The sequence below is a fragment of the Thermodesulforhabdaceae bacterium genome, assembly GCA_037482015.1.
Classification (GTDB): Bacteria; Desulfobacterota; Syntrophobacteria; order Syntrophobacterales; family Thermodesulforhabdaceae; genus JAOACS01.
In genome coordinates this window covers 1-230,686 of the sequence record JBBFKT010000001.1, presented here as the reverse complement: position 1 = coordinate 230,686, position 230,686 = coordinate 1, and the positions used below count along the sequence as shown (strand labels likewise).

The window sequence follows — 230,686 nt, the reverse complement described above, 5'->3', positions numbered from 1 at the left end:
CTTTTCTTTCTATTCCCAACCAGCGCATAACCTTTTCGTACAACAAAAGAAAAAGAATTAAGGCGCCAAAATCTTTTAATTTTGTGCCTATATATCGAGTCGATTCCTTTAAGAGCAAATGTTCCTCAGCACTCCGAAAAAGGTTTTACCTTTATGGAGAGTTTCCTCATACTCGAGTTCCGGGTCGGAATCATAGACAACTCCACCTCCTACCGAAAGAAAACCATGATAGGACTCTCCATCGAGCGGAAATCTTTTAATGGCAATCATTGTTCTAATAGCGATATTCACATCCATATTACCGTGGAAACCAAGGTAACCTATGGATCCGGTATAGACATGGCGACAGTTAGGTTCCAGCTCATCAATAATTTCCATGGCTCGAATCTTTGGACACCCGGTTATGGATCCCCCGGGAAAAGTCGCATCAAAGATTTTTCCATAAGAAACATCATCTTTAAGGCTCCCCTTAACTATTGAGATAAGATGGTGGACATTCTGGTAGCTTTCTATACGTTTATGTTCCGCGACATGGACGGATCCGGGACAGCAGATTTTACCAAGATCATTCCTTAAAAGATCAACTATCATTGAAAGTTCAGCATCGTCCTTTGGATGAGTCAAAAGCTCGCGCACAAGTAATGAATCTTCTTCCGGTGTTTTACCTCTAGGGCGAGTTCCCTTAATAGGGCGAGTCTCTATAACCCCATCTTTGAGGAAAAGGAATCGTTCCATGGATGTTGAAAGGATATAATAGCCTCCACCGTTTAGGAAAGCGTAAAAAGGCGCAGGATTTATGTGGAAAAGTTTTATCCAGAGTTCGAAAAGGTCTCCCTCAAGTTCAAAGGCATATCTTTGAGATAGATTTACCTGATACACGTGTCCATCTCTTATGTAGTCAATTATCCTGTTGACCGCTCTAATGTAGCCTTCCCTCGAAAAATTACTGCGCCAATTGGTAACTTTCTTAACACCACCCGAGGCATTAACTGAGGTGGGCTTTATCAATGTCAAAGGTTCAAAGTCTTCGGCAGGGCTTACAACAACGTAAAAGAGTTCCTTAGTCTGACGATGATGAATCAGCAATTCCTGAGGAAAGAAGAAAAACAGATCTGGAAGTAAGAGATCGTCCTGAGCCTGCTGAGGAAGCTTTTCAATTGTATTCTTTGCCTCGTAGGCAATATATCCAACAGCGCCTCCGACAAAGGGGGGAATTTCCAGAGGGTAACAAGGCAAAAAAGCCTCCATTATTCGATCAAGTTCCTCAAGTGGCTTACCATACCAGACCCTATAATTGTTGAAATCCTGGAAACGACAAACAAAGCCTTTAGCCGTAAAAATGGCATAGGGATTCCACATAGCTAAAGAATGCATTGCCGAGTCGTGATCGCTTCCGCTCAGGAGAACAAGCGCAGGAAAAAATCGAGCCACAGATCTTGAGTATTCTATGAATCGCTCATCGGAAACATTCTGCTCAAGCAATTTTATAAATCGGAGGCGCCATTGAGCACTCATACCCTACCCCTCTGCAAGAAAATTAAGAACCAGTTCTTTTCCATACTCAGTCATAAATGATTCCGGGTGAAACTGAACCCCATATAAGGGATAATGTTTATGCTGCAAGCCCATAATAACTCCATCACTACTCCATGCAGTTATAACAAGTTCTTCGGTCACAGGTTTTACACAAAGCGAATGATAGCGAGCTGCCCAGAAAGGTGATGGTAGTCCTTTGAAGATTCCAAATCCACTGTGATAAATGAGATCCTTTTTACCATGAACGGGCACAGGAGCATGAACGGTATAACCATCAAAAACCTCGTTTATAGCCTGCATCCCAAGACATACACCAAGAATGGGAATTTGAGTAAAAAAATTACGGATTACATCCTTACTTATACCCGCTTGAGAAGGAGCCTTAGGTCCAGGGGAGATACAAATCCAGTCTGGACGCTTTTTGATAATTTCATCAATTGTAATTTCATCATGCCGGAAGACTTCAACCGACACTCCAAGCGAAGCAAATAACTGAAAAAGATTAAATGTGAAAGAATCATAGTTGTCTATCATGAGAAGTTTCTTCATAACATCTCACCCCCATAAAAAACCAAAGCCACCCAGACCAACCGTGAGTCTGGGTGGCTCCATTATGAGCCTGACATAACTCACAGAAAAAACACCAGAAACTTACAGCGGAGATAACTCCATAGAGATGTTAAATTAACGATCCCGTCATGTCAATAAACGAAAGAGAGTGTTCTAAAACTTCTCCTATGGGGTGGCGAAATATAGAAAAGGCAGGGACGAAACTCAGCCTGGAAGAGCTTCCCAGACCCAGGTAGCTAAAAACGACCTCAATCATGATTCACCGCATAACTGCAGGGGCGGTGCACGTGTCGCCCCTGCAATTCTATTACGGAGTTTTTCAGAATCCCCTCATAAACAAAAGAGGGTATTAGAAAAGTCTCTGATAAAATTCTGAACATTATCAGGTCACTGTAAATACAGGAACAGCCCACCAGAGTAACCTCAGATGAGGAAAAATTTCCAAATATCATCAAATGTCCATATCTTCATCAGGGGAAATTTTAAAATACCCAAACGAGAGAGGCTTTCGAGAGTTCCGCACCGGAGGTTACCTCTACAGGACACCCCCCATGACGAACCACGATATTTGAACAAGATAAAAGATTGTGTGTGAGTGCCCTTGATAAGATTAAGATCGTCTATAACAAGACCTTATTGTTGATTTGTCTGAAAAAATACACATGTTCTTCATATTTTTGAAAAAATTACCTTCTAGAAGATACCTTGAGATAAACGGCTCAGCTTGGATATCATAACAATAAGGTAAGAAAAATGAGTATAAGTAGAGAAAAATTAACTTTTGATTTGAGAGAAACGAATAGAGAAACTATATTAGAAGTTATTGATAATAATTTGCTTACAGTCCATTTCCAACCAATATTTTCATCAAAGGACGGTACAGTTTTTGGGCATGAAGCTTTAGCAAGAATAAAGGGGCAGGATACTATCAAAGTCAGTATTGAGAGGCTGTTTAAACAAGCCATATTAACCGGAACTATTTCATTCCTGGACTTGAAGTGTAGAGAAGAAGCTATAAAACTGGCGTCTTCTCTAAGCATAAAATCTAATGGATCTTATTTATTTATTAACGTATGTCCTGAAACTCTTGCAGATCCCTCACATAGCCCTGGAATAACAGATAAACTCGCCGAAGAATTTGATATATCGAAAGAAAAAATTGTATTTGAAATAACCGAAGAAGCTACTATAAGAAATTATGGTTTATTCTTAGATGCAATATTATACTACAAAAAAAGAGGTTACAAGATAGCAATAGATGACTTTGGAGTTGGCTATGGAGGGCTTAAAATGCTCTCCATGGTAGAACCCGACTTTTTGAAAATAGATCGTTATTTTGTTTCTAAAGTGGACAAATCAAAAATAAAATACAATTTAATTGAATCTGTTCTTACTGTTTGTCATAAAATTGGCATAAGGGTGGTGGCTGAAGGTATAGAAGATGAAACTGAACTCAGAGTTTTAAAGGACATGGGTATAGACTTTTTCCAGGGCTACTACCTGGGCAGACCAGAACCACTTCCCAGATTTACTCCATTTAAGGCGCTACTTTGGTCTGAAATTCATAACAACTGTCATTATGAAGAAGTTTATTTTGTGGGTGATATTGCCAGTAAAATCGAGCCAATATCCCCTGAGGCTCCTATAACAGAGGCTGTCAACAGGTTTATGACCAACTACATCCTGAGAAGTATACCAGTAGTTGAAGATGAAAGAATTGTGGGTATACTTCACAGAAATAGGTTTCTGGAAAATCAAGTCTTTGGCAGATTAGGTTATGGAATACATCTTAATTCAAGAAAACTAATAAAAAGCCTTATGGAGGAGCCTTCACTCATAGTTGAGGCAAACGTTTCAATAGAGGAAGTTTCTCAAAGACTTCAGAATCGCCATTTTGACTTAATATACGACGACATATGCGTCACCGAAGCTGGCAGATATTACGGTATGGTGCCAGTAAACGTGCTTCTGAAGGCTATCACGGAAAAAAGCATTATACTCGCCAAAAATGCAAATCCTTTAACGGGTCTTCCTGGAAATGAGTTCATTCAACGAGAAATAAACAAGAGACTTGCTCAAAATATAGATTTCGATGTCTGCTACATAGACATAAATAATTTTAAACCCTACAATGATCACTACGGTTTTGAAAAAGGTGACATGGTTATCAAGACCCTGGGATCTATAATTAGCAATGTAGCAAACAACTGTGAACCCACCTCTATCTTCGCAGGACATATAGGGGGCGACGACTTTATAGTAATAACTCCTTGTGATATCTCTATTTCTACATGCGAACGTATAATTTCAGCTTTCAAAGAAAAAATTTGTGAATTTCACAATCCAGAAGAACTTAAGAATGGATACTACACAGCAAAAAATAGAAAGAATGAAGAGGAAATGTTCAAGCTCCTTTCTATTTCTATAGGGATTGTTTCTACGAAAAAGCACAATATAAAGTCCTTTGGTCAACTTGCTTCTATCGCTACAGAAGTCAAAAAATTTGCAAAACTGGAATCGACTCTAACAGGTCAATCTTCAATAGTAATGGATAGAAGACAGACCCGCAACTAGATCAAAATAATCATCCGTTCAATTTTATGAAAATCTTTACTAAAATGGGAGGTGAATATAAATAAATAACAACTCAAAGCCAAACATATCAAAAAGTCATATAAGAAGTAAAAACACTAAGTGCAAAATCATAGAACTTATTTTAACTGAAAATGTTCAGCCAACTTATTATTTAGAGCCACTAAAATGGCCTTAACCAGTTACACAAATAATGCAAAGGAGATAGGTTTATGAAAACCCTATCACTAAAAACTAAATTGATGATTGTCAGTATATTATTAACATCAATCCCTTTGGTAATAATTGGCTGGTATGCTAATTCGGAAATTAAACACATTACAAAACTAGCAAAAGAAGAAAGTGTAGCTATCACCAAATCTGACTTAGACCACATTATCCAGGGTGTTTACAATGCAATCTCTGTTCAACAGGAGGTTCTTCAGAAACAAGTCGAAGCAGGTTTAAATGTCGCCAAGTTAATAATGAAAAATAAAGGAATTTTATCATCTTCTTCAAATGAATACGTTACATGGCAAACTAAAAATCAATTTACCGGTCATATTCAGACGGTTACACTACCCAAAGTGTTACTTGGAGGCAGTCCAATACCTTACAACGTTGATCCAGGGACTCCAACCCCCTTAGTAGATGAAGTCAGAGAAATGATAGGTGGAACCTGTACTATATTTCAACGGATGAACGACCAGGGTGACATGCTGAGAGTAGCAACTAACGTAATGACATCGAAAAGAGAAAGAGCTGTAGGCACTCACATTCCTGCAAAAATGCCTGATGGCACTCCAAACAAGGTGGTTTCTACTATACTTGCTGGAAAAAGGTATGTCGGAGGAGCCTGGGTAGTTAACAGCTGGTATACTACAGCTTACGATCCAATATTCGATGAAAGCGGAAAAGTCATAGGAGCTTTATATTTTGGAATTCCGGAAGAAAATGTAAAAAAACTGCGTAGTTTTATTATGAATATAAAAATAGGAAAAACAGGTTATGTGGCAGTGATTGACTCAAAGGGTAATTATATAATTTCTAAGGACGGCAAGCGAGACGGAGAGAACATATGGAACGTCAAAGACCACAAAGGAAATCTGGTAATTCAAGATATAGTCAAAATTGCTCATTCTTTGAAAGAAGGGGAAACTGGAGAATATAGCTATTTTTGGCAAAATCCAGGGGAATCAGCTCCACGGAAAAAAGTAAGCCTCATTACATACTTTGCTCCCTGGGATTGGATAATTATTGCAGGAGCCTACGAAGATGAATTTCTTATGGTTCCAGCTAAAATTGAGGCAATGTCGAAAAAGGTTACTCGCAATACCACCATATTAATTTTCGTTGTAACGCTTATCTCTCTATTTGTTTCACTATTATTCTACAGGAGAATTAACAAAATGATCGATTCAGTTTCTAGACGGCTTGAAACAGGTGCGAAGGACATTGCTATTGCTTCGGAACAAGTTTATCAAACCGCTCAATCCATGGCAGATAGTGCCAGTGAACAGGCATCAAGTATGGAAGAATTGACTGCATCATTACAAGATATTGCATCTAATTCTAAGAATATAGAGAACTTGAGCAAAGAAGTCGGCAAAGAGGTCTTATCCAGTATCCAGGAAATAGAAAACTCCCTGAAATCTCTGGAAGAAGTAACACAACTAATGATCAGAGTTGGATCCGATGAAGATGAAATGGTAAAAATTGTTAAGGTCATAGATGAAATAGCTTTTCAGACCAATCTTCTTGCCATTAACGCTACCATAGAAGCAGCAAGAGCAGGAGAATCAGGAGCGGGGTTTGCGGTGGTAGCTAATGAAGTAAGAAATTTGGCGATCAAGACCACGGAGGCTGCATCTATTACCCAAAGGAAACTTGAAGCTAATATTGCAAATCTATCAAAGACAGTAGATACTGTTAAAGAATTATATGATAATTTCAAAACAGTTGCCGGTAATGCAAAGAATATAGGTAGTAGCATTAGTAATGTTGTGCGAGCAGTGGAGGAAGTCAGTCGCAATATTTCCTATATGACTACAGCCTTTAATCAGTTAAATGAAATAATTCAGAATACTGCCTCCAGCGCAGAAGTGCTAGCAGACACATCAAAAGACGCTTCAAATCATGTTAAAGAAATAAAAAGCATTGTTTATGAATTAGTACTTTTCGTTAACGGAATCAAATCAATAACAAAAAACGGTAAATCAAAACATATCATCACTGCGGTAGATTCGTCAGACTCTAACAACTCCGGCGATTATTATCATCAACTCCCACAAGAAAAAACACCTTTTGTCATCCCTGTTCCAAAATATTTAACAACGGATTACTCACAAAACTCTAAAGGATATTCCTCTTATGCTAATTACGTAAACTGCTCGGTAAAAATAAAAGCTTATAGATAACAACACCTAAAATTGACCATATTGGGATGGTGGGGGCGGCCAGTTTGACTGACCGAATCTCTCCCACACCACCCGTCATGCGAGTCCACATCGAGCGGTTATAGAAGTTGGGTTCGACAGGGAAAAAAAATTTGCAAACTAACCCAATAACAGGAATTTTATAACCTTCTTTATAAAGTTGAAAAAAATCATCATTTTTGCTAAAAGTTGACTTGGTTTATATAAATTTTGGGGTCATCATTAAAACACAAACAACACTGGTTCAATTAATGATTTTTAGGAGAATATTAAGCCCTATTTACTAGGACATCGTAAACATGGGAGGGACAAATGATTGGTTTTTCTATCTCCAAAAAATCTCTCCAAGCCAAGCTTCTGGTTATCTTCACGGCGTGCCTGCTGGTTTTATTCGCACTTAATCAAGTTGTTATATATTTTTTGACATCGAAAACCTATTTTAAGATTTACAACGAAAGACTACCAAGAATGAAGGAAATGTCAGAGTTCTTTTTTGCAGAGAAATTATCAAAACTCAGTAGATATTCAACTCAAATTGACGAAGATCCAAACATTGGTAGAGCCCTTCTTACAGGTGACCGAGAAGCCCTAAAAATGGTTTTGATCCCCATCTACGAGAAACTTAAAAATCAGGATAAAGATGTCAACACTGTGGAAGTCACCAACGATAAAGGCATTATTGTCCTTCGAGCACACAATCCCGACTTTTATGGGGATGATAAGTCAAAAACACAAATATTCGGAGAAGTCTTAAATACAAAAAAACCTAAGGCAAATATAGATGTATCCACTTCTACTGGATTGCTAAGCCTTGACGCAGTAGCTCCGATCTTTTTTGAGAATCGGTTTGCTGGACTTGTAAAAGTTGGAATCTATCCCAAGTCCGAAAACCTTTTAGAATTAAAGAAACTTTTAGATGCCGACGTTGCAGTTTTAATGAAGAAAGATAAAGATATTGATGATTCGATAAAGAAAAAATATCAGGTAGATGCACGTTATTATCAAAATCAAAAATTGCTGGTATATGGTTCTACCCTTTCCCATGATGATGTAGACAAGTTTATGAGTTTTAATGGAAAAGAGGCGAGAGATTTAAAAAGCGGGAAAAATTCTTTTATTGCAAAAGAATTCAGTCTTAAGGTTCTGGGTAATGAGGTAAAAGATTTTTCATTATTAATTGCTGTTCCTAAGCTGGAACAACAAATGATCAAATCATCCCTTGTAACTTCCAGCCTTATTGCAGGAGTACTAGCTTTCATTCTTATTGCAGCAATAGGTTTTGCCCTAAAAAGGATGATAATTAACCCAATTATCCGAATAACCAAAGACTTGAACCAACATTCCTCAAGTTTGAACGAATACGCCGAAGAGCTTTCTTCTTCCAGTCGCTCGCTTTCAAAAGGAGCCACTGATCAGGCTTCTGCGCTGGAAGAGATGTCGGCATCCTTAGAGGAAATATCTTCTATGGCCAAACAGAACGCTTCTAACGCCATAGATGCAGATAAGTTAATGCAAGAAATAAAATTGATAGTAGATAATTTCAAAAAAGAGATACGCAAACTTACAACGAACATGTCAGACATAAATGAGGCAAGCGATAAGATTGCTGATGTTATAAAGATTATTGACAAAATTGCCTTTCAAACTAACTTGCTGGCTCTCAACGCAGCCGTAGAAGCTGCCAGAGCAGGAGATGCGGGAGTTGGTTTTGCCGTTGTCGCAGACGAAGTAAGAAAGCTTGCCATGAACGCCGCTGAATCGGCAAAGAGCATATCAGAAACAATTGAAGCTATGATCGAGAAAGCTAAAAATGGGAAAATGTTTGTTGAAGAAATTAATGCTAATTTTTCTCACATGTCTGATAAACTGGGTAATGCGGTGGAATTAGTTAATCAAATATCTACTGCTTCTAATGAACAGGCACAGGGCATAGCGCAACTCAGAGAAGCTGTTATCCAAATCGATTTGACAACTCAAGAAGTGGCTGCAAAGTCCGAGGAATTAGCAGCTATAGCCGAACAAACCAGGCATCAGTCAATAGGAATTTCCACAATAGTTAAGGATCTCGACATAATAGCCATTGGGGAGGATTAACTTCGCATGACTGAAAATCTCTCTTTTGATTTTATTAAAATATCTCAGTTGAAAACTCATAGTAAAAAGTCAATTAAGACAGCGTAAATAAAATTTGATTCATGATACTTTGGCAGATCAAACGATGGCAAGAATGTCTGCATCGGAGGTAAGAACTGTGCAAAAAATAAGAATATGCGGTTTATTGTTGCTCTTTCTTGTGACATTAAACGCATTTGCCGAAGCTCCAGAACATAGAAATGTGTGGACTATCAGAGTAAATTCAGAAACGATAAACAAAGCACTTTATATATATGGACTGTGGAAACCTAAAAAAGTTTCTTCTAAGGACTTGCTATTCTTTGGGATTTTTGATGATCAAAAAATCATGGAAAATGCTCTGGGGGAACTCAAGAAATTAGACGATTCGGCAACACCACAACAGCTTGACTCATATCCAAGCGACGCTGTTTTTATTCCGGTAGCTAAAAGTATGACGCTTGCCGACTTGGGATACCGTCTTCCCATTCAGATTCGAGGCATTCAGGGAACGACAAGAATTCACATTCCCTGGACTCAGAATATGTCATTGAAAAACTCAAAGGGGGTTTTCTACATAACCTTTCCGCAAGGTATTTTTCAAAAACCGTCAACGCTTACCGTCTATGTTGAAAACAGACCCATCAAGGTTGTGGCTTTAGATCAGACATTCAAGTCTCCCCTGATCGTTGATTTCCCCGAAATTGACAATGCCAATATAGGAGACTTTCTGGATATAACTCTTACCACTTCTATAACCATCACAGGCGACAAATGCGTTGATGATCAAACGGGTAACGCATGGATCATTCTGGAACCAACCAGCTTCTTCGAGATACTTTATTACCCCGTTATCGGTAGTTTTTACGATGCTTTAAAAAATCCTCTCGAAAGATTAAACCTGTTTCTACCATCAGGACAAATTAAACATGAGGAACTAACGGGACTGTTCAACTTCGCATCTCTCATTGGAGCTATCCACTCTTACAGAACTGATAGTATGTTTACTTCCGGTGGTTACTCACTGAAAAGTCCCAACATCATCCTGAAAGAAGGCGCAGAGGACGCAAAAATAATAGGAAGAGATATTGTGATTTCTCCGCAGGGACTTTCTACTATGGCCAGGAATTTCAGTTCTCCTTCCATGTCTCTTTCTAACTGGAATAAGGTTCAGGTCTTACAAGATGAAAAAGACAAAACCGCGCCAGAAAAAGAAATTAAATTTTCTGATCTGGGAATAATTCCCCCTATTCTTCGTGGCATTGGGGATTTGCAATTTTCCATCCCATTTTCCATAGCTTCTTTTGGCAACTTTCCGTCGAGAGTAATGGTGACGATTATTTACCATCATACACCTATTGCTAAAGAAGACAGAGCCTTCATAAAAGTAAGGCTTAATGGAGTTCTTGTGGCTTCGAAGCTTATTACTTCGGGGGAATCAAAAGAAGAGAGCTTTTCTTTTGAGCTCCCATCGAGGTTTTTACAAACGAGAAATACCTTGGACGTTACTTTTTCCTACTTTACCAACCGAGGAGAATGCAAAGGAAGCTTTCCCGATATGGAGGTATCCGTCTCTCCGGATTCATTTTTCACAGTAATAGGAACATCTTTCGTTCAAGAAAATTTCGACACATTCCCGGGACTTCTTTCTGGAGAAGGCTTGATGATTCTTGGAGAATCAAGCTCTAACTTCGTTAATCTAGCTATGGAACTAACGGAAAAACTTGGAAAACTAAGGCAAAAACCTTTATTCGTTAGAGCCATAACACTGGACAATTTCTCTGAAAATTCAGTAACTCCCTTTACAATAGCTGTTCTTAAGGCATCTCAAACGGCCATTTTCGATCCTCTTGTAAATACTTCCGAGCAATTCCTGATTAAAAATCCCCAAACCGGGCAAACAATCCTTGATGTAAACACAAACGATAACGTGGGTGTGTGGCAGGTCTTTCGAGGGAAAAATAAGACAATCGTGGGGATGCTCTCAATATCTGATTCGATAGCAAATTCAATATCACCGACAGAATTCTTGAAGGGGCTACGCATGGAAGGAAGTGCCAATGTTGCCGTGTGGACACAAGTAAGTTCTATATGTTTCGACGGAAATTGTTCGGGGTCAGAATGGAGAAATTTTGAAGTCGGTGAAAAGATGCAGGTTGTCATGCCAGGCAAAAAAGGCATTTCCTACTACTGGACTAAGTACAGGGTTTATGGCTTCTTAATTTTGGGTGTTTTGCTGTTTCTGTTCCTCTGGTATGTTTACAGAAAACTTACCTAAACTTTAACAAGGAGAATTAAAGTGAAGTGGCGTAAGATTAGCATCGGTTTTTGTATGTTTCTTGTCATATGGGTATTTTCTTGCAACGTATGGGCTGGTGCATGGTTACAACCAAAAGGAAGCTTCTTCTTCTCTACGATACTTTACTACTATAAGACAAATCATTACTTCGACAGTAATGGAAATGAAAGAAAGCGTGGAGGAACCTTTACTAAGGTGGAACTCAATCCGTATCTAGAGTATGGTTTAACATCCACTGATACTCTGGTTTTAAACGTATTCTACGATTGGCTTGATGACGATCAGGGAATCAAGTCCGCCACAAATGACGGACTAACCGACCTTGAAGCGGGGTGGCGGCATCTTCTATGGACTGATGGAACTCAGGTTGTTTCGTCCCAGCTAATGGTTGTGGTTCCTCTGGGTTATGATATTGAAGATAACCCAAGGCTTGGGTATGGAAGATATGCTTTGGAAGGGCTTCTTCAATACGGAACTTCCTTTCGCTTCTTAGATCGATACGGCTTCATTGATCTGGCAGGAGGACCCAGATTTTACATTGGCTATCCATCGGACCAAATTCGAGCGAAGCTCAGTGCAGGTTATGACGTCCTGGATTTTTTGCAACTCATAGGGGGAGCCGAACTTCACTGGGGTCTTGGTAACGGATCAACCAAATACATAGGCGAGAATATTACTCTTACGCCCGACTACAAACTTTTGAAACTTTCTGTATCCGGTCGTTTCAGACTTTCTTCTCATCTTTCCTTTGTAGTTACAGCATATTCTCATGCATGGGGAGAAGATACAGGTGCAGGAGGCGGGCTTTACGGCTCATTCTGGGTCTCATACTAAGCCGTCCTCAACACATGAACCCGTAGGACAGATTCTACTGAAACGGGGTCTCATAACAGAGGACCAACTCACTGAAGCTCTTAATATCCAGAAAGAGCGGGGAGGACGGCTGGGATGGATTTTGCTGACTCTCGGCTGGATAACACGCCTGGAGCTTTTCCAGGCTTTAGCAGAACATTACAGAATGCCTTTCTGGAACTTTACAACACAAGAATTTGACGAAAGAGCCGATAAAAGTCTCATAAAGCAATTAGATTCTTCCGAAGCAATACAATATCACATAATACCTTTCTTCAAGACGCTGCCCGATGAAGTTGTTATCTTAACGGATTATCCGGGTGAAAAATTTGATGAAGCGCTTAACATAATCAAGGATAAATTAGACGTCAGAAAAATAGTTCCGTGGTTAATAACAGATCTGGATTTTACCAGACTGGTTCAACACATATGGAACACCGAGCTGGCGGATCTGGCTATATACGGCCTTTTTTATAGAAATCCTGAAGAATCTGCCATAAAGGTTTTTAGTCGCAACCAAGTAATTGCTATGGGGATTTTCCTGTATCTGGTTCTCATATGGTGTTACTTAGATATTAAATCACTCGTAGCTTCTATATTCGGAATAATACAGACAACCTTTTCTGTTCTTATATTGTTCAAAACCGTCCTCAGCCTGGTGGGGGCAAAACATGAAATATCAGAGCCGGTAAGTAAAGAAGAGGTAGAAAGTCTAAAAGACGAAAATCTACCTGTTTACACAATCCTTGTGCCTGTTTACAAAGAGCCAGAGGTTATAGGACATCTTGTAAAAGCCCTAAAGGCGATGGACTACCCCCCAAACAAACTAGACATCATCCTTCTCCTGGAAGAAGACGACAAAGCTACTCTGGAAGCGGCAAAGAAAGCAAAACCCCCCGGTAACTGGCGATTTCTTATAATTCCTCACGCCATTCCCAAAACAAAACCTAAAGCCTGCAATTATGGGTTGTTTTTCGCTCGAGGGACCTATCTTACCATTTACGATGCAGAAGACATACCGGATCCAGATCAGCTAAAAAAAGCCATTGTTGGATTTTCCAAGAACGACCCATCCTGTATATGTATTCAAGCTGCTCTAAATTACTTTAACGCTACGGAAAACTTCATAACACGTATGTTTACGCTGGAGTACTCCTACTGGTTTGATTATCTTCTTCCGGGGCTCGATCGTTTGAAACTTCCAATACCTTTAGGGGGAACAAGCAATCACTTCAAGGTAGAATATTTAAGACTTCTTGGGGGATGGGATCCTTTTAATGTCACGGAAGATGCAGATCTAGGCATCCGAGCAACTGCTCACGGGATGACCGTCGGAGTAATTAACTCAACGACATACGAAGAAGCCAATTCTCGCTACTGGAACTGGATACGACAAAGATCCAGATGGATCAAAGGTTACATGCAAACATCCCTGGTTTATAACAGACACCCCCTTCGTATGCTCAAAACCCTGGGATTTACAAAATGGATGAGTTTCCAACTCTTTGTGACAGGCACCCCACTTATGTTTCTATCAGTTCCCATTGTATGGAGTGTTTTCATCTACTGGATATGTACTCAGACTAAGATCTTTGATCCATTCTTACCACCTATAATTGTCTACTGGGGACTTTTTAACTTACTGGGTGGAAACTTCCTTGGTGTATATCTTAACATGATCGCAGTCTTCAGGCGAAAACTCCATCATCTCATGCCCTACAGTTTAATAAACCCCTTTTACTGGTTATTCTTTCATTCCTTAGCCGCCTACAAAGCTTTATGGCAACTTTTCTCAAAACCCTTCTACTGGGAAAAAACGCAACATGGAATTACAAAAGTCAAAACCACCCCTTCCACATAAAGCCACCAGGATTTTTCTGGGGATTTGCGTATTTCTGAGTTTATTTCTATTTCTGCTGCTTCTCAACACAACCGCTTTTAGAAATAACTATGCTTACGGCGAGCTTCTCATGCTAGGCGAAAAGGCTATGCTTGTATTTCACGGCTATCCGCCTCGTTTAGAAAACCTCGGCTTCGTGTATCCTCCTTTGATATACGTATTCGTTCTAATATTTCAAAATCCATTTATTTCTTCAGCTTTCGTGGGAGCTCTTTCAGCGAGTTTACTTCTATTTTTCACCTTTAAGGCGCACTCTATAGGGCGCATTCCATTGAGCATTGCCTTGGTTGTGCTCCTGTATGTTCTGGCTTCCCCGGCATCCCTTTTCCTTCTGTCAGAACACCAAAGTTTCTGCCTTTTTATAGGCGTGTTCTTGCAATTAGTTCATCATCTATATCGCTATTGTCGATTTCACTACACCATAGATCTTCTTCTCTTTGGCATGATGACGGCTTTTCTGTTTTTTCTTCGGTTTCAGGCAATGTTTCTTATTCCGGTTCTTATCCTGCCCTTCATAATAACCAAAGAAAAACAGGATATTGGACAAAAGATGTCCGTTGCCATAATTGCTTTCTTCCCATCGCTTTTCTTTCTTGGTGGGTGGAGTTATCTCAACTGGGTGTTCATGAAGGATCCACTTTATTTTTTCAGAGCCTGGCTAAGTTCCATGGGAGCAACATCTGGGTGGAATCCTGCCGGAGATCTTAAAGGCGCTACGATCTATCTTTTTGAACGCACAAAAGTCCTGCTTCCCTTCGTTTTGCCCATCTTTGTTGCGTTTATAAGACAGTGGAAAATTGGATTTCAAAAATGCAGAGTAACCCCTTCCATTCTTGCCGCACCGTTTATTCTCATATGGGCAGATGCGTTGATTGGTGCGACTCATGAGCATTCCATGAGTTATTCCATTTTGTTTTTGGTTGCAGCTTTATCTTTCTGGGTAAATTTTCCGGGCGAGGCAAAACTGCCCTGGATAGATAGGCTTTTTGCGGCAAGCATGATTATGTCTTTAATCTTTAACTGGACTCTGCTAGGAAACCAACACCCCGAGGAACAGGCTTTCAAGCAAGCATTAGTCAAGCCTTTGGAAAATTCAACCGTGGGACATGCTCGAGCTATTGTAAAACATATTCGTCCAGGAACTTCCGTTCTGATAGATGATACAAAAGGCTTTCCAGTGGTCTTCATTGAAGGAGATGCCAGAAGGTTTGTTTTGCCCTATCAGTATGAATACGAGACGGTTCTATCGTCCCCCCATTTATTTGTGGACTATGTGGTTGTGTATGCTGGCAAGGGAAAAACTCCATCGGAAGATCGTATAGCGGGGAGATGGCCTGAGGCGGTTTTTGGCTATCTTCCCAGGTTTAAGTTAGCTGGGCGCTATGGATACTTCATGCTTTATGAAAGAACCGAATATCCATTCAAAAGAGTTAGCTTTTAGACACTGAAATCTTATTAAAAGTAAGGTTGCTACAGTTTAATAAGTCAATCTTATTTACTTTTTTATAAAATGGCAAAGTTAATAACATTGGAAATTCTAAAAGAATCCGTTTGCATTTTCAGTTTGATTTATAAGCTTAGCAGTTAGTTTGGAGGAGGTTTTATCATGGATGAGTCTTTTTACAAGAAACTCTTAGATTTTATGGCAGATGGGGTGTATTTCGTTAACGTCGATCGTCGAATCACTTTCTGGAACAAATCAGCAGAGCGCATTACAGGTTATACGGCTAAGGAAGTTATAGGAAAATCATGCTCAGACAATATCCTCAGGCATGTGGACGAATCTGGAAAGGAGCTTTGTAAAGAAGGATGTCCCCTTATGGAGGCGATCCAAGATGAGCGAATGCATGAGGCAAGAATATATCTTCACCACAAGTTTGGGCACAGACTACCTGTTCACATACGAACCATGTCTATGAAAGACCTCTCAGGAAATATCATAGGAGCAGTGGAAGTCTTCAACACTATCAACGAGAATTTCAATATCTTGGAAGAAATTCAAATGCTTCGTAAAGAGGCGCTCACAGATCCCCTAACGGGCATTGGCAACAGGCGCTTTGCAGAAATCCGATTGAAGGAATGTGAAAGGGATGAAAGGGAATACGGAATGCCATATGGGATTCTTTTCTTGGATATTGATCATTTTAAAGCTGTTAATGATAGGTGGGGTCATGGAGTGGGCGATAAGGTGTTGCGAATGGTCGCTAATGTCTTAACTGGGGTCGTTAGAAAACAGAATGCACCCTGCCGTTGGGGGGGAGAAGAATTTTTGGTTGTCTGCCGTAACGTATCGGTAGAGGAACTACGTGCTACGGCAGAGCTTATTCGAATGCTTGTAGAAAAAAGCTGGTTTGATCATGATGGGGAAAAGATTGCCGTGACCGTTTCTTTAGGTGGAGCATTATCAAAACCTGGCGAGTCTTTCGAGGAGGTAGTAAACAGGGCTGACCAAGAACTATACCGAAGTAAAGCCGAAGGCAGAAATCGTGTAAGTATAGCCCCTTAAAGTTAAAATAAGTTTATCATTCTTTCGTGTGGGTTACTGCAATAGCTTGATAAATCATCTTCTCTCGACACTACGGATTTTGACTTAATTGATTTTTCTCACAGTTTTGAGGGGTCTCAAGAAAAGATTAAGATACTGGTAAATTGTTACATGAAGTTGCTCAGGCTCGGATGTGTACCGAACATGAATAAGTTGACCTTCATTGTTGACAATGGCTGTTCTAACCTGGATCCGACAGCGAGATGACCACGGAGTGCACCTCGGTAACGAGATGTCCCAACCTGCCCATAAATTTATACCATAAGTCTCTAAAAATCCTCAATTTTAAGGTATCACCTTTTTCACATTGACAAAATATAACGATAGAATTTATATAGCCCCGCCCATGGGGGACCATGAGGAAAAGCTTTGTTTTTTACAATCAAAAGAATTACACAAAATCAAAGGAGGGGTTTATCATGAAAAAACTGAGTTTCTTGATGGTCATTGGGTTATTCCTCTCATTGTTGTCTGTTTCCGCTCTCTTTGCCGGGGAAAAAGCCCCACCAGAGGAAGTGGTTCAGAAAGTGAGAGAAGCAGCTCAGTTCCTGGCTAAAGAAGGCAACAAAGCACTGGAAGAGTTCAACAAAAAGGACGGAAAATGGGTTTGGAAGGACAGTTACATCTACGTGGTTGACTGTGCTCAGGCGACAGTCCTAGCCCATCCGATGCAGCCCCAGCTCATTGGGAAAAACGTGATAGCCATAAAGGATGCGAAGGGTAAGCTTTTTTCCAGTGAGATCTGTGAGGCTGCCAAAAATCCCAAGGGAGGGTGGGTTGAATACTGGTGGCCCAAGCCAGGTGAGCAAACTCCTTCAAGAAAGCTGTCATATTCCCTCAACGTGGAAGGAACAAATCACGCAGTTGTAGCGGGCATCTATGATGATCAGTCTTCTGTGGAAGACCTGAACAAATCCCTCAAATGAGAAAAAAGCAAGCTTAACAAGAACATATGATGGAGCAGGTTTGCAAGCGACAGCATGCTACTTGCTCCATCTTTTTTACCATGATCAAAGAGGTTGGAGGTTTTTCAAAAAATGAGAATATCCACAAAACTGACCATACAGCTTCTGTCAGCTGTCCTGTTATATATAGTGGCTTTCGCCTCTTCTCAGTACTTCAGCACTAAGATTTACAGCCAATATGATCTCACCAGCGATGTTTATAAATTTCAAGGGAAGCTGCTAAACGTCATAGTGAGTGAAAAGGACTACTTGAGAACCTACAAAGGGGATGTCGCCGAACTTGTCGTTTCAAAAGTCAAAAATCTGAAGGAGTTCATAAGTGCTTTAAAAGCGAAATCCTCAGATTATTCAGATCGCATAGCCAGGCTGGAGGATATTCTCAAAAAATATGAAGAAGTTTTCACTAGCACACAGGCTGTAGCCGAAAAAATTGTGGGAGAACAGAATAGCCTTCGGTCTCTGCTTTCAGACATGAATAAGAAATCACTGGACATGACAAAGACCATTGAAGGACTCATATCCATGGCATACATCACTCAGGGAGAAGCACCTATTGAATACTCATCAATTGCAGTATCTAACAAAACCATCATAAATGGATTAAACACTATCTTCATGTCTCTAAGCGACGATCTCATAATGTATGGCAAAGAAGAGGAATTTCAAACCACATTTTCTCAAAACTATGAGGATGTAAAAAAAGAGATCAAAAATTTAGAAGGAATAATTAAAAACTTAAAATCCTTAAAAACGGGAAAAAAAGACAGCAGCCTTGAAGTGTTTGAAGCCTATCTTGAATATATGCTGAAGGTTGCCCCTGAATACGAATCTCTGGTCTCAAACATTCACAAAGAGTGGAAGGAGCAGGCCAGACTGAGCAAGGAACTTGAAGAGATCAGAGAAAAACTGCTTGTTCTGGGTGCTGAAACCTCTGAAGAGATCAGCAAAGCTCTTAATACAAGCAAGAAGACAAACACGCTTACAGGGTTGACTATAGTTGCTGTAGCTATAGCCATTATGATTATCAGTAGCTTTTTGATAAGTCGTTCTATTACAGTTCCTGTGAAAAGGCTAGCAAAGGCTGTGGATGACGGATTGGTGGAGATAACCTCGGCAGTAATGCAGGTATCCGAATCAAGCAGAGATCTCGCGGAGGGAACCACAAAACAGGCGTCAGCCATTGAGGAAACTTCATCATCCCTTGAACAAATGTCCGCCATGACAAGGCAAAATGCCGAGAATGCCCGAGAAGCAGAACATCTTATTACCGAAACCAATTCTGTCGTGAAAGAAGCCAACACCGCCATGGAAAGACTTATAAACTCTATGGAAGACATTTCAAAAGCCAGTGAAGAAACATCAAAAATCATTAAGACTATAGATGAAATAGCTTTTCAAACCAATCTTCTAGCTCTGAATGCAGCAGTGGAAGCGGCTCGAGCAGGGGAAGCGGGGGCTGGTTTTGCAGTTGTGGCTGATGAGGTAAGAGCTCTAGCAATGAGGGCAGCTGAAGCGGCTAAACAAACGGCTCATTTGATAGAAACCACTATATCCAGAGTGAAGGAAGGCTCAAATTTTGTCCAAGAAACCCATAAAGCCTTCATTCAGCTCGCAGAAATGGCTACAAAGGTAGAATCCTTAGCGAAGGAAATATCTTCTGCATCATCCGAGCAGGCCGATGGAGTTGTTCAAATCAACAAAGCGATTTCTGAAGTAAATATTATAGTTCAACAAAGTGCAGCACATTCAGAAGAATTGGCCAGTGCGGCAAATTTAGTGCTTCAAGAAATAAGATCCATTCAGGAACTCATTGATGGCTTGGTGGTTATGGTTTACGGAAGCACAGAAAGATCTGTTGCTGTAGAAACTTTACCAGCAATAACAAAGAATAAGGACATACCAAAACTCCAAATTACAAAGGCTGATGAATCTAAAGAAATAAAACCGGACGAAATTATTCCTTTAGAGTGAAGATCCCTTAAACAAATTATTAAGTGTGTAGGGGTGAAAAATTTTTCACCCCTACATGATAATTTTCGTGACTTGCAGAATGAGATAAGTATTTAGCCTTTCATTTTTGCCAACTCTACCATGTCCCAAATACGTGATGCAACGGAATTTTATGAACTATATACTAGGCGCAAGTAGAGCCCATATTTTTAAGGCTTTGAAAGGGATCTTCCACATGGGTGAGCATTTTGTAAGGATTCAGAGTTATTCGAGAAATCTTCTCCAGAATAACGCATTAGAGTTTCGGCGATCCCTTAAAGATCCTGCTCAAAGCCTTTCTGGAACCGATTCCTGATGGCTTGTTCTTTGTGCCGTCCTTCGCCACTCGTGCAATACGAGAAGACTTTCTCGGACATCTCATTTCGGATGGCCCCACCGTCCCCGTAGAGCCTTAATAAACCAAGTGAAGCCTCCTGCTGAACATCCCTTGTTATACGCCTGTCAAACAGACACGGTTAGATGCAATGTTGGGATAATGAAGAAACCATCAAAACAAAATCATGGAGTAGAAATATGATTGCAGGCATTGTTGGTATCTTGGTAGCTTTTCTTGTTTTTCTTTTAGTTATCCTGTTCTGGAAGAGAAAGCCCAACCCAACAATTGCTATTCCACTCAGTAACTTTCTGACATCACAGGGATTTACACCTGTAGATTCTTCTGATCCCGTTATTAAATCAATCAGAGATGCTTACAGCCTTACTACTTATGGTATCTTTATAGAACAGGTTTATAGAAGGGTGGGAGATGACCTCACCGTATGCTGGCTTACTGATTCTCACGGCACCACCAACCATCTTGTCGCAGCAATTCCGAAAATGGATAAAAATGGAACATGGGTTATGCTTCATCTTCCTGGCATAAAGGGCATGAGCGGAAATTTTATCCGAAAGCTTTTCGGGTTTTCCCTTTCATCTTCTAATTTAGAAAAAGTGGAGTCAGGCATATCAGGCAAATCAGCCACAAACTGTGAGCTTTATGTTAAGAGTGGTGACCCGATGCCTTTCTTTAGAGATGAGTTTATTAATCTGCTTCCACAATGTGGGAACATCATCCTCCGATCAACAGAATCCATTACTTTAGTTGAGAGGCTTTCAATCCATGTAACAGAAACATGGGAACAGGAGGCAGGAGAACTATTACGAACAGCAAATTTATTGAAAACATGGTTATGATAAAGTCATATAACAAAAGCTGGTATAGATATTGGGGTGATTGATATGCCTTTGTATTTCTGCCTCCATCGATATATGGTGTTAGGACTAATTCCATACTTTCTTGCAATAGAGTTTATAGAACTGCCAGGCAGATCCGCTTCTGCAATGATCTTGATTATCTGGTCAACTGAAAACTTATTAGGTCTCATACATTTCGCCTCCTTATTTATGCCTTTAAAATGCTACATAATTGGTGTCTCATTTTTGGGGAGCAGTTCAATGACCAAAAAAGAACAGGGGAAAAGGCTGGATGGATTGCCGGTTGGGGAGGGGGATTTTTTTGGGTTCTTATCCTGGCAGGCCTATTTTTTTACCGGCAAAAATTTGGGCAAGGTGTCGTGGGGATAGCCTTGACCGGGGCTGCCGTTGTCGCGGTATTGTACTATCCGCCATGGCGGCATCCGTCAACACCATATTGGAAACTAATGCTTGCACCCTATGGCTTATTTTTCATTGCTGCTGCCTGGGCAGTCTGGTCATTTGGTGGCATCGAGGTTATAGGGTTCAACTGGTGGAATTTGCTTTGGCTTCTACCCGCTCTCAGCCCGTTTTGATTTTTGAGCAATAAGAGATGGGCGGAATCAGACACGCAACCAGACACTGCACCGGACAGGGATTCCACTTCGCTCCACCCCCGCCGGTGAGCTTGAACATTGGGAGAAGAAAACATGAAAAAATTCATCATGCGTTATTCCGTCGCTATTCCCCTATTGTGCGTTTTTGTCTTTACTATTACGGATGGCTTGCAGCAAGGATGGTCGAATTGGTTGTCTATGCTTCTGGACAATGCTTTTTTCTATGGGTTGGGGTGCCAGATGCTCGGCTTTGCAATTGGCCACCTTTTTTTCGGTGATGCAATCGCAGAGCATATTGGCTGGGAAAAAGGCAGTCCTTTTCAGTTTGAGGTGGGAATGGCAGCTCTGGCGATCGCCGTTCTGGGCCTTTTAGCCCCATATTATGGAAATGAATTCCAGCTTGCCACAGTCATTATAGCGACCATTTATCTTTGGGGATGCGCTGGGGGCCACATCCGCCATATGGTCAAACACAAGAACTTTGCTCCCGGGAATGCCGGATATGTTTTCTGGTGGGATATTCTATATCCGCTCTTTCTAATTGTTCTTCTTGTATTGCGTCATCTGGCAAAGTCCCTTCCGATCATGGTATTCATTTTTTGTCTATCTGTAGGCTTGCCCGCAACCTGCCTTGCACAAACAGGGGGGAAAGACATGGAGTTAAAACTTGAGGTGTTACCGAAACGAGTACTGATTGGCGACCCGATCCACATAAGAGTCAGCGGCTTGCAGCCCGGACAGACAGGGTCTATTGTAGTGTCCGGGGCCGACCAGTTCGGGAATATCTGGTCCTCGCAGGCATCTTTCAAAGCTGATGGGGCGGGTACAATAGACACATCGCGGGATGCGCCTGTTGAAGGTTCCTATCAGGGGAAGGATCAGGCTGGACTCTTCTGGTCCATGACATGCCAGCAGGCGAGAGAAATGGTTTCTCCCTTTCCCATAATGCCCAGTATCACCATAACCTTGATAGCAAACGGGCAGGAAAAAGTTAGCCAGGTTATTGAGCGCGTATCCCGTGTGGAACTTGACAGCCAGGAGTTGACCGAGCCTATCGTCGGGGTCTTTTTTAGACCGCGGGAGCTCAGCCGGCCCACACCTGCCCTTATTGTTTTAGGTGGCTCTGAGGGCGGGTATAATCAGGGATGGGCAGCAGTTATCGCTTCCAAAACACGCCTTCCGACCCTGGCACTTGCTTACTTTGGTTTCGAAGGCTTGCCTGCTACCTTGGAGAATATCCCTCTGGAAACTATTGAAAAGGCTTTGCAATGGCTGAACCAGCAGCCTTTCGTAGCGAAGGACTGTTTTGGCATTATCGGTGCGTCCCGAGGAGGGGAACTGGCCATTTTATCCGCCTCCATTTTTCACCAGATTAAAGCTGTTGTAGGATATACGCCAAGCGGTGTTATCTGGCAGGGAATTGGCTCCAAACCGGCACCGGCGTGGACATTTAGAGGGCATCCATTTCCGTATCTGTTGTTTTTGACCGATGATGAGTCACAGAGATTATTTCTTGAGGCCAAAGCAAAAGGCACGACTTATTTTACCGAACCTTCATTTCTCTATAGTCTTAAAATGCAGGAGTCTCGTATCCAGAGCGCAACGATTCCCGTGGAGAATTCCAAAGCGGCGTTTTTGTTGATAGGCAACCCTAACGATGGAGTCTGGCCATCTCAGATATTATCCAAGATAACAATTGATCGCCTCAAGGCTCACAATCATCCCCGCTCCTTTGAGATTTTGTCCTACGATCAAGGTGGGCACATGCTGGTCCCGTATCCATATTATCCAACTACCATGCGTAAGTTCTATCTGCCCACAATCCAGGTCTGGGAAGGGCTGGGCGGTACAGCTGAATCAGCTGCAAAAGCTGCATCAGATTCCTGGCCAAAGGTCATAGAATTCATCCTCCGGGAATTGCGGTGTGACTGAGGAGATGTTCCTGTTGTAGGCTTTACATCCTTATAAGGTAGATTTGTTTACAGGGTTATTTCTCATTCCAAGCTATAGGAGTAGGGGTCAGATCTTGCGATATAACAAAAACGGGCTCTATACTTTTAAAAACTCTTTTTCAGTAGTATAAAATATAATAAAAGTTTAGAGGTCAGGTCCTGCAATCTAAAGATCATGTAACATACGATGCTCTAAATCATGGCAAGACCATTACGGATTGAAATTCCAGGTGCCTTTTACCACATAACATCGAGGCAGGTAATAGCTTTGAACCCTGTAAGAGCCGGTCTTGTGAGCAGGCCGGAAGAATGGAACTGGGGTAGTTTCAGGGCACTGGCAGGGCTTGATCCTGGCATTCCTTGTTTAACTGATGACTCGATCCTGCTTCAGTTTGGTAAAGAAAGTAAAATAGCGGAAAAGCGATTCATGGAGTTTGTCCGGGCAGGATTAAAGGTGGAGGCTCCATAGAAAGATATAAAGGGACAAATATACCCTGGCGGCAAAAAATTTATTGAGCAGATAAAAAGTCTGATTAAGAGCAAAAAGGATGAGAGCAAAAGATAGAAAGTGATATTTCAAGATCTGACCCCAGAGCCACAGAGTCACTTGCTGCTAACAAGTCAATGCAGCTTGACCACAAGGCCTGCGGTCTTGTGGTAGCTGATTTCATCGTTAGGCAGAGAGAAGATGGGGCAGGATTATCCGTCCATCGCTTGGTTATTGCTCGCACTCACGTGCGTAATTGGGTATTTAGTTTTGAACCCTCGCACCAGGAGAACATTGCGCTGGGGGCGAACAAGCACAAGTTACCCCATGTCGGTGGTTGGTGCTGTAGTCGTCATTGGGACATTTGGACTGCTTACCGCCACAGCGTTCGGGGTTTTGCCGTTTATCGTTTTTCTCGTATCGCTTCCCCTGCTGCTTGCTGGGGCGCTGTATGACGCATGGCGTGACAGCCGGGCGAGACGGGGTAACACGAAAGGATGACATAAGATGTATGGTCTGATGGCGTATATACAATAGTGCCAAACTAATCTCACACTGGTTCAGTCACATCCCCTACGATAAAAATAGAACACTTCATCAAACAAGCTGGCTTTTCAATCGTTCTTTAAACAAAGAAAAGCGCCTCTGAATAGAAGAGTTCCTAACCGCTATAGCTGTAGCTTTATGAGTTCCCACCAGAACAACCAGTTTTTTCCCTCTAGTAATCGCTGTATAAAGAAGGTTCCTTTGAAGCATAACGTAGTGCTGTGTCACCACAGGAATGATAACAGCCGGATATTCACTTCCCTGTGATTTGTGAACACTTATGGCGTAAGCTAAGGTTAATTCATCAAGTTCAGAAAAATCGTATTTAATTTTTCTTCCGTAGAAATCCACGGTGACTTCCTGATTCTCAAGATCAACAAGCTTTATGATGCCCATGTCACCATTATAAACATCTTTGTCATAGTTATTTTTTGTCTGCATGACCTTATCGTTTACCCGGAATCTTTGCCCTCCCCTTTCTATTTGAAACCCGCGGGGATTGAGCGCATCCTGTAAAAGGCGGTTCAAATTTGACGATCCAAGAACTCCCTTATTCATCGGGGTAATAACTTGAATGTCATGGATGGGCTCAAAACCGAAACCTTTTGGGATGCGATCGCAGTAAAGTCTTACAATCAGACTGGCTATTTCTTCTGGGTTTTCACGATAGATGAAGTAGAAATCGCTTTTCTGCTGTTTTTGATCTTTTACAGAAGGAGTTATTGGCATTTTCCCTTCAATAACTCGGTGTGCATTCACAACTATCTGACTATGCTTCGCCTGACGATGTATAGTTGAAAGTCTCACAACAGTAAAAAGCCCGGATTCAATAAGATCTCGAAGCACGTTGCCTGGCCCAACAGATGGCAATTGATCGACATCTCCAACGAAAACAACAGACATGTTGTTGGGCACAGCTTTAAGAAGATGGTGAAGGAGAGGAAGGTCTATCATTGAAGTTTCATCCAGGATCAGCATATCCCCTTTCAATGGAGAAGATGCATTCTTGAGGAAACCACCTTCTTTAGCCTTGCTTATTTTCCCGTTAGGTTGTTTTTTTTCTGGCAGATCTTCTCTAGAAGCTTTTCCTCTAGGGCTAAACTCTAACAAACGATGAATAGTAGCGGCTCGATTACGAGTAACCTCTTCAAGCCTTTTTGCTGCTCGACCCGTGGGCGAAGCAAGAAGCACACGAAGCCCTAACAAGTTGCAGGCTATGGTGATCGCCTTGACCAGAGTCGTTTTACCGGTGCCGGGTCCTCCCGTGATGATTGTAATCTTGCTGGTAAGTGCTGTAATGAGAGCCTTTCGCTGATCTTCATCCAGCTTAAAAGAAAGCTTTTCTTCTACTCTATCGAAAAAGTCCTGAGGCAACAAAAGGCGAAGCACGTGTTTTCTGAGTTCTAAGAGCCTTTTTGTTGCCATCACCTCGCAAGTATAAAGCCCGGGAAGATATAAAAGAGCCCTCTCGGTCCCGGATTCTTTACTCCAGTCTCGCACGAGACTTTCTCGATGGATCATTTCATTAACAACTGGAATCAGAACCTCCCGCGGGATTTTTAACTGATCCTCTATTATTGAAATAAGCTCGTCCTCCGGAAAACAGGTGTGTCCTCCCTCTGATGCAAGCTTTTGAAGCATATAAAATATGGCTCCCTGAGCTCTCAAGGGAGAATCTTCAGGAATACCAAGCTTTCTCGCTATAGCATCAGCTGTCAGAAAGCCTATCCCGCTTACTTCCATTGCCACTCTATAGGGATTTTCTTTTAGAATTGAAATTGACAGGTCGCCGTAATGTTTAAAGATTCGTGGAGCATAGCCTGTGGGAATATCGTGATCCTGTAAAAACTGCATAAGCTCCCGAATGTCTTTTTGTTCTCTCCATGCTTTCTTGATCTGCTCCAACCGGAAGCTGCCAATACCTTCAACCTCGAGAAGTCTTTCGGGAGTGTTTTCCATCACATCAAAGGTTTGAACGCCGAAACGTTCCACAATCCTTTCTGCAATAACGGGACCTATGCCTTTAATAAGCCCAGAAGCAAGATACTTTCTTATACCCTCATGGCTGGCGGGAAGGAGCGTTCGGTAAGATTCGGCGTATAGCTGCATCCCATGTTGAGGATGGTTACGCCACCTGCCCTTAACTTCTATCGTTTCGCCGGGGTTTATATCCATGAATTTTCCGACAACAACGATGGGTTCTTTACCCCTGGCAGGTAAAATCTTTAACACTGCATAGCCATCATCAGGGCTTCTAAAAGTAATTCTCTCAACTTCTCCTCGAACAGTCTCTAGCATTATTACACCGTTATCTATTAGAAAACCTTACGAATCTTCACTGAATTAGTTTCTCATTTTCTAATTTCAGTCCAACTATTTGTTAAAACTATTTGGAGATATAGAAAAGAATCTTATTAAGATTTCCCCATAAAAATAGATGCCCTCCAAAAATCAGAGGTAAATGATTCTGGAGGGCCCCAGGTAATCTGCAAGCATTAAGATTATTTGTTTATTAACTTTTGAAACCTTGCAATTATTCCCTTTTGCTTGCTTTGAGCTACTATATAAAATTCAGCCACACTCTCTGATTTTGCCGCATCTGGAATTTTACCCTGGTTTTCAATCTCAGCCAGCCTATCATCCCCTTCAAATCTTGCCACCCATTTATCTCCCTCGCGAATTAAAATTCCCTGTCGCGTTTGTCCCTTCTGAACCGGTTTTGAGCTTGTTTGAGCCGAAATCAATTCACGAGAAGAAATCTTTAGACTTGCTGTAATTCCTCTGGCCGAATCTTCAGAAATCTGTTTCTGGATACTATCACCACTTTCACCAGGCGGTAATTCAACTTTCACCGGTGGTTCGACAATCTCCCAATTTTCACCGGATTTACCATAAGAAACTTCCAGCTTCATCCATCCCACAGGAAAACATTGAACATCATTTCTTTGCCATACTCTTCTGCTTTTGGGAGCAGGATCATCCCTTCGGTCTTTACCACAAATGTTTCTAATTTTCTGACGCAGACTCTCATTCCAGAGTAAATCCACCGTTGTTGAAAGCATGCCAGAGCCATAGCCAATTCTTAACCAAGATCCATTCAGGGCATTTTGATACCAGTTCCTTAAAGAACTTGCGGCACTATCGGCAATGTCGCTGCTTTTTTTGACTTTAAAGAACTCAATTTCATGCTTCATAACATCTGTTTGCATTTGAGACACGCACTTGAGCACATCTTTTATACATGTTACTGGCAAAGTTCTATTTTTTTCAGAAAATTTCTGGTAAAGTGCGTAATCCCAGACAATTTCGGTTTCAAAGATCCCGCCCACTACTGCCTCAACCCAGATGACAATCTCGCCATTTCGTGAAGAACCAGTGCTCCAGTAAAAATTCCCTTCTTTCCTCTTACAGAGAACCCTGATGGGAATAACTTTAACTTCTGGCTTTCCTATTGGATAAGCATCCCGAACAATAAGGCATCTAAGAATGTCTTTATTTTGATCATTTACCGGCGAGCCAGCAAGGGTAAAAGATTGTAAAAAACTCTTCTGCATTTCACTGGAAAAGGTCTTTCCTCTTTCCCGGTTGCGAGCTTCTTTGATTTGCTCATCAATCTTTTTTTCCCATGATCCAATGTTATTTTTGACAACGTTATATAAAACTGCAGTTCTCATAACACCTTTTATGGACGTTCCAGGAATGTAAATCCTATTTAATCCGTCCCTGATAAAGGGACGAAATTCTCCCATCTTTGCACTGCCTCCGGGAACAGAGTAGGAAGACAAAGACATGAGGTTCGGCAGATTACTTCCACCTGTATTTTTCTGAATAAACTGCAAGATCCCATCTCGCCTCAAATTCCCCGAAAACGCCTCATTAATAAACTTATCCATAAGATTTTTTTCTATTAGAAATCTTCCCAGTTTCTCTTCATTAACGACGTAAACCTGGTTCTGATAAAAAAAGAATTCCATGGGATACAGGATGCCTAAGCGAGAACCTATAAAAACAGGAGTAATAACAGTTAGTCTAATTCTGGCAACTTCGAAACACTCGCTCGGTTTCATAGTTTTCCTCGTCTTTATAAACGTGGCAAAGGAAACCAAAAGCCCAGCCCGCTTCTGAAGACTTTATGATCAAGTCCCATTGAAGGGCCTATCTGCGGAGTGACATCAACCAGGCAACCCTGGAAAGGCTTCCGAGAAACGGTTCCTTCAGCAAAAAGAAACAGTCGTTTCCGTTTAAGGGTAGTTCCATACCGACCAGAAGAAACGAATCCCCGATTTTCTTCTATAGTCCAGGCAAGCAACTGTTCCGAAAGTGTTGTTATTTCGTCTTTTCGAGGAAAATAGCGTGAAAGTAGAAGGTATCTATCAGAAAAAAGGGTGGTAAATTCAGGTAACAGATTTTCTAATGGCTCGAATCCCTGAAATTCGAAAGAACCGATACCGTATGTTCTTTCGCCTCCCAAGCCCATTTCACCAAGCAAAATGAAGGCATTTTCCAGAAACTTTAAGTGCTTATCATCTTCCACAGTTACCAGTCCGAAAAGTCCTGCACTTTCCACAAACCTCACAATACTGCAATACCATATGGAACTGTTGCAGGTATCGCGATCTAAAGCCACGCGGGGTCTTAATTCTATTACATACCAGCCTGACCTATCATCGGCATTATAAGGTTTTGCTAATGCCATCCCTCTATTCTTAATGTTGCTGAGATCTTTTGCAGAAAGAGGTTCTTTCCCCAGCCACATAATGAGGTCTTTGCTCTCGATATACCGTAGCTTTTTTATATCTTTACCGCTAGATCTAAGATATTCCCGGGCATCTTCAGACAGCGGGGGGTTGTCCAAAGGTTTCGGAAAAGCATAAGCTTGCCTGGCACGACCATTTTCGAAAACAGGTCCATAGGGGAAAAGGCTACTCAGTGTAAGAACTGGTGGATTGCTGGAAAGAGCATTTATAATTTCATCTGCTTTACCAATAACGGCACAGGCATTAACGAGAGCTGAAGTGAGAGAATCGGAACTGAGAACAATTGAACTTTCCTCAAGACCTATACCATGTTGCCCAAAATGGACTCCCCAGGGAAATTTAAGACGGTAAAAGAAAGCCTTCATTGCTTACTCCCCGAAAAATTGGGCTATATGGTCCAGTTCCTGTTCGTTAAGACTGTTGAATGATTTAACTCCGTTTCCAGCCTGACGATAAAACTCAAGGCGGCGAGCCTCAATCTTCCTGATGTTGAACTTAATATGACCATAACCTCTTGATCCATGCCCGCCTAGCGTATCGTCCTCAAGAAGTCGCATAGCGAATTGAAGATTCTTTAGATCTTGCTTCATCTGCTCAAGATCCTCAACATCGTAAATCATTTGAAATTCAAACTCAGATCCTGCAGGAACGCGTTCAAGGTTTCTTGGATTTGCTGCAGAAGTAACACGGTCTATGCTATTTTCAAATTTCCATTCAGTAAAAAGAAGACCTGTATCTATATCTTCAAGCAATTTGCGGGAATCTTTGGTAAGCTTGGCATCCCTAACTTTAAGGCGTGAAGATAATTTTTAGTGCCAGAAGATCCGAAAATACGACATACGGGACAATGGAGAGCGCCGGGGTACTCAAATGTTTTTCCATAGTTCTTGTTTTTCTGACTTCCACTTTCCCATCCATCACATTCATGACGACTTATTCCAGAGCCACCGTCCCGGTTTGGTAATAAATCAGGAGATGCTTTTTCAAGCAGGCTTCGGAGTTTTCCTTTGAGAGAAGACCCGGGAATATACGGCTCCTTTGTTATTGGATCTCTGACAACAGGACCATCTACAGTTCCTATTTCAAGGTTTTCTTTTGACGCACCTATATGAAGACCTGTTATGCATCTAATAGTGCCCTCTATGGCCACTTTTCCCAGAATCTTTCTAGAAGATTTGACCTGTTCCATTAGTCCTTACCTCCGTAGAACTTGTGGTAAGCAAATATAGACTCAACAAACCTAAGAAATATGAAGAAGTTTTCTTTACTATTCGCTGCAGATTTCACAGCGGCATCCAGGAGTTTTGCTAATGGTTTTACCTGATTATGCCTTCCCGCAGCGTAAGCAAGCTTTGGCCTCAGGAGCACAATTTCAGCTTTTATCTTCTCCCACTCCTTATCTTCACCCCTCCTTATGGAACTCTCTATTTTCCTCGCTCCATCAAGAAAACGCCTGATTTGATTAACGCTAACATTCTCTTTTATTCTTCTGCCTACCTCTTCCGCAATTTCTACCAGTCTCTCGATTTTAAGTTTTGATAAGTCTTTAACTTCATTGATGAATCCCGAAAAATCCTCATTATGAGGGCTATTCATGGCTCATCACTCCTCCTTCTAATCATCATAATACAGAGCATCAGTCCTACCTCAACATGCTCCCCGTTTCCTATCTTTGTTGAAAAAACGTAATCCTGTAAGTTCTTTAAGTGTCCTTTCAAATCTTCTGATACTCTGGTGCGACCGAATAAATAGGCAAGTTTTGGGTGTATCCATTTATTTAGATTGCGCCATCTTCTCATGAGATCCAGAAGACGGTAAAGAAATCCCATTGAAAGTCCACCCTCAACAAGACTCATACTACGGCCGGATGAACCAGGCTTCATAAAGGGACTAAGATATGAAATAATCTGCTGAAGAGCTTCAACGTCGCCACCCTTGGGAGACTTCCAGGGGAAAACGTGGTTTTCTGTTATGGCAATAGATTTGCGAGTATCTTCCTGTCCATTTTTTCTGCCGGATTTTGCCTCTCCTTCAGCTCGCCCAGCCAGTTCCGCAAGCCGATAAACAGGATCATGGGAATAACCAAAAACAAAGCCGCCGGAAAGCGTTATAAAGGGATTCGCAGTGAAATCCCTGAAAGCTTTCTGGACATCAAGGGCAGCTTCCAGCACATCAAGCCAGTGCCCTATAAGGAAAAGGTCATCTCCACCGGAGTAAACTATTGAAACGAGTCTATGCGGGCAGGAAGAAGCCGATCGAGGAAAAAGAACCGTTTTGGGAGGATAGTTGTCTCGACCCGAAAGTATTCCATTGAGGTGGTATTTGAAAAACAGACTGAGTCTATAAGAAAGTGTCGCCATAAGACTAAAATTCCTTTCATTTTCAGGAACAGATCTGGAGAAAATCCTTCCAAGATAATCCACGTCCATACGGAGGACGCCCAGGCGTTCCATCCCGTAACTTTTGTCAACCATAGTTTCCAGGTCAGTAATATTTTCATCAGGGGGAATGTAAATTCCTGCTAACAAGGGACGGCTTTTATTATGGCGAAAAGCATTTAGATCCCATTCGTTCAGGTGATAAACTACTGAAGCGCTTGATCCAACATCGTCGCTGTAATCTCCCGATATTTTGTAGAAACTGTTACCTATTTGCAAATCATAAACGGAGACTTCACTATCCCAGCGGTAAATCACTGGTTTGCCTCTAGAACGTGATGCCTTATGTAACTTTTCTCCGAGCAAGAACTGTTCTTTGCATCCTTTACAAACCTTAACTTCTTCAATCACTCCCTCCTTCAAACTCATTAGAGGCACATCTTCACGTCCGCAAACATCGCACTTTGCAGTATAGCAATCCGGGTGAGGCTCTTCAGGCGCAGAGAAAAAGTGATCCAGATATTTCTCCCAGGGTCTCTTTTTTACTGCTTCAAGTTTTTCAGAAAGTCGGCGCCAAATCGGGGAAACGTTTTTTAACTCAGCTTTGCTAAAAGGTTCGTAACAAATGAACAATTCCAGAGATGCAGCGAAATTTTTGCGCAAGAAATCGTTAATATCCCCTGCAACATCTTCAATTCCAGAACGAGCTTTTTTTGTATTCGGGCAAATCAGATAAAAATGACCTCCTCCTGTGAAAACAACATTACACCTGAACAGCTCAAGTTTTTCGAGAAGTTGGTCAACGGTATGTTCAAGAAGAAGTTCCAAAAAGAAGGATCGACCTTTGAGTGATTTCAGCGCTCCTTTAGACGTTATTGTATATATGAAACGCTGAACACCGGAGATGTCACCGCCAACAAGAAGAAAAGGCTTCTCTATATCTTTGACTTGATTTTCGTCGCTTATAATTTCGCTATCGAGAGGCTTATTATTAAAATCTTCGCCATACTTTTCAGAATAATAATCAAGTAGGCAAAGCATAATGGCAGCGGTAGTCCGAGCATTATCAAATAAAGATATATCGACAATCTTTTCTTGATCAGCCCTTCCTATGACGCCAATTGTGCCACTCGAAGGTATGCAACTAGTGTATTTATCAAGCAGATGCAAAACCGCATCGACGTTCATAATAAGATCTCTATTTTTTAAGTGTTCCAGCTCATCCTCAAAAGAGCTCCACAGTTTACGATAATCTTCGGTTTTATTTCCTATTTTATCCTTCGCCGGCACATGCCAGCCAAACTTCAAAACTCCGTCTTGAATAACTGGAAGGGGCAAATATGTCGCATCGGGAAAGGTGGACGGGTCGAGTTCTTGAGGATTACGAACCCGGCTGAACGGATTTAAGAGCCGCAATTCAGCATCCAGGGCATCATTATTCACATCTTCATGCGAAACTGAACCAACACATCTTATGGCTTCAAGAAAAATCGCATGAACATTTAAGTGCCTTAAATTCTTATCTGATTCAGGCTGAAAAAAGGTTCTCAATAGAGCTTCATCGTAGTATTTCCTTAGCCATTGCCATGCCAAATTTTCATGCTTTTCCTTTTCTTCAGGAAAAGCTCTTACACGAAACTGCCAGAGGTTATGTAATAAAGCCATGAGGCAGTATTTAGTTCTTTCACTGAGAATTTGTTCTTTTCCCATCAGACATACTCCCATTCGTAGCGGCCTAAGCCAAAGCCTGTGTTTTTCCCTACATGGAAAATTGTGCCAGCTGACAGGTAAGGTTCAAACAGGGAAGGATCGCCTTCATAAATGACACTACCTATAATGCCGCCAAAAGGCATCTTTTTACCTTGCCTGTGAGAATAACGCCTCCAGTCATACCAGGAGGTATTGTTTTCAACAATTTTCACTTCTCGAGCGATAGGGATGAACTCTTTAGATAAATCGGGAAACTCCATATCTGAATGCACTTTGACTACAAGGCTTATACGCTGCAAAAGATTTCCCACCAATATGTGAAATTCCGGAACATTAACCAGTTCACCTCTGAATTGAAGTCTAAGCGGAGTCATAAAAGTCAATCTAAATCTACCGTTTCCTAGCTTTTGCTTACCTTTACCCAGATCCTGTAGATTCAGAACTTTTTCTGGAAATTTAAAGGTTCCATCGCTGTATATCAATTCAGTGGTTTTGCCATTTTCATCAATAGACCATATTTCGTTAACCTGGAATTTTCCTCGACCTCTGCCGATACCTAACTGCCCCATTTTCTCAACAGCAGCAACAACATAGGGTAACCAGGTTATGGCCTGCCCGAAAACCGTTATACCAAAGGACCAGGTATCGCCAGGCTTAAGTAGGACCTTTGTTTCTTCAACTGGAACATCTAACACAAAGGGATGAGGCGCATGACGAAATCGTAACCCAAGTGAAGAATCAGTCAGCATGGGCGTTTCAAATACGTAAACGTAAATACAAGAAGACTTTATAAGACAATCATCACAGGTTTGCTGTTTTGAAATACAACAGATCTTTTTAAGGGCACCTCCCAGAGTACCTCTCAAAGTGCTACCCGGATAGGGGGGAATTTCCAAGGGTGTGTCGGCCTTTATTTCGATCGCAAGGCGCAGAATTGGAAAATTTTCAGCTTTTGAATCCATAAACCACTCCTAATATGTTTGCTAAACCAATCTACAACCAAAGCCTAATTTCACATTAAAACAAAACAGGATGAACCGGAGTTAACGATCATTATAACTCCACCATAATGGTTATACGGTTCCGAAATTGAAATTTTCAAAATCTTAAAAAAATAATTTTAAAAAATCGGCTCTGCTAAAGCCTTGGGTTCAACATCAGATACTTCAAAGTTTCTCAAGGGCTCATTAATTATTATCCTGGCACACAGTCTTCCCAATTCCCGTTTTCTTTTGACATGCCGCCAATATATGCCTAAAATAAATACGGGTTAGGCACATAGTCATAACAAAAACCAATATGACGAGGTAATTTATCGAGTATGTCTCTTTACATCAAAACGGAAGATTACAAGAAATACGGCATCACAAAAGCTTCCGATCTTAAAACCATTCAGTCGGTAGTTCAACGCGAGTTTAACATCTATCCGCTTTATGTGTCTTTCGTAAATGGAAAGGAATTTATTAGAGTTGATTTTTTGAAACCACGCCGCCGTAAAAAATATTCTCGATGGAATAACAGAAAATAAGATCCTAAACGGTTAAAGATTAAATCTTTTAGATCTTTCTGTCCAAGCTAGGGCAATAGGGGTTTTTTGCTATTTCTCAATAGACCACTTATAAATGTCATGGAAAAAGCTATCAACCCTTTATCGGCCAAAATGTTTTACGAAGAGCTTTATAGCGGCAGGATAAAGCCATCGGTGTCTATAGGGGGCATATCCCGACTAGTTAGACTTGGGTATCGAGAGGATATTCTTTGCAAGCTGTGGGACTTCCCATGGGATCTGGCTTATCCCTGCGGATGTCCCTTAAAATACCTTTCAATCTCTCCGGAAGCTAAAATCCTGGATCTCGGAAGTGGGGTTGGACTAAACGGATTCTATCTTGGGGCACTTCATTTAGACAAAAGCTTTGTAGTTATAAACATCGACATCGCTTTTTCTTCACTCGTTCAGTCCAAGCAATGGATCGAAACAACTGAATCGCTTCATGATGCAGAAGCAAAATTTTTCTGGATCTGCGCAAATGCATCTTCCATTCCCTTCAGGTTGAAAACTTTCGATGTTGTGATGATGAACGGAGTATTCAACATTTGCACGGAGAAAGAAAAACTGCTTGGAGAAGTAGCTCGAGTATTAAAACCAGGCGGAATTCTTCTTATCTCCGACCTGTTTGCTTATAAGGAACTTCCCCATGAAATATCTTCAGAGCAGTCCAGCTGGGTATGGTGCATCGGTGGCGCTATCACAGAGGAAGAACTTAACAGCATCGCGAGAGAAGCAGGTTTCGTCTCCCTAACTTTCCACGAGCAGGATCCTATCGACAATCTTTTTTATCGTGCTACCTGTTCCTTGCAGCTGGATGTCTGAACATTTTTCTCGCCAGTTTCTTCATTTAAATGTTCATCAACCATCCGAATAGCCTTTGCTGGGCATTCTTCTGCGCAGATTCCGCATCCTTTGCAATAATCGTAGTCTATTGTGACGGGAATGGTTCGAGTCACAACTCCCTCGGGACAATAGAGCCAGCAAAGAAAACAAGATGGACGCTGATTTTTGCTTGGTGTGCACAGCGAGTGATCAATAATGGGACGATAGTTTCTCCACGTTCCTGTTTTCCCAGCTTCTCCTTTGCAGAGTCGTCCGTGAGCAAAGATAAAAGGATCAAACTTTTTCAGATCTTCTGACATTTCTTTCTCCTCCCGATTTTATGAATTCACGTCAGGTTCACATCGAAGCCCGCATGGTTTATAAAGCTTTGTGCGATCAAAGGAAAGCCTGGCTCCGTGGATGTTTTTCTCAAGAGCATCACCGTTAAAGAAATGAGAAAATGCTTTCTCTATACTGCTCATAGAGATAAGTTCTGTCGCCCTTGAAACTCCTCCAAGGATTGTCGTGTTGAATAAAACCGTTCCTGCTACCACAAGTTCTGCTTCAATAGCACAATGAAAAGCATCGGTTGTCGCAACATTGAACCGCTCAATAAAATCAAAATCTTCTGGGTTCTTTGGAGAATTGATAATTATAATTCCATCGGATCTGAGACCGGAAGTAACGTCAACAATATCAATAAGGGTCTCATCAAGCACGATCACAATATCAGGTTCGGTTACAAGAGAAAAAGTTCTTATGTGTTTAGGCCCAAATCGATTTGTAGCAATAACTGGTGCTCCTCGACGTTCTGCGCCAAAAAACGGAGCCGCCGTTACTCCTCGGTATCCCTCATAATAGGCTGCTTGAGCAAGGATCATTGCTCCGGTTACTGCTCCGTGTCCCCCTCGACCGTGCCATCGGATTTCTATTTGTGTTCTTACCATTTTAACAATTACCCCCTCCTATTCAGAAAAGCTGTGCGGGCTGAGGTCCCTTTATATGATAATGTTCTATGTCCGGTCTAAGGAAAAAGGTGCTTTCCTTAACCTTTTTTTCAAGCGGATGAGTGGTGAAAATGATTTTTCGTTCTGAATCAAAGGCAGAAAGACTTTTAACGGCATTAAGGGTCACTAATTCATCCACACAGATAGCTAATAGTATTTTCTTAGGATCAGCCTTATCAACAACGATTATGTCCACAGGGCGATCGGAAACTCTTGGTGGAAAATAGTCGGCAATAACATCCAATCCTTTCGATGCCATGTAAGAATAAAGCTTGCACTGAAGAGTTCTCTTTATAGTCTGGTCTTTTCTGTAAAAAGATGGGATAGATTCCCAAGTTGAAACAAACATCCTGATGATTTCTTCTATGTCTTTGAATATTTCATCCATATCGTTTTTCCCTTTTTAACCCCACGCCAAGTTTTATCGGGACCATTTCATCAATTCGTCTAAAGAACTTTTCCAGCATGCCACAAAATCACCGATTGATAACCCAATGGTGTCAGCAACTGTAGGACACTTGGCTTCAAAAAGGAAAAAGATCCGCTCATCCTGGAATTTACCAAGTGTTTCAAAGTGACCCATGCCCTTTGCCAAAATAACATCGGCCCTATCATAGATGTTTCTGAAATCTGCCGACACCCGATTATAATCCAACCCCACCGAATCAATTCCAGTACTGATAACTCGTATTCCCATTTCATCAAGTCTATCTTTAAGCCCCTCACGAACTAGATCTTCTACGCTGAGATCGTTCTGCACGGGAGCGGCTTTTACGGCGTAGAAGATATTCAGTCCGCGAGATACAAGGCTTCCAAGAACCGGCATATCAAAATAAACCTCCCCGGCATTGTCCGCAAGCACAATGATGCAGGAAACGTCCCCCTTTATAATTCTTTCCACAAGCGAAGAAATATTGTTACAAGCAATTCTCGGAACTCTTTGCAAGGACAATTCAAGCTCATCCGGGTCTCTAAAGAAGTCTATGCTGTTTCCCATAAGAGCGTAAACTATCAAATCGTCAAGCCGATCGCTCTTTGGAGGATATTTTTTAACTAGTTCCCTAGCTGTTGCCATTTCCTTAACTTTGCGCAACCTGAAAGGATCGTCATTTTTGCAAATTTGCTTAATTATTGGATGAAAGTGGTTGGCAATTTGAGCGGGAGTTATTGAAGGAATTGCTCGGAATTCCTGAATAACCTGATAGGCGGCTATTGAAGCTTGTTTACGGATAGATTCGTCCTGAGTGGCTTCTTTTACGGTAAGCTCTACAAGCCTTTCAAGGCATCCGACGCAAAATGCAGGAATAGAAGTCTTCCAAAGCTTTTTAGTATCATGCAAATTCATATTGCATTCTTCTCAATCCTTATGGAAATTTTCCATCGATCTACTTCAAAAAATCGGCTTAAGGGATAACAAATTCTAAAGCGAAGAACAACATGGAAAGCAAATTTCCTTATCATCTTTGTCAACCGGACGGTAAAAAATCCTGCGCCGCCTGTTGCGGCATCTACAACTTTCGCCGAAACAACAGAGAAGATGTGACAAAAAGACTTCGGGAAAACACGGCTTCTATCATCACCCTGAGCCATTCCAATCCTAATGGGAATGCTTTGGAAAGTTATTCCGAAAGGTCTCGAAATATCTACAACGGATCTGATAAGCTGTTCACTACTATCTTCAATTGCGAATTTGCTGGGTTTATAGATAAATATCAACAAAAAGTTGGGTGTCTTCTTCATCCATCCCAACATTTTGGAAAGGACCTAAGAGACTACAGCTTTTACGGAGCAGAACTCTGCGAAAATCATTACTGCCTTTCCTACTTCTACCTTACAGCCGTCGAACAGCGGTTAGTTATAGAAACTGTTGAAGATTGGTATCTCTACGGTTTAACCATAACAGACATAGATTTAGTAAAAGGTGTTTTTACGGTTCTTTCAGACCTGGTCGGGGAAGCCATTGATCCTCTCGTAGTAGCCCAACACGAAAACCTAAAGCGAATAATTCAGTCCTTCTGGAACCTAAAGCTATCATGGCCCTTCCGACTTCAAAATACAGACAGCTTCGGAAAATATATTTTCAAAGGCGAAGAATATTTCGAAATAGAAATCCCCTACTCCAGCTTCAATCGAAACAAATCTCCCTATCACAGAATATTTTTAAGCCTGGGTTCAAACTTTCAGAATGCCGAAGACTTGGAAAAGGCAGAGGAAATTGTATCCAAACTCTGTTTCCTCTTTGCCAAGGCTTATGATAAGGCCAGGTGAAGTGCAAAGAGTGGATAAATTACAAAATGAAGGAGGAAGCAACCCATGAACCTTGATTTGCATCGTCTGGAAGTCTTGTGCAAAGTTATTGAAACCGGAAGCTTTACAAAGGCGGGAGAGATGATGTTCCTGTCTCAACCCACAGTTAGTGAGCACATACGTTATCTTGAAGAAACCGTGGGAGAGAAGCTCATCAACCGCACAGGTCGGGAAGTTACTCCAACTCAAGCAGGTATGATTTTATACGAATACGCTAGAAAGATGCTTGATTTACGCCGTAGAGCTATCCAGGCTCTCGAACACTTCCGAGGAGCACTTTCAGGAAACCTTCTAATTGGGGCAAGCACCATACCGGGAACTTACATTTTGCCAGGAATCGTTGGCAGGTTTCACAATGCCTTTCCGTCAATTTCTACAACAATTTCCATCTCAGGATCAAAAAACATTGTAAACATGCTTCTTGAAGGGCGCATCGAAGTGGGCTTCACAGGGGCAATCTGGCAGGATGTTCGTCTAGAATGGCAAGAAATATGGAAAGACACCCTGGTTCTTGCAGTTCATCCGTCCAGTTCTTTCGTAAAAAAAGGCTCCATCAAGTTAGAAGAACTCAAGGAGATTGACCTTATACTTCGCGAAGAGGGTTCCGGCACAAGAAAAGTAACAGAAGAAGCGCTGGATAAAGTCGATATAGACATTGAAAAGCTCCGAATAGTTGCTGAACTTGGAAGCACAGAAGCAGTTCGACAAGGCATCAAGGCCGGTATTGGGGCGTCTATCATTTCATATCGGGCGGTTGCAGAAGACGTGGAGCGAGGTTCTATTGCTATAGTGGATGTTGAAGGACTACACATTGAGCGTCCTTTCTACATCGTAACCCATAAAAAGCGTCACCTTTCTCCAATAGCAAAAACCTTCAAAGAATTCGTTTTCTCAAGCAATTCATCCACGTGAGACAAAGAATTTTGTTGCTATCGTGCATGGCAAAGTCATAAAAGATATTCTTCTGAAAAGTTGAAACAGGGGAAAGGGGATAGAATCTTTCATGAAGCAGATTTTGAACAGTTGCTATCGCTTTCTGACATCTCTTCGGTGTGCCGTAATAATCCTGCTTTTGCTTGCAGTAGCATCCATTCTTGGAACTCTTCTTCCTCAGGGTATGACAGAAGAAGGAATCTTGGCTCTCTACGGAGAAACATCCTTAAAAGCCCGAGTAATTATTCTGCTCGGGCTTACTGATCTTTATCATTCCTTATGGTTCCAGGCCCTTATCGGAATTCTCGCTGTTAACATATCTCTTTGCACCGCCGAGCGCTTTCCAAAAACTCTTAAACTTTGGAGCCACGAAGATAAAGACCTTCATCCCGAAAGGCTAAGAAAATTTAGTAACTTCTCAGAATTTACCAGCCAGAAAAATCTCGACGAAGTCACATCTCAACTGAAAAATTTTTTCAATATCAACCGCTGGAAAACGCTAAAGGAGATCAATCGAGAGCAAAGATGGGCTGGGGTCTTTACTAAAGGCCAAGTTTTTTTGTTTTCCGTTTATGGCGTCCATGCTTCCGTCCTTTTAATTTTAATTGGAGCTTTTGCAGGATCCGTTCTCGGCTTTAAGGGCACAATGGCTATCCTTGAAGGTGATTCAACCAGCGTTGTAAATCTCTTGCGTAAAGACAAAATAATGATACTTCCCTTTGAAATACGGTGCGACAGATTTTACATACAGTTCTACCCGGATGGAACGCCAAGCGAATATGTTTCCGAAGTGACCATTCTTGAAGATGGGAAAGAAGTCAGGAAAGCGGCTATTAAAGTCAATGATCCTCTTACCTACCGAGATGTCAGTTTTTACCAGGCTACGTATGGAACTATCATCAAGCGAGCTATTGTTAACTTCACTGATGAAAGAACTAACGAGGAGATAAAACTTGAACTAACCACAGAAAGCGAAGAAGTCATTCCTGGCAAAAATGCAGTTGTTCAGCTTATGGATTATCGAGAAGAATTTGGAGGATTTGGACCTGCTATAGCAATAGGAATGCTTGAAGAAGGAAAAGAGCCTCAAGCAAGCTGGATTCTAGTAAAACATCCAAACTTTCATGGTAACCGAATCGGAGATTACAGAGTGGCCGTCCTGGACGTTGAACCAACATATTATACAGGCTTACAGGTAAAGCGAGACCCAGGTGTGTGGCTTGTGCTGATAGGTTTCTTAGGGTTGGTGGTTTTCATTCTGGCAACATTTTATGGAAGGGCCACAAAGGTCTGGTGCGTCGTGGAGGAGACAGGGAACAGCACGAAAATTCATGTTGCTATGAAAAGCAACAAAAGCGGTTTGACTGATGAAAATTTTTCAAATTTTTGTATCGGCATTGAAAAAATCCTATAATAAGCGAGATAGAGTTCTTCAGAGCCGAACGGGGAGATGAAACACGTTATGAATAGTTCCTTCATCTTGAGCCTTACAACTTATGGGTGGCTTATTTGTAGCATCCTTTACATGGGACTGCTGGTCTTCAGACGCATTTTTTTTGGAAAGCTTGCCGTAATTGGATCTATCATAGTGCTGATTGCCCAGTTAGCAGGCATGATGCTCAGATGGAAGGAATCCTACGATTTAGGTATTGGTCATATCCCTCTTTCAAACCTTTATGAATCTCTTGTTTTTGGCTCATGGTCGATTATGTTCGTGTATCTCCTGTTTTTACGCAAATGGCGGATAATCGAAATCGGAATTATTCCTTCTTTACTGGCTTTTCTCGCAATGGCCTATGCATCTTTTTCACCTAACGTGGAAAGCCGCATACAACCGCTTATACCGGCTCTCAAAAGCAACTGGCTTACTGCTCATGTAATTACCTGCTTTCTCGGCTACGCTGCCTTTGCGGTCTCCTTCGGTGCAAGTATGGCATATATTGTCAAAACAAAATACGAAGATCGTGGGCTTTTCAAATTTATTCCGGATGCAAAAAACCTAGATAAGTTCAACCACCAGGTCATCATTTTTGGTTTTCTATGGCTAACAATAGGAATTCTTACAGGAGCCGTCTGGGCTAATAGCGCATGGGGAAGCTACTGGAGCTGGGACCCTAAGGAAACATGGTCTCTTATAACCTGGCTCGTTTATGCCGCTATCCTTCACGCTCGCTCTCTTCAAAACTGGTCCAGCCGCAGGATAGCCATCCTTTCAGTTGTTGGGTTCGGTTGTGTGCTCTTCACATACTTCGGGGTTAACTTTTGGCTAAGCGGTCTCCACTCTTACGGATCGAGGTAACCCCATGTTTGATATAGGCTTTCAAGAGATCATAGTAATACTTTTGGTAGCTCTTATAGTTGTGGGACCGAAGAATCTGCCCCAGGTCGGGCGAGCTCTTGGTAGAGCCTTTGCCGAATTTCGAAGAGCTATGGCTGAGGTCAAAGACGCTGTTGAGTCTAACGAAGTGGTGAAGGAATTTAAGGAAGAATACGAAAAAGCTCGAAGTGGCATTAGAAAGATCCCGGAAGAATACACTGAAGCCCATCAGGCTAAACAGGATGATTCAAAAGAAAAACCCGGGGACAATCAAGGTTCTGAAGAAAAACGAAAGACTCTCCCGGTTCAAGAAGGCGCTTTGCCTTCAGCGCAGAATGGCAAAAAATTAGAAGAAACTGAGAAAAATGTCAGTAAAGAAACCTGAAGATAAGACCCCCTTTTTAGAACATCTGGAAGAACTTAGAATTCGCCTTATCCGATGCTTCCTGGCAATAGGTGTAGGTTTTATTATTTGCTATTCCTTCAAAGAACAAATTCTTAAAATACTCGTCCTTCCTCTATTAAAAGCTCTTCCATCCGAACATTCCCAGCATCTCATCTATACCGCCCCACAGGAAGCTTTTCTAGTTTACATGAAGGTATCTTTTATCGCCGGTATATTTCTGGCTATGCCGGTCATAGTCTTTGAATTCTGGCGATTTGTAGCTCCTGGGCTATACGAACATGAGAAAAAATACCTCTTCCCGATTGTTATGGTTTCGATATTTTTCTTCGCAAGCGGTGTAGCCTTTGCTTATTTCGTGGCTCTACCTTTTGGCTTTATGTTTTTTACTTCTTTTGCTTCAGAATACGTCATGCCCTTCATTTCAACTCGAGAATTCCTCTCTTTTACAATGAAGCTTCTCTTCTCCTTTGGACTCATATTCGAACTTCCTGTAATCGTCTTCTTCATGGCAAGATTGGGAATAATCCAGAGCGAAATACTTAAACGATACCGTCGCTATGCCGTTCTAATCATCTTCATTGTCGCTGCCATTATTACGCCGCCGGATGCCTTTTCCCAGATCATAACGGCGATTCCTCTTCTGGTCTTATACGAACTGAGTGTGTGGGTTGCACATGCTTTTGGCAAAAAACCGCCACAAGAAAAAGCATCGAGTGAGGAAACACCAGTCAAAAAAGATAACTGATGGAGAAACGCCATGAAAGAACCGATCATTCTTGTTGTAGCCACAAGAAATCAAGGAAAGACAAGGGAAATTAGATCGCTTCTGAAAGACTTTCCTGTCGAACTGAAAGATCTAAACGATTTTGGACCCATCCCTGAACCAGTTGAAGATGGATCAACCTTTGAAGAAAACGCATACAAAAAGGCGTCGTTTACTGCAAAGGTTCTGGGACTTCCGGCTTTAGCAGATGACTCCGGTTTAGAAGTGGAAGCTCTTGGTGGAGCACCCGGTGTGTGGTCCGCCCGCTATGCAGGTCCCAATGCAACCGACGAGGAAAACAACCGCAAGTTACTGATGGAAATGGCCGGCGTAAAAAATCGTAGGGCAAGATTCTGCTGTGTAATTTCAATCGCTGTGCCCACGGGTTTTGCTCTAACCTACGAAGGATACTGCGAAGGTGAAATACTTGAAGAACCTCGAGGAACCCAGGGATTCGGCTATGATCCTCTTTTTTTCTATCCACCCCTTGGAAAAACTTTTGCTGAAATGACAATAGAAGAAAAGAGTTCAGTAAGCCATCGAGGGAGAGCACTGAGAGAACTTCAAAAAGAATTTGACAAAGTGCTTATCTGGATCCGCCAGCGGCTGGAAGAAGAACGCCGTATGCTCGGATACGGGCACGAAGAAAAACACAATTGTTAAGATGTGGTAGAGGGCGTTTGGCGGTTGTCATTGGAGGGACGGCGTCCTCGCCGTCCGTTTTTCTGTTTTTAACAATTCGCTTTGTTTTTCGTTCATATCGAAAAATTACCTTCATATGACCACGGAGAACCATAAAACTTACAATGCATCGGTCACTATGGAATAAACTGGGGAATTACTTTTAGCGTTGCTGAATAGCACATAGCCGAATCAGTGATGCACCTACAGAGAGAATACGATCTCCGGACTCTGTGGAAAATAGAAAGACTCTGCCTTTCGGATGAGAAGAAAATATACCCAGAGAGGACCACTGTATTTCGGAGACGACCTCACCCCGAGCGTTTACAACACAACCGTTTTGAGGCCCTACAATAAAGGGATTGGCAAATTTCACCTGACCTGCAATCTCACCGTGTCTGTCCAGAACCTTCCAGGTTCTAACCCCGAAGAATCCTGCCATCTTTATTGTCCAGAGAAGGCTCCCGCCGGCAAAGATTTCGTAGCTTTGTCTGAAAAGCCCAGCATCCCTTTTCATTATCACTTCCATGGTATCATCGGCACTGTTCCACTCCAGCCAGAGCTCCATAGCCGAGCGGAACTTTGTAAAGTGCACCAGCCAGCTCGTTGTGGGAATCTCTCTGATTTCCCATAAAAGAGAGCCTTGAGGTGAATAAACCAGCACTTGCAGACGACTGAGGCAGCCACTCAGACATTCGATTTTTAGCTCTTCCATTAATCTAACTCCTCTACCTGCTACTCTCTTGATTTTCTTCTAGCCTTATATTTTTTGTTATTGAGATTCATCTTGTAAAAAGAATTCTGCACTAGATCTCAAGAGGCAAAAAGCAAATTCATGGCTATTTATCATAAATCTCAGGTGATTTTTCAAATATAGCCTCTTTTTATCTGTATCTGAAGGTGTCCCAAAATCCCCTCACGAATATCTATAGATACCAGTCTAGATTCTGACTTTTTAAGATCAAGGTGTCTCATCACAAAATTAACTCTTAAACATATTTGTTAATTATCAACATGATACGCAATAAACATGATGCAACCGTCTGAAACTGAAGCGGTTCGCTACAACACCTAGCAAGTTCTCTAACTGGTTTAACTTGATATGAAAAACATTATGGTATACTTTCAATGAACTCAAGCAAGTTTTAGTAAAAGAGTAAAAACTTTAGCTAGAACGTCATCGAGAAGGATCTGATGAACAGAGCCTATTTCTTAGAAGCTGTCAGGGAAAAGCTGGAGATTTGGGAAAAAAGCGGCATTCCACCCAGGTGGAGTTTACTTGAAGAACTGAAGAAACTGCAGAGTCTCAGGATTTCTCTGGGGTTAAGTTCTATCTGTGAAAATCCACCCAGACTTATAACCGCTACTCTGGATGATGGTTGGGGACTGGGAATTGAAGTAATACATATGGCTTGCAATGCTTTGGGCATTCCCTATAATTTTCTCGGGTTAATGAAGACCCCAGAAGAAATTGTAGATGCCTGTGCATCAGATCCACCGGACATCGTTGGCGTCACGGTAATTCAGGAAGATTCAGCGGAAGAACTCCTGCGTCTTAGACGGCTTCTACAGCCAAATATCTTAATTCTTGCAGGAGGTCCCGGCTTGAAAGATCCAGCAGAAATCTCTCATGAAAACAATTTGATAATCGTAAAAAATGTGTCTCATTTCATCAGGATGATTATTGACGTAACCATATAGAGCAAAGCAAAAAACAATAAGGCAATGAAAATCTTGGTCTCTTCTGTAGGAGACCTAAAATGAAAATCAGCTATTACCTTGAAGATAAGCCCATTGGATGGGTTGAAAAAGCCAGGCGTTTTATTTTTGAAAGAAAACTCCCCATGTGGGATTTTCCAAGAAACATTCAGATTCAGACTATCGCAGCCTGTAACGCTCACTGTATCTTTTGCCCTCACGGTAAGACCAATAATCCTCTCACCAGAGGTTCTATGGATTGGGATCTTTATAGAACCATCATTGACGAAATAACAAAATACAGAGTCTTCAGAATAAGCCCATACCTTATGAATGAACCTCTTCTCGACAAAGAAATTGGGGAAAGGATCAGATATATCTCATCCCGAAAGCGCTTCCCCACCTATACAAAAATTAACACCAATGCAAGCCTTCTCACGGAAGAAATGTCTCGAGACTTGCTGGATTCAGGACTAGACGTGCTTACCTGTAGTGTGCACGGCATCGTTAAAGAAAAATACGAACAAACCATGGTAGGTCTAAAACTTGAGGAAGTTCTTGAAAAAATTGACCGGTTCTTAGAATTAAAGAAAAAGTTCCGGAAGAAAAAGCCAGAACTTAGGATAACCATGATAAGAACAAAGCTCATAGAACCAGATATAGAGAAAATCAAAGAATACTGGAAAAAGAGAAATGTTCGAGTAGCCATTCGTCCTATGAGCAACCGCGCTCATGAGAGTATCTCTTCACTTTCTATCAATGCTCGCCCGCTTATGCCCTTTACCTGGTATCACAGGCTCTTTGAGCAAATTTACATAAACGTTAAGGGACAGCTTCTTATTTGCTGTAACGATTGGGAACAGACAACTGTTCTGGGAGATTTAACCAAACAATCCATCTACGAAGCCTGGCGCGGGGAACCTTATATGGAAGTAAGAAGAAGGTTCTTAAGAGGGCAAGTCAAAGGCATGCTCTGCGAAAACTGTTTAATGCAACCAGAATGACGGTTACCCATCTGAGACGCTCGGCATATTTTTCTTCCGTATTGTCTGTAACAAAAAAGGCACCATAAAGATGGTGCCTTTTTTGTTATTAAATATCACATTAACGCCCTTTTTTAATACTCATTCGGCAGGTGTGAAAGCTGTTCAAAGGTAAAAACGGGTCCGTCTTTGCAAACATATTCGGTGCCAATGTTGCATCGTCCACACATTCCGATCCCGCATTTCATCCTCATTTCAAGGCTTGTAATGATGCGATCCGGAGCAAATCCTAGTTCTCTCAAGACGGGAAGCGTAAACTTGATCATAATTGGCGGACCGCACACGATAGCATAGGCATTCTCAGAACTGGGGGCTTTTTCTTTGGTAATAGCAGGCACAAATCCGACATTATATTTCCAGTTAGGATCGTTAGTGGCATCAACCGTTATGTGCATTACAATATCGTCTCGACGTTCCCAGTCAAAAAGTTCTTCCTTGTAAAGAAGAAGTCCGGGATTTCTGGCACCGTAGATAACAGTAATATTGCCAAACTTGGGGCGGTTTGCAGGATCAAGCATATAAACAATGGATGACCGTAAAGTAGTAAAAGCAAAGCCTCCACCGATAATCACAACATTACTGCCCTCAAGTTTATCCCAGGGATACCAATTCCCCAAAGGACCTCTAACTCCGATGATGTCCCCTGGTTTCATGTTGTGAAGATAGGTTGTTACCTTCCCTGCCTTGTTTACTGTAAATTTTAAGTATCCTTTCTCAGTAGGAGAACTGGCAATCCCGATAGGGATTTCTCCCTGTCCCGGCACAGAAATTTCGGCAAACTGCCCGGGGAGATATTGAAAAGCCGCCTCATCCTCCGGATTAAGAAACTTAAAATGAAATGTTCTAAGGTTACGGTCATCGGTTTCAACGATGATCTCATCAATCTTTACCGGATAGGGTTTATATGGATTTTTCACCATCTTTCCTCCATGCTACCGACTGTATGACAGAGCTGGCTCACAGAGCACACTGACAATGTGACACCATGAGCCGCATGACTTCGCGAATGTCTATGTTTACAGGGCAAAATTGCACACATCGCCCGCAACCAACGCAAGCTACACCGTCACGATATTTATCTACGTAATATTTAAGCTTATGCATGAAACGTTGCCTGACTCGCTGAAGCTTCTGAGACCTGGGATTGTGCCCCGACGCATGCAGTGTAAAAAGTGGGAACATACAGGAATCCCACAACCGAACTCGGCAACCTCGCTCTTTAAACACCTCATCCTGAATGTCAAAACACCAGCAAGTTGGACAGAGAAATGTGCAGGTGCCGCAGTTTATACAGGAAAACTGCACATCTTCCCAAAAGGGCGCATTAAAAATGTCAAGAAGTGGTCTCGTAGCGACAGCTTTTTCATCCCACAGACGAGGCATTACCGATCTTGAATCTGCCATTTTATCTTGAAGGGCTCTTTCCTCCGATCCTGATAAAGCTCTGGCTCCCAAAGGCTCGTTACGCAACAATTCTTTACCCCGCTCGGATACAAACGATACGGCAAAGCCTCCATCAACATTAACAACCAATATGTCCAATCCCCTGGTATCAAAGGGATCCGACCCAACGGAAGAGCAAAAACAGGTTGAACAGGGCTCTGTGCAACCGTAACCTATTAAAATAGTCTCTTCCCTACGTTTGACCCACCAGGGATCCTGATACTGAGGTGTAATGAAATTTTTATCCATTAGCTTCATGGCATAGGCATCACAGGGACGTATGCCGACGATAATTCGAGGACCAAAATCCTTTGGAGCTTCTTTAAGAATTGCTTTTTCGGGATCGTCAGGATCCATGGAAAAAACGAACATCTTTTCGGCGGGAGGCATAAAGAGAGCCTTGGGAGAAAGCCGAGTATTCCTGTAATTCCAGTCTATCTCTTTCGGATCCTGAAGCAACTTGAACTCGTGATAACTTCCCGTCCATACGGGTCCGTATAGACGATGGGTTTTACTAAACTTACGAAGCCATTCGGTCAAACCTTCCTGAGTCAACCTTATTAGCCTGCTCATTGACACATCCTTTTCGCTGCTCTTTGTTTACTTAATGAACTCCTGAGGATCATCAGGACGATAAGCATCAAGGGGCGGTCGTTCTCCAAGTTTCACCCCTGCTTCATAACCGTAAAGTTCTTTTACATCCTTTTCCAGCTTCTTGGTAAACATTCTAACCTTGATACCCATGGGGCATGCTCGTTCGCAAGATCCGCAGTCAGTGCATCTTCCAGCCATGTGAAAAGCTCTAAGCAGATGGAACGTCAGGGTATCCGTTGGATCTATAGTTTTTCCTAGCCACTGCGGCTTAGATTCATCAACAAAACACTGCGGACAATAACAGAAGGGACAGGCATTCCGGCAGGCGTAACATCGTATGCATGATTCCACAAGCTTCTGGAAATGTTCCCATCTTTTATCAGACGGCAAAGCTTCGATGGCTCGAATATCTTCATACCGATCCACTTCCTGTTCAGGCACCATTTCCCCAATCAACTCATCATACAGAACAGGATTTCGATGAGTGCAAATAGCACAATTATCCTGAAGGTATTGGTTACGATCGAGTTCCAGAGAGAATCCCTTCCCTGCTACCGTTATAATACCGTCTTTTTCATGAACATCCGTAACATCTCGCCCACGATCTCCCACGGCATCCCATACTTTTCTTCTATCGAGCATTCCTTTGCAAGGGACACCGATGATGTAAAGCTGATCCCGGGAGATCTGGTTTTCCATCATCAGCACCACAATACTTCGGCTATCACATCCCTTTGCAACAACCCCTACCTTACCCTGAAATTTTGGGAGGTAATTGGCAAGGTTAACTCCACACCAGCTATCCCAGTAGAGTTGGGACACTTGCTCTGGATGCTTTATAAAAACCGGATTATTAACCATAGGGATGGTGCCTTTACGAAAGCCTATAACCCCATCCACAACCTTATCCTGAAGAAGTCTTGCTGCTATTTCTTGGATTTTCTCAGTGTATTCGTACATTCACTCTACCTCGACTTCTCTTTTTACCAGATACCGTGCCGGACCCACACTTTTCACAGCCTCTACAACTTCTTCCGCCACCTTTGCAAATTTCGTCGCTTCAGCGGACGAAATCCACGAAAAGTGGAGCCTTTCAGGTTCTATCCCAACATACTCAAGAAATTTCTTAAAAAGCACGAACTTGCGTCGAGCATAGTAATTTCCTTCGATGTAATGACAATCACCGGGATGACATCCGGAAACCCAGACTCCATCCGCTCCTCTCCGAAGGGATGCAAGGATGAACTTGGGGTTTATTCGCCCAGAACAGGGCACTCTAACAATGCGGATATAGGGCGGCTGCTTAAGGCGGCTTACGCCCGCAAGGTCCGCCGCTCCATAGGAACACCAGTTACACAGCAAAGCTATAATTTTAGGTTCCCAATCGGTCATGTTTGCACTCCATTGCTTTAAGCTGCTTCAATCATTGCGAAAATCTGAGCATCATCAAATCCCATAAGCCGTATTGCTCCCGAGCGGCACGAAGCTGTACACAAACCACAGCCCTTACAGAGAGCCGGATTGATTTCCGCCTTGCCTTTCTCGTTAAATCTAGGAGCCGAGTAAGGACAGATATTAACGCAGGTGCCACAGGAGCTACAGAGCATCTGATCAACCTGAGCCACCGTGCCGCTGAAAGTCATGGTTTTCTTCGCAAGGATGGTAACGGCTCTAGCCGCAGCCGCTTTCGCCTGAGCAATGCTTTCATCAATCGGCTTAGGATAATGAGCCAACCCGCAGAGGAAGACCCCATCCGTTGCAAAATCTACGGGTCTCAATTTGGCGTGAGCCTCCATAAAGAAGCCATCTTCGTTGACAGGCACCTTGAAAAACTGCGCTATAGCATCATTGTCACGAGGAATAATAGCTGATGCCAGAACAACGAGGTCAGAATCTATTACAATGGGACGCTTAAGTATATGATCTATAACTTCCACCTTAAGCTTTCCATCTTCAGACCACACTTTAGGCTTATTTTCCAGATCGAACCTGATGAAAATAATACCCTGGCGGCGAGCTTCAAGATAGAGCTTTTCTCGTTCACCGTAGCTTCTCATGTCGCGATAGAGAATGTAAATATCAGCATCGGGATTAAGTCGCTTGAGTTCCAGAGCGCTTTCAAGGGAGTGAGTGCAGCAGAGCCTGCTACAGTACGGTCTTGACGGTTCTCTAGAACCAACACACTGGATAAAAACTGCAGAACCGATTCCATTAAGCCGAGCATCATGAGACAGAAAGAGTTGATCAAGTTCAAGATGGGTCATGATGCGAGAATCAGCACCATAACCATATTCCTGCGGCTTAAATTCTTCCGCACCCGTTGCAATAATAGCTACTCCATGCTTGATTTCGCTTTCTCCCGCAGGACCTTTAACAACCGTGGTAAAGTTTCCTACAAATCCATCAACCTTGAAAATCTCAGATGAAATGTAGAGTGATATATTGGGATGAGTTTGCACAGTTTCGACAAGTTCAGAAACATAACTCTGTATCTCTTCACCCGTCCAGGTCTTGTAAAGCCCCAGAGCCTGACCTCCAAGGCGATCCGATTTCTCAACAAGATGCACTCGATAACCCTGATCGGCGAGAGCGAGAGCGGCACTCATGCCCGAAACACCTCCGCCCACCACCAGAGCTTCCTGATTTATTGGAAGTTCTGGTTCTGTAAGAGGCTGCATGAGAGCGACTTTATAAACAGCCATCCGCACAAGATCCTTAGCCTTTTCCGTAGCTTCTTTCTTATCAAGATGCACCCAGGAATCGTGGTTTCTGATGTTAGCCATTTCAAAAAGATATTTATTCAAGCCAGCATCTTCTAAAGTTTCCTGGAAGAGAGGTTCATGAGTTCTCGGTGTGCAAGCTGCCACAACCACTCGATTGAGGCGATATTCCTTTATAGCCTGCTTCATGAGTTCTTGAGTGTCTTGCGAACAGGTGTAGAGATTGTTAGCCACATATTCCACAAAGGGTAGCGTCTTGGTATATTCTTTTACCGCTTGAATATCAACCATTCCAGCAATGTTGATACCGCAGTGGCAAATAAATACGCCAATTCTTGGGGGCTCATTCAAGACGTTGATCTGAGGTGGCTTGACCTTCTCACGCGCTAGCGTGCCTCGAGCCTCGTGAAGCAAACTTCCAGCTTCAGCAGCCGCAGCACTTGCCTCCATTACCGACTGAGGAATATCCTTCGGACTCTGGAAAGCTCCACAAACATAAATTCCCTTTCGATTGGTCTCTACGGGCTTAAAGGAGCTCCCTCTACAGAAGCCATATTCATCTAGATTTACCCCAAGGCGTTGAGCTAAATCCTTGAGGCTATCCGAAATTTCTAGTCCAACGGACAAGATGACCAGATCGAAAGTTTCCTGAGTAATCTCACCGTCCTCGTTCACATAGGTAATACTAAGATCATCAGAGCCAGGTATGGGATCGATACTGTGAACTCTTGAGCGAACAAAGCGAACTCCCTGATCTTTTTCCGCCTTGATGTAGAATCGCTCAAAATCTTTGCCGTGAGTTCTCATGTCCATGAAGAAGATAGTGGTTTCAAGATCCTTTCCTGCATGCTCCTTCGCGATAACAGCTTGTTTTATGGCATACATGCAGCATACGGCAGAACAGTAAGGATGATCGCAATGATTGATATCTCGGGAACCCACACATTGTAGCCAGGCTATTTTTTTCGGTTCCTTATGATCTGACGGTCTTACAAGATGCCCCATTGTGGGACCTGAAGCCGAAAGAATCCGCTCAAATTGAAGAGACGTAAGCACATTGGGATGTTTTGCAAAAGCATAGGTTTCATATACTGTTGGGTCAAAGGCTTTGAATCCTGGCGCAAGAATAACAGCTCCCACATCAATGGTTTTTTCTACAGGTTGATCATCGTGCTTTACGGCATTAGCCTGACAGGCTTCAACGCACTGATAACATTCGGAACAGATGCCACAGCTAAGGCATCGGTTAGCTTCACGACGAACCTGATCCTCTGCAAAACCAAGTTGAACTTCCTTAAAACTACCCCGACGTTCTTCGACACTAAGTCGAGGCATCCGCTCTCGAGGAGCCTTTTCGTAGCCTTCAAGAGGCACATCTTCTACGGCTTTTTTCTCTTTTTCTCGACCTTCTCTTAGATCCAAACCCTTCAAAAATCGGTCTATAGACCTGGCGGCACGTTTACCGGCTGCGATAGCTTCCACGACGGTGCGAGGACCTGTAACAGCATCGCCTCCTGCGAATATATCGGGTTCGGAGGACTGAAGCGTTAGAGAATCAACTTCCATTGTCCCCCATCGCGAGATCTTACAATCACCTGCCGATTCAATACATATCCAATCTGTCTCCTGACCAATTGCCGCAACGACGGAATCGACTTCGATTGTAAACTCAGAGCCGGGAACGGGTTGAGGTCGCCGTCTTCCACTTTCATCGGGCTCCCCAAGTTCCATTTTAATGCATTCAAGAGCTTTCACTCGCCCATTTTCGCCTATGATTCTAACTGGCGCCGTGAGAGTGATAATCTCTATACCTTCCTCGTGACATTCTTCAATTTCTTCCTCGTTAGCAGGCATTTCTTCGATACTTCTTCTGTAAACTATGAAGGGCTTTTCGGCACCAAGTCGCCATGCAGTTCGAACAACATCCATTGCCACATTGCCGCCACCAATCACAGCTACTCGATTACCCAGATTGACCTGCTTACCAAGGTTGATGTCACAAAGGAGTTCAACTCCAGCATAGACACCTTCAAGATCTTCACCCTCTATACCAAGCTTCTTTGACTTATGAGAACCAACCGCTATAAAGAAAGCCTTATAACCCTGCTTTCTCAGGTCACTGATGGTTATGTCCTTTCCGATTTCAACTCCTGTGCGAAATTCTACTCCCATCTGGCGGATAACATCAATTTCAGCTTCCAGGATATCTTTGGGAAGTCTGTAAGGTGGGATACCAACGGCGAGCATACCTCCCAGCACAGGGAGTTTTTCAAATACCGTAACCTGATATCCTTCCTGAGCAAGATAATAGGCGCAAGTGAGTCCTGCAGGTCCCGAACCTATGATAGCAACCTTCTCTTCACGTTTTTCTTTGATCTCAGGTATGTAGCGCGTTTCAGCCTTCAGATCCAGATCAGCAATAAAACGCTTAATGAAATCAATTGCTATTGGCTCATCGAGCTTTCCTCTCGTACAAGCTGATTCACAGGGATGATGACAGACTCGCCCACAAATAGCGGGAAGAGGATTTTCTTCTTTTATGAGCTTAAGGGCTTCGAAATATTTTCCTTCGGCAGCAAGAGCCACATAGCCCTGGACGGAAATATCAGCCGGGCAGGCGACCTTACAGGGCGCCATTCCGCGTTTTTCTATAGCAAAAGCTGCCGGGATAGCTTGAGGATAACGGCGATAGGCTGCCTTCCTCTGGCTCAAGCCCTCGTCATATTCATTTGGACACCGTATAGGACATACCGTTTCACACTGCCCACAGCCTGTGCATTTTGAAAGATCTATAAACCTCGGTTTTTGAGAAACAGTTACTTTGAACCTTCCTGGCTCTCCCTCAATACTCTTTACTTCAGAAAGAGTAAGAAGCTCTATGTTTAGATGCCGGCCGACCTCGACCAGCTTGGGGGAGATAATTCACATTGCACAATCGTTCGTTGGGAATGTCTTATCTAACTGAGACATTACGCCGCCAATACACGGCTCTTTTTCAACCATATATACGTAATAGCCGGACTCAGCTAAATCGAGCGCTGCCTGCATGCCAGCTATACCGCCCCCAACAACCATAACCGAACCATGGATTGCTTCAGACATGACCCCCTCCGCTGTAGCAAGTTCCTTCGTTCACAATGTAGATCCTAAAAAAATCCTTTCGAGATATAATCCCCCTTTAGTTTTCCGTCAAGTCAAAACAGCATAGATCTTCAAAATGGCTAAACTTTTTTTGGGCTTGTTATACATGGGTTTAATAGCGGGAAGAAATGCATCTTTCAGTTAATTGCAAATCAAAATTATTTTTCTCCGCTTTTCACAAAATTCGGCTTGCTTTATGGAGGGTTAGAGTTTAGTTTAAACCCGCTCGTCGAACATAATCAGCAGTAAGGAGTATCATCGATGTTACTTATCGAAGATCTTCAGGTAGAGTTAGCGGGAAGAATAATCCTCCGGCACATAGACATGGAGATCAAGCCGGGGGAGACACATGTGCTTTTCGGCCCCAACGGATCGGGAAAAACCTCTCTTCTTATGACTATTATGGGGTATCCACAATACAAAGTGCTTGGCGGCAGGATTATATTCAAAGGGGTTGACATCACTAACCTGCCTATAAACGAAAGAGCAAAGCTAGGAATTGGGATGTCCTTCCAGAGACCTCCAACCATAAGGGGACTCAAGACCAAACAGATGGTCAAAATCTGTGCCGGAGAAAAGGAAAATGTGGACGTGGAAGCTCTGGCTCGAGCAGTAAACTTCCACAATTTTCTGGATCGAGATGTAAATGATGGCTTTTCTGGTGGAGAGATCAAGCGGTGTGAACTTCTCCAATTAATGGCTCAGGATCCCGATTTTATGTTGTTTGATGAACCTGAATCGGGCGTTGATCTAGAAAATATGGAACTTATTGGAAAAACTATAGCAAGACTCCTAGGGCAGTCCATCATCCCCAGATCGGAGAAAAGCCTCATTCAGCAGAAACGTGAACGGACAAAAATGGGGCTCATTATTACTCACACGGGCCATATTCTGGATTACGTCCATGCCACAAAAGGACAAGTGCTTTTTGATGGAGTTATGAGTTGTGTAGAAAATCCAAGAGAAATACTTAGATGCATAAGAGAAGTAGGATACGAGGAATGTGTGCGATGCATAATAGGGAACAATTCAGAGAAAAAGCACTAAAAGCAGTAGATAAGAAAGCAGCTTTTGGAGAAGACGTAGATCTAAACTCCTTCGAAAAATGGGTTGAACCGCCAGAAGTTCTAAGCTCCGAAGCAGTGTGTTCTCTTCCGGAAATAGAACGGGAACTGCTGGCGATGGCTGGTATTGATGTGACCGAGAAGGAGCGAGGTGGAACTTTTCTTCAGAAAAACACAGGAGTAGCTCACTGCAGTGTTAAGCAGGAAGGCGTTGAGGTTATTCCTCTTCGGTATGCTCTGGAACATTACGACTGGATATGGGACTATTATTGGAAAGTCGTCCAGGTAGATGCCGATAAATACACGTCCGCAGCGGAACTTGATCTCCACGATGGATATGTGATTCGAGCTCTTCCAGGCACAAAAACCATTTACCCCATTCAGGCTTGTATGTTCATGGACAAAGAAAATCTCCAACAAAACGTCCACAATATAATCATAGCTGAAGAAGGTTCAGAACTACATGTCATTACCGGCTGTGTGACATCCCACAGAATGAAGCGAGGAATTCACATTGGTATTTCTGAATTTTTTGTCAAGAAGAACGCTAAGCTTTCCTTCACTATGATTCATAACTGGGCGGAAGAAATGCACGTTCGTCCCAGGTCTGGTGCTATTGTAGAGGAAGGCGGGCTTTTCCTTAATAACTACGTGTGCATGAGACCTGTTCAATCCATACAGATGTATCCAACCACACATCTTGCAGGACCCAACGCTATTGCTAGGTTTTACAGCATTATTGTTGGTTCTCCAGGATCTATCTATGATATTGGCGGAAGAATTTTCTTAAACAATCCCGGAAACCGCGCAGAAATTGTATCTAGAGCAATTACAAACGGCGGGACTATCATAGCTAGAGGTCATCTCATCGGCAAATCACCTGAAATTAAAGCTCATCTTGAATGTCGAGGTCTTATCCTGAACGGTGGTATTATGCATGCTATTCCTGAACTGGAAGGTCATGTTGATGGTGTAGAAATGTCCCACGAAGCCGCGGTGGGTAAAATCGCTCAGGATGAAATATTCTACCTCATGGCTAGAGGTCTTAACGAAGAAGAAGCAACATCGACCATCGTTAGAGGCTTCCTCAATGTGGACATCCCCGGGCTTCCTCCTCAACTGAAAGCCGAAATAGACCGAGCTATAGAAGAAAGCAACAAGGACGTTATGTAGATTTCAAGGGAAATCCGACGAGCTATAAGGGCGCACCATCGTGCGCCCTTATATATTCTTCATCGATCGACATACAAGCTTATATAAGGGCTCTATCTTTGATCCATTTCCAGAAATCTGTGTTAATAAACCATTCTTTATCGCCTGTTACAATTAAAGGACCGTTTTTAAGAGAAGGCTTATTGTAAATGAGATCGTTGCCATCAAGATCGATCACGGCTCCACCTGCAGCTTCAACTACACTTTGCCCTGCCGCTGTGTCCCATTCCCAGGTTGGACCAAACCGAAGATAAAGGTCAATAGAACCATCGGCAACATAGCAAAATTTCAAGGCACTTCCGCAAACAACAGGTTCGCATGCTTCTTTGAAGGTTTCAAGAAAGGCTTTGGTGCGATCGTCCAAATGAAAACGACTTATTCCAACCTTTATTTTTCTTCCTTTTTCAGAAACTGGAGATGGATAAATAGGGATCTTTTCACCCTTTTCGTCGATTCTCCAGCTTCCTTTATCTCTGTAGCCCAAATATGTAAGTCTATAAACTGGCACATGGACGATACCGAACTGGCAAATACCCTTTTGAATCAGGGCTATATTAACCGTGAATTCATCTTGACGGTGAATAAATTCTTTCGTTCCGTCCAAAGGATCAACAAGCCAAAAAGTTTCCCAACTCTGGCGATCGCTATAGGGTTGAGATGCCGATTCTTCCGACACAACGGGAATATCAGGATATAAAGACCGCAGTGTTTCAATAATCATCTGATGCGAAGCAAGATCAGCGCTTGTAAGGGGTGATTTGTCTTCCTTTGAAAAGGTTTCAAAGCCCTTTTCGTAATGATAACATATAACATCCCCCACCCGACGGCATAAATCGAGCATTAATTCTTCTTTTATTTCCTTACCGCAGATTAACATCCTAGAGCTCCTTCGTAGAAGATGCATTGACCGCAAAGCAAATTTCATCTACAAACACATTGCTTTTCACAGGCTGAGAGAAATAGCATGTTATGGCAATATTCCGAAGAGTAAAGTGTAGTTAAGGGTAAAAATAAGCCAAAAATGAGGGAGATTTTCAATGAAACAATATATTATCGATCAACTTAGGGAATCTGACTACGACGAAATAAAACAATACCTGGATGATAATACTAAAATGTCAGCGATGGAAGGAATTTACTGGGTTGATTTACCCCAGGAACTTTACTCAAACATCCAGAAAGAACACATCCAGTGCCAACCTTTTTACTTTGCTGTAAATCTCAGCAGAAGATTTGTAGGATTCGAATTTCTCATAAGAAGTCACTCGGTTCTAAGGTGCTCTTGTATAGGCTACGCCACAAAAATCCAGCGGGACTTTATAATAGACTTTGCCGACTCAATACTTGACCGCTTGAGAATCAAGCTATAGAGTCCAACTCTAGATTAAGATTTGTTAGGAGAGTTTGAGACAGCTACCGATTTTCCGTTCATGTGCTCTCTTATAAGATCCTCTGGGGGAAAAAGCCCGTTTATTTTCAAAGCTTCCTGCCACGAAGCTTTTGCCTCATCTATTTTGCCTTTTGCTTCAAAAATGAGACCTTTTTTCCAGTAAATCTCGCGTTTCCATTCTTCAGGGGCAACTTTAACGAGTTCATCCAGGTATTTAAGGGCGTCGTCCAAATGCCCCTGTTCCATGTGAGCAATAGCAAGGTAACGCAAAAAGAAGGGCCTCATAGGATGAGTGGGTAACAAATTTTGAAGAGCTGCTTCAGCTTCCCGAGCTGCCTTGTCCCATCTGTTTTTCTCTATTTCTAAACGAACCAAATCCACTCTAACGAGAACTGAGAGAGGATGTCGATCGTAGTTTGACAAAAAAGCCGATACCATTTTTTCCCAGTTCTCTATGTCTTTGTCGGCTGTGGGAATATCTTTAACAATTAGATAATAGGCATAAGCCGCCTGCTCGTTTTGACTCTGAGTATATTTTCCATATCCCCAAAAGACAACGCCCACTATACAGATCAGTGCGACTATACAAATTGACCATCTATAGTTTTCTTTGATTTTGCGAATAATTTTTTCGATTAAGGTTTCCACCTCTTCAGGTTCTATAATTGGTTTTTTCTTAATCCTCGGCGCCATAATAGCTCCTTGAAGGTTTCACGATGTCATTTACACACCACATAGTCAGAGTCAAAAGCCACAACTTTCTAGCAGAGAACCCCCTGGTGAGTCAAATTGAATTGGAACGCTTGCAAAAAATTGAAGGTAGTGTTTCATTAATTGTGTCTGATTGACGATAGGGAAAGTTGTTCTTATGGAATTTCCCAGGTCACGATTCCAGCTTTGTGTGGTTCATGCTGTAGAGCGAGCTTTGAGAAAGGAGACCCTACCCCGGCCCTCCCCGTCAACGGGGAGGGAGAAGAAGTCCCCACGTTGATGGAAATAATGTGTAAGTCCCCCCGTTGACGGGGGGATTTAGGGGGGTTAACAGAGCGTCAAACCGGGAAGAAGAACCAGCGTTATTTTCAGAGCCAGAGGCCGTTTACAAAGAGATACAGCCAGAAAAGCTCATCATGGTTGCGAGTAACCATTTCCAAATCTAGAAAAGCTCTTCCCCTGCAGACACACTTGACTAAACACTATGAAATTGAACTTAGAAAGGTAGACAGAATGTTCGGGTAAAGGCTAGCGCTTGGACTTTTCAAATCTTTCGGTGGCATCACGAGCGGCACTATCGGAAAATTCCCCTAAAAAGAACTCGTCAGGAATCGGAGCCTTAATAGATAAAGATTTTCCCGTGTAGGGATGTCTTAATTCCATTTGCCATCCATGTAACATCAGTCTTGGCGCAGGAGGTCCATCATAAAGCCGATCTCCACACAACCGAAGTCCGCTTGCTAATAGATGAAGCCTGATTTGATGTGTTCGTCCTGTTATGGGTTCGGCGATGATTAAAAACTTAGAATCTTTTCTGTAGATAACAGCAAAGTTGGTCTTTGCCGGCTTGCCTTTTTCAGATTCATCCACCCAGCAATACTTACCATCTTTTTTAGAAAGAGGTTTGGTGCAAGTCCAGGCATTGTCAGGTGGTGTTCCTTCTGCCCAGAGGAGATAAATCTTTCTAACGTCATGAGAAGAAAAGATTTTTGAAAGCCTTCGGTTAACGCTTTTGTTAACAGAGAAAAGAAGCACTCCGCTTACTTCAGCATCCAGCCTGTTATGTATTGCCACGTAAGGATCGGGGTGTTCTCTTGAAAGAAAACGCTTAAGACCTCCAAACACATGATTGTAATCATCGTAAGGAACTTGGTGGGATGGAATAAAAGGTTCCTTGTTATAGGCCAAAATCCAGGCATCTCTATACAGAATACGATCAGGATTTATTTCGTAAAATTTTTTCGGTCCATAGGATGGTAGATAAAGCTCAACTTTGTCGTCAACAGCAAGTTTATAACCTGGATCTTGTGTTCTGATACCGTTTACATATACGCAGCCAAATTCTATAAGAGACTTCGAAAGCTCAATGTTTACAGAATAAACCTTTGACAGGAAGTCACCAAGAAAGGTGCTCGCTTCTTTTGGATTTACATACCATTTTAAGCGAGATTCTTTTAACGAGGACATATCTTATACCGGGTAAGTTCCAGAAAATCATCAAGATTCCCCATCGGGTGTGTTTTCTTCTGGTTCATCTTCTGAGCTATCTTCAGAAGCCTCTTCAACCAGAGCATCTATGTCGTCCGAATCCAATTCACCGCCCATTTCCTGTCCGATTGTTTTCATAAACCTTGCCACATCCCTGGGATTATTTTCGTCAAAATGCCCCCATCGTGAAGGATCGGCGAGGCGTTCAAGTCGTGTTTCTTCAGAAAGGCGCACTCTAACTCGCGAAACAAGTCTTGTTAGTTGAGTCCCCCCACAATTAGAACACACAAGGGGAGGAAGTTCTTCAGAAATTCGGAAAGTTATAAATTCGGTCTTTTTGCCACATGTAAGACAGCGATATTCATAGATCGGCATAGAATTTCTCCTCCATTTTACATGGAGGAACGGATCAACTTTCTAAAGGTGCCCGATGGTAAACGCCCTCAAAGGAGGGGTTTTCATCAGTAATGATATGCTTATCCTCTTCGTATGCTTCCTGAAGGTATGAAGGAAGTATAAAGAGCTTTCTGAACATCTCAGCCGTAAGATATCTCAAAGACATACCTGACTTGATAAAACGCTCGGCTGTATGTTCTGGAGTCCAATCTTCCTGAAGAGTTACAAAAATGTGGGAATCGGGTCGATGAAAACTGTGAAGACTATAGATATAGGGCTTCACTACAGGAAAAACTTCCTTTAACGTGTTCACAATACGAACGTGTAGAGTATGCTCCTGAGGACTGACCCCTTCTCCCTGGATGGTAACGCATCCCTGCGGCGTAAGCCTATTTCTTACGAGAGTGTAGAATTCTCGGGTAAACAAGAAAACTGCCGGACTGTCTTCCAGTGGATCACTGAGATCAATAATAACAACATCGAAGCTTTCGGTGCATTGCTCAACATAGGCTCTACCATCGCTTACAACAATTTCAACTCGAGGATCTTCAAAACTTCCTTGATGCCAGGTAGGAAGATACTTTTTGCAGACTTCTATCAGTTCCCCGTCTATATCTACAAGCACAGCTCGCTTTACGGTGGAGTGACGAAGGACTTCTCGAAGAGTCGCCCCCTCTCCTCCTCCAATAATAAGAACGCGCTCCGGCGCCGGATGTCCAAACATTGCCGGATGAACCAGTAGTTCATGATAAATAAACTCGTCCCTTTCAGAAGATTGTGCAACTCCATCCAGGAAAAGCATTCTTCCGTGGAGTCTCGTGTCAACTATATCTATCCTCTGATACTTTGAAACACCACACCATACCACCTGATCACACAGGTAGGAAATTGAATCGCCGTTCAGAGAAATCTCTCTAAACCACAAATAAGCACTTCCAAGATTATCGTGGCGTTTCATGGTTTATGCTTAAGCTCTCCTTCCGGCACATCCAGCGTTCCACGCTTCAATTCCATTATAGACATATTTTTGGCTTTAAAGGCCTTTTTCAGGAATTGAAGCGCAAGATCGGAATCAATTTGATCTCCACAGGTAAAAATGTCTAGAGCGCAATAACCGTATTCTGGCCAGGTATGGATAGAAAAATGAGACTCCGCAATAACCACTACTCCACTAACACCGTGGGGATTAAATTGGTGAAATACAGGTTTTATAATGGTTGCCTTGGAAACATTAACGGCTTCGACCAGGATGGCTTCCACCTGATCAACGTGTTCAATTAAATTCTTGTCGCAATCGTAAAGCTCTACTATCAGGTGTTTTCCCAGTGCTTTCATCTTTTTCTCTTCTTCCTCACGTCATACTTTTACCTTCAGTTAATGTTAATAAAACAAAAACCTCCACTTCATGTGGTGGGTACCTTATTCCCCTAAACCGCCATAAAAATGGAGGTGCAACCTCAAGACCGCCGACACTATACAAAAAAATTTCCGAAATGCAATAGAAAAATTCACATTTTTCAGTCGAAGAATGTAACTTTTTCCGGTTTCACTCACTTTTTCATGTTTTTTTTCCGTAAATGAGGTAATATCTTAACCTGAGACAACCACAAGGGTAAACCAGGTAAGAGGCAACAGGAACATGATCCCTATAAGAGACACTAACCCTTCCAGGGGAACTCCAATTGTCAATTACATTATTATTGCTATATGTGTCATTGTTTTCATCAACGAGTTAGCTCTGGGGCCAGCTTTAAGAAGATTTTTCATGCTTTACGGTATCGTGCCTGCACGTTATCTTCGCCCAGACATTGCCGTCCATTTCAACCTCACATCCCAACTTATTCCATTTTTTTCCTCAATGTTTATTCACGGCGGATGGCTTCATCTGATCGGTAACATGTGGACTCTCTACATATTCGGCGATAATGTTGAACACGCTCTTGGACATATTCGCTATTTAGTATTTTACATCCTGAGTGGCATCATTGCAGCGATTATCCATATTATAACAAACCCATTTTCAACCATTCCAACCGTAGGAGCCAGTGGAGCCATTGCAGGAGTAATGGGAGCTTATATGTTCCTGTATCCGAGAGCAAAAGTTCTGGCTCTTGTGCCGATATTTTTCTTTGTCACCTTTGTGGAACTTCCAGCCGTCATATTCATAGGACTCTGGTTTATCATTCAATTCTACAGCGGAGCTCTTTCTATTGTTAGTGGAGCTGGAGCCTACGGAGGCATAGCCTGGTGGGCTCATATTGGCGGATTCATCGGCGGAGTATTTTTGTTAAGAATTCTAAGGCCATCAAAGGGATAAGGGTGTTCGAAATTTTTTTACATGTAGGAGTGTCCTGGCAATAGGCTCACGGGTAAATGTAGGGGTGACGCATGCGTCGCCCCTACAACTCGGTGCACCCGGCGTGTGCGTGTTTCTGGAGGTGAAAGTCCTCTCGTGAGTTGATCACAGCGAGCAAAGCGCAGCTGCCATATTACTAATGGCCACAGGGAACCATAAAAAAATAAAATTTCGAATGCATTGGTCGCCGAGGACGGCGACCCTCCCAATATTTTACCGCCGTTTTGGGTCAAATTGACCACCCCTATCCCAATTCCGGTGAATCACTATATATTGGGCCGTTTTTAGCCTAAGCCCGGAAAGTTCTTTCAAGCTGAGTCTCATCCCCGCGTTTTCTATTGCTTGTATCACTTTGCCCCCTGTAAAGGAAGTCTTTGAACAGCTTCTCAAAGGGATAGGCAAAAAGCCTATCCACATCATATATGCTGAGTAGCCAACTCCCCGATAATGGATTCTATATCCTGTCCAAGCTCTTTCTCCAGTTCCTTACGAGCCTGTTCAAGACGAAACTTTACCATTGGATTTCTAATCTCGTTTAATGATCTGAGAGCTCCGCCGCGGCGACCAAGCCTGAAAAGAAGTTTATCCTCTGGAGAAAGAGCTAAATACTCATCAATTACAGCAAGCATCTTCGGTTTATCGTTGGGAAACTTACCTTCTACTTCCTCAAGAAGATTCCGAATATGATCGGAAGTAAGGGTGCTTTGAACATCTCCCATAGCTTCAATCATAGTTCTGATTTCATGCACCACTTCATCATCGGTTAAAGGCACAAATCGCCCAGATCGAACATCATCCCATAAAGGTCCAAACGGCGGAACTTGAAGAGTTCTTAAGCGAATGAAATCAGGATTGATTTCGGTCAACACTCGAGCAGTTTCTAAAGCGTGTTCTTCAGAGTAACCTTTCCCACCAAGTCCAGGCATAATATACTCCGAAAGAGTTATGCCTGCTGCTTTAACTTTTTGCCCTGCTTCAATGTGCTGGAGGGCTGTGGCTCCCTTTTTGACGTATTTAAGCACTCTATCACTTCCGCTTTCCATTCCAATATGGATTCTGTCCAGCCCAGCTTCCTTGAGTTCTATAAGCTCTTCCAGAGATTTTCTTGCTATAGTGCTACTTCTTCCATAGGACGTAACTCGACGCACTTCAGGAATTCTAGATCGCAAATAACGGATAGCTTTAGCTAGTTCGTCAGTTGACATAATCAGGCTATTCGCATCCTGTATAAAAACATTACCCGTGTTAAAAAGAAGCCATTGAGCAACATGGTAATAGGAATGGTTGGCTTTTCGATGCCTTGCAATTTCCTGAAGCACATAGGGAGTTACCTTCCCGCCTTCGCCAACCGACCAAGAAAGGCTCTTTACATCGTCAACAATTCTCACCACAACGTCAATATCCCGTTTGATTTCATCAAGGGAACGCCTACTAAAAGTCGTACCCTTGTAAACCGGACAAAAAGTGCATTTATTCCAGGGGCAGTTTCTGGTAAATCTAAGTAGCAAACTGGCTGCTTCGCTTGGCGGACGAATGGGACCCTGTTCAAAAAACCATTCTGAGTTGCGCATTTTTCATCCTCCCCGGAGAAATATCTTGTATGAAGATTTTCATTCATACATTATAAGGACTTGACAGAAAAGAACAACATCACGACCCGATTCTCAAAGAAACTGGAGGTTTACAAAGATGAGCAAAGACGAAAAAATCACAGCAGTTTATCTTATGGTTCGAAAATCTGAGCTTACACCGGAAGATGGAGATTCCTATGAGCGTCCTCTTCAGAAGCAACAAGAAACTATCGTAGAAACCATGAAAAATCGTTGGGGCATAGAGATAGATGAAAATGTTCATTTTTACAGAAGCAGAAGAGATCTTTTTATGGATGTGGAACGTCACAAAATCAAACGACTCATTGTTTATAGCCTTGACAGGTTGGGAAGCTCCAGAGATGAAATTGATGGAATACTTTTTGAGCTTGGAGCCGAAGGAATTGAGCTTTTAACCGTAGAATAAAAAATACGATTATGGAGAGCGAGGAATGGATTGGATTGTTACCCGACTTTCTTCGTCTGTTGAACTTTGGATAGCCTGGGCTGTATCGGTAGCTCTTGCTTCTGGAGTTCAAGGTATTGCTCAATATTTTTCGCTCATGATTCTGGTTCCTCCAGCAAAATTCAAAAAGGAGCCTGTGCCCCATCCATTTCAATTCCTGGATCCTTTCGCTCTCCCTATCTTTCTTATAACGGGCTGGGGATGGTCCAAGCCTTACAGCCCATCAGAAGACCAATTAGCAGACAACCGATTTTATAAATTGCTATATCACCTTGCTGCCCCTATCGGGAATCTTGCTCTGGCTGGCATAATTTCCACCTTATACACAAGTATTCTTCCATCTTCGGTCTTCCGATTAGCTATCACCATAAATTGCTACGTTGCGGTAGCGAATATGATGCTCCCGTTACCCCCTTTCAGCTTAGGAAGAGGACTGTTTATTCTTTTCGATCTATCAATCCCTAAAATCGTAGAATGGGTCATAAAAGCCGGTATAAGCTTAGGAGCCCTATGGGCTTTCGCCACAAATTCGAGCGTCTTTCCTTATAAATCTTTGCAAGCTTTGGGTGATAGCATACTTTATCTTCTTATTCGGTAAAATTTGTAGCTGTTTGAAAATTATCCTTTAATTGGGGGTTCTTTTAACGACCTACGTTTTGAGGACATTGGGACAAGATTGTTAAAATATAGCATCATTTATGGGCAACTGTGACGGTTATCATCGCGATATTTTTTCGAACGCCATCGCTAAAAGTCTGGATTTCCTATTCACTGATTCTTGCTTCTTATTATTTGCTGTGCTACTCAAAAAAAGAAAAATTCAAGAGCGGGTGAGGTTTCCTGTCCATGTATCAAGAAAGTGAAAAATTGAGAGTAGTTCTGTATCAACCCGAAATTCCTCAAAACACCGGAAACATTGCCAGGACATGCGCAGCAACTCGACTGCCTTTACATCTTATAGAACCATTGGGTTTCAAGCTTTCGGACCGATATCTCAAAAGGGCAGGACTTGATTATTGGCCTCACGTAAAGCTCTTTGTGCATCCGTCATTTGACGCATTTATAGAGGCGGTTAACCCATCACGATGTATTCTGTATTCTACTCGAGGAACAATAAGTTACGACGAAATTCTTTACCAGCCGGGAGATTGTTTAATTTTTGGGTCTGAAACCAGAGGGCTTCCAGAAGATCTTTTGTTCTCGGGAAAATACTCTGTCGCCTTTATTCCTATTGATAGAAGTCGAGTGCGAAGTCTAAACCTTTCAACCGCTGTTGGAATAGTTGCCTTCGAAGCTCTCAGGCAAATAAAAACCGTAACGGCTAAAGCCTTTTCAGCATAAAAACAGAAGTTTTTAATCTAACCAGATCAGGGCAAAAATCCATGAAGGATGGAAGCGAATTAAGGAAGGCAATGGAAGAAATATGTCCGGAATTGAAAGAACTAGGTTTTTATACGGTGATTCTCAAAAAACGAGATGGCTACTGAGTGGTTATATTTGAGAGCAAGGATTGCTCTAAAAAACACCCACCCTTAAGTTCATTCCAAATATCATCTGAAGACGTCCATCAGTGGTGTGAACCACTTAAACGGGCAGTTCAGGAAGCTAAACAATCTCTTCTAATAGGCAAGGCAGGAAAATCATTTTCCCGTCGTAGTGTAGGTTGTCGCATGCGATAGATAACAAGGAGAACAATATTGGCTGAGATCGAATGGAAAGGTATCATTTGGAGTTCTGCATACGGAAATTACTCCTACAAAGAGCTTCTTACAATACTCAAAGGTTTTGGATCCATGGAAATTATAGCCTTTGAGAAACCATGGATCTATCGCGGTATTGCGAGTATAGCCTTAAATCCTCAAGGCGGGAGAGATCTGACGCTGTATTACCTGGAAGCAATTGGTCCCAAAAGGCGAGGAACTGGACGCCAAGCACTAAAAGAGCTTAGAGAAATATTTAAAGGCAGTATTGTGGTGCAGGATCCGGGAGAAATTCTGTGTTCAGAATATTCCATTGTGGAAAGCCTGTTTTTCTGGATTAAGATGTTTCAAGAAGGATTAATTGACGAACTGGATAGCGATGAAGTATTGCTTAAACAAGGGATGACGGAAGAGGAACTTAAGAAAATAGAAGATATAGTCAGAATAAGGCTTCAAAAGATAAAAAATGAGAGAAAGAATATCCAGAGCCAGGGACAAAGTTCTTAGTGAAAAAGATCTTGGTTTTTTTTGTAAACTTTCCCGTTCCCGAAATCTAAGCATTGTCTTTACCAACGGTTGTTTCGATATTCTGCACATTGGACATCTTAGATACCTTGAAGCTGCAAAGGGAATGGGAGACATTCTTGTAGTGGCGGTAAATTCAGATGAATCGGTAAGACAAATAAAAGGACCTTCACGTCCTATTCTGCCGGAGTTTGCCCGAGCAGAAATGGTTGCAGGACTTCACTGCGTAGATGCTGTTACAATCTTTGATACACCTGATCCCTTACCACTTATAAAGCGCATCAAACCAGACATTTTGGTAAAAGGAGGCGATTGGGATCTAAATGCTATTGTAGGAAAAGACTTCGTGGAAAGTTATGGTGGAAGGGTGGTAACAGTGCCGATAACAAAGGGCTTCTCTACAACGGAAATAATCAACAAGATAAGATCTATGGACCAGTTAAATAATAATTCTTAAAACGCAAACATTTTTTGCTTGACCCTATTTGAAAAGGGGTTAGGATTAAAATTGTGATATTTATAACAAGATGATTCCTGTTTTCCCACCCATACAAGGAGGTATTTATTATGAAACGGCACGCAAAATATCGTTTGATGGTGGTTCGGAGAGAAATGATGTATGTTCATGACGAATTTGACCATTCGCTTACCCTGGTCGAAATGGAAGGAGAACCCATAGAATATCAACCAGGTATTGCTGGGAAGTTTGTATCAAGAAGATCCGTAACTTTTCATGATAGAATACGCGGAAACGGAAAAATGATGGGATACGCCATCACTACCTTTGAACACGGGGCAATCTACAGCAAATTTGAAGGTGAAAGAGACGCAAAAGAAGGGGTTACAAAAGGAACCTGGAAAATTTACAAAGGTCTTGGAAAGCTTTCTACTATAACAGGAAGCGGCACATTTATTGTCACAGCAGGAGAAAGAGATAGAGAATACATCATCACCATAGACGGTGACTACGAACTATAAAAATTAAAGTATCCCCCAGGATTTTATTACGATTCTGGGGGATACTTACTTCAAATCACCAAAGACCGTAGGTTCAGGTCCTAAGCTCGCTTTAACCTTTACTTCTCTACATTTGGCGCCGTTATAACTCACACTAGAAGATCCCTCACAAGTCTTTATATAAGCTTCGCACTGGAAAGGGGTTGCCGAAAATTTACGATTAGATTCAACAAATAAAACCACCGATCCGCTAATTCTAATATCAATACAAGCGTTCCCTGGTTTATAATTCGAAACAGTTATCTTACTTAGAGAAACATCATCAACTTTTATATTAACATCACCTTGATGACCTTTCCCAAAAAACTTTACAGCTTCTTCCTTTATACTGCCCTTAAAAAAATCTCGTACATTTTGCGATATATATCGTAACCAGAAAATACGCCTGAGCCTGGGATTTGATGAATCGATATCTGTATAGTTCAGATTGGAAACAACATTTCCCACTTCTTCAATCTTTCCCTCTGCTACAAGATGTTCCATTGTTTCAAGCATTCTCTCTAAATTGGAACTCCTGGCTTTTACTGTTATTTCTCGTTGGCTGTTCAAAAAATCTTCGAGTTTTTTCTGATACTGTTCCTCCGCTCTAAAAGAGCTACTTCTAATAAGTTTGACACATTCTTCATATATTCTAAAAGCTTCTTCATACCTTCCTGAATTCATCATTTTTTTCGCTTCTTCCTCTAAGGAAGCGAGCTTCATTGAAAAACTCTCTCTCGCAATTCGATCCTTTGCAGCCTTTTCTTGCACCAAGTTCAAAGTTTGCTGCAAAAGCGCTTTGCTTTCTTTTAGACCACCGAGATTATAAGTATTGCTAGCCGATTCCAAAACATTTAGGGCTTTTCGCAAAAGAATTTCTGCAATTTCATATCGCCGCGATGGAATACAGGAAATATTAGAAGTGCCGTATTTCCCTCCAGGCATTATATTTTTTAGTATATCATCAACTCTTTCAGCCATAATACAGGTGCGGGACGCATCAATTCTTGTCACCATATCTTGGATAATCTCAACACAACCATTTAGAGCCTCAGTATAAATTTTCCCCAAAAGCTTGGCTATTTCCTGATCAAAAACAGCAACAGTTTCTGGTGATATATAATTGTAATGGTGTAATTGTTCTTTAGCTTTGCCTATAAGTTCTATAGCACTCTGCCAGTCTTTTATTTCAAACTTAACCTTAGAAGCGTTTATGAAAGCCTCAACCGATTTTCGATGAATTTCCTGAAGCAGAAATTCATCGGTTATATGTAACTCATCCACTTTACTTAGAATGTTTACGTAGACATTTGCCGCTTGATCGAAAAGCCCATTTTTGAAATCAATGTCGGCTTTTTGTTTAGAACTCAAAATTAAGGCTCTCTCATATCCTTTGAGCAACTGATCTCGATTATATTCATTGCCAATAAGCCAGGAAGCTTCATCATATTTTTTTATAGCATCTCCATAATATGATACTGCTCTGACATAATCACCTTCTGCACCAGCTACGGAAGCACGAGAAATAAGACTATGAAGTTCTAGTTTAGCATCTTTAGCTTTACTGTAAGTCTTCAGAAATTCTTCTTTACTAACCCAAGATCCCTGAAAAGGCACCAAACCACGAAGAACTTTTTTCATGTTTTCATCATTTTCCATATTTTTCTTAATCTGCTGTTTCAGGGATGGAATGTTGGCCTTCTCCGCAAACATCATAGATCGTTCAAAGAGTCTTTTGGCTACAACATAAGAGCCCTTTTTTAACGCTTCGTCACCCTGTTTTTTCAAATCTTCGGCAATAATTTTGTAAGCGTATTGTGCTGTCCGGGACAGCTTTACATGAGCAGCAAAGATCAAAAACCCAAAGACAATCAAAATAACCAGCAAAAGTAAAATGACTTTTCTTTTAGCAAAAGGCAAAATGCCTGAAAGTCTTTGGAGTGTCATTTCCTGCTAGGCTCTCTTAGAAAAGATTCATATTGATTGAAATACTTTTCCTTGTTTTTCTTGAAGTCGTTCAATCCATCAACTATTATTAATAAAAGATCTTTATTTAGATTTTCCGGAGCCTTAACAACTCTATCTATTGCTATAGCAAAGGAAGTTCCAGATTCTATCTGGTGTCTAAATTCTTTCAAAAGGCTTACTGCTTTGAAATCATCCGTCGTTTTATTTAATACAGTTGCTATGTTTTCCATATTAAGGGTAAGCACATGGATTGTCCCTGAAAAAATCAAAACTTTGGATTCAAGTTGTTTAAGATCGGTGACATAACGATTAAAAAGATCTGCTAATTGCTTAACGCTTACAGAGTCACTCTTTGTTCCATCAGATCCCAATAACCTGTTAACTATGCTAAGCCCATGTTCAGCTATAGCAGTAAAGTGAGCATCATGTTCCACAAAAGCTTCATAAACGCCCTTTTCTCCACCTCCCTTCAGGTAAAATAGAAAATCCCCCAGATAGGTAGGTTTTCTTTCGAGATTCAAAAGGTAGTAAAATTTTAGATAGCGAGCCGCTTCCTGATCCTTAGAAGTGTAATAAGCCTTAGTGCAATAGCTGATAAATCTAGATCCAGCATCTTCTTTTCGCTCTATCCCTTCTAGCCACCACTCCGCCTCGGGTCGTTCCAGATACCACTTAGCATAGGCATTACAAAGTTTCGGGAGAAGAAAAGTTCTACCGTGTAGATAAAGGATTTCCAACTCCTCTGCTGTGAGTTCATCATAATCTATCGGTTCGTCCTTCCCGGCACAGCCTGAAAAGTTTATTGCAACAAGAACGAAAAGAAAGATTCCAACTATGATTCTGATCATAACTGTCTTTTAATCTCCAGTTGCTTGCTGCTTAGATTAAACATTAGTGGCTGGAGATTTTCGAGAGGAAACCACATAACTTCAAACCCAAGATTTACAACATTTTTTATAATTCTGTGGTAAAAATCAAAAGCGGAAGGGCGAACTAAAAAAACGCATGAATAACTAGAAGGATCCAGCTCCTTCAGAATAGAATAGATTAAAGCCTTTTGGTTCAAAATATCCAGTTCCTTACTATATTTTCCCAGGATCTCTCTAGGTACCACACACAAGATAGAATTTCCTTCTTGAAACCTTACAATTCTATAAAATTTTTCGTTACACTTTCCTTCTGTTCCAACTGGTATTGCAAGGTTATGATCTAGTTCGAAATAATAAAACTTTTCGCTTACTCTGGTATTATTCGACAAAAGCGTTGATCGTGCGTCCCAGGATGAATCAATCATAATGTTAAAAGTAATCCCCCCTATCAAAAAGAGGCTAACTCCTAATACTACTATGACGGTCCATGCAATCCAGCGGTTCATTTACAGTTCACCTTAATGCTCCAAGGTTCGGGAACAGGCACACCTTGCTCAATCAAATCTTCACTAAATCCAGTTCCCCAAAAAGCCTGAAACAATTTTACTCCACTTGGACGAATAATGGAAACAAGGTAAAACCTACGCCTATCAAGATTCGTTTCTATAAATTGTCTGAAAAGTTCAGGTTGACTTTTTATATTAGGCAATAGTTGGCGAAAGCTGTAAAAAGAGTCGCAAAATTCACGAAGTGCATTTTTTAATTCTTCTGATGAAGAACATAAATTACCACACTGCAAAGAGATATCATTTCTCTCAAAAATAACAACAGCCGGATATCGCCCATCCTTCATGGATACGTCAATGTTTAAAGCCACGGGAACGTTAACGGTGTAAATCATGATTATTAAAAAACCAGCTATAAGTATCAACACTAGAGCACCCAAGAATGAGATTATAAAACTCAAATCCCTAATTTCTCGATCTATCACCTGTTCCAGAACCTCCGGTTTTCCCTTCAGAAGGCTGTGTTTCCAGAGCTTTATCCCATTCTATGAGCATATTTTTAACTTTATCGCTTAAATACCCTATCACTTTCTTTTCCGACCATCTCTGGGCAAGATTTATAGCTACCGCTGTGATAATTCCAAAAAGAAGTCCCAAAATGGCCGAGTCAAAAGCTTTAGCCAGGTATCTTAGAAACTGAGAAATCTCGCTCTTCATAGCAATAATATCTGTCGTTCCAGCCCAAAGACCAGCTAAGGTATCCACACCCTGAGCAATACCCACAAGGGTTCCAAGTAGCCCAAAAACAACACAGAAGTTAGGAAAAACCTTCAGGAAACCAAAATCTTTCCTTATCCTATCACAAACAAAGTTTCTATATACTTCAATGTTGCTAAGTGTCCCTGGTGCATCACCAATTATTCTCATCACTTTCTCAAAATCGCTTCCCAGGTTGCGCTGGGTCATAAGAGTCTTAGCAGAAAGAGACAATCCTAGAAAACCGGCAAAAGACACAATAACACTTGCAAAACTTCCACAAAACATCTGCTCAAGTCTTGGAAAAGGATTCACATAAAGCATTAAGCCATACCATACAGCGGTAATACCAACTCCTGCCAAAATCGCCTTCATCTTGATCATCCTCTTAGTTGTAAAAGACGATTTGAATTTCCAAAACTTCACTTTATTTCGATCATAAAAAGATAAAGAAACATCTGTCAATTTTTTTTACCAATCTTTGCAGAGTTTTGACAAATCTGCTAAATTATTTACATTTTTGTGGGCTGTTTTTTCCGTTCAAGCTTGTTATTCGCAGATAACGTGATTAAAATTACATTGAATGGAAAATACATTTTGATATTTTTTTGTGGTAGGGAGGCCAAATCATGAAGATCAAGTATTGTAAAAAATACGAAAAATATGTAAGCCAGTATCATTGCGAACTGTTCAACGATGGTAATAAATGTCCCTATTATACGCCCAAAACTTGGAACAGCATCAAAGAACTGTTGCTTGATCCAGAACGTCCTAAATGGGAGATTGGCGAGATTATCAAGCCCTTGCAATGCAAGCTACTGGATCGAGAATATTACACTGTAAGCGGACGTAGAAGACGTGCTCGGGTCTCTACTCGCCATAGCGATACGGCATAAAAGATTGGGCAAGGAGCATAAATCGTCGATCATAAGATTTTTCAATGATTTGCCCGCCTTTTAGTTTGCCTATTTAAGCAAACTTCCAGAAAAGCCGAGTGGACTCCTGTAAGAGAACCTTATCTTAAAAGATATTGCTTTTTTGGAAGCCATGGGGTAACCAAAAGGCGGTCTGTTTTTTGACCAGGCAAGTTTTAAAACGGGCTTTGGAGGACTATTCTCATGGCGATGTATGGAGTGAAAATATTTGCGGGGAATAGCAACATTCAATTGGCAGAAAATATTTGTCGTAATTTAGGATTATCTCTCGGGAAAGCTCTTGTATCAACCTTTAGTGACGGTGAAATAAGGGTTGAAATTCAGGAAAACGTGAGAGGTGCCGATGTCTTTGTAATTCAGTCTGGTTGCCACCCTGTAAACGATCACCTTATGGAACTTCTGGTAATGATTGATGCTCTAAAGCGCGCATCTGCTCGCCGTATCACGGCTGTCATGCCCTATTATAGCTATGCAAGACAGGATAGAAAGAATAAGCCGCGAGTTCCAATAACGGCTCGACTTGTGGCAGATTTGTTGTCCCGAGCTGGTGCCAATAGAATACTCACAATGGATCTTCATGCTGGTCAAATCCAGGGCTTCTTCGATATACCCGTTGATAATCTTTATGCTTCTCCAGTGTTGCTTCCTTACATCAAGGAAAGATTTGGAAATAATATTGTAATTGTATCCCCTGATGCTGGCGGGGTGCCAAGAGCAAGAGCTTACGCAAGCCGCTTGAACGCCGGGCTGGCTCTTATAGACAAGCGCCGTATTGATGCCAATCAGGCTGAAGCCATGAACATAATCGGTGACGTAGAAGGGAAAACGGCTATCATCCTTGACGACATGGTCGATACGGCGGGAACTCTTAAAGAAGCGGCTAAAGCACTCAAAAACAAAGGCGCCAAATCCATCCACGCTTGCGTAACTCACCCAGTCCTCTCCGGTAACGCTATCAATAATATACAGGAGTCCTGTATAGAGACCCTTGTTGTCACGGACACTATTCCTTTGAGACCTCAAGCAGCCCTTTGTCCCAAGATACAGGTCGTATCTACAGCTCGCCTCTTTTCAGAAGCCATCAAGGGAATCCACAATGAGGATTCCATTAGTTCTCTTTTCGAAATTCAGCACTGATGTGTTCACTTTCATGCTAATTATGGGTGAAGCGAGCGATTAAAGTTACAAACCGGGATAAAGCTTGAAGAATCTTAACGTCTATATATACGACCTTGACGATAAGCCACCTTTGGTTCTGGCTATACTTTACGGAGTCCAATGGGCGCTGTTTCTTTTTCCCGCCATCCCTATGGTCACGGCTCTTTGCGCCGAAGCATTCAAAATGGACGCCGTGGCCAGAGTAGCTTTCGTTCAGTTGACCTTCCTCGTCGCTGGAAGTTTTACTCTGATCCAGAGCCTATGGGGACATCGGTATCCTTTACTTGAAGGACCTGCAACCGCTCACCTTCTCACGGTATTGTCACTTGCTCCACAAGGCATAGGTAATATACAGGCCGGAATGATCCTTGGCAGTATAGTCATGTTCTCACTTGGCCTGTTAGGAAACATTTCGTTCTTTTCACGTATATTTACCCGTAACATTGTGGTTGTAATCTTGATGCTCATCGCATTTTCTATAACTCCACACCTTACTGCATCTCTTGTCGGCTACGGGTCACCACAAAACAAAGCTCCACAATGGTTATTTTTTGCCTTTTCTTCCGCTGTGGTTATTTTCACAGCCTTTTGTTCTTATCACCTGAAAGGAATCTGGAAAACCCTATCTCTTCTCATCGGTGTAATCGCTGGAACCCTTTTCTACCCTCTTATTGGAAGTCTAGACTTCACAATCTGGAAACAAGCATCCTGGATAAGCATCCCTACTCTGTGGACTCCTATCGCTCCTAAATTTTCTTTAATATCTTCGGTGTCTTTTGCCATCGCATACCTAGCCGTGCTTGTTAACGCCCTTGGAAGTCTCGCCGGGATCGCTTCCATCACGGACAACAAACGACTCAATTCATCACTCAAACGATCCCTTACAATAAACGGCTTATCTGGTATAGTATGTGGGCTTCTGGGTATCGTTGGTCTGGTAAGCTACAGCATGAGTCCAGGAGTAGTTACTGCTCAACGAGTAGCCAGCCGTTATACTTTAGCGGTCTGCGGTGTCGTAACTATAATGATAAGCCTCGTGCCTAAAATAGCTGCAACCTTCGCCTTTGTGCCATCGGCCGTTGTTTCAGCCGTGCTTTGCGTTGCGATGGGGAGTCAAGTCGGGGCTGCTCTTCAGATGGTTACTTCCTCCACTTTAACCCAAAGGGATGGAACCGTTATAGGATTGTCTGTTCTGCTGGGTCTCATCGTCTCAATCCTTCCACCAGGCCTCACAGCATCCGCTCATCCTGTAGCTCAGTTGTTTTTGAAAAATGGACTCATTTCGGGTATTTTTCTGTCTCTCATTTTAGAACATGGGCTTCTAAGAGATAAGAGCAAAGTGGAGAAATAAACATGAGCAAAACAAAAATCGTCTATTGTCCAAAGTGCGGTGAGGCAGTTCACATATATAAAAACCCCTTTCCAACAGTGGATATAATAATCGAGATGGGAAATGACCGCATCGTTTTAATAGAACGCAAAAATCCCCCTCCTGGATGGGCTTTACCAGGTGGATTTGTAGATTATGGTGAAACATTAGAAGAAGCAGCTATTCGGGAAGCCTACGAAGAAACAGGGCTCAGGGTAAAAAATCTAACTCAATTCAGAGCCTACTCCGATCCAGACCGCGATCCCCGTCATCACACAATAACTGTCGTTTTTGTGGCGGAAGTCGATCCACAACAAGGATCAATTCTTCCCAAAGCTGCAGACGACGCAAAAAACTGTGCAATCTTCAATGTTTATCAACTTCCCGAAAATCTCGCCTTCGATCATGCTAAAATTCTTCAGGACTATAGAGCATGGAAAGCGAAAAAATTCTGCTAACAAACGATGAACCGGCTGTTTCTTTACCAGTAAAGGTATATCGCAAAGGAGAATTTCCTCGCACAATAGAGCAATGGGTTGTTGAGGAAACGCCTGTTACACTCTTTTTCAACGGAGAACAGATGATAACTCTCCTTTGCACAGGACGGCACCTTGATGAACTCGCTGTGGGCTTCTTTATAGCCGAGGGATGGATTAGAGATCGAAAGGCTCTGAAAAACGTGACCGTCGATAGGGAGAAAGGCATAGTGGATATAACCTACGATGGAGCCGTTGCATCCAGAGAAAAATTTTGGCTGAAAAGAGCCATAACATCAGGTTGCGCTAAGGGTAGCGTTTTATGTGAAGTGCTTGACTCCCTATTAGAACATCCTCTTATCGACAACCTAAGGATTGAACCTACTAAAATATGGGATCTTATGGAGAAACTTAACAGGCTTAGCGACGCTTACAAAAAAACCCACGGAGTTCACAATTGCGCCGTGGCAGATAGCACCGGTGAGATCTTAACCCTTGATGACGGTTACCCCTTTTATCGCTACGACATCGGACGCCATAACGCTCTGGATATGTTAATCGGTAGAGCTTTCATTAACGAAATTTCCCTTAGCGATAAAATAATTGTAACCACAGGGCGCCTCACATCAGAAGTTGTAATAAAGGCAGCGCAGGCTGGTGTGCCGATGCTTGTAAGCCGTCATGCAGCAACGAGACTTGCTGTCGAATTAGCCAGCACTCTAAATCTTACACTTGTGGGCTACACAAGAGCAACTCAAATGACGGTTTACCACGATAGCGGAAGAATTGAAGAACCTTCTGCTTAAATTCATTGCCTTTAGGAATGCACAAGACGTGTGTGTCCCTATCACCCCAAAGAAAGGATGTTTTGATATATGTTCTCGGTAAGAAAAGCAAAAATCAGAGACATTAAAGAAATTCACAGCTTGCTTCTTCCCTTTGCCAGCGAAGGGCGGTTGCTACCAAGATCGCTTAGCGAACTTTATGCTCGCATGAGGGATTTTTTCGTGGCAGAAAAAGACGGAATAATTATAGGCTGTGGAGCTTTGAAAATAATATGGGACGATCTTTCAGAAATAGCTTCTCTGGCTGTAAAAACCGAATATCAAAAAAAAGGCGTAGGAAGATGTCTTGTTGAAGCCTGCCTTGAAGAAGCAAAATCTTTAGGTCTTCCCCGCACATTTGTGCTCACATATGAAACGGCTTTCTTTGAACGCCTTGGTTTTAGAATAGTTGACAAAAGCATTTTTCCGCAAAAGATATGGGTGGATTGCTTAAAGTGTCCAAAATTTCCAAATTGTGACGAAGTTGCAATGGTAAAAGAGATAAAGTAATTTGCTACTGGTTAACAATACAGGCACGGGGTAACGTGCCTAAGACTTTGAAAGAGTCAGGAAATATAAGAAAGGATATCAGGCAATGTTGCCAAAAATATTTAGGAAGATCTTTAAACCATACAACGAGCGGTATTTAGAAGGACTGTCGCCAATCATAGAACAAATTAACAGCCTGGAACCTAAACTCAGGAGACTCAGCGATGCTGAACTACAAGCAAAGACTCCTGAGTTTAAGGAAAGGCTTAGCAGAGGAGCATCTCTTGACGATCTCCTGCCAGAAGCCTTCGCAGTAGCAAGGGAAACGGCGAGACGAGTCCTGGGAATGCGGCCATTCGACGTCCAGCTTGTTGGTGGCATCGTTCTTCACCAAGGGAAAATTGCCGAAATGAAAACCGGCGAAGGTAAGACTCTCGTTGCTACCATGCCTGTCTATTTGAACGCCTTACTTGGGCGAGGCGTTCACGTGGTCACCGTAAATGACTATCTAGCCCGTCGAGATAGCGAATGGATGGGCAAGATATATCGCTTTCTGGGGCTTAACGTTGGATGTATCGTGCACGGGCTGGACGATAGAGAGCGTAAAGAAGCTTATCTGGCCGATGTCACATACGGAACAAACAACGAATTTGGTTTCGACTATCTACGCGACAACATGAAATTTCGCCTTGAGGACATGGTCCAACGCGAACTCTACTACGCCATCGTTGACGAAGTAGATAGTATTCTCATAGATGAAGCCAGAACACCCCTTATAATCTCCGGACCTTCTGAAAAATCAACTGACCTTTATTACCAAATCAATCGCATAATTCCTCGTCTCACAAAGGATCGTCATTTCACCATTGACGAAAAGGGCCATGCTGTAGCTCTTACCGAAGAAGGTGTAGCCAAAGTTGAAGAACTCCTTGGTGTTGAAAACCTCTATGATCCAAAGCACATAGATCTTCTACATCATGTCTATCAAGCTTTGAAAGCTCACTATCTTTTTAAGCGCGACGTCCATTACGTGGTTAAATCTGGCAAGGTCATTATTGTTGATGAATTCACCGGCCGTCTGATGCCAGGACGACGCTACAGCGATGGACTTCATCAGGCTCTTGAAGCCAAAGAAGGGGTCAAAATTGAAAGTGAAAACCAGACCCTAGCAACTGTTACATTCCAGAACTACTTCAGAATGTATGAAAAACTCGCCGGCATGACTGGCACAGCCGAAACGGAAGCCGAAGAGTTCGCACAGATATACAAACTTGATGTTATCGTCATACCGACTCACAAAAAAATGATTCGTATTGATTACCCTGACTGTATCTACCGAACAGAAAGAGAAAAGTTCAGAGCGGTTGTGCGAGAAATTAAAGAGCTACACGAAAAGGGAAGACCAGTTCTTGTTGGAACAATAAGCATAGAAAAATCTGAACGTCTAAGCGAAATGCTAAAAAAGGAAGGTATTCCACATCAAGTTCTTAATGCCAAGCATCATGAAAAAGAAGCCGAAATTATAGCCAGAGCTGGACAGCGAGGTGCCGTGACAATCTCCACAAACATGGCTGGACGCGGAACCGACATTGTCCTTGGACCCGGCATTGCAGAACTTGGCGGACTCCATGTAATCGGAACTGAACGGCACGAAGCCCGCCGTATAGACAATCAGCTCAGAGGACGGTCAGGGCGACAGGGCGATCCCGGATCTTCTCGTTTCTACCTATCACTTGAAGACGACCTCATGCGAATCTTTGCGTCGGATAAGGTAGCGTGGATAATGGACAAAGTTGGAATGGGAGAAGATGAACCAATTGAACATCGCATAGTATCCAGAGCGATAGAAAATGCTCAGCGTCGAGTTGAGGCTCATAACTTCAGCATCCGTAAGCAACTCCTTGAATTTGACGATGTTATGAACATCCAGCGCGAAGTGATCTATAAGCAACGGCGAGAAGCCCTCCGAGGCGAAAACCTACGACCGGTCATTGAGGACATGATTCGAGACCTTATCAGTGAGATCGTGTCAACCTACTGTGACGAAAAATTGCACCCTGAAGAATGGGATTGGGAAAACATTTCCCGAGAATTTGCAAGTCTCACGGGTATAAAACCTCAATTTAATGGAAGTGGAACCGTAGGAGAAGAATTCAGGACACCCGAGTCTGTTGAGGACTTCCTGGTTGAAACAGCAATCAAGCGCTACGATGAACGGGAACGGGAAATAGGTCAGACTTTGATGCGCCAATTGGAAAGTTATGTGCTACTTCAAAATGTAGATAACCATTGGAAAGACCATCTTCTCAGCATGGATCATCTTAAGGAAGGCATAGGGCTTAGAGGATACGGTCAGGAAGATCCCCTTGTTGCCTATAAGCGTGAAGCTCATCAACTTTTTGATGAAATGATCTATCGCATAAAGCGAGATACCGTTAGAATGATGTTCCATATTCAGATTCGGCAGGAAGAAGAAGTCGAAGAACTTAAGCGAGAACAGGAATCTCAACCCATGTATTACGGAGGGGGAGAGAAATCCTCCCCGGCTCAGAAAACAGTAAAAAACAAACAGAAGGTGGGACGAAATGACCCTTGTCCATGCGGAAGCGGAAAGAAATACAAAAAGTGTTGTGGTCGTTAGAGGAAAAAACTTCGTCATTCCCGGAATTCTGGTAAGTATCGCATCGACAGGGATGCGATACAAAGGAAGACCGGATTTAGCCCTTATCGTGTCGGAAAATTCAGAGGGCGTTCCAGCTGCGGGAGTTTTTACCAAAAACCTTTTTACTGCTGCACCGGTTGTGGTCTCCAAAGATCATCTCGGTAAGAGAAGCTCTAGCATAAGAGCAGTTCTCATAAACGCCGGTATAGCAAATGCCTGCACAGGAGAAGAAGGAATAAAGAGAGCAAGACTCAGTGCAGAACTTCTGGCAAAAACTCTGGGCACTTCTTCTGAATCGATACTTATTGCTTCTACCGGTGTTATAGGTCCCCAAATAGACGTTGACCTCATGGCTATGTCCATGAAGGATCTCATAAAGGGTCTTTCCCCTGAACGCTGGCATGAAGCGGCTCAAGCCATTATGACGACCGACACGGTTCCTAAGCTAGCATATACAGAAAGGGAAATCCGGGGAACAAAGATAAAAATCGGCGGTATAGCCAAAGGCTCCGGAATGATTGCTCCAAACATGGCTACCATGCTGGGGGTTTTGTGCACAGACGCTTTTATTGAACCGTCGCTTCTAAGCAAACTCCTGCAACAGGCAGTATCCAGATCATTCAATGCCATAACGGTAGACGGAGACACTAGCACAAACGATACTGTGTTTATCCTGGCAACCGGGAAATCAGGAATAACCATTAGCGAAGATGATCCCACTTCGTGCCAGATGTTTCTGGAAGCACTAGAAGCCGTTTCCATTGATCTTTCTCAGCAGATCGTCCTGGACGGAGAAGGAGCCACAAAGTTTATAGAAATTCAAGTTGTAGGTGCCACAACCAAAGATGATGCAAAAAAAGTCGCCAGAACGGTTGCAGAATCTCCCCTTGTTAAAACGGCACTTTACGGAGAAGATGCGAACTGGGGACGAATTATTGCTGCCGTTGGAAGATCGGGCGTTGACATAAATCCGCAGGCTGTATCTCTCTTTTTCAACGAGGTCTGCGTCTTTCTTAATGGTGTGCCTGTGAACGATGAAAAAACGGAAGAGTTGGCAAGTTCCGAATTCAAAAAGAAACATATTAACATAAGAATTTCTCTCGGATCAGGGAATGCCACATTTCGAATGTGGACCTGCGATCTTTCTCACGACTACATCACCATCAACGCAAAGTATAGAACCTAGGGGGAAAGAAAATGACATCAATGGAACTCACTAAAGACGGATCTGTTTTTGTCTTGACTCTCACAAATGGAGATGGAGCTAATACCTTCACAAAAGACGTTCTTGAAGAATATCTTGCAATCTTCGATCAGATTGAAGCTACAAAAGAAAACGCATCATTGGTGATCACCAGCAATTCATCCAAGTTCTGGTGCACAGGCATCAACCTGGATTGGCTAAGCCAACAGCCTCGAGAATATTTCATGGAATTTGCAAGGCTTATGGACAAAGTCTATTTCAGAGCGGCACTTCTGAACCTTCCAACTATCGGGTGTCTTACGGGTCATACTTTCGCTGGAGGCGCCATTTTGTCTGCGACCTTAGATTTTCGCTTTATGCGAGAAGACCGGGGCTGGTTTTGCTTGCCTGAAGTGGATATAAAAATCCCCTTTACGCTTCTCATGCAGGAAGTAGTTGAAACACTTCCAAATCCCCGTGCAGTAAAGGACTTAATTCTGACTGGAGCAAGAATTGGAGGCAAAGAAGCGGCAGAACTCGGGATTGTAGATGGTGCTTTTTCCGAAGCAGAACTTTTCCCCAAAACGATGGATTTCGCCAGGAAAATGGCTGAAAAAGATAGAGAAACCTACACCAAAATCAAGCGCAACTGGCGGAGGCGAATTGCCTCTCTAAGGCAAGTCGTTATGGGCGATTGATAATGTGTTTAAGCAGGGGCACGGCATTATGTGCCCCTGCGTGATTAACCGTCCTTTTTTCCTTTTATACAGGTATGTTTCCGTGTTTCTTGGGTGGTAGAGCCGTTCTCTTGGTTTTTAGCATATTAAGTGCATCAATAAGCCATGGTCGAGTCTCACTCGGCACGATCACCGCATCAATATAGCCTCTGGATGCAGCAATGTAGGGGTTATACAAAAGATTACGGTATTCTTCGATCTTTTCTTTCCTTTTTGCTTCCGGATCTGAAGCTTCCTGGATTTCTTTTCTGAATATAATGTTTGCCGCACCCTCTGCTCCCATAACGGCAATTTCTGCCGTGGGCCAGGCAAGAACCACATCACATCCAAGGTCTCGCGAACACATAGCAAGGTAGGAACCACCGTAGTCTTTTCGAGTAATGAGCGTAATTTTGGGAACGGTTGCTTCAGAATAGCACCACAATAACTTAGCTCCATGACGGATTATACCGCCCCACTCCTGTTGCTTCCCGGGAAGATAGCCGGGCACATCGGCGATAGTAAGCAGAGGAATATTAAAGGCATCGCAGAATCGGATGAAGCGTGTAGCTTTGTCTGATGAGTCAATATCGAGGCAACCAGCAAGAACCTTAGGCTGGTTAGCTATAATTCCAATGGTATTCCCACCAAGGCGAGCAAACCCCACAACGATGTTAGGGGCGTAAAGTTCGTGAACTTCAAAGAATTTTCCATCATCGACGATTTCTCGAATCACATCCTTCATGTCGTAAGCCCCCATGGGGTTATCGGGAATGATGGAGTCAAGCAGAGGGCTTGTGCGATCAGGGCTATCCTGAGTTGGCACATAGGGTGGATCTTCCATATTGTTATCGGGAATATAACTCAAAAGCTCTTTGATCTTGTCAATGGCATCATGGTCGTTTTCGCAGGCAAAATGAGCGACTCCGCTTTTGGTAGCGTGAGTCAGCGCTCCTCCGAGTTCTTCTTGGGTGATCACTTCCCCCAGCACCGCCTTTACAACATCGGGACCCGTGATAAACATATAACTTGTATTCTTAACCATAAACACAAAATCGGTCATTGCAGGGGAGTAAACTGCTCCTCCAGCACAAGGTCCCATTATGGCAGAAATTTGTGGAATGACTCCTGATGAGATTGCATTGCGGTAAAATACTTGACCATACCCGGAGAGAGCATCAACGCCTTCCTGAATTCTGGCTCCGCCAGAGTCGTTGAATCCGACAAGGGGTTTTCCAGCTTTAAGGGCAAGATCCATAACCTTACAGATCTTCTTGGCGTGCATTTCTCCCAGAGTGCCGGCTCTGGCTGTAAAATCCTGAGAAAAGGCGAAAACTTCTCTACCGTTTACTTTTCCATAGCCGGTAATTACTCCATCGGCTGGAATGTCCATCTTATCAAGCCCAAAGAGAGTGCCACGATGTTTGACGAAGATGTCGAGTTCTCTGAATGTTCCTGGATCAAAGAAATACTCTAGCCGCTCCCTTGCCGTAAGCTTTCCTCGCTCATGTTGCTGAGCTACAGCCTTAGAACCTCCCATTTCCTTGATTTTTGCTTCTCGTTCGCGAAGTTCCTTGATCTTTTCGGCAACCGTTGCCATACCTCACTCTCCTCTCTCTCTATGTCTCTTTCCAAAACTTCGGTTTTTTAACGTCACAAAACTTTATTTAGCCATTCTATAGTTTCGGCTGAGCTTGTCAAGCAAAGCTAGGGGCTATTCAAAAATTATCCCTTATCTGAGACTTTTTAACCACCTATGTTTTGATGACATTTTCATAAGATCGTTGGAATAGTGCATCATGGGTGGGAGCATGGCATGCCATGCCCCTACAATATGGCAACCGCGAGAGTTATCAGCGCGATTTTTACGAACATCCCTAGCAAAGCTAGAGAGTGTTTGAAAAAGATCACGGAAACTATTATCTCGCGTTTACTATAAGATTTAGCTTTTCATGGCTCCAACAAGAAGGTTTCTTGATTGTAAAGTTCGGCAAAAATAGCACCAGCTCCGGAAAAAACACTCACATGCTCAAAGACATGCTGAGCCACACGCTTTCTAATATCTTCGCTCTGAGCATTGAATAGTCTTATCATATTTTCTTTGGGTTCTTTTTCTAACATAGCCCAAAAAGCTTGAGGATCCTGAGACTGTTTTTCGACAACTGACTTTTTCTGCAAAGCAAGCCACTCTTCCGAAGCCTTTTCAAAGGCATGGCGGATTTCCTTGCACAGCCTATCAACTTCATTTTGGAAAATGGCCATATCGTTAAAAAATCCAGCTATCAGGAATTCTTTTCCTTCAGGAATTTCAACCTTTATCCCCACCCCTTCGTTCTCCACAACCCAAGATATTTTAGTTTTCATTGTCTTTGACCTCTCCGTTGGTTATTTTAGATATATGTATGTAAGGTAAAATGACAGTTTAATATTGTAAATCTTGATCGGGAGAGAAGCAATGATGGAAGAAAAGGAAAGACGAAGATTTACAAGGGTGGGTTTTCGCACGACTGCAGAAATTGTTAAGGGCTCAATTTCAATAAGTGGAGAAGTAAAAGACTTAAGTCTGAAAGGAGCCTTCGTTGTCTCAAAGGAAAAACTTCCTGTGAATCAAAAAGTAGAAATTAGCATTTACCTTAGTGGCGCAGAAAATCCTCTTAAGGTTACCGTGATGGGTAAGGTCGTAAGAACCACCCCAGAAGGTATAGGTGTGGACTTTGAAGGTATGGATCTAGATTCATTTAACACGCTAAAAGAAATCGTAAGTTACAACCTTGGTAGTGAAGATACTGTTAGGAAAGAAGTTTTTGAATACCTCCAGGACCGACTCACCCCTAGAACATCATAAAAAAGTGGTGGGCGAGGCGAGATTCGAACTCGCGACTTCCACCGTGTGAGGATGGCACTCTCACCGCTGAGTTACCCGCCCACCTTTAAGATGTTTGCCACTATAACTCAATACACGTGATAATGCAATACCGAAGTTAAGAACAATCCTATTTCATAGCCTGGTTTATAACTTCCAGGGGATGAACAATATCGTAATCGGTTAATTCCTCAAACTGGATCCTGCAACTCAGGCATTCTGTGATAATCCCTCGAGGTTCCATCCTGTCGATTTTTTCGACAAGTTTCTTTCCAATTGCTACCGATTTTTCATGGTAACTCTGGCTAAAACCTCTAATACCTCCTAACCCACAACAACCAAAACTATCTGTAAAAGAGCTAATGCCCTCGATTCCAAGCCGGTTGAAAAGTTCCATGTAATACAGCATCTCTCCCTTCTGTTCCCTTTGATGGCAAGGTGGGAAATAGACATATCCCTTGTGCTGATTCTCCACTCTGATAGAAAAGTTCTCTTTAGAGTTAATATGCTTCAAAATATACTCACCAGCATCAAAAGTATGGGAAGCTACAACAAACCGTTCTACAGGATCTAAATCAGAAAAATATTCACCGCTGACCAGCACATTTTCGTAAAGCCTCTTGTGTAGAGAAAGCATCTTTGTTAAATTCTGTCCAAAAATTCTTTCTTCTATCGGCACCAAAATTTCGCCATTTTTAGCATTAAGTTTTTTCTGCACTGCATCAGAATAGATAACACCTGCGGGAATAACTCTACGAAGCATAAAACTACAGGTTGGACAGGAGCATACAATATCGTAACCATCCGAAACTAACTCAAACCATAGCTTGATTTGTCCACCAAGCCATGAAAGAACTCGCTCCATGTCACCCTCTAAAAGTGCCGGCATACCGCAGCAGTGCTGTTCAAACACATAAACAGGGATCCCCAAGCGTTCCATAATGTTCACAAAAGACTTCGGAACCTGGGGAAAAAGAAACCTGCCAGTACAACCAACAAAATAGGCAACTTTTGGGGAATTCGTTGTTTTAACAGGTTCTGTAAGTCCTTTCTTTTTAGCCCATATATCGAAAGATTCATCAGGGAAAAAAGGAATCTGTCGTGATTCATGAATTCCGAGCAATTTTTTGACCGCTGAACCGACAACTCGATTAGACATAAACTGATGAGCAGGAATTTTACGCAGGATGCCCCATGTTAGCTCAACATTTTCAAGTAATTTGGTTGACCAGGGCAGTCCGTCCCTTTTTATAAAAGCAATCTTTGCTTTGATGATCTTTGATCTTACAGGTTCACAGGGGCAAAGAGCACAAAAATGACAATTTTCAACTAAGGATCTAAGATCCGAAAAGGTCGCTTTTATTCCTCCCTCCTTTTCTTTGTCCCAAATTTCATAAAGCTTTGGAAAGAAAAAACAAACACCATCCATAAGATCCCGGCATACGTCACAATCGCCACACTCTTCAATAATTTCCCTAACAATAGTTTCGGGTTCCATGTTTTCCTCCCAAATTAGCAAACAAGATTTAGTAGGCGAGTCTTCCAAGGGATTTCATGATCAAAGTAAATCCCATGCCCAGCATGCCCATGAGTCCAATCCCACAGGAAAATCCGGCAAGTAGCACAGGAGCGTATTGTCTCCATTTTAATTGATAGCGTTTTACAAAATAATAACGCCCTAAAAGAGCTCCGATCACTTCCAGGAAAATCCCGTGAGGGGTCGTTTGCCCCAAGCCCCTTGTAATGCCATAGATTAGAAGTATAGGCAGGTTAAGAGCCGCCAGCGTTCCATAGGTGATCATTCCCAACCCGAAGCCTACAACCACATACCAGAATTTAAATGCCTGCATAAAAGGGGAACCTTCTCCAAGAGTTGAACTTTGCAGAAGGAGACTGTTTAGAGCCTGCAGATGCCACAATTCTTGAGCATAGGGATAATGAACTGACGGAATGGGCGCAAGTCTCCACAGATACTGCGAAAAAATAAGGCTTGCGATCATAACCACCGGAAAAACGAAAATTTCCGCCTTGATGATACTTCTAAAGCTTGTTCCCGTCAGTTCAATTTCCCGAAATTTGACCGTGGCTTTACCATAGTTGTGAATGGGTATAGGGGCATACCAGATGTCCAGTCCCTGATAACCGAAAAACCTGGAAGCCGCAATGAAGCTAGCTTCCCGCACCATGGGCAGACTTACAAACTGTCCCGCAACACCTTCCATCCGAGCCGAAATGTAAGACACTATGGGAGTGTAAATAAAACCGTAAGCCACCAGAAAAATAATTGGAAAGCCAGGCACAAGATAGTTACAAAGCAGTATGTAAGCCAGAGTAGATCCCACGTATATGGCGATAGCAATCCCTATACGAAAATCACCTCTACCTGGGGGTGGTTCAAATAGCTTCCTTATTTTATCCCGCCACGAAACTTTTTCTCCTCTTCTTAATATAACCGCAACATGGATTATCCCCGCAACAGCGATGGCAAGTCCAAGCCCTATTCCAAAGCTCATGTAAAAGTCAAAGTTGTTGGCAAATACTGTCTCTACAGTCTTCATGCCCTTGTGCCAGTGGTAAAGGATACCATACTTGTAAAGCAAAGGATTGGCTATAAGGGTAATAACAAAACCTATAAGTCCCCCAATAACAGCCCAAAAGGGAAGCACCATGCCTATGAAGATAAGCCCCAAATCAAGTTGTATTCCTGTGGCAACAGCAGGGAATAGATCTTCCGTTACATCGGTAAGCTCAATCCACGGGATGGGAATCAAACGAACAGGCTCGGAAAAAATCACCCCCGTTACAGCAGGAACCAGCAAATAGAAAAAGCCAAAAACAAGTCCTATCATTCCCCCAATTGAAAATACCCGCCATCGCCAGCTCGTTTCTTCTCGATTTGCCGATTCTGCAAGAGCCATAGTTCCCAGAGCTCCCACAGGAGCAAGCGGAAAAGGCAGTTTTTCAACATCAGAAGTAAGTCTGTAGAGGGCATAACCTAATCCGAAATGATCCACCGCCTGAATAAGTTCAAAACCTACCAGCAATAGAATCGGCACAAGCCAATCCCTGTGAAAAAAACTCCGCTCGAGATAAGATGAAGAATTCAGTGACGGCGCAACCCAGGAAGGAATAAGGTGGCTCAATCCCAGAATTTGTGCAGCCTCAGATTGTATAAGATATTGATTCCACAAAAGCCCAGAAAAAGGCGACGAGAGAGCCGCTCCAGCCATGTAATAGAGCACGAAAATTTCCTGTTGCTTAAGCCTTGTGTAAGCTCTTTTGGCAACTTCAGCAAAAAGAATAACCGTAACCCATCGAGCCGCAGGACCTACTCCAGTTCCAATCACCAGATTTAAATACATAGAAGCTGGCATCATAATAAAGCCAATGAAAAGCGCTCCGACAACCGATTTCCAACCGAAACCGTCTTCAAAATTATCTGGCGGAGCAAGAATCTGCCTGTATTCTTGCAGTTCCTTATCTTCTCTCATTATTTATCACCTACGTTGGAAAAACATGGTAAGCCACCGGTGCCCACCACCCCACAATAATCCACAGTATAGCCATGACCACATCACCAACCACAAGTCCGACGAAAAACCACCGAAAAGCCACGTAAGCTTTTACGCCACCGTATCGGAAAACAAGCCAGTTAAGAAGCCAGCCCAAAAAGAAAGAAAACCACAAAACATGAGTAGCGGAATTGTAAGTCATAAGATAGCCCATAGGATGGAAAGGCCACCAGGGAAACCGATGATAACCGCCAATTAACACGGTCATTATCAGAGCTCCCAAAACTACATAGAAAGCTATCCACGGTTTTGGAGCTTCAGGATGCTGAATTAAATTAAGAGCCTTTTCGTGAGCCCCAAACACAGTTTCTAAAGCCCATGAATCCGGAAGGGACAGAGCTCCATATTTATAGTAAATCACCAGCATGGACAGGGCGGATACTGTAAAACTCAGGATTATGGAAACAATTATCCCCAGAAGAAATTTTCTACGACTTTCTACCACACCGGTCAGTTTATAAAATTCATCTTTCTGAAGTGTTTTAATATCTTCTACGGTTGCTACAATACCGGAATGGCGATGCTGTTGCTGTTTCCTTATCAGAGCAGAAGCATGAATAAGGGTCGGGAGTAAAGACTCTCGCACATCAAGAAATGCCATCTTTTGAACAACAACCCCAAGATATATCGACATCGAAGAAAAAAGTTTTGATGGAAAAAATGCTAAGAAACCATCACTTGGGGCAACAGGCAAAGTAAAATAAGGAAGCCCTCCCTGACATATCATCTTTGCAACAACAATCTGGAGCATTAAGCAGACTAAGAGGAACGGCAAAACAACTTTAGTTTCCATACCAAAGGCAACAAGCCAGAAAGCAGTCAAAATATAGCCAGTAATCGCCATACCAAGCCCTAAACGTGGATGAACAAGCCCCACATATTCAGATTTTTTTCCTAAATAAGTTCGGTCAAAGAGAAGATTCCAAATATGGCGTCTTGAAAGCCAGATAATAAAAATTCCGCAGATTCCATAAGCTCCAACCATCTGCATTTCTTCCGCTCGAGCGACCCCCGGACCAAAGGTTGTCCCTAGAGTTATATTCGGAATCGACATTCCGAAAAGGCTCAAAAGCCCTGGAACAAGAAGCCCCATCAAAAAGAAAAACCAGATACTGAGAGAGATCTGCCGTGGCGCCATATAAGCAAAGCCCACAAAAGCCGGATAAATATAAATCTTGAGCTTAGAAAATCCTCTAAGAAGTCCTTCCTGGGGAATGTAGGGCTGAGCAAGCAGAAGAGCGGGAATTTGCGGAATAGATGGAAAGTATGTAGCAAGTCCATTCATTGTGTGTATTAATACAGGCACACAAAGCCCCACAATAAAAAAGGTATTCTTCAAGGATCTTAACAATGACGAGTTATAGCTTTCCTCGGAAAAGATTTTAGGAATCTGGATCAAAGGGAGAGCCATTCTTTCATTCTCAATCCACTGATGAGCAAAGACTCCGCTTATTCCCAGCAAAGTAATGACGACAAGAGCCAGGAAAATTACCCACAGAGCCAGAAACGGACACCATTCGCCCCATGGAATGATTTTCAACAGGCTCATTATTTTAATTTCTCCGCCGCCACCAACACCTTGAAGCACAGATCGAGCCAGATGTTCACCGTCAGGAAGCAAGTTTTTCCAAACGATATTTTGCATAGCTTCCGGATGCCAGAGCAGGTTCAGGAAGAATGTCCTCGCAAAACCGGTATAAGCAATGGTTGTGGCTAAAACACTAACAAGCCAAATATAAAGAAGTTCTAAAGCGCTTAATCGAGCCCTGGGAATGAATCGTCCCAGCAAACCGTTCCAAAAGATCGCCAACATTAAAAGAATTCCAAATGGTGCGGTAGGAAAATGAGACCCACCGAGAGGCGAATTATAACGAACAATATTACTCCATGGAGTAATCCATGCTAGCATCAGGACAACAACAGTTCCACCTAAGATTGTAAGCCAACGAATCTTACTTAATTCCACAAACATTCTATTCATTTCGAACTGGGTTTTTAATATGTGATTAACCAGTTAGGGACAAGGAGAACCTTGTCCCTACCATCTCATCCATATATAAAAATTTCTAAATAGTTGCCGGATAAAATTAATACCAACAATGAATCGAAGCGTCACATCAGGAAAAGTTGATGTTCTGTAATTCTTACCATCCCCAGGTCAAATAATTGTGTATGGACTCCGCAGCTCTTCTTCCGGCTCCCATAGCAAGTATAACCGTGGCAGATCCCGTCACTATATCTCCACCAGCCCAGACTCCCCTTTTGCTGGTTTTTCCTGTAGCTGGATCCACTAAAATGTATCCCCATTTATTAAGCTTTAAGTCGGATGTTGATCTGGTAAGAATTGGATTAGCTCCCGTTCCTACTGCCACTATAGCTAGATCACATTCTGTAACAAACTCACTACCTTTAACGGGAACGGGTTTTCGTCGTCCTGATTCATCGGGCTCTCCAAGTTCCATGCGGATACACTCTATACCAACCAGTCTTCCCTTTTCGTTTCCGACGAACCTAACGGGGTTGGTGAGCAAATTGAATTCTATGCCCTCTTCTTCAGCATGATGAATCTCTTCCAGACGAGCAGGCATTTCTTCTCTGGATCTGCGATAAATAATTCTAACTCTGTCAGCACCTAACCTTAAGGCAGTTCTTGCGGCATCCATAGCCACATTTCCGCCACCAATAACAACCACATCTTTTCCCTTTGGCACAGGAGTGTCATACTCTGGAAAAAGATAACCCCTCATCAGGTTAGTTCGGGTAAGATATTCGTTAGCAGAAAGAACTCCCACCAGGTTTTCTCCGGGAATATTTAGAAATTTTGGTAGTCCCGCTCCCACGCCCACGAAAATTGCGTCATATCCCTGTTCAAATAATTCATCTAAAGTGACAGTCCTTCCTACAACAACATTACATTCTATTTTCACGCCCAGTTGTTCAAGTCGTTCAACTTCCTGAGCTACTATCTCTTTGGGAAGCCTGAATTCAGGAATGCCGTATATAAGAACCCCACCGGGTTTATGAAAAGCTTCAAAGATGGTTACCTCGTGACCTTTAAGTATCAGGTCACCGGCTACTGTAAGACCGGCGGGACCGGAACCAACGACTGCTACTTTTTTACCCGTGGAGGGAGCTTTGGGAGGCGGATGAGCCAGATTGTGGATTCTTTCATAGTCTGCCACAAAACGTTCGAGGTGCCCTATAGCGACGGCATCACCCTTTTTCCCTAGAATGCAGCTTCCTTCACATTGAATTTCCTGAGGACATACACGACCGCATACGGCCGGTAGAGCGTTCTTTTCCCAAATTTTTTCGATAGCCGCTGTAAAATCCCCTTCGGTAATATGATGAATAAATGCTGGAATATCAATATTTACAGGACATCCGCTTACACAACCCGGTTTTTTGCATTGGAGACATCGACTTGCCTCAGCCATAGCAAGTTCTATAGTGTAACCCAAAGGCACTTCATCGAAGTTCCTTCTTCGCACCAAAGGATCCTGTTCGGGCATTTTCTGCCGTGGTAACAACTTCGTGATTGAGGATTTTTCGGTCATCTTAGCTGAAACCTCCATTTGCTAGGTAGAACAAGCGTTATAAGATTAATTCAATTTTTTAAGACTTGGCCTTCGCAAGTCCTATTTTACAGGGCTCTTCGTGATATTTGAGTTGTTCATCTTCTTTATAGGCACTTAAACGGAGCATGAGTTCGTCATAATCAACTTCATGTCCGTCGAATTCAGGGCCATCAACACAGGCAAATTTTATCTGCCCTCCTATAGAAACTCTACACCCTCCGCACATACCCGTTCCGTCTATCATGATGGGATTCAAGCTTACTATGGTTTTTATTTTAAATTCCCTGGTAATTTCCGAGGCAGCCTTCATCATCGGAACAGGACCTATAGCCACCACAAGTTTTACATCGGAATTTTCCTTGAGAACCTTTTTCAAAACATCTGTAACAAAACCATGGTAACCGTAGGAACCATCATCAGTGCAAATGAACATCTCATCGGAAATAACGCGCATCTTACCTTCAAGAATGAGCAGATCTTTATTTTTTGCGCCAATTATACTTATCACATAATTACCTGCCTGCTTTAGAGCTCTTGCAATGGGATGGAGAACAGCTATACCTGTTCCTCCCCCTACACAAACTACTTTGCCCACTTTTTCAATGTGAGTGGGCTGTCCAAGGGGTCCAATTACTGCCTGGTAGCCATCTCCTACCTGAAGAGTCTTAAAAAGAGCTGTGCTTTTACCGACCACCATGTAAATTACCGTAATAGTCCCCGCTTCCACATTAACATCTGCTACCGTAAGAGGAATCCTCTCCCCCGTTTCAGAGGCCTTTAAGATAACAAATTGACCAGGCTTTACCTTACGAGCAATTAAAGGAGCTTCAATCTCGTTAAGAATAATACTCCCTCCTGCTAGCTCTTCCCTTCTAACAATCTTAAACATACTTATTACCCTCCTGCTATTGAGAAAGATTAAGTTTAAGTTAAGTGCAATTATATGAAGTATAACAACAAAATCAAATGGAGGTTTCTTTATTTCTGACAATTTTCCAGGGAGACTCTACGGTAGGAAAAATATCATTCTATTTCGGCATCTTATCTTCTGTCCCAATGAAACTCATCGTGAAAAAATTGTTAAGCTACACAGTTTTTTAAGGAAAAAGCAAAAAAAAACCATCCTTTGTGATATTCTAGGTGAGGTTCCAATTTGAACCTCACCCGAAACGGAATTCACTTACCAGTTAAAAACCTTGTCCAGTTCCTCATCAGGAACATCGAAAACTACATTGTGGGGTGAAAGGGGTTCTTTCTTGAAAAACTCTGGCAATCTGTCATCTCCGGGGCAAAAACCAGCACGGATATTAAAGTCCCTTTCCATTGACAAAATTCTTTTTCCCAACTCTACAAAATCTTCAAGTGTCATATTGATGCCGTAAAAAGCATTTATCATCTCCAGAAAGGCCTGGAATGTATCGGGCTGGTCCATAATAGCAAAAGCAATAAATAGGCACATACCGGTCGAATCAATAGCAGCCGTTGCAATCTGGAGATTTCGAGAAAGTTCTACCTGTCCTTCCGGGCTCAAGGGATCCACATATCCACCAACCTTAAGAATATTTGTCGCAACGGCATAACCTGCCGTGTGATCTGCTCCCATTGGGCTTGTAGCGTAAGTAACGCCTACACCTTTCACTGCTCTCGGATCATAAGCCGGAAGAGCCTGTCCCTTCACTACAGGGATTCTCTCAACCCCAAAGACCTTTCCGGTAACGGCACATCCACTTCCTAAAATCCTACCCAGGTAAGAACCCTTAGCTACTTCCTTTAGTAGTTCTATAGCACCCTGAGCGTCACCAAATTTGATAAGCCCCGCTTCCATCGCCACGCCAATGGTAGCACCCATTTCTATGGTGTCCAATCCTATATCATCGTCAAGAAAGTCAATTTGGGCTATTGCATCAGGATCATCAATGCCACAGTTGCCACCATGAGCCCACACTGTTTCATATTCCGGTTGCTTCGAAATAAAATGACCATCTTTATCCACAAAGATACCCGAACATCTTATAACACATCCTCTGTGGCATCCGTGGGTAGGATTACCACCTCTTGACTTTTCAAGTTCCGCAAAGGTTTCCCCGCTTATCCTGGAAGCACCAGCAAAGCGGCCATCTTTGAAATTGTAGGTAGGATAAGCACCTGCTTCATTTATTATGTTCGTAAGAATATTAGTTCCATACGCTGGAAGTCCCTGTCCTGTGACAGGATGGCGCCTGAGTCCTTCCACAAAGCGCTTGTTTGCATCCTTGAACTTATCAGGATCTTTAGGAGGTCTCATTTTAGCGCCACTATCATCAAGAACGATCAACTTAACCCTCTTTGAACCCATTACAGCCCCAACGCCTCCTCGCCCGGCATGCCTGGTCGGTCTAAGTTCTGGATCGGTGCAAGCTACAGATGCTGCAGCAAGCTTGTATTCCCCCGCCTGTCCTATAGATATACAAGCTATTTTATCGCCAAATTCCTGAACTGCCCGCTTTACTGTTTCGTAATTTCCTAAGCCTTTCAGGTCATTAGCCGGAAGAACTTTTACTCCATCTTTGTTTATCACTATTTTGTAAAGATCATCGCCTTTAGGCTTTCCTTCTAGAACGATAGCGGCGTAACCCAGTCGAGCAAGAACCTGCGAAGGTTGGCCGCCTGCATTTGCTTCTTTTATTGTGCCTGTAAGAGGACTCTTACACCCCACAGAGATTCTTCCTGTCATTGCTCCTGCTGTTCCACTAAGAAGACCGGGAGCTATCACTAACTTGTTTTCTCCACTAAGAGGATGGCAGCGAGGGGGAACTTCTTTAGAAACTATAGCCGATGTCAGCCCCCTTCCTCCCAGTCCCGCATAATCACCCAAAGGCTCCTCTATTACTTTTGGACCGCCATCAGCGCCCATGTCTATTCTTAAAATCTTATCCATGAATCTTTCCTCCATACTGCTTGTTTTTTAATAAGGAACCGCCGGGCGAGATTTAACGCCCGGCGACTTTAATAACAGATGGATAAAAAGCAGAAAGCTATAGAGCGTTCTTGTAGATCATAATGACATCTTCCAAAGTGGGACATCTGGGATTAGTTAAACCACAGGCATCTTTCTGAGCGTTTTGAGCCATTATTGGAATATCTTCTTCTTTGACACCGAGTTCTCTCAAACCAGAAGGAATTCCTACGTCTCTCGATAGTTTCACTATGGCTTCTATAGCCTTTTCAGCAGCATCTCTCACCGAAAGCCCTTCCACGTTTTCTCCCATGGCAATGGCTATATCAACGAAACGATCCAGTTTAGCAAGAAGGTTGAATCTTTCCACATGGGGTAGGAGGATAGCATTGCAGACTCCGTGTGGGAGATCATAGAATCCTCCAAGTTGGTGGGCCATGGCGTGGACATGCCCTAAACTCGCATTGTTAAAAGCCATACCAGCGAGATACTCTGCATAAGCCATCATGTCTCTGGCTTCAATGTCCGATCCATTTGCAACCGCTGGTCTAAGGTATTTTGAAATCAACTCAATAGCTTTAAGAGCGCAAGCATCTGTTACAGGGGTAGCAATTGTGGAAACGTAAGCTTCAACGGCGTGAGTCAAAGCATCCATACCTGTGGCGGCTGTAAGACTTGGAGGCATGCCCATCATCAGGAGAGGATCGTTTATAGCTACATTCGGAGTAACACGCCAATCAACTATTGCCATTTTCACTTTGGTGTCTGTATTGGTAATGATGCAAAAACGGGTCATCTCGCTTGCAGTTCCTGCAGTGGTATTGATCGCAATAAAAGGTGGCATCGGCTTGGATGACTTGTCTATGCCTTCGTAATCTCTAATATTGCCCCCATTAGTAGCTACAATACCAATGCCTTTGGCACAATCATGAGAGCTGCCACCACCAAGAGATATGATTAAATCACAACCGTTGTCCTTGAAAACTTTCAAACCATCATGGACATTTTTATCGGTGGGATTGGGAACTGTCTCATCAAAGACTACCACGTCAAGACCTGTGTCTTCCTTTATCAATTTTACTATCTGCTCAGTAATGCCCGCTTTGGTAATGCCCTTGTCCGTGCAGAGAAAAGGCTTCTTGCCTCCAAGAACCTTGATCTGCCGCCCAATTTCCTTGTGGGCTCCAATGCCCATGAGAGTTACTGTAGGAATGTAAAACCCATACACCTGCTCCCTAAATGCCATTGCTATTCCTCCTAAAAGTTTTGAAACGTTAAACTTACGAAAACTGTCCTACGTATTTAGGGTTAAAGTCAAGAATCATTCCAATGCGGTAAGACATTGAAATTGCTGATCTTATCCAGAAGGGGTATTTTATTGTTGGAATTAAGTGGGGCTTTTCTATACAGGAAGAGTGTTTTTTGGGAACATTCCAACGACTAAACTATGTTGGGAAATGGGTAAAAAAGATACAGACCTTGTAGTCTTTCTGTATAGAAGTTACTCACCTGGGAATGAGCATTTTTCTAAGAATTGGTGGATCCCTGTTTATATGCCTTTAATTTTCTGTAAAGGGTCTTTCTGGTTATTCCCAGCTCTTTAGCGGCTTTGCTTTTATTTCCATTATACTTTTGGACGACGGTAAGGATAAAACCTATCTCCAAATCCTTCAACTTTAGCCCTTCAACAAACGTGCTTAATAAAGCGCTCCTTTCTTGAATCTCTTTAGGGAGAACCTTCGGCGTGATAAGATTTCCTTCAGCCAGTATTGAGGCTCTTTCTATCACATTTCTAAGCTCCCGAACGTTGCCGGGCCAATCGTAGGACATAAGGCACTGCATAGCTTCTTCTGAAATCTTATATTTTATACCTGCGTTGTCAGAGAGCTTACCCAAAAAATGTTCAGTTAAAAGGGGAATATCGCTGGCTCTTTCTCGTAAAGGGGGCACATGGATTCTAAAAACATTTATTCTGTGGTAAAGAGCCTCTGAAAAACTACCTTCTTCTACTTTCTTCTCAAGATTTCTATGAGTAGCAAAGATAAGCCTTACATCAGCCTGTCTCTCGCGAGTGTCACCTAAACGCCTATACCGTTGAGTCTCCAGAAAGCGAAGAAGGCTTCCCTGTACATCAAAGGGTAATTCCCCTACTTCATCCAAAAACAGGGTGCCGCCATCGGCGACGCTAATGAGACCTTCTCGAGCATCATAGGCTCCCGTAAAAGCGCCTTTCACATGTCCAAATAATTCGCTTTTTAACAGTTCCTTCTGGAGTCCCCCACAGTTTTTTACAATCATGGGTTTGTCTGAACGGTCACTCAAAGCATGTATCATGTGAGCCACAACATCTTTACCGCTACCAGATTCGCCGGTTATAAGAACAGGCGTTTTTCTAGGTGCCACTTTTTCTATCATTTTAGTTATTTCTCTTATCTTTGGTGAAGTTCCCACAAGTCTTGGAACTATCTGAGCGCCAATAGAGTGGGTAAAAATCTTGTGATCTTTCTTCAGACAGACCCTTTCGTAGGCTCTTTCTATAAGAAGTTCCAGATATTCCAGTGAAAAAGGTTTGGTAACGTAATCGTAGGCTCCCATCTTCATGGCTTTTACGGCACTATCAATGGTGCCATGTCCAGTAAGTATGATTACTTCTGTGTTCGGACTATCCTCTTTAATTTTAAGTAACAGGTCTAGCCCATCACCATCGGGTAATCTCATATCCAGAATAACCACATCGAAATTACGTTGACTCATGAGTTTTACAGCCTCATCCGCACTACCCGAAGTGGTTATAATTTTGTTTTCGCCACTAAGTTCTTTCTCCGCAAGTTTTCTTATTGATGGTTCATCATCTACTAATAAAACTCTGATCTTATCCATGATCCTAACCACTGTTACTGCTTTTAAAGACTACCGTAAACACGGACCCTATTCCCTTTTGACTTTTCACTCTAATATGAGCTCCATGATTTTGAAGGATATTATAACAAACGGTAAGCCCCATTCCTGTCCCTTTGCCAACTGGCTTTGTAGTAAAAAAAGGATCAAATATCTTGTCTATGTATTCTTCTGGTATTCCACAGCCGTTGTCAGAAATTTCCATTTCAATAGTATCTTGGTCAGAAGATGTCTTTATTTTTATAATGCCTCCTTCATCAGATGTTGCATCAATAGCATTTAAGACCAGATTCAAAATGACCTGCTTGAGTTGTTGAGGATTTCCTCTAATTGGCCTGATTTCTTCTGAAAGCTCAAAAACAATACGCTGTTTATAACTTATGCGATGCTTTAGTAGGGAGACGGATTCCTTTATAAGTGTGTTTAAATTTACTTCCGCAAAATCAGCAGGAGATTCTCTACTATAAGTCAAAAGACTCTTTATTATTTCCTGACATCTACCGCATTCTTCGATAATAATGTCCATCACACTTTCAATATCTTTGCTAAGAGGTTCAGGCATCAAGTTTTTGTAACTCGCCAGCCGCCTCTTCAATCCTTGCGAGAAACCGTATATTGCCGCAAGGGGATTGTTTATCTCGTGAGCAACTCCTGATGCAAGAAGCCCTATGGTTGCCATTTTTTCCGCTTCGTAGCATTTTCGACTGTATTCTCTTTCGGTGGTTACATCCCTTTTTATTAGTAATATATGGCAGGGAAAGCCACTTGACGAACGTAACGGAGAAGCCGTTATTTCAAAGTAACGCCGTTTTCCATTCAGTATAACGACGTCTTCCTGCCGAAAAACCTGATTTGTCTCCCTTGCTTTATTAGCAGGACAATTGGGACAGGGGCTTTCCGAATTTCTAAAGACCTGGTAACAATATTTACCTACAGGAGACTCATTACCAAAAATTTTGTAATAAACATGATTCACAGAAACTATTTTGCCGTTTAGATCCAGCACTGCCATCAGATCAGTTATAGCTTCTAATATGGCTTCAATCTGTCGCTGTCTTCTTTCCAGCTCTTCTGCAAATGTTCTAAGTTGATGGATTCTTTCCTGAGCCTCCCTGAAAAAGCCGAGTTTAGAGTATTCAATGCCTACTAAGTCTTCAATTTTTGGCAGCTTTTTTACCATGCTTCCTCACATATTCTTAGTAAGTCTTTCCACGACACCGGTTTAGGATTAGTAATTACGCAAGCATCATGCCTTGCCATTTTGCATATATTTTCCAAATTATCAGCGGAAGGTAATAGATCTCTTAACCTAACAGGAAGTCCCACAGACTCAAAAAATTCCTTCATCTTTTCTATGCCAGACAAAGCCGTGTTTTTTGCGTTTTTCATTCTTTTGCCCAAAAATACAGAGCCAATCTTTTCCATCTTGGCAAGACAGGAGTTCATGTTGAACAACACAACCGCCGGAAGAAGAGCCGAATGAACTATACCGTGCTTCACGTCAAACATGCCTCCAAGAGCATGAGCAATGGCGTGAGCGGCTCCAAGGCTGGCATTGCTAAAAGCCATAGCAGCGGCGGTGCTGGCAATACTTAATTTTTCCAGTATATCCAGATCAAGAGGATAACTCTGCTGTTCACTTACTTTTGGCAAATACTTCCATATTAACTCTATTGCTTTAAGAGACTGCACTTCTGTGAAAGGAGAAGCTATCGTTGATACATAAGATTCTATGGCGTGAGATAAAGCATCCACAGCTGATGAAAGGACAAGCTCTTTGGGCTTTGTTTGTAAAAAAAGAGGATCAATAATAGAGATGTTAGGGATAAGAGTTCGACTTATGATAGACATCTTAACATGTCTTTTCGTATCTGTAATGATGGCAAACTGAGAAATGTCTGATCCGCTTCCAGCCGTTGTAGGAAGAAAGACCATAGGAGGAAGAGGTCTGTGTATTTTATTGGCTCCTTCATAGTCGTGAATAGAACCACCGTTACTTGCAACAAGGGCAATACCTTTTGCGGCATCAAGAGCGCTACCACCACCGAGAGCTATTACCACATCTGCTCGATTTTCAAGATAGAATTCAGCCCCCTTTTGAATCTGGTAGTCCCTTGGGTTTGATACAACATCCCCAAAATAAACCCACTCAAGTTGACACTTGTCTAAAATGGACAAAAGCTTATCAACCCAACCAACTTTCTCCAGACCACTATCGCTAACCACAAAGGCTCTCTCGGCTCCGAGCCTTTTGGCGCAAAGAGCAGTATATTCCATACTGCCCCTGCCAAATATAATTTCAGGAATAGCAAATTTCGTTATTGCTTTCATGGAATTCATCTCTAAAAACAAAATTCTGGAGCAATTCCTTCTTCTTTATAACTTAAAGGAATGCTTTTATGGTCCCATGCGACCACCAATAATCGGACTATTCTTTTACTTGAACTTAAAGCGGTGAGCAAGATGTGCAAAAAGGGTGGATTTTGTCAAAAAAGGAACGTTTCCCTCGGAAGTAATCAACATTGTTACGGCTTAGTCTGTCATTTAGGAGAGGACGTTATCTCATAAACCCGTCTTAAAATCTGCACTACAGGCTCTATAAGGTCTGAAGGAATATAGTCGTCGGGTGTTCCCCCTTCAAATAGATCGTGGGTCAAGGAAACATCCATCATGATAGCCCAGGCTTGTCATTATTTTGTGTAAGTTACTTCAATTACTTGATAAGTTATTTTCATTCTACACTACGGGTTTTAGCTCATTCGATTTTTCGCACAGTTTTTAGTGGTTTCAGCGAAAGACCAAGAGCCTGATAGATGGTCACATGCATTGGCTCTGGTTCAGAGGTGTGTCGAATGTTAATGACCTGCCCTTTGTCATTGACCATTGTGGTCGTAATTATGAATTGGCCGCTCAGACTTTCTCGAAGTGTCTTCCAATTATGGCGAATACCTTTTTCGTGTAATGTCTTTTGAATGACCCATAACAGATGATAAGCTAGAACTGTCAAAAATACATGACCTTCAATTTCTTGATAGACCTGGTAATAAACCGATTCGAAGGCAAACTCATCTTTAAGGCTTTGAAAGGAATCTTCTACATTAGTAAGCATGTTGTAAAGATCCCAGAGTTCTTTGTCCGAAAGATCCATTCGGGAAGAACGCAACCTATAGAAGCCTGCAAATTTAACATCAAAAGATAGCTCGTTTTTGATGCTCCAGGAGATATCCTGAGCAATACCATTTTTCTCCGTAACATTGATTTCGTAGAAGTAAGCTATAGGACCGTATTTTTCCTTAAGGCGTCCAATACGTTCGAGAATTTTTTCGTACCTTTTAATACCCCCTTTCTTTTTTAGACCTTCAGCTATCCTTTGAAGAGCCTGTTCAAAGTCCTTCTGTAACTTATTTTTTATGGCTTCTTCCTCGTCCTGTCCTCTACCGCTTGTGCAGTATAAAAAGACTTCCCCTGAACTCTCATCTCGAATAGTTCTCACAATCCCCGAAGGACATTCATGAACTAATTGCTCATCCCCCTGTGGAATATCTTTTATTCTGCGCCTATCAATACAAACATAGTCAAGGCCCATCTCCCGCACCATATTTAGATGAACTTCCGTAGCTACACCGGCATCAAAGACCACCATGACCCTTTTGCCCATGATGGACATCTTCTGGTTAAAGTGATGAAGCATTTCGCCCAGGACGGTCTTTAGTGTGGCAGGCTCAGAAATATTTCCCGCAAAAACCTTGCTCCATTTAGCAAAACCGTCTTCATCTATAATAAGAGCCAGTGTTACCAGAGGACTATCTGTGCGCTTTTCTTTCGATGCTCCATGTTTTGCCTTCGAAGATACAGGGGTTCCTTCAAAATATGTATTGGTAAGGTCGAACAAAATGAGATTTTCTCCAAGTCCAAAAAGTGTGCGCTCTTTTTGAGTTAAAGCTTCTTCAATGAACTCTTTATGGTCAATGAGACTATCACAGGCGCGGTAAAGACTGGTAAGGGAAACATCCCTAGCATCTATCCCAATTATTTCTTCTAAAGCAATTTGGGACATAGAAAACCATTCATAAATTTCTATTTCACTTCCTGGATGGATGAGCTTACCAAGGATTAACAATTTAACCAGGGCAATATCTCTTTCTCCCAGTCCCGCATCCTGAAGAATTTTGGCCATTCCCAGAGTATCGAAAGCCCACGCCCCAACCACTTCTGCCCCCACAGTGCGAACATTCTGAACGGCTATCATGTCAAGATTCACATTCTCCCAGGAACCTTCGGGCTCGGAAGATTCCACATTTCCTGAATGAAGTCGCTGTTTTCGAAGCATTGAAGCAAAATGACGAGCCAGACTCTCAATTTTTTGGGAAACTCCAAATAGACGCCTCTCCCCTTTGAGAATCTCATCAATACGTTTTGCCAGGATTTTTAATTGCTGTTTGTCTAGATCGAGCCGTCCTAAATCGAGTAAGATCCTTTGCTTGGGCCCATTGGGAGTCCTGTAGGACTCAACCAATTGGTAACAGACGCATTTAGTCCCTGTAGCCTGATCTGTTTTTCTAGCTTTTCTGATAAACATAGAAAATTTACAATACTCCAACGCAGTGGTTTTGTTAGAAACAAAAAATCAGCTTTTCTCATTACATTAACATCTTCACCTTGGCAATTAACCAATTGAGGGTGTTCTAAAACTTCCCTTATGGGGTGGCGAAACATAGAAAAGGCAGGAATGAAACTCAGCTTGGGATATCTTCCCAGACTCAGGTAGCTAAAAACGACCTCGATATATGATTCACCACATAACTTTAGGGGCGACGCATGCGTCGCCCCTACAATTCTATTACGGAGTTTTTTAGAACACCCTCATTAACCAATTTCAATAAGTCAATCTGCCTGAAGGGGTCGCTATTTCCGCCCTTAAAAGTTACAAATTTGAGTTACGAGGGTGGTTGAGAACGATAACAGTAAACTGATTTTTCATCTTCAGTTAAAGCATGCCAGCTCAGGATCGCTTTCCGCAAAGATTTCACAAAATTACTATTAGCTCTATACCAGCTAGTAGCTTCACCGGCGATTCGCTCCATCCTAATATGAACTTGCACATAACTGGATTCTAACTCATCCAACATTTTCGCTTCTTCTGGAGATAGATTTCCTCCGTAGTTTCCTAAACTCGCTGGACAGCAATAAATACGCACCCGCTGTTGAATCCCAAAATCGAAAGGAGCAAGCCACACCGAAGTTTGAATCATTAAACATCGCCCAACGGGCATAAACTTGTCATCAACACCATAAAAAAGCTCCTTCTCATCCGCCCAGGTAAGATCGACCGAGTCAGACATAAAAACGCCTGCATCCGCTTCCTGATGTTCCTCCATAAAATTTCCTAAAAATCTTATGATTCCGTCCTGATCCTTTGCAGGAAATAGAAAAGGAAGATCTATTGAAAGCACATCACCCTGTGGTTCAGGAAGAGTCCAGCTTTTTTCCACATCAGGCATTGCCATCCTTGTTGCCATCCTTACCGGATAAAGAGACGCCAGAAAAATGGCTACAAAGATCAGCCCTATACTCGCAATGCTTGCAAGAGACGAGTAATTGAAAGACAGATCGGCAAATAGAGGCAATCCTCTTCCGTATTTTGCCACAAGTTGAGCAACGATATATCCCGTGATGGAAGAAAGCACGGCTAGAGAAAGAGCCTCGACAATAAAAAGCATACCAACATGACGGGGAGCCAACCCAACGCTGGTATAAACAGCAATTTCTCGTCTTCTTTCCTGCACATGTCCAATAAGAGTATTAAAACATATAGCGATAACCGTAATTATGGGAACAAAAACATCGGTAAGTCCTTGATAGCGCAAAACAGCCGCAGAAGTAATTTCCAGTGCTTCCTTACCTTCCACGCCAGCAAAAATGGAAAAAGCTCCAGAAAAAGGAAGACTTTCGGCAACTTTGACGGGATCTCCACCCGGCATTTCAACACTTATAGCTTTTAACTCTCCCCCCAGCTTTATACAGGTTTCGTATGGTATTATAACAGTCCTTGAAGGAGATGTAGCCTGAAAGCGTGAAATAACGGGAAGAAGTTCCAATCCGGTTTCAAGCGCTTCCACTTCAACTTCTCTCAATTCCTCCGCACCCTGTTCAAGAAAGCGTGGAAGCACAGGGAGTCCATTCAGATCATGCCACTTTTCAAGTCTCTCCTCGTTAAATATACCCACCACAACAAAGGTAATACCTCTAATGGTCACATCAGAAACCGACACATCCCTGAGAGAAATCCCAAGAGATTTCGCCAGAGATGAAGGAATAAGTATTTCATTAGTGGCTGCTGGAGCCAGCCATCTTCCTTCAACAACCACATCAGCAAGGGATGATGGCACATGATGGCTTAATCCGAGAAGCCCTTCAATCTCCGCATTTTTACCGAAAGGATTAGCTCTAATAACCATACCCGCTGTGTTTTTAGGATCCACCCAGGCTCGAGGCATAAAAATTGCCCCTTCGGAGAAAATCGTTCGAATCGTTCTCCAGGCTTCATCATTAAAAGAAAACCAGAAAGGATGATGAATTGTGATCCCCGTATAGTTAGCCTTCCGCCCAGTCTCAATATGAGTCGGTTTTTCAAAGCTTTTTACGCTGGTAAAGGACATAACAGTAAAGGTAAGTAAAACGATAGTAAGACAAGTAAGAACCGTGCGAAGAGGTCTTCTGTGAAGGTTCGATGTGCCAATACCGAAAGCAATCGCTATAGCTTGTCCCCATTGAATATGCCCGATCGAGGCACTTGAAACCGGCCCAGTTTTACCATACCCAGCTAAAGCCCTCCTTACAATGGCAATTTCTTGCTCAAATCTTGTAAAAATGATCCAGATAACAACAACTGAAAGGCTCATGATAAGGAAGGCAACCACAACCATAACGGGGCTATAAGTCAGAGCAAAGGCGGGATTAAGCCATCCAATAATAGCTACTGTTATAAACAATATTCCTAAAAATCCCGCAATCTGATGATAAACCGAAACGAAGCAAAACAGGAACCGCTCCAGGCAGTAGGCAAACGGCACGGCAAGCACAATGAAAAACATCACCCCCGCCAGGATGTCTCGCTGAGTTCTGTCAATCGCATTGTAAGCCGCACTTAATTGAGCCCATCCTCTTACAAGGAATTCCCAAAATCGATCATACCTTCGAACATCCAGCTCACTCTTAGTACTTTCCGTGAGTTCACCACCCTGGTGGTAAAGTTCTTCAAGGGGCTGGTCGATGACTCCATGATCTCTAAGGTAAGAAAGACGAGTTCCCACCAATTCCTTCATATCCAAAGCAGATTGGAGTGGATCAATAATGCTCTGCCCAGCAACAAACCCTCTACCTTCAGGTTTTTTAGAATCCGCATTTATAAAAAGCACATCTCTTCCAACAATGGAATCGGCAAGAAGCAACTTAAATCTTCGATTTTGTTCAAGAAATACCGACAAAGCGAAGGTATCTCGTCCATCCATGCGACTATACCAGAAACTGGAAGGCATAGTTTCAGTTACAGCATCTATAAGAGTTACTTTTGTGATGTGAGAAAGTTTTTGGGGCTTAAAAACGTCGACAATATCAGTCTGAACGCAGGGGAACATAACAAGAGTGGTAAAGCCTCTTTTGGCGGGAATTTGAAGACGGTAACTATCCTTTTTCAATATACGCTTATTGGCTGCCCAGGTGATGGTTCCACTATCTCCAGATAAACCATAGGGTTCAATGATCAACTTATAGTGGGAAACCTTCTTATTAGCCACACCGGGGATAGAAAAGCTCCCGTCATGGTAGGACATTGCTCTAAAGACCGTATCACCCTGTATAATACTTACTAATGTTCCTGAAGCCGGTCTATCAGGAAAGAGTTCTCCTCTCCTAACGAACATTGTTGAACCATCAAGAATCGCCAACCCTTTTACGCCCGGCTTGACCAATCCTTTCAAAACATCTTCATTTATTATGCGGGGCATTAAATGCTCGAGAAAGTCGCTAATAAGAAAAAAATTCACGGCATTCCATCTTTCAAGGCTATCTGACGGTGTGCCCCAAAATGGCGACACTCCATATCGAGAAGTAATTGCTGCCGCAGGAAAACCTGCAATGGATAGAACATCTGATGACAGGGGCTGCTGGGCAACGTTTAGGATCTTGAAAGAAAAAGATGAACCTCCAGGCTCTTTTCTGGCGGAAGTCATCAAATTTGGAATTCGCTTTTCGGAAGAAATACTAGAACTTACAGTGCTGACGAAATTCACCAGAGACGAAATACGATTTCTTTTCGCAACTTCGTCTTTCAAAGGAAAAAGAGCACCTTGCTGCTTGAATTCCAGAAAAGGATCAAAACTGGAAAGATTCAGACTCAAAGAAAGCACAACATCATAAGAATCGATCAATTTCCTGAATTTTTCCCCCGACTTGCGGGTTAATAACCTGAGAGAAAGCTCAGATCTTGCGTTGCGAAGGTCAGTCCTGATGTCCTTTATAAGCCTTCTAACAAGGCGAGACTCACTTTCCTGGAGCCCTTTGAGAGATGGTCTAGCAGAAAGAGTCCTAAGCGCAAGAAGCTTTTTTTCCATGCCCTCCTTAGAACATTTTTCATCCCCGGGCGACTTGCAAAATCCTCTACTACTCTCCTCATCTACTTCATCAAGATTCTTTCTAATATTGACCAGATCGTCTATAAGATCTTTAGACTTGGATATCACCAGAGGGTGTATTAGACGATCGATTTCATCGTTTAATTCCCGGGAAGCTAGAAAAAGGTTTATAGCTTCAAGCTGAGCTTTTACCGTATCCAGGGACTTACTAAGCTGACCAAGCTCCTTTTTTCTTTCCTTTTTCGATGCCGACATCTCCCAGGCAACAACTCTTGCCCCTGCCAAAGCTTCATTCTTCCCGGCCGTAGCAATGAACATAACCGACCGCTTCGGGGGATTATGAGCCAGAGACCTAGCCAGATTAAGAAAAACCATGATTGAAGTGGCTTCGTCCATGGCCGGAGATTCTCCCAAAACTAGCCCTGAAGCATCATAGGGGGCTTCGATAACGACAAGCTCTTTTGACAATTTTTTATCCGTTCCAGGAACAACTCCATAGACATTTCGAAGTATTGCACGCTCCCATTGGGCAGATGATGAAAGGCGAGCATGAAGTTTTTGTCCGCTACCAAGAAGCGTTCTGAGCCATGCAGCATCATCAGGAGAAACCCAGAATCTTGGAAAAGATATAGGGGTTTTTGTAAGTTTTTCTAAATAAACCTTAGAATAGTCACCTTCGCTCCCAAGATAAATCAGAGCCTTAGCTCCCAGAGCGGCAGCGTGGAGCCAAAAATCCGGCGATGAGTCCATCTCGCAAAGGACTATAGCTCCCTTGATATCTTTTCCATTAATTTCCCACCATTCCCCCTTTCCAGCGTAAACCAGATCGCCCCCAGTACCATCAGAAGAGGTTACAGAAAACACAACAAGATTCGGCTGAAGAAGTCGCAGTGGAATACGATAAGAAAAAACTTCCATAAAGGCTTCTTTAATGCGAGGCACAGGATGATCAAAATCTAAGAAATCGACATCTTTAAGACCCGCTTCCTTAAACTCTTTGGCTATATAATCCGCTACTTCTAGAGATTCAGGAGAACCAGCAGAGCGATCCTTCAAAGAAGAAAAAAACCGAATATCTTCGCTGGTTTTAACGCTGACAGCGTAAAGAGTGGAACTCTCCAGCAGAAGGACAAAGAGAAAAAGTAAAATTCTCAAAATCACTTTTTTGCCTTCCTTGCAAAATTTTCCAAAGGTTTCTGAAAATCCCTTAACATATGGACAACCATGCAAGGTTATTTTTAGAAGATGCTTATGCTCTTTACCATGAATTCTCCCGGAAATTTTTCAAAAGGGTTTCCAGCCGTGCGTCCTTAAAGGATTTTTGCAGATATTTTCAGTAAAGATAGCAAAACATGTGTAATCCCTAATTCCTTTTGTCTTCAATATGTTCTATTCGCCCGTCTCGAATCATAACAACTTTGTCCGACACAGCTACCATTTTAAGATCGTGGGTTGCCGAGATAACTGTAACTTTTCGTTCAACAGAGAGTTGCTTAAGAAGGTCAATAATTTCTTCGCCTGTTTTAAGATCGAGGTTTCCTGTTGGTTCGTCGGCAAGAATAATAGAGGGATCATTCGCCAGAGCTCTTGCTATGGCAACTCTCTGTTGTTGCCCACCTGAGAGTTCAGGAGGCCTGTGCCAGGCTCGTTCCTTAAGCCCCACAAGCTCAAGCAGCTTCATACCTCGTTCCATGTATTCATCACGAGACATACCGGCAAAAATCATGGGAAGAGTTACATTGTCTATAGCTGTCATAACCTGAATCAGGTTGAAGGTCTGGAATATGTAGCCTACCTTTCGACATCGAAGCCAAGCCAGTTCGTAAGCATCTAGCTGTGACACGTCCACATCATCAATAAAAACCTGTCCTTCAGTAGGCTTGTCCAGAGCCCCTATGATATTAAAGAGAGTGGTTTTGCCGGAACCAGAAGGGCCCATGATAGAAATGTATTCACCTTCCTTAATTTCAAGGTTAATGCCCCGAAGAGCTTCCACTTCATGCTTTCCCAACCGAAAGACTTTTCTGACCCCAATGAGTCTCACTACAGTTCTAGATTCGCCTGGCATTTTATTATTCCTCGTATCTTAATGCCACAGAAGGGGTCATACGTGCGGCAATAATTGCAGGATAAATCGCCCCCAACATAGAAAGCCCTATAGAAACTAAGACACTAAGCCCAATTGGAGCACTAACAATATTCAAGGAGATACCAGAGAGACCAATGCCTCCTGCTTTTAATAAAAAGCTAATGACCGCTGTGATCATCCCTAGCAGCCCCCCTATAATGCCACCAAAAAGCCCATAAATACAGGTCTCCACAACCAGTAGATTCACTATAAATCGATCCAGAGCTCCTAGACATTTTAAAGTGCCGATCTCTCTAAACCTCTCCGTCACCGCCATAAGTTGAGCATTTGTGATCCCCGCAAGGCAAATAAGAAGCGACATGGCAATAAGCCATAAATCTCTAGACGGGGTCTTAGTTCCAGACGGACAAAGTTTACGAATAGACTTATATTTCAAAGAAGCATCTTCACCGGTTTTTACTACAACTTTACAAATCATGATGGTTTCAACAGTGTAAGCAAAAAAAGATATTGCCAGCACAAGAGAAATTGCAAGAAGGAGAGATCTCTGCCATCGAATTTTAAGGGATAATACAGCCATTTTAATGGTTTGAGAAATGGGAAAGTGAATAGATTTTTCAGGAGACTTCTTCATAACAGGGCGCTCCATCAGAATTTGCAAAACCATTGCAAAAATAAGTCATATAAAAAGCTGTTTCAACGGTTTTTAAGACGTCCTGAAAAAATAAAGGCGTGGCATTTTTCACCACGCCTTCAAAGTAGGAGCACATTACAAAGTGCCCCTATTTTTAACACTAACCGGTCTTAACCGTAATCTTCCTTGGTTTTGCCTTTTCTATTTTGGGCAGAACGAGAGTTAACACTCCATCCTTCATAGAAGCTTCGATCTTAGACTGGTCAATGATTCTCCCAAGGGCAAATTGTCTATAATAGTCGCCCACTTCGTATTCCATAAGAACAGGTCGCTCATTTTCCCCGTAGAGATCCACTGTTGCCCTTATAGCGAGAGTATCATCTCGCAAGTCTATATCCACATTTTCTGGAGACACCCCCGGTATGTCAGCAACCACAACAAGGGCATCGCTTGTCTCATAGATATCAACATCCGGTATGTAGACCGGCACATTTCGAGTGCTTTCCGCCGCTCTCTGTACTTCCTGTTTTTCTCTGGCTTTAATTTCGCTCATGTTGTTCACCTCCTTATCCAGGATGTTTTATTTACTCACTCTTTACCTGGATCTGACGAGGTTTGGCTTCCTCCACCTTGGGAAGCTTAATGGTTAGTATGCCATTCTTGAAGACAGCTTCAGCAGCATCCGCATTAAAACCACCTTTCAGTGTGATCACTCGCCTGAATTTCCCAAATTCCCTTTCTTTCCTGTGATACGATACCTCTTTCCCAATGTCTTCGGGCTTTCTTTCTCCGCCTATCGTCACACTATCAGCTTCAATGGAGATTTCAATATCTTCTGGCTTTACCCCTGGAAGTTCTGCCCTGATGTAATAAGCATCTTTGTCTTCTGTAATATTAACCAGCGGGAAAACCTTACCAGTTACAGGCCAGCTTCTTCGGCCCATAATACTTTCAAATAATCTGTCCATTTCTCTTCGAAGCTGACGAAGTTCTTCGAAAGGACGGAAAACGTCCGGAGTGTCCAGCCAGCGCACTCTTGCCATAATACAACACCTCCTTTGTGCTTGATTTTACTGGATATTTTCAAATCCACAAATAAAATAAACATGCCTTTACTACAGTCAACTGTTCTAGAGGGTATTCTAAAACTTCCCTTACAGGATGGCGAAACATAGAAAAGGCAGGGACGAATCTCAGCCTGGAAGACCTTCCCAGACTCAGGTAGCTAAAAACGACCTCAATATATGAGATGCACCACATAACTGTAGGGGCACGGCATGCCGTGCCCCTACAATTTATTACGGAGTTTTTTAGAAGACCCTCGCTGCTCGATCAGTCAAAATAAACAGGTTCTAGGAAGTCTTTCGGGAAACTATTTCACAAATCTTGTTTCTTATTTCCTGGTCAGGGAAATTATCATCATAAAAATCGGCTGAGATTTTGGCTGGGAACGCCAGAATATCTTCTTCTTTCCATTGACGTTTTAAAACAATGGCATTTTCTCCCCAGGGAGCCCATACGGCGGGATTTGTGGGACCAAAAATAACCAGAGCAGGCACACCACAGGCTGTAGCAAGATGACTGATGCCCGAATCGTTTCCAATATAAAGCCGTCCCATAGATAGTGCAGCAGAAAGAATTAAAAGAGATACATTTTGGAGTCTCAACACACCGTGCCGTTCTTCAGCCCACTTTACAAAGGGTTCTACCGCATTATCAGCAGGGCCGGTAATAACAACGATGGATTCAGCAGGAAAAGTTGTTTTCAACCATTCAACAAGTCCCATCCATCGAGCAAGGGGCCAGATTTTTCGGATTCCACCACTTCCGGGATGAATGCAAATGGGATTCTGGATATTTCCCAGCATATCCCGAGCCTGCGCAAGTGCTTTTTCGGGCGGATTAATTTTGAAAGGCCTTATCGAGAGCGGGCAAGAAAGCTTCTTATTTAGATTTTCTGCCACAAACAGGGGCACCGGAATGTTGGTTTCGTCTCCTTCTGGAAAAGAAGGAACCCACAGGCAAATACCACCAGTTTCGCCAATTCTTTTATTTAGCCGATCCGCAACAATTCTTATGCTCTGCTTTCCAAAAAAGATCACCAGATCCGCACCATAACAGGGCTTGGGGATTGAAGCTTTCATCCACAAGGCATCATCGAAAAAAGCCAAAATAGAAGGATCGTCGTGAGGGAAAAAACCCCCAAAAAAAGGTTCAGATTCAATCAGTTCTGCATGTTGGCGGCGTGTCCAGAAAAAAAGACGCCCGGACTCTGCTAATCCGGACAGAGATTCAAAAACCGAGCAGGCAAGTATAAAATCACCCAGAGCTCCCTGATGAAAGACGGTGATTTTTTCAAATTTGCGTAATGTGTTCGTCTTCACCAGCAGGTTTTACTTGATAATCTTTTGTGACGTTTCAGGCGAGTCTAATTTACCCAGTTCTCTACGTTTCCTTAATCTTTCTAGCAATTCTTCGCACTTCCCTGAGAAGTTCTGTCTCGTCTATAGTTACGATCTTTCTATCCTTTACCACTAACATACCATTAACCCATACGTGCTTTACATCGGAAGCTTTTGCAAAATAAACGATGTAAGCGGGAAGAAATCCTTCGGCTGGTTCAAAGCGGAAAAAAAGATGGGGCAAAGTGTGTGGATCGCCCAGCGAAATAGCAACACAGTCAGCTTTTTTTCCTTTCTCAAGACTTCCCACTTCCTCTGCCAGCCCTATAACTTTTGCGCCACCCAAAGTTCCCAATCTAAGCACTTCCTCCGGGGAACATACCTCAGGATCTTTTTTAATGCCCTTATGAAGCTTGGAAACCAGTCTCATCTCGCCAAAAATATCCAGATTGTTGTTGCTTGCGGGACCGTCGGTTCCAAGCCCCACTTCAAGTCCATTTGCAATCCACAAAGGAAGATCAGCAATACCAGAACCAAGCTTAAGATTGCTTTCAGCACAATGCACAAGCCCTGTTCTACAGTCTCGAAGTATCTTCACGTCTTCTTCGTCAAGCCATACTCCATGAATGCAGAGACTTTTTTTGTCCAGCACACCGAGATCATGCAGAAACCTAACAGGAGTTTTACCAGTGCGATCTAAAATCACTTCCCGTTCCCATTCTGTTTCGGCAAGGTGAATCTGAAAAATTACGTTACCGGCTCTACACAATTCTTTTGTTCTAAGTATCGTATCATCAGAACAGGTATAGGGCGAATGGCAAAAAAGAGATGGTTTTACAAGATCAAATCCTGCCAAAGTATCCAAAAACCCTTCGGCGCGCTTAAACATCTCTCGAGAATCCGGCACATCAGGCGTTGGAAAGTCTAATATGCCCTGCCCTACCACACCTCGAATACCAATATCCCTTGCGGCTCTGGCGACTTCTTCTTCAAAAAAATAGCCGTCACAAAAACAGGTCGTTCCCGAAAGAAGCATCTCGCAAAAAGAAAGAAGGCTCCCCAGATAAACCGTTTCCTTTGTGATCCACTTCGCTTCAGCTGGAAATATCACTTCAGAAAGCCATACATTCAAAGGTAAATCATCAGCCAGACCCCGGAAAAGGCTCATAGGGGCATGGACATGAGCATTTGTGAGCCCTGGCATGAGGATGTGTCCCTCCAGGGAAAAAACTTCACGAGCCAGATAGCACTTTTTAATTTCATCCGATGGACCCAGATCAAAAATACTCCCGTTGAGGATAGCCAGAGCTCCTTTTTTTATCACAGAATTAGCTTCATCACAGGTCACTAAATAATCTGCATCCGCAAGAATTAAATCGACCAACTCAGGCACCTTTCACTCTCCCAGCAATTTCTTTAGTGCGAATTCTGATTTCATCCATGTCTATTGTTGTAAGCTCTCGATTTCTCATAAGCCATCTTCCGTGAACCATAACGTCTCTTACGTCACTTCCTCGAGCTGAATAAACAATGTGGCTTACGGGATCGTAGCAGGGTGTGAGGTGAGGTTTGTTAAAGTCGATTACGATAATATCAGCAATCATTCCAGGTTCAAAGCGCCCTATTTTATCACTCAGCCCTAGAGCCTTTGCTCCATAAACTGTTGCCATACGAAGGACTTCCTTAGCCGAGAGCACTGTCGGATCTTTCAGAACACCCTTATGAATTTTGGCGCAGGTATCCATTTCCGAAAACATATCAAGATCGTTGTTACTGGCGCATCCATCCGTTCCAAGAGATACAACTACTCCACGACCAAGGAGATCAGCAATCGGAGCAATACCGGAAGCAAGCTTAAGGTTGCTTTCGGGATTATGGACAATCTTCACATCTTTTTCTGCTATAAGCGATCGATCTTCTTCAGATAGCCACACACAGTGATCGGCAACTACACGTGGAGAAAGAATTCCCAGGCTGGCAAGGTGAGCTACGGGAGTCCTTCCGTAACGTCTCATACTTTCCTGAACTTCATCTTCAGTTTCAGAAAGATGGATCACAAATGGAACATTGTAATGCTCTGCAATAGCAAAGCTCCTAAGAAGAAGTTCTGGCGAACAGGTATATACAGCATGAGGATCTACCGAAACCCTGATGCGCTCATGCCCCATCCAGTCCTCAATGAATCTTTTCGTAAAAGCAAATCCATTTTCCAATTCGCCGTAGTGAGGCGATGGGAAGTCGTAAAGCACTTCTCCTACCACCGCTCGCAACCCTGCTTTATCCACAGCCTCCGCCACCTTATGCTCAAAAAGATACATGTCACAGAAGGTTGTGGTTCCGGAAGCGATCATTTCTGCACAGGCAAGAAGAGTTCCCCAAAAGACCCACTCTTCCGTAAGTTTTTTTTCTGCCGGGAATATGTGTTCTTCGAGCCACTCTCTCAAAGGGATGTCATCGGCAAGGCCTCGAAAAATGGTCATTGCGGCGTGAGTGTGAGCGTTAACAAGCCCTGGAAGCACAACACAACCGCTCGCATCAACAAAATGAGAACCGGCATATTTTGAACTAATCAACTCCTTTTTATTTTTATCCCACAACCCGACTTCGACGATTTTTTCTTCTTCGATGACAACCATTCCGGGATCAAACACTTCATCCCGGTCGTTCATGGTGATAACCGTTCCTTTTGCGATAACTGTTCTCGACATAGGGTTATTCCTTGTTAAAAGGAAGTTCTTAAACCAGCTATCTCTAAAGTCGTTTCAAAACAAGTGAAATAAGTTTTAGCAAAGTCGGAGCCGTGCTACTTGCCTGAGCAATCACTTTTTCCAGCGGGACAGGTTCATAGCAATCTGGGCGATTAACATTGGTAATAACAGATATAGCAAGAACTTCCATGCCAAGGTGAACAGCAGCAATAACCTCTATAACAGTGGACATTCCCACAGCGTCAGCTCCCAGGAGGCGAAACATGCGAGTTTCTGCGGCCGTTTCCATACTGGGACCCGTAACTCCGATATAGACTCCTTCTCTAAGCGGTATTTTATGCTCCCGTGCTACCGCCTTCGCAATCGCTCGAAGTCTCTTGCTGTAAGGCTCCGTCATGTCGGGAAAGCGAGGTCCCCAGGTTTCCAGATTAGGTCCTATAAGTGGATTCCTGCCTGTAAAATTTATGTGATCCACAATAAGCATTAGATCTCCGGGTTCAAAAAGAGGGTTAAGTCCTCCGGCAGCGTTGGATATGATAAGCACATTCACTCCAAGGCTCTTTAAAGTTCGGATGGGGAATGCGATATCCTTTGCATCATAGCCTTCGTAAAGATGAAACCGTCCCTGGAGAGCTATTACCGGTGTTCCCTCGAAGCGCCCTACTATCATTCGTCCCTGATGCCCCTCAACGGTCGAAACGGGAAAGTGCGGAATACGTTCATAAGGAATTATGGCTTCGCGTTCCATTACTTCCGCAATTTCCCCAAGACCTGTTCCGAGTATAATAGCAACTTCGGGAACAGATGAAATCTTCTTAAGAATAAAAGCCTTCGCTTCTTCGACCTTTTTGTATGCCTCAAACACTGTTTGCTCCCCGTTGCTTACCGTGATATTTTTCTATGGCTTCCCTATACAGTCATCCCGAAGCGATGAAATAATCTGGATTCGCTTCAGAGTGACTCTTTGATAGACGAAGATAAAAGGTTTTGTCAATGAACGAAGGAGGGTGTTCAAAAATTCTTGTTATTGGATGAAATTACAGGCTCCCCCTATCCGGAAGACCTTTCCGGGGGTAGGGAGAGAGGAAACAACTTAAGGTATGACTAACCACAGGGATACAGAGAACACAGAGAAAAAATTAATAACCACCCAGCTTTTCTAAATCTATGTAGGGAGTAAATATGGTAGAAACGGAGGTTGGGAAAAACCTCAAAGCAATTTTGAATCGTATTGAACTTGCCTGCAAGCGTGTTTCGCGTGAAACATCCTCGGTAACTCTAATCGGGGTAGGAAAAACGATGCCCCCAGATAGAATTCGTGAAGCCGCTATAAGCGGACTAAAACATCTTGGCGAGAACTACGTCCAGGAAGCTAAAACTAAAAAAGCTGTGCTAAAGGATATTGGGCTTACCTGGCACTTTATCGGTCATTTGCAAACAAACAAAGCTAAAGCTGCCGTGGAACTTTTCGACTGGATTCAAACGGTGGACAGAATCGAACTTGCTCAGAAGCTGGACAAAGCTTCGCTAAACCTAAGAACTGAACCTCTTCCGGTGCTAATTGAAGTCAACATAGGAAAAGAACCAACAAAAAGCGGGATAATACCGGAGGAACTCAGAAGCTTTTACGAAACCATATCAGTCTTCGAGGGAATTCTGGTAAAAGGGCTTATGGTAATTCCACCCTTTTTTGAAAATCCTGAAATGGTGCGACCTTTCTTTCGCAAAACAAGAGAACTTCTTGAGCAACTACGTCTTTTCTCTCGAACTCCCGAACAACTCACGGAACTTTCTATGGGCATGAGTCACGACTTTGAAGTGGCAATTGAAGAAGGAGCCACCATGGTCAGAATAGGAACAGCGCTATTTGGCGAAAGAAAACCATCGCAGTAAGTCAGTTGCAATATGTCAGGAATTCTGGCGAAGCACTTCAGCCAGAGCCACAGCCGTTGCAACTGCGGCATTTAGAGATTCCATTTCACCTCTAGCTGGAATCTTTACAATGCGATGACAGTGTTCTCTTACGAGTCGTCTCATGCCTCGATGTTCATTTCCCACGACAAGAGCAACAGGATGGAGGAGTTCAGAATCATATATTGAAAGCTCGGCGTGAGCATCCAGCCCAACAATAGTAAATCCTCTGTCTGAAAGAGCTTTCATGGCACGAACAAGATTGGGGACTCTTACAACAGAAACCATAGAGATGGCCCCTGCTGAAACCCGGCTTACCGCATCTGTAACCGAAACAGATCTATGCTCTGGGATGATGATTCCACCAGAGCCAAAAAAAGCGGCACTTCTAAGGATAGACCCGAAGTTTTGAGGATCTTCAATTTCATCTAGCAGCACAAGAGGGGAAATATTTTCAGGCGGCTGATCCAGCAAATCATCAAAATCCGCATAAGGAAAAGCTTTAATTTTCAAAGCAATTCCTTGGTGTTGTCGATAACCAACAATTTGATTTAGATCCGCGCGGCTCAGTTCTTTTACAGCAAGTCCGCAAACTCTGGCTTGATCAACAATCTCCATTACCGCGCTGTCCTTGCGGCAAAAGACAACCTCAATAGCCAGATGGGGCTTTTTGCTAAGCACTTCTTTAACAACATGCACTCCAGAAATCCACATTTAAACAACCTCATTTTGCAGACAAAGAATAAATCCGGGTTTTCACCGTAATTACTCACCTGAAGGACACATGCTAGGGAGAAGATCCTTTGACGTTACTGGAGTAATCTTTAAGGTCAGAAAAAATACGTTTTAGGAAACCAAACTGTCTGCTGGTGCGGCATCTGAAAGATGTAATAATAGCCATAAGCTGGCTTGCCGCCTTCGACACTTCGTCGTTTACTATTAGATAATCATACCAGAAAGATTCTTCGATTTCCTTTACCGCATTCTGAAGGCGCCTTTCAATCACATCCGAAGAGTCGGTGCCCCTAAGGCGAAGTCTTCTTTCCAGTTCGCGCCACGATGGCGGTAAAATAAAGACAGTGACCGACTGGGGATATTGGCATTTGATTTCACGTGCTCCCTGAACATCTATATCCAGGATCACATCCTGACCATTAGCGATCCAGTTTTCAATCATGTTTCTGTCGGTTCCATAATAGTTTCCGTGGACGTAAGCCCATTCGACAAAGCGACTGTCTTCAATACCCTTAAGGAATTCTTCTCTGGAAACGAAAAAATAATCCTTACCGTGTTCCTCTCCATAACGAGGCGGGCGAGTGGTGTATGAGATCGAAAATTTAAGATCGGGAAGTCTAAGGCGGACTTCCTTTAAAATGGTGGTTTTACCGGCACCAGATGGAGCCGAAACGATGAAAAGAGATCCTCTCTGCTCCATCACTCCTCGTCCATATCCGTATCATGCGACTTTCTACCACCTGATCCGGCAGAAATAAGGCTAATTTCTTTAACGTCGTGTTCTGCCATAAGTCTCTGTGCAATGGTTTCTGGCTGAACTCCACAAAGAATGACATGGTTACTATCAGTGATGATTATGGCTCTCGTTTTTCTTCCCATGGTGGCATCAATGAGTCGATTGTTTTGCTTAGCGTCTTCTTTTAGCCTTTTCATCGGCGCCGACGCCGGAGAGACAATAGCAATTATCCGATTTGCCACAACGGAGTTACCAAACCCTATATTAAGCAATTTAATATCCATAAACCCCCCAAACTGACCAAAAAATCTGTTTAACAAGCCCAAACAGCCCCTTCATTCAATATTTTGAACCTGTTCTCTCAATTTTGCAATTTCTGTTTTTAATGTCACAACAAATTCTGAAATAGCAAGATCAGCCGATTTAGATCCTATGGTATTGGCTTCACGATGCATCTCCTGGACGATAAAATCCAGTTGTTTACCGTCTGCTGGAGTTGAATTGGAAAATGCGATAGTGCGAAAATGGTTAACATGAGCCCGAAGCCGCGCAAGTTCTTCGGAAATATCCGTTCTATCGGCAAGGATCGCAATCTCCTGAAGAATGAGATGTTCATCAACTTTAACGGATAAATCAGCAAGAAGTTGAGATACTCGCTCTCTCATGCGATCTCTCATAGCCAGCAAGACTTCGCTTTTTCTGGATTCTATACTGTTCAGAATAGATTCAATTATGCTAAGATGTTTTTGGCAAACAGCTTCAAGTAGTTCACCTTCGCGTCGTTTCATTGCCCCAAGCTTTTCCAAGGCTTCTTCACAAGCTTTCAGAACGATTGAACATAGAAGCTTTTCCTCCTTTTCCAAATCTTCAAGGGATTCCATCGTGGGGGCACTAAAAATGTAAGGTATTGATAACACATCGCTAATAGTTGGATGCTGAAGATCAGGGATTATCTTGGACAGAAAGACAAGTTCGTTCCAATACATGCGAAAAGCGTTAGGATCGATAGAAGGTATATTTCTAGGTTTTTCAACGGCTTCAACGTTAACAAAGAGGTCTATTCTTCCTCTTCGGCACTTTGATCGAACTAGAGACCTAATTTCTTCTTCGCAGATGTTCACCTTTCGCGGAAGCTTCACATTCAAATCAAGATACTTGCTGTTAAGGGACTTAACTTCGCAAGTCACAATATAGCCTTCTTCAGACACATTATGGCGACTAATACCGGTCATGCTTACAATCATGGTCTAAATTCCTTTCTTCAGGAAGGGATTGTTCCTTTTCTCGACGCAATAAGCTTACGCCTCAGGATACTCAAAAGATGAAGCAGAAAGGGATTTTTGTAGTCGGGGTAAGTCCATTCAAGAGGCTGGTATGCTCCCCGCCGATATATAAGGGTAAGGTCGGCATAAATGCCGTTTCTAAGGTAAATTCTGTGAGTGTAGTTTTTCCCTGTGGCAAGAATAAGACGTTCTTCAGAAAGTAGCCCGGGATCGATATTAACTACTCGATGACCATCTCGAGCCAGAGAAAGCTCCAGATCATTCGTGAATAGTTTGATTTCAACAATCTCCTGTGGATCCACAAGATGTTGAAAACTCAGAAACATTCTAAATATAGGCTGCCCCATTTCCCGCTCGTAATAGTTACTTTCTGTGAAGATCCTGGGGCACGTCGCTAGATCCAAACTTCCAAAGCGATCACAAAGTTTTTTAACGGCTTCATGGGCTTTTTGCAGATCAGAGAAAAGAAGTCCTACGAAAAGCTTTGAAGGGAGAGGCGGCTTAGGGACGCTCATAGCGGAACTCGAGTTGATCGTCGTTAAGAAGCGCTCTTAGCTGTTGGGGAGTTATGACGGCTGTTCCCACTTCGCCAACCACAAACCCTGCGGCTACATTAGCAAGATAAGCGGCTTCATGGATTGACAGTCCAGCAACCATACCGAGAGCCAGCAGAGCAACAACGGTGTCCCCGGCGCCTGTAACGTCAAACACCTTCCTTGCGCATGCCGGAATATGAATAGGCTTGCAGTCATCATCAAACAAAGTCATTCCCTCGGAACCCCTAGTTACTAGCAAAAACTTACACTCCAGCTCTTTTATGATAGCAGAAGCGACGGTGGCAAGATCCGCTTCTGAATTAGTAGCGCTGTAACCAGCCATTTGAACAGCTTCGCTCTGGTTTGGCGTGAGGACAGTAACACCACGGTAAAGATGTTTGTTCGAGACCTTGGGATCCACAACCAAAGGTATATTCATCTGTTTAGATATAATCTTAACTTTATCCATGAGAACATCCGTAATAACGCCCTTGGCATAATCTGAGACGATAATCAAATCAGGCTTTTCAACCGATTCGAGAAAATTAACTACCTGAGCCAGTATTCTGTCTTTCAAGGGCGTTCTTACTTCTCGATCAAACCGGACAACCTGCTGACTATGAGCGATAACTCTCGTTTTTACCGTCGTAATAGATTCGGGACACACAAAAACACCCGACGCATCAATATCTTTTTCTTTAAGTAGGTTTAGTAACTCTTTTCCCGATGAATCGTTACCAATTCTTCCACAGAGAAAAGCTCTTCCCCCAAGAGCCGATATATTATGAGCCACATTAGCGGCTCCGCCCAGATGGTAAGTTTCCCGTTTTATGTCAACCACAGGAACCGGAGCTTCTGGAGAAATTCTATTAACTGTTCCCCAGAGGAACACATCCAGCATAACGTCACCGATAACTAAAACTTTGGCCGACGAAAACCTGTCCAGACTATCAAGAAGTTTTCTGCGAATCTTCAACATTTTCTGAATCTTTCTCAAAACTACTCAGAAATGGGCTTTGCTTCGTCTATCAGCATAATGGGGATACCATCTCTTATTTCATAGAGAAGCTTACAGGATTTGCAAATAAGCCCCTGTCGGTTTTCATCTAATTCGACGGAAGATTTACACTTAGGACAAGCTAAAATTTCTAAAAGTTCTTTTGAAATGCTCATGCCATTTCTCCCTTTTTCTTATCTTAGCTTCCAGGCAAGATCGTGCAGAGTTCCCACAAGAAACACCTGGAGAAAGTAGATCACAAGAATAAGAATAAGCGGTGTAAGATCTACTGGACCTACTGATAAGGGAACTCTACGTCTGATAGCGTTTAATAAAGGGTCAGTAATACTGTAAAGAGTTCTCACAATGGGGTTGTAAGGATCTGGATTTACCCACGAAAGGAGCGCCCGGATTATGATGATCCAAAAATAAACATTCAGCACAATCTGAATAACCACCGCAAGTCCTTCAATCAACCTGCTAGCAACAAACATCTCTTTTCTCCTTCCCGTTTTTTAAACTACCGAAGGCCTTTTTCGTTCAGGAAAGGACCATATTTTTTGTCTGATCCTTTTATGTGACTTTTCAACCACGTAGCCAGAAAATCTACCACTTCGCCGGCAACCCCAATTTCGTTCGATTCAAATCGTTTCTTGAATTCATCAGCTTTCTTCTTGAAATCTCTATGCTCTTTTCTATGACTTTCAGTTTCGGGATAAAAATACTGCACAAAATATTTTTCTTCGGTAGCAAAATGCACCGCCGCATAACTCATCATTCCATCAAGAATTTCGGAAAGAACATCTTTTCCTTTTCTCTGCCGCATAGCATCGTATAGTTCGTTAATCATCTCAACAAGTCGCTTATGCTGAGCATCTATTTCAGCAATCCCCACGCTAAAGCTGTCATCCCAGCGAACAATAGGCATTGTGCTAAAATTTCCTCCTTCTTTAAGAAATCATTCAACGGAAATACCCCCTGGGAACCACCACAATTCCACGTTGAGTTACATGAAATCTCTCTCTGTCTTCAAGTGGATTTATGCCAATTTGTGTTCCCGGTGGTATTTTGTTGTCTTTATCTATGATAGCTTTTTTTATTCGGCAGTATCGCCCTATTTCCACGTTGTCGAGAATGACCGACTCATCAACCTCTGCATAGCTGTGCACAAAAACGTTGTATGACAGAACCGAAGAACGAACGATACCTCCGCTTATGATGCATCCAGGAGAAACTATCGAGTCAAAGGCCGCTCCAAGCCTCTGGGGAAACTGATTGCGCTCACTGAAGACAAACTTTACCGGTGGGTAGGGTTTATAGAAAGTTCTGATAGGCCAAAGTTGTCCGTAAAGATTGAAAAAGGGTTCGATGCCGGTAAGATCCATGTTGGCATTCCAGTAAGCATCCAGGGTGCCCACATCGCGCCAGTAAGCCGAATCTCTAGTTCTATCCACAAGCACCAAACGCCTTGTGCCATCGGCAGGATCTACCTGATAGACATAATCTTTGATACTATTCAAGCGACGATAGGGATAGGCATAAACTCTAAACCGATGAATAGCCTGCGGAATAATATGTTTTCCGAAGTCTTCAGCGTCTGATTCTGTCAAAAGCTTTTCTAAAATCGAAAATCGGAAAATATATATTCCCATTGATGCCAGAGCGTGCTCCGGATCATCAGGGATGGGCTTTGGATCTGCCGGCTTTTCTTCAAAGTCTATAATTCGAAAGTCATCGTCAACTTGAGCAATACCAAATTCGCGGCCCGAATCTCTCGGCACTTCAAAAAGCCCAATAGTAATATCTGCTTCTTTTTCTTCGTGATAAGCTCGAAATGCCGCATAATCCATCTTATAGACATGATCACCGGAAAGGATCAAAACATGTTCCGATCTTTCTCTACTGATAAGCGATATATTCTGGCGAACAGAATCTGCCGTGCCCATATACCATCGTTCGCCAAAACGTTGTTGGGGAGCTACTATTCTCATGTAATGACCAAAAGGCCTGGAAAAAAGATGGCTCCAACCATCTTCAAGGTGCTCCACAAGTGATTGGGATTTGTATTGAGGAAAGACAAGAATTCTGTAAATGCCTGAATTTACACAATTACTGAGCGGAATATCTATCAAACGATAGATTCCACCGAAAGGAACAGCGGGTTTGCAGCGGTCTTCTGTAAGAGGCCTCAGCCGCTCACCTCGTCCTCCTGCCATGATAACAGCGATAACGTCCTTCATAAATGTAACCCTTCTCACATCAGATACCTTTCGATTTCCTGGGGCAGTTCATGCCCTTGATAAGTAATTTTACCCTCTGGATTTATGATAACAAAGAACGGCACACCTCGCACACCGTAGGTCAGGCTCACCTTTCCTTCTTTATCAAAAAGGACGGGCACATTCAGAGGGTGAAGTCGCTCAAATTTACGTATAGATTCAGGCGTATCCCCAGCTCCAATATTTATGGCGATCACTTCAAGCCTATCATTTGACACCCTTTCTTTAATAGCCTTTACTGCCGGTCGAACTTCAAGACATGAGGGGCACCAGGTAGCCCAAAAATATATTAGAACGGTCTTTGAATTTCGAAAATCTGACAATGAGACTGTTCTACCATCTAAAATCGATGGCAAGGAAAAATCGGGGGCAGGGTCGCCTTCGTGAAGAAGCTTTTTGCCAAGGTCAATTTCCTGAAACCTTGGTGTAGTAAACCACATCAGGCTAAAAATACCAACAATCAAGCCAACTATAAAAGCCAATATTTTACCTCTAGTCATTCTCTACCCAAATCCTTTCCTTACCAGAGTGTTCCAGCTTTTACGAAAAAGTATTGGGCGAGAGCAAGCATAACAATTCCACATATTTTTTGCACCTTAACAAGCCAGGGTCCCGACTTTGGCAAAGACGCCATAAACCCCGTAAATGTTCCGAATACAAGTATGGGTAACCCAATACCCAGAGAAAAACTAAAAATGATTAACATCCCTTGTAATGGATTTTCACTCACCGTCGCAGCAGACAGGACGGCTCCGAAAATTGGGGTAGTGCATGGTCCCATCACAAGGGCAGATGCCGCCCCCATAAAGAAAGCTCCCGACAATCCTTCTCTGGACGAAACAGACACTAAAGATCGGTTGAAAAAGTTCGGAAGCTTAATCCATTCAAGCATTACAAAGGCGGCAACGAGGCACACATTTCCTACAAATATGTAAAGCCATTTGCTTCCTGCCCAAAACCCGAAAACTTTCCCAGAAAGGATCGCCACAACACCGAGCATCCCGTAGGTACTAGCAAGTCCCATAACGTAAATAAAGGCAAGTATAAAGACTCTCCTGCCTCTCTTGGCCGACTGATATCCCAAATAGGAAACAACAATCGGAAGGACCGGATATATGCATGGAGTAAAGCTGGCGATAATTCCCCCGCCAAAGGCTACAGCTAAAGCGGCAACCGACCAGTTCATAAACCAGTTCTGAAGCTGGATTAACCCCCAGTCCATAAGATATCATCCTTATTTTGTCATCAGTCGTTCCAACCAACGATAACTCTTAATTTCCGCCTGCAGAATAGTTTCGCACCAGCAACAGATATTTCTGAAAAGAGCCATTAGCTTTGTTGAAGAAAGTCGTAACCTCCATATTCGATCAAGTGGTAGAGTTCTAACGGATCGAAGAAACATTAACACTTCCACATCCCACTCCCATTTAAAACTCCCTGTAAGATAATGATCAGCGCAGACACAACGAAGAGGTTCCAACTGCCATACCCAGCGTTTTTTCTTGTCCAGGCTTACTCCACAAAGATCACAACGATCGAACAAAGGGGCATAACCTGTAAGGGTCATTAGACGAAGAATCCATAAGACTATAACAAGCAAGGGATCCATCTTTCGTACCGAGATATTGTTTAGAGCCCGCATCGTAAGATTAAAACTTTCTTCGTGAGGATCATTTTCTGGAAGGAAAGCCATAAGAAGTTCTTCTATAAGCTTGCCCAACCCCATAATTATGGGGTCTTCTCTGAAAACATAAAATCCTTCCTGAAGCTGAGCCTCTTTAAGAAAAACACCTGAGCGTCCTTGCTCATAGGAAAGACTAACTACGCTGAGCGGTTCTAGACAGTTAAGGAACCGTTTCATGCTTCTGCGAGCGTTTTTTGCAACAGCACGCCGAAGGACTCCAAGCTGATCCAGAAAAAAGACCAGAAGATCTGCTTCTCCCAGTTGCTTAACAGTAATTATTATGGCTGTCGGTTTTTCCGAAATTAGTTTGGTGGCATCAGCGAGCATGTTTTTCAGAAGACTTCGGTATTTTGGGAAGATTAACTATTATAGTTCGTCCTTTCTTTCCAAGTTTTTCGTAAGTCTTATCATCCCAGATAATTCTGGCTGCGGCAGCATTACCTATTTTTACTTTCGCTCGTTCCTTAACTTCAAATTCAATTCTTTCGCTGTCAGCCAAAAGCCTGCTGACGGGAGTATCGTTATTATCTATCCACACCTTAACCCAGGTTTCATCTGTGGCTTCTATAACCAGCCTATGGACGTTCAAAGACACTCCAGCTTCAACAGCCTTCTGCTTAGGGTCTATTCCAGCAATATTTACAAGTGGGGCGGAAGTTGTAAGAGAAGTTCCTTGCTGTTTTCCCGATGCAGAAGAAGCTAACTGGGTTTTTTCCGGCTCTTGAATGCTGGTTCCAGAATCCTTTGATTCCGAAGAGTTCCTCACAGGGGAATGATCTTTTAAAACTTTTACAACTTCTTGGGGCACATCGACCGGATTTTCAACTTTTTCGGACATTTGGATCTGTTTTACTTCATTGGTCCTGTTTGAGAGAAAAAGTCCCCCCACAAGCATAAGGAGCGAAATGGCAACGACCGAAAGGTAAAACATAACCTTTCCACGGTTAGGGAAAATAGGTGCCCGTTGAACAAGGAGACTTTTGTATCGCTCTGCTTTTTGTTTTTCTATAGGTAGAAAAAACCTTTTCCCAAACCTAACAATCGGTTCATAAGGCTCCCCTATTACCTTGCAATAAGCCTTTAGAAAATTAATCAGGAAAAAAGATGAATAAAGCTTCTCCCACTGCCCTTCTTCGATAGCTCTAAGAAGCTGGGGAGAAATTTTCGTTGTTTCTGAAATATATAAAAGCGATATGCCCTTTTCTTCCCGGCATCTTTTAAGATACGCCCCAATATCCTTTGGCGAACTCAAATTTTGTTCCTCTGTCATCTTCCCCACCTTTAGAGAGAAACTCTTATGTAAGCCTTTTCCCTCAAGTTCTTCATCCAATCTTTGAATTTTGTTTCTATTTCTCTTTGCATAAGCATTCTACGGATCTTTTCTCGCTCCTTAGGATCCGAAGGATTAAGCGCTACACTTTCAACCGTCTTTTCTTCAACCTTTACGATAAAATCGCCAGCATCGGAAGAAAGGACAGGAGAAATCTGCCCCGGTGGAAGATTTATAACCACTTCTTGGAGTTTCCCGGCAAGATCTCTAACATTTACCCAGCCTACCCTTCCACCTTCAGATGCATTAGGACCTTTAGAATATTTTTTAGCTAGCTCGTAAAAATCCGCTCCCGATTTTATTCTCTTCAACAGTTCTTCTCCCGATATTCCAGAGTTTTTTGGAATAAAGATAACCGACAGTTTAGCTCTTGGAACGGATTCTTCAGGATGCTTTTTTACATACTGATCTATGTCAGCGTCGGTTATTATCGTTTTAGACTGAAAGACCTTTTCAATCAGGGTAGCCCTCTCAAGTTCCTTTCGAATAGTCTTCTTAAACTCCTCCAGTGTAAACCCTTCCTTCTGAATCATGGCAAAAAACTGGTCATCCGTAAGTCCCTGATCTTTCTTAATTTTTTCTATAGCTCTTTCTACACTCTGATCATCTACATTGATTTTCAACCTTTTCATCTCCTGCTGTATCAGCTTTTCTTCGACCATCTGATCCAGTATCTGGCGTTCCAGTTCAGATTCAGGAACAGGAAGAGCAGAACGAATTTTATCCTTGATCTCTTTCACCTTTTTCCGAACGTCACTGTAAAGAATGATATCATCATTTACAACCGCAACGATGCGGTCAACATTTTCAGCAAAACTTCTCCCAACCGATGCCACTGAAAAAAACACAACAAAAAATACAGCAAAGAAGAAAAACTTTGTTCTCATTTTTTTCGCCTTTCTAGGACTTTATCTTCTTCCTCGCTTTCTTCCATTTCATCACTTGCCACTATGCCTGCAAGATATTTTTTCAATATTACCAATCTATCAAAAATATCGGGAGTCCTAACCGGCACTATTACAGCACTTGGATCATTAGAAGTCAAAGCCACAATGCCTTGCAAAGCAAAAAATTCTTTCAAACGATCACAATTTTCCGAACGAACGAAGGTCAATTTCCAACCTTCGGAAATGTTTTCGGCTCTTAAGATTTTGAGTTTCCTCATAAAAAGGCGAATTTTTGCTGAAAGCACAAGAAACCTGGTCTCTGGTGGTAGGGATCCGTAACGATCTCTCCATTCTCTCACAATCTCATTAATCTCTTCAGAAGAAGCAGCTGAAGCCAGCTTTTTATAGGCAAGAAGTCGTTGGCGAGAATCGGGCATGTAAGTCTCTGGAATAAAAGCCGATACGGGGATTTTTATCTCTGGGTCGTAGTCTTCCTCTACAGCTTCGTTTTTGAGTTTTTTGATCATCTCCTGGACAAGTTCAAGGTAGAGTTCATACCCAACGGCTTCGATGTGTCCTGATTGGGCTGAACCGAGAATAGCTCCACCGCCTCGAATTTGCAAATCGTTCAGAGCTATTTTAAATCCGCTACCCAAACTGCTGAAATCCACGAGAGTCATCAAACGTTTCTTCGCTTCCTGTGAAAGGAGTTCTTCTCTTGGCACCACAAGATAAGCATAAGCCTGTTCTCCAGACCGCCCCACTCGACCCCTTAACTGATACATCTGAGCAAGCCCAAGGCGATGAGCGTCATTAATAATAATGGTATTAGCACTTGGAATGTCTAACCCTGATTCTATGATAGTCGTGCAGACTAGAACATCAATCTCTTTACGAACGAAGCTTAACATCACTTTTTCCAGCTCCCGTTCAGGCATTTGACCGTGAGCCACTGCCACTCTCGCCTCAGGAACCAGTTCTCTAATCCTGTTAGCAACAGACTCTATGGTCTGAACCACGTTGTGAACAAAAAACACCTGCCCCTTTCTTTCCAACTCCTTCAGTATCGCTCCGCGGATTATCCCCCCGTCAAATTCAACAACGTAAGTTTCTATAGCCTTCCTATCAGCCGGTGGAGTTTCAATGACCGACATCTCCCTGACACCGGAAAGAGCCATATGAAGAGTGCGAGGTATGGGGGTTGCGGTGAGAGTCAAAACATCCACAGAAACTCTTAGCTGCTTGAGCTTCTCTTTGTGTTTTACTCCAAAACGATGTTCTTCATCGATAATAACCAGACCGAGATTTGCAAACTGCACATCATCTTGAAGTAGTCGGTGAGTGCCAATAACAATGTCTATTTTTCCCGTTCGAATATCTTCGATAATCTTTTTCTGTTGAGCATGGCTTCTAAATCGACTCAACATTTCTACTTTAGCACCAAATCTAGTAAAACGCTCCAAAAAAGTGCGGTAATGCTGTTCAGCAAGCACCGTTGTTGGAACTAGAATCGCCACCTGTTTATGATCCAGAAAAGCCTTGAAGGCAGCTCTAAGAGCGACTTCCGTTTTTCCAAATCCCACATCCCCACAGATAAGCCGATCCATAGGGCGTGGTAACATCATGTCGTTTATGACATCTTCTATGGCTTTGAGTTGATCAGGGGTTTCTTCAAAAGGGAAAGTCGCTTCAAATTCTCGATAAATTTCATCGGGTGGTGAAAAGGGATATCCCTCCTTTACTTGTCTCAGGGCATAAATGCGCAGCAACTCTTCCGCAACTCTTTCAGCCGATTCTTTAGCCTTTCTTTTGAGAGTTTCCCATCGAGTGCCCCCGAGTCTATCTATGCGGGGAGGGCCTTCCTCAGAACCGATATACTTTTGGACTCTTCGGAGTCTGTCCACAGGCACATACAGCTTGTCCCCTCCCTCATACTCTATGACGAGAAAGTCGCTCTCGATATCACCCACCTTCAAATGAGCTAACCCTCGGTAGATACCAATTCCATGCTGAACATGAACCACAAAATCCCCTTCAGAAAGATCCTGGAAAGAACTTAGAGCCAGTCCTTTCAAAGATGGTCTGCTTCGGCGGACAGGAACTCCCCCAAAAAGCTCCTTTTCTGCTACTACAGCAATATGTTCTTCGGGCAGGAGAAAACCATCTTCCAGAGATCCGGCAAATATCAGTATCTGTCGAAGGCTTCCACTATCCCACAGATCCAAATCTTTGTATGAAAAGAAACCCGTAATTACTCTGGCTGGAATGCCATAACGTTCCAAAACTTTTTTGAGTCGTTCACACTGATGAATATGGGCACAAACGATAACAATTCGGTGGCTTTCATCCTGCCAACTGGAAAGTTTTCTAGCAAAACACTCCATGAAAGAAGGAGAACCATCCTGCCGGGTCTCCTCGGAAGCTATTTCATCACGGAGATTCTTCAGACTTCTTGTAGCTAGAACAACTGTAGGAACTTTTTCGCTAGCTTGTAGATGTGAGAAATGTTTCGACTCTAAGGTAACTCGGAAATCATCACACCAGATCGCCCGCTCCTTTCTCGATTTTTCGATAACGACATCAGGATGTTCAATTCGCCGTTCTGGAGGCTGAAACCATTGGCTGGATTTTGATGCATCCGTCTTGGATGCTAATTCGGCGTGGTATCGATCGGTCATTTCGCTAAAGGCTCTGTCAGTGTCAAACCAAATCCACAGGGATTCCGGGGGAAGATAATCGTGCAGAAGTTCCGTCTTGTTATAAACTACCCCTATAAATCTCTCCCAGTCTGTAATCTCCCCTCTGGATATATTTCTTATCCATCGCGTCACATCCGATGAATCCACCAAACCTTCCTGCACGTCTTTAATAAGTTGTTGTTCCAGCCGACTTTTTGCTTCCTTATCAAGAACCACTTCTCCCGAAGGGACAAAAAATACTTCGCTCAATTCACCAAAGGATCTCTGGCTGGACGGATTAAAAAGCCGAATAGATTCAACTTCTCGTCCCCAGAGTTCAATTCGAACCGGCGAAGGATAAAGGGGGACAAAGCAATCGATAATGTCTCGACGAACACTGAAGTCTCCCGGGACTTCAACGAGTTTCACATCCAGATATCCCCAGCTTAGAAGTTTTTCGGCAAAGTCTTCCGGGATAAGTTCACCAACCCGGATGTGTAAGGTTGATCTTTCGAGAACATCTTTAGGAGGCAATCGATCAAGGAGAGAAACCGCCGATGTTACTAAAACACCGGGTTCTAAAGTCCAAACCAACCTAGCAAGAGTCTGTATTCTTTCGCTCTTAGAAAAAACGGTATCTTCTAAAGATCTTTTAACAAGACTTCTGGACGGAAGCAGAAGGAGTTTTTTCTCAAAAGGGTCGGTCCTGCTTTTGTCAACATCAAGCCCCATAAAAAAGGCAAGTTCTTGGTAAACAGTTCGAGCTTCCCGATCGGTGGGTGCAACGGCTATTAGCATAGTTTTCGGGAACTTGTGAGCAAGGTAACCAACAATGTAGGAAAAGACCGGTCTTATGACATGGTGTATAGATATATAACGATGTCCTTCAGAAATAAGCGAAGTAACATAATTGAGTCCACCAGAAGAGGACGGTTTACGAATAAGATCAAAATTACCCTTAGAACATGTCAGCATGATCAGACATTTACCTCCCGCATTCTGTCTCAAAGATCAATCCTGTGAAGACCGCAATACTATCCTGAAATCACATAATAAGAAGTGGTTCCCGAACTCCCCCACCCCAACCACTTGACACCATTTGTAAGTTACAGGATAAGAATAGCCTTGCAATCACTCTTTTTTTCAATGCTAGCTTTACATCATTTGCATAATTTTGAAAAGGTGAAGAAATGGGCAAAATTAGTGAAAATATTCAGCAAAAACTTAGACAACTTCCCAGCATCCACGTGCTAATAGAAAACCCTAAAATTGTGGCTTTAAATTTGATTTTCCCAAGAAAGATAATTACTGAAGCAGCTAGAACAGTGATTGATGAAGAACGAAGGAAAATTATGGAAATGGGGGTAGATCCCTCCACAGATGAAGATCTTGTTAATAAAATCCTGAAGACTGCACACATTCTTTCCAGCTCAACCCTAAAACCCGTCGTTAATGCTACTGGCGTGATTGTCCACACCAATTTAGGACGGTCTATTCTTCCGGAAGAGGCAATCGAAGCGATGGAGCGAGTCGCTCGATCCTATAGCACGCTTGAATATGATCTTGAGCAGGGTAAAAGGGGTTCAAGATACGTTCATGCGGAACGTCTTCTTCGGGACATTACCGGTGCTGAAGGTGCTTTGGTGGTTAACAATAATGCGGGGGCTGTGCTTCTTGTTCTAAATACTCTCGCCAGAGGCAAAGAGGTGATCATATCCCGAGGGGAACTCGTGGAAATTGGCGGCTCTTTCAGAATTCCAGAAGTTATGGCAATGAGCGGAGCTATTCTTAGAGAAATCGGTTGCACTAATAGAACTCACCTGCGTGATTACGAACAAGCCATCAGTGATTCTACTGTAGCCTTGATGAAAGTGCACAAGAGTAACTACAGGATCATCGGCTTTACTCACGAAGTGGATGCGGAAGAACTTGCAAAGTTTGCTCACAGCCGAGGACTTCTTGCGCTGGAAGATATGGGAAGCGGCTGTTTTGTAGATCTTTCCAGATTTGGGCTTAAAGGGGAACCCACCGTTAAGGGAGAACTCCAGAAAGGAATGGACATTGTAACCTTCAGCGGGGATAAGCTACTTGGAGGACCTCAGGCAGGAATAATCGTGGGGCGAAAGGATCTTATTGAACGGCTCAAGAAAAACCCTTTAACCAGAGCACTTCGAGTGGACAAGCTGACCCTTGCAGCACTAGAAGCAACCCTGCGACTTTACTATGACGAACAAAAGGCTTTTGAACGCGTGCCTACTTTGAAGATGATTGCTACGCCGCAAGAAGAGATAGAACGTCGAGCTATAGAACTGGCAGAAAAATTAAGGGCGTTCGTATCTGGTAATTCTTGGGAAGTTTTAGCAATCCCAAGCACAGCCCGAACGGGAGGAGGTTCCCTTCCTGAAGTGGATCTCCCATCCTGGGCTGTAAGTATTCGTTCCAGCGAAAAAGCTCCCCAGTTACTGGAAGAATTCTTTCGCAGATTCGACCCACCTATAATAGCCCGCATAGATGAAGATCGGCTGATCATAGACATAAGAACTCTGCAAAAGGGTGATGACGAATTTATCCTGGCGGCATGGAAAGAATGGATTCAGCAAACAGAAAAAAATTAGCGCAAGTGCTACAGAGATCCTATAGCTCTTGCGCTAACGTTTCCCATTAAAAAATTAGTGGGAAGCTTTCTGGGAAGGAACTGGTTTTTCAGGTTTTACCCCGCTTTGCTCACAGATTTTCTTGAAACTTTCACGATTTTCATACATTTCCAGCCAGGTCTGAAGAGCCTCGATGGGAATTTCAAATCCTTTAACTCCAGCCTGATGCGCCGCAAGATACTCACCTAAAAGGACCTGATACTGTTCAAAAAGCGTTTTTTCGATCTCTGCAAGAGCTCCAATATGGCGGTGGATTCTATGGAGAGCCACAGGGCGCAAAGCTTCCAAAGCTTCATCACGAGTCTTAAAACGTTGATTTAGCAAAGCTTGAAGTTCTGGATCTTTTTCCTTGCCAAAATATACTGGCTCAAATGATTTATCTTTCAGAGCATCAAACCAGCCGATGCGTCCTACGTAAAGTCCCAAGCGTCCATCTTTTAAGCAAAAATAATACTTTGTCGGTATGGCAAGGAACACGGCTACGGCTATCACAACAACGACAGCCCCTATAATCCCAACTTTTTTAAGGAGTTCACGATTAATACCAGATACCCGATAGCTTACCAAATGATGCGACATTTGTAACCCTCCCTTTAGGTTTCTGGATCGCTTCACGAAAACAATATGATTAGCAACGAAACTATCTAGACAAAGTTTATAGAAAAAGTCAAAAACTTAAAACGTTCAGTTTCTAAAATCACACATCAAAAGCGGGAGCAAAATAAATGGATGAAAAAGAGTTGATTGAAGAAGTAAAAAATCGATGGCTTAAAGCCCAGGAAATAGCTTGTTTTCTGAGAAATACTTCCACTTCTTATCAGGAAGAATTCCGAAATCTAATCAGAGAATATGAGTCTGCCATAGATGACACTGCCAAAGCGATGAAAGAATTCGGCGTATGGGATGAATGTGCTCTTTGCGGTAAATCTCCCAAAGGAAGTTGTTGTGCTCCAGAGGTAGCACTGTGGTATGACGTTGAAACTCTTACAGTTAATGTTTTAATGGGATGTGAACTACCATCATCGCCCTTTTACCTAGGTCATTGTCTATTTCTTGGTGAAAGGGGTTGTCTTCTTAAAGCCCGTCATTATTTTTGCGTCCATTTCCTTTGTCCCAACATTGAGCGAAAACTCGGCGCTGATGCCAAAAGCCTTATTTTGAAGGTTGTGGGACAAGAATTACTTATTGGGTTGGCGGTTATTTCCTGGCTTTATAATCATGTTTCAGCGAAAATTCTGGGGGCGCAGTCTGGAAATGTCGTAGTGTGTCGTGATATGTCCTGATTATGACTTAAATCTCATCAAATTTTCAGGTTGTCAATACATTGGGATGAAGAAATCTCAACATTAGACTGACAACTTCAGACTTGGCATTATATTTGCTGCTAAAATTAGTAAACGAGAAAGAACAACCCTTTCCTCCTCGTGTAGCTAACCGGCCTAGCCCCACCGGTTAGCTTTTTTATTTGATGATAGCCTGAACACCCTGAGCGATAAACTGAACAGCCATAGCAGCAAGAAGAAGCCCCATCAGTCTTGAAATTGCTCTTATGCCGCTATATCCAAGAAATCTGCTTATGGTAATACTAAATCTAAGGCCTAGGTAGATCACCAAAGAAGCCAAAAAGATGGCTCCTATGAGCAGAAAAAGTTGCGCTAAGTCTTTTGCCATCTGACGCCATAAAAGCACATCGGTTATAGCTCCAGGACCTGCAATAAATGGGATCCCCATGGGAACAAGAGCAATGTTTTCCTTTTCCATGGTCTCCTGTTCTTCTTCAGAAGTGGTTTTCATACCACTTGGCAGGAGCTGGAGCATTTGAAGAGCGTAAAGAAAAAAGATCACTCCCCCCGTTATCTGGAAAGCCGGAATAGAGATGCCAAAAAAAGACAAAACCTTTTCACCGCCTAGACAGAAAATGATGAGAATAACTGCTGCGAAGATGGCAGACCACATCGCCGTTTGAGTTCTAGCCGTCGAATCATAGTCAGCGGTAAAACTCAAAAACAAAGGAAGGTTTCCCAAAGGATCCATAATAACGAGAAGAGATATAAAAGACTTAAGAAAATACTCCCAATTGTCCACTTGTTAAGCCTCCCTCGAACATTGTTTTTTTATAACAAATCTTGTCGGTAAAAAACAAATTTATAACCGGCTTGTGATTGTTGGGGCTTGAATATTCAATTTCGCAATTTTATTATATTGATTGCGTTTTTAACTGGGGGTTTCTCGTTGTTTATATGTGCATTAACTTTCACAACTTACAAGGAGGAATGAATTATGAGTGGAGAGGAGAAACGAGAAATTATTGGAGAGGATTGGTTAGCTTTCTTGCTTGCAATTGTTATCTTTAGTATTTCTCTACTGTCCTACACCGGATTAGATATCTTTGGATGGGCAGTGTCCACAAAGGAGTGGACAAATATTTCCAAAGCTATCACCCCTGTTTCCAGTTCCTTCTTGCCCGTAAAGGGTCAAATCACCAAAATCGACGGCAACAAAGTGACCATCAAAAAAGCCGACGGTAAAGAAGAAACCATAACGGTTAAAGATGCCTCCGCCCTGAAGGTTGGAGACACTTACGAAAAGCCCGGTATTTCAGGATTTGTCTCCCTTGTTTTGACTTTTCTTTTTATGCTCGCAATTCTAACCATTGCTGCTGCATTTCTCAGAGCCAACATTGGGAAGTTTATCATTGGTTTTACCTTCGTTTTCTGGATAAGTTACGGATGCTGGTTACTGGGTCACAACGCTTATCTAGCCGCAACCAATGCTCAAAAGGCTGGTGTCCCCTGGTCGTTAAAGCTCACGGGAGAAGCTGGCTTCATCATAGCCCTCATCGCTGGACTTATCATTGGCAATTTCCTTCCCGGTTTTGCTAATTTCATTAAAGAAGCAGTAAGACCCGAACTCTACATCAAGACCGGAATCGGGCTCATGGGAGCTCTTCTCGGTTTAAAGTCCGCTCAGGCTTTCGGGCTTGCATCTGCTGTTCTATTCCGAGGATTCTGCGCAATAATTGAAGCTTATCTTATCTACTGGGCTTTGGTTTACTTTATCTCTAGAAAATACTTTAAGTTCAACAGAGAATGGGCGGCACCTTTAGCTTCCGGTATATCTATATGCGGTGTATCTGCTGCCATTGCGACAGGAGGTGCCATAAAGGCAAGACCTGTAGTTCCCATCATGGTATCGTCTCTCGTGGTGATTTTCGCCGTGGTGGAACTCCTTATTCTCCCATTCCTTGCCCAGATTTTCCTTTATAAAGAACCCATGGTAGCTGGAGCCTGGATGGGACTTGCAGTCAAAACTGATGGAGCAGCTTTTGCCGCTGGTGCAGTCACCGATGCTTTGATTCGAGCTAAAGCTGAAATCGCTCAAGGCATAAAATACGAAGAAGGCTGGATCATGATGGCTGCCACCACAACAAAGCTCTTCATCGATATTTTCATCAGCATCTGGGCGTTTATTCTTGCCATCATCTGGTGTGCTCGCATTGAATGCAAACCCGGCGAACAGGTTCAAGCCATCGAAATCTGGAGACGATTTCCCAAGTTCGTTCTCGCCTATGCTATAACTTTTATCATCATGCTGATTATTGCCGCTCAGGTTGTCCCCAAAGTCACGCCCGTAGAAAACAAAATAAAAGCCCTGAATAAAGAAATTACCGCTATGGAGAAAAAGCTTCCCACCATAACCGATCCAGCTCAGCAGGAAGAATTGACCGCTAAGATAAAAGAAAAGAAAGATCAGATAAAAGCTATGGAAGCTCAAATAAAAGGTCCGAAGGAAATAGTAAAAGAATCTACAATGGCTACTAACGGAACAAATGCATTCCGAGTTCTTTTCTTCCTTATTACATTCTTCACCATAGGTGTTGTTTCTAACTTCAAGAAATTGTGGGAAGAAGGTATTGGACGTCTTGCTGTAGTTTACCTCGTATGCCTCTTCGGGTTTATTATCTGGATAGGCCTCTTGATTTCCTGGATCTTCTTCCATGGTGTAAAACCACCGGTAATAACCGGTTGATTAAGGGAGGGATTTAAAAATGGCTGATCCTAAGTTTGCTGAAGAAATCAAAACAATGGAGTATGAGCCACTTATACCGGCAGAGAAAAAGCTCATTGCATGGAGTTTAATTCTTGGTGTGGTGCTGATTGGTGTTCTTGTGTGGGTAAGCTACACTTTCTTCCCTGCTCAACATTGATATTAAGGTTGCTATAAATTTCAAGCGGCGGGTAGGAAGTAAGATCTTCCATCCCGCCGTTTGATTTATTAACAGTGAACAATCTTAAAGCCTCTGTCGCGCCACACTGACTGGACAGCCTTTTCAAGGCTATCTAAAGGACCAAGAACCTTGGTTAAAGACGATCCTCTCCATTCTTCCAGAATCTCAGACGCTTCTCTAAAATGGGATATTCCCGTTTCCAGAATCTCTTCCCTTAGCTTCCGTCTCATATCGTTGGTTTCTCCGGTAATAAATCGAATAGTGTGATTGTAAGCAAGATCATCAGGAAACATTGGAGGATCAAGTCTCCCATAGGTTCCAATAACACTCTTAGTGATATCTTCATCATTGAAAGGGGTCGTTTTTAGAAACTCCACCGTATCATCAAAAACCTTTTCCGTTTCGACAAGATGAGGATCCCGATAAGACGTCATAACAAGAATCTTTGAAGCTCTATCAAAGAAACAATGGGCTCCGTAAGCCCCTCCCTGCACTCTAACTCTATCCCATAACCATGTCGTCCTTACATGATGAAGCACTACGAGAAACCATCCGGGTGGGAGATTTCCAGAAAAACTTACCTTCCCTCCTTTGCCTACATAATGCACCTGAGCCGGCACAGCAAAGCCTTCATGGGGAGAAATTTCGGGTAAAACCCACATGTTAGACCGACCGCTTACTTCCCCTGTGGGAACAGATTCTAGAAACCCCTCAAATTGTTGCAATACTTCAGAAAGTCCATTTTCGTCACATACAAGATTTGCAATTATATATGGCTTACGGAAAATAGAATCGCGAATCCTGTAAAGAGCCTCCCTGAGAGAATCCCACCTGGATTCGTCAAAGTTCTCACTTAATTCTTTCAAAAAAATATATTGACTGATACCAGAAAGAAGTTCTTTAACCCGCTCTGGCTCTCCAAAGTGAGATCTAATGCGACGTAAAACCATCCTGTGTCCCTCAGGCACAAGCCTTTGTTCACGAGAAGCTTTGTGCTTCAGAAGAATCTGGAAAAATCGGTCTTTCGAATCGAATACTGAATCCACAACAATTTCTTTAATAATATCAACCATATCCGGAAATCTCTTTATGAGAGCTTTGCCTCTAAGAAAGAGGTAAAAAACACCGGAAGAATCATCGTCAAATCGTCTTCTTATCAGAATCTTTGGGCGAATACCCCCGGTAAGCCTTGATATGCGCTCTGACATTTCCACATAGTCACGCTTTTTTGTGCCCATCTCCATAAGAGCCGAACAAAAGAGAGGAAGATATGGCAATAAGTCGCTACTCAGGTGATCGAACCTGAATCCTACATCCAGATAGACTATACCATGGGTAGAAAGAGGATAAGTTATAAGAGTTCCACCGCCGTATAATTCTTTAAATTCACAGGGAACAACCGGTGGATCTACTGAGAGATCTTTTCTTTCAAGGCGAGGTATAGTCCTAAGAGCTTCGGGACTATCGGCTTTTTCTTGATGCTCTTTGAGAGAAATGGTTTCTTCCACAATTTTCAGCCGTTCCTCCGGCGAAAGAAGTCCAACTCGCTCTTCTATTAAAGCTCTTTCCTCCATGGCGAAACGCTCTAAAAGTTTCTCGTCAGGAAAGAGCGTTACCAGAGATTTGTGAGGATTCTGGAGGATATACTCGTCAATAAGACCTTCAAAGTAGGAAGAAGGATGTTTTTCGATGTCTGATTTTACGCGTTCAAGAGGTGTTTCAAAGGCGATAAGAGAAAGAGGATCGCCGTCATACAGCCAGGTTGTGAGCGCCATGAGCATAAGCATGAGCCCTCGAGGATAACCACCTGTGTGGCATTCTCGATAGCGAAATTCGATGGTATTTACGGCAGCTTCTATGGTGGAACGCGGAATGCCATCCCGGACAAGCTTTCTCAAAGTATCATCAATAAGAGATACCATCTCATCCACGTGTTCTCGTCTTTTTATGCCTCTAAGCCCTACGGAAAAATATAGGTTCCTCAGTTCGGTTTCCAATCCCACACCGGTGATATCTTCTCCAAGTCCGGAGTCAATCAGAGCCTTTCTAAGAGGTGAACCAGGCATGCCAAGCAAAATGTAATAGAGCATCTGAAAAGCCAAGTTTTTTTCAACATCCTTTGTTTCCGTTAAAAGCACATTAAGAGTCGCAAAAAACCTTCCGTCTCCGCTTCCAGGAAGTACTGCATAGGGTTTTTCAACCAGTTTGATCCCATTTATAGGCTTAACCGGTGGAATAGCAGAATTTACAGACAGATGCGAAAAATCCTTAAGATATTCAGCAATATGGGACAGTTCATCATCTATTGATCCATTACCATAAAAAAATACCTTCGCATTAGATGGATGATAAAAAGTTCGGTGAAAGTCTAGAAATTGTTCGTAAGTAAGTTGTGGAATCAAACGAGGATCCCCTCCTGAATCAAAGGCATAGGGATGATCCGGAAAGAGAGATTGCTGAACCGTTTCCATCAGGATTCTCTCAGGTGATGAATAAGCTCCTTTCATTTCGTTATAGACCACGCCTCGAATTTCCACGGGAGCGTCCGGTGACTCCTGATGATAATGCCACCCTTCCTGGCGGAAGACTTCCGGAGTAATGAGAGGATAAAACACAGCATCGAGATAGACATCCACCAGATTATGAAAATCCTTCGGGTGAGGGCTTGCTACAGGATAGCAGGTTTTATCCGGGTAGGTAAAGGCATTCAAAAAGGTCTGAAGAGAACCTTTAAGAAGCTCAACAAAGGGTTCTTTCACAGGATACTTTCTGGATCCGCACAAAACCGAATGTTCCAGAATGTGAGGGAGTCCCGTACCATCTCTTGGAGGAGTCCTGAAAGTGATACCGAAAACTTTATTTTCGTCACTATTCTTCAAAAGTAAAACTTCTGCACCTGTCTGTTGGTGCACGTAAAGAAAAGCCTGAGAGTTTAGTTCCTTAATTTCTTGCTTTCTTAGCAATTCAAATGCTTCTACCGTCATGGCTTTCCAGATCCTCTCTCAAAAGAGTAATATGAACAATTTCTCCTCTGGTGTTATACCTAACAAAAATTCCCGATGCTCCTACTCCTGACGACGTATAACCCCACATCGATTTATACTTCCACCGTCCATAAACGAATCGCCATCCTGTTCTGCTGTGGGTAAAAATTGCTCCTAAACGAGGAAGTTGAATTTGTCCAGCGTGAGTATGCCCGCAGAGATATAAACTTGCTCCGTACTGGGCAGCATCCCTGTAAACTTCTGGAGAATGAGCAATGAAGATAGAAAAGGCTTGTCGTGGAATTCCGCAAAAAGCCGCTTCTACGTCGTGGCATTTAAAATAGTGAGGGTCATCCACACCGACAAAATAAATTGTCTCGCCTTTTCTGGATATCGCCACGTGTTCGTTAACAAGCACCCTGACCCCTTGCTGTTCAAACCAGGTTACCATTTCAATACAGTCATGATTTCCCAGGACGGCTATAACGCCATCTCGGGTTTTTTCTTTAAGCAGAGGGATAACCCGGCTCAGGTGTTCCAGAGGGGAATGATAGGATCCAACATCTTCCATACGATAATCCCCGCCAAGAATGCATATATCAAAAGCAGGAAGTTTACCAAGAACCTCTTTGATTTTTTCAGGAAGTCTCTCATGGCCGTTTATGTGAAGATCCGTAAGAAACAGTATAGAGTAACCGTGGAAGGCCTGGGGAAGGTTGGGGAATGAAAACGTCAAAGATCTTACCTTGATGTCAAGCGCGTTCTGGATTCCGCGTTTATAATAACCAAGCATTTTCAAAACGGCTTTAAGGCAAAGGTGGTAATAGATAGCATCTTCAAAGTTCAGAAATATTCTCAAGGGATCATGGCGTATCTGGCAGGCTTTCCATTCTCTGAGTCTAAGCCGCGGATTAAGGTTTCTGGGGTAATTCTCTACAGGTCTGACCAGAAGAATTCTTTTATAGAAAATTGATCCCCAATAGGCACCCACCGAAAATACCAGAAGCACAATAGCCACCAATAACAAACCAATTTGGTGTTGTCTCTCAAAAGCTACAAGCGGCAATAAACCTTCCAGGAACTGATCCAGGCCGGGCACGATGGTTCCACTTGGTTTGTTGAGTCTTCGTTTTACAAAGCTTGTAATAAGATCGCCGAGCATACCCAGGGAAGCCCAAATGAACCCTTCAAGTGGAGACCATCCAAAAGCCGGAGCACAAAATGTTCCGCCAATAATTGACCCTACAATGCCCCGAATCGTCTTATGTGCTCCAAAAATAGGCTTTCCATCCCAAAAGCGCCGGTTAAGATCCAGAGGCAAATTCCACCTGTTAGCCAAAATTACAGATAGAAATGGGGGCACAAAATGAATCCACCACAGGAAAATCGTTATCTTTGCGATAATTATGATATCGTCCACACTTCTACCTCGTTTTCCGTGATTATGCCCATCTACAACAACGGTCAATATACGTAAAAGTAGCCACTCATACAGGGAAGATATCAGCAAGCCGGAAGATGGGCAAGCATCTCAAGATTTCGCAGAGCAGAATAAAACTGACGTTAAAAAATAGTCACCAATTTTGAAAATTGGTCATAAATAACCGTATATAATAGGTGAACATCGTTGCCAGAGCAGGAATAAGTGTTACCTGAGTGGCAAACAGTGCCAACGCTATTGAGTAAAGGGGACAAAAAGTAATGAGCAACAACAAACATCAAACAGTAAAGATTGATTTAAACCGTCCCACTGGTAATTTCTGGGTGGATACGGGAATGGTAGTTCTTACACGCAAGCTTGGGGAAGGCGAATATACTGTAAACGATGTGCTGAAGTGGCTTCTTGATAGATTGATACAAAAAACTGGAAATAAAGGCTCATATTACGATGAAAAAAGCAATCAACTTCGGGAATATGAGAAAGAAAACTGGGTCTACCCTATCAATTTGTTTATCAAAGTATCTGGTGCTCCGGGTAAGAAAGTAAAAATAGAGGGTAAGGACTATCCAACACAGCCACCCAAATTTAAGCTTGATCTAAAACTCTCTAAAAAGCCTGGAATTTGCGATCTTTGCGGTTACGAAGCTCCTCTGACTGATGCCAAAATGTGGATGTTCCCCTTTATTGTAGACCCTGCTAAGTTCGGAACCTTTTACTCAGGAGCCAAACGGGGTTTGCGGTTATGCGCTCAGTGTGCTCTGTCAGGATTAGCAGGCTATTTTGGCTGGCTGTGGAAAGCTCAGGGACGGGATGCCTTTCACTTTTTTATTTTCTATTCCGAGCCAGAGGAAATGGAGCGTCTTCATCGTGAAGTACTGGAACCGCTACGTATACAAGGAGATAAAAGTGGTAATTTCAGCTCCGCTTTTTCCGGCGCCTATCTTCACGAAACCACTCTGGGCATGTTGTTAGAATTATTTGCCCATGTTAGACAGTCCGATCGGCTTTCTGAAAGTGGTCGTATTTATCTGGCATCACTTTTAGGTGCCACTCCATCACATGGATCACCTCCTCCTATTACCCTTTACGCAGTAACAGGTGAACCAGGACAATCTTTCAGCATGAAAGCCCTGAAGGAATTTTCCAAACTCCAGTTGCTTTACCGACTCTACGAAAACTGGACGGAAGTTTTACTCGATAAACAAATAGATTTTAATCCTCATCAGCGCATTATTCAAATCTTGCGACAGTTCGAAGCACAACAGGGGAATAAACGTGAAACACTCTGGCGTGACAAGATTGCCTGGGCAATTTTGGAATTTAGCGACCCCTTACCTTTTATAGAACTTTTTCTTTTTGACGTAAGAGCCAAGGATAAAAACCCTAGACCGTTGGTCTATGGTACCCTGGAAATATTTGGAAACTATGTGCAGGAGGTATTGAATATGGACGAGCAATTTCAACGTATACTGGCAGGCTTTGGACACAGCCTTGGCGAAGCCGCTCATGAGCATAAAGAAATGGGACTTCTTTATGCTCTGCGTAATGCGAAAAACCCTGAGGAATTCTATCGTGTGCTCAACGATGTCCAGTTTCGACTAGAAATTACAATTCCGGAAGCTTTGCTCAGGATTGAAAAAGGTGAACGTATTTCTGGAGTTCCATGGGTGCGAGTCAAAACACTGCTATCCATTTATGCCATGAACACATTTTTGCGCAAAAACGCACCTCAGAAAACAGATTCGGACACAGAAAAGGAGGAGTAAACCATGAACATCAGCAAAGCCATAACCATCGGCTATTTGGCCAAGATCTCTGCAGCAAACGTTAATGCTTCCCATACGGAAGGAAATGTAGTTGTAGCAAAAAAAGTGACACTTCCAGACGGTAGCACAATTCCATATATTTCTGGTCAAGCCATACGCCGTATGCTACGCGACCGTCTTGAAGACCTGGGATATAAGCTTTCAGACCTTTTTGCCAGTGTTAAAGGGCAGGAAGTAACACCTCCCGTACGCCCATGGGAATTTGTGGACGAAGACCTTTTCGGATACTTAGATCCTTCTGGAGGTAAACGTCGAACATCTCCTGTCAGGGTTTCGGCAGCTGTTGGGTTGTTCCCATTTCAGGGAGATCGTGACCTTGGAACGCGATCATTCGAGCGATTCGGACAAAATATGACCGCCGGTGGCAACATGTTTGAAACCGAACTTTATGCCAATCTTTTCAAAGGAACTATCCTCATAGAGCTCGACCGGGTTGGTATATTCAGGGAAAATGAAATTGGTGAAAATAACGGAAAATCACTGGACAATAGTGAACGTAAAAGGCGTGTCAGGGATCTAATAGAAGCACTAAATTTACTTTGGGGTGGAGGACGCACAGCGCGAATGCTGTCTGATCTCTCGCCAAAATTTATAGCTTACGCTCGTCTAAAAGTTAAACACCCGGTATTTCTGGAAGCATTCGTGGCGCATTACGAAAACAATAAATATAGGCTTGAGTTAGAACCGCTGAAAAACGCTCTTAACAAGTTTGATAACTACTTTGAGTACAAAGTTTTTGGCTTGGATTCAGGCATTTACAGCAATGAAGATGAAATCAGAGAAGTTCTGGGACAATATGGTGAAGTGGTCACAGTTCACGAAGCTATTGCTAAAGCAAAGGGAGATATAGACGGACTATGGAAAGAGTCCTCCGCATAAAAGTCCGAGCACCGGTGGCATCGTTCCGACGACCACTGGAACACAATTTTCAGAGAAGCCTTCCAATGCCTCCCCCTACAACTCTGGTAGGCATAGCTGGTGCAGCAATGGGCTTATCGGATAGGGAACTATGGTCGGGAAACAGCATTCTTCGGCAAGTTAAAGTTGCTGTCTGGATGGATGCTGAACCTGGACTTACACGCGATATGTGGACTGTGCTCAAAATCAAAGACAATAAAAAAATAGAACGCTCACCGTATATGCGGGAACTTCTATTCTTTGTGCGTTACACTCTGATCTACGGTGGAGACGAAGTTCTTCTTAAGAAAATGGAGCATGCTTTTTACGACCCCGTTTATCCTCTTTCACTGGGTAGAGAAGATGAGTTGCTCTTTATAGAAGAAATCAGTCTGGATGCGGCTACGGAAGGTAGACCGTCATTTCGAGGGACAGTGATCCCGGGAGACTTCAGACGGATGCGAGTTCGTCCACTGCTACAACCGGGCATTCGTTTTGAGCCACCGGTAGTGGAAACCCTGCCCCTGAGTTTCGCTGTGGATGATAAAAGAATACGCCATCCCCAGCGCCAGGTTACTCTGAGTTTTCTCCCTCTAGGTGTGGAACTGGAAATAGAAGAACCACGGATACACGCCTTACAGTGCCAGGGAAGGAATTTCACATGGATAAACTCCTAGCTAAACCGGATGTCTTTCTATTAGATCATTTACAGGACGTAATGCAACTGGGCGATGAAGTCGCACATCGTCTAAAACTTGATAGTCACTTGCGGACAAAAGCCATCCTAGCATGTGCTCTGCACGATATCGGCAAAGCAACTGTGGATTTTCAAGAATACATCCGTGGAAAGCGTCGAAAGGCTTATCCTCACCCTTTAGCATCCATGCCTTTCGTGCTGGTAGCAGAAAGTCTTTTATCAAAACATTATCGACAAGATAAACATGATTTGATCGCCACAGCTGCAGTGTTAACCCATCATTCGCCTCTGTGCCCTGAGCTGTATGTTGGTTACAGTGATTCTGTGCCGAAATTCCATCCTGGTTTGTCTGACACTTTGAAATCGGTCTGGGAATTACTTCAGCGCACTGGAATTGAAGAATTACCGGAGAAAGAAGAATTCATAAGGACTGCAAATTCTCTTTTAACCGAAGCTCCAGCGGCTATACTGGACGACAGAAGATTAATTCCTGGTAAAACAATCCGGGGCATTTTGCAGAGCCTGCCCACGATAGAATTTGCTCTGGTTAAGGCTGTTCTCCATCTCGCAGATTGGCTGGCTTCAGCCAAGGAATACAATCCTTCTATCCTCTTTCTGGAAGATGGCAGGACAAAGATTGAATCAGACATCCGTAAGCGTGAAGAATACGGCAAGTTTTCACTTCGCGAATTTCAATACCGTGCCACCAAAAGTTCTGCTGATGTAATCTGGCTTCGCGCTCCAACTGGCACGGGAAAAACCGAGGCATTACTTTTATGGGCGGGCAACACGGAACGCCTGCTTTATCTTCTTCCTACTCAAGCCACTGTCAATGCGATGTGGATGCGGCTACGTCGGGTTTACGGCGACGACTCCGTAGCATTGGCACACGGTAAGGCAAGTTACATGCTACGCAGAGAATCGGATGAAAATACCCTGGATAAACGCCTTCTGGGCTCAGTGTTCGCCAAACCTGTTACCGTAGCAACACTGGATCAATACCTTCTGGCACACCTCAATGGACGACACTGGGAAGAACGAAGGAGTCTCTCTAGAAACGCAACGCTAATCCTGGATGAAATCCATGCTTATGAACCCTACACACTTGGGCTTTTGTTAGAAGCTCTAGAGCGGGAGATGCCCTCTCGTCTTGCCCTAGCAAGCGCAACTCTCCCGCCCGTGCTGTTGAATTTATTTCCCAAAGGGGAACTTATTGAGGCTGAAAACAAGTTATGGCAGCGCACTCGCCACCGCCTGCTACTTGAAAATAACTTGTTAAAAGACGGTCTGCCGAAAGCAATAGAATACGCTAGCGAGGGCAAGACAGTACTCATGGTCGCCAACACCATTAGTGATGCCCAATCCCTTTACCAATTGCTTAAGAATGAATTTGATTGGAAGCGCTGTTACTTGTTACATGCTCGTTTCATCTTTCGTGACCGACAAGTCAAAGAGGAGCAAGTAGGAAAACCTCTACCTGGCACAATTTTTGTTGCTACACAGATAGTAGAAGTTAGTTTGGACATATCTTACGATGTGCTGATAACCGAAATTGCACCCATTGATGCTTTGGTACAGCGTATGGGGCGAGTAAACCGTCGCGGTGAAAAACCACCGGCTCCCGTCATTGTGTATTGCCAATGGTCCAATGGAGCTCAAAGAATTTATGGCAAGGAAATGCTCGAATGGAGCCTGAAACTTTTGAATAGTTTATCGAAAACACCAACTGATTATGAACTAGCCGAAGCTACCAGCAAGCTCTACGAATATGCCATGTCCTCGGAAGACTGGAAAAAAGAATTTGAGGAAGGACGTCAAACGCTGAAAGAAATACAACGTATCTTGGGCTGCTATACTATTAATCTTTCAGATGAAGAAATGCGACAGCGCTTTACTGCCCGTAGAGGTCATGTGTCAGTGGATGTACTGCCTCAGGAATTTGTGCGTGAAGCTTACAAACTCAAGGAATGTGGTGAAAGCTGGCGACTACCAGAATTGCTGGTTCCTGTGCCAGTTTACTGGCTAAAGCGAAGTGAATTTTTTACGCCTATTGAGGATCTGGATTGCATTAAAACAACACTGGAATATAGCTCTGAATTGGGATTAATCGTGCCAAAAAAGGAACAAGGATCCCCAGAATATGTGCTAATTGATTGATTCTAAAGACACCTTTTAGTAGCGAATGTCAGGTCTGTTATCGGATTTCATCATTTGATATGGATGAAGAATTCATCAAGTTGAGAACAAACGGAATTAAAATCAATTACTGGGCAATCTGCCACCGAAAAGTATGGCTGTATGCCAAAGGGCTGCACATGGAACATCTGTCGGATAGAGTAGCACTGGGACGACTTCTTCACGAACGTGCTTATTCTGACTTGTCCAGGCGAGAAGTGCTTATCGACAATCTCATTAAAATAGACCTGCTGGAAAAAGAAGGAAAAGTGCTGGAGGTTAAGTATTCACGGAAACTAGAGGATGCTGCCAGGTTACAAATAGCTTATTATCTTCTTTATTTGAAAAAGCTAGGGGTTGGAACTTTAATCGGTGAATTGAGATTCCCGAAGGAGCGACGCAGAGAGGAAGTCCATCTCACGCCTGAACTGGAAGCCGCGGTTATGGAGGCTCTAAAGGGTGTGCATGAAATTGAGCAAATGCCGTCACCCCCTCAAGCCGAATTCACCTCTATTTGTCGTGCATGCTCTTATTGTGAACTATGCTGGGGGTAAAAAATGGCTGAATCAGCCCGCAGTTACTACATCTTCCGAAATGGCCGCTTAAGACGGCGACAAAACACCCTTTATCTTGAACAAGAAGGCGAAAATGGTGATATCATTCGCCATCCTATCCCTATCGAGGATGTCCAGGATATCTATCTTTTCGGGGAGATTGATCTGAACACGAAATTGCTTAACTTTCTTGCCCAAAACGGGGTAATCGTCCATTGTTTTAACTACTACGGATTCTATTCTGGTAGTTTTTACCCTCGAGAAACCAATGTAAGCGGTCATTTGATAGTAAAACAGGTTGAGCATTACCTGGATCCGACAAAACGGCTTTCTCTTGCTCGTGAATTTGTCAGCAGTGCTCTCTACCACATAAGGCGTAATCTTAATTACTACAGCCACCGCGGCAAAGATGTGAGAAATTCACTAAATATCGTGGAGCAGTGCATGGATAGAATTGCTTCATGCGAGACTATTCCTGAACTGATGCGCGAAGAGGGGCAAGCCAGGGAAGCCTATTATGTTGCCTTTAACGAAATTTTGGATTTGAAAGAACCCTTCGAAAAGCGAGTCAGACGCCCACCAGACAATATGATTAACGCTCTAATTTCTTTCATCAATACTCTTATTTACACGGCAACCCTATCAGAAATTTATGTAACCCAGCTAAACCCCACAATCAGTTACCTGCACGAGCCTTCTAAGCGTCGTTTTTCCTTAGCACTGGACATATCTGAAATTTTTAAGCCGCTAGTTGGAGACCGCGTGCTTTTTCGTCTGCTCAATCGAGGCGTTATTGGTGAAGAGGACTTTATGGGTTTAGGCGAATCCCCGGCAGTTTACCTTAAAGAAAATGCTCGGAAGACAGTGGTTCGCGAACTTGAAGAAACACTACAAACAACGGTCTATCATCGTGGGCTTAAACGCAATGTCTCTTATCGCTATTTGATTCGTTTTGAGGCTTATAAAATAATAAGACATCTAATAGGCATGGAACCTTACAGATCCTTGAGAGCATGGTGGTAAAGGTGTTGAAGACGTATGTATGTGGTTATAGTCTATGATGTGGAACAGATACGCGTTAATAAAGTGTGCAAATGTCTGAGACGCTTTTTACACTGGGTGCAAAATAGTGCTTTTGAGGGAGACCTGAGTGAATCGCAGCTGGAACGTTTGAAGATGGAATTAAAAAAACTAATCGATCCCGAACATGATAGTGTTTACATATATCGCTTACCGCACAAGAAGTATTTGCGAAAAGAGACCATAGGCCGGGAGAAAGTTATTATAGACCAGATCCTGGGGTGAAAATTTAGAATGCGGTTACACATTGTTTTTAACACCGAACAACCCATAAAGTTACCCTGGAATTATCAGCATTTACTGCACGGTTTTCTCTATGGAGCCATCGCCAGATCTCGCCCGCAATTAGGTAGCTTTTTACATGAACAGGGTTTTGTAGCTGAAAATCATCGATATAAAATGGTTGTATTTTCAAAGTTTTATCCTAGACGTGCCAGCACTTGCGAGACTGGATTGATTCTGGAACCACCCATTCACTGGTGGGTTTCATCCCCTCTTACTGCCCCTGTGGAAGCTCTAGCCACAACTTTGTTAACTGAAGGAGAAGTATTTTTACAAGACAGTCGCCTGATGGTGAAAAGAATAGAAGTAGAGCCAGTTCCTGAACTAAACGGGCACGTATTGTGCGAAACCATTTCACCTGTTGTGGTTTCTACGGGAGTTTTATCTGGGGAAAAGCTAAAAAAGCAATTTTTATCACCCGATGAAAAACGCTTCTGGGAAATAGTGGAAGCGAATCTACGCCGAAAAGCCCGGGCTTTGGGATTACAGGTTGAGGAGAAAGAGGCGGTTTGTTTCAAAAAGGTGGGAAGATGGCGATCCAGGTTGGTGATAGTGCAGGGAACAAAAGTGAAATGCTACGAAGGGCAATTTACCATGGAAGGAGAAAAGAGCCTCCTTCTTCTAGCTTACGAAGCTGGGCTTGGAGAAAGGAACATGCAAGGTTTTGGGATGTTCCGCATTAAAAACGAACCCTTAGACAAATAAAAATCAATCCAGAGTTCCATCTTATACACTACGCAATCGTTGCCGTCGATCTCTGGGCAAATTCTGGCTACTTGACATTTGCCGCAATTTTGAGTTGCCCGTTCCTTGAAAATACTGTATTTTAACCTTGGCTCAAATCGAACCATTGTGGGATTGAAACTGTCTTGTCGTTCAGATGGGATGACGGTCTTGTTCTGGCTCAAATCGAACCATTGTGGGATTGAAACATGGCTCGGACGAGTACCCAACTGGGACTCGTCTGGCTCAAATCGAACCATTGTGGGATTGAAACATCGACAATCTGCTTAGCTTCTCGATAACTTTTATCGCTCAAATCGAACCATTGTGGGATTGAAACCTCGCTAGCAAGCGCTTTACTAACGTAGTTAGCAGCTGCTCAAATCGAACCATTGTGGGATTGAAACTGAGAGAAAAGATTGATGCTTTGAAAGATCGTTTTGGGCTCAAATCGAACCATTGTGGGATTGAAACTCTGAAATATTCAGACGCCTGCCGGAGCACATTAAAAGCTCAAATCGAACCATTGTGGGATTGAAACGGCGTGGGGAAGACCGCTCTAGCTCACGCTGTAGCGGCTCAAATCGAACCATTGTGGGATTGAAACTTAGTAATTTGTTAGGCTAATATAATTGCTCTCCATCGCTCAAATCGAACCATTGTGGGATTGAAACGGTGTATTGCTTAGGGCGGCGCTCTCTTCCAGGGAGGCTCAAATCGAACCATTGTGGGATTGAAACAAACGCCACACAGCGACGTGCTCGTCGTCAGAGAAAGCTCAAATCGAACCATTGTGGGATTGAAACTTTCTTCAGTTCTTCACTAAGGAAGAATTCAATGGGCTCAAATCGAACCATTGTGGGATTGAAACAAAAAAATCTGCCCCCCTTCGGGGGGTGTTAACAGCTGCTCAAATCGAACCATTGTGGGATTGAAACCAATTTGCGGATCGTTGAGGAACATATCCAACCTTGGCTCAAATCGAACCATTGTGGGATTGAAACTCACAAGTGCCCAAATCCCCTCAAGAATGGGTCTAAGCTCAAATCGAACCATTGTGGGATTGAAACGACAAGAAGAGGAAGAAAGACGCCTTGCGAGAGAAAAGCTCAAATCGAACCATTGTGGGATTGAAACTACGCTTAAGGGGATCGACCCATCGAGCGAGCTGGGCTCAAATCGAACCATTGTGGGATTGAAACCAGGTGTATGATACACAGGAATCTTTTTAAGCTCATGCTCAAATCGAACCATTGTGGGATTGAAACCTGTAGATTCGGATGGGGCGGGTAGTTCTGGGAGTGGCTCAAATCGAACCATTGTGGGATTGAAACCGGGGGGATTTTCAGAAAAAGTTGTAACTTTTCGTGCTCAAATCGAACCATTGTGGGATTGAAACAAGGTAGAGCGGAAGGGTTGTTGGCGCAGATTATTAGCTCAAATCGAACCATTGTGGGATTGAAACAAAGATAATCAAAAGCTTCTCGCCACGGGATCTTTTGCTCAAATCGAACCATTGTGGGATTGAAACTATCTTGGAAGACGTGTTCGAGAAGTGGGAGCCTTTGCTCAAATCGAACCATTGTGGGATTGAAACAGTGCAAGAAGCTCAGATTAGTTACATGAAACATGAGCTCAAATCGAACCATTGTGGGATTGAAACTGAGCGGGAACATAGCGAAATTAAATCAGCTATTAGGCTCAAATCGAACCATTGTGGGATTGAAACGCTTATAACGATAACTATGAATAACCATAAAAGCCCGCTCAAATCGAACCATTGTGGGATTGAAACAACAAATTACTAAAGGAGGGAAAGCTATGAAATTAGAGCTCAAATCGAACCATTGTGGGATTGAAACTTGAGAATCTCCGAAACATTCCCGGCGTGGTCCTCGCTCAAATCGAACCATTGTGGGATTGAAACGGGAAAATGGTGAGGTGAAGCTAATTTTCCGACTATGCTCAAATCGAACCATTGTGGGATTGAAACTTATGAAATAATACCAATCCGGCCTTGTACTTAGTCGCTCAAATCGAACCATTGTGGGATTGAAACGCGAGGATTGCTTCCTTACTGTTGCCAAAGAAAATCGCTCAAATCGAACCATTGTGGGATTGAAACTCTACACGTATTAACTCGCCCCCGTATCTCGCTGACGCTCAAATCGAACCATTGTGGGATTGAAACGGGGATTTTTAGAAAAAGTTGAAACTTATTGTCTAGCTCAAATCGAACCATTGTGGGATTGAAACTATTCACTTCAATAGGATTTTCTTTGGCAACAGTAGCTCAAATCGAACCATTGTGGGATTGAAACAGTGTGGGGAGAAAAGATTATCGGGAACGGTAAACAGCTCAAATCGAACCATTGTGGGATTGAAACGGAGGTTAACTTGCGAGGATTGCGACGTCATTTTCCCGCTCAAATCGAACCATTGTGGGATTGAAACTAAAGATTCTAATCTCGTCAGTGCGCGCGTTCTGGGCTCAAATCGAACCATTGTGGGATTGAAACTAACATAGCCGATACCAGCACCGTCATTATTGATTAGCTCAAATCGAACCATTGTGGGATTGAAACGGAATAACCGCAAATCTGGGAGCCTTCGGGCTCCCCGCTCAAATCGAACCATTGTGGGATTGAAACTTATAAATCCCATCTGGAACTAAAATAATTCTGCTAGCTCAAATCGAACCATTGTGGGATTGAAACGACGAGAAGAGGAAGCAAGGCGCCCCGCTTTCGCAAAGCTCAAATCGAACCATTGTGGGATTGAAACAGGAAGGACTCACTCACAAGATAGATCGAGTTGTCTGCTCAAATCGAACCATTGTGGGATTGAAACTGGACGATCCTGACGTTCTCAGCTGGTAGCTCTAGAGCTCAAATCGAACCATTGTGGGATTGAAACGCAGCTTGTCCAGCTTGCGTATTCCAGAAGGTAAGCGCTCAAATCGAACCATTGTGGGATTGAAACTGGAATATCTACGTTCTCGTCATAGTCGTCTATGGGGCTCAAATCGAACCATTGTGGGATTGAAACAGGGCTGCAGCTATGAAAACTATGAAACTATGATTGAGCTCAAATCGAACCATTGTGGGATTGAAACGAGCGTGTATTCGTCATAATCGATACCGAGTAAAAGGCTCAAATCGAACCATTGTGGGATTGAAACCATGATTTCATTAGAGACGACAAAGGCAACATTATTGGCTCAAATCGAACCATTGTGGGATTGAAACCTTCTCATCTGTAACCAAGCTGGATTTTCCACGGTAGCTCAAATCGAACCATTGTGGGATTGAAACGAGCAGGTGATATTATAAGCACCAAGACCGCCATACCAGCTCAAATCGAACCATTGTGGGATTGAAACTCTCAGAACTAGAGCTATAGATCCTGATCTCGTTTGGCTCAAATCGAACCATTGTGGGATTGAAACCAGGAAGGAGTTCCACTATATGAGAGGTCCCGTTCGGCTCAAATCGAACCATTGTGGGATTGAAACTCGCCTAGCCATATCCTAGCCTCTCGCTCGAACACTGCTCAAATCGAACCATTGTGGGATTGAAACTATATATGTATGATGACACAATTATGACTGGTAATGGCTCAAATCGAACCATTGTGGGATTGAAACCTCCTAAACTGACTCTGAAAACTATGAAACTATGATGCTCAAATCGAACCATTGTGGGATTGAAACTCGGAATGGATATCTAAGGAAGGAAGAAATAAAAATGGCTCAAATCGAACCATTGTGGGATTGAAACTTTAGAATGGTGAGGACGTTTTCGGCGTGGTCTTCAGCTCAAATCGAACCATTGTGGGATTGAAACCGAATGGGAAATTGACTTCGTGAAGAAAAGTATTACGCTCAAATCGAACCATTGTGGGATTGAAACTTTGCTAGCAGGTAATCGAAGGCTTTTTCCCACGGAGCTCAAATCGAACCATTGTGGGATTGAAACTAGAACTTGAGAATGATTACCAACTGCAAGAAGCGCAGCTCAAATCGAACCATTGTGGGATTGAAACCTGGGTGAGCGAGGAAGATTTGTTCGTAAAGCTCGAGCTCAAATCGAACCATTGTGGGATTGAAACGGGAAAGTTCGACTACACGGAAACACTCATGCTTGGGCTCAAATCGAACCATTGTGGGATTGAAACCTTCTAGTCAAGACGCCTTTAAGGGTAGAGGTATATGGCTCAAATCGAACCATTGTGGGATTGAAACCTTGTTTGTAAAATGGAATGCCTACAAGGATTATCAGCTCAAATCGAACCATTGTGGGATTGAAACGCGGTAGTAGGGGCGATAGTGAGAAGGATTCGGAGGCTCAAATCGAACCATTGTGGGATTGAAACAGGAGAGACGGCGTTAAATTCCGTCCAGTTTTCCCTGCTCAAATCGAACCATTGTGGGATTGAAACGTCTTTGTGTGGAATCGGCAATAACTCTATCGCTAGCTCAAATCGAACCATTGTGGGATTGAAACGATTTTGTTCTTGAGTTGGGGAGTGGGAGTATTTTGGCTCAAATCGAACCATTGTGGGATTGAAACTTTTGATTCCCTCTGGTAAGTCTAAAATACTCTTAGCTCAAATCGAACCATTGTGGGATTGAAACAGAGGAGGGCTAAACATGAGAGACAAGATTGATGCTTGCTCAAATCGAACCATTGTGGGATTGAAACTAACCCACCTCTCCCCTACCACCTCTGAAATTCTACTGCTCAAATCGAACCATTGTGGGATTGAAACCAGGAGTCACACACCCATCACACCCTATCTCCACTCCGCTCAAATCGAACCATTGTGGGATTGAAACCACTACCTCTACCGTCCTCCCCGACTCCTTATGCACAGCTCAAATCGAACCATTGTGGGATTGAAACGAGCTTGTGACGGTTGATACGGAAGGTAAGGCGAACGCTCAAATCGAACCATTGTGGGATTGAAACCAACATTGCTTTTCTACGCTCAGACTCTCTCTTCAGGCTCAAATCGAACCATTGTGGGATTGAAACTACTTCTTTAACAACTCATTAAATACTACCAACACGCTCAAATCGAACCATTGTGGGATTGAAACTGATGTTATCTTCGCAATATAATATAAAACAACAAAGCTCAAATCGAACCATTGTGGGATTGAAACTGATTCAAAAAACTCTTTCATTTTTCTGTCCTTCGGCTCAAATCGAACCATTGTGGGATTGAAACGGCTAAGGATTCCTATTATACTGGGCAGGGACTCAGGGCTCAAATCGAACCATTGTGGGATTGAAACGACAATCAGTATTAAGATAGTCTGATAGAGGTTGGAGCTCAAATCGAACCATTGTGGGATTGAAACTGGAAAGACCTTAGAATAACTGGAGGATATGCTAGCGCTCAAATCGAACCATTGTGGGATTGAAACTAGGTATCAATGAGAATGATAGTGACACCTTCTTTGAGCTCAAATCGAACCATTGTGGGATTGAAACACGGGTGGGAAGGACACGCCCGCTCGAGCTGTTGCGGCTCAAATCGAACCATTGTGGGATTGAAACCTTGTATTGTCCAGATCTAAGAGCGAGCTGGATCAGCTCAAATCGAACCATTGTGGGATTGAAACGTGCTCTAACGTGTTGTTTTGCTCCTGGGTCGAAAAGCTCAAATCGAACCATTGTGGGATTGAAACGTCTTCGTCTTCGTTATACCAACGGCATCGGCAATAGCTCAAATCGAACCATTGTGGGATTGAAACAGAGGACAAAGCAATGGTTCCCATAGAACTTGAGAAGCTCAAATCGAACCATTGTGGGATTGAAACTCAGAAATTCTTCTTGGGAATCTCCCAAGAAGATACGCTCAAATCGAACCATTGTGGGATTGAAACGAAGACATTCCCACTTGGCTAACCGCAATCAATCTGGCTCAAATCGAACCATTGTGGGATTGAAACATTGCAAACATGATGGCTCACTTGAAGCTGGATTCGGCTCAAATCGAACCATTGTGGGATTGAAACTAGAACATCCCCGGGATCGCAATCCCTGAGCCCAGGCTCAAATCGAACCATTGTGGGATTGAAACTGATATCACGGCGGCCATATCTCTTACACCACCGTGCTCAAATCGAACCATTGTGGGATTGAAACTCCATCAGTGGCGCTGAGGAGGCGGCGTCAGGACTCGCTCAAATCGAACCATTGTGGGATTGAAACCGCCGAAGGAGCTCGTCAACCGAGGTCGGAGGGTATTCGCTCAAATCGAACCATTGTGGGATTGAAACAGTGTTATACACATAGTGGACGGTAAGAGACTGTATGGCTCAAATCGAACCATTGTGGGATTGAAACAGAAGATACAATTGAAGTGGATGTGTAAACCGCAAGTGCTCAAATCGAACCATTGTGGGATTGAAACGCTGATTTTCTTTATCTGCTTCAAGGCGTTAATCAGCTCAAATCGAACCATTGTGGGATTGAAACGCTTGTATTGACTAATGAGCACAGAAAGATCATCGTGCTCAAATCGAACCATTGTGGGATTGAAACAACATTTAAGCTGAAAGACAGAAAGCCCGAAACCGGCTCAAATCGAACCATTGTGGGATTGAAACTTTGTTATTTCAGAAAATATTGTTTTTACTACTCAGCTCAAATCGAACCATTGTGGGATTGAAACATCTCTATTCTGACCCAGCAGACCAAGATCTTTACAGCTCAAATCGAACCATTGTGGGATTGAAACGAAGTAATAAACCAAACGAACTTAGGGAAACTCTTGGGCTCAAATCGAACCATTGTGGGATTGAAACAGAGTCAAAATAAGGGCTACGGACTAAAGGAGTAGGGCTCAAATCGAACCATTGTGGGATTGAAACTCGAATGTATGCTCTTCTGGTGGATCTTTTTCACTTGCTCAAATCGAACCATTGTGGGATTGAAACTTTTTTGCCTTTCGTGATAGAAAAGTTGGCTCTCGGGCTCAAATTGAACCATTGTGGGATTGAAACTGTAATCTAAGGCATATTTCTCCCCAACGGCTGGATAGCTCAAATTGAACCACTGTGAGATCGAAACAAATACTGAGAGTGATTTAAAAAGATTTGAGGGAAACACTAGTTTTATAAGATCCATCCACCACAACTTTTTGTCATATACCAGCCCATCCAAGTTTTTTATCAACTTAGAACAAAAATGGAGTTTTTAGCCTATAAAATTGCTTCTTGAACAATTAGGTCTTATGCATCAGATTGAAAACGAAAGCGAAAAAAACTTTGGCTCATGTACAAACCTGGTGCAATAGAGTATACTATACTGGACTTTTTTCTTGGAGTTTATGTATGGAGTTCCCGATAGTTGACCTTTTAGATGATGAACTCAGTGAACAGTGGCTGATGAAATACTTCCATCCCAATGGGTTGAAGTGCCCAGGCTGTGGACGTGGAATAGAAGCCGCTCGCATCTTCCGGCGCACTCGTCGGAGTAACTTGACCGTTTATCGATGTCGTCACTGTCACCGAATTTACAACGTGTATAGCGGGACGCTCTTTCAGGGAAAACAACTCAGCCCGTCTCAGGTTATTCTCCTTTTAAGAGGAGTGTGCAAGGGGGAATCTTCAGCGGTTCTGGCCGGGGAATTGGGGCTAAGCCGAACCACCGTCCATACCCTTCGGCAAAGGATTCAACGAAACGCCCAGAAGATCCAGCCAGAGATCCCTTTGGGAGATCAGCAGACGGAAACCGATGAACTGTTTCAGAATGCGGGGGAAAAAAGGTGAGAAACACGCCGATCCGGCTGATCCACCTCGGCGGCGGGGAAACAAGCGGCGGGGGCACGGGACATACGATAAGGATCGTCCGCCGATTGTGGGGACAGTTGGCCGGGAGAGTGGGCAGGTACGGCTGCGGGTCGTTCATCGGACCACGCGGGAGATACTGGAAGACCATGTCTACCGATTTACCTGCGCTCAGGCGGTGGTATTCACCGATGAATGGCAGGGGTATGATCACATCGTTCGGGTTCACAAAACGGTATACCATGGCAAGCGAGAGTGGGCACGGGATGATGACGGTGATGGGAAGCGAGAGGTACATGTGAATACCTGTGAGGGGTTATGGACAACGGTACGCAATTTTCTGCGTCCTTTCCGTGGCGTGCACAAAAAGTACCTGGCCGGTTATGTGGCGATGTGTGAGTTCCGGATCAACTTGAAACGAATCTCCCCTGCTTTTATCTCTCAGTTGGTTAGGTTGCACTACTTTTGAACATGAGCCAAAGAGTTATTGCTACAGTTGAGACGGGAAGTGCCTATGCCAGTGAAGTAAAACTTCTTATGAGGGCTCTGGATCAAATTGATTGGTTAAACCTGGAAAATCAATGTCTTATAGCGGATAAATGTTATGACAGTATTAGTTTGATGGAAATATTTGAGAAAGCTAGGCTAAAACATGTCATAAGGGTAAAGGAAACCCCAAGACAGAAAGTAGGGCATCCTCTCAGGAAAGCCTCTAAGGCTCTTTGGAAAGAATATGAAGATCAAAGATACCTTATCGAAAGCCTATTCGGGACAATAAAACAAAAAATAGATCCTAATTTCAGGGTAAAAGTAGATGATATAACTCAAAACAAAGCCCTGGCTGTCTTCGTGCTTTATAACATGTACCTCCTGGTTACACTCTTCCTTATTTTGTTACTGTTTCAAAGGGTTAATTTTGTGATGAAACACTCAAAAGGTCAAAATCGAGGCTGATATCCTATCCGTGAGGGGATTTTTAGAACACCCTAAAATATTTCTTGACTAAGGATATAAAGAATGTTCCAGTTTACAATAAACGTCACACTCTAGGATCTTTTATGAAAGTAAGTGTAGCATTATTAGTAGCTTATATCGTTGTGTTATGGGGATGTTTTTCTTCCCCTGAGGGAAAGGAGGTGAAAAATGTAGGGGGAGCCTGTAATTATAAAAGCTACCCCGGTGTGGCAAAAGTTGTTTCCGTAAAAAAGGTGGGACCAGGTCGTATTGAAAGCGAAGACGAATTTGAGGTTAAATTTGTATTTCATTCTAATTTAGAGATCAAGGAACCCTTTGCCCTAAATATGATTAAGGGTGATCTACCTCTCCTTTTAGAAGACGGATCTTTACCCAAAAAATGGTTTCTTGAAAAGTATCGTATCAGAGAAGGAAGTGCTATTAATTGTGAATTAATGGTAATAGAATTAGGTTCCTGTACCCCTGTTTTTTTTGTATTCCCCTGGTCAAAAAACAATCTTTAAAAAAGGAGAAGCCAATGAAGAAAATGAAGGGTTCCTTGGGTCTTTTGTTATTTTTGCTTGTTACTCTGCTGGCCATTCAAGTTTTCGCCTCTGAAGAAGCCACTTCAAGTATCAATTTTGATGTCCTTGATCAGTCAATCATGAGACCCGACGAGGCAACGAGGCGATCTTGGTATGATGACTATCTTCGAGCCCCTAAGGCTCCAATAGATGATACTATCAATGCCTTGCTCGAAGCCAAAGAATATGGTGAGACCGCCCAAATACCAAAGCCTTTACTTCTTGACTACATAGTCTATACCCCTTCGGAAAGAAACCAGGGATCTTGCGGCAATTGCTGGGTATGGACAGGAACCGGTATTATGGAAATTGCCCACAGCTTGAACAACCTCGTAAGAGACCGTCTATCAATCCAGTGGTTTAATTCTTGCTTCAGCTCTTCTTATGCCTGTTGTGGAGGTAATTTAAATACTTTTGCTAACTACTATAGCACATCTTCCAATCCACGTCCCTGGTCTAATACCAATGGACAGTTTGCCGATGGCTCCAGAACTTGTAACAATGGTTCAAGTAATGTTGCATGCTCTTCTATTGGTGCAAATCCCTTTTATGGAATACCCGGTGGAGGTGTTACAGCTCAAACAATTACTACAACAGGTGTATCCCAGACCACGGCTATCAACAATATAAAAAATGTGCTCATGCAATATAAGGGTGTATGGTTTGCTTTCTGGCTTGCAAATAATACTGATTGGAACGCTTTTTATACCTATTGGAGCCAGAATGAATCCACCCTCTGGAATCCCGATCCCTATTGTGGCCACACCTGGGTAGATAATGAAGGGGGAGGACATGCTGTTCTGATTGTAGGATACAATGACGATGATGCAGATCCCAACAACCATTACTGGATTGTATTGAACAGCTGGGGAACTTCTGGTGGAAACAGACCTAACGGTTTGTTCCGCATGAAGATGTACATGAATTATGGGTGCACAATTCAAGAAGGGGGAAGCTCGTGGTATTCTAGACAATTTATGACTTTAAATACTACTTATAACAATTACAATCGTCTGTACATGGCCGTCAAAGGTTCAACATCAAACAATATCTTTGTAAGGAGCAAAACCTCCAGTGGCTGGGGTTCATGGCAGACCATTGATGGAGCAACCACCCATGCTCCCGCTTTGGTTCCCTTTAATAGCCGACTCTACATGGCTGTGAGGGGTACTAATGGCAACACTTTCGTTCGTTCAAAAGATTACCTGGTACCAGGGACCTGGTCTTCCTGGACAAACATTGGAGGGGTCACTCCATCAGCACCGGCTATGGTTGTTTATCGCAACAAACTCTATGTGTTCGTAAAAGGCAACTCCAGTTACGCACCAATCTATTATAGAAGTATGACCACCTCAGGCACCTGGTCTTCCTGGGCTACAGTCCCCGGTTCCAATACTTTAGATTCCCCTGCTGCCATTGTTTATGACGACAGGCTCTGGGTGTTTGATCTGGGAAGTGATCATAAGATTTATTTTAAGCAAATGGATAGCTCGGGCGCCTGGGGAGGGTGGTATTATTTTACCCAGATGCAAACTACGCACATTCCCTCCGCAACAGTCTTTCAAAATCAGTTATGGGTATTTGCAAAAGGGGACACGACAACTCCACTTTCCAGCAACATTTCTTATATAACCTTTAATGGAACTTCCTGGTCTAGCTGGACAAAAATAAGTGGTGCCACATCTTCCACCCCTATGGTAACAGCAGGTCCAACAGCTAACATTCTTTCTCTTAGTGTGAAAGGATCCGGATCTTCCACTGCTATTTACTACAGATATTATGACAGCATTGAACAAAATTGGTCTAACTGGACAACCCTGTCAGGAGCTACTTCGGCATCGCCTGCTATTAGCACCTATTATTTTGGTGGACCTTAGAGCGATTAAAAACATTGCTATTCTCTTGAAGGATAAGGAATGGCAGTTGTTAGTGAGTTTGCAATTACGATATTCCTGGTTGTATTAGTTGGAGCTTGCGCATTCCAGCCAGGTGGAGTCGAAGCGGAAAACCAAGAAGCTTACATGACTATACAGGAAGTGCACTCTCTATGTGAAAAGTTAGGAAAATGCGGAAACATTCTTTGCTGTGAAGGAAAAACAGTTAAGTTAAAAGGCTACCTCGATCCTGTTAACATCTGGTACAGAGAAAAACACCCCTGGCTGGACTACGAAAAATTTATTATTACGGGGAAACCAGATCCCTATCATGATCCATCTGACTCTATAGAAATCTATGTTTCCGGAAATAACACGATTCCTTTTTTTCGAAAACTTCAGAAAATATCCTCTCGGAAGCTGATTTATGTGGAAGGCACCATCGAGGGAGTCAATGCCTATACAAACAAAGGGCCTTTGAGACTGCTTCGCATTAGGGCACATCCGGAGCACATAATGCTTCCGGATCAATAAAAGGCACAAGAATAGCAGGAATAGTGTCTGATTTAAGCAACGTAAAGGAGGATAGAAAAAAATGCAAGAAAAAGGGTTTTTGAAAAATTTGCTTAGATCTCTGGTGCTGTCTATTTTTCTATTAATTCCTTCCTATGTTTGGAGCGAGATTGTAAGCTTTTCAGATGCTCAAATTGTTGCTGAAAAATGGTTACATCAAATCGTTACGACTTACGGCGATTGGGGAGGTAGCAAAACTCCTTCCATCAAGGACAGCGCCGAAATTAGGGGAAAAGACGGAGAACTTCTTGGCTATAAATTTTCAATTCATCCAGCTGGTCACATAGTGGTTCCTCGAATTACCCAGCTTGCAGCGGTAAAGTCTTACTCCACCACTGAAGACTTTGATGTGAATGATCCAAGGAAAGAGAGCTATTCGGCCTTAATCAAGGATACCCTGGGTGCCACTATAGATGCCTTAAAGGACCGTTATGGTTCCCTAGAGGCAATACCGGAACAGGATCTCGGTGTTTTATCAAGGCATCCTTCATGGAAAAAGTTGCTGGAGGATTACTCCTCAAGTGATTCAATGGAAATGGCTCCTGACTGGGGACCTCTTCTTTCATCCACATGGCATCAAGGAACTCCTTTTAACGATAACTGTCCTATTGGGGACACATCATGTACAAATCCTAGCTGTTCTCCCCCCAGGACGGTAGTTGGTTGTGTAGCTACAGCGGCTTCTCAAATTGCCTATTACTGGAAGTATCCATATAGCGGCACCGGAAGCAAATCCTACACCTGGGATGGTGATGACTCCTGCGGACATACGCCAGGCCCTCAGACTTTAAGTGCTACCTATAGTGATTCTTACGATTGGGATAACATGCTGGATTCCTATAGCGGATCCTATAATTCTACCCAGGCGGCGGCAGTAGCGGAACTCTGCTATGAAATGGGTGTAGCTTTTTCAATGGACTATGGTGTTTGTGCATCTGGTGCTTATACGGGTGATGCTCAAACGGTATTTCCGACCTATTTCAAATACGCCAATGTTATTCAAAAGAAAGACAGAAGTAGCTATGCCTCTTCCACTGCCTGGTTTAACGAGGTTATAAAACCACAATTTGACAGTTACCTGCCACGCCCCATTCAGTATAGAATACAGAACCACTCAATTGTATGCGATGGGGCAAGGGACGGAACCACCCAGTATATGCACGTGAATTACGGATGGGGTGGATCATACGATGCCTGGTATGCTGTTGACAACCTCTACTGTCCCTGGTCAGGGTGCTCCCCCAATGTTGAATATGCGATGGTAAATATTCAACCGTTAAACAGGTTATACACATATGTCGTTGGAGGCGATAAAAAAATATACTTTAAATACATGACTTATTCCGGCACTCTTGAATCATCGTGGGAAACAATCCCAAATGGGGCGACCGATGCAACTCCTGGCGTAGCAGTCTTTCGAAACAGGCAATATGTTGTGGTTAAAGGAAATGGAAGCGAATCGTTATGGATGGCTTCAAGAGACGGAAAAGGATGGGAAAGCACGAGCTGGACATCTATTTCTGGAGGAACATCTGCGGCACCATCTCTTGCAAGCTTCAATAACCGTCTTTATCTAGCCGTAAAAGGTGGAGGATCAAGTACTGGCATATATTACAGAAATAGGTCAGCTTCTGGCACTTGGTCTTCCTGGTCAACTTTGTCGGGGGCTACTAATCACTCGCCGGCCCTGGTGAGTTTTAACAATAAACTTTACATATTCGTAAGGGGTACCGGTGGTGGCATTTATTACAGGAGTATGGATGCATCAGGAACCTGGGGAAGCTGGAAAACAATTCCAGGATCAACCAGTCATGAACCGGCAGTAGCGGTTTATAACAACAAGTTATATGTAGCTGTGAAAGGATCGGGCAGTAGCACTGCTATTTACTATGGCTATTTAAATACAAGCGAAGCCTGGAGCGGCTGGAGTACTTTAAGTGGCGCAACTGATAAAGCTCCAAGACTTACAGTGATGCCCCAGACCAATAAAATGTACATAACTGTAAAAGGAACAAGTGGTGATGTTTATCTCAGGTCTTACAACGGTACATCCTGGTCTTCCTGGCAAAATCTTGTTGGATCAACTCAGCTCAGTCCTATCAGCGGAGTCCATTATTACTATAATCCTTCGGAAACACCATAATCATGGCCACTGAAAAAGCTCTCTGTTAATGAAAGCAATGAAAGCGGCAGGAAAACATCTTAAACTTTCCTGCCGCTTATAAAATGAAGAGAATCAGGAGTTGTACCTTTTAGTGTTGAATTTTTGGGATATAAAAAGAGAATTCTTCAATTTTCTGACTCTACGTTTGAACCCAAAACCAGAATAACAAAGTGTAGAACTTGCTTATAAACAAACCTTGCACTGATAGAAAACGACTCTTTATGATAAATTTAATAACGGGAATTTCACGACAAAAAACAAGCTCTATAGCTACATCCAGGGATATTTCTGGCATTTGCGGGTCAGGTCTATTTGGGCAAAGAAAATTTTCGGGTGTTTTCGGCTAATTTATTTCCTGGGCAGGGTCAACAGACATAAAGCCTATATATCCGCCGTTCCACTAAGCAACAAAAAGAACTACTTTACATCACCAGCGTCAGGACTGATTTCCAACCTAACCATTCCTATGCCGAGTTCCCTCCTATCAGTGTTTATTCCAAGCGACTTCGGCGTAGCCGCATCCGGCACTTTAATTAGCAAAATGTTCTCTTGCTGAATCAAATTTGAGACATCCAGGGTTAGCTGTTTATTCCCTGAGTCCGTGTATTTTTCCTCTTTCAAAAGATTTCCGTTTAGATAAAACTGAATTCTCTGGAAATGGTTTGGTGTGGTAAGCGTATGGAAATGTAGTTTTAGATAAAGCGGCCTGGGCACTTCCTTTAGCCTGAAGGAAAGCAATGCTTCTTTAGCACAACTCCATGTGCCCCAGTTTTCCGGATTACAAAAGCCGCTATTTATGAATCTACCAGCATTGCCACCTGCTCTAAAATCAATTGTATACGGTATCTGTGAGATTGCATTATCCGGTTTTGGCGCTCTAAATATCATAAGAAGCTGACCATTGGTTTCTTTAGTGTCTGGAGTGTAAGTTTTGGGATAGGGGAAAAATATTTGCAAGGATTGAGATTTGTATTTATCAATTATGGGTTTTAACATGTCTACATCGCCAACTATACCCACTCCGAAGCACTCTCCTTTTCGATCAGGACAACCCCATTTTCCAATCCAGCCGCCATTCTGAGTCCAGTTAACGGCTTTCCCTGTTTGATAGCCAAAAGACTTATCAAGATAACTGTGTTCTTCAAGGTATTGAGGAATAAGGCTGGATAAACTCCCCCCGTCCAGGAGAAATTTTTGGGAGGAAGTAAAAAGGTTTTCAAAAATATCGACATAATAATTCGCAATTTTTTCATGATACTTTGGTAAAGTTTTACTAAGCAATTGTTCTTTGTCTACTTTGTATAAAATAACACCACCAGTATGAATGGGCTCAATATCTAAGGATTTTAGTAAGGCGTCCAAGATCTTGTTGTGGTAACTATCTGGTAACAGAATAGCCCTTACGTCGCATTTTATAAGGTAGTGAATGAAAGAGTAAATTAAAGGATCATTTATATGGGTAGGTTTTCCGTAAATAAGCTTATATAGCGTTATAGCAACATTTTTATCTTCTTTAAGACTCGATGGGATAGGACCTGCAAACCCTTGAGAGACATTAAAATAAAAATCTGTTCTTTGCTGCCAGAGTGGTCCTTGAAAACCGCCCATAACATATGTAGGAAATATAATTACATTTTCTCCCGATTTTATGTAGTCTTTGTATTGACCTGAGATTAAGAATGCAGGATATGTTATCTTATGACCTCTATACACATTCAAATTTGGAATTAGAAAAATAATGGCTAATATAGCTACGAAATATTTTAACTTTATGCTGATATTCGTTTTTTCCAACCATATCGCGGCCATGATAGCCGTAATCATTGAAGTATAAAGAGTAAAGCGAGTTGGTAAGGCTTGATGGATTAACGGTAATTTAGTAAATAAATACCATGGCATTGGTATTATTGGGTAATTTAATATCCTTAGGTATGGACCAAAACTAAAAATTAAAATCACACAAAACATAATCGAAAGAAATATATAAAACTTATTTTTGGTCGAAAATGACTTTGCAAAAAAACTAACAACGATAAATATTAAGGGCAAACCAAGGTATGCTCCTTCTTCACTAAAATTGCCAGTAAATTTTACACTTATAAATTTAAATAAATCGCCAAATAACATAGTTATAGGTGTGGGGATCAGATAGTTCAAGGGATCTGCTGAAAAAGCATGTGGACTGTTTAGTTGTTCTTTTACATATTCATAAAAGACAAAATATAGATAAGGGCTTAATAAAATAATACTAATTAAAATAATCAAGACAGATTCTAAAAAAATCTTAAAAATTAGTTTCCTACAATTCTCATCATTAATAAAAATTAAAAACGAAACAAACAAAGCGAAAAATCCAAACAATACAAAGGTAGCATATATCTCATTGGATATACCAAATTGAAATGCAAGCAATAAGGCTGAGAGAATAACATACCTTTTAGACCCAATTGATCTCTTCAACCTCAAGACTGTCAGGTAAAGGAAAAACGGTATTGCAAATATAACATAAAGGTTTAGATGCCCTAAAAGTTGACCCCATACATAAGAAGAAAAGAAAAATATCAAACCACCTATAAAAGAATTTATTTTCTTTAAATCAAGTTGTTTGTTGATTAAATAAATGCCATATGGAGCAAGGGCAAGAGATATTATAGTTATAAAGTGATATGAAAAAATAGGGCCAAATAAATTAGTAATAGGCCACAACATTATAGTTATACTAGGACAAGATGTAGTCCATGCCAGATTTTGACCAAATGGAGCCCAAAAAGCCTTTGTTAGGAAGGGATTTAGTCCATGAGATAGAGCATAGGGCCACCATTTAAAACTCCAAAGATAAAACGCAGGATCCATAGCTATATGAAGACTATTTATAAAATCAAACTTCAATGGTGCTCCCCAAAAAACCATAGTTAAAATAAAATATATTAATAAAGCGTAATAATTCTTCTCCTTCGAACTAAACATCTTTCCTCCTAAACGCAAAATACTCTGCCAGAAAGAACCCACTTAATGTATATACAGTTCCACTTATGACTTGAGAGATATACATGTTAATGTAAAGTGTTCTCACACATAAAATTAAAGTTAAAAGATTTAATCCATATGATATTAAAAGTGAAAACAAAAACTTGGGAAATTCCTTTTTTGGGTGAGCCTTGCTTTTAAATGTATAAACCTTGTTCAAAATGTAAGATACCGTTATGCCTACAGCATATCCTATAATATTACTTGTTTCAGGAGATACACCAATATACATCAACAAGAATATTATACTATAACCAATAAGTGTAATTAAAAAACCAACAATAAGATACTTATAAAAATTCTCGAATCTTTTTAATTGATTAAACAAAGCTTGATATGACATTTTTATTGTTCGCTCTTTTTAAAAACAACATAATACTGCCCACCTAGTGGAATCCAATGTATAAACTTCTCAATAAAACTCACTTTTTTTAATCTGGGAGGGAAAAATAATGTATATCCAGCTTTTAAGAAATAAAATCCCAGGATCTCAAAAAGATTTATCAATTCACCTTTCGATAACAGAATAGCATCATCATCAAATTCGCATGTATTTACCATATGCCTTGTAATAGGATTATATGGATTATGTTCAAAGACCATCACAATCCCGTGTCTTTGCGTAATATGTTTAATAACGCTCGTGACATAATTTCTCATAGCAGGAGGGATATGATGATATACACCTGCTACAAATACAAGATCAAAATAATTATTATAATATTTTAACAATTCATCTTCGCTCCACAAAAATATCGCTTTATCATTTCGAGATTTTGCTATTTCTAAACTATTTCTTGATATGTCAAATCCAAATATATTTGATTCTGGAAACATCATATTAAAATATTGCAAGTTTCTACCGGTGCCACAACCATATTCCAGTATATTTAACCTCAAATTCTTTCCAAAATATTTCTCCGATATTTGATGAACCAACTTAATTTTATATTCGCTATAATAAGAAATATCACCAAACGTTGAATGCTGCTTTTGCAGCAGGTCATCGTAATTGATGGCGAAATCATCAAATTTAGTCTTTTGCATTCCATGTTACCTCTTCTATAAAATACAATGGTCTATTTTTTACCTCATAGTACATCTTTCCTATATATTCTCCAACAACCCCCAAAGCAAGAAGTTGCACTCCACCTATAAAGTATATAGGCAAAACTGTTGATGCCCACCCAGGTAGTGCTTCATCAGTAAATAACTTTACCACCAAAACCCAAATTTCCATAAATATGCTAACAATAAATATAAAAAAGCCAATGATAGAAATAACCCTAAGAGGCAATATGCTAAACGACGTAATACCATCCCATGCAAGACTAAACATTTTCCTAAGTGTGTACTTCGATTTCCCTCCAAGTCTTTCATTTATTTTATAATAAACAGAAGTTGACTTTAAACCAACTAGAGGAACCAGTCCTCTAATAAAAACATTTCTTTCTTTAAATTCTAGCAAATATCGTGTGGCTTTACTAGATAGCAACCTGAAATCTGCGTGATTAAAAACCAAATTTACTCCAAACAAATTCATTATGCGATAATAAAATTCTGCAGTAAATCTCTTAAAAAAACTATCCGCCCTGCGTTCCCATTTTACACCATAGACCACATCATAGCCTTCAATATATTTTTCTACCATCTGTTTGATAGCATCGACATCATCCTGCAAATCAGCATCAATCGTAACCAAGCAATCACATCTATCTTTTGCATATTGCATTCCAGCAATTAAGGCTATTTGATGCCCTCTATTTCTTGATAACTTTATTCCTTTCACCACAGGAAACTTTTTTGAATGATTTACTATAATGTTCCAGGTTTGATCTCTACTACCATCATCCACAAAAAGCATATAGCTTTCTTCAGAAATTTTACGGCTCGAAACAAGATCACTTAAAACACTTCTTAAAGTAGCTATAGTTTTATCTAGAACTTCTTCTTCATTGTAACAGGGCACCACTATAGCCAGTTTGGGATTTTCCCTGTTAATCTCGCAATATTTACTACTCATAGCTAACAACCTCAACCATCACCTTTTCTGTATCAAAGCCCCTTTCTTCAAACCAGCAGACCATTTCCTGCACCATGGTAAGCTCCAAAACATATTCCCCTGCTTCTTTGGGGACTTCCGCCATCACTGTAGCTCCAACAATATCACCAGGGCGGATCTCCTTACAAGGCAAAGGTGTTCTATATCCGTCAAAGATAACCATTTCGGTATTTTTTCTTAATACATGGTAACTTAAATAAACCGGCCTGTTGCCTTCCGTAATCCATGTCTGATTACTTTTATTCATCACTTCTACAACAAAAGCAAGCTGTTCCCCACACCTTGCTTGTATCCTGCTATCACCACTTATCAACCTGATAAAGCCTTTAGCATCAGCTATCGGTGGGGTATCCAAACCAAGTCTTTGAACAGCTTCAAAAGATGTATTTTCGCTTTCGATCTTACCTTGAAGGCTCAGCATACCTGTATACACCGAAGGCATAAGCCTCACTAATCCCTCAAAAGGCACATCTAAAAAACCGGCGACCCCAAAACAGGCCACCTTTTCACGCCATAGATAGCAATTTTCCAGGTGAGTAAGACCGGAATGGGCACTGATGTTCACAAAATATTGCCCTATTCCCAGATTCACGGTAAATACAAAGTCCACATGATACTTACCGCCAGCGCTGACTCGAAGCTTTCTTCCCATAAGTCTGGTATTTGTGCCAAAAATATGGAGCCCTGAGTCATGATGGATGCTGTAACCGATAGTTAAGTCATCTATATCTTTTAATGCCCGAAAGGCTATACGCAAACTTGCTCTTTCCCCGGGTAGAAAAGAAAGGTCATTTCTGAATTGACCCGTAACAGTAACACTTATAAGCTCAAGTGATCCATCTTCCACGACTTGGGTCACCGCGGTCTTATCCTTTTTTGCATCATCAGGCGAGGACTTCTTATCTACTTCACCTGACAACTCAAATCTCTTAGTCTTTGTCTCAAACAAAAAATTTGCATACTCCCAGAGTTCCATATCCACAGAGGTAAGTTCATCAATGCGCCGTTGAATGTCTCCAGGTAGCTCATCAAATCTCTTACGACTGGATGTGACATTATACCGCTTCAAAAAAGCCTCTCTAGGAAGATTAAAGATCCTCTTGAGCTCATCAACAAACTCAGCAAAACGCTCTGTGGTGCCCACAAGGTGATACTGCTCAAGCCCTTGTTTGGCTAAATGCAATAATTCCGATGAAGAAAGCTTAGCAGGGGTAGGATGAAAAAATGATGCGAAATGAACAGCCTGATAATTGTAAATTCGGGACGCGAACTCACCATCATAAAGCGCATCCTCCAGAGACATCATCTTAATCCTTCGCTCAAAGTCAGAACAACCAGTTGGTGGCACATCATTTAAGATATAAAAATACTCTGATAAAGTCCTTTCTCTTGGGTTGCGCAGGATCGTAGCCCAAACCCAGCCATCCGGTAAAGAATCACCTGGAACAAAACCAAAATGGCCGGCGATTACACTCAGATCCCCATACATAGCAAGGACCGAGTTTAATTTTTGTCCTCTTATGGTAGATGTTACTTCACTTTCCCCAAATGCTTCAACAAAGAATTGTTGCAGGCTTGTCCCTGCCGCCTTGGGTATATGGTCAAAAAACAATTTTCGCTTATTATTGGACATGGTCACCCACTCTTCCTTCATTTCAAACGATTATCAACTTTTTTAAGGCAATACCAAGCACTCTTTTATCCCCATTATCAGGCATTCTTGCATCGGGTAGTTCAAACAAAAGTTCGTTTTCTATTCCAGAACATAATATATCAGGTGAAAATCTTGCTTCAAACCAAAGATCTATTCCATTGAACTCTGAATCCAGTATAACTTCTTTATTAAGACCCAACTTAATCCTCTGAAGCCCCAGTGTATTAAAATTACAGCGAACAATTCCCTCAAAAGAATATGAACCGGGAATAAAGTATATCGAGCATTGTTTTCCCAAGGACCATCTGAAATCAGGCTCAGGTGTGCTCCAGGACGAAAAACGCAGTTTGTTAGATTTGAAATTCAATTCCTGCCCTGGTCCGATGAATGGATCAGGCTGAACCAGCTTATACGGCGCGGTTTTTCCAAGCAATATATTCATTAGATTACTGGCACTCTCCTTCCAGGTAAGCCAGGGCATATTGTCTGATTTCGGATGTTTATCTTCTTTATATAGATCAAGCCAAAATTTTACGGCATCAGCAATCACCTCAGGGTCTTTACTGTTTTCAAAATAATAGGCATGCTCACCTGCCACCTCTCTAAACACCGGTATATCTCTTGCAATTATAGGCAATTTGTGCTGTGCCGCCTCAATTAGCGGCAAACCAAACCCTTCGCCATAGGAAGCAGCAATCAGGCAGGTGCTGGCAGAATAGACCTTCTCCAGGTATTCATCGCTTATGCCTTCCAGCCAGAAAAGTCGTTTGCCTCGCTCAGAATGGGTGCGAAGCTTGTTGACGGTCTCCGGTATGTCGCGCCGCATATGATCAGGCAAAGGCTTCCATCCCTCATTACCCACAATCACCAGGTTAACATCAACATTCTCATCCCAGAGTTGGTCAAATGCCGCTAAAGTCTGCAGGTAGCCCTTACGGGGTTCAACAGTTCCCACCATCAAAAAGCTCGGGCGACTGCGAATTTTTTCAAGAACTTGCTCAGCATCCAGCGGCATACCGGTGGTGGGTACAGAGCCCTGAAAGTCTGCGCCATGGTATGAACAATAGATAAATAGAGGCCGGTATCGCTTTGGTCCATAAGAGGTCACCCAGCTAGCCATTTCATCGGCTACAGCTCTAGATATACAAACCACAATGTCAAACTCACTAATCGTCTCCAGCCAGCGTCTATGAGCAATGCCAGATCCTTCTGGAAAAACCCAAGGCATAGTTACCGGAAGCAAATCATGAACAATAAAACTAATTAGTACACCCCTATTATGCCATTCTCGCAAAAACTTTTGTTGCGCTGGAACAACATGGGCATGAAAATCCAACCCTATGAACACATCTCCCTCCCAGACATCCACCGGAGTATCCTCAGCCCAGCCTTCTGGAATTCCCAAGAACCGACTTGTCCAGCGGCGAGCACATCGATAGCCTTGCGATTCTATCGTGGCATACACCGGCTCTACCTGAAACCCTTCAGGTGGGTTATTTAGCCACTCATGTAAAATGGCGCGCGTCACACGTTCAATACCTGTTTTAAGATCAGTCTGAACCAGTGCGGATACGTCTACCAGCAATTGCCGCCGCGGCACAGGTGGAAAGTTGCTTGCCAGGCTTGTAGCAACACATACCAAATCATTCTCAGAAATATGCTGTTTTGCCAAGTGGTTGACCAGCCCTGTCAACCCAACCTGAGCTCGCTGATAAAATCCTTCTATGGCTTCATAATACTGTTCTGAACATCGGCGAGGCGAATGACGTGTGCGAATAACCTCCTGTGCCTTCATTCCCAAAGCATGGCGTTTATCGGCATCCCGGGCTAGTGTGGTAAGTGCCTCAATCAGATCATCGTCTGAAAACTCATCAGGAAGCATCCAAACCGCCTCTCGGTCTAGTTCAGCCAGGCTTCCATGGGCATTTACGACTGTTGCCAACCTATAATTCATGCAGTCTAGAACCGTACCGGAGGTCTCGCCCCGGGACAGGGCACGCAACTGCACGCCGATGTCAGCAGCAGCAAGATAAAGACGATAGATCTCATGCTCTGCCCAGCCGGTAATACGGATTCGATCAGAAGCACTGCTTGCGGCAATTTTGCGGAGAAGTTGTTGTCCATAGTCACCACCGTGGTTTTCCCCTACAAATACAAGGTGAACTTTGGGATCTTTAGCAAGTTCTGAAGACAACCAGGCATCAAGCAAACGATGGTTAAGCTTGGTGGGTCCCAACATCCCAAAAGAACAGATGAGCAGATCATCAGAACCAAATCCCAATGCTCGACGTGCTATGTCACGGTCTATATTCTCCACCGGGGTGCGTAGGAGGGGAATCACCACCCAATCTTTTACACCTTCATCGCCATACCACCTTCTTGCAAGAGTTCGAGAAAATTCACTGTGAACGATAATACCCAAAGCAGCTTGCAAAACTGGTAAGTTAGCAGGATAGCGCCACACAACTTCGGCTTTGTCATTTACTTTGTAGCGTTCACACACCGCTTTATAGCCATGACTGGCATACAAGGCTTTTGCCCAGGCATGAGGTGACCAGCCGTGAACATCTCTATGTGCCTGAATACCGGAAAGAAAAAAGTCATGCAACACTACTACACCGGGGATCTCTTCCAGCAAATCAAACATGTGGCTATGAAAAACGGAATTTCCAAAATGGTAAAGCACTCGATCATACGAATGGGCAACTTTCCGAAATTCTTCCACGGAAAGTATAGAGCAGTTGGCACGAATATAGTCATCTTGAACCTCACGTTGAGCAACGACCACGTCAATTTCATAAAAGCGAGAAATTTCGGGTATAAGTTCTGCGCTGTAATCTGCAATGCCAGATCGTTCAGGCGGTAGAGGTGAAACATATGCTAGCCGAGGCCGTGGTTTAGAAACATTGATAATTCTGGTTTTCCGGAGCAAAAGTGATTCCCACGCTTCCCATGCTCGTTTCGCGCAGGTATCCCAACTAAATTTTTTCGCCTGCTCCAGAGCATGGCGTTCGAGTTCTTTGCGAAAGTCTTCGTCGGCCAGCACTTGCTCGATTTTACTAGCAATTGATTTCACATCGAAAGGATCGAAAAGAGCATCCTCACGACCAACCACTTCGGGAAGGCTCGAAGTATTACTTGCAATTACTGCTTTGCCACACTCCATGGCTTTAAGTACTAATAGGTCAAAACCCTCATGCCATGAGGGGAACACAAATGCTTTGCACAGATTTAGAAGCAGAAGAAGTTGCTCATCAGGTAACCAACTTAGAATGACTATGTCACTCTGCCGCAAACCAAGCTTTTGGGCATATTTTTCAAAACGCGCCTTATGCTCCGGGGTCACTCCAACTAATGTCAATTGGTGCTGGTTACGGACATACTCCGGAAGTCGCGCCCAAGCCTCGATAAGACGAAGGTGATTTTTTCGCTCATCAAAGGCGCTCAAATACATCAAAAATGGTTTTGGAAGACCAAGTCTGTCCCGAAGTGACTTTTCATCAGATGGCTTAATCTCGATTAGACGAAAATTCCCCCCGCTCGCTTCACCCACATGCACTACACGTGCAGGATCGAAATCTAAATACTTAATAGCTTCACGACAGGAAGATTCAGAGACACCCAAAAGCAGATCAGCTTTCTTTAGATGGCTAATCTTGCGAAGATAATACTCTCGATAAGCAGGATTTGGATTGAGATAATGATCTGGATTTAGCAAAGGAATCAAGTCATGGAGCGTCACACTTACAGGTGTAATGGGGTCAAATGTCTTTATACTTGTTACCGCATCATCCACATACCCTTCAAAGAGACTGGAGATGTGAATCACATCGGGTTGAAAACTTGCTATAAAGGCCTCTCGAATTTTTTCTACCATTTCACGGCGGGTGTGATTTCCAGGTTCCCGCTCTCGCACGGGGCCAGGTGCCTGCCATACACGGATATTTTCCTGAGGTAACAGGCCATCAAAGGCGGCACGAACAGGCTCAATGGTGTCCGAAAACAAACCATTAAGGGCAAGGATTACTTCATGTTCACCCCGATGGCGAACAACTGCCTTAGCAAAAGACAAGGTATAGCGCCCGATACCTCTAAAACGACTCTCTGATTGCGCTCCTTGCATGTCAATAACGATTCGCATATAAAAATCCCTGCCTTAATGTCTTATCTTTTATGTATTGACTTAAGTAAAGCCAACCAAAGTTTATCAAAAAACTAACTAACTTTACTCTGATAATACTCAACAGCCCTTTTCAGCCTTTTATAAATCTGCAAAGCTCTGGGACTAAGCTTATGCACAGGATCCGATTCAGTATTTGATGGTAAGCAAGATACAGAATTCATGGTTGTCTGAATGGTTTCATCTGCAAAAATTCCTCTACTAACAGCAAAATTGTAAAGCCCCCAATAAATCCGCGGAAAGCGGATCTGTTGCCTATGGAGAAATTCTCTTAGCCCTGGGCGACGCAAAACAAACTTAATCGCTCTGGCAAGAATCCATTTGGGCGGATAAGTAACAATCTGCCATATTTTGAAAACACTGTAGAAGAAGGCTTTTTTTATTGCTCTTAAAACATCAAGTCCAAGTCTAAGAGGGTAAGTGATTCGCCAGGACCAGCTATCATAAATGGCATTAACAGTGTGTTCTAAAGCGGCATATTTTGATTCCAGTTCATGTCTTCTTGATTTCTCAAAGCCAAGCTCTTCTTCCACCTTCCGTACCCTCGCCCGCTCCTCTTCAACTTCTTTCCTTGCTTCATCAAGAAACCTCTGTAACTCAGAAGATGCTCTTCGTTCACGCTCCAATTCTTCTTCCAGATTCTTCTTAACCTCACTCAAAACCCCGACTTGGTAAAACAGTTCTTCGATTCTTCTCTCTGATTCTTTCCACCTCTCTTCCAGCTCCCGTACCCTCGCCCGCTCATCTTCAACTTCTTTCCTTGCTTCATCAAAAAACCTTTTCAACTCAGATGATGTTTCTCGCTCACGCTCCAATTTCTCTTCCACATTCTTCTTAGCTTCACTCAAAATACCTAACTTATAAGAAAGTTCTTCGTTCCTTTTAACCGTTTCTTGCCATTTTTCCTTCAAATCATGCAGAATTTCATAGATTTTAGTATCCACCTGCTCCAATCTATTATCGAAGCGATCAACCAACGTATCCAATGACAATCCGTATTCCCTGTTAAAGGCATCATCAAAAAGCCGAAGTATCTCTGGATCTGCCGACTTCTGAGCAACAACAGAATAATCGGGGCTTACGCTAGACAAAACATTTGCAAGGTCTGGCGCTAAATTCTGAGCCACATCTTTTGCTTCCTGAAGACGCAAAACCTTTACTCGAGCAAATCCGTAGTATTCACACACAAAAGAAAGCAGCTTTGAAGGTATGGGTCGCTGATGGGTTGGGTCTAGATAGAAATTGCGAGTAGCAACCACGATATTTTCAGGGTTGGGAGTTTCTAAAATCAAAAGCCCCCCCGGTTTTAAAACCCGCAGCGACTCTTCCACAATAACCTGAACTCTTTCAAAAGGAATATGCTCTACAAGATGAAATGCTGTTACAGCCACCTGGCTTTCAGATTCAAGAGTTTTAAGATATTCAACAGCATCATAATGGATGGCAGGAAGATTTCTTTCATAACAAGCCTCAAGCATTCCAGGATCTATATCAACTCCAACAGGACTAAAACCGTTTTCCTTCATTAACTCCAGCCACTCACCGCGGCCGCATCCCAAATCGCAGGTTGCCAGTTCATCGTATATGTCTTTAAGAGGCACTATAAAGGGCAAATACTGCCTCAGACGATCTTTGATAAGCTCTCTCGATCCTCGATGACGATCCTCAAAGGCTTTGTAAAAATTGCTATTAATAGTCATAGTTTCCTAACGGCTCCAGATTGATCATATACTGCGTTAACTGGCTCATGCCATTCAGGAATTGCCTCCAGTTTACAACTCCCTATAAATCGAGGCCCACTGTCAGGCACCACCTGGAATACCAATGCTCTATCCCACCAATCATAGTTACCCGCCACATGAGAGGCACTCTTATGAAGAGCTACTGTAAGGCTGTAGCTTCCAGCACCAAGGTCAAGATGAGGGAAATAAAAATCAACCTGCAGCGTTTTGCCGGGTTCTACATTTTTCAAACTCAAGTCATAATGCCAGGTGTTTGTCCCGAAAATATCGTTTCCCAGGCGATCACGTATCAGAATTCCCACAGTAAGTTCATCAACAAACTCATGTGACATACACTGAACACGGATTACCACCGGTTCTCCACTCATTACCGCTCGCACCGGCGAACCATTCTGGAGCATTTCAACGGAAGAAATAGAGACTTTATTATTACCTGAACGGGTTGATTTCTTGCCCGTTTCCATTTCTACTTGCATTATCTTACGATGCTCTTCATGTTTGGCAATAAGAGCATTGTAGTAATCAAGTGTAGCATCCGGAAGGTCATCTTTAATTACTACGCCGCTATCAAGAAGTATCGCACGGTTGCAGAGAGTTTTTACAGCTCCAGGGCTGTGCGATACAAAAAGAAGAGTTGTTCCAGCATCTCTAAACTGCCGAATGCGATCAAAGCTTTTGTGCTGAAAGTAGGCATCCCCGACGCTAAGCGCTTCATCCACAATCAAAATATCCGGTCTTACTGCCGTTGCTACAGAAAAAGCAAGCCGCACTTGCATGCCGCTGGAATAAACACGCACAGGCTGGTCAAAGTAATCGCCAATTTCGGCGAAGTCTTCTATTTCTTCTATCTTGGCATCCAGCTCTTTTTTGGTAAGACCTCGAAGTTGACCGGACATATAAACATTTTCTCGACCCGTAAAATCAGGATGAAAACCCGTGCCGAGCTCTAAAAGAGCCGAAACTCGCCCTCCAACTTCAACAAAACCCGTGGTTGGCTTTACCACTCCCGCGATAATCTTGAGAAGGGTGGACTTTCCCGCCCCGTTTACGCCGATAATACCAACGGCTTCGCCGGGTTCTACGTCAAAACTAACATTTCGAAGCACCCATCTGAGTTCGTGGTGCACTCCCAGCCTGAGCCATTCCAACAGTCTGCCATACTTTGATCTGTAGCGCTTGTAAGCTTTTCCTAAATTTCTAACCCTGATATATCCCATCACAGTTCATCCACAATTTCGCCCTGAAGCCTCCAGAAAGAAAACATTCCGAGAAAAACCATAACCACAGAAAGAACACAAGGATAAATAAGCGTCTCCCATTGAGGATAAGCGCCTTCAACGAAAATCCTGTGCATGGCATCAATTACAGGCCATACGGGATTTATCGCAAGAAGATGCTTTGCTACATTGGGAAGGCTTTTGTCAAAGTAAACTATCGGTGTTAACCAGAACCAGAACTGAAGAACAATCCTCATGGTCTGTTCCACATCACGGTAGAAAACGTTTATAACCCCCAGAAAGATTCCAAACCCGATAGTAAAAGCTATCAAAACCGCAAGAGGCGGGAAAATTCCTATCACTACTACACCGGGGAATTCTCCGGTGGCGAGTAGAAAAACGAGGAATATAGTCATGATAATGGCGAAATCGAGAAGGCTCGTAAAGATAACAACCAGAGGAAGACACAATTTAGGAAAATGGATCTTCTTAAGAAGATGGGCATTGTGGACAAAGATACCAATTGAGCGGCTGAGAAGTTCAGAAAAAAGACTCCATGTAAGAAGTCCCGAACATAAATAGACGCTGTAAGCAAATTTAGAAGATTTGCCAGGAAGAGACGGCTTCATGAGTTCAGCAAAGACAAGCGTATAAATCAAAATCATGGCAAGAGGGTGAAGCACAAGCCATACGATGCCGAAGCGAGCGTTCACAAACCGGGAGTAAAATTCTCGCTTAACACTGGAGAACACAAAGCCCCTAAATGCCCACACATCCTTTAACATACCGATGGATATCATTCTCACTCCGCCCCGTTCTCTGATTTTTCAGTAAATTGCCATTAAAGATTGTTCTTTCCCCCACAAAATTGTCAAGGGGATTGGCAGCCAGATCCGAAAAAGTAGTATAACTTGCCCACAACATCCAGGAATCCTTCATTTCCAAGCCGTCTTTTTCATGCGTTCCAGAATTGGGGTCAAGACGTGCAGAGGAGGAATAGACGTGGTCTTAAGCTTCAAATCCGCTTCGTAAAGCCCTCTGTGGAGTTCTCGAAGCTGGGTTTCCGTAAAAGACCTGCCCTGCTCCATAAGCCGTGAAACTACAAACTCGGGAAGCCCCACAAGAAGCTTGATTTCCTCAAGACTTTTACCACAACTTTCAGCAGACTTAACCTGCCACAAAAGCCGCACATGACGTGCAAGAAGTCCAAGAAAAGCTATGGGCTGCTCGCCCCTTTCCAGAAGTTCCGAAAGCATAAGAAGAGCATCTCCTCGCCTTCCCGAAGCCAGAAGATCCATCACTTCAAAAGAAGATGACAATCTCGCGCCGGAGAGAAAAAGTGCCAGATCATCTTCGGTTATAACCTTACGATTACCCACAGCGACAGCAAGCTTTTCAAGTTCGGAATCAATGGCGTAAAAGTCGGCACCTGTAACTTCGGCGATCAAGCGGGCGCCTTCAGGAGAAATCTGCTTCCCAAAGCGTTTCGCTCTAGCCTGAATCCAGCGTGGAAGTTGATGTGACTTCGGGGCAGAAAACTTCACGTAAAGAGAATTGGCTTTGCGGGCAGCGTCGATAAGTTCTTTTGTGGTCTTCGAATCCGCATCCAGAGTAACCACAAGGTAAGTTCTAGATGCCGGGCGATCGAAGAATCGCATCAAAACCTTAAGGACTTCCTTACCGATGCCCCGAAGATCGTCCAGCCAAATAAGTTTTCCAGAATATCCTAAAGGTGAGGTGTATAAAAAACTCGCAAGCTCTTCTTCGCCAATGTTTGCTAAAGAGATCTTTTTACGAAAAACTCTTCCCACCCCATAAACCCGCTCAAGAGCATCCCCGAGATCCTTCCAGCCCTGTTCAATAAAAAACCGCTCTCCTTCGAATACATAAATCGGAAAGAACTCGCCATTCTCAAGGCTTCTCAAAAAGACCTGTTCACCTGATCCGTTCATCCTTTTCTACCGTGGGAAGAAAGAGGTTATTGTGTAAGGCACGGCATACCGCTACCCTACAATAACCTCTTTCTGACTATTGCCGCAAAGCCACCATGAAACGATCGTAAATTCGCTCGGCGATTTGTTGAGCAATGTATTCAAGAGCTGCCCGTCTTCCCTGATAAGAGTCAAAAGCCGTGGTTCCATAGGGATAGGATCTCGAAAAGGTGAGCTGGTTATCCTGCCACAGTATTTTTCCAGTGCGGCGATCTTCGCAACGAACATCAACCGTTACAAAAAAGCGAGATTCTATCGCCTGGTTGAAGCGATTATGAGCAACATCCGTAGCGGCAAGCCTGATGATCTTTCCCCTAAAAATAACATCGGCATTTTTTACATCCGTAAGCTTCACTCCACCGCGCTTAAGAAATTCCTGTCTCAAAGCTTCGGTAAATATGAATTCAGCTTCCGGCTCTGTGGTTCTGTTATCAAACACCGGCACAGCTACGGCATAAACACCACGAGAGGCAAGTTTTTCGGTTCCCACAATTTGGTAACCGCACCCTCCCGCAGTGATAGCCACTAAAAGTATAACGATAAATTTTCTGAGCATTTCCATCTGTTATGCCTGAAAATCCAGGTTACTTTTTGACCACTATGTTTACTAACTTCTTTGGCACTACGACGATGTTCTTTATTTCGCCACCAGTTACAAACTGCTGAACCTTTTCCCGAGCAAGTGCCAGTTCTTTTATTTCTTCGTCGGTGGCGTCAGCCGATACCACAATCTTGTCTCTCAGCTTGCCATTTACCTGCACAACGATAAGCACTTCTTCCGCCACCAGAGCTTTTTCGTCCCACGAGGGCCAAGAAGTATCGAAAAGAAGAGATGAGTAACCCAGTTCGCGCCATAGTTCTTCAGCAATATGTGGCGAAATGGGAGAAAGCATTATGACAACAGATTCTACGGCGTAGCGCATCACGGGCCAGAAGTTGGGATCCGAGTTTTCAGAAGAACCCATAACATCCTTTGTCTGATAGATGGTATTCACAAGCTCCATGATCGCCGCAATGGCTGTGTTGAAATGATAGCGATCACGAATATCTTCCGTAACCTTTTTGATAGTTTGATGAGTCTTACGGTATAGATTGCGGAGAGCGCCATCCAGCTGATCGATTGATCCATCGAATTTGCTAGCGGCTTTCAGTTCATTGATATTTTCCGCCACAAGCCGCCAAACTCGAGTAAGAAACCTGTAAGCACCTTCCACTCCCTGATCGCTCCATTCAAGATCTTTTTCTGGCGGAGCGGCGAAAAGACAGAAAAGTCTCACGGTATCGGCGCCGTAAGCGTTTACCATATCATCGGGATCGACGACGTTCCCCTTGGATTTACTCATCTTAGCGCCGTCTTTTATGACCATCCCTTGAGTCAGAAGCCGCTTAAAGGGTTCATCTAGGTTAACGTAGCCAAGATCTCTTAACACCTTAGTGAAAAAGCGAGAATAGAGCAGATGGAGCACTGCATGTTCAATTCCACCGATGTATTGATCAACCGGAAGCCAATAAGAGACCATAGCATCATCGAAAGGTTTGGTATGTTCCTGAGCACAAGCAAATCGAATAAAATACCAGCTTGATTCAACGAAGGTGTCCATTGTGTCGGTTTCTCGCCTGGCAGATCCGCCGCATTTGGGGCATTTTGTCTGGTAGAAGCTCGGGGTCACAGGAAGAGGCGATCCACCGTTTGGAAGAAGTTCGAGATCAAGAGGCAACACAACAGGAAGATCCTTTTCCGGGACAGGGACGATACCGCAACTGTCGCAGTAAACTACGGGTATGGGAGCTCCCCAATAGCGCTGTCTTGATATGCCCCAGTCTCGAAGTCTGTATTGCACGCTGAACCGTCCAAGTCCTCGCTTTGCCAGATCTTCGGTGATAGCCTTCCGAGCTTCTTCTGAGGTCAAGCCGTCAAAGGAGCCGGAATTGACAAGAATGCCGTCCTCTTCGTAAGCGGCAGTTAGTTCTGAAGGATCGGGAATTCTATCTGAATCGGTCGGGCGTATGACGACTCTTAGAGGCAAGCCGTATTTTTTCGCAAACTCAAAATCTCGCTGATCGTGGGCCGGCACCGCCATAACCGCTCCCGTGCCGTATTCCATCACAACGAAGTTAGCTACATAAATGGGCATGCGATGACCGGTCATGGGATTAATGCAGTAGCGCCCTGTGAAGACTCCTTCCTTTTCGAGAAGTTCCTCCGTGCGAGCAGTTCTTTTTGCTTTTTTGGCTTCCTCAACAAAAGCCATCACTTTAGCTTCATGTTCAGTGTTCCGGCAAAGTTCGGGCACGAGAGGATGTTCCGGAGCAAGACTCATGAAGGTGGCTCCAAAAAGCGTGTCGGCTCGAGTCGTAAAAACGGTGATCTTCGTTCCATCCATGCCTTCCACAGGAAAGTCTATCTCGCTTCCGTAGCTTTTACCGATCCAGTTACGCTGCATCACAAGGACTCGTTCGGGCCAGCCATCCAGCTTATAGGTATAATCCAGCAGTTCGTCAGCGTAGTTGGTAATCTTCAGGAACCACTGTTCCATTTCCTTCTGAATAACGGTGGTTCCGCATCTCCAGCAGGCTCCACCTTCCACCTGTTCATTAGCGAGCACGGTATGGCAGCTTTCACACCAGTTAACGTAGGCTTTTCTTCGATAAGCCAGCCCTTTTTCAAACATTTTTATGAAGAAAAGCTGTTCCCAGCGGTAATAGGACGGATCACAGGTAGCGAATTCTCTGGACCAGTCGTAAGAAAAACCCAGTCTTTTTAGCTGTTTTTTCATGTAAGCTATGTTGTCGTAGGTCCATTTAGCGGGGTGAGTTTGAGCCTTTATAGCGGCGTTTTCTGCAGGCATTCCGAAGGCATCCCAACCCATAGGATGAAGGACGTTATAGCCCTGCATGCGGAGAAATCGAGCCACCACGTCGCCAATGGTGTAGTTTCTTACGTGTCCCATGTGAATGCGTCCGGAAGGGTAAGGGAACATTTCAAGAAGATAAAACTTTGGCTTACTGTCATCTGCCTTCACCGCAAAGACGTTCCGCTCATCCCAGATTTTCTGCCATTTTTCTTCAATCCTGTGCGGATGGTATTTAACCTCCATATTTGACTCCCTTCTCCCTTATTCAATATTCAATGCGATAGAAATCGTCATCCAAATTCCCTTGCCAGGGAAGCTGTATTATGGTCAACTTTAGACTCTGTTGACAAGCTTATTTCAGGGCTGTCTGGAAATTATCTTGCATTCACGGGAGTTCAAACATGAAGCGATATGTAATCATTCCCTGTAGATACGATTCGTCAAGACTTCCCGGGAAAGTGCTTCTCGACCTCTTCGGACGTCCGCTTATTCAGTGGGTTTATGAGGGGGTTCTGGAAGCAAAACTTGTGGACGATGTATTTGTCGCAACGGATGACAGGCGCATCGAAGAAGCCTGCAGAAAGTTTGGAGCTAGAGTCATTTTTACTCGAAGCGATCATAAAAGCGGCACAGATCGAGTAGCCGAAGCCTGTTTCAATCTGGGCTGTGATGAAAGCGACATCATCGTAAATGTTCAGGGTGATGAACCGCTTGTTACCGGCCAGATGGTCGATCTACTGGTTGAAGCTCTTCTGAAAAATCATCAAATATCGATGGCGACTCTGGCTTTTAGATCATCTTTTTTTGAGGACTTTCAGAATCCCAATGTTGTCAAAGTTGTTTGCGATAAGAATATGCGAGCTCTTTATTTTTCTCGCGCTTCTATCCCTTTTAATCGAGACGGTTGGAAAGAAGGGTCCTTCTGGAAGCATCAGGGATTTTATGCTTACCGCTATGGCTTTTTAAAGAAATTCACTGCGATCCCACAATCAGAACTGGAGCAATGTGAAAAGCTAGAGCAGTTAAGGGTTCTGGAACATGGTTATTCCATCCTTGTTGTGCCTTCGCCTAAAGACACCATCGGCATTGATACAGCCGAAGATGTTGAACAGTTCAAAAATTATGTCAGGAAGATGGGTTTTCAAGCCACGAATTAATAGCCTTACGTAGCGGCTCAGGAATGGTTGAAACTTTGCGTTGCTCTCCCCCTACGCAGACCAGAGCAAATATTGCTTGAACGCAGGGAATGACTTCACCGCCAGGACTTTCTCGATCTATACGCTGAATAACCACAATGCTTCGGCTTCTCAATTCTTCAATGCCTGTGGCAACATTTACGACGTCATCGTAATTAAGCGGATTGAAGTAGGCGCAGGTAAGCTGAGCGACGGTAAGATGCATACCGTATTCGTCCATAAGGCGTCGGTAGGGAAAACCTATGTGGCGGAAAAAATCGTCACGAGCTATTTCAAAAAAATGGAAATAATTACCGTGATAAACTCCACCTCCTATGTCAATCTCATACAGGGGCACTCGAAGAACTGTGCGATGACTTGGTTCGAAGAATCGAGGCTTCATTTTTTCCATGGATTTTCTGTCTCCCTGAGTCTCTTCCAAAAATCCCAATTCGCCAACATTATTCTGTTCCCGCTTTTTCTTAGGCTTTCTTTTTTCGCAGGAAATTTATACTATAAAGATTGAAAAATTCTGTCCACGAATTTTACTAAGACGGAATGAATCTCTTGAAATAACAGTTCTAAGTTAAGCCCTTGTCGGGCTACATCATAGAGAGAAAGGACTAAAAAACACTAATGAAGACTCTAAGCTGGTCTAAAAGATCGCACAAGCCTAGAGAATCAAAAAAAAAGTTTAATTTTACCATCCACAGACAGGCTCAGAAGTTGCTTGATCTTATAGGCACGCCGGAAAAACGCCCCTTTACGCCGGATCCTTTTCAAGTAGAAGCGATAACACTCGTAGATAAATACGATGTATTGGTTACGGCTCCAACGGGTGCCGGTAAAACTTATATCGCTATAGAAGCTATAAAAAAGGTTTTTTCGAAGGGTGGTTATTCCTGGTATGCATCACCGCTCAAGGCTTTATCAAATTCCAAATATGCCGAATTTTCGGAAATTTTTGGCGCTGAAAATGTGGGAATCCTAACGGGTGATCGTAAAGAAAATCCTGAAGCTCCTATTATTGTGGGAACAACCGAAATTCTCCGTAATCAACTCTACGACGTAATGCATCAGGGAGAATACCTCAATGTTGATCTTGTAGTTATGGACGAAGCTCACTATCTGGGAGATGAAGATCGAGGCGTGGTTTGGGAGGAAGTGCTTATATATCTTCCCAGCCGAGTTCGCATTTTGCTTCTATCGGCGACGATACAGAACGCTCAGGAAATTTGCGACTGGTTGGGCTGGCTCCGGAAAACTCCCTGCAAATGGGTTTCAGCAAATGAGCGCCCTGTGCCTCTTTATCCTCTCTTTTTGTTCCCCGAAGGGGAACTCGTGCCTCTTGCAACCAATAAGGGATTTTTCGAAAAGATCGATACAATAAAGCCGAAGAATTTTGAAAGGACTCACTTTCCAGACATTCCTCACATTATGGAAGCTCTTCGCAAGGCAAACCTTCTGCCGGCGATATTTTTCCTCAAATCCAGAGCGGACTGCGAGAAAGCCATTTCACTTTGTCCTCCGGTTTATGAAACGAGTCTCAGCACGAGTCGGGAAGAGTTTGAGGAAGTTCTGGAGGAATTACTAGATAAATATCCCTACCTAAGGGATCACAAGCATCTGGAAATTCTCAGAGCTTCTCGAGTAGGGGCTCACCACGGTGGACAGCTTCCCCAGTGGAAAATACTTCTTGAGAAGCTCATGCAGGGCGGATACCTGGAAGCTATCTTTTCCACATCTACAGTAGCCGCCGGCGTGAACTTTCCTGCTCGAACGGTGGTGATAACTCAAAGCGATCGATTCAATGGTCATGAGTTTGTGGCGCTTACGGCTACGGAACTTCATCAGATGACTGGTCGAGCCGGGCGACGAGGGATGGATGAAGCCGGTTTTGTGCTTGTTGTTCCAGGACCTTATCAGGATCCGCGTTATATTCATGATTTGCTGGGAAGTCCACCGGAGCCTATAGAAAGCAAGGTCAGAGTAAATTTTTCTATGGTGCTTAACCTGCTTCTTTCTCACAAGCCAGAAGACATAAGAGATCTCTTTGCGCTATCGCTTGCCACATTTCAGCATGTCTCTGAAGAAAAACCCAAGGTCAAAAAGCTTCGTCAGCGAGTAGAAAAGGAAATTTCAGAATGGTCAGAAGATATGGCCTGCAAGGCGGGCTTAAATTTTGTGGACATAAGGCGTCAACACAAACAACTTTCCGCTCGAATTTCCCACCTTAGAGCATCAAAATCCAAAAAAGCCGTTCCAACCGCTATGCAACATCTTCTTGTGCGAGGAAGAATTTTTACAACCAGGCAAAAGGTGCCTTATGTGCTTGTTGAAAGACCAAGGCTAGATGATAAACAGGTTAAAGCTATTAGGCTTACTCTGCCCTTGAAAACTCGTAAAAACATTGTAAAGATTTCGAGGATCAAGTTTTCTAGCATAGCATACCTGCATCACCATATTGATCAACTTCCAGAACCAACCGAAAAAGAAAAGTGGGAAGAAATCATACAGAATCTTTCTCTGAACAAATCCTTGGGATCATCCGGAGAACTTTTCGAAAATCCCTTTGATGCTGCGGAGAAAGAGATTCGCGCACTTATGGAGCTTCGAGATAAGATGCCCTGTTCTGGATGTACTTTATATGGGCCTTGCATTAAAGAAACAGATCATCCTTTCACGAGAATTATGCACAGGTGTGAATCTCTTGCTGGAAGGATCGCCTCTGTTCAGGAGCAGCTATGGAGATCCTTTCAATATTATTTCCGATTTTTACTTCAAGAAGGTTACGTGGATGAGAGGGGATCTCTTACTGCGGATGGGCTCTGGGCATCGAAACTGAGACTTGATCAGCCTCTTCTCATATCCGAAGGGATCCGGCTGGGGCTTTTCCCTGAAGATGACCCTGCTCTTCTAGCAGCTCTAATTGCACCTTTTGTTATGGATAGAGACCGCGGGCAGGACATGGAACTCACATCACTTGCCTATCGGTATCCCGAACTTTACGAACGTTACTTCACGTTACTAAGAGGGCTTCAGGGCATAAGGATGCGGCTTCAGAGTTGGGGGTTTTCGACGCCTCCTCTTCCCTTCTGGACTGTGGTTACTCTTTACCTGTGGGCGAAAGGGGAACCGTGGGAACTTGCGAGAGACGTCACGGGCATGGATGAAGGCGACCTGGTAATGCTCATTGTCCGAACTGCTGACCATCTCAACCAGATTGAATCTCTTTACAGCACTCACCCAACTCTCGCCGAATCAGCAAGGGCAGCACGTCTTGCCATAATGAAAGAACCGGTCATTACGGTGCTATAAAAAATGAAATGGGCAATTATTTCAGATATTCATTCTAATATTGAGGCCTTTGAAGCCGTGCTGAGAGATATCAGCACCTGGCGTGTGGATCGCATTATTCATCTGGGGGATCTTGTAGGGTATAATGCCAATCCTCGAGAATGTATCGATCTGGCAAGACAGGAAGGAATGCAGGGTGTGCATGGAAATCATGATCTTGCAGCGCTAGATCTTGCCATGTCGGAAGGTTTTAACATTCTTGCCTATCAGGCGATTCTTTTTACTAGATCCCAGATCGATGACAGTTCAAGAAAATATTTGGAACGACTTCCCTTTTGTCTTATTCTGGAGGGAGAAATAGCCTTCTTCCACGGATCGCCGGAAAACGTGAACACTTACATTATGAACATCTACCAAGCCAAACGAGCTTTCAACTACATCATGAAACAACTCGTTTCTGTGCGCATAGCCTTTTTCGGACACACTCACTTAAGAAGACTCTGGCACAGGGACAGAGTTGGAAAAGTAAGAAGCATACCAATAGAATCGGATATAGTGACGCTCAAGGAAGACGGGATATATCTGGTAAACCCTGGTAGTGTAGGACAACCTCGGCAGCGAGACAACCGAGCCCATTATCTTATTTTTGATTTTTCGGATCGAAAGATCATTTTTAGGTCTGTTCCATATGATATTCACAAGGCTCAGGAAAAGATCTTAAAAGCTCAACTGCCGGAGTTTTTGGCTCTGCGACTGGCAGAGGGAATTTAACAGAATTTGAGGAATAGTTAGTGTTAGGGATTGGGGATTAGGGAATAATCAAAAATATATAATGAGGAGGAATGGGGCGTATGTTTGGATCGAAGGAAATCGTTACAAGGACAGGAAAAAAGCTGATCATTCGACCTATGGTTAAAGAAGACGAGAAGGGGCTGTTTGAGTTTTTTTCAAGGCTTCCAGACGAACTTCTGATGTTCATTAGACATAATGTAAAAGACCCGCAGATTGTTAAAGAATGGGCTGAACATCTCAATTATGACCGAGTTTTACCTATTATCGCTCTTGATGGAGATAGGATTGTTGCGGATGTTACGCTTCACAGGATACCTTACGGATGGAAGCGGCACATTGGTCAGGTAAGAATCGTTGTCGATCCGGCCTATCACGGACAGGGAGTAGCAACGGCTATCCTCAACGAACTGGTGGAACTTGGTGCCGAACTTGGACTTGAAAAGCTCTGGGCAGAAGTTCCTCTTGATTCAGTAGCAGCGGTCAAGGCTTTCAAAAATGCCGGATTTCGTTGCAAAGCTGTCGTTGAGGGGCTTGTAAAAGACCTTAGAGGCAATAATGTAGATATACTCATTATGGTTTGCGATATTGAACACTATTTTGATGCAAGATGGCTTAAAAAAAGCGGAACAAACGCCCCGGAGCGAATAATGAATTTCTAAGAATTTTAAGGGATATGCCATCCCTTTCCGAAATCAGGAAAATCGGCAAGTAGAGCTTTTTGAAGCTCGCGGGCATTATGAAATCTTGCTTTCCAATTTTTTTCAAGACATTTGAGAATCAAGGCTTCAAGGTTGGGCGATAGCCCTGGAGCATGGACACTTGGAGGCTCGGGAGGAGATTCCAAGATCATGTCCATAAGTTCTTTTTCATTTTCGGAATAGAAAGGCACATAATCAGTTACCAAAGCGTAAAGGATAACACCAAGAGCCCACACGTCACTTGCTATACGGCTTTCTCCCCGAATCTGCTCTGGTGCCATGTAGGGTCGAGAACCTATAACGGTGCTACTTATACTTCTGCGACTCACATCCTTAGCGGTTCCAAAATCGAGCACTTTGGCAATACCTCTTGAAGTTACTATGATATTTTCAGGCTTTAGATCTCGATGCATAATGTGATGGTCGTGAGCGTATGCTACCATATCAAGAACTTGCAGAAAAACCTGTTCTTTTTCAGATGGAGTCATTCCCTCATCCATTAACTGCTGAAGAGTTTTACCTTCAACAAACTCTTCTATAATGATTGTTTTCCCTTCTTGTTCCAACACTTCGATAACCTTAACCGCATTGGGATGATCTTGAAGTTTCTTAAGAATTTCTGCTTCCTGCAAAAACTTGGGATTGGCTTTTTCATCGTGGGGAATTTTTGCTACAGCGAAATGTTCGCTAATAGTTCCTTTACGCTGGACTAGCCACACTTCACCGAAACTTCCGAATCCCAGTCTTCGTATTCGAACCCATTTGCCGCCGATAATCGGGGAACATTCCACCGCTTGGGAAATGGCTCGAGAACGGAAAAGAACTGACATAATATGTTTAATAAAGGAGCCGAAGTTTTCTAGTTTACTCGATCTCTTTTGTTCACCAGTCGAAGGATTTTCTAAAAAATCTACAGCTTTTTTCACGAACAACAGGAGGCGTCCTTTAAGCATAGATTCTGAATCTTCGCTAGAGGCATAATCGAATACGGGATATCGTTCTGCAAACTCCAAAGCTGGGAAATTTTCCTGAGAAGAAGGATCCAGGAAAACAAAGAGTGGGAAGTTTTTCAAGGCATCGAATTTGGAAGCGTCTCCTTTCCATAATACGAATGCAATAGCCGAGGATGTCCTCAAACGACCTTCGTCAAAGAAAATCTCGAAATCTATCTGGGGAAAATTCTCTGATAAAATTCTAGTTAATTTCATCTGGAGCGAGTCATGAAGATCTATCAACAGAAGTGCTATTTTTTGCACCGCAGGCTATCCTCAAATCGTTTTAGATTAAAAAGGGGGTTCTGAAATATCTCAGAACCCCCTTTATGTTAGCAGATCAAGGAGATCAAGTTAAGAGCAAAGCATCTATTCCTTTGCGTAACGAGGTCTCTTGGTCACGAGGGCGATTATTATACCGAGGATGATAAGAAGACCGGCAATATAGAAAGCGTAATCATATGATTTATACTTGTCGTAGATGTAACCGGCAAGCTTTGGCATGAAGGCCCCAAGACCCCAACCGATGAATACCAGACCGTAGTTAAAACCGAGGTTCTTAGGACCATAGAAGTCTGCGGTAAAGGATGGGAACAGAGCAAGCCCACCACCGTAGCACCAGAAACCGATAGCCGTAGCAATGAAAAGCAGGACAACATTTTTAATGCTCAAAAGATAGGGAAATGCAAACATTACGATACAAGCCGCTATGTAGTTGATTATAAGAGCGTTCATACGTCCGATTTTGTCGGAGATAATACCCGTTCCAATACGACCAACGGTGTTGAAGACGGCACCCCAGGACACGAGTAGATAACCTGCTGCCATAATTTTTTCGATCATCTTTGCTGCATGACCGATAAGGAGAAGTCCTGCCTGGGTATTAATTGTAAACATAATCATGAGAGCATAGAACTGCCAGGTTCTCACCATTTCCCCTGCAGTCCAGTCGAAGCGAGTCTGAGTTGCAGCTCTTGCAGCCGACTGAGCGGTAGCTGGAGGTGGAGGAGGCACATAACCAGGTTCAGGCCATGCAAGTAGTTGAGCAGCAATTAAAATTACGATCAAATATACAATACCAAGCACGTAAAAAGATGCGCTCATGCTGTAAGTTGTAATAAGCCACTTAGCAACTGGAGCGACGTAAAAAGCCGCCAGACCGTAACCACCAACGACTATTCCAGCAATCATTCCTCTTTTATGTGGTCCAAACCATTTAACTGCTGCGGGTGTAGGGGCTGCATAACCAACTCCCATTCCAATGCCGCCGAGAACCCCGAAACCTAAAAGTATGCCTGCATATGTTTTCATTATGCCCGACAGGATAAGACCAGCTCCAATAGCAACACCACCAATGGATGCCGCAACGGTTGGACCATATTTGTCCTGAATTCTACCTCCAGGGATCATAAGAAGAGCAAAAATTAATATACACAATGATGCGGGGTTTGATGCCTGCTCTGCGGTAAGAGGTGTCCAGCCCTGAGCGGTCATAAACTTAGCATCGGTAAGATACTTAACCCACACGCTCCAGGCATACAAACACCCCAAACAAAGATTGACCGTCATACCAGCAAAAACGACTTGCCACGCTTTCCCAGGCTCTTTTGCAACGGGTTGAGCATTTGCCATAATTACGCCTCCTTTCCTCTGGTAAAAAGACTAACCTTTAAACCCTTTACCTTAAAAAAACCTTTTACGGAGACGTTCTGGCGAAATTGGACTTCGTGAAACACCAGGAAGTTTGAAATAAGTGCTTGAATCAAAACCCTTAATGAATTGCTTTTGTGGAGAACTCTAATGAGCACCATAAAGACGCAGGAAAAAGACCCTTGCTAAAATTCTCTCCCTCCCTCTTTCTTGCTCACCTCCTCTCGGTTGCTAGGTTAGCCATACTTTGAACACCTACCACCTTCCATTCCTGTTGTCTTTCTATCCAAAAGGACCTTCGTAAGTCAAGACAAAAATACAAGTCTTTTTAGGTTGTTACAAATAGAACAATCTTCCGCAGGGCTTATTTAGTCAAAGGGCAATAAGATCAATTTATTCAGAGAGTTGTCGTGAATTATGGTATTTTAATTTTTCTTGCTATCAGAGCTATTGTTCAAGTAGAAGTGAAGAGCAAGAAAAAAACAGCTTTCGAGGATTCAAGATGGTGTGGGCTAGACACGGTGTGTTGTTTTATAAAAATCATCCAGAATGTTTGGAATTTACTGTAAAGATGGAAGAATTTCTTAGCTCCAAAGGGATTTCTTCATGTTTTTACATCAATGTGGAGAATCCTCCAGATCCAAAAAGCATAATGGCGTATCTTGATCACTCGGAAACTATCGCCATAGTGATAGGAGGAGACGGAACCTTTCTAAGCGCTGCCAGATGGTTACATTCATACAATGTTCCTATTGTTGGCATAAACTTTGGTGGGTTGGGATTTCTCACTGAAATTCCCAGGGACAGATGCTTCGAAGAATTAAATGGTATCCTGGAAGGGCACTATGCGACCGAAGAGAGACTAAAGATGGAAGTGACCGTTTTCAGAAATAATACTGTTTGTTTCCGCCAATCTGCTATCAACGATGTGGTTATAAACAAGGGCGCTCTGGCTAGAATCATCGACTTTCACGTATCAGTAAACAAGCAATACTTAAACTACTACAGAGCTGACGGCTTAATTGTTTCCACCCCTACGGGTTCGACGGCTTATAATCTTTCTGCCGGGGGGCCCATAATCTGCCCCACGGCTCACGTTGCAGTAATTACTCCTATTTGTTCCTTTAACTTGACCGACCGCCCTATTGTTATTTCTACACCTTTTGAAATAAATATCTTCCTAGAAAGCCAGGATCAGGAAGTTTTTTTAACCTGCGACGGTCAGGTAGGAACCGCCGTTGCGTTTGAAGACTCCATCCTAATTACTCCATCTTCAGACTTTCTAAAATTTATGAAACCCCTTAACGTCAACTACTTTGAAATTCTCCGAACAAAGCTCAAGTGGGGGCAAAGCGCAAAACAGTCCAGGATTTTTTCACAAAGCTCTTAGCCATTCTGGTTTTAAGGAAATTTCTCCTTTCAATGCAGCATCAATGGTTTTTATAGCTTCATCCTTGCCTTTTGGAAATCTCACTTTGAGCGGTAGATAGTTAGAAGCATGGTTAGACATGAAAAGACCTCGGGAAAGATGGGTGTTCATGATCATCTCTCTAAGTTCGCAAAGTAGTCCCTTGGAATCGGGCATGCGGAAATCGCCTCTAATATAATCCTCCCCAAGAGGCGTGTTTGGAAGAATCATCAAGGTGAGAGCTCCCACATAGTGTGGATCCATCTCGCTAAGAATCCATCCTGTTGCTGCGGCGTGTTCAAGGGAGCGTTCTATTCCAGCAATGCCAAGAAGCACTGTAACAGATAGCGTAATGCCAGCTTCTTTGACGCGTTTTCCAGCTTCAATCATGCGTTCTGGAGAAACGCCTTTTCTAATTGCCTGAAGAGTCTCCCTATCGCCGCTTTCCACTCCAAGATAGATTATTCCAAGCCCAAGATCTCTAAGTTCTTCAAGTTCGCTTGGTGATTTGCGGAGAATGCTTTTAGCGTTTCCGTAAAGCCCAACTCGCTGAACCCAGGGCATATGTTTGCGGATAAGCTGTAAAATCCAAACAAGTTTTTTATGAGGCATTATGAGAGCATCTCCATCGCACAGAAAAACTCTTCTCAGGAAAGGAAATTGCTGAGAAGCCAGAATAATGTCTTTTTCAATAATAGTGTCATCTTTTATCCTGAATCGCACTCCTTTGTAGGTGCCGCAAAAGGTGCATTTGTTATGGGAGCAGCCAACGGTTACCTGAAGGATTATACTCTGAGCTTCACTCGGCGGTCTGATGATAATTCCCTCGTAATGAAGGTCTTCTCCTTTCATTTTGACTCTCCTTTTTCAAACAAAATTTATTTTCCGGAGGAGTGATATGCCAGTAAACAGTTGTAACATCAACATCTTAGTAAAGCCGTTTGAAATACCATACCCTGGATGAAATCTAGCAGTATCTGCTGCTTACCCTTTTAGCTTCTAATGAGTCAACCAGAAGGTGCAAGTTTAAAATTGGGTCTTCTGGTTTGCATCCTGCGAACTTTTAGAACACCCTTTCATCTCAATTTTTATATGTTCCATTGCTAACAAAAAGCTAGTCTGTTTTGTTTGTATTTCATTTTCATTTTGACAACTATTTGTGAATTTTTTTATAATCCCGGACCGGGTCAATTTTATTAATGTAAAGGGGGTTATGATGGTGCAGAGATTTAACTTATCTAAGTGGTTGTTCTTGTGGTTTTCTTTTGTTGTTTGTTTTGTCTTATCCCATCCTGTGCTAGCTTACGCAGCCGAAAAAACGGTTGAAGGCATGGCAGGAGGAAGCACAAAACCTTGGTGGTTTTGGGTTATTGTTTTGTTTATTTTCTGCTTCATTCTTGGAATAATTGCCGTGCTTGCCGGGGTGGGAGGAGGAGTATTGTTTGTTCCTCTGGTAAGTGGCTTTTTCCCGTTTCATCTTGACTTTGTCAGAGGAGCAGGATTGTTGGTGGCTCTTGCTGGAGCGCTAGCGGCAGGACCGGGTCTTCTAAGGAGAAATCTTGCAAATCTTCGGCTCGCTTTACCAGTAGCACTTATTGCATCATCTTGCGCCATTGTGGGAGCTTTCATGGGCTTAGCTCTTCCCACAAAAGTCGTGCAGATCTGTCTAGGTTCAACAATTATTTTGATATCGATCATCCTGGCAACATCCAAAAACCTTGAAAGACCGGAGGTCAAGCAACAGGATGCTATAGGACTTGCTCTTGGTATGTCGGGAGCTTATGTGGAAGAGTCCACCAGGGAGGTTGTTGAGTGGAAAACTCATAGAACGCTTAAGGGTTTATTACTGTTTATCATCATTGGTATAATGGCTGGTATGTTTGGTTTGGGAGCCGGATGGGCAAATGTGCCTGTGTTGAATCTAATTATGGGCGTCCCGTTAAAGATAGCCGTTGGAACCAGTAAGTTCCTTCTCTCTATAACGGATACTTCGGCAGCATGGATTTATCTGAATCAGGGCTGTGTTATTCCTCTAATGGCTATACCATCAATTATCGGACTTATGCTAGGATCATTTGTTGGAGTAAGACTTCTTGCCGTTGCAAAACCAAAGTTCATCCGTTATATGGTCATAGCCGTGCTACTTTTTGCAGGCATCAGGGCTCTCCTCAAGGGGCTAATGGGTTAATTTAGGGAAATTTGAAATAAGAGAGGGCATTAAGAATGGAAAAAAAGGCGATTGAAACCAAAGCGGCTCCAGAACAAATCATTTACGCCGACATCTTATTTTATGGAAGCTGGTCGGCTATTGCTATTATGACTATTACATACATACTTTACATAGTCGGTGTCCTTGATCCTTACATACCCCTTAAGGATGTTCCTCTTCATTGGTCTAAAAATGTTCATCACTATGTCGAAGAAGCGCGCATTCCCACAGGATGGGGATGGCTGACGCTTATAGGCAAAGCTGACTTTTTGAATTTCATCGGTATCGTGCTACTAGGGGCTCTTACAATTATTGGATTTATTTCCCTCGTCCCAGCGTATATAAAGAAAAAAGACACATTGTTCACCATAATATCAATTATCGAAGTGCTTGTCCTCATTCTAGCCGCATCTGGCATTCTTAAAACCGGTGGTCACTAAAATACCTTGCCATTCACAGGGAAAGCCGATTAAATTCGGTTTTCCCTGGGTCTTTATTTTTCATACTTACTCTAAAGTTATGCATGTTATAATGAATTGAAGTTTTTAATGTAAGGGGAGAAAAGATAAAAAGTGAAAATTCTTGTTACCTTAAGTGGTCAGGAAATAGCTCCCCGTTTTGATCTAACGACAGAAGTTTTGATAGCCATCTGTAGCAAGCAGGGTGAGATCGAAGATGCCAAGGTTATCGTTCTCCCGCAGGCTTCCGCCGATGATCTATGCCATTTTATTGTTAAAGAAAAAGTTGATGTTGTTATATGCGGTGCGATTGAGGAAGAATATTTTCAGTATCTGGTCTGGAAAAAGATCAAGGTTTTTGATTCTGTAATCGGAATGGCTACAGAAGCAATTCAACATTTCGCTAAGGGAACGCTAACTCCGGGAAAACTTCTAGCCTGAGGTTAATTTGCCATGTACCTATTTGAAAAAATTGAAAAGATCATTTCAAGTTTTTTGACTATACCCGAAGATGTTGAACCTTCCATTCGCTATGACATCCTGAAGCGTAATATACTGGCGTTAATGCTTATTGTGACTGTCGTGCCCATAACAATTATGGCCATTCTAAATTATCATCAATACCAGAGCGCCATAAAAGGAGAAGTATTTTCCCCTCTACGAATGATCATTAATAAAACTCGCCACTCCTTCGAACTTTACCTTAGAGAAAGAATGTCAGCAATGAAGCTGCTAGCCTCTGTTTATAGCTTCAGAGAACTCTCGGATGATGAGACCCTAAACCGACTATACCATGTAATCAGGAAAGAATACAGCGGGGTTGTTGATATAGGACTTATTGATGATAGCGGCAATCAGGTTTCTTACGCTGGACCCTATGATCTCAAGGGAAAAAATTACCGTGACCAACATTGGTTTAACGAAGTTCAAATTAGAGGCTCTTACATTAGCGATGTATTTCTAGGGTACCGCCGATTTCCTCATGTTGCTATAGCCATTCAACAATGGGAAGAACCAGGAAAGCGGTGGATACTCAGAATGACAATAAACATAGACCACTTCAACGAACTCATAAGCTCTATGGGGCTTGAACCTGATTCAGAATCTTTTCTAATAAATCATCAAGGAATCTGCCAGACAAGTTCTAAAAGTTTCTGTAAGATTCTTGAACCATCTCAATTAGGAACATTGCCTGTAAGCTACGACCCAGCAACTATCACAGTAAGTTACCAAAACCAAACCTACTATGTTTCTTACATATATTTCACTCACCCAGAATACATCCTGGTTATCGTCAAACCAGAAGCCAGAGTTCTTACGGCCTGGTATTCTTTAAGAAAGGACTTTTTTATTGTCTTTACGATAAGTTTTATACTAATCGTTGGTTTCATTTTCCAACTCACTTCTATCTTGATGCGCCATATAAAGGAATCTGACGAAAAACGAGAATTAGCCTTCAGAGAAATGCAACACTCTCAGAAGCTTTCTTCAATAGGGCGTCTTGCAGCAGGAGTCGCCCACGAAATTAACAATCCTCTCTCTATTATTAGCGAGAAAGCTGGTTTAATGAAGGATCTTCTTACAACCAGACAGTCATTCCCTGAAAATGAAAAATTCATTTCATTAGTCGATTCCATAATAAAGTCCGTTGATCGATGCCGGGACATCACTCATCGTCTGCTGGGTTTTGCAAGAAGAATGGATGTTAAGATGGAAATTCTCGACCTGAATGATGTCATCAAAGAAACTTTGAGCTTCCTTGAAAAAGAAGCTTTGTATCGTAACATTAAAATTCGTTTGAATCTTGGTGACAATCTTCGTATTTCTTCAGATCGAGGTCAACTCCAGCAGGTATTCTTAAACATAATTAACAATGCCTTCGATGCCGTTGACGAAGGCGGAGAAGTATATATTGCCACGTGGGAACCGGATATGGACACGGTGGCGGTAACGATTAAAGATAACGGCAAAGGAATGTCTAAGGAAGTGCTTGCTCACATCTTTGAGCCGTTTTTTACAACCAAAAAAGGTTACGGAACGGGTTTGGGACTTTCTATAACTTATGGTATCGTTAAAAAGCTTGGAGGAGACATAAAAGTAACCAGCAAAGAAGGTGAAGGAACGACTTTCATTGTGTTCCTGCCGAAAAAACCCAAAGAAACAGTGTAAAGGTGAATTATGGCTAAAAAGGTCCTTCTTATCGACGACGAAGAAGAATTCACGACAACTCTAGCTGAAAGGCTAACCCTTAGAGGATTTGATGTCAAATACGCTTTCGATGGCGAAGGGGGCCTCATGGAGCTAGAACAGTGGCAGCCGGATATCGTTATCCTGGACATTCTTATGCCGGGCATAAGCGGAACAGAGGTTTTAAAACGAATAAAACGCCAGTTTCCAGAACTTCCTGTTATCCTTCTTTCTGGACACGGAAGCGTAAGAGACGCCATAGAAGGCATGAAGTATGGTGCAGTAGACTTTTTGATGAAACCGGTTGACATTACTGAATTAACCGCAAAAATCCAACATTACCTTCACCAGAAAAACTCGCAGGAAACGCCGTGAAACCTCAGCAAGAAGCCTACTTCATGGGACGAATAGCCGCGGCAATAACTCACGAACTTAAAAACATTCTAGCCGTCATTAGCGAAACTATCGGGCTTCTGGAAGACCTCGCCAACATGCCATTACAAGATGTCCCACCGGATAAGTATCTGGGAAAGATTAAAAAGTCATTAACCACTGTTAATGCTCAGGTTGCAAAAGGCATCAACTTAGCAGATGATTACAATCGCTTTGCGCACATTCTGGATAACCCTACGAAGAGGATAAACCTCTGTGACTCCATCCAGCATCTTATCAGGTTATGTAGCCACATCATTCACCTGAAACAGATTAAAGTGGAACAGCAGATTCCGGAAGGTAAACAAAATATTCATCTTACAACATCTCCTTTTTACTTATATATGGTTGTTTTCGAGATATTGGATGTTCTCATGAGCCAATTATCCCCCGGTTCTTCCATAACAATAAAAACGAATAAGAACGGGAACATCGCTATGATCTGCTTTGCTTCCGAAGATTCCAGAGGCATATCACAATTCAGTGCCATCGTTAAACAGTTTAGCCTTTCGGTAGAGCCTATTCTTAAAGAATTTGAAGCACAGTGGTTCTTCGATGATGAAGAAAAGACGCTAAAGCTACTTATTAGGGATCTTGATCCGGGTACACATCTGTCTGTGGCCAAATGAAATCTTCAAGTTTTCAGCCGATTCAGTCTTACAGAATTCCCCGAAAAGGTTATTTCTATGTAATCCTTGCGGCGGTATGCTGGGCTGTTTCCGGCACAGCTGGTAAATATTTATTTCAGCATGGAATTACTCCTTATGAACTGGTTCAGATTAGACTTTCTCTGTCAGTAATTACATTGGGCGCCTATCTTTTTGTAAAAAAACCGTCTCTTCTAAAAATTTCCAGGCAGGATATTCTATATTTTGCCGCTCTTGGAATGCTGGGCATGGGAATGGTTCAGTTCACCTATTTTTATGCCATTAGTAAAATCCCTGTGGCATCGGCTATTTTGCTTGAATATCTCGCGCCGCTTATTATAACTCTTTATAGTCTCATTATCTTGAGGGAAAAGCCCCGTGCATCAGTCATTGTCGCTCTCGTTAGCGCTATTGCTGGATGCTATCTGGTTGTAGGTGCTTACAACTTGGATTTGCTTTCAATAAACAAACAAGGAATTATGGCCGGTATAGGTTCGGCCGTTTCATTTGCATGGTATTCTCTGTATGGGGAGCGAGGCATGCGGCGCTACCATCCCTGGACGGTTCTCTTTTACGCGCTTTTTTTTGCCTGCATTCTCTGGAACATACTCTATCCCCCGCTTAAATCCTTTGAACATCGTTTTGATGCAACAGGATGGGCGCTCGTTTTTTATATCGTTCTATTCGGAACGGTAATTCCCTTTGGGCTATATTTTGAGGGGATCAACTTAATTCGAGCATCCAGAGCAAGCATCACAGCGACGTTAGAACCCATAACCGCCGCTGTAATTTCCTGGATATTCCTGGGAGAAAAACTCGGGATAGCGCAAATTATAGGTGGTATTCTCGTTATATCATCGGTTATTATCCTCCAATTGAAGAAAGAAGAAGATAGAGAAACGCCCGAAATTATTAGACGGCAAGCGGCTAAGCAATGAACAAAACTGGGATTATTTGCCTTCTCACAGACTTTGGCTTACGTGATGGCTATGTTGGGGCGATGAAGGGAGTGATAATTTCTATAGCGTCTCATGTCACGGTGATTGACATAAGCCATGAAATCGATCCCTTTTGCGTAGCTTCCGGAGCTTATGTTCTTGCTTCTGTTGTTCCTTACTTCCCTCCGGGAACTATATTTGTTGCCGTTGTTGACCCCGGTGTAGGAACTGAAAGAAAGGGGCTTATAGTGCGAAGCTCTGACAAGATTTTTATCGGTCCAGACAACGGCATATTTTCATGGATTCTTGATCCAGAATCATCAGAAATTTTCTGGATCGATCCTGAAGGTAGTTCCGCACCCTATGTTAACTCTAAAGTAAGTTCGACCTTTCACGGAAGGGACATCTTCGCCCCTATTGCTGCTCATATAGTAAATGGAATCCCTCCTGAAAAACTTAGCGTTCCTGCAGCGAATGCTCCAGTTACAGGAGAATGGCGTTATCCTCAAGCAGACGAAAAGTCCATTAGAGGTTGTGTTATTCACGTAGATAGATTTGGAAATCTTGTCACTAACATTACAAAAAATTTTTATCTTTCCTGGAAAACCCATCACTTTCCTAAGACTTTTTCGCCTCAATCACCGATAGTTGAAATAAAGTCTAACCTAATGCATATTGAAAAAACCTACGGTTCCGTTCCAAAGGGTCACCTGCTGGCTCTATGGGGAAGTAGCGATCATCTTGAAATTTCCGTAAATGAAGGAAATGCGGCGGAAAAACTATCCGTAGGATGTTTGGAGGAAGTGAGAATTCGAATGTCATGAAAGGACAAAAGGTAAAAACAAAACTCCAACAGGCTACTTATGCTTCTTTTCCAGAAAATAGGTCTTTAGCCGCCTTCATCTCGAAAAACTCTAATTTTTTCTGGATCACAGCCATATTAGCAAGTTTTCTACTTTGCCTTTTCTTTTTTCTTTACCACATAAAAGACTGGCATGAAGCAAAGGATGCCTGCTTTTACGAAGGCAAACCTACCATGGCAACCTTTGATGCCTATTATTTCATGCGTCTTACGGACGATTATCTCAGCGGAAACTACTCATCCGAAGATACCCTTCGTGGTGGAGGTGTATCAAAACCATTACAAGTTCCGCTTTTAGTGCAAATTGCCGGATTGATACGTTCTCTTACTGGTTTAAGTATGGAATACGTAGCATGGCTTCTTCCTCCTTTTCTGGCATCTTTTACAGTTCTCATCTACGCCTATTGGGCTAGATTTTTTCAAAGTCCCTTTCTGTTTGTAATTTCTTCAATTATCGGTTCTACAGCTAATATTTGGTTCCGGAGAACATCACTGGGACGCTTTGACACTGACAGCCTTAACCTTTTCTTTCCAGGCGTTTTAAGTGCATCAATTTTTTTGTTTCTGACCGGTCGTAGCTTGATAAAAAAACTTGCCGGCTTTTTAGGCATCGTAGTGAGCGTCTTTTTGTGGCATCTTTGGTGGCCTCAGGGATACAACATCGGGATCATTTTGGCTCTTGGTACCTACGGCATTTCCATATTTTTCATACCGGGAAATAGATGGGAAAAGGTCTTAAAAATAGTCATTCTCACCGGAACTTTAATCGTAGCCAGTCTTATAGTGTTACATAGATCCCATTACCTGCCAGTTCCAGGCTTTTTGAAATATCTCGACGGCTATGCTGATCTAATCTTCAAGACCGAATCAACAGAACCATCGGTGGGAACTTCAATTTCAGAACTTAAACAGCTTGACCTATCACAAGCCGCAACCCGGATGTTTGGATCTGCTATTCTCGCCATACCAGCTATACTGGGAGCCGCTTTAACTATTATCACACGACCTTTTTTTGCAATTCTATGGGCACCTTTTTTAGCTCTTGGAATAATCGGCTTTTTTTCAACCAGATTTCTTATTTTCCTTGTTCCTCCTCTTGCCTTCGGGCTTGCATTTATTCCAACCGTTTGGTTTACGCAGGAAAAAAGGTTTTTCAAGATAAAACCAAAATGGAAGTGGATAATTGGAGTGGCTTTAGCGATAATTTTTGCGCTACCAAATGTTATTACCAATCTTCGCACGCAAGTTATACCCAATATTAAATCAGAACTTGTTCATATGGCAAAGGTTCTGGGAACTATGGAACCGCAAAATAGCCCAGTATGGGCATGGTGGGATTACGGATATTTACTACAGTATTACTCAAAGAAGAAAACCTTTATTGACGGAGGCATCCAGGGACCACCAAGAATTATTGTTTCCGCTTACGGTTTTGCGATGGAGGACGTGGTAGCAGCAAAAAATTGGATCAACTGTTTCGCTCATAACGACCTTATTCCCCTAGTACAAGCCGAACAAGAGTTTGGTAGCAAAGCAAAGGCTCTGTCTTTTATGAAGGAAGCTCTTTCCGAACGAAATAATTTACAAGATGTGCTCCAGAAATATCAGCAGGGACATAATGAAAAGCTATGGCAGAAGATGCTTTTTCCAAAAACAAACGTTTTTGTTTTCATTCCTGTGGATTTTCTAAAAAAATCCTACTGGTGGTATTACTATGGCACCTGGGACTATGATCTTGCTAAAGGCGTTCATCCACTACTCTTTCCTTTTTCTCAGTGGTTTATCAACATTAACTTTAAAGAAGGTTACCTTACTACTTTAGACGGAAGGAAAGCACTTTTTAAAAAATACGCCATATCCCAAAAAGGGGAACATCCACAGGAAGTTATTGTAGCTCCTAAACATTCTGCAACGCTTCTACTCACCATACCTGGCGTAGCGATGTTGGTTGGGGAAAATTTATCTGAAAGTGCTGCTCTTAAGTTGTATTTGCGACCGGATAATTACCGCAGCGACTTTGAACTTTTATACTATCACCCGGCTTACGGTGGGATATGGCGCACCGTGCCTGAAGAAAACTAACCGTGGCGCTTTACTACCTCAAAAGAGTGATTATTTTCTAAGAGGAATCAGAAAAATATGCAATAAAGAGGAGGGTTCCAATGATCAGAAATGTATATCTTAACAAAACCATGGTGGCTGCTGATGTCGATCAGCGGGAAGCTGCACCTATAGGTAACAACCTCCTCACTACAGAGCCTGTAGAATCCCTAAATGGTGATGTTTGTGAAAAGGAAAAACAACTCACAGAAAGGGAAATATGGCTTAATAGGTGTATGGAAAATATTAAGCAGTTTATCCGTAATATAGACGTCAGCAAGCTATAAAAACTAGGAAAGAAAAATGAGCCGTTGATCTTCAAGTGAAGATTTCGGCTCATTTTTTATTATAGAGCCTTCTTCCATGGACTATATAACTCACATTGTTACAGGAGCTACCGGATACAGGATAATAAGAACTCAGAGCCTGCCCTGGACAAACGGTTGGAAAGAACAGGCTCTTACAATTTGTGGAAGTTTTTTCTTTTTGGCCTCAGTTTTACCGGACTTTGACAACATATCACGTTTGTGGGGCATGGAAGCTTATATAATTCATCACCGCGGCATGACTCATTCTATCCTCTTCATGGTGATTATAGCTTCCATTTTTGGATTTTTATTTGGCAGGTTCCTGAAGTGGGCTCCTGCACCCGGTATTTTCTTCTCAGTGCTTATAGGCACAACATTTCATCTTTACATGGATTTAATAACATCTTACGGCACTCAACTGTTCTGGCCCTTTACCAACGCACGCTTACGCCTAGATTGGGTTTTCATAGTGGATCCCATATACACAATCGGAATAATTTTTGTTCTTCTCGGATCCGCTTTATTTATTAAAAAACCAAAATTCGATTTCTCTTTTCAACTCTCTTACAATGAACAATCTCCCTCTCAACTTTCTCAGAAGGTTATCCTCTTAAGAAAAATGTTCGTTGTGGCTTTTATTCTATGGATAATAGTTTATCCTCTCTTTTGTGCTACCGCGAAGGCACTTACGTCAGCATGGATTAACAATTCAGAAAAACTTCATTCTAAATGGTATTTAATGCCAGACCTTGGGACTCCTTTCGTTTGGAAACTTATCACGTTGGAAGACAATACCTATAAAGTTGCTTCAGTGAATATAGTTGACAGAAAAATAACCTTCTCAGATCAGACCTTCACTCCCCTTGATGGCAATCTAGCCAAAAAAGCTTTTGAAAAACTTTCTTCTTTCCGAACTTATCAATGGTTTGCCGTTTATCCCTACCAACGGTTTTGGGGGAAAGATAAGATTGTCGAAATAGGAGACCTTCGGTTTTTCTCTCCGCTTCAGATAGTTCAAAATAGGCGGCCAATTCCACCTTTCACCGTGTTTATACATTTATCAAATTCTGGAAGTCCTGAGATGCTCACCTACGGATCTCCATGAAATCTTTATCTTTACTATGATTCTCTGCTGACCAAAATCATACTTCCTTTTAACATGTATCCAAAATTCTCTAATTCATGTGGCATTGCCACAATTATATCCGTAGCTATTTTAAGCCCGTCCAAAAAGAAACTGTAATATCGTTTAACTCGGTCAACAGGATTTTCAGGTTGGTCTTCAGCCACGATAAATAAATCAATATCACTTAGTCCCGTCTCTTCCCCTTTCGCAAAGGAGCCAAACAACCTTATTTCTTTTATCTCTGGAAATTTAGACAAAGCCTGTCTGCTTAGTTCTTTCAAATTATCCAAAACTTTTTCTCTATTTATAAAGATGGCCTGCACAGAACCTGATAATATCATCTGCCGCATCTATTGCTTCCTTCGCCTGTTTTTGGGTAAAGTAATCTGCGGGTTTTCCAGAAGGAAACCCATTAGGATACCTTGAGGGAATGTAATAAATATCAAGCAGCTTTGCCTTGTCCTTCAAATCTTCAGGTATATTAATTTTTGTCGATAAAATATTTGTTATTTCCACAAGAGAATGTCCCCACAGAATTAAACCTAGCTTCAGAGCTAGAGCTTTCAAAGCCTTTTCTGCCGCCTGTTGTGAAGTAAAACATGCCCATTCAAAATATTTATATTCAAGATCTAATTTTGCCCGCTCAAAGTCTCTTTTAGACTGTTCTATCCAGTCTCTCCATCTATTCATGCTAATGCCCTTTAATTTTTAAATTGTTTCAAAAACATTCTACCCTCTTTCCTGGAGAAAGTGGAGCACCAAATATTCCTTTCCCAATTATGCTAAGGATATTCGAGAAAAATTACAGTAATAGATCTAGTGGTTATTCTTATTTAGCATAAGGGCATGTCATGTCTCTGCGAGATGATAACCTCACTATCGAGTGAAAAAACATCTCCTTTTGAAACCGCCACAGAGAGCTTTCAGGTGCGTCTTGGACCGGTCTTTATTACATTCATTCGAAACAATTACCGACACGATTCCCATAACAGCATAACGAGTCATCGATCTGTAGCGATTCACGTCTCTTGCTGACGTATCCGTCGGAGAGCTATTGATTGTAACAATTCTAACCTTGATCTATGTTTCAATGTTTGCCTATACTGTAGATAAACAAAAATAAACAAGGCGCAGGAGGATAAGATATGAAGCGTTTAGAAATTGAATGGCGACATCTGGAAAAAGACGGCAAAACCTGTTGCAGATGTTCAGAAACCGGCAAAGCAGTTCAGATCGTTCATGAAAAATTGGCCAAAGAACTGGAGCCAAAGGGCTGGAAAATCGTTTTCAAAGAGACAATTCTTACAGAGCAGGAAATTTCGGAATCTAATAGTCTTTATATAAACGGCATCGCTATTGAAAACCTGCTACCTAATACAACCAAATCAGAAAATTGTTGTGACTCCTGTAGTGATATTCTTGGCTCCCCCACCAAATGCCGAACCTTAGAGAGAAATGGTCAGGTTTTTGAAGCCATACCGGCTGATATGATTTCTGAAGCAGTTCATAAGTTGATTAAATCTGATGAGAAATAGAAAAGATCTATGCCCTCTCTATGAATACTAATCAGGTTGCCAGAACTCCTGATGAGCATTATTTTTGCTTCTGGAAACAAACCAAAAGAAAGGGGGGATAGGAGAAATGATCAAATGTGATCGTTGTGGAAGTGCATTATCTCAAGGAGACACCTACGAATTTGCTGGGCAAACACTATGCGAAGACTGCTACATAGATCGTATGGCAACCCCAAAAACTTGCGACCCATGGGCGGTCTATACCGCAAAGCGAACAATTGATAAAAACCCGAGCCTTACCCCACTTCAACAGAAAATTTACGACTTTATCTCCCATCGCGGACCTTCGGATATGGAAACCATCTGTTCGGAACTTTCTATAACAGAAGATGATTTTCGCACAGCCTTTGCCGTATTGAGACACATGGAACTTTGTAAAGCATCAAAACAGGGAGACAGAGTGGTCTATACCCTTTTTAATAGCTAAAAGCTTCTCTCCGCGCAGGCAAACTTTTAAGCCTGCGCTTTTTATTCTTTAGCTCGATCCACACAAAACACGGCCGCTATAAAAAACACAACCCCCAAAACCAGTAAAACCGCGTAAGAATCAAAAGCTGGCGGCTGATTAAACAAAGCCTGTCGAATAGCTTTAGCAGCGTGGGTTATTGGCAAATAATCAAGCACTTCTCTCAAAATATGGGGCATGCGCTCAAGAGGAAAAAAAGTACCACCCAGAAATCCCATGGGCGTTATAATAAAGTTTACAAGAAGCGCCTGATCAGCATGAGACTTTACCAGCATAGCAAGACTCACTGCAATTGAAGCAAAAAGAAAGGCATTCAGGAAAAGAGCCAGCCAGAAATATACGTTATAAGAAAATCTAACTCCAAAAAACCAGCTCAGTATGATTATAACCCCGGCCCCCATCAGGGCTTTTGTAATCCCAAAAAGCACTTCCCCTGTAACATACGCCACATGACTTATGGGTGCGGCTTGAAACTCTTCGAAGACTCTCCAGTAAAACCTGGCAATGTTAATTTCAGCGGCTATACTAAATCCCTGCACCATACTGTTCATGGCAAGCAGTCCCGGAACCATAAACATCATGTAACTAACGCCGTCCACAGTAACCTTTTCGCCAACCCCATAGCCAAAAGCCACTATATAAAGAAGCGGCATAACGGACATAGATGCCAACTGACGAAAGAACCTCTGTTTAAGAATCAGAATTTCCCTGTAGTATATCGCCATCCAGCCTCTCATGACTGCACTCTTTTTCCGGTCATAGCAATGAAGACATCTTCCAGGTTCACCGGTCTAACAGAAAAAGAACCAGGATATTGTAGGGCATTTCTTTTAGCTTCTTCTTGGGTCGAGAAATAAAGAGTTTTCATATGCTCACCATCAACAATATCAAGTGCCCATTGCCCTAGAGTTTCTATAAGCTCACGAGAAGTGCCCACGGTAATAAGGTTTCCTTCCGCAAGGAAAGCCACCCTATCTGCAAGGAACTCAGCCTCTTCAATGTAATGGGTGGTCAAAAAAATCGTAGTGCCATCCATCTGAATTCTCTTAATCAAAGCCCAAATTTTACGGCGTATTGAAGGATCAAGCCCAACGGTGGGTTCGTCAAGGAATAAAATCTTGGGTTCATGGAGAAGAGCGCGAGCAATCATGACTCGACGTTTCATCCCACCTGAAAGTTCCTTTACCGGGCTTTTCGCTCTATCAGAAAGTCCAATATAATCAAGAAGTTCAGCTATTCTGGCTTTTGTAAAGTTTCTATCAAGGCGGAAGAGCCATCCGTGGATGAATAGATTCTGTTCAACTGTGAGTTCGTTATCCAGATTCAGAGCTTGAGGCACATACCCGCATTGACGTTTAGCCTGCATGGAATCTTTTTCTACATTGAAGCCATTTACGTAAGCAGTGCCTGCCGAAGCACGAGCAAGGCCGGTCAAAATCTTAATAGTTGTAGTTTTTCCGGATCCGTTGGGACCAAGGTAGGCAAAGAGTTCTCCTTCCCGAACCTTTAGACTGACCCCTTTAAGAGCTTCCACTTTTCCGTAGTTTTTACGAAGATCGACAAGTTCAATCGCCGTTTTCCCGTTATCTCCGTTCATTTAAACATATCCCCTGCTTCAACCTGGAGCATCTGGTGGCATTCTTCAACCAATTTTTCAAGTTCCTCTGGAGAAAGATGAAAAAACGCAGCACTGATCGTTTTGGACAAATCGACATGCGGGGTTTTTATTGGTCCGATTTCAAGCTTATGAGATATTGCATTAGCAAGATGGACTGCGTAACACATCGAAGGATTGATTTTTGCTCGCCCAGGCCAATGATGATAGCCAATGGCTTCTTCTATTTCCTGTGAAAAAAGCCATTTTTTTGCAATTAACTGTCCTACGTGAGCGTGATTAAAACCAAATACTTTTGTTTCTACTATTGTAGAGTCATCACGCTCTTCTTCATAAAGCTCTTCTATAACCTGAGCCATACGATCAGGGACCTTTATCTGAAGCACAATCTTGCCTATATCGTGAAGCAAACCAGCAATAAAATATTCTTCGCTACTTCTATGCGATATCTTTAAGGCTATGAACCTGGAAATAAAACCAACAGTTACAGCATGTTCCCATAACATTTTTTCAACCAGACCAAAAACTTTAAACATTTCCCGAACAGCGGAAGCCAACACTAAGGATCTTAGAGTGTTAAAACCTATAACTGTCGTAGCTTCCTTGATGGTCTTAATTGTTCTAGCCTGAGCATAAAAAGGAGAATTGGCAAGCTTGAGAATACGGGCGGTTAAAGAGGGATCGCGGATAATGATATCTTCTATCTCTTTTGACGTAGCCTGAGGATCAGAAAGTTTTTGAAGCACCGCTTGAGCTGTATAAGGAATAGTTGGAAGGTCACCTGTTACCATCACAATTTTTTTAAGAAGTGCTGGCAAAGTCATAGCATATCCTTCTAGAACTTTTAAGATGATGGAGTCTCATCTTTAGGTGAGGTTCCTTCTTCTACTGGTTTATTTTCAAGACTGGAAGTCAAAGATATTTCGCGCAAAGAGTCCATACATTGTTTAAGTTCTCTGCGTTTTCTCCAATAAAGTCTGAAAAATGTCCATGAGCCTACGATAAACCCTATAAATGCAGAAAATCCCATAATGTTACCAACCGGATACGACCAACTAACTTCGGGACGAAAATAAACATTTAGTGAAAAAGGCAGGTTTATAGAAAGGGTCTGGCGATTTTGATAAACTGCAAGCCCCAAGAAACCAATAACAACAAGCCAAAAAATGACCTTTATCGTTTTCATTGGTTAAACACCTCCCTAAAGTGTGGAAGTAATTTTTTGTAGGTTTCTCTAATGTGCTCAGGGATAGTTCGCACATCTCCCAAGACTGCAATGAAATTCGTATCTCCATTCCATCTTGGTACTATGTGGAAATGGAGATGTTCTTCTATGCCAGCCCCCGCAACAACTCCTAAGTTAACTCCTACATTGAACCCATCTGGTCTCATAACTTTTCGCAGAATCTTGAGGCACCATTTAATTGTTTTCATGATATCGAGCATTTCAGGTTCAGTTAAATCTTCAATATCTGCAACATGTCGCCAGGGAGCTACGAGCAAATGACCGCTGTTATAAGGATATTTGTTCATTACCACCATCACTCGATCCCCGCGATATAAAATAAGCCGCTCTTCGTCGCTTTTACCTCCTCCTTCGGGACAAAATATGCAGTAAGGCTCCCGCTCTCCAAGGATGTAATCAATGCGCCATGGTGCCCAGAGATTTTTCACCTCAGATTTTCTCCTCTCTTTATAACATTATTATTTCAGCCCAGATACGTTCTTCAAGATACAACAGAGCCAAACTCCGATCTACATTGCCTCTCCCGTGAAATACCGATCCGGGATTTAACCAAAGAACTCCATTCTCCATCATCTGAAATGGAATATGACTGTGGCCAAAAAGCACTACATCCACTTCTTTAAACTCTTTTCTTAACCTAGATAGTAGATCATAAGGCGATCCCCAGCCATGGGTCATTCCCACTCTGTATCCGTGTATTCTTACAACTCTCTTGGCTGGAAGTGCTCTTTTTATAGCATCATTATCGCTATTTCCCGAAACGCCCAGAAGAGGAAATTGACTAAGGTAATCAAGTATTCTTACCTCAGTCCAGTCTCCGAGATGAATGACAAGGTCAACGCCTTTGAGATAACTCTGGCATATTTTTTCAAACTCTGGACTCACATCAACAAGGTGAGTATCGGAAATAACTGCTACTTTCACTTTCGTAACCACCAATTATCTATATTGCAATTTCCTAAATCAGCAACACCATTAAGATCATGAAAGATATTAGATAACGTCCAGAGGGTCAACAACTTTGGGGAGGGTGTTCGAAAATTATCCCTTATTTGGAATCTTTTTAATCTCCCTGCGTTTTGAGGACGTCGGAACAGGACGAAGTGGCGTAAATTCGGCGGTTGTGCATCACGTAGGGGCGAAAAATTTTTCGCCCCTACGTGCGCCTGAAATGGTGACGGTGGTGAGCCGGAGATAACGATAACCGTCCCGTAGGGGCAGGCCTTGTGCCTGACCAATCCCAGGGCCGTGTGCCTGCCCGATTACGGGGCAACCACGGGGGTTGCCCCTACATTTCTCGAACCGCCCGGTGCAAACTCTCATGCCGGGTGGTGTGGGAATGGATCGGTCAAATTGACCGTCCCTATCTTTCCTTCATATTACTAATGGCCACAGGAAACCGTAAAATTTCAAATGCATCGGTCGCCGAGGACGGCGACCCTCCCAATATACTACCGCCGTCCTGGGAGGGACGGCGTCCTCACCGTCCGTTCTCTGGTGCGCCCGGCATGGGCGCACCAAATTAAATGGGCGACGCATGCGTCGCCCCTACAACCTGTGAGCCTATTGCCAGAGTAACCCTGCAAGGGGAAAAATTTTCGAACACTCTCACAACTTCGGGCATTATATAATCCTTCAAAATGGTATATCATCCTCGTCAACAGATGGAACACTTGGCAAAGATTCTGGCATCGTATTGGATTCGGGATAACTGTTTTTGGCTTCTCGCCCTTGTCCCTGAGAGGGTACCGATGTTTCTCTTTGAACGGCTCCGCCAGAATCCAAAAATTGAATATCTTTTGCTACAATTTCGGTAGTGAAACGTTTTACACCTTGATTATCTTCCCATTGTTGAGTTCGCAATCGTCCTTCAATATAAACAAGGCGCCCCTTAGCTAAATAGTTTCCACAGGTTTCAGCAAGTTTTCCAAATACCACAATTCTATGCCATTCTGTTCTATCTTCCCAATTACCTTCTCCTGTCAACACTCGCTCCGTGGTGGCAATATTAAACCTGGCAATAGCTGACCCTGTGGGAGTAAATCTAAGATCAGGATCTGAACCCAACCGTCCTACAAGAATCACCTTATTAACACCACGACTCATAATTTTAATCTCCTTCTTATTTTCGATTTGATTTAATCACAGTTTCATTTTCCAAAATCATACCGCCACAACACATCCACTCCACTTCGATTCTGGCTCCCTATCTGACTCTGAATAGACATGTGACGGTTTAGTCTGTATTCCACCTTGAAATTTTCTCCCCCGCTAGATCTCAAATCCTTTTCATAAGTCACATAAAAATCGGGGGTAACGTATTTGCCTATTTCTATAACACTACTCTGCCCCGAATCGCTTCCTCTCATTTGAACCACATCCGGCGTAAAAGGTGTATCACCGATGGATTTCTTCAAGATTCTGGAAGCCTGCGATCCAAGGAAAGCAGCCGCCTGAGTCTCAAGAGTAAGACCTTCGCCACCTGTAAGACCCGTCGCAGGTCTATTGAAAAGCAAATAGGACACCATGTCAATTCGATCAAGAGGAGGATCGCTCGTCATAACTACTTCAGGTTCAGAACCTTTACCTATAACTTTAACCGTGATTTCAATGTCTCCAACCTTTTTGTTTCCTACAAGAAAAAGATCTGGATCAGGCGATCCCTTAAAAAGGGCATATCCTTCTGAAAATTCGACCTTTGCATCGCCAAATTCAAACCATCCCCTTCGATGCTCAATCTTCCCTTCAAGTCCCACTTTACCTCCGAGATTTTTTACAACCCATAACTTACCAACCACTTCATCATGAAGACCTAATCCCACTACTTTAGCTCTAGCTTCCGAAAGATCAAGAAAGAGCTTAAGTCCAAAGTCCAAGGTCGTTCCACCTTGAAGCCCGGAAGAAGATCTATCGGAAGCACTGACTACATCAATATTTTTTTTAAGGGTATCTTTTAACAAACCAAGATCCATAGAGGCTTCAGCAATCTTAAAGTTTCCTTCCACAAAAGGATGGCCTTGAACAATAGTCAAAACAGCCTGTCCTGATCCTCGTCCCGTAATTCCATAAAATCTTGGAACCACCACATCTTTGCACACTCCAGAAATCGTAAGCTGCTGCCAGTTACTGTATGGTATAACCCCCTGTAGAAAAGCTTCACCGCCAAAGCCCTTGGTTGTTAACTTTACAATGTTTATTCCTTGAGGCTCAAATTTGAACAGACCATCTATGTTCGAAAGAACATAGCCCTTTTTAAGCTCTATTTCGCCTTCACGAATAACCCCTTCTCCTTCAACCTTAGGATTTGCAATTGTCCCCGAAAACCTAGCGTGAAGACTAAATGCTCCCTGCACTCGCTCTGCATGTAAAAACCATAAAACCACATGAGCAAAGTTCATCTCTGATAGATCGACCACGCCCGAGATGGGTTTGTTTTTCGGAACAGAAAAACTAAACGGATGAAGGCTTAACTGCACAGGAATTGTTCCCTGTATCTGTAAAGGCTTGCTAACTTCTGGAGATTCCACCAGAATCTTACCAGACATAGTGCCTCGGTCCAATCTGGATTCAACTACAAATCGATTCCAGCTAAAACGACTGTGAGTTCCCTTCTCCCATAAGAGACTTCCAGGCTTAACTCCAATAGACGCTAAAAGTGCAGGTCTTTCAAGCGATCCATCGATCAAGAGTTCCCCACCGATTTGACCGCCTGAAAGTTTTATACCTTTGGAAGCCAAAAATTGTTCAAAGATAGCCAGGTTATCCGCTTTAACTCTACCTTTTATGTTCCCGGATTTAGAAATATTAAGGGAGCCGTTGATAACCTGATCAGCTTTACTAATCTTGAAACTCTCAATGCTAACCCCTTCACTGTCCGTGAAAGTCCCGCGCATGTTCAGCGTAAGACTCTCAAGCCCAGGAAAGGTAAATTTAGAATCGGCAACAGAAAATAACGGACGTTTCCAAATATTTTCAATATGAGCGACAAAGTTTCCGGAGTAAGCGCCATCCCCCGATTTAACATTTCCAGAGACCCTGGCGTTAGATTTCTCCTGGAAAATCGTTAATAACCCACTAAAGAATCTATTATTACCTTGCTTTTGAATCTTATCGAATATAACCTGCCCGTTATGATCGACAACGTAAATCACATTGCCAATATCAATCCCCTGACATCGGGATGTTGTGGCAGATCGACATGATTGAATTCGTCCCCTGGATTCATAAGCCAAACGCTTTACTATAAAACTACCAACACGCCCATCTGTTAAAACGCTTTTTAACTGAAAACCAACATAATCTATAGAACCACTGAACGTCCCATTAAATTCAACTAATCCCGAGACACTGGAAGAAATCCCTAGCAAAGGAGCCCATTCCGAAAGACGATCAGTTTTGCCTTGCACCAAAAGAGCGACAGTATCTTTTGAAAGATTCCCTTCTGCAAGAAATGTTGTCCCAGGCGATACAAAAATCACCTTACCAGACGTTCGAATAGATCTTATGTCACGACATAAAAGATCTCCACAACGAACATTCAGTATGCCTGAACTCCTGTTGATCGGGATCTCATTTTTTGCCAGAAAAGCATTTAACGACCTGGTTTGATAACCATTTCCAAAATTTTCGCCCTGATTTGCTATAATCTTCCATTCAAGCAGGGCTTTAAGCCCATGATCCCTCTGAAGATCCGCTCTAGCGACCAGTTCACCGAAAGATCCCACAATGTCTATTTTTTCCAATTCCAAGGATCTGTCACTAAATTTCCATTTTATAACCCCACGATTGATAAAAACAAAAGTTGACGGACCTGCGCCAATTTCAGAAGAGTCCAGAGAAATATCACCATATCCAGCAATATCCTTACCAGAAGCCACTTCCAGACTGGTCGTAAATCTACCCTTTAAGGCAAAATAAGATGTCTCAAAAGAAGAACTCAGGCTAAAGTTGGCTCTGTTATCAATACGAAGTCTTTCTCCCAATTTAATCGCCAGAACACCGTTGATTTGTCCGGCTTTAGAATCACGAACATTATAGTCCATTTCGATGGATGAAGGCGTTATCGTAACTTCTCCATCGTAAGATGTAGTTCCAAGGTATCTAACAAAAGGAGTTGTTACGGCCGAGATGGTGGAAAGAGTAAGATCCTGAATTGAAAATCTAAAAAAACCTCGTTTTGTTATAAGGTCCCAATAACCCGATCCTACTAAGACGCCCCAATGTTTAGAAAAAGCGGAAAAGCTCCGAAGAATAATGCCGTCCTTTGAAACTGTAACAACCCCGCTCCATCTCAAGGTTTCAAGAAGAGGTTTTTCTGCGAAAAAACTACCATCGGAAACCTTTACCTGGATTTTATTTTCGCCCGGAGAAACAGCAATTTTCGCTCTGGTCGAAACATCCTTCAGCGAAGCCACAACAACGCCATCCTTGATAGCCACAATTCGCCCATTTTCTATCTCAACATCAGGAGAAGGGAAATTAATCAAGGGCTTTTTCTCAGATGTAGTTTTTCCGGAACCTTCCGGGAAATTAACAATTCTTCCTGCCTCGTCCAATTCCCCCACAACTAAAGGTTTATCGATCAACACCTTCCTGGGAACAATGAAAGGCTTCTTAAAAGACAATTCATAAGAAAAAGTTACTTTTCGGGCAGAAACTACCTGCTTGCCATGGGCATATACTACCAAGGAAGTAATCTGAGCTTCAGAAAAGGGAAGCCATTTAACTAGTTTGAAATCCACATACCAGCCTGTTTGCTCGGTTGCAAACTTAACGATGCGCTTTGCCAGATATTCCTGAAATGGTCCCCACTGGATAACTAATATCCCTAAAAAAATAAGAGTTATTAAAATTCCGGCAGCGATGGAAAAAGCCTTCTTAACATTGCCCATATGACACCTTCCCTGCTATAAAGTATGTGGATTTTTATTTAGATTATGGCTAAAAATATAGCAAATTCACATCAAAGTAAAAACATATCAATGTTTAAACAAGAGAGGAAAAGAGCATGAAAGCAATGGTTTTGAAAAAGTGCGCCCCTGTTGAGAATCATCCTCTCGAGCTCGAAGAAATACCGGATCCACTACCTGGAGAAGGAGAAATTAGAATCAAAGTTGAAGCCTGCGGAATTTGCCGCACCGATCTTCACATCATCGAAGGCGAGCTACCGCCTCTTCCACATCCGGTAATACCGGGTCATCAAATAGTCGGGACGGTTGACATGATTGGGCGAGGAGTTAAACTTTTTCGAGAGGGAGACAGAGTTGGTATCGCATGGCTAAGGCACACTTGCGGAGCATGCCAATTCTGCAAAAATGACAGAGAAAACCTCTGTGAACATCAGCGCTTTACCGGTTATCACGAACCGGGTGGATTTGCTGAGTATGCCGTCGTATCAGAAACATTTGCCTATCCAATACCGTCCGTATTCAAATCGACAGAAGCAACGCCTCTTCTCTGCGCTGGCATAATAGGCTATCGAGCGCTCAAACGGAGTGGATGTCGCCCTGGCGATACTATCGCTCTCTACGGATTTGGTTCCTCTGCTCACATTCTCATCCAAATCCTGCTTCACTGGAATTGCAAGGTTTTCGTCGTATCCAGAGGAGCAAAGCATCAGGAGCTAGCTCGTTCTATGGGCGCTCACTGGGTTGGAACATCTCCCGAAGAAATGCCAGAAAAAGTGGACTCTGCAATTATTTTCGCTCCAGCCGGAGAAATTGTTCCTCAGGCTCTAGCCCATCTTAAAAAAGGCGGCACATTAGCTCTTGCAGGAATCTACATGACGCCTATCCCTTCCCTCGATTATGAACGTCATCTTTTCTACGAAAAAAACGTCCATAGCGTCACAGCAAACACCAGAATGGATGGGCACGAACTTCTGCAACTTGCTGCCGAAATTCCAATCAAACCTCACATAACAACCTTTCCACTGGAACAAGCTAATGAAGCCTTGATAATGTTAAAAAGAGATGCTATTCAGGGAACAGGTGTGTTGATTTTTGAAAAAGGATAATCCTATAAACTCCTAAAGAGGAGACCGATTATGGCCAGGGAAAAACTATTTCGATTTTTGTTAATACTCATTCTGATTCAGCTTCTAATTTCGTGCACAACCCCTGCAGGTAGAACGCCCGGCGAAGTGGTAGATGATACCAATATTACAGCAACCATCAAAAGAAAGTTATTTGAAGATCCCTATCTAAGCGGTTTTGCTATATCTGTAACTACATTCAAGGGAGAGGTAACTTTGACGGGAGCTGTGGATAACCAGTTTGAAAAGGACCGAGCGAAGGCTATTGCGGAATCAATTGTGGGAGTGAGAAAAGTCAACAATTTACTAGAGATAAAAAAGTATTAGTGGGACTTGGTAAACTCGGGGCTCTTTCACAGAGCCCCACGAGTAGTTTATCTAAGTGCTTCCAGAGCTGTCTTAAGACGGTTACATCCTTCTTCAAGATCCTTCATTGACAAAGCATAGGAAAGCCTAATGCATCGATCGTCTCCGAACTCTATTCCCGGCACTACAGCAATATGAGCTTTATCCATAAGATAATTTGCCATGCTCGCAGAATCTTTTATCTTTCCATCCTCGAAACTCCTTCCATAAAAAGCACTTACATCCGGGAAAATATAAAAGGCACCCTGAGGCTCAACAAAACGCACTCCAGAAATAGCTTTAAGCCGTTCCATAACATAACCACATCGAGATTCGAAAGACTTAACCATGACTTTTACATCGCTCTGATCACCTAACAGCGCCGCCAGAGAAGCCCATTGAGCAATTGAGCATGGATTGCTTGTGGATTGACTCTGGATGTTGGACGCAGCCTTGATAAGCTCTTTACTTCCTATGGCAAAGCCGATTCGCCATCCAGTCATTGCATAAGTTTTGCTGACTCCATGAATTATAACAGTTCGCTCCTTAAGGGACGGTTCCACCATCACTATGTTTGTCCATTTGTTGCCATTAAAAAGAATGTGAGAATAAATATCATCAGAAATAATCCACAAGTCGGGATAATCCAGCAAAACTTTTGCAAGAGCCCTGAGTTCATCCTCGCTGTAGTGAACTCCCGTAGGGTTTGAAGGGCTGTTTATAATCAATGCCTTTGTCTTTTCCGTTATAGATTTCCTTAGAAGTTCAGGTGTGATTTTATATTTGTCATCGAAAGAGGTGTAAGCTATCGAAGGAACTCCACCTGCAAGAACAACCATATCCGGATAAGACACCCAGTAGGGTGCCGGGATAAGAACTTCATCTCCCGGATCAAGAATAGCCTGAAAGACGTTATAAAGAGCGTGCTTGCCTCCACAACTTATAAGCACATTGGAAGGACTGTAACGTAGCCCGTAATTGTTCTCAACCCAGAGGCACACAGCTTCTTTCAGGGCTTCCATTCCACTCGCCGGCGTGTAACGACTCTGATTACGCACAACAGCCTGAATAGCCATTTGCTTCACATTAAGGGGCGTATTAAAATCAGGCTCTCCCACAGCAAAACTTATGACCTTAATTCCTTTCTTTCTTAATTCCTGCGCCTTAGCATTAATACTCAGCGTAGCCGAAGGGCGTATTTCCGATACTCTCTTTGCCAGTTTCATTTTCTCCTTCCCCTTCTGGTATTTCTTTTTCGTTATCGTAATAAACTCTTACCAGGTAAAGTCCATGAGCGGGGGCTGTAATTCCAGCAAGGTTTCTATCTCTTCCCTCAAGAATTGCCGGCATATCATGACAGGATTTTTTGCCCACGCCTACTTCTATAACTGTTCCAACAATAATCCTAACCATATGACGAAGAAAACCATTGCCCGAAAACGAAAAAACTATCAGACCATTCTGGTTAACGGTAAAGGAGGCTTGATAAAGCGTCCGAATGGAAGATTTGACCGATGACCGAGCTGCTCTAAAGGATGAAAAATCATGTTCCCCCTCCAGATATGAAAGAGCGATCTTCATGCCATCGAAATTTAGATTATAAGGCACATGCCAGGCATACTTACGCCATAGTGCGGAAGGAAGAGGACGATTTAGAACGCAATACTTATAGACTTTTCGTTTTGCACTGTAGCGAGCATGGAAAGAAGCATCTACTTCTTCGGCATCCTTTACTACGATATCCTCAGGAAGCAGACTGTTTAGAGCACGTTGAATATCAACAGGCTGAAGTCGTGTTTTAGCATAAAAGTTAATCACCTGCCCGTGGGCATGAACTCCTGCATCCGTCCTTCCCGCCGCTCGCACATGCACTTCTTTTCCTAAAATCGTCGCAAGACAGGATTCCACCACTTCTTGAACAGTTAAAACTCCCTTTTGTCTCTGCCACCCATGGTAACCACTGCCATCATATTCAAGCACAAGCTTAAAATTTCTTTCCTGGTAATGACTCATAGCAAGGGTTTATGGTTGCCACGGTGCATATTGAAGTCCCATGGTTTCGGGAAATCCGACCATAATGTTCATATTGCACACAGCCTGGCCTGAGGCTCCACGGGTCAAATTATCAATTGCGGAAACGACAATGAGTCTTCCGGTTCTCCTATCAAGGCGCCAACCTATATCACAGTAGTTACTGCCTCTCACCTGCAAAGTGGAAGGTAATTCTTCATCAGAGCCAAAAAGTCTTACAAAAGCTTCATCTCGATAGAAAGTTCGAAAAGCTTCTTCTATATTCTTTTCCCCAACGCCATCTCGTGGTCGAACATAAACCGTGCTCAGGATCCCTCGAGACATAGGAACCAGATGGGGTGTAAAGGATATCTGGATTTGGGTCTTTGCAATTAGGCTTAGCTCCTGTTCTATTTCAGGAATGTGGCGATGCACTCCCCCGACCTTATAAGCCTTAAAAGACTCATTTACTTCGCAAAAATGCGTGCCAAGCGAAAGTCCTCTTCCAGCACCGGTAACACCCGATTTAGAATCAGCGATTATAGAATCGGTTTCGATAAGACCATACTTAAGAAGAGGTGCCACAGCAAGTATAATGCTTGTAGGATAACAGCCCGGATTTGCTACAAGATTGGCTCTTTTAATTGCGCCTCGGTAAAGCTCTGGAAGACCATACACCGCCTGATCAAGTAACTCTGGACTTTTATGCTGGCCATACCATTCTTGATAGAGTTCTTTACTTCGCAAACGGTAATCTGCGCTGAGATCTACAACTTTTAAACCACGCTTTAGAAGATCCGGCACCACATCCATGGAAGCACCATGAGGAAGAGCGGCAAAGGCAAAATCGGCCTCTTCAGCAATTCGATCCACATCCACAGGCGAATAGTATATATCCGCCATGCCTTTAAAAGCCGGATAATGACTGGAAAGCAGTGTTCCTTCCTGAGTCCTTGATGAAACAAAAGTTATTTTTACTCGAGGATGACTCACCAAAATTCTTACCAGCTCAAACCCCGTGTAACCGGACGCGCCCAATATCGCCACTCTAACTTCTTGCCCGCTCATTTAAATCCTCACCGAAATAAAAAGGCACCTTAGAGGCGCCTTGTTAACGGAAATTCTAGAACAGTAACTTCGAAGAACCAAATTATCGTTTGGAGTACTGACAGGCCCTTCTCGCCCCTCGAAGTCCGTATTTCTTCCTTTCCTTTGCTCTAGCATCTCTGGTGAGCAGTCCATGTTTCTTAAGAATATCCCTAAGCTCTGGGTTATATTCCACGAGAGCTTTAGCGATACCATGCCTGAGAGCGCCAGCCTGGCCCATATAACCGCCGCCGGATACAGTAGCATAGACATCTACCTTGCCGTATGTCCCGGTCAACATTAAAGGCTGACAGATGAGAGCCCTTTGAGTATCCAGCTTTACAAATTGATCAAGCGGTTCATAATTAACTGTGATCTTACCATCTCCCGGAAATATCCACACTCTAGCAACAGAACTTTTACGTCTTCCCGCTGCATAAAATCTTTTTTGTTCCACCATATCCCACTTTCTCCTTATCTTTTAATACCATCCTGAGCTAAGCAAAAATTCAGAACTCAGATCATTAAAAAGACATCATTTGGGGCTGTTGAGCCTCGTGAGGATGCTTCGACCCCACATAGATTTTCAGCTTTTTGAGAAGCTTACGTCCCAGACGATTTTTGGGAAGCATCCCTTTGACGGCATAATAAATAAGTCGCTCAGGATGTTCCTGAAGCATCTTTCTGGCTGTAGTTTCCTTAAGACCACCCATATAACCACTGTGCCTGCGATAAATCTTCTGATCCCACTTTTTCCCTGTAAGGCGGATTTTCTCGGCGTTGATTACCACAACAAAATCCCCATTGTCCACATGGGGAGTGAAGGTCGGCAAGTGTTTGCCTCTCAAACGCACTGCAATCTGGCTAGCAAGACGTCCCAGCACCTGCCCCGTTGCATCTACCAGAATCCATCGGCGACCATTTGGATCAAATTTAGCACTCTCTGTTTTCATCTTTCCCTCTCTCCAGCTAACAGCTATTATATCCCTGTTGCTTTCAAAGCAACTGCGTTACATTAATCCAGGAATAAAGAACCTTGGAGCAATTGCTTATAAGAAATGAAACCAGTTTTGTCAAGCATTTGCGACAAGCAGTTAAAAAACGACTCAATATGTAATTCGCCAGATAAATGTAGGGGCGACGCATGCGTCGCCTTGCAACTTGTGAGCCTGTTGCCAGAACAACCCCGTATGGAAAAAATTTTCGAACAGCCTCAACATTTGCGGAGGATATTCAAAAAATATCTTAGGGACAATTTATAAAAACTTAGATCAGATCATACCTGATGGACGTCGCTAGATATAAGAATTTTATCTCGGAACTTATTTTATCCCAGCAAAGCATGTTCAGGAGGTTTTAGATGCTGGATATTCAAACATTAGAAACCTGGCTCTGGGATGCCGCCTGCGTCATTCGTGGGCCGGTTGATGCACCTAAATTCAAGGATTATATTCTGCCCCTAGTCTTTCTCAAGCGCCTTTCGGATGTCTTCGAGGATGAAATAGAAAATCTGAGCAAAGAAATGGGAGGGCGTTCAGTAACGGAAAAACTCGTCGAGCAGGATCACAAGCTGGTTCGTTTTTACATTCCTCCCGAAGCTCGCTGGTCAACAATTTCTCGCATAACCTCGGGCATTGGACAGCATCTCACCGACGCAGTTCGTGCCGTTTCGCGCGAAAACCCAAAGCTCCATGGAGTCATTGATACCGTAGATTTCAACGCCACTACAGCAGGTCAGCGAATTCTGGACGACGAACCCCTTGCTGCACTTGTGCAAACTTTAAGTCGCCACAGACTGGGGCTAAACGATGTCGAACCCGACATTCTCGGACGTGCCTATGAATATCTGCTCCGCAAGTTCGCCGAAGGTCAGGGCCAAAGCGCCGGTGAGTTCTATACTCCACGAGAGGTTGCGATACTCATGGCGCGTATCCTTGAGCCTCAGCCCGGTATGGAAGTCTATGACCCTTGCTGTGGATCAGGAGGCCTTCTTATCAAGTGTCATCTCCGCCTATTAGAAACTCACGGTGAACAGAAAAATGGACGTCTGCAGTTACCACGGGACGTCAAGCCCCTACACATCTACGGTCAAGAGATCAATCCAGCGACATTCGCCATCGCCCGGATGAATGCCGTCATACACGACATGGAAGCAGACATTAGCCCTGGTGACACTATGCGGCGACCCGCTTTTTTAGACCCCGATGGTCGGCTCCGCCAATTCGACATTGTAACAGCTAATCCCATGTGGAACCAGGATTTTAAGGATGCCAGCATCTACCAGCATGATCCCTTTGAGCGCTTCGGCTACGGGGCACCACCAGCTTCAAGCGCTGACTGGGGCTGGCTTCAACACATGCTCGCATCCCTTAAAGACGGCGGAAGAATGGCTGTCGTCCTTGACACGGGTGCTGTCAGCCGAGGGAGCGGAAACCAGGGCTCCAACCGTGAGCGCGATATCCGAAAGGCTTTTGTAGAAGCCGACCTGATCGAAGCTGTCATTCTTCTGCCCGAAAATCTATTTTACAACACTACCGCACCGGGCATAATCCTTGTGATAAACCGCCGCAAGCGCCATATTGGCGAAATTTTGCTCATCAATGGATCCAGGCTCTTCACCAAGGGACGTCCCAAAAACTATCTGGCTGATGAACATGTGGAAACAATCGATCGTCTCTACAAGGAATGGAAAGCAGAGGAGGGACTCTCTGCGATAATTACCCGTGAAGAAGCCGCACGGAACGACTACAATCTCTCGCCCAGTCGTTATGTAACTTTGAACGACAAAGAAGAAGTGCTACCTCTGGAGGAAGCGATGGTGCTTTTGAAAGAAGCCGAGGAGGAGCGCGCTCGAGCCGATCAGCAGCTCAATGAAGTGTTGCAAATGCTCAACCTGGGAGGGATCAATGTCAGTGTTTAATCAAACAGAGGGGCAGAGGCTGGAATTCAAACGTGAGTGGACCGATCGCGCACTGGAAGACCTGGCGGCTTTTGCCAACACAGACGGTGGCACTTTGCTGATCGGTATTCGCGATGATAGGGAGATAGTTGGCGTTAAAGCCGATGATCGAGAACTCCAGCGCATCGCAAATCTTATTGTATCTCACTTAGGCATCACACCGACGATCGATGTTATCAACATAGAAGGGTGCCCGGTGATCAAGATCACTGTGCAACCCGCAGCGCACCTGGTCGCCTATGGTGGTCGTTATTTCCGACGAGTAGGATCTACCAACCGAGATTTTGCCCCAGAGGAGCTAGCCCGCCACATCCTGGCGCGCTCCGGTCATACCTGGGACGGGCTGCTCAGTGAATGGAGTGCAGACGAAGTTGATTCGGAAGCCATCGCCCATTTCGCCAGCCTTGCTCGTAACCGCCTGCCTCACATTGATCCCACCCAACCGGAACTCCTGCTGGAAAACCTTGGTTTGGTTAAGGAAGGGAAACTCAAAAACGCAGGGATTTTGCTGTTTGCCAGATACCCGCAGCGTATATTTCCACTGGCGCAAATTAGAATAGGTATTTTCAGGGGAAATCAAATCCTGGACAGTCATGATTTTCAGGGCACTCTGTGGAAGCAACTGGACGGAGCGATGGAACGCTTCCGCCAGGTGCTGAAGGTCCGTTTTGACATTCGAGTAGAAGAACTTTCACTTGAAGGGTTACAGCGCCGCGAAATTTGGGAATACCCGCTGGAAGCCCTGCGCGAAGCGGTAGTGAACGCGCTCATCCACCGCGATTACACCTATCCGGCTGACATCCAGATTCGGCTGGAAGAAGACCGCCTGGAAATATGGAACCCGGGCGAACTGCCGCCCCCGCTGACTCCGCAGGCACTCTACGGTCCGCATGCCTCCGTGCTTCGCAATCCGCTGATCGCCCAGGCTTTCTACTTTGCTGGAGTCATCGAGCGCTGGGGAAGCGGCACAACACGCATCGTGGATCTTTGCCGGGCACAGGATTTGCCGCAACCGGAGTTTACTAACTGGCAAGGCGGCGTGCGAGTGATTTTCTTCAAAGACCCATACACGCCGGAACGGCTACGGAAGATGGGGCTTAATGAGCGGCAGATCAAGGCTGTGATGTATGTCAAAGAGCGCGGTAGTATCACGAACCAGGAATACCAGGCACTTGCGGGAATTAGCAAGCGCACCGCATCGGATGATCTAACCGATCTCGTCCAGAAGGGCATTTTGATCAAAACAGGCGGTCAGAGGGGGCGTGGGACTGCCTATAGGGCACAAATTGGGCAAATTGGGCAAAAATAGGGCACGAATTGGGCAAAAAGGTTATATTAACATACACAATTTCGGATATATCAGGACCATACGGAAATTTAAGGGACGTAAAGTTCCGGTGACGCAAGCGATAGGCACAATTGCCGCAAATTTAGCGAATATGGCAGGAGGCAAACAGCATGTCTGAGATTCAACATGCAAACCACTTAAGCGGCGTAGAATTCCCCGCAGGCTACCACATGACCGAACTTGGTCCTTTGCCGGAAGATTGGCAGGTGGTGAGGTTGGGGGAGGTAGTAACTTTACGAGTAGGCACCGTTTTACCAACAGAAGCAGGCAATGCAAAGTATATTGGATTAGAACATCTTGATTCCGGGGATATTTTCATCCGAAGACACGGGTTCGCCACTGAAATCAAAAGTGCTAAAGCGGTTTTCAAGCCAGGCGATATTCTTTACGGTAAACTCCGCCCTTACTTGGACAAAGCGGCTATTGCTAAATGGGAAGGCATTTGCTCAACAGATATTTTGGTCTTGGTAGGTAAACCTGACATTATTGATAACTACTTTCTCGCCTATCTGATGCACTCCAATCATATTTTGTTACATGCCATAGCCACAACCACAGGGGTCAATCACCCACGCACATCTTGGAAAGCGCTCAGTCAGGCTGTTATCCCCCTCCCTCCCCTCCCCGAACAGCAGGAAATTGCCCGCATTCTCCAATCAGTTGATGAAAAAATTCGCGCTGAAGAAGCCCGCAAACAGGCCCTGGAGGGCTTGTTTCGGTCGCTGTTACATAACCTTATGACGGCAAAAATCCGCCTGCCGCATGAGTTTGTGCAACAATTTGCCGGAGAAGATCATGCCGCTGTATGACCCTCAACACCATCATCGCCAGTCCATCCGACTAAAAAACTACGATTACACCCAACCGGGCGCGTATTTCATCACTCTGTGCACGTATGAACGAGCACAGTTGTTTGGTTATGTAGACAATGGGGCAATGGTGTTGAATGCGTTGGGGGAAATTGCCCGCCAGTGCTGGTTGGCCATCCCCAACCATTTCCCGCACACGGAATTGGACGAATTCGTCATTATGCCCAATCATGTGCACGGCATCATCTGGATCGTGGGTGACGTAGGGGCACGGCATGCCGTGCCCCTACAATCGGCCGTGCGGAAAACCATGGAACAATTCGGTCAACCGGTGCTGGGTTCCATCCCTACCATCGTCCGGTCGTTCAAATCCGCCGTTACACACCGCATCAACCAATACCGTGGGACGCCTGGTGCACTCGTCTGGCAACGCAATTATTACGAACACATCATCCGCACCGAACGGGTTTTGAACGCTATCCGCCAGTACATCCGCGACAACCCCCTGCGATGGCACATGGACCGTTATAACCCGGACGCTACCGATCACGATCCTCTGGCGCGTGAGATCTGGCGCATGATGACCAATCGGCGGACGCCTAGCAAAAATATACTCTATGGAACCGCACAGCCCTGTGCCACTACAAACCCCAATTGAGCCATTTAGAAGAGGATGAGAAACCATGACCATTTTCAGTGAACGCCACACCGTTCAGAACCCCTTCCTCCGCTACGCCCAGGAGGCGGGATGGAAATATCTACCACCCGAGGAGGCAAAGCGTCTCCGGCGTGGTGAGACTGGTTTGGTTCTCCATGAAGTCCTTGTCCGGCAATTACAAGCCCTCAACCCCGGCGTGGTGGATTTACAGCGAGCGGATGATGTGGCGAACAGAGTGATTCGTGTCCGCCCGAACATCGAAGGAAATCTGGAGACATGGGAATTCCTCAAGGGGCTTAAGACCGTATTCATCCCTGAAGAAAGGCGGGAACGAAATGTGCGCCTGCTGGATCCGTTGGGCATCGATGCCAACTCCTTCCATGTGAGCGACGAAGTGCCTTTCCAGAGCGGAACCCGCCGCATCCGATTCGACCTTGTTTTCTTCGTGAACGGAATCCCTGTCCTCGTAGTGGAAACCAAGTCTTCGAAACGCATCGATGGAATGATTCGAGCGCTTGAACAGATCCGCCGCTATCACGAGGATGGACCCGAATTCATGGCTCTGGCTCAGCTTTATGCACTAACGCACCTGGTTCAATTCCTGTATGCCGCCACATGGAACCTATCACACAAGAACATCCTGAACTGGCGAGACGAACTGGCAGGAGATTTTGAAACACTGGTTAAGACCTTCATCGCACCTTCTCGAACAATCAGACTACTTACGGAATTCATTCTCTTTGTTCGACGAGACGGAGAACTTTCCAAAGTGGTTCTGAGACCCCATCAGATGCGAGCTGTGGAGCGAGTCATACAGCGCGCTAGAGACCCCAAAAAGCGCCGTGGCCTTGTATGGCATACCCAGGGATCGGGAAAAACTTACACCATGATCACTGTGGCTCGTCGGTTGATACAGGATCCTGCCTTTGCAAACCCAACAGTTATAATGCTTGTTGATCGAAATGAACTGGAGCAGCAACTTTTTTCCAATCTCCAGGCGGTGGGGTTCGCTCACGCCGAAATCGCCGACAGCAGGAAACACCTTCTTGAACTTCTTCGATCAGACCGCCGCGGGCTTATCGTTTCAACGATTCAGAAATTCAAGGACATACCGGCAAACATCTGCTCTCGAACCAATGTTTTCGTTCTCGTGGATGAGGCGCACAGATCCACAGGGGCTGACCTCGGTAACTACCTTATGGGCGCTCTTCCCAAAGCAACCTACATCGGCTTCACGGGCACACCAATCGACCGAACAGCTTATGGTAAAGGGACATTCAAAGTCTTCGGTGTTGATGACCCCCCACATGGCTACCTTGATCGCTATTCAATTCGCGACTCTATTCAGGATGGCACCACGGTACCGCTTCACTACGCACTGGCGCCGAATGAACTCAAGGTTGACCGGGATGTACTGGAGCGAGAATTTCTGAATCTTGTTGAACTTGAGGGTGTGAGCGATGTTGAGGATATAAACCGCGTGCTGGAACGAGCCGTTACGCTCAAAAACATGCTAAAAAGCTCCGAGCGCATGGAGCGAATCGCAGCCTTCGTGGCAAAACACTTCAAGGAAAAGATCGAACCAATGGGCTATAAAGGATTCCTCGTGGCGGTGGATCGAGAAGCTTGCTGTCGATATAAGATTTTATTGGATCAGCACTTACCTGCTGACTACTCAAGGGTTGTTATCAGCGCCGGAGCCGAGGACCCTCCCGAACTACGTGCTTTTCACCTCAGCGAAGATGAAGAGCGCCGCATACGGGAAGGGTTCCGCAAGGCTGACCAGCTTCCAAAAATCCTGATTGTCACCGAAAAACTTCTCACCGGGTTCGATGCTCCCATACTCTACTGCATGTATCTTGATAAGCCCATGCGAGATCATGTTCTGCTTCAGGCAATCGCTCGAGTTAATCGCCCCTACGAAGACGAAAACGGCCGAAGGAAGCCAGGGGGATTTGTTCTGGATTTTGTGGGCATATTCGATAACCTGGAGAAAGCTTTGGCTTTCGATTCAAAAGAAATTGAAGGCGTGGTTGAAGGTCTGGATATTCTCAAGGAACGCTTTGAACGGCTTATAAATCAGGGACGCCAGAGTTATCTCAACATCGTTCGCGGCATCACAGGTGACAAGGCTGTGGAAGCCGTCCTGGAGTATTTCCGTGATCCAGAAAGGCGCGACGAATTCTATCGGTATTTTCGGGAAGTTCAGGAAATCTATGAAATTCTATCTCCCGACGAGTTCCTGAGACCATTTCTTGATGACTACCGAGCCTTGAGCGAAATCTATCAGGTTCTACGGTCAAGCTATGAAGGACGTCCTGTTGCCTCTATAGACTTTCTCAAGAAAACAGCGAAACTCGTTCAGAAACACACTCAGGGCTCTCTGGTACGCGAACCAGAAGCAATCTACGGAATTACATCTGAAACCCTTGAACGGCTCGCCATGGAAGACTCACCCGACACGGTCAAGATTTTCAATTTAATTAAAGCCATACGACAGATCATCGAGCGGCAGGGAGCTGAACAGCCCTATCTCATTTCCATTGGCGAGCTGGCTGAAGCGATCGTGCGAGAGTTCGAGGAGCGACAGATCACAACGCAGGAAGCCCTCCGCCAGCTTGTGGAGGGTCCCGTTCGCGAACTCAGGGAGGCTGAAGCAGAGCAAAAAGCAACCGGACTTTCCACGCAGGAATTTACGATTTACTGGTTGTTCAGGCGTGAGAAGATAACCGATGCTAAAGAGGCGGCACGCCGGATTGCTGATGCTCTTGAACGCTTTCCTCACCGGCAATCAAGCGAGCAGCATGAACGTGAAGTTCGTAAGGAAATTTACAAAGTTCTTCTGAATGCCGGGGTGGATAATCCTGTGCCGGTGGCTGAAAAACTGCTAGTTCTAATGCGAGGTTTTGGAGAATGAATCGAAACGGTCAGGATTGGCAGCCTTTAGAACATGAGGTTCCCGTTGAACTTTTCAAAGCCGAAGTCCAGGAGTGGGCAAAACGGATTGGCGTTGAAGTTAGAGAAATCCACGTTCGAAGGATGAAGAGGAAATGGGCGAGCTATTCATCTAAAGGCAGGCTAACGTTCGACCTGGAGTTGCTGAAACAACCTGCTAAGTTCCGCGCCGAGGTGATCGTTCATGAACTGCTGCACGCCAAAGTGCCAAACCATGGTCCACTGTTTCGGACACTGCTTAAAGCTTATCTGGAACACTATCGATAAGTCTTTAGTCTAATTTGGTGGTACGTTCTGGTCGATTACCTTCGCAGACGGAGATTGATTTACCGTAAAGCAAAACTAACATCATGACGGATTAACGCCACAAATCGACAGCGCTCACAATGTTCTCCCGTGAAAGGAAAAAATGCTTCTAAGCTTTATTAGCGACCCGCTCTTTACTGTATCTTAGAAATAAGTAGATACCGATAAGATACGGCTCGAACCTGATTACCATGTTGTCCGTAAAACCCCATAAAAACTGGTAAAAGATTAGAGAACGCATATTTTCAAATTCGTATCCTCGCATGATAAAGGCATTGGTTAGTTCATTAGCCTCGAGAGAAAACACGTAAAGAAGATGGGCAGAAAAAAGAAGCATAAGAGCTTCTCCATAAGCCCTCAATTTTTTCCTTAATATAGGATAAAGTATTACCATTATGGACAAGGTCAACGGCACATTGAAGGTATAAAAGGATGTCTTCACGGGAATACCTATAAGAATGTTTTCCCTATGCCGTAGCGGTTTAAAGATCACCTCTATAACATCGCCTTTTCGAACCTTATATTCATATTTCACATCCTTTATTCCTGTAACAATCTTCGACGCCAGGGCTACTGTCGCCATACCATAATAGTCCTTTACTTGAAACCAGCTTATCAAAAACAGGAAGTAAGAACCCAGGAATATCAACGTCTTTTTTGCCAATCCTCTGGGAAATTTCATGCTTTCTCAGACCTTTTCTCTTCATTTATCCAGCTCAAATACAGGAAAAAAACACCTAACGATACAGCAATCATCATACCCTGGGCTACGTATATATGAATATATTCAAAAAATTCCCTGAAATGTATACCCGTATAAGCAAGACCTACAATCCTCAATATATTTACAATCTGTATAACCAAAAATCCCAGAAAAATCCCGTATAATCTGTTTCGCCATGATGATGGAAAGGCAATCACGGATACCGTATATATTAAGACTGCCTCCAAGCCGTTACAACCAAATCTTATGTCTAAAGAGATGCCAGGAAGATGTATTATCGAGCCATCCCGAATAGAGGCAATGTCAACAAGGTTAAGAACTTCTGTTGTGAGGAAAACAACACCTTTTGTATAAAGACCGTTAAGATCCACAATTCTCTGAATTGGCGTCAAACCTATAAGTAGAAAAAAGCTTCCCATAAGCAAGATGTAAGTGACAAGAAACCGCTTGAGATTAATATGAGACTTTTTAGAAGAAGTGCCAACTTTTGATTCTTTTTTTGTGCCCATCGAGATTATGCTTCTTTCTATTACTTAACTTATCCCGCTTCATTACCATCTTTTTACTTATCAATCTTTTAAATTTTCTTTCAATCTTTTCTTTGCCGAGGAAAGCTGGAAATCAGAAAAGCTCCCCTGAAAAGAACAACCAGCCATCTATTTCCCTTTCATTTGCAATAAAGCTTGAGAATAGGGCAGACGTTGGAAAGTCTGCCCTTCAATGTATCAGCTAAATGCCTTTTCTTCTCAGGTAATAAACAGATCCAAGACCCGCAATCACCATAAATACCATCATGCCCCATTCAGTCATCGTAGGCACTACCACCGCCCCCTGAGACTGGTTAAAGGTGGCGGTTATACTGGAGTTCTGGGTTATCGTGAAACTGCAGGTCCCTGTGCCACTGCAACCCGAAGCAGAACCCGTCCCGTTAGACCACCCTGCAAAGGTTGAACCCGAAGATGGTGTTGCACTCAAGGTTATGGAAGTCCCATGAGAGGCCGTGCAGGTTCCCGTATTCCCCGTCCAGCTTAAAGTACACCCCGTCGCCGTAACATCACCGCTTCCACTTCCAGACTTCGTCACCGTCAGTGTGTAAGCGCTTACAGCAAAGTTTGCCACCACCGTGCAGGCTGAGGTCACAGGATTTGTCGTGTAAATGTTACCATTGAGACTACCACCACAGCTCCCTCCTACAGACTGAAGCGTATAACCCACATTCGCCGTTATCGTGCATGTGGAGCTTGAACCGTGATTAACCGGATTCGGATCGCACGAGACACTACCACCTCCAGATGGATTTGCCGAAGTCGTGATGGTGTATTGATTGAGTGTGAATCTTGCGGTTGCTTCTTTTGAGCCATCAAGATTACTGAATGTGCATGTCGCCGCTGTTGTGCCATTTCCTGACGTCGTTCCTGAGCAACTCGTCCATGCCACCGTTGAGCCCGTTGAGGCCGATGCTGTGAGCGTTACGGTTGTGCCATGGTCAAAACCCGCACTTCCTGAACTGTTAGCCGGGTAGTTAAAGCTTATCCCTGATGGATTCGAGCTTATACTCCCGCTCCCATTGCCACTTGCACTGGCTGTGACCTGATACTGGTTCAATGTAAAGGTCGCTGTTACCCCTGAGTTCTCCGTTATCGTGAAACTGCAGGTCCCCGTGCCTGAGCAACCTACCGCTGACCCCGTCCCGTTAGACCAGCCTGCAAAGGTTGAACCCGAAGAAGGAGAGGCACTTAAAGTTATGGATGTCCCAGAAGCCGCCGTGCAGGTTCCTGTATTTCCCGTCCAGCTTAAAGTGCAACCCGTCGCCGTCACAGTGCCACTTCCTGCGCCCGATTTGGTCACCGTAAGGGTGTATTGTGCAAGTGGTGAAGAAAGATTGGCATCCAGCTTCGAGACAAAGACGTCCAAACCACTAGAGCTTTTATCGTAAGCATCTGTTGTGGTGGGATAGTCGGATGACCCTGTATATCCCGTCACATAGACATTCCCATTACTGTCAAGGGCGATGGAATGGCCCCTCTCACCACTATCTCCCCC

General features: G+C 43.0%; 195 protein-coding genes, 1 tRNA gene, 2 pseudogenes and 1 CRISPR repeat array. Of the genes and pseudogenes, 89 read left to right on the top strand and 109 right to left on the bottom strand.

Going from position 1 to position 230,686, the window contains the following annotated elements; all coding sequences use genetic code 11:
* Positions 1–108: 108 nt before the first annotated feature.
* Both pabB and WHS38_00985 read right to left on the bottom strand, forming a co-directional pair.
* Positions 109–1,515, bottom strand: coding sequence for an aminodeoxychorismate synthase component I (pabB, locus tag WHS38_00990; protein ID MEJ5299547.1), 1,407 nt, complete (start codon positions 1,513–1,515; stop codon positions 109–111).
* A 3-nt stretch (positions 1,516–1,518) separates the two neighbouring features.
* Positions 1,519–2,085, bottom strand: coding sequence for an aminodeoxychorismate/anthranilate synthase component II (locus WHS38_00985; protein ID MEJ5299546.1), 567 nt, complete (start codon positions 2,083–2,085; stop codon positions 1,519–1,521).
* Between the two features lie 774 nt (positions 2,086–2,859).
* Here WHS38_00985 and WHS38_00980 point away from each other — a divergent pair.
* From WHS38_00980 to WHS38_00930, 11 genes are all read left to right on the top strand, one after another.
* Positions 2,860–4,680, top strand: coding sequence for a bifunctional diguanylate cyclase/phosphodiesterase (locus tag WHS38_00980; GenBank protein MEJ5299545.1), 1,821 nt, complete (start codon positions 2,860–2,862; stop codon positions 4,678–4,680).
* A gap of 230 nt (positions 4,681–4,910) precedes the next feature.
* A complete protein-coding gene (locus tag WHS38_00975) occupies positions 4,911–7,094 on the top strand; it encodes a Cache 3/Cache 2 fusion domain-containing protein (protein ID MEJ5299544.1) in 2,184 nt (727 codons plus the stop codon).
* Between the two features lie 330 nt (positions 7,095–7,424).
* On the top strand, positions 7,425–9,206 hold the full coding sequence (locus WHS38_00970; GenBank protein MEJ5299543.1) for a methyl-accepting chemotaxis protein: 1,782 nt from the start codon (positions 7,425–7,427) through the stop codon (positions 9,204–9,206).
* 124 nt (positions 9,207–9,330) lie between these two features.
* On the top strand, positions 9,331–11,502 hold the full coding sequence (locus tag WHS38_00965; GenBank protein MEJ5299542.1) for a cellulose biosynthesis cyclic di-GMP-binding regulatory protein BcsB: 2,172 nt from the start codon (positions 9,331–9,333) through the stop codon (positions 11,500–11,502).
* Between the two features lie 21 nt (positions 11,503–11,523).
* Positions 11,524–12,357, top strand: coding sequence for a hypothetical protein (locus WHS38_00960; GenBank protein MEJ5299541.1), 834 nt, complete (start codon positions 11,524–11,526; stop codon positions 12,355–12,357).
* Positions 12,314–14,236 carry a glycosyltransferase gene (locus WHS38_00955; GenBank protein MEJ5299540.1) on the top strand — a complete coding sequence of 641 codons (1,923 nt, stop codon included), beginning with the start codon at positions 12,314–12,316 and terminating at the stop codon, positions 14,234–14,236. The genes WHS38_00960 and WHS38_00955 overlap by 44 nt, the downstream gene beginning before the upstream one ends.
* On the top strand, positions 14,199–15,716 hold the full coding sequence (locus WHS38_00950) for a hypothetical protein (GenBank protein ID MEJ5299539.1): 1,518 nt from the start codon (positions 14,199–14,201) through the stop codon (positions 15,714–15,716). The genes WHS38_00955 and WHS38_00950 overlap by 38 nt, the downstream gene beginning before the upstream one ends.
* Positions 15,717–15,881: 165 nt before the next feature.
* Complete coding sequence (locus WHS38_00945; protein ID MEJ5299538.1) at positions 15,882–16,781, top strand: diguanylate cyclase; 900 nt, start codon at positions 15,882–15,884, stop codon at positions 16,779–16,781.
* 458 nt (positions 16,782–17,239) lie between these two features.
* Positions 17,240–17,746 (top strand): cache domain-containing protein, encoded by a 507-nt coding sequence (locus tag WHS38_00940; protein MEJ5299537.1) that lies wholly within the window; start codon positions 17,240–17,242, stop codon positions 17,744–17,746.
* Positions 17,747–17,857: 111 nt separating this feature from the next.
* The gene (locus WHS38_00935) at positions 17,858–19,756 is read left to right on the top strand and encodes a methyl-accepting chemotaxis protein (GenBank protein MEJ5299536.1); all 1,899 of its coding nucleotides are present in this window, start codon (positions 17,858–17,860) and stop codon (positions 19,754–19,756) included.
* A 552-nt stretch (positions 19,757–20,308) separates the two neighbouring features.
* Positions 20,309–20,968: a hypothetical protein gene (locus tag WHS38_00930; protein ID MEJ5299535.1), complete on the top strand. Its 660-nt coding sequence runs from the start codon at positions 20,309–20,311 to the stop codon at positions 20,966–20,968.
* Positions 20,969–20,973: 5 nt separating this feature from the next.
* Here WHS38_00930 and WHS38_00925 read toward each other — a convergent pair whose 3' ends face one another.
* Positions 20,974–21,159, bottom strand: a complete 186-nt coding sequence (locus WHS38_00925; GenBank protein ID MEJ5299534.1) for a transposase — start codon at positions 21,157–21,159, stop codon at positions 20,974–20,976.
* A gap of 519 nt (positions 21,160–21,678) precedes the next feature.
* Between WHS38_00925 and WHS38_00920 the strand changes: the two genes are divergently transcribed.
* Together WHS38_00920 and WHS38_00915 are read left to right on the top strand one after the other, a co-directional pair.
* Positions 21,679–23,517 carry an acyl-CoA thioesterase/bile acid-CoA:amino acid N-acyltransferase family protein gene (locus WHS38_00920; protein MEJ5299533.1) on the top strand — a complete coding sequence of 613 codons (1,839 nt, stop codon included), beginning with the start codon at positions 21,679–21,681 and terminating at the stop codon, positions 23,515–23,517.
* Positions 23,518–23,736: 219 nt separating this feature from the next.
* Positions 23,737–24,006, top strand: a complete 270-nt coding sequence (locus WHS38_00915; GenBank protein MEJ5299532.1) for a hypothetical protein — start codon at positions 23,737–23,739, stop codon at positions 24,004–24,006.
* A gap of 615 nt (positions 24,007–24,621) precedes the next feature.
* Here WHS38_00915 and WHS38_00910 read toward each other — a convergent pair.
* The 7 genes and pseudogenes from WHS38_00910 to cas6 (WHS38_00880) form a co-directional block, all read right to left on the bottom strand.
* Positions 24,622–26,868, bottom strand: a complete 2,247-nt coding sequence (locus WHS38_00910) for an AAA family ATPase (GenBank protein MEJ5299531.1) — start codon at positions 26,866–26,868, stop codon at positions 24,622–24,624.
* Between the two features lie 203 nt (positions 26,869–27,071).
* A complete protein-coding gene (csm5, locus tag WHS38_00905; protein MEJ5299530.1) occupies positions 27,072–28,637 on the bottom strand; it encodes a type III-A CRISPR-associated RAMP protein Csm5 in 1,566 nt (521 codons plus the stop codon).
* Between the two features lie 14 nt (positions 28,638–28,651).
* Positions 28,652–29,692: a type III-A CRISPR-associated RAMP protein Csm4 gene (csm4, locus tag WHS38_00900; GenBank protein MEJ5299529.1), complete on the bottom strand. Its 1,041-nt coding sequence runs from the start codon at positions 29,690–29,692 to the stop codon at positions 28,652–28,654.
* A 186-nt stretch (positions 29,693–29,878) separates the two neighbouring features.
* A pseudogene (gene csm3, locus WHS38_00895) lies at positions 29,879–30,516 on the bottom strand (type III-A CRISPR-associated RAMP protein Csm3).
* Entirely contained in the window at positions 30,516–30,923 is a 408-nt protein-coding gene (csm2, locus tag WHS38_00890; GenBank protein ID MEJ5299528.1) for a type III-A CRISPR-associated protein Csm2, read from the bottom strand. Before csm2 ends, csm3 begins: the two are co-directional and overlap by 1 nt.
* On the bottom strand, positions 30,920–33,415 hold the full coding sequence (cas10, locus tag WHS38_00885) for a type III-A CRISPR-associated protein Cas10/Csm1 (protein MEJ5299527.1): 2,496 nt from the start codon (positions 33,413–33,415) through the stop codon (positions 30,920–30,922). The genes csm2 and cas10 overlap by 4 nt, the downstream gene beginning before the upstream one ends.
* Positions 33,415–34,377, bottom strand: coding sequence for a CRISPR system precrRNA processing endoribonuclease RAMP protein Cas6 (gene cas6, locus WHS38_00880; GenBank protein MEJ5299526.1), 963 nt, complete (start codon positions 34,375–34,377; stop codon positions 33,415–33,417). The genes cas10 and cas6 (WHS38_00880) overlap by 1 nt, the downstream gene beginning before the upstream one ends.
* 359 nt (positions 34,378–34,736) lie before the next feature.
* Here cas6 (WHS38_00880) and WHS38_00875 point away from each other — a divergent pair, with 359 nt between their 5' ends.
* Both WHS38_00875 and WHS38_00870 read left to right on the top strand, forming a co-directional pair.
* Complete coding sequence (locus WHS38_00875) at positions 34,737–34,943, top strand: hypothetical protein (GenBank protein ID MEJ5299525.1); 207 nt, start codon at positions 34,737–34,739, stop codon at positions 34,941–34,943.
* 66 nt (positions 34,944–35,009) lie between these two features.
* On the top strand, positions 35,010–35,786 hold the full coding sequence (locus WHS38_00870; GenBank protein MEJ5299524.1) for a methyltransferase domain-containing protein: 777 nt from the start codon (positions 35,010–35,012) through the stop codon (positions 35,784–35,786).
* On the opposite strand, the gene WHS38_00865 is transcribed toward WHS38_00870, so the two are convergent.
* From WHS38_00865 to WHS38_00850, 4 genes are read right to left on the bottom strand one after another with little or no spacing between them, the layout of a single operon-like run.
* Positions 35,750–36,106: a 4Fe-4S binding protein gene (locus WHS38_00865; GenBank protein MEJ5299523.1), complete on the bottom strand. Its 357-nt coding sequence runs from the start codon at positions 36,104–36,106 to the stop codon at positions 35,750–35,752. The genes WHS38_00870 and WHS38_00865 overlap by 37 nt on opposite strands.
* 18 nt (positions 36,107–36,124) lie before the next feature.
* The gene (locus tag WHS38_00860) at positions 36,125–36,733 is read right to left on the bottom strand and encodes a 2-oxoacid:acceptor oxidoreductase family protein (protein MEJ5299522.1); all 609 of its coding nucleotides are present in this window, start codon (positions 36,731–36,733) and stop codon (positions 36,125–36,127) included.
* 22 nt (positions 36,734–36,755) lie between these two features.
* Positions 36,756–37,181, bottom strand: coding sequence for a hypothetical protein (locus WHS38_00855; GenBank protein MEJ5299521.1), 426 nt, complete (start codon positions 37,179–37,181; stop codon positions 36,756–36,758).
* Between the two features lie 33 nt (positions 37,182–37,214).
* Positions 37,215–38,138 (bottom strand): ARMT1-like domain-containing protein, encoded by a 924-nt coding sequence (locus tag WHS38_00850; protein ID MEJ5299520.1) that lies wholly within the window; start codon positions 38,136–38,138, stop codon positions 37,215–37,217.
* A 92-nt stretch (positions 38,139–38,230) separates the two neighbouring features.
* Here WHS38_00850 and WHS38_00845 point away from each other — a divergent pair, with 92 nt between their 5' ends.
* From WHS38_00845 to WHS38_00815, 7 genes are all read left to right on the top strand, one after another.
* The gene (locus tag WHS38_00845) at positions 38,231–39,061 is read left to right on the top strand and encodes a hypothetical protein (GenBank protein ID MEJ5299519.1); all 831 of its coding nucleotides are present in this window, start codon (positions 38,231–38,233) and stop codon (positions 39,059–39,061) included.
* A gap of 45 nt (positions 39,062–39,106) precedes the next feature.
* On the top strand, positions 39,107–40,012 hold the full coding sequence (locus WHS38_00840) for a selenium metabolism-associated LysR family transcriptional regulator (GenBank protein MEJ5299518.1): 906 nt from the start codon (positions 39,107–39,109) through the stop codon (positions 40,010–40,012).
* Positions 40,013–40,103: 91 nt separating this feature from the next.
* On the top strand, positions 40,104–41,447 hold the full coding sequence (locus tag WHS38_00835) for a cytochrome c biogenesis protein ResB (GenBank protein MEJ5299517.1): 1,344 nt from the start codon (positions 40,104–40,106) through the stop codon (positions 41,445–41,447).
* A 48-nt stretch (positions 41,448–41,495) separates the two neighbouring features.
* Positions 41,496–42,332, top strand: coding sequence for a c-type cytochrome biogenesis protein CcsB (gene ccsB / locus WHS38_00830; GenBank protein MEJ5299516.1), 837 nt, complete (start codon positions 41,496–41,498; stop codon positions 42,330–42,332).
* A gap of 4 nt (positions 42,333–42,336) precedes the next feature.
* A complete protein-coding gene (tatB, locus tag WHS38_00825) occupies positions 42,337–42,735 on the top strand; it encodes a Sec-independent protein translocase protein TatB (GenBank protein MEJ5299515.1) in 399 nt (132 codons plus the stop codon).
* Complete coding sequence (tatC, locus tag WHS38_00820; protein ID MEJ5299514.1) at positions 42,716–43,501, top strand: twin-arginine translocase subunit TatC; 786 nt, start codon at positions 42,716–42,718, stop codon at positions 43,499–43,501. The genes tatB and tatC overlap by 20 nt, the downstream gene beginning before the upstream one ends.
* 12 nt (positions 43,502–43,513) lie before the next feature.
* Positions 43,514–44,182, top strand: a complete 669-nt coding sequence (locus tag WHS38_00815; GenBank protein MEJ5299513.1) for an XTP/dITP diphosphatase — start codon at positions 43,514–43,516, stop codon at positions 44,180–44,182.
* A gap of 181 nt (positions 44,183–44,363) precedes the next feature.
* Here WHS38_00815 and WHS38_00810 read toward each other — a convergent pair whose 3' ends face one another.
* The gene (locus WHS38_00810; GenBank protein ID MEJ5299512.1) at positions 44,364–44,915 is read right to left on the bottom strand and encodes a hypothetical protein; all 552 of its coding nucleotides are present in this window, start codon (positions 44,913–44,915) and stop codon (positions 44,364–44,366) included.
* Between the two features lie 479 nt (positions 44,916–45,394).
* Between WHS38_00810 and WHS38_00805 the strand changes: the two genes are divergently transcribed.
* Positions 45,395–45,901 carry a cobalamin-dependent protein gene (locus WHS38_00805; protein ID MEJ5299511.1) on the top strand — a complete coding sequence of 169 codons (507 nt, stop codon included), beginning with the start codon at positions 45,395–45,397 and terminating at the stop codon, positions 45,899–45,901.
* A gap of 59 nt (positions 45,902–45,960) precedes the next feature.
* Positions 45,961–46,902: a radical SAM/SPASM domain-containing protein gene (locus tag WHS38_00800; protein ID MEJ5299510.1), complete on the top strand. Its 942-nt coding sequence runs from the start codon at positions 45,961–45,963 to the stop codon at positions 46,900–46,902.
* 113 nt (positions 46,903–47,015) lie between these two features.
* Here the strand turns inward: WHS38_00800 and WHS38_00795 are convergent, their stop codons facing one another.
* The 5 genes and pseudogenes from WHS38_00795 to WHS38_00775 all read right to left on the bottom strand — a co-directional run bounded on the left by WHS38_00795 (position 47,016) and on the right by WHS38_00775 (position 54,806).
* Positions 47,016–47,861, bottom strand: a complete 846-nt coding sequence (locus WHS38_00795; GenBank protein MEJ5299509.1) for an FAD/NAD(P)-binding protein — start codon at positions 47,859–47,861, stop codon at positions 47,016–47,018.
* A gap of 37 nt (positions 47,862–47,898) precedes the next feature.
* Positions 47,899–48,957, bottom strand: a complete 1,059-nt coding sequence (locus tag WHS38_00790; protein ID MEJ5299508.1) for a 4Fe-4S dicluster domain-containing protein — start codon at positions 48,955–48,957, stop codon at positions 47,899–47,901.
* 27 nt (positions 48,958–48,984) lie between these two features.
* Positions 48,985–49,938: a 4Fe-4S dicluster domain-containing protein gene (locus WHS38_00785; GenBank protein ID MEJ5299507.1), complete on the bottom strand. Its 954-nt coding sequence runs from the start codon at positions 49,936–49,938 to the stop codon at positions 48,985–48,987.
* On the bottom strand, positions 49,939–50,370 hold the full coding sequence (locus WHS38_00780) for a hydrogenase iron-sulfur subunit (GenBank protein MEJ5299506.1): 432 nt from the start codon (positions 50,368–50,370) through the stop codon (positions 49,939–49,941).
* A gap of 17 nt (positions 50,371–50,387) precedes the next feature.
* Positions 50,388–54,806 (bottom strand): annotated as a pseudogene (locus WHS38_00775) (NAD(P)-binding protein).
* 294 nt (positions 54,807–55,100) lie between these two features.
* Between WHS38_00775 and WHS38_00770 the strand changes: the two are divergent.
* Positions 55,101–55,886: an ABC transporter ATP-binding protein gene (locus tag WHS38_00770; protein MEJ5299505.1), complete on the top strand. Its 786-nt coding sequence runs from the start codon at positions 55,101–55,103 to the stop codon at positions 55,884–55,886.
* Positions 55,850–57,076, top strand: coding sequence for a SufD family Fe-S cluster assembly protein (locus WHS38_00765; GenBank protein ID MEJ5299504.1), 1,227 nt, complete (start codon positions 55,850–55,852; stop codon positions 57,074–57,076). Before WHS38_00770 ends, WHS38_00765 begins: the two co-directional genes overlap by 37 nt.
* A gap of 79 nt (positions 57,077–57,155) precedes the next feature.
* On the opposite strand, the gene cysQ is transcribed toward WHS38_00765, so the two are convergent.
* Positions 57,156–57,992, bottom strand: coding sequence for a 3'(2'),5'-bisphosphate nucleotidase CysQ (cysQ, locus tag WHS38_00760; GenBank protein ID MEJ5299503.1), 837 nt, complete (start codon positions 57,990–57,992; stop codon positions 57,156–57,158).
* Between the two features lie 160 nt (positions 57,993–58,152).
* On the opposite strand from cysQ, the gene WHS38_00755 reads away from it, so the two are divergent.
* The gene (locus WHS38_00755; protein ID MEJ5299502.1) at positions 58,153–58,485 is read left to right on the top strand and encodes a hypothetical protein; all 333 of its coding nucleotides are present in this window, start codon (positions 58,153–58,155) and stop codon (positions 58,483–58,485) included.
* Between the two features lie 14 nt (positions 58,486–58,499).
* On the opposite strand, the gene WHS38_00750 is transcribed toward WHS38_00755, so the two are convergent.
* The 5 genes from WHS38_00750 to speD all read right to left on the bottom strand — a co-directional run bounded on the left by WHS38_00750 (position 58,500) and on the right by speD (position 62,435).
* Positions 58,500–59,198 carry a tetratricopeptide repeat protein gene (locus tag WHS38_00750; protein ID MEJ5299501.1) on the bottom strand — a complete coding sequence of 233 codons (699 nt, stop codon included), beginning with the start codon at positions 59,196–59,198 and terminating at the stop codon, positions 58,500–58,502.
* Positions 59,199–59,744: 546 nt separating this feature from the next.
* Positions 59,745–60,683: an RluA family pseudouridine synthase gene (locus WHS38_00745; GenBank protein ID MEJ5299500.1), complete on the bottom strand. Its 939-nt coding sequence runs from the start codon at positions 60,681–60,683 to the stop codon at positions 59,745–59,747.
* Between the two features lie 30 nt (positions 60,684–60,713).
* On the bottom strand, positions 60,714–61,079 hold the full coding sequence (locus WHS38_00740) for a zinc ribbon domain-containing protein (protein ID MEJ5299499.1): 366 nt from the start codon (positions 61,077–61,079) through the stop codon (positions 60,714–60,716).
* Positions 61,080–61,113: 34 nt separating this feature from the next.
* Complete coding sequence (gene speE / locus WHS38_00735; GenBank protein MEJ5299498.1) at positions 61,114–62,058, bottom strand: polyamine aminopropyltransferase; 945 nt, start codon at positions 62,056–62,058, stop codon at positions 61,114–61,116.
* Positions 62,055–62,435, bottom strand: a complete 381-nt coding sequence (gene speD, locus WHS38_00730) for an adenosylmethionine decarboxylase (protein ID MEJ5299497.1) — start codon at positions 62,433–62,435, stop codon at positions 62,055–62,057. The genes speE and speD overlap by 4 nt, the downstream gene beginning before the upstream one ends.
* Positions 62,436–62,739: 304 nt before the next feature.
* Here speD and WHS38_00725 point away from each other — a divergent pair, with 304 nt between their 5' ends.
* Positions 62,740–63,417: a rhomboid family intramembrane serine protease gene (locus WHS38_00725; GenBank protein MEJ5299496.1), complete on the top strand. Its 678-nt coding sequence runs from the start codon at positions 62,740–62,742 to the stop codon at positions 63,415–63,417.
* Between the two features lie 455 nt (positions 63,418–63,872).
* Here WHS38_00725 and WHS38_00720 read toward each other — a convergent pair whose 3' ends face one another.
* Positions 63,873–65,027, bottom strand: a complete 1,155-nt coding sequence (locus tag WHS38_00720) for a radical SAM protein (GenBank protein MEJ5299495.1) — start codon at positions 65,025–65,027, stop codon at positions 63,873–63,875.
* Positions 65,028–65,145: 118 nt separating this feature from the next.
* Between WHS38_00720 and WHS38_00715 the strand changes: the two genes are divergently transcribed.
* From WHS38_00715 to WHS38_00690, 6 genes are all read left to right on the top strand, one after another.
* A complete protein-coding gene (locus WHS38_00715) occupies positions 65,146–65,472 on the top strand; it encodes a recombinase family protein (GenBank protein ID MEJ5299494.1) in 327 nt (108 codons plus the stop codon).
* A 25-nt stretch (positions 65,473–65,497) separates the two neighbouring features.
* Positions 65,498–66,109: a hypothetical protein gene (locus WHS38_00710; protein ID MEJ5299493.1), complete on the top strand. Its 612-nt coding sequence runs from the start codon at positions 65,498–65,500 to the stop codon at positions 66,107–66,109.
* A 248-nt stretch (positions 66,110–66,357) separates the two neighbouring features.
* On the top strand, positions 66,358–66,852 hold the full coding sequence (locus WHS38_00705; protein MEJ5299492.1) for a tRNA (cytidine(34)-2'-O)-methyltransferase: 495 nt from the start codon (positions 66,358–66,360) through the stop codon (positions 66,850–66,852).
* Positions 66,853–67,208: 356 nt separating this feature from the next.
* The gene (locus WHS38_00700) at positions 67,209–67,718 is read left to right on the top strand and encodes a hypothetical protein (GenBank protein ID MEJ5299491.1); all 510 of its coding nucleotides are present in this window, start codon (positions 67,209–67,211) and stop codon (positions 67,716–67,718) included.
* A complete protein-coding gene (gene rfaE2 / locus WHS38_00695; protein ID MEJ5299490.1) occupies positions 67,678–68,193 on the top strand; it encodes a D-glycero-beta-D-manno-heptose 1-phosphate adenylyltransferase in 516 nt (171 codons plus the stop codon). Before WHS38_00700 ends, rfaE2 begins: the two co-directional genes overlap by 41 nt.
* 110 nt (positions 68,194–68,303) lie before the next feature.
* Positions 68,304–68,714 carry a hypothetical protein gene (locus tag WHS38_00690; GenBank protein ID MEJ5299489.1) on the top strand — a complete coding sequence of 137 codons (411 nt, stop codon included), beginning with the start codon at positions 68,304–68,306 and terminating at the stop codon, positions 68,712–68,714.
* Between the two features lie 45 nt (positions 68,715–68,759).
* On the opposite strand, the gene WHS38_00685 is transcribed toward WHS38_00690, so the two are convergent.
* From WHS38_00685 to WHS38_00665, 5 genes are read right to left on the bottom strand one after another with little or no spacing between them, the layout of a single operon-like run.
* On the bottom strand, positions 68,760–70,679 hold the full coding sequence (locus tag WHS38_00685) for a hypothetical protein (GenBank protein MEJ5299488.1): 1,920 nt from the start codon (positions 70,677–70,679) through the stop codon (positions 68,760–68,762).
* On the bottom strand, positions 70,676–71,548 hold the full coding sequence (locus WHS38_00680) for a hypothetical protein (protein ID MEJ5299487.1): 873 nt from the start codon (positions 71,546–71,548) through the stop codon (positions 70,676–70,678). Before WHS38_00680 ends, WHS38_00685 begins: the two co-directional genes overlap by 4 nt.
* Positions 71,545–72,075: a hypothetical protein gene (locus WHS38_00675; protein MEJ5299486.1), complete on the bottom strand. Its 531-nt coding sequence runs from the start codon at positions 72,073–72,075 to the stop codon at positions 71,545–71,547. The genes WHS38_00680 and WHS38_00675 overlap by 4 nt, the downstream gene beginning before the upstream one ends.
* Positions 72,072–72,560, bottom strand: a complete 489-nt coding sequence (locus tag WHS38_00670; protein ID MEJ5299485.1) for a hypothetical protein — start codon at positions 72,558–72,560, stop codon at positions 72,072–72,074. Before WHS38_00670 ends, WHS38_00675 begins: the two co-directional genes overlap by 4 nt.
* The gene (locus WHS38_00665) at positions 72,541–73,206 is read right to left on the bottom strand and encodes a MotA/TolQ/ExbB proton channel family protein (protein MEJ5299484.1); all 666 of its coding nucleotides are present in this window, start codon (positions 73,204–73,206) and stop codon (positions 72,541–72,543) included. The genes WHS38_00670 and WHS38_00665 overlap by 20 nt, the downstream gene beginning before the upstream one ends.
* A 254-nt stretch (positions 73,207–73,460) precedes the next feature.
* Between WHS38_00665 and WHS38_00660 the strand changes: the two genes are divergently transcribed.
* The 9 genes from WHS38_00660 to WHS38_00620 all read left to right on the top strand — a co-directional run bounded on the left by WHS38_00660 (position 73,461) and on the right by WHS38_00620 (position 82,625).
* Positions 73,461–73,727 carry a hypothetical protein gene (locus WHS38_00660; GenBank protein MEJ5299483.1) on the top strand — a complete coding sequence of 89 codons (267 nt, stop codon included), beginning with the start codon at positions 73,461–73,463 and terminating at the stop codon, positions 73,725–73,727.
* A 222-nt stretch (positions 73,728–73,949) separates the two neighbouring features.
* On the top strand, positions 73,950–74,903 hold the full coding sequence (locus tag WHS38_00655) for a ribose-phosphate pyrophosphokinase (GenBank protein ID MEJ5299482.1): 954 nt from the start codon (positions 73,950–73,952) through the stop codon (positions 74,901–74,903).
* 64 nt (positions 74,904–74,967) lie between these two features.
* On the top strand, positions 74,968–76,275 hold the full coding sequence (locus WHS38_00650) for a solute carrier family 23 protein (GenBank protein ID MEJ5299481.1): 1,308 nt from the start codon (positions 74,968–74,970) through the stop codon (positions 76,273–76,275).
* A 2-nt stretch (positions 76,276–76,277) separates the two neighbouring features.
* On the top strand, positions 76,278–76,751 hold the full coding sequence (locus tag WHS38_00645) for an NUDIX hydrolase (protein ID MEJ5299480.1): 474 nt from the start codon (positions 76,278–76,280) through the stop codon (positions 76,749–76,751).
* Positions 76,727–77,575, top strand: coding sequence for a formate dehydrogenase accessory sulfurtransferase FdhD (gene fdhD, locus WHS38_00640; protein ID MEJ5299479.1), 849 nt, complete (start codon positions 76,727–76,729; stop codon positions 77,573–77,575). Before WHS38_00645 ends, fdhD begins: the two co-directional genes overlap by 25 nt.
* A gap of 69 nt (positions 77,576–77,644) precedes the next feature.
* Positions 77,645–78,103 (top strand): N-acetyltransferase, encoded by a 459-nt coding sequence (locus tag WHS38_00635; GenBank protein MEJ5299478.1) that lies wholly within the window; start codon positions 77,645–77,647, stop codon positions 78,101–78,103.
* 85 nt (positions 78,104–78,188) lie between these two features.
* A complete protein-coding gene (gene secA / locus WHS38_00630) occupies positions 78,189–80,723 on the top strand; it encodes a preprotein translocase subunit SecA (GenBank protein MEJ5299477.1) in 2,535 nt (844 codons plus the stop codon).
* On the top strand, positions 80,668–81,930 hold the full coding sequence (gene argJ, locus WHS38_00625) for a bifunctional glutamate N-acetyltransferase/amino-acid acetyltransferase ArgJ (protein MEJ5299476.1): 1,263 nt from the start codon (positions 80,668–80,670) through the stop codon (positions 81,928–81,930). The genes secA and argJ overlap by 56 nt, the downstream gene beginning before the upstream one ends.
* An 11-nt stretch (positions 81,931–81,941) precedes the next feature.
* Positions 81,942–82,625 carry an enoyl-CoA hydratase/isomerase family protein gene (locus WHS38_00620; GenBank protein ID MEJ5299475.1) on the top strand — a complete coding sequence of 228 codons (684 nt, stop codon included), beginning with the start codon at positions 81,942–81,944 and terminating at the stop codon, positions 82,623–82,625.
* A 64-nt stretch (positions 82,626–82,689) separates the two neighbouring features.
* On the opposite strand, the gene WHS38_00615 is transcribed toward WHS38_00620, so the two are convergent.
* Positions 82,690–84,243, bottom strand: coding sequence for a carboxyl transferase domain-containing protein (locus tag WHS38_00615; protein ID MEJ5299474.1), 1,554 nt, complete (start codon positions 84,241–84,243; stop codon positions 82,690–82,692).
* 350 nt (positions 84,244–84,593) lie between these two features.
* A complete protein-coding gene (locus WHS38_00610) occupies positions 84,594–85,007 on the bottom strand; it encodes a hypothetical protein (GenBank protein ID MEJ5299473.1) in 414 nt (137 codons plus the stop codon).
* Between the two features lie 91 nt (positions 85,008–85,098).
* Between WHS38_00610 and WHS38_00605 the strand changes: the two genes are divergently transcribed.
* Positions 85,099–85,488: a PilZ domain-containing protein gene (locus WHS38_00605; GenBank protein ID MEJ5299472.1), complete on the top strand. Its 390-nt coding sequence runs from the start codon at positions 85,099–85,101 to the stop codon at positions 85,486–85,488.
* A gap of 5 nt (positions 85,489–85,493) precedes the next feature.
* Here the strand turns inward: WHS38_00605 and WHS38_00600 are convergent.
* The 21 genes from WHS38_00600 to WHS38_00500 all read right to left on the bottom strand — a co-directional run bounded on the left by WHS38_00600 (position 85,494) and on the right by WHS38_00500 (position 115,820).
* A tRNA-Val gene (locus WHS38_00600) sits at positions 85,494–85,569 on the bottom strand.
* Positions 85,570–85,636: 67 nt separating this feature from the next.
* Complete coding sequence (locus WHS38_00595; protein ID MEJ5299471.1) at positions 85,637–87,004, bottom strand: heterodisulfide reductase-related iron-sulfur binding cluster; 1,368 nt, start codon at positions 87,002–87,004, stop codon at positions 85,637–85,639.
* Positions 87,005–87,032: 28 nt separating this feature from the next.
* Complete coding sequence (locus WHS38_00590; protein MEJ5299470.1) at positions 87,033–88,997, bottom strand: peptide transporter; 1,965 nt, start codon at positions 88,995–88,997, stop codon at positions 87,033–87,035.
* A gap of 10 nt (positions 88,998–89,007) precedes the next feature.
* Positions 89,008–91,050: a DUF6785 family protein gene (locus tag WHS38_00585; GenBank protein ID MEJ5299469.1), complete on the bottom strand. Its 2,043-nt coding sequence runs from the start codon at positions 91,048–91,050 to the stop codon at positions 89,008–89,010.
* A gap of 172 nt (positions 91,051–91,222) precedes the next feature.
* On the bottom strand, positions 91,223–92,635 hold the full coding sequence (gene gltA / locus WHS38_00580; GenBank protein ID MEJ5299468.1) for an NADPH-dependent glutamate synthase: 1,413 nt from the start codon (positions 92,633–92,635) through the stop codon (positions 91,223–91,225).
* Between the two features lie 58 nt (positions 92,636–92,693).
* Complete coding sequence (locus tag WHS38_00575) at positions 92,694–93,545, bottom strand: sulfide/dihydroorotate dehydrogenase-like FAD/NAD-binding protein (protein ID MEJ5299467.1); 852 nt, start codon at positions 93,543–93,545, stop codon at positions 92,694–92,696.
* 291 nt (positions 93,546–93,836) lie between these two features.
* Entirely contained in the window at positions 93,837–95,573 is a 1,737-nt protein-coding gene (locus WHS38_00570) for an aldehyde ferredoxin oxidoreductase C-terminal domain-containing protein (GenBank protein MEJ5299466.1), read from the bottom strand.
* 97 nt (positions 95,574–95,670) lie between these two features.
* Positions 95,671–96,837, bottom strand: a complete 1,167-nt coding sequence (locus tag WHS38_00565; protein MEJ5299465.1) for an iron-containing alcohol dehydrogenase — start codon at positions 96,835–96,837, stop codon at positions 95,671–95,673.
* A 281-nt stretch (positions 96,838–97,118) separates the two neighbouring features.
* Positions 97,119–98,471 (bottom strand): sigma-54 dependent transcriptional regulator, encoded by a 1,353-nt coding sequence (locus WHS38_00560; protein MEJ5299464.1) that lies wholly within the window; start codon positions 98,469–98,471, stop codon positions 97,119–97,121.
* 4 nt (positions 98,472–98,475) lie between these two features.
* Complete coding sequence (locus WHS38_00555; GenBank protein MEJ5299463.1) at positions 98,476–99,669, bottom strand: ATP-binding protein; 1,194 nt, start codon at positions 99,667–99,669, stop codon at positions 98,476–98,478.
* Positions 99,663–100,820 (bottom strand): iron-containing alcohol dehydrogenase, encoded by a 1,158-nt coding sequence (locus tag WHS38_00550; GenBank protein ID MEJ5299462.1) that lies wholly within the window; start codon positions 100,818–100,820, stop codon positions 99,663–99,665. Before WHS38_00550 ends, WHS38_00555 begins: the two co-directional genes overlap by 7 nt.
* 424 nt (positions 100,821–101,244) lie before the next feature.
* Positions 101,245–103,068, bottom strand: a complete 1,824-nt coding sequence (locus tag WHS38_00545) for an IS1634 family transposase (protein MEJ5299461.1) — start codon at positions 103,066–103,068, stop codon at positions 101,245–101,247.
* 358 nt (positions 103,069–103,426) lie between these two features.
* Positions 103,427–108,283 carry an FtsX-like permease family protein gene (locus tag WHS38_00540; protein MEJ5299460.1) on the bottom strand — a complete coding sequence of 1,619 codons (4,857 nt, stop codon included), beginning with the start codon at positions 108,281–108,283 and terminating at the stop codon, positions 103,427–103,429.
* Positions 108,284–108,485: 202 nt separating this feature from the next.
* Positions 108,486–109,190, bottom strand: a complete 705-nt coding sequence (locus WHS38_00535) for an ABC transporter ATP-binding protein (protein ID MEJ5299459.1) — start codon at positions 109,188–109,190, stop codon at positions 108,486–108,488.
* Between the two features lie 4 nt (positions 109,191–109,194).
* Positions 109,195–109,845, bottom strand: a complete 651-nt coding sequence (locus WHS38_00530; GenBank protein MEJ5299458.1) for an FtsX-like permease family protein — start codon at positions 109,843–109,845, stop codon at positions 109,195–109,197.
* Positions 109,846–110,005: 160 nt separating this feature from the next.
* On the bottom strand, positions 110,006–110,398 hold the full coding sequence (locus WHS38_00525; GenBank protein ID MEJ5299457.1) for an Hsp20/alpha crystallin family protein: 393 nt from the start codon (positions 110,396–110,398) through the stop codon (positions 110,006–110,008).
* A gap of 31 nt (positions 110,399–110,429) precedes the next feature.
* Complete coding sequence (locus WHS38_00520; protein MEJ5299456.1) at positions 110,430–110,888, bottom strand: Hsp20/alpha crystallin family protein; 459 nt, start codon at positions 110,886–110,888, stop codon at positions 110,430–110,432.
* Positions 110,889–111,197: 309 nt separating this feature from the next.
* Positions 111,198–112,229, bottom strand: coding sequence for a glycosyltransferase family 9 protein (locus WHS38_00515; protein ID MEJ5299455.1), 1,032 nt, complete (start codon positions 112,227–112,229; stop codon positions 111,198–111,200).
* A 61-nt stretch (positions 112,230–112,290) separates the two neighbouring features.
* On the bottom strand, positions 112,291–113,640 hold the full coding sequence (locus tag WHS38_00510; GenBank protein MEJ5299454.1) for an amidohydrolase: 1,350 nt from the start codon (positions 113,638–113,640) through the stop codon (positions 112,291–112,293).
* Positions 113,633–114,955: an amidohydrolase gene (locus tag WHS38_00505; protein MEJ5299453.1), complete on the bottom strand. Its 1,323-nt coding sequence runs from the start codon at positions 114,953–114,955 to the stop codon at positions 113,633–113,635. The genes WHS38_00510 and WHS38_00505 overlap by 8 nt, the downstream gene beginning before the upstream one ends.
* Before the next feature lie 43 nt (positions 114,956–114,998).
* Positions 114,999–115,820, bottom strand: a complete 822-nt coding sequence (locus WHS38_00500) for a purine-nucleoside phosphorylase (GenBank protein ID MEJ5299452.1) — start codon at positions 115,818–115,820, stop codon at positions 114,999–115,001.
* Positions 115,821–116,137: 317 nt separating this feature from the next.
* Between WHS38_00500 and WHS38_00495 the strand changes: the two genes are divergently transcribed.
* A complete protein-coding gene (locus WHS38_00495) occupies positions 116,138–116,848 on the top strand; it encodes a YggS family pyridoxal phosphate-dependent enzyme (protein ID MEJ5299451.1) in 711 nt (236 codons plus the stop codon).
* A 15-nt stretch (positions 116,849–116,863) separates the two neighbouring features.
* Here the strand turns inward: WHS38_00495 and rlmB are convergent, their stop codons facing one another.
* The 16 genes from rlmB to mfd form a co-directional block, all read right to left on the bottom strand.
* Positions 116,864–117,580: a 23S rRNA (guanosine(2251)-2'-O)-methyltransferase RlmB gene (gene rlmB, locus WHS38_00490; protein MEJ5299450.1), complete on the bottom strand. Its 717-nt coding sequence runs from the start codon at positions 117,578–117,580 to the stop codon at positions 116,864–116,866.
* A gap of 73 nt (positions 117,581–117,653) precedes the next feature.
* Positions 117,654–118,301, bottom strand: coding sequence for a guanylate kinase (gene gmk / locus WHS38_00485; GenBank protein ID MEJ5299449.1), 648 nt, complete (start codon positions 118,299–118,301; stop codon positions 117,654–117,656).
* Positions 118,301–118,621, bottom strand: coding sequence for a DUF370 domain-containing protein (locus WHS38_00480; GenBank protein MEJ5299448.1), 321 nt, complete (start codon positions 118,619–118,621; stop codon positions 118,301–118,303). The genes gmk and WHS38_00480 overlap by 1 nt, the downstream gene beginning before the upstream one ends.
* Positions 118,622–118,672: 51 nt before the next feature.
* Positions 118,673–119,581: a YicC/YloC family endoribonuclease gene (locus WHS38_00475; GenBank protein MEJ5299447.1), complete on the bottom strand. Its 909-nt coding sequence runs from the start codon at positions 119,579–119,581 to the stop codon at positions 118,673–118,675.
* A gap of 17 nt (positions 119,582–119,598) precedes the next feature.
* The gene (locus tag WHS38_00470; protein ID MEJ5299446.1) at positions 119,599–120,135 is read right to left on the bottom strand and encodes a DUF4416 family protein; all 537 of its coding nucleotides are present in this window, start codon (positions 120,133–120,135) and stop codon (positions 119,599–119,601) included.
* Positions 120,122–121,135: a D-glycero-beta-D-manno-heptose-7-phosphate kinase gene (gene rfaE1, locus WHS38_00465; protein ID MEJ5299445.1), complete on the bottom strand. Its 1,014-nt coding sequence runs from the start codon at positions 121,133–121,135 to the stop codon at positions 120,122–120,124. Before rfaE1 ends, WHS38_00470 begins: the two co-directional genes overlap by 14 nt.
* Positions 121,136–121,155: 20 nt before the next feature.
* The gene (locus WHS38_00460; protein ID MEJ5299444.1) at positions 121,156–121,329 is read right to left on the bottom strand and encodes a Trm112 family protein; all 174 of its coding nucleotides are present in this window, start codon (positions 121,327–121,329) and stop codon (positions 121,156–121,158) included.
* 18 nt (positions 121,330–121,347) lie between these two features.
* Positions 121,348–121,647 (bottom strand): YggT family protein, encoded by a 300-nt coding sequence (locus WHS38_00455; protein MEJ5299443.1) that lies wholly within the window; start codon positions 121,645–121,647, stop codon positions 121,348–121,350.
* 26 nt (positions 121,648–121,673) lie between these two features.
* Positions 121,674–122,081 (bottom strand): bacteriohemerythrin, encoded by a 408-nt coding sequence (locus WHS38_00450; GenBank protein ID MEJ5299442.1) that lies wholly within the window; start codon positions 122,079–122,081, stop codon positions 121,674–121,676.
* A 34-nt stretch (positions 122,082–122,115) separates the two neighbouring features.
* Positions 122,116–123,393, bottom strand: a complete 1,278-nt coding sequence (gene glgC / locus WHS38_00445; GenBank protein MEJ5299441.1) for a glucose-1-phosphate adenylyltransferase — start codon at positions 123,391–123,393, stop codon at positions 122,116–122,118.
* Between the two features lie 14 nt (positions 123,394–123,407).
* Positions 123,408–123,932 (bottom strand): TlpA disulfide reductase family protein, encoded by a 525-nt coding sequence (locus WHS38_00440; GenBank protein ID MEJ5299440.1) that lies wholly within the window; start codon positions 123,930–123,932, stop codon positions 123,408–123,410.
* 20 nt (positions 123,933–123,952) lie between these two features.
* Positions 123,953–124,654 (bottom strand): cytochrome c biogenesis protein CcdA, encoded by a 702-nt coding sequence (locus WHS38_00435; GenBank protein MEJ5299439.1) that lies wholly within the window; start codon positions 124,652–124,654, stop codon positions 123,953–123,955.
* A gap of 12 nt (positions 124,655–124,666) precedes the next feature.
* Positions 124,667–125,443, bottom strand: a complete 777-nt coding sequence (gene recO / locus WHS38_00430; protein MEJ5299438.1) for a DNA repair protein RecO — start codon at positions 125,441–125,443, stop codon at positions 124,667–124,669.
* Complete coding sequence (locus tag WHS38_00425; protein MEJ5299437.1) at positions 125,433–126,386, bottom strand: RodZ domain-containing protein; 954 nt, start codon at positions 126,384–126,386, stop codon at positions 125,433–125,435. Before WHS38_00425 ends, recO begins: the two co-directional genes overlap by 11 nt.
* A gap of 11 nt (positions 126,387–126,397) precedes the next feature.
* Positions 126,398–127,333 carry a SurA N-terminal domain-containing protein gene (locus WHS38_00420; protein ID MEJ5299436.1) on the bottom strand — a complete coding sequence of 312 codons (936 nt, stop codon included), beginning with the start codon at positions 127,331–127,333 and terminating at the stop codon, positions 126,398–126,400.
* Positions 127,330–130,986, bottom strand: a complete 3,657-nt coding sequence (gene mfd, locus WHS38_00415; GenBank protein ID MEJ5299435.1) for a transcription-repair coupling factor — start codon at positions 130,984–130,986, stop codon at positions 127,330–127,332. The genes WHS38_00420 and mfd overlap by 4 nt, the downstream gene beginning before the upstream one ends.
* Positions 130,987–131,201: 215 nt before the next feature.
* Between mfd and selA the strand changes: the two genes are divergently transcribed.
* Positions 131,202–132,626, top strand: coding sequence for an L-seryl-tRNA(Sec) selenium transferase (gene selA / locus WHS38_00410; protein MEJ5299434.1), 1,425 nt, complete (start codon positions 131,202–131,204; stop codon positions 132,624–132,626).
* Positions 132,627–132,680: 54 nt separating this feature from the next.
* Here selA and WHS38_00405 read toward each other — a convergent pair whose 3' ends face one another.
* Positions 132,681–133,244: a hypothetical protein gene (locus WHS38_00405; protein MEJ5299433.1), complete on the bottom strand. Its 564-nt coding sequence runs from the start codon at positions 133,242–133,244 to the stop codon at positions 132,681–132,683.
* 146 nt (positions 133,245–133,390) lie between these two features.
* Between WHS38_00405 and WHS38_00400 the strand changes: the two genes are divergently transcribed.
* On the top strand, positions 133,391–133,948 hold the full coding sequence (locus tag WHS38_00400) for a hypothetical protein (protein ID MEJ5299432.1): 558 nt from the start codon (positions 133,391–133,393) through the stop codon (positions 133,946–133,948).
* 178 nt (positions 133,949–134,126) lie between these two features.
* Here the strand turns inward: WHS38_00400 and WHS38_00395 are convergent, their stop codons facing one another.
* Positions 134,127–134,750: a MarC family protein gene (locus tag WHS38_00395; protein ID MEJ5299431.1), complete on the bottom strand. Its 624-nt coding sequence runs from the start codon at positions 134,748–134,750 to the stop codon at positions 134,127–134,129.
* Between the two features lie 195 nt (positions 134,751–134,945).
* Here WHS38_00395 and WHS38_00390 point away from each other — a divergent pair, with 195 nt between their 5' ends.
* The gene (locus WHS38_00390) at positions 134,946–136,694 is read left to right on the top strand and encodes a putative sulfate exporter family transporter (protein MEJ5299430.1); all 1,749 of its coding nucleotides are present in this window, start codon (positions 134,946–134,948) and stop codon (positions 136,692–136,694) included.
* A 19-nt stretch (positions 136,695–136,713) separates the two neighbouring features.
* Positions 136,714–136,872, top strand: a complete 159-nt coding sequence (locus WHS38_00385) for a hypothetical protein (GenBank protein ID MEJ5299429.1) — start codon at positions 136,714–136,716, stop codon at positions 136,870–136,872.
* Positions 136,873–136,940: 68 nt separating this feature from the next.
* On the opposite strand, the gene WHS38_00380 is transcribed toward WHS38_00385, so the two are convergent.
* Both WHS38_00380 and WHS38_00375 read right to left on the bottom strand, forming a co-directional pair.
* The gene (locus WHS38_00380) at positions 136,941–139,877 is read right to left on the bottom strand and encodes an insulinase family protein (protein MEJ5299428.1); all 2,937 of its coding nucleotides are present in this window, start codon (positions 139,875–139,877) and stop codon (positions 136,941–136,943) included.
* Positions 139,858–141,297, bottom strand: coding sequence for a metallophosphoesterase (locus WHS38_00375; protein MEJ5299427.1), 1,440 nt, complete (start codon positions 141,295–141,297; stop codon positions 139,858–139,860). The genes WHS38_00380 and WHS38_00375 overlap by 20 nt, the downstream gene beginning before the upstream one ends.
* A 281-nt stretch (positions 141,298–141,578) precedes the next feature.
* Here WHS38_00375 and WHS38_00370 point away from each other — a divergent pair, with 281 nt between their 5' ends.
* From WHS38_00370 to WHS38_00305, 14 genes are all read left to right on the top strand, one after another.
* On the top strand, positions 141,579–143,084 hold the full coding sequence (locus WHS38_00370; protein ID MEJ5299426.1) for a hypothetical protein: 1,506 nt from the start codon (positions 141,579–141,581) through the stop codon (positions 143,082–143,084).
* Positions 143,085–143,087: 3 nt separating this feature from the next.
* The gene (gene cas7i, locus WHS38_00365) at positions 143,088–144,023 is read left to right on the top strand and encodes a type I-B CRISPR-associated protein Cas7/Cst2/DevR (GenBank protein ID MEJ5299425.1); all 936 of its coding nucleotides are present in this window, start codon (positions 143,088–143,090) and stop codon (positions 144,021–144,023) included.
* On the top strand, positions 144,002–144,718 hold the full coding sequence (cas5, locus tag WHS38_00360) for a CRISPR-associated protein Cas5 (protein MEJ5299424.1): 717 nt from the start codon (positions 144,002–144,004) through the stop codon (positions 144,716–144,718). The genes cas7i and cas5 overlap by 22 nt, the downstream gene beginning before the upstream one ends.
* Positions 144,703–146,895, top strand: coding sequence for a CRISPR-associated helicase Cas3' (gene cas3 / locus WHS38_00355; GenBank protein ID MEJ5299423.1), 2,193 nt, complete (start codon positions 144,703–144,705; stop codon positions 146,893–146,895). The genes cas5 and cas3 overlap by 16 nt, the downstream gene beginning before the upstream one ends.
* Positions 146,896–146,954: 59 nt before the next feature.
* Positions 146,955–147,467 (top strand): CRISPR-associated protein Cas4, encoded by a 513-nt coding sequence (gene cas4, locus WHS38_00350; GenBank protein ID MEJ5299422.1) that lies wholly within the window; start codon positions 146,955–146,957, stop codon positions 147,465–147,467.
* 3 nt (positions 147,468–147,470) lie between these two features.
* On the top strand, positions 147,471–148,490 hold the full coding sequence (gene cas1b / locus WHS38_00345) for a type I-B CRISPR-associated endonuclease Cas1b (protein MEJ5299421.1): 1,020 nt from the start codon (positions 147,471–147,473) through the stop codon (positions 148,488–148,490).
* 15 nt (positions 148,491–148,505) lie between these two features.
* Positions 148,506–148,772 carry a CRISPR-associated endonuclease Cas2 gene (gene cas2, locus WHS38_00340; GenBank protein MEJ5299420.1) on the top strand — a complete coding sequence of 89 codons (267 nt, stop codon included), beginning with the start codon at positions 148,506–148,508 and terminating at the stop codon, positions 148,770–148,772.
* 9 nt (positions 148,773–148,781) lie between these two features.
* Entirely contained in the window at positions 148,782–149,534 is a 753-nt protein-coding gene (gene cas6 / locus WHS38_00335; protein MEJ5299419.1) for a CRISPR-associated endoribonuclease Cas6, read from the top strand.
* Between the two features lie 130 nt (positions 149,535–149,664).
* Positions 149,665–156,634: direct repeats of the CRISPR family, unit length 30 nt; unit sequence GCTCAAATCGAACCATTGTGGGATTGAAAC.
* Positions 156,635–156,897: 263 nt separating this feature from the next.
* Positions 156,898–157,335 carry a hypothetical protein gene (locus WHS38_00330; GenBank protein MEJ5299418.1) on the top strand — a complete coding sequence of 146 codons (438 nt, stop codon included), beginning with the start codon at positions 156,898–156,900 and terminating at the stop codon, positions 157,333–157,335.
* A gap of 489 nt (positions 157,336–157,824) precedes the next feature.
* Positions 157,825–158,307, top strand: a complete 483-nt coding sequence (locus WHS38_00325) for a transposase (protein ID MEJ5299417.1) — start codon at positions 157,825–157,827, stop codon at positions 158,305–158,307.
* A 104-nt stretch (positions 158,308–158,411) separates the two neighbouring features.
* The gene (locus WHS38_00320) at positions 158,412–158,831 is read left to right on the top strand and encodes a hypothetical protein (GenBank protein MEJ5299416.1); all 420 of its coding nucleotides are present in this window, start codon (positions 158,412–158,414) and stop codon (positions 158,829–158,831) included.
* Between the two features lie 14 nt (positions 158,832–158,845).
* On the top strand, positions 158,846–160,768 hold the full coding sequence (locus WHS38_00315) for a C1 family peptidase (protein ID MEJ5299415.1): 1,923 nt from the start codon (positions 158,846–158,848) through the stop codon (positions 160,766–160,768).
* A 39-nt stretch (positions 160,769–160,807) separates the two neighbouring features.
* Complete coding sequence (locus WHS38_00310) at positions 160,808–161,299, top strand: hypothetical protein (protein ID MEJ5299414.1); 492 nt, start codon at positions 160,808–160,810, stop codon at positions 161,297–161,299.
* A gap of 61 nt (positions 161,300–161,360) precedes the next feature.
* Positions 161,361–163,481 (top strand): C10 family peptidase, encoded by a 2,121-nt coding sequence (locus WHS38_00305; protein MEJ5299413.1) that lies wholly within the window; start codon positions 161,361–161,363, stop codon positions 163,479–163,481.
* Between the two features lie 438 nt (positions 163,482–163,919).
* On the opposite strand, the gene WHS38_00300 is transcribed toward WHS38_00305, so the two are convergent.
* From WHS38_00300 to leuS, 12 genes are all read right to left on the bottom strand, one after another.
* Positions 163,920–166,469, bottom strand: coding sequence for a hypothetical protein (locus tag WHS38_00300; GenBank protein MEJ5299412.1), 2,550 nt, complete (start codon positions 166,467–166,469; stop codon positions 163,920–163,922).
* Positions 166,462–166,872, bottom strand: coding sequence for a GtrA family protein (locus WHS38_00295; protein ID MEJ5299411.1), 411 nt, complete (start codon positions 166,870–166,872; stop codon positions 166,462–166,464). The genes WHS38_00300 and WHS38_00295 overlap by 8 nt, the downstream gene beginning before the upstream one ends.
* 2 nt (positions 166,873–166,874) lie before the next feature.
* Entirely contained in the window at positions 166,875–167,576 is a 702-nt protein-coding gene (locus tag WHS38_00290; protein MEJ5299410.1) for a class I SAM-dependent methyltransferase, read from the bottom strand.
* On the bottom strand, positions 167,563–168,552 hold the full coding sequence (locus WHS38_00285; GenBank protein MEJ5299409.1) for a glycosyltransferase family 2 protein: 990 nt from the start codon (positions 168,550–168,552) through the stop codon (positions 167,563–167,565). The genes WHS38_00290 and WHS38_00285 overlap by 14 nt, the downstream gene beginning before the upstream one ends.
* Positions 168,545–170,224, bottom strand: a complete 1,680-nt coding sequence (locus tag WHS38_00280; protein MEJ5299408.1) for a Wzt carbohydrate-binding domain-containing protein — start codon at positions 170,222–170,224, stop codon at positions 168,545–168,547. Before WHS38_00280 ends, WHS38_00285 begins: the two co-directional genes overlap by 8 nt.
* Before the next feature lie 22 nt (positions 170,225–170,246).
* Positions 170,247–174,386: a glycosyltransferase gene (locus WHS38_00275; GenBank protein MEJ5299407.1), complete on the bottom strand. Its 4,140-nt coding sequence runs from the start codon at positions 174,384–174,386 to the stop codon at positions 170,247–170,249.
* A 74-nt stretch (positions 174,387–174,460) separates the two neighbouring features.
* Entirely contained in the window at positions 174,461–176,125 is a 1,665-nt protein-coding gene (locus tag WHS38_00270; GenBank protein MEJ5299406.1) for a methyltransferase domain-containing protein, read from the bottom strand.
* Positions 176,122–177,384, bottom strand: a complete 1,263-nt coding sequence (locus WHS38_00265; GenBank protein MEJ5299405.1) for an ABC transporter ATP-binding protein — start codon at positions 177,382–177,384, stop codon at positions 176,122–176,124. The genes WHS38_00270 and WHS38_00265 overlap by 4 nt, the downstream gene beginning before the upstream one ends.
* Entirely contained in the window at positions 177,384–178,184 is an 801-nt protein-coding gene (locus WHS38_00260) for an ABC transporter permease (protein MEJ5299404.1), read from the bottom strand. Before WHS38_00260 ends, WHS38_00265 begins: the two co-directional genes overlap by 1 nt.
* 135 nt (positions 178,185–178,319) lie before the next feature.
* Positions 178,320–179,336 (bottom strand): DNA polymerase III subunit delta, encoded by a 1,017-nt coding sequence (gene holA / locus WHS38_00255; protein MEJ5299403.1) that lies wholly within the window; start codon positions 179,334–179,336, stop codon positions 178,320–178,322.
* A gap of 76 nt (positions 179,337–179,412) precedes the next feature.
* Positions 179,413–179,931 carry an LPS assembly lipoprotein LptE gene (gene lptE, locus WHS38_00250; GenBank protein ID MEJ5299402.1) on the bottom strand — a complete coding sequence of 173 codons (519 nt, stop codon included), beginning with the start codon at positions 179,929–179,931 and terminating at the stop codon, positions 179,413–179,415.
* Positions 179,932–179,959: 28 nt separating this feature from the next.
* Positions 179,960–182,473 (bottom strand): leucine--tRNA ligase, encoded by a 2,514-nt coding sequence (gene leuS, locus WHS38_00245; GenBank protein ID MEJ5299401.1) that lies wholly within the window; start codon positions 182,471–182,473, stop codon positions 179,960–179,962.
* A 158-nt stretch (positions 182,474–182,631) separates the two neighbouring features.
* Between leuS and kdsB the strand changes: the two genes are divergently transcribed.
* On the top strand, positions 182,632–183,387 hold the full coding sequence (gene kdsB / locus WHS38_00240) for a 3-deoxy-manno-octulosonate cytidylyltransferase (protein MEJ5299400.1): 756 nt from the start codon (positions 182,632–182,634) through the stop codon (positions 183,385–183,387).
* Here kdsB and WHS38_00235 read toward each other — a convergent pair.
* Complete coding sequence (locus tag WHS38_00235; protein ID MEJ5299399.1) at positions 183,356–183,817, bottom strand: thioesterase family protein; 462 nt, start codon at positions 183,815–183,817, stop codon at positions 183,356–183,358. The genes kdsB and WHS38_00235 overlap by 32 nt on opposite strands.
* Positions 183,818–184,041: 224 nt before the next feature.
* Here WHS38_00235 and WHS38_00230 point away from each other — a divergent pair, with 224 nt between their 5' ends.
* From WHS38_00230 to WHS38_00220, 3 genes are all read left to right on the top strand, one after another.
* Positions 184,042–186,723 (top strand): DEAD/DEAH box helicase, encoded by a 2,682-nt coding sequence (locus WHS38_00230; protein MEJ5299398.1) that lies wholly within the window; start codon positions 184,042–184,044, stop codon positions 186,721–186,723.
* A 3-nt stretch (positions 186,724–186,726) separates the two neighbouring features.
* Positions 186,727–187,473 (top strand): metallophosphoesterase family protein, encoded by a 747-nt coding sequence (locus WHS38_00225; GenBank protein ID MEJ5299397.1) that lies wholly within the window; start codon positions 186,727–186,729, stop codon positions 187,471–187,473.
* Positions 187,474–187,553: 80 nt separating this feature from the next.
* Positions 187,554–188,153, top strand: a complete 600-nt coding sequence (locus WHS38_00220) for a GNAT family N-acetyltransferase (GenBank protein ID MEJ5299396.1) — start codon at positions 187,554–187,556, stop codon at positions 188,151–188,153.
* A 5-nt stretch (positions 188,154–188,158) separates the two neighbouring features.
* On the opposite strand, the gene WHS38_00215 is transcribed toward WHS38_00220, so the two are convergent.
* A complete protein-coding gene (locus tag WHS38_00215; protein MEJ5299395.1) occupies positions 188,159–189,448 on the bottom strand; it encodes a serine/threonine-protein kinase in 1,290 nt (429 codons plus the stop codon).
* A gap of 105 nt (positions 189,449–189,553) precedes the next feature.
* Positions 189,554–190,816: an OFA family MFS transporter gene (locus tag WHS38_00210; protein MEJ5299394.1), complete on the bottom strand. Its 1,263-nt coding sequence runs from the start codon at positions 190,814–190,816 to the stop codon at positions 189,554–189,556.
* 520 nt (positions 190,817–191,336) lie between these two features.
* On the opposite strand from WHS38_00210, the gene WHS38_00205 reads away from it, so the two are divergent.
* Positions 191,337–192,224, top strand: coding sequence for an NAD(+)/NADH kinase (locus WHS38_00205; protein MEJ5299393.1), 888 nt, complete (start codon positions 191,337–191,339; stop codon positions 192,222–192,224).
* Here the strand turns inward: WHS38_00205 and WHS38_00200 are convergent.
* A complete protein-coding gene (locus WHS38_00200; protein ID MEJ5299392.1) occupies positions 192,210–193,094 on the bottom strand; it encodes a radical SAM protein in 885 nt (294 codons plus the stop codon). The two genes, WHS38_00205 and WHS38_00200, sit on opposite strands and share 15 nt — an antisense overlap.
* Before the next feature lie 361 nt (positions 193,095–193,455).
* Between WHS38_00200 and WHS38_00195 the strand changes: the two genes are divergently transcribed.
* From WHS38_00195 to WHS38_00145, 11 genes are all read left to right on the top strand, one after another.
* The gene (locus tag WHS38_00195) at positions 193,456–194,430 is read left to right on the top strand and encodes a sulfite exporter TauE/SafE family protein (GenBank protein ID MEJ5299391.1); all 975 of its coding nucleotides are present in this window, start codon (positions 193,456–193,458) and stop codon (positions 194,428–194,430) included.
* Positions 194,431–194,465: 35 nt separating this feature from the next.
* Entirely contained in the window at positions 194,466–194,891 is a 426-nt protein-coding gene (locus WHS38_00190; protein ID MEJ5299390.1) for a hypothetical protein, read from the top strand.
* Between the two features lie 132 nt (positions 194,892–195,023).
* Complete coding sequence (locus WHS38_00185; GenBank protein MEJ5299389.1) at positions 195,024–195,350, top strand: NifB/NifX family molybdenum-iron cluster-binding protein; 327 nt, start codon at positions 195,024–195,026, stop codon at positions 195,348–195,350.
* 12 nt (positions 195,351–195,362) lie between these two features.
* On the top strand, positions 195,363–197,078 hold the full coding sequence (locus tag WHS38_00180; GenBank protein MEJ5299388.1) for an ATP-binding protein: 1,716 nt from the start codon (positions 195,363–195,365) through the stop codon (positions 197,076–197,078).
* A gap of 9 nt (positions 197,079–197,087) precedes the next feature.
* Positions 197,088–197,471, top strand: coding sequence for a response regulator (locus tag WHS38_00175; protein MEJ5299387.1), 384 nt, complete (start codon positions 197,088–197,090; stop codon positions 197,469–197,471).
* A complete protein-coding gene (locus tag WHS38_00170; protein ID MEJ5299386.1) occupies positions 197,468–198,157 on the top strand; it encodes a hypothetical protein in 690 nt (229 codons plus the stop codon). Before WHS38_00175 ends, WHS38_00170 begins: the two co-directional genes overlap by 4 nt.
* Positions 198,154–199,113: an EamA family transporter gene (locus WHS38_00165; GenBank protein ID MEJ5299385.1), complete on the top strand. Its 960-nt coding sequence runs from the start codon at positions 198,154–198,156 to the stop codon at positions 199,111–199,113. The genes WHS38_00170 and WHS38_00165 overlap by 4 nt, the downstream gene beginning before the upstream one ends.
* The gene (locus tag WHS38_00160) at positions 199,110–199,937 is read left to right on the top strand and encodes an SAM-dependent chlorinase/fluorinase (protein ID MEJ5299384.1); all 828 of its coding nucleotides are present in this window, start codon (positions 199,110–199,112) and stop codon (positions 199,935–199,937) included. The genes WHS38_00165 and WHS38_00160 overlap by 4 nt, the downstream gene beginning before the upstream one ends.
* Positions 199,934–202,057: a hypothetical protein gene (locus tag WHS38_00155; GenBank protein MEJ5299383.1), complete on the top strand. Its 2,124-nt coding sequence runs from the start codon at positions 199,934–199,936 to the stop codon at positions 202,055–202,057. Before WHS38_00160 ends, WHS38_00155 begins: the two co-directional genes overlap by 4 nt.
* An 80-nt stretch (positions 202,058–202,137) precedes the next feature.
* Positions 202,138–202,362, top strand: a complete 225-nt coding sequence (locus WHS38_00150) for a hypothetical protein (protein ID MEJ5299382.1) — start codon at positions 202,138–202,140, stop codon at positions 202,360–202,362.
* Positions 202,363–202,438: 76 nt separating this feature from the next.
* A complete protein-coding gene (locus tag WHS38_00145) occupies positions 202,439–203,488 on the top strand; it encodes a metal-dependent hydrolase (GenBank protein MEJ5299381.1) in 1,050 nt (349 codons plus the stop codon).
* Positions 203,489–203,502: 14 nt separating this feature from the next.
* Here the strand turns inward: WHS38_00145 and WHS38_00140 are convergent, their stop codons facing one another.
* Together WHS38_00140 and WHS38_00135 are read right to left on the bottom strand one after the other, a co-directional pair.
* Entirely contained in the window at positions 203,503–203,859 is a 357-nt protein-coding gene (locus tag WHS38_00140) for a nucleotidyltransferase domain-containing protein (protein ID MEJ5299380.1), read from the bottom strand.
* Positions 203,810–204,199, bottom strand: coding sequence for a HEPN domain-containing protein (locus tag WHS38_00135; protein MEJ5299379.1), 390 nt, complete (start codon positions 204,197–204,199; stop codon positions 203,810–203,812). The genes WHS38_00140 and WHS38_00135 overlap by 50 nt, the downstream gene beginning before the upstream one ends.
* A 455-nt stretch (positions 204,200–204,654) precedes the next feature.
* On the opposite strand from WHS38_00135, the gene WHS38_00130 reads away from it, so the two are divergent.
* Both WHS38_00130 and WHS38_00125 read left to right on the top strand, forming a co-directional pair.
* Entirely contained in the window at positions 204,655–205,044 is a 390-nt protein-coding gene (locus tag WHS38_00130; GenBank protein MEJ5299378.1) for a DUF2703 domain-containing protein, read from the top strand.
* A gap of 106 nt (positions 205,045–205,150) precedes the next feature.
* On the top strand, positions 205,151–205,510 hold the full coding sequence (locus WHS38_00125; protein ID MEJ5299377.1) for a hypothetical protein: 360 nt from the start codon (positions 205,151–205,153) through the stop codon (positions 205,508–205,510).
* A gap of 41 nt (positions 205,511–205,551) precedes the next feature.
* On the opposite strand, the gene WHS38_00120 is transcribed toward WHS38_00125, so the two are convergent.
* From WHS38_00120 to WHS38_00085, 8 genes are all read right to left on the bottom strand, one after another.
* Complete coding sequence (locus tag WHS38_00120; protein MEJ5299376.1) at positions 205,552–206,286, bottom strand: ABC transporter permease; 735 nt, start codon at positions 206,284–206,286, stop codon at positions 205,552–205,554.
* Positions 206,283–207,146, bottom strand: a complete 864-nt coding sequence (locus tag WHS38_00115) for an ABC transporter ATP-binding protein (protein MEJ5299375.1) — start codon at positions 207,144–207,146, stop codon at positions 206,283–206,285. Before WHS38_00115 ends, WHS38_00120 begins: the two co-directional genes overlap by 4 nt.
* Complete coding sequence (locus tag WHS38_00110) at positions 207,143–207,988, bottom strand: HDOD domain-containing protein (protein ID MEJ5299374.1); 846 nt, start codon at positions 207,986–207,988, stop codon at positions 207,143–207,145. The genes WHS38_00115 and WHS38_00110 overlap by 4 nt, the downstream gene beginning before the upstream one ends.
* A gap of 20 nt (positions 207,989–208,008) precedes the next feature.
* Complete coding sequence (locus WHS38_00105; protein ID MEJ5299373.1) at positions 208,009–208,350, bottom strand: LapA family protein; 342 nt, start codon at positions 208,348–208,350, stop codon at positions 208,009–208,011.
* On the bottom strand, positions 208,347–208,838 hold the full coding sequence (locus tag WHS38_00100; GenBank protein MEJ5299372.1) for an HIT domain-containing protein: 492 nt from the start codon (positions 208,836–208,838) through the stop codon (positions 208,347–208,349). Before WHS38_00100 ends, WHS38_00105 begins: the two co-directional genes overlap by 4 nt.
* A 19-nt stretch (positions 208,839–208,857) precedes the next feature.
* On the bottom strand, positions 208,858–209,334 hold the full coding sequence (locus WHS38_00095; GenBank protein ID MEJ5299371.1) for a metallophosphoesterase family protein: 477 nt from the start codon (positions 209,332–209,334) through the stop codon (positions 208,858–208,860).
* A gap of 711 nt (positions 209,335–210,045) precedes the next feature.
* On the bottom strand, positions 210,046–210,516 hold the full coding sequence (locus tag WHS38_00090; GenBank protein ID MEJ5299370.1) for a single-stranded DNA-binding protein: 471 nt from the start codon (positions 210,514–210,516) through the stop codon (positions 210,046–210,048).
* 44 nt (positions 210,517–210,560) lie between these two features.
* Positions 210,561–214,301 (bottom strand): translocation/assembly module TamB domain-containing protein, encoded by a 3,741-nt coding sequence (locus WHS38_00085; GenBank protein MEJ5299369.1) that lies wholly within the window; start codon positions 214,299–214,301, stop codon positions 210,561–210,563.
* A gap of 116 nt (positions 214,302–214,417) precedes the next feature.
* Between WHS38_00085 and WHS38_00080 the strand changes: the two genes are divergently transcribed.
* Positions 214,418–215,425: a zinc-dependent alcohol dehydrogenase family protein gene (locus WHS38_00080; GenBank protein MEJ5299368.1), complete on the top strand. Its 1,008-nt coding sequence runs from the start codon at positions 214,418–214,420 to the stop codon at positions 215,423–215,425.
* 30 nt (positions 215,426–215,455) lie between these two features.
* A complete protein-coding gene (locus WHS38_00075; GenBank protein MEJ5299367.1) occupies positions 215,456–215,770 on the top strand; it encodes a BON domain-containing protein in 315 nt (104 codons plus the stop codon).
* 47 nt (positions 215,771–215,817) lie between these two features.
* Here WHS38_00075 and WHS38_00070 read toward each other — a convergent pair whose 3' ends face one another.
* From WHS38_00070 to rplM, 5 genes are all read right to left on the bottom strand, one after another.
* A complete protein-coding gene (locus WHS38_00070) occupies positions 215,818–217,014 on the bottom strand; it encodes a pyridoxal phosphate-dependent aminotransferase (protein MEJ5299366.1) in 1,197 nt (398 codons plus the stop codon).
* The gene (truA, locus tag WHS38_00065; protein MEJ5299365.1) at positions 216,959–217,801 is read right to left on the bottom strand and encodes a tRNA pseudouridine(38-40) synthase TruA; all 843 of its coding nucleotides are present in this window, start codon (positions 217,799–217,801) and stop codon (positions 216,959–216,961) included. Before truA ends, WHS38_00070 begins: the two co-directional genes overlap by 56 nt.
* A gap of 9 nt (positions 217,802–217,810) precedes the next feature.
* Positions 217,811–218,866 (bottom strand): N-acetyl-gamma-glutamyl-phosphate reductase, encoded by a 1,056-nt coding sequence (gene argC / locus WHS38_00060; protein ID MEJ5299364.1) that lies wholly within the window; start codon positions 218,864–218,866, stop codon positions 217,811–217,813.
* Between the two features lie 82 nt (positions 218,867–218,948).
* A complete protein-coding gene (gene rpsI, locus WHS38_00055; protein ID MEJ5299363.1) occupies positions 218,949–219,344 on the bottom strand; it encodes a 30S ribosomal protein S9 in 396 nt (131 codons plus the stop codon).
* 64 nt (positions 219,345–219,408) lie between these two features.
* Positions 219,409–219,837, bottom strand: a complete 429-nt coding sequence (rplM, locus tag WHS38_00050; GenBank protein ID MEJ5299362.1) for a 50S ribosomal protein L13 — start codon at positions 219,835–219,837, stop codon at positions 219,409–219,411.
* A gap of 407 nt (positions 219,838–220,244) precedes the next feature.
* Between rplM and WHS38_00045 the strand changes: the two genes are divergently transcribed.
* From WHS38_00045 to WHS38_00020, 6 genes are all read left to right on the top strand, one after another.
* Positions 220,245–221,804, top strand: a complete 1,560-nt coding sequence (locus WHS38_00045) for a class I SAM-dependent DNA methyltransferase (protein MEJ5299361.1) — start codon at positions 220,245–220,247, stop codon at positions 221,802–221,804.
* Positions 221,791–223,152 carry a helix-turn-helix domain-containing protein gene (locus tag WHS38_00040; GenBank protein MEJ5299360.1) on the top strand — a complete coding sequence of 454 codons (1,362 nt, stop codon included), beginning with the start codon at positions 221,791–221,793 and terminating at the stop codon, positions 223,150–223,152. Before WHS38_00045 ends, WHS38_00040 begins: the two co-directional genes overlap by 14 nt.
* A 149-nt stretch (positions 223,153–223,301) precedes the next feature.
* A complete protein-coding gene (locus WHS38_00035; GenBank protein ID MEJ5299359.1) occupies positions 223,302–224,000 on the top strand; it encodes a restriction endonuclease subunit S in 699 nt (232 codons plus the stop codon).
* Entirely contained in the window at positions 223,987–224,658 is a 672-nt protein-coding gene (locus WHS38_00030; GenBank protein ID MEJ5299358.1) for a transposase, read from the top strand. The genes WHS38_00035 and WHS38_00030 overlap by 14 nt, the downstream gene beginning before the upstream one ends.
* 25 nt (positions 224,659–224,683) lie before the next feature.
* On the top strand, positions 224,684–227,575 hold the full coding sequence (locus WHS38_00025; protein MEJ5299357.1) for an HsdR family type I site-specific deoxyribonuclease: 2,892 nt from the start codon (positions 224,684–224,686) through the stop codon (positions 227,573–227,575).
* Positions 227,572–227,880, top strand: a complete 309-nt coding sequence (locus tag WHS38_00020) for a M48 family metallopeptidase (GenBank protein MEJ5299356.1) — start codon at positions 227,572–227,574, stop codon at positions 227,878–227,880. The genes WHS38_00025 and WHS38_00020 overlap by 4 nt, the downstream gene beginning before the upstream one ends.
* A 148-nt stretch (positions 227,881–228,028) precedes the next feature.
* Here the strand turns inward: WHS38_00020 and WHS38_00015 are convergent, their stop codons facing one another.
* The 3 genes from WHS38_00015 to WHS38_00005 form a co-directional block, all read right to left on the bottom strand.
* The gene (locus tag WHS38_00015) at positions 228,029–228,601 is read right to left on the bottom strand and encodes a hypothetical protein (GenBank protein MEJ5299355.1); all 573 of its coding nucleotides are present in this window, start codon (positions 228,599–228,601) and stop codon (positions 228,029–228,031) included.
* Positions 228,598–229,152, bottom strand: a complete 555-nt coding sequence (gene xrtH / locus WHS38_00010; protein ID MEJ5299354.1) for an exosortase H — start codon at positions 229,150–229,152, stop codon at positions 228,598–228,600. The genes WHS38_00015 and xrtH overlap by 4 nt, the downstream gene beginning before the upstream one ends.
* Positions 229,153–229,372: 220 nt before the next feature.
* The coding region (locus WHS38_00005; protein MEJ5299353.1) for an SBBP repeat-containing protein at positions 229,373–230,686 on the bottom strand (1,314 nt) is incomplete at its 5' end.

Coding starts and splice junctions, on each gene's coding strand:
- pabB (MEJ5299547.1), bottom strand. CDS start 1,515: ATGAGTGCTCAATGGCGCCTCCGATTTATAAAATTGCTTGAGCAGAAT.
- WHS38_00985 (MEJ5299546.1), bottom strand. CDS start 2,085: ATGAAGAAACTTCTCATGATAGACAACTATGATTCTTTCACATTTAAT.
- WHS38_00980 (MEJ5299545.1), top strand. CDS start 2,860: ATGAGTATAAGTAGAGAAAAATTAACTTTTGATTTGAGAGAAACGAAT.
- WHS38_00975 (MEJ5299544.1), top strand. CDS start 4,911: ATGAAAACCCTATCACTAAAAACTAAATTGATGATTGTCAGTATATTA.
- WHS38_00970 (MEJ5299543.1), top strand. CDS start 7,425: ATGATTGGTTTTTCTATCTCCAAAAAATCTCTCCAAGCCAAGCTTCTG.
- WHS38_00965 (MEJ5299542.1), top strand. CDS start 9,331: ATGGCAAGAATGTCTGCATCGGAGGTAAGAACTGTGCAAAAAATAAGA.
- WHS38_00950 (MEJ5299539.1), top strand. CDS start 14,199: ATGGAATTACAAAAGTCAAAACCACCCCTTCCACATAAAGCCACCAGG.
- WHS38_00945 (MEJ5299538.1), top strand. CDS start 15,882: ATGGATGAGTCTTTTTACAAGAAACTCTTAGATTTTATGGCAGATGGG.
- WHS38_00940 (MEJ5299537.1), top strand. CDS start 17,240: ATGAAAAAACTGAGTTTCTTGATGGTCATTGGGTTATTCCTCTCATTG.
- WHS38_00935 (MEJ5299536.1), top strand. CDS start 17,858: ATGAGAATATCCACAAAACTGACCATACAGCTTCTGTCAGCTGTCCTG.
- WHS38_00930 (MEJ5299535.1), top strand. CDS start 20,309: ATGATTGCAGGCATTGTTGGTATCTTGGTAGCTTTTCTTGTTTTTCTT.
- WHS38_00925 (MEJ5299534.1), bottom strand. CDS start 21,159: ATGAGACCTAATAAGTTTTCAGTTGACCAGATAATCAAGATCATTGCA.
- WHS38_00920 (MEJ5299533.1), top strand. CDS start 21,679: ATGAAAAAATTCATCATGCGTTATTCCGTCGCTATTCCCCTATTGTGC.
- WHS38_00915 (MEJ5299532.1), top strand. CDS start 23,737: ATGGCAAGACCATTACGGATTGAAATTCCAGGTGCCTTTTACCACATA.
- WHS38_00910 (MEJ5299531.1), bottom strand. CDS start 26,868: ATGCTAGAGACTGTTCGAGGAGAAGTTGAGAGAATTACTTTTAGAAGC.
- csm5 (MEJ5299530.1), bottom strand. CDS start 28,637: ATGAAACCGAGCGAGTGTTTCGAAGTTGCCAGAATTAGACTAACTGTT.
- csm4 (MEJ5299529.1), bottom strand. CDS start 29,692: ATGAAGGCTTTCTTTTACCGTCTTAAATTTCCCTGGGGAGTCCATTTT.
- csm2 (MEJ5299528.1), bottom strand. CDS start 30,923: ATGAATAGCCCTCATAATGAGGATTTTTCGGGATTCATCAATGAAGTT.
- cas10 (MEJ5299527.1), bottom strand. CDS start 33,415: ATGGGAAAAGAACAAATTCTCAGTGAAAGAACTAAATACTGCCTCATG.
- cas6 (MEJ5299526.1), bottom strand. CDS start 34,377: ATGGATTCAAAAGCTGAAAATTTTCCAATTCTGCGCCTTGCGATCGAA.
- WHS38_00875 (MEJ5299525.1), top strand. CDS start 34,737: ATGTCTCTTTACATCAAAACGGAAGATTACAAGAAATACGGCATCACA.
- WHS38_00865 (MEJ5299523.1), bottom strand. CDS start 36,106: ATGTCAGAAGATCTGAAAAAGTTTGATCCTTTTATCTTTGCTCACGGA.
- WHS38_00860 (MEJ5299522.1), bottom strand. CDS start 36,733: ATGGTAAGAACACAAATAGAAATCCGATGGCACGGTCGAGGGGGACAC.
- WHS38_00855 (MEJ5299521.1), bottom strand. CDS start 37,181: ATGGATGAAATATTCAAAGACATAGAAGAAATCATCAGGATGTTTGTT.
- WHS38_00850 (MEJ5299520.1), bottom strand. CDS start 38,138: ATGAATTTGCATGATACTAAAAAGCTTTGGAAGACTTCTATTCCTGCA.
- WHS38_00845 (MEJ5299519.1), top strand. CDS start 38,231: ATGGAAAGCAAATTTCCTTATCATCTTTGTCAACCGGACGGTAAAAAA.
- WHS38_00840 (MEJ5299518.1), top strand. CDS start 39,107: ATGAACCTTGATTTGCATCGTCTGGAAGTCTTGTGCAAAGTTATTGAA.
- WHS38_00835 (MEJ5299517.1), top strand. CDS start 40,104: ATGAAGCAGATTTTGAACAGTTGCTATCGCTTTCTGACATCTCTTCGG.
- ccsB (MEJ5299516.1), top strand. CDS start 41,496: ATGAATAGTTCCTTCATCTTGAGCCTTACAACTTATGGGTGGCTTATT.
- tatB (MEJ5299515.1), top strand. CDS start 42,337: ATGTTTGATATAGGCTTTCAAGAGATCATAGTAATACTTTTGGTAGCT.
- tatC (MEJ5299514.1), top strand. CDS start 42,716: ATGTCAGTAAAGAAACCTGAAGATAAGACCCCCTTTTTAGAACATCTG.
- WHS38_00815 (MEJ5299513.1), top strand. CDS start 43,514: ATGAAAGAACCGATCATTCTTGTTGTAGCCACAAGAAATCAAGGAAAG.
- WHS38_00810 (MEJ5299512.1), bottom strand. CDS start 44,915: ATGGAAGAGCTAAAAATCGAATGTCTGAGTGGCTGCCTCAGTCGTCTG.
- WHS38_00805 (MEJ5299511.1), top strand. CDS start 45,395: ATGAACAGAGCCTATTTCTTAGAAGCTGTCAGGGAAAAGCTGGAGATT.
- WHS38_00800 (MEJ5299510.1), top strand. CDS start 45,961: ATGAAAATCAGCTATTACCTTGAAGATAAGCCCATTGGATGGGTTGAA.
- WHS38_00795 (MEJ5299509.1), bottom strand. CDS start 47,861: ATGGTGAAAAATCCATATAAACCCTATCCGGTAAAGATTGATGAGATC.
- WHS38_00790 (MEJ5299508.1), bottom strand. CDS start 48,957: ATGAGCAGGCTAATAAGGTTGACTCAGGAAGGTTTGACCGAATGGCTT.
- WHS38_00785 (MEJ5299507.1), bottom strand. CDS start 49,938: ATGTACGAATACACTGAGAAAATCCAAGAAATAGCAGCAAGACTTCTT.
- WHS38_00780 (MEJ5299506.1), bottom strand. CDS start 50,370: ATGACCGATTGGGAACCTAAAATTATAGCTTTGCTGTGTAACTGGTGT.
- WHS38_00770 (MEJ5299505.1), top strand. CDS start 55,101: ATGTTACTTATCGAAGATCTTCAGGTAGAGTTAGCGGGAAGAATAATC.
- WHS38_00765 (MEJ5299504.1), top strand. CDS start 55,850: ATGCATAATAGGGAACAATTCAGAGAAAAAGCACTAAAAGCAGTAGAT.
- cysQ (MEJ5299503.1), bottom strand. CDS start 57,992: ATGTTAATCTGCGGTAAGGAAATAAAAGAAGAATTAATGCTCGATTTA.
- WHS38_00755 (MEJ5299502.1), top strand. CDS start 58,153: ATGAAACAATATATTATCGATCAACTTAGGGAATCTGACTACGACGAA.
- WHS38_00750 (MEJ5299501.1), bottom strand. CDS start 59,198: ATGGCGCCGAGGATTAAGAAAAAACCAATTATAGAACCTGAAGAGGTG.
- WHS38_00745 (MEJ5299500.1), bottom strand. CDS start 60,683: ATGTCCTCGTTAAAAGAATCTCGCTTAAAATGGTATGTAAATCCAAAA.
- WHS38_00740 (MEJ5299499.1), bottom strand. CDS start 61,079: ATGCCGATCTATGAATATCGCTGTCTTACATGTGGCAAAAAGACCGAA.
- speE (MEJ5299498.1), bottom strand. CDS start 62,058: ATGAAACGCCACGATAATCTTGGAAGTGCTTATTTGTGGTTTAGAGAG.
- speD (MEJ5299497.1), bottom strand. CDS start 62,435: ATGAAAGCACTGGGAAAACACCTGATAGTAGAGCTTTACGATTGCGAC.
- WHS38_00725 (MEJ5299496.1), top strand. CDS start 62,740: ATGATCCCTATAAGAGACACTAACCCTTCCAGGGGAACTCCAATTGTC.
- WHS38_00720 (MEJ5299495.1), bottom strand. CDS start 65,027: ATGCGCAACTCAGAATGGTTTTTTGAACAGGGTCCCATTCGTCCGCCA.
- WHS38_00715 (MEJ5299494.1), top strand. CDS start 65,146: ATGAGCAAAGACGAAAAAATCACAGCAGTTTATCTTATGGTTCGAAAA.
- WHS38_00710 (MEJ5299493.1), top strand. CDS start 65,498: ATGGATTGGATTGTTACCCGACTTTCTTCGTCTGTTGAACTTTGGATA.
- WHS38_00705 (MEJ5299492.1), top strand. CDS start 66,358: ATGTATCAAGAAAGTGAAAAATTGAGAGTAGTTCTGTATCAACCCGAA.
- rfaE2 (MEJ5299490.1), top strand. CDS start 67,678: ATGAGAGAAAGAATATCCAGAGCCAGGGACAAAGTTCTTAGTGAAAAA.
- WHS38_00690 (MEJ5299489.1), top strand. CDS start 68,304: ATGAAACGGCACGCAAAATATCGTTTGATGGTGGTTCGGAGAGAAATG.
- WHS38_00685 (MEJ5299488.1), bottom strand. CDS start 70,679: ATGACACTCCAAAGACTTTCAGGCATTTTGCCTTTTGCTAAAAGAAAA.
- WHS38_00680 (MEJ5299487.1), bottom strand. CDS start 71,548: ATGATCAGAATCATAGTTGGAATCTTTCTTTTCGTTCTTGTTGCAATA.
- WHS38_00675 (MEJ5299486.1), bottom strand. CDS start 72,075: ATGAACCGCTGGATTGCATGGACCGTCATAGTAGTATTAGGAGTTAGC.
- WHS38_00665 (MEJ5299484.1), bottom strand. CDS start 73,206: ATGAAGGCGATTTTGGCAGGAGTTGGTATTACCGCTGTATGGTATGGC.
- WHS38_00660 (MEJ5299483.1), top strand. CDS start 73,461: ATGAAGATCAAGTATTGTAAAAAATACGAAAAATATGTAAGCCAGTAT.
- WHS38_00655 (MEJ5299482.1), top strand. CDS start 73,950: ATGGCGATGTATGGAGTGAAAATATTTGCGGGGAATAGCAACATTCAA.
- WHS38_00645 (MEJ5299480.1), top strand. CDS start 76,278: ATGAGCAAAACAAAAATCGTCTATTGTCCAAAGTGCGGTGAGGCAGTT.
- fdhD (MEJ5299479.1), top strand. CDS start 76,727: ATGGAAAGCGAAAAAATTCTGCTAACAAACGATGAACCGGCTGTTTCT.
- WHS38_00635 (MEJ5299478.1), top strand. CDS start 77,645: ATGTTCTCGGTAAGAAAAGCAAAAATCAGAGACATTAAAGAAATTCAC.
- secA (MEJ5299477.1), top strand. CDS start 78,189: ATGTTGCCAAAAATATTTAGGAAGATCTTTAAACCATACAACGAGCGG.
- argJ (MEJ5299476.1), top strand. CDS start 80,668: ATGACCCTTGTCCATGCGGAAGCGGAAAGAAATACAAAAAGTGTTGTG.
- WHS38_00620 (MEJ5299475.1), top strand. CDS start 81,942: ATGACATCAATGGAACTCACTAAAGACGGATCTGTTTTTGTCTTGACT.
- WHS38_00615 (MEJ5299474.1), bottom strand. CDS start 84,243: ATGGCAACGGTTGCCGAAAAGATCAAGGAACTTCGCGAACGAGAAGCA.
- WHS38_00610 (MEJ5299473.1), bottom strand. CDS start 85,007: ATGAAAACTAAAATATCTTGGGTTGTGGAGAACGAAGGGGTGGGGATA.
- WHS38_00605 (MEJ5299472.1), top strand. CDS start 85,099: ATGATGGAAGAAAAGGAAAGACGAAGATTTACAAGGGTGGGTTTTCGC.
- WHS38_00595 (MEJ5299471.1), bottom strand. CDS start 87,004: ATGGAACCCGAAACTATTGTTAGGGAAATTATTGAAGAGTGTGGCGAT.
- WHS38_00590 (MEJ5299470.1), bottom strand. CDS start 88,997: ATGAGAGAAGATAAGGAACTGCAAGAATACAGGCAGATTCTTGCTCCG.
- WHS38_00585 (MEJ5299469.1), bottom strand. CDS start 91,050: ATGTTTGTGGAATTAAGTAAGATTCGTTGGCTTACAATCTTAGGTGGA.
- gltA (MEJ5299468.1), bottom strand. CDS start 92,635: ATGACCGAAAAATCCTCAATCACGAAGTTGTTACCACGGCAGAAAATG.
- WHS38_00575 (MEJ5299467.1), bottom strand. CDS start 93,545: ATGTTTAAGATTGTTAGAAGGGAAGAGCTAGCAGGAGGGAGTATTATT.
- WHS38_00570 (MEJ5299466.1), bottom strand. CDS start 95,573: ATGGATAAGATTTTAAGAATAGACATGGGCGCTGATGGCGGTCCAAAA.
- WHS38_00565 (MEJ5299465.1), bottom strand. CDS start 96,837: ATGGCATTTAGGGAGCAGGTGTATGGGTTTTACATTCCTACAGTAACT.
- WHS38_00560 (MEJ5299464.1), bottom strand. CDS start 98,471: ATGGATAAGATCAGAGTTTTATTAGTAGATGATGAACCATCAATAAGA.
- WHS38_00555 (MEJ5299463.1), bottom strand. CDS start 99,669: ATGGTAAAAAAGCTGCCAAAAATTGAAGACTTAGTAGGCATTGAATAC.
- WHS38_00550 (MEJ5299462.1), bottom strand. CDS start 100,820: ATGAAAGCAATAACGAAATTTGCTATTCCTGAAATTATATTTGGCAGG.
- WHS38_00545 (MEJ5299461.1), bottom strand. CDS start 103,068: ATGTTTATCAGAAAAGCTAGAAAAACAGATCAGGCTACAGGGACTAAA.
- WHS38_00535 (MEJ5299459.1), bottom strand. CDS start 109,190: ATGCCAGGCGAATCTAGAACTGTAGTGAGACTCATTGGGGTCAGAAAA.
- WHS38_00530 (MEJ5299458.1), bottom strand. CDS start 109,845: ATGAAGAAGTCTCCTGAAAAATCTATTCACTTTCCCATTTCTCAAACC.
- WHS38_00525 (MEJ5299457.1), bottom strand. CDS start 110,398: ATGAGCGAAATTAAAGCCAGAGAAAAACAGGAAGTACAGAGAGCGGCG.
- WHS38_00520 (MEJ5299456.1), bottom strand. CDS start 110,888: ATGGCAAGAGTGCGCTGGCTGGACACTCCGGACGTTTTCCGTCCTTTC.
- WHS38_00505 (MEJ5299453.1), bottom strand. CDS start 114,955: ATGTCGAGAACAGTTATCGCAAAAGGAACGGTTATCACCATGAACGAC.
- WHS38_00495 (MEJ5299451.1), top strand. CDS start 116,138: ATGGTAGAAACGGAGGTTGGGAAAAACCTCAAAGCAATTTTGAATCGT.
- rlmB (MEJ5299450.1), bottom strand. CDS start 117,580: ATGTGGATTTCTGGAGTGCATGTTGTTAAAGAAGTGCTTAGCAAAAAG.
- gmk (MEJ5299449.1), bottom strand. CDS start 118,301: ATGGAGCAGAGAGGATCTCTTTTCATCGTTTCGGCTCCATCTGGTGCC.
- WHS38_00480 (MEJ5299448.1), bottom strand. CDS start 118,621: ATGGATATTAAATTGCTTAATATAGGGTTTGGTAACTCCGTTGTGGCA.
- WHS38_00475 (MEJ5299447.1), bottom strand. CDS start 119,581: ATGATTGTAAGCATGACCGGTATTAGTCGCCATAATGTGTCTGAAGAA.
- WHS38_00470 (MEJ5299446.1), bottom strand. CDS start 120,135: ATGAGCGTCCCTAAGCCGCCTCTCCCTTCAAAGCTTTTCGTAGGACTT.
- rfaE1 (MEJ5299445.1), bottom strand. CDS start 121,135: ATGTTGAAGATTCGCAGAAAACTTCTTGATAGTCTGGACAGGTTTTCG.
- WHS38_00460 (MEJ5299444.1), bottom strand. CDS start 121,329: ATGAGCATTTCAAAAGAACTTTTAGAAATTTTAGCTTGTCCTAAGTGT.
- WHS38_00455 (MEJ5299443.1), bottom strand. CDS start 121,647: ATGTTTGTTGCTAGCAGGTTGATTGAAGGACTTGCGGTGGTTATTCAG.
- WHS38_00450 (MEJ5299442.1), bottom strand. CDS start 122,081: ATGCCTATTGTTCGCTGGGATGACAGCTTTAGCGTGGGGATTGCTGAA.
- glgC (MEJ5299441.1), bottom strand. CDS start 123,393: ATGAAGGACGTTATCGCTGTTATCATGGCAGGAGGACGAGGTGAGCGG.
- WHS38_00440 (MEJ5299440.1), bottom strand. CDS start 123,932: ATGACTAGAGGTAAAATATTGGCTTTTATAGTTGGCTTGATTGTTGGT.
- WHS38_00435 (MEJ5299439.1), bottom strand. CDS start 124,654: ATGGACTGGGGGTTAATCCAGCTTCAGAACTGGTTTATGAACTGGTCG.
- recO (MEJ5299438.1), bottom strand. CDS start 125,443: ATGCTCGCTGATGCCACCAAACTAATTTCGGAAAAACCGACAGCCATA.
- WHS38_00425 (MEJ5299437.1), bottom strand. CDS start 126,386: ATGACAGAGGAACAAAATTTGAGTTCGCCAAAGGATATTGGGGCGTAT.
- WHS38_00420 (MEJ5299436.1), bottom strand. CDS start 127,333: ATGAGAACAAAGTTTTTCTTCTTTGCTGTATTTTTTGTTGTGTTTTTT.
- mfd (MEJ5299435.1), bottom strand. CDS start 130,986: ATGCTGACATGTTCTAAGGGTAATTTTGATCTTATTCGTAAACCGTCC.
- selA (MEJ5299434.1), top strand. CDS start 131,202: ATGGGCAAAATTAGTGAAAATATTCAGCAAAAACTTAGACAACTTCCC.
- WHS38_00405 (MEJ5299433.1), bottom strand. CDS start 133,244: ATGTCGCATCATTTGGTAAGCTATCGGGTATCTGGTATTAATCGTGAA.
- WHS38_00400 (MEJ5299432.1), top strand. CDS start 133,391: ATGGATGAAAAAGAGTTGATTGAAGAAGTAAAAAATCGATGGCTTAAA.
- WHS38_00390 (MEJ5299430.1), top strand. CDS start 134,946: ATGAGTGGAGAGGAGAAACGAGAAATTATTGGAGAGGATTGGTTAGCT.
- WHS38_00385 (MEJ5299429.1), top strand. CDS start 136,714: ATGGCTGATCCTAAGTTTGCTGAAGAAATCAAAACAATGGAGTATGAG.
- WHS38_00380 (MEJ5299428.1), bottom strand. CDS start 139,877: ATGACGGTAGAAGCATTTGAATTGCTAAGAAAGCAAGAAATTAAGGAA.
- WHS38_00370 (MEJ5299426.1), top strand. CDS start 141,579: ATGAGCAACAACAAACATCAAACAGTAAAGATTGATTTAAACCGTCCC.
- cas7i (MEJ5299425.1), top strand. CDS start 143,088: ATGAACATCAGCAAAGCCATAACCATCGGCTATTTGGCCAAGATCTCT.
- cas5 (MEJ5299424.1), top strand. CDS start 144,002: ATGGAAAGAGTCCTCCGCATAAAAGTCCGAGCACCGGTGGCATCGTTC.
- cas3 (MEJ5299423.1), top strand. CDS start 144,703: ATGGATAAACTCCTAGCTAAACCGGATGTCTTTCTATTAGATCATTTA.
- cas4 (MEJ5299422.1), top strand. CDS start 146,955: ATGGATGAAGAATTCATCAAGTTGAGAACAAACGGAATTAAAATCAAT.
- cas1b (MEJ5299421.1), top strand. CDS start 147,471: ATGGCTGAATCAGCCCGCAGTTACTACATCTTCCGAAATGGCCGCTTA.
- cas2 (MEJ5299420.1), top strand. CDS start 148,506: ATGTATGTGGTTATAGTCTATGATGTGGAACAGATACGCGTTAATAAA.
- cas6 (MEJ5299419.1), top strand. CDS start 148,782: ATGCGGTTACACATTGTTTTTAACACCGAACAACCCATAAAGTTACCC.
- WHS38_00330 (MEJ5299418.1), top strand. CDS start 156,898: ATGGAGTTCCCGATAGTTGACCTTTTAGATGATGAACTCAGTGAACAG.
- WHS38_00325 (MEJ5299417.1), top strand. CDS start 157,825: ATGAGCCAAAGAGTTATTGCTACAGTTGAGACGGGAAGTGCCTATGCC.
- WHS38_00320 (MEJ5299416.1), top strand. CDS start 158,412: ATGAAAGTAAGTGTAGCATTATTAGTAGCTTATATCGTTGTGTTATGG.
- WHS38_00315 (MEJ5299415.1), top strand. CDS start 158,846: ATGAAGAAAATGAAGGGTTCCTTGGGTCTTTTGTTATTTTTGCTTGTT.
- WHS38_00310 (MEJ5299414.1), top strand. CDS start 160,808: ATGGCAGTTGTTAGTGAGTTTGCAATTACGATATTCCTGGTTGTATTA.
- WHS38_00305 (MEJ5299413.1), top strand. CDS start 161,361: ATGCAAGAAAAAGGGTTTTTGAAAAATTTGCTTAGATCTCTGGTGCTG.
- WHS38_00300 (MEJ5299412.1), bottom strand. CDS start 166,469: ATGTTTAGTTCGAAGGAGAAGAATTATTACGCTTTATTAATATATTTT.
- WHS38_00295 (MEJ5299411.1), bottom strand. CDS start 166,872: ATGTCATATCAAGCTTTGTTTAATCAATTAAAAAGATTCGAGAATTTT.
- WHS38_00290 (MEJ5299410.1), bottom strand. CDS start 167,576: ATGCAAAAGACTAAATTTGATGATTTCGCCATCAATTACGATGACCTG.
- WHS38_00285 (MEJ5299409.1), bottom strand. CDS start 168,552: ATGAGTAGTAAATATTGCGAGATTAACAGGGAAAATCCCAAACTGGCT.
- WHS38_00280 (MEJ5299408.1), bottom strand. CDS start 170,224: ATGTCCAATAATAAGCGAAAATTGTTTTTTGACCATATACCCAAGGCG.
- WHS38_00275 (MEJ5299407.1), bottom strand. CDS start 174,386: ATGCGAATCGTTATTGACATGCAAGGAGCGCAATCAGAGAGTCGTTTT.
- WHS38_00270 (MEJ5299406.1), bottom strand. CDS start 176,125: ATGACTATTAATAGCAATTTTTACAAAGCCTTTGAGGATCGTCATCGA.
- WHS38_00265 (MEJ5299405.1), bottom strand. CDS start 177,384: ATGGGATATATCAGGGTTAGAAATTTAGGAAAAGCTTACAAGCGCTAC.
- WHS38_00260 (MEJ5299404.1), bottom strand. CDS start 178,184: ATGATATCCATCGGTATGTTAAAGGATGTGTGGGCATTTAGGGGCTTT.
- holA (MEJ5299403.1), bottom strand. CDS start 179,336: ATGAACGGATCAGGTGAACAGGTCTTTTTGAGAAGCCTTGAGAATGGC.
- lptE (MEJ5299402.1), bottom strand. CDS start 179,931: ATGCTCAGAAAATTTATCGTTATACTTTTAGTGGCTATCACTGCGGGA.
- leuS (MEJ5299401.1), bottom strand. CDS start 182,473: ATGGAGGTTAAATACCATCCGCACAGGATTGAAGAAAAATGGCAGAAA.
- kdsB (MEJ5299400.1), top strand. CDS start 182,632: ATGAAGCGATATGTAATCATTCCCTGTAGATACGATTCGTCAAGACTT.
- WHS38_00235 (MEJ5299399.1), bottom strand. CDS start 183,817: ATGGAAAAAATGAAGCCTCGATTCTTCGAACCAAGTCATCGCACAGTT.
- WHS38_00230 (MEJ5299398.1), top strand. CDS start 184,042: ATGAAGACTCTAAGCTGGTCTAAAAGATCGCACAAGCCTAGAGAATCA.
- WHS38_00225 (MEJ5299397.1), top strand. CDS start 186,727: ATGAAATGGGCAATTATTTCAGATATTCATTCTAATATTGAGGCCTTT.
- WHS38_00220 (MEJ5299396.1), top strand. CDS start 187,554: ATGTTTGGATCGAAGGAAATCGTTACAAGGACAGGAAAAAAGCTGATC.
- WHS38_00210 (MEJ5299394.1), bottom strand. CDS start 190,816: ATGGCAAATGCTCAACCCGTTGCAAAAGAGCCTGGGAAAGCGTGGCAA.
- WHS38_00205 (MEJ5299393.1), top strand. CDS start 191,337: ATGGTGTGGGCTAGACACGGTGTGTTGTTTTATAAAAATCATCCAGAA.
- WHS38_00200 (MEJ5299392.1), bottom strand. CDS start 193,094: ATGAAAGGAGAAGACCTTCATTACGAGGGAATTATCATCAGACCGCCG.
- WHS38_00195 (MEJ5299391.1), top strand. CDS start 193,456: ATGATGGTGCAGAGATTTAACTTATCTAAGTGGTTGTTCTTGTGGTTT.
- WHS38_00190 (MEJ5299390.1), top strand. CDS start 194,466: ATGGAAAAAAAGGCGATTGAAACCAAAGCGGCTCCAGAACAAATCATT.
- WHS38_00180 (MEJ5299388.1), top strand. CDS start 195,363: ATGTACCTATTTGAAAAAATTGAAAAGATCATTTCAAGTTTTTTGACT.
- WHS38_00175 (MEJ5299387.1), top strand. CDS start 197,088: ATGGCTAAAAAGGTCCTTCTTATCGACGACGAAGAAGAATTCACGACA.
- WHS38_00165 (MEJ5299385.1), top strand. CDS start 198,154: ATGAAATCTTCAAGTTTTCAGCCGATTCAGTCTTACAGAATTCCCCGA.
- WHS38_00160 (MEJ5299384.1), top strand. CDS start 199,110: ATGAACAAAACTGGGATTATTTGCCTTCTCACAGACTTTGGCTTACGT.
- WHS38_00155 (MEJ5299383.1), top strand. CDS start 199,934: ATGAAAGGACAAAAGGTAAAAACAAAACTCCAACAGGCTACTTATGCT.
- WHS38_00150 (MEJ5299382.1), top strand. CDS start 202,138: ATGATCAGAAATGTATATCTTAACAAAACCATGGTGGCTGCTGATGTC.
- WHS38_00145 (MEJ5299381.1), top strand. CDS start 202,439: ATGGACTATATAACTCACATTGTTACAGGAGCTACCGGATACAGGATA.
- WHS38_00140 (MEJ5299380.1), bottom strand. CDS start 203,859: ATGCGGCAGATGATATTATCAGGTTCTGTGCAGGCCATCTTTATAAAT.
- WHS38_00135 (MEJ5299379.1), bottom strand. CDS start 204,199: ATGAATAGATGGAGAGACTGGATAGAACAGTCTAAAAGAGACTTTGAG.
- WHS38_00130 (MEJ5299378.1), top strand. CDS start 204,655: ATGAAGCGTTTAGAAATTGAATGGCGACATCTGGAAAAAGACGGCAAA.
- WHS38_00125 (MEJ5299377.1), top strand. CDS start 205,151: ATGATCAAATGTGATCGTTGTGGAAGTGCATTATCTCAAGGAGACACC.
- WHS38_00120 (MEJ5299376.1), bottom strand. CDS start 206,286: ATGAGAGGCTGGATGGCGATATACTACAGGGAAATTCTGATTCTTAAA.
- WHS38_00115 (MEJ5299375.1), bottom strand. CDS start 207,146: ATGAACGGAGATAACGGGAAAACGGCGATTGAACTTGTCGATCTTCGT.
- WHS38_00110 (MEJ5299374.1), bottom strand. CDS start 207,988: ATGACTTTGCCAGCACTTCTTAAAAAAATTGTGATGGTAACAGGTGAC.
- WHS38_00105 (MEJ5299373.1), bottom strand. CDS start 208,350: ATGAAAACGATAAAGGTCATTTTTTGGCTTGTTGTTATTGGTTTCTTG.
- WHS38_00090 (MEJ5299370.1), bottom strand. CDS start 210,516: ATGAGTCGTGGTGTTAATAAGGTGATTCTTGTAGGACGGTTGGGTTCA.
- WHS38_00085 (MEJ5299369.1), bottom strand. CDS start 214,301: ATGGGCAATGTTAAGAAGGCTTTTTCCATCGCTGCCGGAATTTTAATA.
- WHS38_00080 (MEJ5299368.1), top strand. CDS start 214,418: ATGAAAGCAATGGTTTTGAAAAAGTGCGCCCCTGTTGAGAATCATCCT.
- WHS38_00075 (MEJ5299367.1), top strand. CDS start 215,456: ATGGCCAGGGAAAAACTATTTCGATTTTTGTTAATACTCATTCTGATT.
- WHS38_00070 (MEJ5299366.1), bottom strand. CDS start 217,014: ATGAAACTGGCAAAGAGAGTATCGGAAATACGCCCTTCGGCTACGCTG.
- truA (MEJ5299365.1), bottom strand. CDS start 217,801: ATGAGTCATTACCAGGAAAGAAATTTTAAGCTTGTGCTTGAATATGAT.
- argC (MEJ5299364.1), bottom strand. CDS start 218,866: ATGAGCGGGCAAGAAGTTAGAGTGGCGATATTGGGCGCGTCCGGTTAC.
- rpsI (MEJ5299363.1), bottom strand. CDS start 219,344: ATGGTGGAACAAAAAAGATTTTATGCAGCGGGAAGACGTAAAAGTTCT.
- rplM (MEJ5299362.1), bottom strand. CDS start 219,837: ATGAAAACAGAGAGTGCTAAATTTGATCCAAATGGTCGCCGATGGATT.
- WHS38_00045 (MEJ5299361.1), top strand. CDS start 220,245: ATGCTGGATATTCAAACATTAGAAACCTGGCTCTGGGATGCCGCCTGC.
- WHS38_00040 (MEJ5299360.1), top strand. CDS start 221,791: ATGTCAGTGTTTAATCAAACAGAGGGGCAGAGGCTGGAATTCAAACGT.
- WHS38_00035 (MEJ5299359.1), top strand. CDS start 223,302: ATGTCTGAGATTCAACATGCAAACCACTTAAGCGGCGTAGAATTCCCC.
- WHS38_00030 (MEJ5299358.1), top strand. CDS start 223,987: ATGCCGCTGTATGACCCTCAACACCATCATCGCCAGTCCATCCGACTA.
- WHS38_00025 (MEJ5299357.1), top strand. CDS start 224,684: ATGACCATTTTCAGTGAACGCCACACCGTTCAGAACCCCTTCCTCCGC.
- WHS38_00020 (MEJ5299356.1), top strand. CDS start 227,572: ATGAATCGAAACGGTCAGGATTGGCAGCCTTTAGAACATGAGGTTCCC.
- WHS38_00015 (MEJ5299355.1), bottom strand. CDS start 228,601: ATGAAATTTCCCAGAGGATTGGCAAAAAAGACGTTGATATTCCTGGGT.
- xrtH (MEJ5299354.1), bottom strand. CDS start 229,152: ATGGGCACAAAAAAAGAATCAAAAGTTGGCACTTCTTCTAAAAAGTCT.